General features: G+C 44.2%; 202 protein-coding genes, 1 tRNA gene, 2 pseudogenes and 1 riboswitch (1 of these 206 only partly in view). Of the genes and pseudogenes, 106 read left to right on the forward strand and 99 right to left on the reverse strand.

Features of this window, described 5'->3' with window-relative positions:
• On the reverse strand, positions 1-331 hold the 5' end (the start) of the coding sequence (dxs, locus tag IDJ76_RS12715; protein ID WP_191163713.1) for a 1-deoxy-D-xylulose-5-phosphate synthase. It extends 1,598 nt beyond the left edge of the window; only the first 331 of its 1,929 coding nucleotides appear in the window; its start codon is at positions 329-331; its stop codon lies beyond the left edge, outside the window.
• 206 nt (positions 332-537) lie between these two features.
• On the opposite strand from dxs, the gene IDJ76_RS12720 reads away from it, so the two are divergent.
• A complete protein-coding gene (locus IDJ76_RS12720; RefSeq protein WP_191163714.1) occupies positions 538-1,644 on the forward strand; it encodes a carboxypeptidase-like regulatory domain-containing protein in 1,107 nt (368 codons plus the stop codon).
• A gap of 57 nt (positions 1,645-1,701) precedes the next feature.
• Positions 1,702-2,460, forward strand: coding sequence for a segregation and condensation protein A (locus IDJ76_RS12725; protein WP_191163715.1), 759 nt, complete (start codon positions 1,702-1,704; stop codon positions 2,458-2,460).
• Positions 2,461-2,584: 124 nt separating this feature from the next.
• On the opposite strand, the gene IDJ76_RS12730 is transcribed toward IDJ76_RS12725, so the two are convergent.
• The gene (locus tag IDJ76_RS12730; protein ID WP_191163716.1) at positions 2,585-2,965 is read right to left on the reverse strand and encodes a hypothetical protein; all 381 of its coding nucleotides are present in this window, start codon (positions 2,963-2,965) and stop codon (positions 2,585-2,587) included.
• Between the two features lie 458 nt (positions 2,966-3,423).
• Between IDJ76_RS12730 and glyA the strand changes: the two genes are divergently transcribed.
• A complete protein-coding gene (gene glyA / locus IDJ76_RS12735; protein ID WP_191163717.1) occupies positions 3,424-4,710 on the forward strand; it encodes a serine hydroxymethyltransferase in 1,287 nt (428 codons plus the stop codon).
• Between the two features lie 2 nt (positions 4,711-4,712).
• The gene (locus tag IDJ76_RS12740; protein ID WP_191163718.1) at positions 4,713-7,838 is read left to right on the forward strand and encodes a PAS domain-containing protein; all 3,126 of its coding nucleotides are present in this window, start codon (positions 4,713-4,715) and stop codon (positions 7,836-7,838) included.
• Positions 7,839-7,976: 138 nt separating this feature from the next.
• On the opposite strand, the gene IDJ76_RS12745 is transcribed toward IDJ76_RS12740, so the two are convergent.
• Both IDJ76_RS12745 and rlmN read right to left on the reverse strand, forming a co-directional pair.
• Positions 7,977-8,675: a ComF family protein gene (locus IDJ76_RS12745; RefSeq protein ID WP_191163719.1), complete on the reverse strand. Its 699-nt coding sequence runs from the start codon at positions 8,673-8,675 to the stop codon at positions 7,977-7,979.
• Positions 8,676-8,693: 18 nt separating this feature from the next.
• Positions 8,694-9,767, reverse strand: a complete 1,074-nt coding sequence (gene rlmN / locus IDJ76_RS12750) for a 23S rRNA (adenine(2503)-C(2))-methyltransferase RlmN (protein ID WP_394367926.1) — start codon at positions 9,765-9,767, stop codon at positions 8,694-8,696.
• 148 nt (positions 9,768-9,915) lie between these two features.
• Between rlmN and IDJ76_RS12755 the strand changes: the two genes are divergently transcribed.
• The 13 genes from IDJ76_RS12755 (at position 9,916) to sov (ending at position 30,630) form a co-directional block, all read left to right on the forward strand.
• Positions 9,916-11,091, forward strand: coding sequence for an amidohydrolase family protein (locus IDJ76_RS12755; RefSeq protein WP_191163720.1), 1,176 nt, complete (start codon positions 9,916-9,918; stop codon positions 11,089-11,091).
• A 129-nt stretch (positions 11,092-11,220) separates the two neighbouring features.
• The gene (locus IDJ76_RS12760) at positions 11,221-11,502 is read left to right on the forward strand and encodes an acylphosphatase (protein ID WP_191163721.1); all 282 of its coding nucleotides are present in this window, start codon (positions 11,221-11,223) and stop codon (positions 11,500-11,502) included.
• Positions 11,503-11,523: 21 nt separating this feature from the next.
• Positions 11,524-13,008 (forward strand): oligosaccharide flippase family protein, encoded by a 1,485-nt coding sequence (locus IDJ76_RS12765; RefSeq protein WP_191163722.1) that lies wholly within the window; start codon positions 11,524-11,526, stop codon positions 13,006-13,008.
• Complete coding sequence (locus IDJ76_RS12770; RefSeq protein ID WP_191163723.1) at positions 13,005-14,753, forward strand: tetratricopeptide repeat protein; 1,749 nt, start codon at positions 13,005-13,007, stop codon at positions 14,751-14,753. Before IDJ76_RS12765 ends, IDJ76_RS12770 begins: the two co-directional genes overlap by 4 nt.
• On the forward strand, positions 14,731-15,525 hold the full coding sequence (locus IDJ76_RS12775) for a DUF4292 domain-containing protein (RefSeq protein ID WP_191163724.1): 795 nt from the start codon (positions 14,731-14,733) through the stop codon (positions 15,523-15,525). Before IDJ76_RS12770 ends, IDJ76_RS12775 begins: the two co-directional genes overlap by 23 nt.
• A 19-nt stretch (positions 15,526-15,544) precedes the next feature.
• Complete coding sequence (locus IDJ76_RS12780) at positions 15,545-16,840, forward strand: murein hydrolase activator EnvC family protein (RefSeq protein WP_191163725.1); 1,296 nt, start codon at positions 15,545-15,547, stop codon at positions 16,838-16,840.
• Positions 16,841-16,894: 54 nt separating this feature from the next.
• Positions 16,895-17,353, forward strand: coding sequence for a Sec-independent protein translocase subunit TatA/TatB (locus tag IDJ76_RS12785; protein WP_191163726.1), 459 nt, complete (start codon positions 16,895-16,897; stop codon positions 17,351-17,353).
• Positions 17,354-17,390: 37 nt separating this feature from the next.
• A complete protein-coding gene (tatA, locus tag IDJ76_RS12790) occupies positions 17,391-17,576 on the forward strand; it encodes a twin-arginine translocase TatA/TatE family subunit (RefSeq protein ID WP_191163727.1) in 186 nt (61 codons plus the stop codon).
• Between the two features lie 102 nt (positions 17,577-17,678).
• Positions 17,679-19,103 carry an Asp-tRNA(Asn)/Glu-tRNA(Gln) amidotransferase subunit GatA gene (gene gatA, locus IDJ76_RS12795; RefSeq protein ID WP_191163728.1) on the forward strand — a complete coding sequence of 475 codons (1,425 nt, stop codon included), beginning with the start codon at positions 17,679-17,681 and terminating at the stop codon, positions 19,101-19,103.
• Between the two features lie 59 nt (positions 19,104-19,162).
• The gene (locus tag IDJ76_RS12800; RefSeq protein WP_191163729.1) at positions 19,163-20,431 is read left to right on the forward strand and encodes a lytic transglycosylase domain-containing protein; all 1,269 of its coding nucleotides are present in this window, start codon (positions 19,163-19,165) and stop codon (positions 20,429-20,431) included.
• A 107-nt stretch (positions 20,432-20,538) separates the two neighbouring features.
• Positions 20,539-22,839, forward strand: coding sequence for an NADP-dependent malic enzyme (locus IDJ76_RS12805; protein ID WP_191163730.1), 2,301 nt, complete (start codon positions 20,539-20,541; stop codon positions 22,837-22,839).
• A gap of 8 nt (positions 22,840-22,847) precedes the next feature.
• A complete protein-coding gene (gene ruvA, locus IDJ76_RS12810) occupies positions 22,848-23,432 on the forward strand; it encodes a Holliday junction branch migration protein RuvA (protein WP_191163731.1) in 585 nt (194 codons plus the stop codon).
• A gap of 217 nt (positions 23,433-23,649) precedes the next feature.
• Positions 23,650-30,630, forward strand: coding sequence for a T9SS outer membrane translocon Sov/SprA (sov, locus tag IDJ76_RS12815; RefSeq protein WP_449560063.1), 6,981 nt, complete (start codon positions 23,650-23,652; stop codon positions 30,628-30,630).
• Positions 30,631-30,686: 56 nt separating this feature from the next.
• Here sov and IDJ76_RS12820 read toward each other — a convergent pair whose 3' ends face one another.
• Positions 30,687-32,525: a hypothetical protein gene (locus IDJ76_RS12820; protein ID WP_191163732.1), complete on the reverse strand. Its 1,839-nt coding sequence runs from the start codon at positions 32,523-32,525 to the stop codon at positions 30,687-30,689.
• A gap of 157 nt (positions 32,526-32,682) precedes the next feature.
• On the opposite strand from IDJ76_RS12820, the gene miaB reads away from it, so the two are divergent.
• The 11 genes and pseudogenes from miaB (at position 32,683) to IDJ76_RS12875 (ending at position 43,585) form a co-directional block, all read left to right on the forward strand.
• Positions 32,683-34,134 carry a tRNA (N6-isopentenyl adenosine(37)-C2)-methylthiotransferase MiaB gene (gene miaB / locus IDJ76_RS12825; protein WP_191163733.1) on the forward strand — a complete coding sequence of 484 codons (1,452 nt, stop codon included), beginning with the start codon at positions 32,683-32,685 and terminating at the stop codon, positions 34,132-34,134.
• Positions 34,135-34,225: 91 nt separating this feature from the next.
• The gene (locus IDJ76_RS21235) at positions 34,226-34,429 is read left to right on the forward strand and encodes a four helix bundle protein (protein ID WP_191163734.1); all 204 of its coding nucleotides are present in this window, start codon (positions 34,226-34,228) and stop codon (positions 34,427-34,429) included.
• Positions 34,405-34,548, forward strand: a pseudogene (locus IDJ76_RS21240) (four helix bundle protein); the annotation flags it as partial. The gene IDJ76_RS21235 and the pseudogene IDJ76_RS21240, both read left to right, overlap by 25 nt.
• 66 nt (positions 34,549-34,614) lie before the next feature.
• Complete coding sequence (locus IDJ76_RS12840; RefSeq protein ID WP_191163735.1) at positions 34,615-35,862, forward strand: sigma-54 interaction domain-containing protein; 1,248 nt, start codon at positions 34,615-34,617, stop codon at positions 35,860-35,862.
• A gap of 6 nt (positions 35,863-35,868) precedes the next feature.
• Positions 35,869-36,396 carry an LptE family protein gene (locus IDJ76_RS12845; RefSeq protein WP_191163736.1) on the forward strand — a complete coding sequence of 176 codons (528 nt, stop codon included), beginning with the start codon at positions 35,869-35,871 and terminating at the stop codon, positions 36,394-36,396.
• Positions 36,397-36,418: 22 nt separating this feature from the next.
• Positions 36,419-38,308, forward strand: a complete 1,890-nt coding sequence (locus IDJ76_RS12850; protein ID WP_191163737.1) for a hypothetical protein — start codon at positions 36,419-36,421, stop codon at positions 38,306-38,308.
• Positions 38,309-38,319: 11 nt separating this feature from the next.
• On the forward strand, positions 38,320-38,676 hold the full coding sequence (secG, locus tag IDJ76_RS12855; protein WP_191163738.1) for a preprotein translocase subunit SecG: 357 nt from the start codon (positions 38,320-38,322) through the stop codon (positions 38,674-38,676).
• 241 nt (positions 38,677-38,917) lie between these two features.
• The gene (groES, locus tag IDJ76_RS12860) at positions 38,918-39,211 is read left to right on the forward strand and encodes a co-chaperone GroES (protein WP_191163739.1); all 294 of its coding nucleotides are present in this window, start codon (positions 38,918-38,920) and stop codon (positions 39,209-39,211) included.
• A gap of 74 nt (positions 39,212-39,285) precedes the next feature.
• Positions 39,286-40,923 (forward strand): chaperonin GroEL, encoded by a 1,638-nt coding sequence (groL, locus tag IDJ76_RS12865; protein ID WP_191163740.1) that lies wholly within the window; start codon positions 39,286-39,288, stop codon positions 40,921-40,923.
• Between the two features lie 341 nt (positions 40,924-41,264).
• Entirely contained in the window at positions 41,265-42,062 is a 798-nt protein-coding gene (locus tag IDJ76_RS12870; RefSeq protein ID WP_224746315.1) for a mechanosensitive ion channel family protein, read from the forward strand.
• 95 nt (positions 42,063-42,157) lie between these two features.
• Positions 42,158-43,585, forward strand: coding sequence for an L-serine ammonia-lyase (locus tag IDJ76_RS12875; RefSeq protein ID WP_191163742.1), 1,428 nt, complete (start codon positions 42,158-42,160; stop codon positions 43,583-43,585).
• Between the two features lies 1 nt (position 43,586).
• Here the strand turns inward: IDJ76_RS12875 and IDJ76_RS12880 are convergent, their stop codons facing one another.
• The 9 genes from IDJ76_RS12880 to mutL form a co-directional block, all read right to left on the reverse strand.
• Positions 43,587-44,522: a hypothetical protein gene (locus tag IDJ76_RS12880; RefSeq protein WP_191163743.1), complete on the reverse strand. Its 936-nt coding sequence runs from the start codon at positions 44,520-44,522 to the stop codon at positions 43,587-43,589.
• 1 nt (position 44,523) lies between these two features.
• Positions 44,524-45,984, reverse strand: coding sequence for an MBOAT family O-acyltransferase (locus IDJ76_RS12885; protein WP_191163744.1), 1,461 nt, complete (start codon positions 45,982-45,984; stop codon positions 44,524-44,526).
• 215 nt (positions 45,985-46,199) lie between these two features.
• Complete coding sequence (locus IDJ76_RS12890) at positions 46,200-47,081, reverse strand: nuclear transport factor 2 family protein (RefSeq protein ID WP_191163745.1); 882 nt, start codon at positions 47,079-47,081, stop codon at positions 46,200-46,202.
• Positions 47,082-47,166: 85 nt separating this feature from the next.
• Entirely contained in the window at positions 47,167-48,657 is a 1,491-nt protein-coding gene (gene cysS, locus IDJ76_RS12895) for a cysteine--tRNA ligase (RefSeq protein ID WP_191163746.1), read from the reverse strand.
• Between the two features lie 65 nt (positions 48,658-48,722).
• Positions 48,723-49,565: an NAD-dependent epimerase/dehydratase family protein gene (locus IDJ76_RS12900; RefSeq protein WP_191163747.1), complete on the reverse strand. Its 843-nt coding sequence runs from the start codon at positions 49,563-49,565 to the stop codon at positions 48,723-48,725.
• Positions 49,566-49,574: 9 nt separating this feature from the next.
• Positions 49,575-50,684, reverse strand: a complete 1,110-nt coding sequence (locus tag IDJ76_RS12905; RefSeq protein ID WP_191163748.1) for an endonuclease/exonuclease/phosphatase family protein — start codon at positions 50,682-50,684, stop codon at positions 49,575-49,577.
• Positions 50,674-51,558, reverse strand: a complete 885-nt coding sequence (locus IDJ76_RS12910) for a rhomboid family intramembrane serine protease (protein ID WP_191163749.1) — start codon at positions 51,556-51,558, stop codon at positions 50,674-50,676. Before IDJ76_RS12910 ends, IDJ76_RS12905 begins: the two co-directional genes overlap by 11 nt.
• 37 nt (positions 51,559-51,595) lie before the next feature.
• Positions 51,596-52,309, reverse strand: coding sequence for a rhomboid family intramembrane serine protease (locus tag IDJ76_RS12915; protein WP_191163750.1), 714 nt, complete (start codon positions 52,307-52,309; stop codon positions 51,596-51,598).
• 35 nt (positions 52,310-52,344) lie between these two features.
• Positions 52,345-54,201 (reverse strand): DNA mismatch repair endonuclease MutL, encoded by a 1,857-nt coding sequence (gene mutL / locus IDJ76_RS12920; protein WP_191163751.1) that lies wholly within the window; start codon positions 54,199-54,201, stop codon positions 52,345-52,347.
• 140 nt (positions 54,202-54,341) lie between these two features.
• Here mutL and IDJ76_RS12925 point away from each other — a divergent pair, with 140 nt between their 5' ends.
• Together IDJ76_RS12925 and IDJ76_RS12930 are read left to right on the forward strand one after the other, a co-directional pair.
• Complete coding sequence (locus tag IDJ76_RS12925) at positions 54,342-55,976, forward strand: amidohydrolase (RefSeq protein ID WP_191163752.1); 1,635 nt, start codon at positions 54,342-54,344, stop codon at positions 55,974-55,976.
• Entirely contained in the window at positions 55,963-57,780 is a 1,818-nt protein-coding gene (locus tag IDJ76_RS12930; RefSeq protein WP_191163753.1) for a serine hydrolase domain-containing protein, read from the forward strand. Before IDJ76_RS12925 ends, IDJ76_RS12930 begins: the two co-directional genes overlap by 14 nt.
• 404 nt (positions 57,781-58,184) lie before the next feature.
• Here IDJ76_RS12930 and serS read toward each other — a convergent pair whose 3' ends face one another.
• The gene (serS, locus tag IDJ76_RS12935; protein ID WP_191163754.1) at positions 58,185-59,456 is read right to left on the reverse strand and encodes a serine--tRNA ligase; all 1,272 of its coding nucleotides are present in this window, start codon (positions 59,454-59,456) and stop codon (positions 58,185-58,187) included.
• Between the two features lie 124 nt (positions 59,457-59,580).
• Here serS and rsmI point away from each other — a divergent pair, with 124 nt between their 5' ends.
• Together rsmI and lnt are read left to right on the forward strand one after the other, a co-directional pair.
• Positions 59,581-60,318, forward strand: a complete 738-nt coding sequence (gene rsmI, locus IDJ76_RS12940; RefSeq protein ID WP_191163755.1) for a 16S rRNA (cytidine(1402)-2'-O)-methyltransferase — start codon at positions 59,581-59,583, stop codon at positions 60,316-60,318.
• 141 nt (positions 60,319-60,459) lie between these two features.
• Positions 60,460-62,067, forward strand: coding sequence for an apolipoprotein N-acyltransferase (gene lnt, locus IDJ76_RS12945; protein ID WP_191163756.1), 1,608 nt, complete (start codon positions 60,460-60,462; stop codon positions 62,065-62,067).
• On the opposite strand, the gene IDJ76_RS12950 is transcribed toward lnt, so the two are convergent.
• From IDJ76_RS12950 to IDJ76_RS12970, 5 genes are read right to left on the reverse strand one after another with little or no spacing between them, the layout of a single operon-like run.
• A complete protein-coding gene (locus IDJ76_RS12950) occupies positions 62,059-62,913 on the reverse strand; it encodes an N-acetylglucosamine kinase (protein WP_191163757.1) in 855 nt (284 codons plus the stop codon). The genes lnt and IDJ76_RS12950 overlap by 9 nt on opposite strands.
• Entirely contained in the window at positions 62,910-63,293 is a 384-nt protein-coding gene (locus IDJ76_RS12955; RefSeq protein WP_191163758.1) for a response regulator, read from the reverse strand. Before IDJ76_RS12955 ends, IDJ76_RS12950 begins: the two co-directional genes overlap by 4 nt.
• Before the next feature lie 31 nt (positions 63,294-63,324).
• The gene (locus IDJ76_RS12960) at positions 63,325-64,644 is read right to left on the reverse strand and encodes a TolC family protein (protein WP_191163759.1); all 1,320 of its coding nucleotides are present in this window, start codon (positions 64,642-64,644) and stop codon (positions 63,325-63,327) included.
• Between the two features lie 7 nt (positions 64,645-64,651).
• On the reverse strand, positions 64,652-67,786 hold the full coding sequence (locus IDJ76_RS12965) for an efflux RND transporter permease subunit (RefSeq protein WP_191163760.1): 3,135 nt from the start codon (positions 67,784-67,786) through the stop codon (positions 64,652-64,654).
• A gap of 5 nt (positions 67,787-67,791) precedes the next feature.
• A complete protein-coding gene (locus tag IDJ76_RS12970) occupies positions 67,792-68,865 on the reverse strand; it encodes an efflux RND transporter periplasmic adaptor subunit (RefSeq protein WP_191163761.1) in 1,074 nt (357 codons plus the stop codon).
• Between the two features lie 224 nt (positions 68,866-69,089).
• On the opposite strand from IDJ76_RS12970, the gene IDJ76_RS12975 reads away from it, so the two are divergent.
• From IDJ76_RS12975 to IDJ76_RS12985, 3 genes are all read left to right on the forward strand, one after another.
• The gene (locus tag IDJ76_RS12975) at positions 69,090-70,889 is read left to right on the forward strand and encodes a M61 family metallopeptidase (RefSeq protein WP_191163762.1); all 1,800 of its coding nucleotides are present in this window, start codon (positions 69,090-69,092) and stop codon (positions 70,887-70,889) included.
• Positions 70,890-71,238: 349 nt separating this feature from the next.
• Positions 71,239-71,394, forward strand: a complete 156-nt coding sequence (locus tag IDJ76_RS12980; RefSeq protein ID WP_191163763.1) for a lmo0937 family membrane protein — start codon at positions 71,239-71,241, stop codon at positions 71,392-71,394.
• A 79-nt stretch (positions 71,395-71,473) separates the two neighbouring features.
• The gene (locus tag IDJ76_RS12985; RefSeq protein WP_191163764.1) at positions 71,474-72,160 is read left to right on the forward strand and encodes a PAS domain-containing protein; all 687 of its coding nucleotides are present in this window, start codon (positions 71,474-71,476) and stop codon (positions 72,158-72,160) included.
• Positions 72,161-72,239: 79 nt separating this feature from the next.
• Here IDJ76_RS12985 and IDJ76_RS12990 read toward each other — a convergent pair whose 3' ends face one another.
• On the reverse strand, positions 72,240-74,273 hold the full coding sequence (locus tag IDJ76_RS12990; RefSeq protein WP_191163765.1) for a M56 family metallopeptidase: 2,034 nt from the start codon (positions 74,271-74,273) through the stop codon (positions 72,240-72,242).
• A gap of 2 nt (positions 74,274-74,275) precedes the next feature.
• Entirely contained in the window at positions 74,276-74,647 is a 372-nt protein-coding gene (locus IDJ76_RS12995) for a BlaI/MecI/CopY family transcriptional regulator (RefSeq protein ID WP_191163766.1), read from the reverse strand.
• A 130-nt stretch (positions 74,648-74,777) separates the two neighbouring features.
• Between IDJ76_RS12995 and IDJ76_RS13000 the strand changes: the two genes are divergently transcribed.
• Positions 74,778-76,181, forward strand: coding sequence for an MBL fold metallo-hydrolase RNA specificity domain-containing protein (locus IDJ76_RS13000; RefSeq protein WP_191163767.1), 1,404 nt, complete (start codon positions 74,778-74,780; stop codon positions 76,179-76,181).
• A gap of 149 nt (positions 76,182-76,330) precedes the next feature.
• Here the strand turns inward: IDJ76_RS13000 and IDJ76_RS13005 are convergent, their stop codons facing one another.
• Positions 76,331-77,293 (reverse strand): isopenicillin N synthase family dioxygenase, encoded by a 963-nt coding sequence (locus IDJ76_RS13005; RefSeq protein ID WP_191163768.1) that lies wholly within the window; start codon positions 77,291-77,293, stop codon positions 76,331-76,333.
• A gap of 178 nt (positions 77,294-77,471) precedes the next feature.
• Here IDJ76_RS13005 and IDJ76_RS13010 point away from each other — a divergent pair, with 178 nt between their 5' ends.
• On the forward strand, positions 77,472-79,415 hold the full coding sequence (locus tag IDJ76_RS13010; protein ID WP_191163769.1) for a DUF6600 domain-containing protein: 1,944 nt from the start codon (positions 77,472-77,474) through the stop codon (positions 79,413-79,415).
• Between the two features lie 76 nt (positions 79,416-79,491).
• Here IDJ76_RS13010 and IDJ76_RS13015 read toward each other — a convergent pair whose 3' ends face one another.
• The 4 genes from IDJ76_RS13015 to IDJ76_RS13030 form a co-directional block, all read right to left on the reverse strand.
• Entirely contained in the window at positions 79,492-80,334 is an 843-nt protein-coding gene (locus IDJ76_RS13015) for a ferritin-like domain-containing protein (RefSeq protein WP_191163770.1), read from the reverse strand.
• 11 nt (positions 80,335-80,345) lie between these two features.
• Entirely contained in the window at positions 80,346-81,032 is a 687-nt protein-coding gene (locus tag IDJ76_RS13020) for a ferritin-like domain-containing protein (RefSeq protein ID WP_191163771.1), read from the reverse strand.
• A gap of 191 nt (positions 81,033-81,223) precedes the next feature.
• The gene (locus tag IDJ76_RS13025; RefSeq protein ID WP_191163772.1) at positions 81,224-82,075 is read right to left on the reverse strand and encodes a ferritin-like domain-containing protein; all 852 of its coding nucleotides are present in this window, start codon (positions 82,073-82,075) and stop codon (positions 81,224-81,226) included.
• 25 nt (positions 82,076-82,100) lie between these two features.
• Positions 82,101-82,781 carry a ferritin-like domain-containing protein gene (locus IDJ76_RS13030; protein ID WP_191163773.1) on the reverse strand — a complete coding sequence of 227 codons (681 nt, stop codon included), beginning with the start codon at positions 82,779-82,781 and terminating at the stop codon, positions 82,101-82,103.
• A 440-nt stretch (positions 82,782-83,221) separates the two neighbouring features.
• On the opposite strand from IDJ76_RS13030, the gene IDJ76_RS13035 reads away from it, so the two are divergent.
• From IDJ76_RS13035 to IDJ76_RS13065, 7 genes are all read left to right on the forward strand, one after another.
• Positions 83,222-83,533 carry a hypothetical protein gene (locus tag IDJ76_RS13035; RefSeq protein ID WP_191163774.1) on the forward strand — a complete coding sequence of 104 codons (312 nt, stop codon included), beginning with the start codon at positions 83,222-83,224 and terminating at the stop codon, positions 83,531-83,533.
• A 98-nt stretch (positions 83,534-83,631) separates the two neighbouring features.
• Positions 83,632-83,706: transfer RNA gene (locus IDJ76_RS13040), tRNA-Val, on the forward strand.
• Between the two features lie 543 nt (positions 83,707-84,249).
• Entirely contained in the window at positions 84,250-87,078 is a 2,829-nt protein-coding gene (locus IDJ76_RS13045; protein ID WP_191163775.1) for a TonB-dependent receptor, read from the forward strand.
• Positions 87,079-87,089: 11 nt separating this feature from the next.
• Positions 87,090-88,511: a hypothetical protein gene (locus IDJ76_RS13050; RefSeq protein ID WP_191163776.1), complete on the forward strand. Its 1,422-nt coding sequence runs from the start codon at positions 87,090-87,092 to the stop codon at positions 88,509-88,511.
• A gap of 17 nt (positions 88,512-88,528) precedes the next feature.
• The gene (locus IDJ76_RS13055; RefSeq protein ID WP_191163777.1) at positions 88,529-89,086 is read left to right on the forward strand and encodes a histidine phosphatase family protein; all 558 of its coding nucleotides are present in this window, start codon (positions 88,529-88,531) and stop codon (positions 89,084-89,086) included.
• Positions 89,087-89,662: 576 nt separating this feature from the next.
• Positions 89,663-92,917: a SusC/RagA family TonB-linked outer membrane protein gene (locus IDJ76_RS13060; RefSeq protein WP_191163778.1), complete on the forward strand. Its 3,255-nt coding sequence runs from the start codon at positions 89,663-89,665 to the stop codon at positions 92,915-92,917.
• A 10-nt stretch (positions 92,918-92,927) separates the two neighbouring features.
• Positions 92,928-94,352, forward strand: a complete 1,425-nt coding sequence (locus IDJ76_RS13065) for a SusD/RagB family nutrient-binding outer membrane lipoprotein (protein WP_191163779.1) — start codon at positions 92,928-92,930, stop codon at positions 94,350-94,352.
• Positions 94,353-94,524: 172 nt separating this feature from the next.
• On the opposite strand, the gene IDJ76_RS13070 is transcribed toward IDJ76_RS13065, so the two are convergent.
• The gene (locus IDJ76_RS13070; protein WP_191163780.1) at positions 94,525-94,806 is read right to left on the reverse strand and encodes an ATP-dependent Clp protease adaptor ClpS; all 282 of its coding nucleotides are present in this window, start codon (positions 94,804-94,806) and stop codon (positions 94,525-94,527) included.
• 106 nt (positions 94,807-94,912) lie between these two features.
• Here IDJ76_RS13070 and IDJ76_RS13075 point away from each other — a divergent pair, with 106 nt between their 5' ends.
• Positions 94,913-95,791 carry a hypothetical protein gene (locus IDJ76_RS13075; protein ID WP_191163781.1) on the forward strand — a complete coding sequence of 293 codons (879 nt, stop codon included), beginning with the start codon at positions 94,913-94,915 and terminating at the stop codon, positions 95,789-95,791.
• A 76-nt stretch (positions 95,792-95,867) separates the two neighbouring features.
• Here IDJ76_RS13075 and IDJ76_RS13080 read toward each other — a convergent pair whose 3' ends face one another.
• Together IDJ76_RS13080 and dcd are read right to left on the reverse strand one after the other, a co-directional pair.
• Complete coding sequence (locus IDJ76_RS13080; protein ID WP_191163782.1) at positions 95,868-98,291, reverse strand: TonB-dependent receptor plug domain-containing protein; 2,424 nt, start codon at positions 98,289-98,291, stop codon at positions 95,868-95,870.
• Positions 98,292-98,359: 68 nt separating this feature from the next.
• Positions 98,360-98,896: a dCTP deaminase gene (dcd, locus tag IDJ76_RS13085; protein WP_191163783.1), complete on the reverse strand. Its 537-nt coding sequence runs from the start codon at positions 98,894-98,896 to the stop codon at positions 98,360-98,362.
• A gap of 451 nt (positions 98,897-99,347) precedes the next feature.
• On the opposite strand from dcd, the gene IDJ76_RS13090 reads away from it, so the two are divergent.
• Genes IDJ76_RS13090 through IDJ76_RS13100 form a run of 3 tightly spaced genes read left to right on the forward strand, consistent with a single transcriptional unit; the run spans position 99,348 to position 101,415 of the window.
• Positions 99,348-99,986, forward strand: a complete 639-nt coding sequence (locus IDJ76_RS13090) for a 4'-phosphopantetheinyl transferase family protein (protein ID WP_191163784.1) — start codon at positions 99,348-99,350, stop codon at positions 99,984-99,986.
• On the forward strand, positions 99,986-100,723 hold the full coding sequence (gene lipB / locus IDJ76_RS13095; RefSeq protein WP_191163785.1) for a lipoyl(octanoyl) transferase LipB: 738 nt from the start codon (positions 99,986-99,988) through the stop codon (positions 100,721-100,723). The genes IDJ76_RS13090 and lipB overlap by 1 nt, the downstream gene beginning before the upstream one ends.
• Positions 100,724-100,779: 56 nt before the next feature.
• The gene (locus IDJ76_RS13100) at positions 100,780-101,415 is read left to right on the forward strand and encodes an SGNH/GDSL hydrolase family protein (RefSeq protein ID WP_224746316.1); all 636 of its coding nucleotides are present in this window, start codon (positions 100,780-100,782) and stop codon (positions 101,413-101,415) included.
• Between the two features lie 67 nt (positions 101,416-101,482).
• On the opposite strand, the gene IDJ76_RS13105 is transcribed toward IDJ76_RS13100, so the two are convergent.
• Complete coding sequence (locus IDJ76_RS13105) at positions 101,483-102,445, reverse strand: AAA family ATPase (RefSeq protein WP_191163787.1); 963 nt, start codon at positions 102,443-102,445, stop codon at positions 101,483-101,485.
• A gap of 6 nt (positions 102,446-102,451) precedes the next feature.
• Positions 102,452-103,834 carry a peptidylprolyl isomerase gene (locus tag IDJ76_RS13110; RefSeq protein WP_191163788.1) on the reverse strand — a complete coding sequence of 461 codons (1,383 nt, stop codon included), beginning with the start codon at positions 103,832-103,834 and terminating at the stop codon, positions 102,452-102,454.
• Between the two features lie 151 nt (positions 103,835-103,985).
• Between IDJ76_RS13110 and IDJ76_RS13115 the strand changes: the two genes are divergently transcribed.
• Positions 103,986-104,582, forward strand: a complete 597-nt coding sequence (locus IDJ76_RS13115) for a hypothetical protein (RefSeq protein WP_191163789.1) — start codon at positions 103,986-103,988, stop codon at positions 104,580-104,582.
• A gap of 1 nt (position 104,583) precedes the next feature.
• Entirely contained in the window at positions 104,584-105,165 is a 582-nt protein-coding gene (locus IDJ76_RS13120; protein WP_191163790.1) for a non-canonical purine NTP diphosphatase, read from the forward strand.
• 287 nt (positions 105,166-105,452) lie between these two features.
• Here the strand turns inward: IDJ76_RS13120 and IDJ76_RS13125 are convergent, their stop codons facing one another.
• Complete coding sequence (locus tag IDJ76_RS13125) at positions 105,453-107,942, reverse strand: OstA-like protein (RefSeq protein WP_191163791.1); 2,490 nt, start codon at positions 107,940-107,942, stop codon at positions 105,453-105,455.
• Positions 107,943-107,993: 51 nt separating this feature from the next.
• On the opposite strand from IDJ76_RS13125, the gene tilS reads away from it, so the two are divergent.
• From tilS to IDJ76_RS13150, 5 genes are all read left to right on the forward strand, one after another.
• Positions 107,994-109,328, forward strand: coding sequence for a tRNA lysidine(34) synthetase TilS (gene tilS / locus IDJ76_RS13130; protein ID WP_191163792.1), 1,335 nt, complete (start codon positions 107,994-107,996; stop codon positions 109,326-109,328).
• The gene (locus tag IDJ76_RS13135) at positions 109,325-109,807 is read left to right on the forward strand and encodes a hypothetical protein (protein ID WP_191163793.1); all 483 of its coding nucleotides are present in this window, start codon (positions 109,325-109,327) and stop codon (positions 109,805-109,807) included. Before tilS ends, IDJ76_RS13135 begins: the two co-directional genes overlap by 4 nt.
• Positions 109,808-110,025: 218 nt before the next feature.
• Positions 110,026-110,538, forward strand: coding sequence for a hypothetical protein (locus IDJ76_RS13140; RefSeq protein ID WP_191163794.1), 513 nt, complete (start codon positions 110,026-110,028; stop codon positions 110,536-110,538).
• A gap of 95 nt (positions 110,539-110,633) precedes the next feature.
• Positions 110,634-111,566, forward strand: a complete 933-nt coding sequence (locus IDJ76_RS13145) for a hypothetical protein (protein WP_191163795.1) — start codon at positions 110,634-110,636, stop codon at positions 111,564-111,566.
• Between the two features lie 2 nt (positions 111,567-111,568).
• Positions 111,569-112,204 (forward strand): hypothetical protein, encoded by a 636-nt coding sequence (locus IDJ76_RS13150; RefSeq protein ID WP_191163796.1) that lies wholly within the window; start codon positions 111,569-111,571, stop codon positions 112,202-112,204.
• Positions 112,205-112,246: 42 nt separating this feature from the next.
• Here the strand turns inward: IDJ76_RS13150 and IDJ76_RS13155 are convergent, their stop codons facing one another.
• The 17 genes from IDJ76_RS13155 to upp form a co-directional block, all read right to left on the reverse strand.
• Positions 112,247-113,860 carry a gliding motility protein RemB gene (locus tag IDJ76_RS13155; RefSeq protein ID WP_191163797.1) on the reverse strand — a complete coding sequence of 538 codons (1,614 nt, stop codon included), beginning with the start codon at positions 113,858-113,860 and terminating at the stop codon, positions 112,247-112,249.
• Between the two features lie 27 nt (positions 113,861-113,887).
• A complete protein-coding gene (gene gmd, locus IDJ76_RS13160) occupies positions 113,888-115,024 on the reverse strand; it encodes a GDP-mannose 4,6-dehydratase (protein WP_191163798.1) in 1,137 nt (378 codons plus the stop codon).
• A gap of 323 nt (positions 115,025-115,347) precedes the next feature.
• Positions 115,348-115,911, reverse strand: coding sequence for a DUF3109 family protein (locus tag IDJ76_RS13165; RefSeq protein ID WP_191163799.1), 564 nt, complete (start codon positions 115,909-115,911; stop codon positions 115,348-115,350).
• Positions 115,912-115,918: 7 nt separating this feature from the next.
• On the reverse strand, positions 115,919-116,695 hold the full coding sequence (locus IDJ76_RS13170; protein WP_191163800.1) for a DUF3108 domain-containing protein: 777 nt from the start codon (positions 116,693-116,695) through the stop codon (positions 115,919-115,921).
• Positions 116,696-116,738: 43 nt separating this feature from the next.
• Complete coding sequence (locus tag IDJ76_RS13175; protein WP_191163801.1) at positions 116,739-117,254, reverse strand: DUF2480 family protein; 516 nt, start codon at positions 117,252-117,254, stop codon at positions 116,739-116,741.
• Positions 117,255-117,325: 71 nt separating this feature from the next.
• Complete coding sequence (locus IDJ76_RS13180; RefSeq protein ID WP_191163802.1) at positions 117,326-119,437, reverse strand: peptidylprolyl isomerase; 2,112 nt, start codon at positions 119,435-119,437, stop codon at positions 117,326-117,328.
• A 94-nt stretch (positions 119,438-119,531) separates the two neighbouring features.
• Positions 119,532-120,134, reverse strand: a complete 603-nt coding sequence (lptC, locus tag IDJ76_RS13185; protein ID WP_191163803.1) for an LPS export ABC transporter periplasmic protein LptC — start codon at positions 120,132-120,134, stop codon at positions 119,532-119,534.
• Positions 120,127-121,458, reverse strand: a complete 1,332-nt coding sequence (locus IDJ76_RS13190; RefSeq protein WP_191163804.1) for a hypothetical protein — start codon at positions 121,456-121,458, stop codon at positions 120,127-120,129. The genes lptC and IDJ76_RS13190 overlap by 8 nt, the downstream gene beginning before the upstream one ends.
• Complete coding sequence (locus IDJ76_RS13195) at positions 121,451-122,194, reverse strand: type III pantothenate kinase (protein ID WP_191163805.1); 744 nt, start codon at positions 122,192-122,194, stop codon at positions 121,451-121,453. Before IDJ76_RS13195 ends, IDJ76_RS13190 begins: the two co-directional genes overlap by 8 nt.
• Positions 122,194-122,886 (reverse strand): phosphoribosylformylglycinamidine synthase subunit PurQ, encoded by a 693-nt coding sequence (gene purQ, locus IDJ76_RS13200; RefSeq protein ID WP_191163806.1) that lies wholly within the window; start codon positions 122,884-122,886, stop codon positions 122,194-122,196. The genes IDJ76_RS13195 and purQ overlap by 1 nt, the downstream gene beginning before the upstream one ends.
• A 45-nt stretch (positions 122,887-122,931) precedes the next feature.
• Complete coding sequence (locus IDJ76_RS13205) at positions 122,932-123,915, reverse strand: DUF6427 family protein (RefSeq protein WP_191163807.1); 984 nt, start codon at positions 123,913-123,915, stop codon at positions 122,932-122,934.
• Between the two features lie 176 nt (positions 123,916-124,091).
• On the reverse strand, positions 124,092-125,075 hold the full coding sequence (locus IDJ76_RS13210; protein WP_191163808.1) for a glycosyltransferase family protein: 984 nt from the start codon (positions 125,073-125,075) through the stop codon (positions 124,092-124,094).
• Positions 125,076-125,311: 236 nt separating this feature from the next.
• The gene (locus tag IDJ76_RS13215; protein WP_191163809.1) at positions 125,312-126,166 is read right to left on the reverse strand and encodes a UDP-2,3-diacylglucosamine diphosphatase; all 855 of its coding nucleotides are present in this window, start codon (positions 126,164-126,166) and stop codon (positions 125,312-125,314) included.
• 260 nt (positions 126,167-126,426) lie between these two features.
• Complete coding sequence (locus IDJ76_RS13220; protein ID WP_191163810.1) at positions 126,427-126,951, reverse strand: DinB family protein; 525 nt, start codon at positions 126,949-126,951, stop codon at positions 126,427-126,429.
• 4 nt (positions 126,952-126,955) lie between these two features.
• Complete coding sequence (locus IDJ76_RS13225) at positions 126,956-127,135, reverse strand: type II toxin-antitoxin system HicB family antitoxin (RefSeq protein WP_191163811.1); 180 nt, start codon at positions 127,133-127,135, stop codon at positions 126,956-126,958.
• Positions 127,132-127,827 carry a YjjG family noncanonical pyrimidine nucleotidase gene (locus tag IDJ76_RS13230; RefSeq protein WP_191163812.1) on the reverse strand — a complete coding sequence of 232 codons (696 nt, stop codon included), beginning with the start codon at positions 127,825-127,827 and terminating at the stop codon, positions 127,132-127,134. The genes IDJ76_RS13225 and IDJ76_RS13230 overlap by 4 nt, the downstream gene beginning before the upstream one ends.
• A 115-nt stretch (positions 127,828-127,942) precedes the next feature.
• Positions 127,943-128,587, reverse strand: a complete 645-nt coding sequence (upp, locus tag IDJ76_RS13235; RefSeq protein WP_191163813.1) for a uracil phosphoribosyltransferase — start codon at positions 128,585-128,587, stop codon at positions 127,943-127,945.
• Positions 128,588-128,828: 241 nt separating this feature from the next.
• Here upp and uvrB point away from each other — a divergent pair, with 241 nt between their 5' ends.
• The 5 genes from uvrB (at position 128,829) to IDJ76_RS13260 (ending at position 134,710) form a co-directional block, all read left to right on the forward strand.
• Entirely contained in the window at positions 128,829-130,856 is a 2,028-nt protein-coding gene (gene uvrB, locus IDJ76_RS13240; protein WP_191163814.1) for an excinuclease ABC subunit UvrB, read from the forward strand.
• A gap of 55 nt (positions 130,857-130,911) precedes the next feature.
• Entirely contained in the window at positions 130,912-131,505 is a 594-nt protein-coding gene (locus IDJ76_RS13245; protein WP_191163815.1) for a Uma2 family endonuclease, read from the forward strand.
• Positions 131,506-131,584: 79 nt separating this feature from the next.
• The gene (locus IDJ76_RS13250; RefSeq protein WP_191163816.1) at positions 131,585-131,836 is read left to right on the forward strand and encodes a DUF4834 domain-containing protein; all 252 of its coding nucleotides are present in this window, start codon (positions 131,585-131,587) and stop codon (positions 131,834-131,836) included.
• A gap of 6 nt (positions 131,837-131,842) precedes the next feature.
• Positions 131,843-132,136 (forward strand): hypothetical protein, encoded by a 294-nt coding sequence (locus IDJ76_RS13255; RefSeq protein ID WP_191163817.1) that lies wholly within the window; start codon positions 131,843-131,845, stop codon positions 132,134-132,136.
• 87 nt (positions 132,137-132,223) lie between these two features.
• The gene (locus IDJ76_RS13260) at positions 132,224-134,710 is read left to right on the forward strand and encodes a YfhO family protein (protein ID WP_191163818.1); all 2,487 of its coding nucleotides are present in this window, start codon (positions 132,224-132,226) and stop codon (positions 134,708-134,710) included.
• A 405-nt stretch (positions 134,711-135,115) separates the two neighbouring features.
• Here IDJ76_RS13260 and IDJ76_RS13265 read toward each other — a convergent pair whose 3' ends face one another.
• Complete coding sequence (locus tag IDJ76_RS13265; RefSeq protein WP_191163819.1) at positions 135,116-135,865, reverse strand: glycosyltransferase family 2 protein; 750 nt, start codon at positions 135,863-135,865, stop codon at positions 135,116-135,118.
• On the reverse strand, positions 135,862-137,136 hold the full coding sequence (locus IDJ76_RS13270; protein WP_191163820.1) for a glycosyltransferase family 4 protein: 1,275 nt from the start codon (positions 137,134-137,136) through the stop codon (positions 135,862-135,864). Before IDJ76_RS13270 ends, IDJ76_RS13265 begins: the two co-directional genes overlap by 4 nt.
• 115 nt (positions 137,137-137,251) lie before the next feature.
• Here IDJ76_RS13270 and IDJ76_RS21000 point away from each other — a divergent pair, with 115 nt between their 5' ends.
• Genes IDJ76_RS21000 through IDJ76_RS21005 form a run of 3 tightly spaced genes read left to right on the forward strand, consistent with a single transcriptional unit; the run spans position 137,252 to position 138,684 of the window.
• Positions 137,252-137,785 (forward strand): serine acetyltransferase, encoded by a 534-nt coding sequence (locus IDJ76_RS21000; protein ID WP_191163821.1) that lies wholly within the window; start codon positions 137,252-137,254, stop codon positions 137,783-137,785.
• Positions 137,785-138,531: a class I SAM-dependent methyltransferase gene (locus IDJ76_RS13280; protein WP_191163822.1), complete on the forward strand. Its 747-nt coding sequence runs from the start codon at positions 137,785-137,787 to the stop codon at positions 138,529-138,531. The genes IDJ76_RS21000 and IDJ76_RS13280 overlap by 1 nt, the downstream gene beginning before the upstream one ends.
• An 18-nt stretch (positions 138,532-138,549) precedes the next feature.
• Positions 138,550-138,684, forward strand: coding sequence for a hypothetical protein (locus IDJ76_RS21005; RefSeq protein WP_262892223.1), 135 nt, complete (start codon positions 138,550-138,552; stop codon positions 138,682-138,684).
• On the opposite strand, the gene IDJ76_RS13285 is transcribed toward IDJ76_RS21005, so the two are convergent.
• Together IDJ76_RS13285 and IDJ76_RS13290 are read right to left on the reverse strand one after the other, a co-directional pair.
• Positions 138,672-139,736 carry a branched-chain amino acid aminotransferase gene (locus IDJ76_RS13285; protein ID WP_191163823.1) on the reverse strand — a complete coding sequence of 355 codons (1,065 nt, stop codon included), beginning with the start codon at positions 139,734-139,736 and terminating at the stop codon, positions 138,672-138,674. The genes IDJ76_RS21005 and IDJ76_RS13285 overlap by 13 nt on opposite strands.
• A gap of 104 nt (positions 139,737-139,840) precedes the next feature.
• Positions 139,841-140,794 carry a tryptophan 2,3-dioxygenase family protein gene (locus IDJ76_RS13290; protein WP_191163824.1) on the reverse strand — a complete coding sequence of 318 codons (954 nt, stop codon included), beginning with the start codon at positions 140,792-140,794 and terminating at the stop codon, positions 139,841-139,843.
• Between the two features lie 119 nt (positions 140,795-140,913).
• Positions 140,914-140,978: riboswitch (Fluoride riboswitch) on the forward strand.
• A gap of 28 nt (positions 140,979-141,006) precedes the next feature.
• Here IDJ76_RS13290 and IDJ76_RS13295 point away from each other — a divergent pair.
• The 3 genes from IDJ76_RS13295 (at position 141,007) to IDJ76_RS13305 (ending at position 143,251) form a co-directional block, all read left to right on the forward strand.
• Positions 141,007-142,347: a voltage-gated chloride channel family protein gene (locus IDJ76_RS13295; RefSeq protein WP_191163825.1), complete on the forward strand. Its 1,341-nt coding sequence runs from the start codon at positions 141,007-141,009 to the stop codon at positions 142,345-142,347.
• Between the two features lie 53 nt (positions 142,348-142,400).
• On the forward strand, positions 142,401-142,874 hold the full coding sequence (locus tag IDJ76_RS13300; protein ID WP_191163826.1) for a universal stress protein: 474 nt from the start codon (positions 142,401-142,403) through the stop codon (positions 142,872-142,874).
• Between the two features lie 167 nt (positions 142,875-143,041).
• On the forward strand, positions 143,042-143,251 hold the full coding sequence (locus IDJ76_RS13305; RefSeq protein ID WP_224746317.1) for a GIY-YIG nuclease family protein: 210 nt from the start codon (positions 143,042-143,044) through the stop codon (positions 143,249-143,251).
• A gap of 289 nt (positions 143,252-143,540) precedes the next feature.
• Here IDJ76_RS13305 and IDJ76_RS13310 read toward each other — a convergent pair whose 3' ends face one another.
• Positions 143,541-144,830 (reverse strand): HAD-IB family phosphatase, encoded by a 1,290-nt coding sequence (locus tag IDJ76_RS13310; protein WP_191163827.1) that lies wholly within the window; start codon positions 144,828-144,830, stop codon positions 143,541-143,543.
• A 242-nt stretch (positions 144,831-145,072) separates the two neighbouring features.
• Between IDJ76_RS13310 and IDJ76_RS13315 the strand changes: the two genes are divergently transcribed.
• Positions 145,073-145,456, forward strand: coding sequence for a helix-turn-helix domain-containing protein (locus tag IDJ76_RS13315; protein ID WP_224746318.1), 384 nt, complete (start codon positions 145,073-145,075; stop codon positions 145,454-145,456).
• A gap of 7 nt (positions 145,457-145,463) precedes the next feature.
• A complete protein-coding gene (locus IDJ76_RS13320) occupies positions 145,464-146,339 on the forward strand; it encodes an aldo/keto reductase (protein WP_191163828.1) in 876 nt (291 codons plus the stop codon).
• A gap of 34 nt (positions 146,340-146,373) precedes the next feature.
• On the opposite strand, the gene IDJ76_RS13325 is transcribed toward IDJ76_RS13320, so the two are convergent.
• The 5 genes from IDJ76_RS13325 to IDJ76_RS13345 form a co-directional block, all read right to left on the reverse strand.
• Positions 146,374-147,144, reverse strand: coding sequence for an SDR family NAD(P)-dependent oxidoreductase (locus IDJ76_RS13325; protein WP_191163829.1), 771 nt, complete (start codon positions 147,142-147,144; stop codon positions 146,374-146,376).
• Between the two features lie 11 nt (positions 147,145-147,155).
• Positions 147,156-148,871, reverse strand: coding sequence for an IlvD/Edd family dehydratase (locus IDJ76_RS13330; RefSeq protein ID WP_191163830.1), 1,716 nt, complete (start codon positions 148,869-148,871; stop codon positions 147,156-147,158).
• A 320-nt stretch (positions 148,872-149,191) separates the two neighbouring features.
• Positions 149,192-150,100: a helix-turn-helix domain-containing protein gene (locus IDJ76_RS13335; protein WP_191163831.1), complete on the reverse strand. Its 909-nt coding sequence runs from the start codon at positions 150,098-150,100 to the stop codon at positions 149,192-149,194.
• A gap of 6 nt (positions 150,101-150,106) precedes the next feature.
• On the reverse strand, positions 150,107-151,072 hold the full coding sequence (locus IDJ76_RS13340; RefSeq protein ID WP_191163832.1) for an NADP-dependent oxidoreductase: 966 nt from the start codon (positions 151,070-151,072) through the stop codon (positions 150,107-150,109).
• A gap of 350 nt (positions 151,073-151,422) precedes the next feature.
• On the reverse strand, positions 151,423-151,746 hold the full coding sequence (locus IDJ76_RS13345; RefSeq protein WP_191163833.1) for a hypothetical protein: 324 nt from the start codon (positions 151,744-151,746) through the stop codon (positions 151,423-151,425).
• 137 nt (positions 151,747-151,883) lie between these two features.
• On the opposite strand from IDJ76_RS13345, the gene IDJ76_RS13350 reads away from it, so the two are divergent.
• The 3 genes from IDJ76_RS13350 (at position 151,884) to IDJ76_RS13360 (ending at position 153,678) form a co-directional block, all read left to right on the forward strand.
• Entirely contained in the window at positions 151,884-152,408 is a 525-nt protein-coding gene (locus IDJ76_RS13350; protein ID WP_191163834.1) for a hypothetical protein, read from the forward strand.
• 325 nt (positions 152,409-152,733) lie between these two features.
• Positions 152,734-153,036, forward strand: a complete 303-nt coding sequence (locus IDJ76_RS13355) for a hypothetical protein (RefSeq protein ID WP_191163835.1) — start codon at positions 152,734-152,736, stop codon at positions 153,034-153,036.
• A gap of 126 nt (positions 153,037-153,162) precedes the next feature.
• Positions 153,163-153,678, forward strand: a complete 516-nt coding sequence (locus tag IDJ76_RS13360) for a DUF6705 family protein (protein WP_191163836.1) — start codon at positions 153,163-153,165, stop codon at positions 153,676-153,678.
• Between the two features lie 283 nt (positions 153,679-153,961).
• Here the strand turns inward: IDJ76_RS13360 and IDJ76_RS13365 are convergent, their stop codons facing one another.
• Positions 153,962-154,471 carry a peptide-methionine (S)-S-oxide reductase gene (locus tag IDJ76_RS13365; protein WP_191163837.1) on the reverse strand — a complete coding sequence of 170 codons (510 nt, stop codon included), beginning with the start codon at positions 154,469-154,471 and terminating at the stop codon, positions 153,962-153,964.
• A 461-nt stretch (positions 154,472-154,932) separates the two neighbouring features.
• Between IDJ76_RS13365 and IDJ76_RS13375 the strand changes: the two genes are divergently transcribed.
• The 5 genes from IDJ76_RS13375 (at position 154,933) to IDJ76_RS13395 (ending at position 160,989) form a co-directional block, all read left to right on the forward strand.
• Positions 154,933-158,313 (forward strand): methylmalonyl-CoA mutase family protein, encoded by a 3,381-nt coding sequence (locus tag IDJ76_RS13375; protein ID WP_191163839.1) that lies wholly within the window; start codon positions 154,933-154,935, stop codon positions 158,311-158,313.
• Positions 158,314-158,357: 44 nt separating this feature from the next.
• On the forward strand, positions 158,358-159,068 hold the full coding sequence (locus IDJ76_RS13380) for a M23 family metallopeptidase (protein WP_191163840.1): 711 nt from the start codon (positions 158,358-158,360) through the stop codon (positions 159,066-159,068).
• Positions 159,065-159,823, forward strand: coding sequence for a DUF4846 domain-containing protein (locus tag IDJ76_RS13385; RefSeq protein ID WP_191163841.1), 759 nt, complete (start codon positions 159,065-159,067; stop codon positions 159,821-159,823). The genes IDJ76_RS13380 and IDJ76_RS13385 overlap by 4 nt, the downstream gene beginning before the upstream one ends.
• A 292-nt stretch (positions 159,824-160,115) precedes the next feature.
• Positions 160,116-160,397, forward strand: coding sequence for a hypothetical protein (locus IDJ76_RS13390; RefSeq protein ID WP_191163842.1), 282 nt, complete (start codon positions 160,116-160,118; stop codon positions 160,395-160,397).
• A 79-nt stretch (positions 160,398-160,476) separates the two neighbouring features.
• Entirely contained in the window at positions 160,477-160,989 is a 513-nt protein-coding gene (locus tag IDJ76_RS13395) for a thioredoxin family protein (protein WP_191163843.1), read from the forward strand.
• A 123-nt stretch (positions 160,990-161,112) separates the two neighbouring features.
• On the opposite strand, the gene pyk is transcribed toward IDJ76_RS13395, so the two are convergent.
• Together pyk and IDJ76_RS13405 are read right to left on the reverse strand one after the other, a co-directional pair.
• A complete protein-coding gene (gene pyk, locus IDJ76_RS13400; RefSeq protein ID WP_191163844.1) occupies positions 161,113-162,549 on the reverse strand; it encodes a pyruvate kinase in 1,437 nt (478 codons plus the stop codon).
• A 68-nt stretch (positions 162,550-162,617) separates the two neighbouring features.
• Entirely contained in the window at positions 162,618-163,043 is a 426-nt protein-coding gene (locus IDJ76_RS13405; protein ID WP_224746319.1) for an IPExxxVDY family protein, read from the reverse strand.
• Positions 163,044-163,190: 147 nt separating this feature from the next.
• On the opposite strand from IDJ76_RS13405, the gene IDJ76_RS13410 reads away from it, so the two are divergent.
• From IDJ76_RS13410 to rnc, 3 genes are read left to right on the forward strand one after another with little or no spacing between them, the layout of a single operon-like run.
• Positions 163,191-163,427 (forward strand): acyl carrier protein, encoded by a 237-nt coding sequence (locus IDJ76_RS13410; protein WP_031266521.1) that lies wholly within the window; start codon positions 163,191-163,193, stop codon positions 163,425-163,427.
• Between the two features lie 18 nt (positions 163,428-163,445).
• Entirely contained in the window at positions 163,446-164,699 is a 1,254-nt protein-coding gene (fabF, locus tag IDJ76_RS13415) for a beta-ketoacyl-ACP synthase II (protein WP_191163846.1), read from the forward strand.
• Between the two features lie 8 nt (positions 164,700-164,707).
• Positions 164,708-165,433 carry a ribonuclease III gene (rnc, locus tag IDJ76_RS13420; RefSeq protein WP_191163847.1) on the forward strand — a complete coding sequence of 242 codons (726 nt, stop codon included), beginning with the start codon at positions 164,708-164,710 and terminating at the stop codon, positions 165,431-165,433.
• 33 nt (positions 165,434-165,466) lie between these two features.
• Here rnc and IDJ76_RS13425 read toward each other — a convergent pair whose 3' ends face one another.
• Positions 165,467-166,183 (reverse strand): hypothetical protein, encoded by a 717-nt coding sequence (locus IDJ76_RS13425; protein WP_191163848.1) that lies wholly within the window; start codon positions 166,181-166,183, stop codon positions 165,467-165,469.
• A 167-nt stretch (positions 166,184-166,350) separates the two neighbouring features.
• On the opposite strand from IDJ76_RS13425, the gene IDJ76_RS13430 reads away from it, so the two are divergent.
• The 5 genes from IDJ76_RS13430 (at position 166,351) to miaE (ending at position 169,855) form a co-directional block, all read left to right on the forward strand.
• Positions 166,351-167,226, forward strand: a complete 876-nt coding sequence (locus IDJ76_RS13430; RefSeq protein ID WP_224746320.1) for a YicC/YloC family endoribonuclease — start codon at positions 166,351-166,353, stop codon at positions 167,224-167,226.
• 97 nt (positions 167,227-167,323) lie between these two features.
• Positions 167,324-167,896 (forward strand): guanylate kinase, encoded by a 573-nt coding sequence (gmk, locus tag IDJ76_RS13435; protein ID WP_191163849.1) that lies wholly within the window; start codon positions 167,324-167,326, stop codon positions 167,894-167,896.
• Positions 167,897-168,002: 106 nt separating this feature from the next.
• Positions 168,003-168,575 carry a nicotinate (nicotinamide) nucleotide adenylyltransferase gene (gene nadD / locus IDJ76_RS13440; RefSeq protein ID WP_191163850.1) on the forward strand — a complete coding sequence of 191 codons (573 nt, stop codon included), beginning with the start codon at positions 168,003-168,005 and terminating at the stop codon, positions 168,573-168,575.
• Between the two features lie 20 nt (positions 168,576-168,595).
• Positions 168,596-169,189 (forward strand): hypothetical protein, encoded by a 594-nt coding sequence (locus tag IDJ76_RS13445; protein ID WP_191163851.1) that lies wholly within the window; start codon positions 168,596-168,598, stop codon positions 169,187-169,189.
• Between the two features lie 66 nt (positions 169,190-169,255).
• On the forward strand, positions 169,256-169,855 hold the full coding sequence (gene miaE, locus IDJ76_RS13450) for a tRNA-(ms[2]io[6]A)-hydroxylase (protein ID WP_317173967.1): 600 nt from the start codon (positions 169,256-169,258) through the stop codon (positions 169,853-169,855).
• A gap of 298 nt (positions 169,856-170,153) precedes the next feature.
• On the opposite strand, the gene IDJ76_RS13455 is transcribed toward miaE, so the two are convergent.
• The 10 genes from IDJ76_RS13455 to IDJ76_RS13500 form a co-directional block, all read right to left on the reverse strand.
• Entirely contained in the window at positions 170,154-171,752 is a 1,599-nt protein-coding gene (locus tag IDJ76_RS13455; protein ID WP_191163852.1) for an FAD-dependent monooxygenase, read from the reverse strand.
• Positions 171,753-171,755: 3 nt separating this feature from the next.
• The gene (locus IDJ76_RS13460; RefSeq protein ID WP_191163853.1) at positions 171,756-172,466 is read right to left on the reverse strand and encodes an SAM-dependent methyltransferase; all 711 of its coding nucleotides are present in this window, start codon (positions 172,464-172,466) and stop codon (positions 171,756-171,758) included.
• 54 nt (positions 172,467-172,520) lie between these two features.
• A complete protein-coding gene (locus IDJ76_RS13465) occupies positions 172,521-173,777 on the reverse strand; it encodes a pyridoxal phosphate-dependent aminotransferase (protein ID WP_191163854.1) in 1,257 nt (418 codons plus the stop codon).
• 155 nt (positions 173,778-173,932) lie between these two features.
• Positions 173,933-174,667, reverse strand: a complete 735-nt coding sequence (locus tag IDJ76_RS13470) for an acyl-CoA desaturase (RefSeq protein ID WP_191163855.1) — start codon at positions 174,665-174,667, stop codon at positions 173,933-173,935.
• A 155-nt stretch (positions 174,668-174,822) separates the two neighbouring features.
• Entirely contained in the window at positions 174,823-175,281 is a 459-nt protein-coding gene (locus IDJ76_RS13475; RefSeq protein WP_191163856.1) for a ferritin-like domain-containing protein, read from the reverse strand.
• A gap of 201 nt (positions 175,282-175,482) precedes the next feature.
• Complete coding sequence (locus IDJ76_RS13480) at positions 175,483-176,172, reverse strand: hypothetical protein (protein ID WP_191163857.1); 690 nt, start codon at positions 176,170-176,172, stop codon at positions 175,483-175,485.
• A gap of 251 nt (positions 176,173-176,423) precedes the next feature.
• A complete protein-coding gene (locus tag IDJ76_RS13485) occupies positions 176,424-177,005 on the reverse strand; it encodes a YciE/YciF ferroxidase family protein (protein WP_191163858.1) in 582 nt (193 codons plus the stop codon).
• A gap of 162 nt (positions 177,006-177,167) precedes the next feature.
• Entirely contained in the window at positions 177,168-177,932 is a 765-nt protein-coding gene (ku, locus tag IDJ76_RS13490; RefSeq protein WP_191163859.1) for a non-homologous end joining protein Ku, read from the reverse strand.
• A 64-nt stretch (positions 177,933-177,996) separates the two neighbouring features.
• Positions 177,997-179,319, reverse strand: coding sequence for an APC family permease (locus tag IDJ76_RS13495; RefSeq protein WP_191163860.1), 1,323 nt, complete (start codon positions 179,317-179,319; stop codon positions 177,997-177,999).
• 191 nt (positions 179,320-179,510) lie between these two features.
• Positions 179,511-179,792 carry a hypothetical protein gene (locus IDJ76_RS13500; protein ID WP_191163861.1) on the reverse strand — a complete coding sequence of 94 codons (282 nt, stop codon included), beginning with the start codon at positions 179,790-179,792 and terminating at the stop codon, positions 179,511-179,513.
• Positions 179,793-179,951: 159 nt separating this feature from the next.
• Between IDJ76_RS13500 and IDJ76_RS13505 the strand changes: the two genes are divergently transcribed.
• The 5 genes from IDJ76_RS13505 to IDJ76_RS13525 all read left to right on the forward strand — a co-directional run bounded on the left by IDJ76_RS13505 (position 179,952) and on the right by IDJ76_RS13525 (position 185,546).
• The gene (locus IDJ76_RS13505; protein WP_224746322.1) at positions 179,952-181,001 is read left to right on the forward strand and encodes a TIGR01212 family radical SAM protein; all 1,050 of its coding nucleotides are present in this window, start codon (positions 179,952-179,954) and stop codon (positions 180,999-181,001) included.
• Between the two features lie 136 nt (positions 181,002-181,137).
• Positions 181,138-182,337, forward strand: coding sequence for an acyltransferase family protein (locus IDJ76_RS13510; protein WP_191163862.1), 1,200 nt, complete (start codon positions 181,138-181,140; stop codon positions 182,335-182,337).
• 32 nt (positions 182,338-182,369) lie between these two features.
• Entirely contained in the window at positions 182,370-183,200 is an 831-nt protein-coding gene (locus tag IDJ76_RS13515; protein ID WP_191163863.1) for a hypothetical protein, read from the forward strand.
• 11 nt (positions 183,201-183,211) lie between these two features.
• The gene (locus IDJ76_RS13520; protein ID WP_191163864.1) at positions 183,212-184,558 is read left to right on the forward strand and encodes an acetylxylan esterase; all 1,347 of its coding nucleotides are present in this window, start codon (positions 183,212-183,214) and stop codon (positions 184,556-184,558) included.
• A 10-nt stretch (positions 184,559-184,568) separates the two neighbouring features.
• Positions 184,569-185,546, forward strand: coding sequence for a toxin-antitoxin system YwqK family antitoxin (locus tag IDJ76_RS13525; RefSeq protein ID WP_191163865.1), 978 nt, complete (start codon positions 184,569-184,571; stop codon positions 185,544-185,546).
• Between the two features lie 9 nt (positions 185,547-185,555).
• Here the strand turns inward: IDJ76_RS13525 and IDJ76_RS13530 are convergent, their stop codons facing one another.
• Together IDJ76_RS13530 and IDJ76_RS13535 are read right to left on the reverse strand one after the other, a co-directional pair.
• On the reverse strand, positions 185,556-186,032 hold the full coding sequence (locus tag IDJ76_RS13530; RefSeq protein ID WP_191163866.1) for an SRPBCC family protein: 477 nt from the start codon (positions 186,030-186,032) through the stop codon (positions 185,556-185,558).
• 107 nt (positions 186,033-186,139) lie between these two features.
• Positions 186,140-186,613: a ribonuclease H-like YkuK family protein gene (locus tag IDJ76_RS13535; RefSeq protein WP_191163867.1), complete on the reverse strand. Its 474-nt coding sequence runs from the start codon at positions 186,611-186,613 to the stop codon at positions 186,140-186,142.
• 408 nt (positions 186,614-187,021) lie between these two features.
• Here IDJ76_RS13535 and IDJ76_RS13540 point away from each other — a divergent pair, with 408 nt between their 5' ends.
• The 5 genes from IDJ76_RS13540 (at position 187,022) to IDJ76_RS13560 (ending at position 190,443) form a co-directional block, all read left to right on the forward strand.
• A complete protein-coding gene (locus IDJ76_RS13540; protein WP_191163868.1) occupies positions 187,022-187,714 on the forward strand; it encodes an SIMPL domain-containing protein in 693 nt (230 codons plus the stop codon).
• Positions 187,715-187,839: 125 nt separating this feature from the next.
• Positions 187,840-188,058: a hypothetical protein gene (locus IDJ76_RS13545; RefSeq protein WP_191163869.1), complete on the forward strand. Its 219-nt coding sequence runs from the start codon at positions 187,840-187,842 to the stop codon at positions 188,056-188,058.
• Between the two features lie 99 nt (positions 188,059-188,157).
• Complete coding sequence (locus IDJ76_RS13550) at positions 188,158-188,568, forward strand: hypothetical protein (RefSeq protein WP_191163870.1); 411 nt, start codon at positions 188,158-188,160, stop codon at positions 188,566-188,568.
• Between the two features lie 173 nt (positions 188,569-188,741).
• Positions 188,742-189,884, forward strand: a complete 1,143-nt coding sequence (gene bshA, locus IDJ76_RS13555; protein WP_191163871.1) for an N-acetyl-alpha-D-glucosaminyl L-malate synthase BshA — start codon at positions 188,742-188,744, stop codon at positions 189,882-189,884.
• A gap of 61 nt (positions 189,885-189,945) precedes the next feature.
• Entirely contained in the window at positions 189,946-190,443 is a 498-nt protein-coding gene (locus tag IDJ76_RS13560) for a hypothetical protein (protein ID WP_191163872.1), read from the forward strand.
• A gap of 112 nt (positions 190,444-190,555) precedes the next feature.
• On the opposite strand, the gene IDJ76_RS13565 is transcribed toward IDJ76_RS13560, so the two are convergent.
• On the reverse strand, positions 190,556-191,689 hold the full coding sequence (locus IDJ76_RS13565) for a lactonase family protein (RefSeq protein ID WP_191163873.1): 1,134 nt from the start codon (positions 191,687-191,689) through the stop codon (positions 190,556-190,558).
• A gap of 71 nt (positions 191,690-191,760) precedes the next feature.
• Entirely contained in the window at positions 191,761-192,162 is a 402-nt protein-coding gene (locus IDJ76_RS13570) for an OsmC family protein (protein ID WP_191163874.1), read from the reverse strand.
• A 135-nt stretch (positions 192,163-192,297) separates the two neighbouring features.
• On the opposite strand from IDJ76_RS13570, the gene lipA reads away from it, so the two are divergent.
• Genes lipA through IDJ76_RS13585 form a run of 3 tightly spaced genes read left to right on the forward strand, consistent with a single transcriptional unit; the run spans position 192,298 to position 194,607 of the window.
• Positions 192,298-193,179: a lipoyl synthase gene (lipA, locus tag IDJ76_RS13575; protein ID WP_191163875.1), complete on the forward strand. Its 882-nt coding sequence runs from the start codon at positions 192,298-192,300 to the stop codon at positions 193,177-193,179.
• 26 nt (positions 193,180-193,205) lie between these two features.
• On the forward strand, positions 193,206-193,757 hold the full coding sequence (locus IDJ76_RS13580; RefSeq protein WP_191163876.1) for an RNA polymerase sigma factor: 552 nt from the start codon (positions 193,206-193,208) through the stop codon (positions 193,755-193,757).
• A gap of 4 nt (positions 193,758-193,761) precedes the next feature.
• A complete protein-coding gene (locus IDJ76_RS13585; protein ID WP_191163877.1) occupies positions 193,762-194,607 on the forward strand; it encodes an anti-sigma factor in 846 nt (281 codons plus the stop codon).
• Positions 194,608-194,845: 238 nt separating this feature from the next.
• Here IDJ76_RS13585 and IDJ76_RS13590 read toward each other — a convergent pair whose 3' ends face one another.
• The 4 genes from IDJ76_RS13590 to uvrA are packed head-to-tail and all read right to left on the reverse strand — an operon-like array spanning position 194,846 to position 199,790.
• Positions 194,846-196,351, reverse strand: coding sequence for an NAD(P)H-hydrate dehydratase (locus IDJ76_RS13590; RefSeq protein ID WP_191163878.1), 1,506 nt, complete (start codon positions 196,349-196,351; stop codon positions 194,846-194,848).
• A gap of 40 nt (positions 196,352-196,391) precedes the next feature.
• Positions 196,392-196,646 (reverse strand): Txe/YoeB family addiction module toxin, encoded by a 255-nt coding sequence (locus IDJ76_RS13595; protein WP_191163879.1) that lies wholly within the window; start codon positions 196,644-196,646, stop codon positions 196,392-196,394.
• Positions 196,643-196,894 (reverse strand): type II toxin-antitoxin system Phd/YefM family antitoxin, encoded by a 252-nt coding sequence (locus IDJ76_RS13600; protein WP_191163880.1) that lies wholly within the window; start codon positions 196,892-196,894, stop codon positions 196,643-196,645. The genes IDJ76_RS13595 and IDJ76_RS13600 overlap by 4 nt, the downstream gene beginning before the upstream one ends.
• A 49-nt stretch (positions 196,895-196,943) precedes the next feature.
• Positions 196,944-199,790 carry an excinuclease ABC subunit UvrA gene (gene uvrA, locus IDJ76_RS13605; RefSeq protein ID WP_191163881.1) on the reverse strand — a complete coding sequence of 949 codons (2,847 nt, stop codon included), beginning with the start codon at positions 199,788-199,790 and terminating at the stop codon, positions 196,944-196,946.
• A gap of 239 nt (positions 199,791-200,029) precedes the next feature.
• On the opposite strand from uvrA, the gene IDJ76_RS13610 reads away from it, so the two are divergent.
• The gene (locus tag IDJ76_RS13610) at positions 200,030-201,325 is read left to right on the forward strand and encodes an esterase-like activity of phytase family protein (RefSeq protein ID WP_191163882.1); all 1,296 of its coding nucleotides are present in this window, start codon (positions 200,030-200,032) and stop codon (positions 201,323-201,325) included.
• 309 nt (positions 201,326-201,634) lie between these two features.
• Here IDJ76_RS13610 and ispF read toward each other — a convergent pair whose 3' ends face one another.
• On the reverse strand, positions 201,635-202,120 hold the full coding sequence (gene ispF, locus IDJ76_RS13615) for a 2-C-methyl-D-erythritol 2,4-cyclodiphosphate synthase (protein WP_191163883.1): 486 nt from the start codon (positions 202,118-202,120) through the stop codon (positions 201,635-201,637).
• The gene (gene porV, locus IDJ76_RS13620; RefSeq protein WP_191163884.1) at positions 202,120-203,358 is read right to left on the reverse strand and encodes a type IX secretion system outer membrane channel protein PorV; all 1,239 of its coding nucleotides are present in this window, start codon (positions 203,356-203,358) and stop codon (positions 202,120-202,122) included. The genes ispF and porV overlap by 1 nt, the downstream gene beginning before the upstream one ends.
• A gap of 228 nt (positions 203,359-203,586) precedes the next feature.
• On the opposite strand from porV, the gene IDJ76_RS13625 reads away from it, so the two are divergent.
• On the forward strand, positions 203,587-205,194 hold the full coding sequence (locus IDJ76_RS13625; protein ID WP_191163885.1) for an SUMF1/EgtB/PvdO family nonheme iron enzyme: 1,608 nt from the start codon (positions 203,587-203,589) through the stop codon (positions 205,192-205,194).
• Between the two features lie 251 nt (positions 205,195-205,445).
• Here IDJ76_RS13625 and IDJ76_RS13630 read toward each other — a convergent pair whose 3' ends face one another.
• Genes IDJ76_RS13630 through ileS form a run of 3 tightly spaced genes read right to left on the reverse strand, consistent with a single transcriptional unit; the run spans position 205,446 to position 209,819 of the window.
• Positions 205,446-206,051: a lipoprotein signal peptidase gene (locus IDJ76_RS13630; protein ID WP_191163886.1), complete on the reverse strand. Its 606-nt coding sequence runs from the start codon at positions 206,049-206,051 to the stop codon at positions 205,446-205,448.
• A complete protein-coding gene (locus IDJ76_RS13635; protein WP_191163887.1) occupies positions 206,052-206,435 on the reverse strand; it encodes a TraR/DksA family transcriptional regulator in 384 nt (127 codons plus the stop codon).
• Positions 206,436-209,819, reverse strand: coding sequence for an isoleucine--tRNA ligase (gene ileS, locus IDJ76_RS13640; protein ID WP_191163888.1), 3,384 nt, complete (start codon positions 209,817-209,819; stop codon positions 206,436-206,438).
• 519 nt (positions 209,820-210,338) lie between these two features.
• Here ileS and IDJ76_RS13645 point away from each other — a divergent pair.
• The 5 genes and pseudogenes from IDJ76_RS13645 (at position 210,339) to IDJ76_RS13660 (ending at position 213,601) form a co-directional block, all read left to right on the forward strand.
• Complete coding sequence (locus tag IDJ76_RS13645) at positions 210,339-211,982, forward strand: M28 family metallopeptidase (RefSeq protein ID WP_191163889.1); 1,644 nt, start codon at positions 210,339-210,341, stop codon at positions 211,980-211,982.
• 245 nt (positions 211,983-212,227) lie between these two features.
• Positions 212,228-212,356 carry a hypothetical protein gene (locus IDJ76_RS21010; protein ID WP_262892224.1) on the forward strand — a complete coding sequence of 43 codons (129 nt, stop codon included), beginning with the start codon at positions 212,228-212,230 and terminating at the stop codon, positions 212,354-212,356.
• A 42-nt stretch (positions 212,357-212,398) separates the two neighbouring features.
• Positions 212,399-212,599, forward strand: a complete 201-nt coding sequence (locus IDJ76_RS13650) for a hypothetical protein (RefSeq protein WP_191163890.1) — start codon at positions 212,399-212,401, stop codon at positions 212,597-212,599.
• A 17-nt stretch (positions 212,600-212,616) separates the two neighbouring features.
• Positions 212,617-212,889 (forward strand): annotated as a pseudogene (locus IDJ76_RS21245) (DUF3667 domain-containing protein); the annotation flags it as partial.
• A gap of 511 nt (positions 212,890-213,400) precedes the next feature.
• Positions 213,401-213,601 carry a hypothetical protein gene (locus IDJ76_RS13660; RefSeq protein WP_191163892.1) on the forward strand — a complete coding sequence of 67 codons (201 nt, stop codon included), beginning with the start codon at positions 213,401-213,403 and terminating at the stop codon, positions 213,599-213,601.
• On the opposite strand, the gene IDJ76_RS13665 is transcribed toward IDJ76_RS13660, so the two are convergent.
• Positions 213,602-214,378, reverse strand: a complete 777-nt coding sequence (locus IDJ76_RS13665; protein ID WP_191163893.1) for an SDR family oxidoreductase — start codon at positions 214,376-214,378, stop codon at positions 213,602-213,604.
• A 76-nt stretch (positions 214,379-214,454) separates the two neighbouring features.
• On the opposite strand from IDJ76_RS13665, the gene IDJ76_RS13670 reads away from it, so the two are divergent.
• Positions 214,455-214,820: a diacylglycerol kinase family protein gene (locus tag IDJ76_RS13670; RefSeq protein WP_191163894.1), complete on the forward strand. Its 366-nt coding sequence runs from the start codon at positions 214,455-214,457 to the stop codon at positions 214,818-214,820.
• The gene (gene recO, locus IDJ76_RS13675) at positions 214,810-215,535 is read left to right on the forward strand and encodes a DNA repair protein RecO (RefSeq protein ID WP_191163895.1); all 726 of its coding nucleotides are present in this window, start codon (positions 214,810-214,812) and stop codon (positions 215,533-215,535) included. The genes IDJ76_RS13670 and recO overlap by 11 nt, the downstream gene beginning before the upstream one ends.
• 7 nt (positions 215,536-215,542) lie before the next feature.
• Here recO and IDJ76_RS13680 read toward each other — a convergent pair whose 3' ends face one another.
• The 11 genes from IDJ76_RS13680 to IDJ76_RS13730 all read right to left on the reverse strand — a co-directional run bounded on the left by IDJ76_RS13680 (position 215,543) and on the right by IDJ76_RS13730 (position 230,455).
• Complete coding sequence (locus tag IDJ76_RS13680; RefSeq protein WP_191163896.1) at positions 215,543-216,226, reverse strand: hypothetical protein; 684 nt, start codon at positions 216,224-216,226, stop codon at positions 215,543-215,545.
• Entirely contained in the window at positions 216,226-220,425 is a 4,200-nt protein-coding gene (locus tag IDJ76_RS13685) for an MBG domain-containing protein (RefSeq protein ID WP_191163897.1), read from the reverse strand. The genes IDJ76_RS13680 and IDJ76_RS13685 overlap by 1 nt, the downstream gene beginning before the upstream one ends.
• Positions 220,426-220,570: 145 nt before the next feature.
• On the reverse strand, positions 220,571-221,671 hold the full coding sequence (locus tag IDJ76_RS13690; RefSeq protein WP_191163898.1) for an AI-2E family transporter: 1,101 nt from the start codon (positions 221,669-221,671) through the stop codon (positions 220,571-220,573).
• A 64-nt stretch (positions 221,672-221,735) separates the two neighbouring features.
• Positions 221,736-221,978: a hypothetical protein gene (locus tag IDJ76_RS13695; protein WP_191163899.1), complete on the reverse strand. Its 243-nt coding sequence runs from the start codon at positions 221,976-221,978 to the stop codon at positions 221,736-221,738.
• Positions 221,979-222,225: 247 nt separating this feature from the next.
• Positions 222,226-223,143, reverse strand: a complete 918-nt coding sequence (locus IDJ76_RS13700) for a glycosyltransferase (protein ID WP_191163900.1) — start codon at positions 223,141-223,143, stop codon at positions 222,226-222,228.
• Between the two features lie 57 nt (positions 223,144-223,200).
• A complete protein-coding gene (locus tag IDJ76_RS13705; protein ID WP_191163901.1) occupies positions 223,201-223,974 on the reverse strand; it encodes a class I SAM-dependent methyltransferase in 774 nt (257 codons plus the stop codon).
• 3 nt (positions 223,975-223,977) lie between these two features.
• Positions 223,978-224,631 carry an O-methyltransferase gene (locus IDJ76_RS13710; protein ID WP_191163902.1) on the reverse strand — a complete coding sequence of 218 codons (654 nt, stop codon included), beginning with the start codon at positions 224,629-224,631 and terminating at the stop codon, positions 223,978-223,980.
• Positions 224,628-225,947, reverse strand: a complete 1,320-nt coding sequence (locus IDJ76_RS13715) for a flippase (RefSeq protein WP_191163903.1) — start codon at positions 225,945-225,947, stop codon at positions 224,628-224,630. Before IDJ76_RS13715 ends, IDJ76_RS13710 begins: the two co-directional genes overlap by 4 nt.
• Before the next feature lie 488 nt (positions 225,948-226,435).
• A complete protein-coding gene (locus IDJ76_RS13720; RefSeq protein ID WP_191163904.1) occupies positions 226,436-226,837 on the reverse strand; it encodes a hypothetical protein in 402 nt (133 codons plus the stop codon).
• A 98-nt stretch (positions 226,838-226,935) separates the two neighbouring features.
• Positions 226,936-228,747: a translational GTPase TypA gene (gene typA, locus IDJ76_RS13725; protein WP_191163905.1), complete on the reverse strand. Its 1,812-nt coding sequence runs from the start codon at positions 228,745-228,747 to the stop codon at positions 226,936-226,938.
• A gap of 538 nt (positions 228,748-229,285) precedes the next feature.
• Positions 229,286-230,455 (reverse strand): hypothetical protein, encoded by a 1,170-nt coding sequence (locus IDJ76_RS13730; protein WP_191163906.1) that lies wholly within the window; start codon positions 230,453-230,455, stop codon positions 229,286-229,288.
• Between the last annotated feature and the right edge of the window lie 231 nt (positions 230,456-230,686).

Below are 230,686 nucleotides of genomic sequence, written 5' to 3' on the forward strand. Positions count from 1 at the left end.
TTTCAGCTCTTTTTGGGAAACCGCTAATGCCACCGTGCAAACGGTTGGTATGGAAATCCTCGCGGCGGCCGGTTAGTATTTTATGCCCGTAAGCCTGGTGCCCAACATCCCACACTAACTGGTCGTAAGGGGTGTTTAAAACATATTGTAAGGCAACGGTAAGCTCAACAACCCCCAGGCTTGCTGCAAAGTGGCCGCCGTTTACCGACACGATATCGATAATATACTGGCGCAACTCTTTACATACCTGTTCCAGATCATCTTCGTTAAGTTGCTTTAGATCAGAAGGATAATTGATATTTTTTAAAAGATCACCGGCGGGTACCTGCATTTATTTCGTTCGTGTATTTTAACTTACAAAACTAAGTTATTTTTATGGAATATATTAAAGGTAGCTATTGTTTTGTAATTAACAACGCCGTAATAATAAAAGTTAAAAATTCGCTAATAAATCCCGATTATGTATATTTAAAAGCCGGTTCATTTTACAGAAATAGTATAATTTATTTAATGCAGGATCACCGTAAATTTTACTACATGCCAAAACTATACATGCTTTTAGCCTTGTTGTTTTTAACCGCTTTAGCAAAAGGGCAATATGCCGTAATGGGAACGGTTAGGGATGAAAAAGGCGAAATACTCCCGGGGGCTACGGTTTTTATTACCGGTACCAAATTTATTACAGCTTGTGATAACAACGGTAATTTTAGCATAGGCGGCCTCTCGGCAGGTAGTTATGCCATTGCCGTTAAAATGATGGGGTTTAACCCGCTTGCAACGTCTGTTATCATTAGCAATAAGGCTTTAAACGTTGTTTTAAGGCTAACCCCTGATGCGCGTACCTTAAAACAGGTAATAATAGTTGGCGATAATAACTGGCAAGACCGCTACCAGATATTTAGACGGTATTTTTTAGGTACAACGCCCAACGCTGCCGAATGTAAGATCATCAACCCTAAAATACTTTATTTCCGGTTTGATAAGCAATCCAATATCTTATCGGCCACTGCAGATGATTTTTTAATAATAGAAAACAACGCCCTGGGTTACCGGATCAAATACCTGCTTAATAATTTTGAGTACAATGAGCAAACTCACCTATTAAAGTACGATGGCTACCCGTCTTTTCAGGATCTTGAACCCAAATCGGCCAAATTGTTGGCCTATTGGCAAAAAAACAGGAAAAAGGCATACAATGGATCTGTAACGCATTTCATAAAGGCTGTTTTTCAGAATAAGCCCTATGCCAGCGGCTATGAGTTATTTAAGATCATCAACAAACCGTTGCCAGGCGAAGAACCCGACCCCAAAAAACCTGTTTATTTTGACAGGCGCCCTGTTGTTTTAGATTCTTTATTAACAAATGATACGGAAGAAGGCTTCAAAGTTTTTGCTTTTAAAGATTGCCTGTTTGTGCTGAATACCAAAGAGCAGCCATCGGCAGAATTTGCCAATAGCAGTTACAAGGTTGAAAAACCGTTAAACGCCAACCTGCCTAACGGACAAATCTCCGTTTTACATTTGCTGGATAGCCGTGTACTGATAGATGCTAATGGTAATTTTAAGGAACCCGGTGCGCTACTTTTTGAGGGTTATATGGGCTGGGAACAAATTGCCGACCTGGTGCCCCTCGAGTTTAATTAACGCTTAAAATATGGGCCGCTTAGGCGATAAATAATATTAATAGCTGTAGTTTTGAGTATGACAGATGATGCTTTCGCGATACGGTTGCCGCAGTTTGAGGGGCCGTTTGATCTGTTGCTTTTTTTCATAGAACGCGACGAGCTGGATATTCATGATATCCCTATTGCCCGCATTACTAACGATTTCCTGACCTATATCCACCAGATGACGGTGCTGAATATGGAGCTGGCCAGCGAGTTTATTTTTGTAGCCGCCACCTTGATGCGTATCAAGGCCAAGATGCTGCTGCCGCGCCATCAAACCGGCGAGGAAGAGAACGAGATGGATACGAAGGAGGGCTTGATCCGTAAGTTGATAGAATACAAGAAATTTAAAGAACTGTGCGATGAACTGCGCCCCTTTGAAGAGGAGCGTTTTAAGCAGGAAAAACGTGGCAATATCAAGGCCGACCTGGAGCAGGTAGAGAAAGTTGCCGTACCGGGCGAAGAATTATCTGACATTAACCTGTTTAAATTGATGACGGTTTACAGCCGTTTGATGCGCCAGTTTTTAACCCGCACCGAAGAAGTTACACACACAGTTACCCAATACCCATATACGATTGAAAAACAAAAAGCCGCTATCAGCGATCTGCTGCGGATAAACAGCAAGCTTGATTTTAGCAGCATAAAAGGCAATTCAGAAAACCGCGTGCACTTTGTTTATAATTTTTTAGCCGTGCTGGAGATGCTGCAGCAAGAGCTGATAGACATTACCATTGGCCTGGGCTTTAATAATTTTTGGATAGCGCCGCGGGGGGAGAAAGCTGAAAGCTAATGGCTAAAGTTTTCCGTTCGCCGCTCCGTAAGCGTCTTCGGCTTGTGGCGCACACGAAGTTAAAAGTTTAGTAAAAATCAATTATTGGCTTGCGCCGGGGTAATACTCCCCAATGATAGTATAGTTATTTGACCTTTACGTAATTAATATCGCTATCGCTGTTAATCTCTATCTCAATAACTCCTTTAAAAGAAATATCCACATCCGAGCTTCTTATCGAAGAATCTATAGGCAGATTATGCATAAAAGTTTTGAAATCATGAAGTTGAATAGTCCCATAAGAATATTCCCAACGTCCTTTTTGTGTTTTAAGGCTATCTCGCACGACGACTTTATGAATATATTGGAAGTTATTATATAAAAACACACTGTCCACAACGTTTTTTTCATTGGAAATATAAACTCCAGGTAAACTACTTTGTAAAGGATGACACCCATAAAACGATAGAAATAGCAAAGCCAAAATAATTATAAATTTTACCGTTGTTTTCTTTCTACGTACCATATAAAGCGTTGATAAATTGTACTTGCGGCGTGAGTTGACCGGGACTTATGTGCACAAAATGTACACCGCTACCGCATGCGTCCTCGATTGTGGCAGTCACGTAAGGTAGCCATTTTAGCATCTTCTTTCATTTACAAATCTTAAATTTCGAAAATTTGGCCACAAGCCGTGGACGCTTGCGACAGCGGTAGAATAGACTTCACGCTAAGGCATTGAGGATTATATTTCACGCTAAGGCGCAAAGTTTGGATGGCCTTAGCGTCTTAGCGTCTTTGCGTGAGACATGATTTTATCAATGCGGCGGCAGCATAATTGATCTTTAGCAACCTAACAGTTGTCTCCCTCAATCCTTAACCGCAATTATCTGTATTTAGTCCGATATTGTTTTTGTCTCAAATCTCAATACACTTAACTCAAATCTAATATTATAGCTAACTTAGCGCGCATTACACACAACAATGAAAAGAGACAAATTAATATTCAAACTGTTAGATGAAGAACAGCTTCGCCAGGAAGAAGGCATTGAGCTGATAGCGTCTGAAAACTTTGTGAGCAAGCAGGTTATGGAAGCTGCGGGTTCTGTTGCAACTAACAAATATGCCGAAGGCTTACCGGGCAAACGCTACTATGGCGGTTGCGAGGTGGTTGATGAAATTGAGACCATTGCCATTGAACGTGCTAAACAGCTTTTTAATGCTGAGTGGGCTAACGTGCAGCCGCACTCTGGCGCACAGGCCAACGCAGCGGTAATGCTGGCCGTTTTACAGCCCGGCGATAAAATATTAGGGTTCGATCTTTCGCATGGCGGGCACTTAACCCACGGTGCATCGGTTAACTTTTCAGGTAAATTGTATGACCCGCACTTTTACGGTGTGGTAAAAGAAACCGGTTTGATCGATTACGAGCAACTGGAACGGGTTGCCCTGGAGCAAAAACCAAAACTGATCATCTGCGGTGCTTCGGCCTACTCGCGCGATTGGGATTATGAATTCATCCGTGCGGTGGCCGATAAGGTTGGCGCACTGGTGCTGGCAGATATTTCACACCCGGCGGGGATGATAGCGCGTGGCTTGTTAAAAGATCCGCTTCCGCATGTACATATTGTTACCACCACTACCCATAAAACATTACGCGGCCCACGCGGCGGGCTTATCTTGTTAGGTAAAGATTTCCCTAACCCTTTCGGTTTAAAAACGCCAAAGGGCGAAGTGCGCATGATGTCGTCATTATTAGATATGGCTGTATTCCCGGGTACGCAGGGCGGGCCGTTAGAGCATATTATTGCTGCTAAGGCAATTGCCTTCGGCGAGGCCCTGTCTGACGGGTACATGAAGTACATTTTACAGGTAAAATTGAACGCTGCCGCAATGGCCGACGCGTTTGTAAAATTGGGCTATAATATCATATCGGGCGGTACAGACAACCACCTGATGCTGATAGATCTGCGCAATAAAAATATTACCGGTAAAGCTGCCGAGAATGCCCTCGTTTCTGCCGATATTACGGCAAACAAAAACATGGTACCTTATGACGATAAATCGCCATTTGTTACATCGGGTATCCGTTTGGGTACCGCCGCAATTACCACCCGTGGTTTAAAGGAAAAGCACATGGAAACCATTGTTGAATTGATAGACATGGTGCTGATGGACCCAGAAAATGAAACTACTTTGAAAAAGGTACGTAAAAAGGTGCACAAAATGATGGAAGACCATCCACTGTACCGAGATAAGCATTTAGATTAAAAATGGCAGAACAGCATCCTCTTTCAGGTAATGAGCAGGACCGCCTGGCGGCACTCGACTCATACGGTATCATGGATACCTTACCGGAGAAGGAGTATGATGCTATTACGCGGCTGGCATCCTATATATGCCAGTCGCCTATTGCTTTTATTTCATTTATTGATGATAAAAGGCAGTGGGTAAAGGCCGGCTTAGGGTTGGGTATACAAGAAGTCGCTGTCGAAGACTCCTTTTGTAAGTACACTATCCTGCAAGACAATGTAGTGGAGATTGCGGATGCCTCCAGGCATGAAGTTTTTAAGGACAGTGAGATGGTTAAAGGCGATTTTGGCCTGCGGTTTTATGCCAGTGCACCCCTTATAGATCCCGATGGTCATCGCATAGGCACCCTGTGCGTTATCGACCAAAAGGTTAAAGAACTTACCGACGAACAGCGCGACGCCATGCGCATCCTGGCCAACGAGGTGATGTCGCACCTGATTTTGCGAAAGCAAAAAAAGGAGTTGGAGAAAAGCCTGGCCGTACACAAGGAATTTTATACGCTGTTCAACAACTCGCCCGAAATACATTTTATAGCCGGCCAGGATTCCAGGATAGAATTGATAAATGATGCCGTGACCGGAATACTGGGCTATACGCCCGGCCAGGCGATTGGTATTTCGCTTTGGGATTTTGTGGTGGGCAAAAACCGCGAATTATACATTCCGCTTATCGAAAAGGCCATTGCCGCGCAAACCCCCATCGAGTTAGAAACGCAAACCATTACCGGTGGTGGCGAAGTGAAGTGGCTCAGTTGGACAGCGGTTAACCGTGCAGGCAAATGGTATGCCAGCGGCAGGGATATTACTTTTCAAAAAAGACTGATCTTAGAAACCGAGCAACTATCGTTAGTTGCCAGCAAGATAAAAAACGGTGTAGTGATCAGCAATGCCGATGATAAGGTGGTTTGGACTAACAATGCCTTTGAAACCATCACCGGCTACAATTTAACTGATGCTGAGGGTAAGTTCCTGGGTGAGGTGATCAAAGGTAAGCCAAAAGATAAAGAGGCAGAAAAGGCACTGGTAGAGGCACGGGCGAAAAACCTGTCGTACGAGGTGGAGCTGTCTATGACCACCAAAACCGGTGCCCCTATTTGGATAGCGGTAAACAACTCAGTCATATTTGCCGCCGATGGCACCGTAGAAAAATACATCCGTATCATTATCGATATTACCGCCCGCAAACGTGCCGAGCATGATGTAGAGATCTTATCTTTCGCGGCGCGCAAATCGCCAAGCGGTATCATGATCCGCGATAGCGAGGGGAAGATCATCTGGATGAATGAGAGCATGGAAGGGATCATCGGCTATTCATTAGATGAGTTGAAAGGGCATACCGTTGGTACTATGCTGGTTGGCCCAGAAACCGACCTCAGTGTATTTGAAAGTGCGTTACAGGCCGTAAAGGAAAACAGGCCGTATGAGGTAGAGATCAAAATTTATAAGAAAGATGGCGCAACTACCTGGGTGTATATATCAAACAGCCCGCTGTTTAACGATGAAGGCAGTGTTGAGCGGCAGATAGCGGTGATGGTTGATATTACTGCCCGCAAAAAAACCGAAGAACAACTGACTATGCTTTCCCTGGTGGCCAGTAAAACCACCAGCGGCGTAGTGATAAACAATAGTGACGGCTGTGTAGAATGGGTAAACGATGCCTTTGAAAAAATCACGGGCTTTAGTTTGGATGATGTAAAAGACAAACACCTGGGCGACTCTTTAAAAGGTGAGCTAACGGATGTCGCCATCATAACCAAAGCACGTGAACTATCGGCACAGAAGCAATCATTTGAGGTTGATATGCTGATGTACCGTAAAGATGGCCAGCCGCTTTGGATCACGGTGATTAATTCGGTAATCATGGCAGATGACGGTAAGGTAGATAAATACATCGAAGTAATTATTGACATTACCGCTAAAAAGAAGGCCGAACTGCAATTGGTTGCCGCCCGCGAAGAAGCTATCCAGTTAAGCCGTGCCAAAGATATGTTTATCGGGGTAATGAGCCACGAGATCCGTACACCACTGAATGCGGTGATCGGCATGTCGCACCTGTTGCTGGAAGATAACCCTTTACCATCGCAAAAAGAGAACCTGGGGATCCTTAAATTTTCGGCAGAGAACCTGATGACTTTGATTAACGATGTGTTGGATTTTACCAAAATAGAAACCGGTAATATCGAACTGGAGAGTGCCAGGCTGGACCTGCGCGATATGGTGAACAGCATCAGCGGATCGATGCAATATAAAGCCGCGGAACATAAAATTTATCTGAAACAAAGTATTGATGATAGTATACCCGCCTTTGTTTTAGGCGACAGGGCCAGACTTACGCAGATTTTACTAAATTTGGTGAGTAATTCGGTTAAATTTACTGCAACGGGTGGCGTTACTATCCATTTAAAGGTAATAGAGAACAATAAAAAGAGCGTCAGGATACGATTTGCGGTGTCTGACACAGGAATTGGTATTGCAAAAAACAAATTAAGTACCATATTTGAATCTTTTAAGCAAGCCGAGGCCGATACAACCCGTAATTACGGCGGTACCGGGTTAGGCTTAGCAATAAGTAAACGCCTGATAGAACTGCATGATTCGCGCATCAACGTGGATAGTGTGCCGGGCGAAGGATCGACATTTTGGTTTACGATTACCTTAAAAAAGATAGATAACCAGACCATTAACAATAGCAACAAAGTGGAAACAGGATTAAATATTAATGTACTGGTGGTTGACGATAACCAGATTAACAGGTTACTGATCAACAAAGTGTTAAAAAAATGGGGCGCCACTGCCGATTTTGCCGAAAACGGCCAGGAAGCTATTGATAAATTGGAACAGCACAAAAACTTTGATGTAGTGCTGATGGATATTCACATGCCCATAATGGGTGGGCTCGAAGCAACCGGGGAGATCCGCACAAAAACAGATCCATATTTCCAAAAATTACCGATTATCGCTTTAACAGCATCTATGTTGGGCAGCCAGATGGGCGAGATAGAAAAAGCCGGTATGAATGATTATATCTTAAAACCATTTGACCCCAAAGTGCTATTTGATAAACTAAGCAGGTACCAGAAGCAGTAGTGAGTGGTCAGTGGTCAGTGGTCAGTGGTCAGTGGTCAGTGGTCAGTGGTCAGTGGTCAGTGGTCAGTGGTCACAAGCATTATGTTAACTTGAAAATGCTCTTTTTAGACTGATGGATCCCAGATTCAATTTTAAAAGTTACTCTGCGTAGGCAATCGTAGCGATACTTAATTTTAGCCCCGGTATTTTTAGTAATTCAATCCCGCAGGCCTCCAGGGTCGAGCCGGTGGTGACAATATCATCCACCAATAAAATGTGCTTACCCTTCAAATCTTCCGGGCGGGCAATTGAAAAAACCTCCTTCATATTCTCGAACCGCGCGAAGCGCGATTTATGTGTTTGTGTTTTAGTGGCAACGGTACGCACCAGGTTATCCAGATCAATCCGTGCATTTAATTTGTCGGCCAGGCCTTCGGCAAAGCTGGCGCTTTGGTTATAGCCGCGTTCCTTTAGCCTTTTTTTATGCAGCGGCACGGGTATGATCACATCTGCTGAATTGAAAATTTCGTTTTGCAAGAGTTGTTGCCCCGCAATGTTCCCAAGCAGGTTGCCTATCCGTTGCATCCCATTATACTTAAACTGGTGCATCATATTTTGGATATTACCGCCCTTATTAAAGTAGTAAAGAGAGTAAGCCGCTTCGACCTGTAGCTTGCCCCAAAACTGGCGGGCAACTATATTATCGGGCTGTAAATGAAAATTGGTTAGGGGCAAATTGTAAAGGCAGCCGGTACAAAGCAGGTGTTCGTTAGCTATCAGGTTTTCGCTGCAGGCTACACAAAGCTGCGGGAATATCAGTGAAACAAAATCGGCAAGGTAAGTGCGGAGCAATAGCATGCCCTAATTTAGCAGAAATTATACTTGTGCAGTTACTTCTTTCTTCTTTTCGTTAATAGCCAATTGCCCGCAGGCGGCATCAATATCTTTACCACGGCTACGGCGCAGGTTGGTGTTTACGCCCTGGCTGCGCAGGTAGTTGGCAAAGGCTTCCACTTTATCTTCGCCGGCGTTAACAAAGGCCGCCATCGAAATGGGGTTGTACTCAATAATATTTACCTTACAGGGTAGATGCTTGCAAAACTGGGCCAGTTCCTTAGCATCCTGAATATTATCATTCACACCGTCAAAAATAATGTACTCGTAGGTTACTGCATTTTTGGTTTTGGCGTAGTAGTATTTTAAGGCATCGGCCAGTGCAGCTAACGAGTTTTGCTCGTTAATAGGCATTATAGTATTTCGTTTTTCATCATTAGCGGCATGTAATGACAGGGCAAGGTTAAACCTCACCTCGTCGTCGCCCAATTTGCGGATCATTTTTGCAATACCCGCGGTAGATACCGTAATGCGTTTAGCAGCCATATTTAAGCCATCTTCAGCCGTAATGCGCTCGATAGATTTTAACACATTGGCATAGTTAAGCAGCGGCTCGCCCATACCCATGTACACAATGTTTGAAAGGGGGATGCCGTAGTTTTCGCGCGCTTGCTTATCAATTAAAACAACCTGGTCATAAATTTCATCGGGGTTGAGGTTGCGTTTACGCTCCATATAACCGGTGGCGCAAAATTTACAGGTAAGGCTGCAACCCACCTGCGATGATACGCAGGCCGTCATCCGTTCAGAAGTTGGAATTAAAACGCCTTCAATTAGGTGAGTATCATGTAATATAAAAGAATTTTTTATAGTTTTATCAGCACTAACCTGTGAAGTATTTATTTTGACGTTGTTAATGACAAAATTTTCGTTGAGTTTAGTACGAAGTTCTTTTGAAATATTGCTCATTTCATCAAAGGATAAACAAGATTTTTTCCAAAGCCACTCGTAAACCTGTTTTGCGCGAAAGCCCTTCTCGTCCATTACGATAAAGTGCTGTTGCATAGCATCAAGGCTAAGGCTTCTGATATCTATTTTACCTTTTTTGTCAATCACAATGCAAAAGTACTTAATTTTAAAAAATTCGTTGCCTATTAAAAGTCATTCATTTATAACATTAAAACAATAACTAAAAGTTAATTGTTGTGTTGTTTTAAGTAGGGGGGCCATAACAGGATTTTTAGAAGATACTAAGTTATATTTGATGAAAAGTTTTAAAGCCGATTACGTTTTCCCTGTTTATGCCGATCCGATTAAGAATGGAATAGTAACCGTTGATGATTCGGGAAAGATTATCGCGGTAGCAGCAACTCCCCACCCAGATCATGTTAACTTTCCCACAGAAACCCTGAGCGGCATCATTGCACCGGGTTTTATCAACACACATTGCCACACTGAGCTTTCACATCTTAAAGACAAAGTTAAACCCGGTGGCGGGTTAATTAGCTTTATACAAGATATACAAACTTTCAGGAACATTGACAAGGCCGAAATGCTGGACGCCGCCCAAAGGGCAGACCAGCAAATGTACGACAACGGTATTGTTGCCGTTGCAGATACAGCTAACAGTAACCTTACGGTGGCTATGAAAGAAAAGAGCAAGCTTTACTATCATACATTTGTAGAGATATTTGGCTTTTTACCGGACCGTGCCGACGAGCTTTTTGAAAAAGCCGGGCTGCTGGCCGATGAATTCAGGCCGCAATCGGTATCAGTGACCGCACACGCGCCTTATTCTGTATCAAAGGAATTGTTTAAGCTGATCAAGCACTTCAGCGATGGGGGTAATAAGAATCTTTTGAGCATCCATAACCAGGAGTGTGAGGACGAAAATAAATTTTACCGCTACAAACTGGGCGGCTTTATTGATATGTACAGGCATTTTGGCATCAATATAGACTATTTCAGGCCGCAGGCGCGTAATTCTTTACAGTCAGTCATCCCGCTGTTAAGCAACCGCCAAAAAATATTAATGGTACATAACACCTGCACCAATTTAAAAGACATTTATTTTATAAAACGTTTTGACCGTAAAATAAACTGGTGCTTTTGCCCCAACGCTAATGTGTACATAGAAAAACGCCTGCCCAAGGTGGAGCTTTTTGTTAACCAGGGCCTTAATATAACATTAGGTACAGATAGCCTGGCATCAAACAATGGCCTCAGCATTTTAAGCGAAATGCAAACTATACAGCAAAAATTCTCATCTATTAGTCTGCAAACCCTGTTGGAGTGGGGCACTAAAAACGGTGCTGAATTTCTGGATATTGCCGATACCAAAGGCACCATCGAAGTAGATAAAAGCCCCGGTTTAAACCTGATAACCGGGCTTGACGACCTGAAGCTTACTCCGGAGAGTAAAGTGAGGAAGCTGATCTAATCAGCTAATTTTCCGGTTCGGAAGTTTGAAAGCGTTTGCTTATTTAATTAAATAGCTGGTAATTTGACGCTGTTGATGGTTTACCGAAAAAGCAGATTCACCAAGTTTTAAAATTAAATAATTTTCAAATTGAAAAAACATTTAAAAATCACCGTAAAGGGTAAGGTACAGGGCGTGTTTTTTAGAGCCGGCGCCAAAGCCGTTGCCGATCAGTTAGGGGTGCGGGGCTTTGTACAAAACGTAAGTAACGGAGATGTTTACATAGAAGCCGAGGCCGACGATACCTTTATGGAAATGTTTTTAGAGTGGTGCCAGGAAGGAGCCGAGCACGCCGTAGTAACCGGTATAGAAACCCATGAGGGCGAATTAAAAAACTATTGTAATTTTGAGGTTATAAAAAAGACTTTATAAGTACACCTAACTTTCTTTTAATTGTCAACCGCTAAAAAATTCGCCGGGCAAACAGCTATATATGGTTTAACTACAATAGTTCAGCGATTACTAAGCTCGTTACTTACGCCCCTCTACACCAAGGCATATAATCCGGCAGTATATAGTGTTTTTAGCACTATGTTTAGCTACGCGGCAGTTTTGCAGGCGCTTTTGGCTTTCGGCATGGAAACAACCTTTTTCCGTTACCTTAATAAATATCCAGACGATAAAAAGAAGGTTTATAATAATAGTTTTTGGGCTGTTTTTATAGTAAGCGTTATCTTTCTGCTGTTTACTATCCCATTCACGCATGGCATTGCCGGGTTTATAAAAATTGGGAAGGGTACATCACAGGCGGAGTTTGAACAGTACATCCGTTATTTTATAGGTATACTGGTGTTGGATGCCTGGTGTGCCATTCCCTTTGCAAGGTTGCGTGCAGATGGCCGGCCGATAAAATACGGTACGATTAAACTCATCAACATAGTTGTGATGGTAACGCTAAACCTGGTGTTCATCTGGGGGCTGCCTTACACCATTAAACATCATATGTCCGGTTCAGAATGGCTTGGGCATTGGTTTGTTAAAGGGTGGGTAGGATATGTTTTTTTATCGAATTTGATTGCGAGCCTCATCACTTTAATTTTGTTATTGCCCGAACTTTTAAAGGTTGAACTAAGCTTTGATAAGGCTATGTTTAAAAATATGATGACATACAGCTGGCCGGTTATGGTTGCAGGGTTATCGTACATAATTAATGAGAACTTTGATAAAATATTGTTGGGCAAACTTTTACCGGATAATATAAGCGAGCATGAAGTAGGTATTTATTCGGCATGTGCCCGAATTTCTGTTTTTTTAAGTTTGTTTAATCAGGCATTCAGGATGGGGGCCGAGCCATTCTTTTTTAGTCACGCAAAAAATAAAAATGCAGGTACAACTTATGCCCGTATTATGGATTATTTTGTGATAACGATGTGCGTAATGTTTGTTGCTGTAGTAGCAAATATCCAGGTACTGAAATATTATGTAAACAACAAGGATTACTGGGTGGGTTTAGGCGTAGTGCCTCCGCTACTTTTAGGTTATGTATGTTTGGGAGTATACAGCAATTTATCAATTTGGTATAAATTGTCCGATCAAACAAAATATGGCTTATATATCTCCGGGATAGGAGCTGTTGTAACCATAATACTTAACGTTATCTTCATCCCTAAATACAGCTACATGGCTTCGGCTTGGATCTCGCTCATCGCTTATGCCAGTATGATGATCATGTCATACATTTGGGGGCAAAAAAATTATCCTATCCCTTATAACATTAAAAAGAACCTGGCTTATATCATTATATCGGTTGTGCTCGTTTACTTATCGTTCAGCGTGTTTAAGCGCAATATATTTATAGGCAATGGGTTGCTAATAATATTTGGACTTGGGGCGTTGTATAACGAACGAAAAGAACTAAAAGCTATATTTAGCAGATGAATATAAGACGCATAAACCGATCAAAAAGCACCCTGCTCACCATTTTAGGTTTAGGGCTGTCTGTGGCCGGTTTAGCGCAAAGCAAAGCCGGTAAAGATACCAATGCGGCCAAACCGCTTACCAATGCCGATAGCGGGCTGGTAAGGCAACTCTACTTTTCGGCCCTGCGCGAAAAAACTATCGAGAACTATAAACTGGCTTCAGAATATTTTAACCGTGTTTTGCAGATAGACCCCTCCAATGATGCCACCATGTTTGAACTGGCCAACCTGGAGCGGGGGCAAAACAACCCGAAATTATCCCGCACATTGCTGGAACGGGCAGTAACCATTAACCCCAACAACGAATGGTACTGGGCGGCACTGGCCGATAATTACGAGAAGACTAATGAGGTTGATAAATTAGAGAACGTTTTTAACCAGCTGATACGCCTTAACCCCGGTAAGCCCGATTATTACTACGATAAAGCCAATGCCTTTGCCATTCAGCAAAAGTATAACGAGGCCCTAAAATTATATGACCAGGCAGAGGAATTGGCCGGCCCGAATGATGACCTGCTTACCAATCGCCAAAAAATATACCTGAAACAGGGTGATATCAAGAACGCTGCAGCAAATTTGGAAAAAGCGATAGCCGCTAACCCCAATCAGTTAAGATATTACCTGATGCTGGCCGATATTTATAACTCTAACAATTTAAATGATAAAGCTACAGCTGTGTTGGAGCGCGCTAAAAAGTTAGACCCCAATAACGGTACCTTGCATTTGGCCCTGGCCGATATGTATCGAGAGAAAAAGAATTACGACGCCAGTTTTAAAGAGCTCGAAATTGCCTTTGCGTTCCCCGATGTAGATATCGACCAAAAAATACGGATCATAATGGGTTATGCCCCTCAATTTCCTGAGGCTAACGCCAAAGCAAGTGCCCTGGCATTAAGCAAAATTATAACGCAAGCCCACCCTGCAGATAACAAGGCCTTTGCCATTTATGGCGATATGCTTTTACAGAACGAAAAATATAAGGAGGCAAAGGAAGCCTACAAAAAATCGATCGGACTAAATAGCCAGGCCTATATTGTGCATGAGCAATTGGTAAGGATAGAACTGAGTGATAACGATTATAACGCCGCTGTAAAAGATGGCGAGAATGCGCTATCCTTTTTCCCTAACCAGGCTTGGATGAATTATTTAGTAGGTGTTGCCTGGCAGCAAAAAAAAGATAATAATAAGGCGATAAGCTATTTTAAGAATGCGGTGTCGTTAGAATTGGCCGACAAGGATCTGCTTTCGCAGGCATATTCTGCCCTGGGCGATTGCTATCATGGCATCAGCGACAATAAAAATTCTGATGCGGCGTATGATAAGGCAATCACTTATAATCCCGATAACGCTTTTACGCTCAACAATTACGCTTATTATTTGTCGTTAAGGAACGAGCAACTGGTAAAGGCGGCGCAAATGTCAAAGCATAGTAACGAATTGGTGCCGAATACCGCATCATTTGAGGATACCTACGCATGGATACTTTTCAAACAAAAGAATTACGCCGATGCTAAACTTTGGATAGAAAAAGCGCTCATACATGATAAAGGCGGCAGCGCGGGTAAAACCGAGCATTATGGCGATATCATGTATTTAATGGGCAATACCGATGCTGCCGTACAGCAATGGACAAAGGCAAAAGCACAAGGTGGTGCATCGCCGGTTTTAGAACGAAAAATAAATGAAAAGAAATATATGGAATAAAATAGGGTTTGTTTGCCTGTTGCTTATCGCAGCAAGTTGTTCAACCAAAAAACTGGTCGTGGTGAAACGGCCGGTTGCAGATTCAGCCTCGGTTGTAAAAACCGATGACAAAGCGGTTAAGATAGCCGCCATTCGTTCCAAACAAGTTACCTTCAATACCTTCTCTGGCAAGGCCAAAGCCAAATTAGTGGTGAACGGCGATGATAATGACGTAACGCTAAACATTCGCATAGCGCGCGATCAAAAGATCTGGATCTCTATCACCGCCATTGCCGGTATCGAGGTGGCCCGTGCGCAAATCACGCCTGATAGTTTGCTGGTAGTAAACCGCCTGCAAAGTGTTTATCTGAAAAAGCCTTTTAGTTATGTGTATGGCTACGCCAGTAAGCAGGTTAACTTCAAAACCATCCAATCGTTACTGGTTGGTAATGCCATAGGCGAGTTGTTGAATGAGGGTGCAGCCTTCAATCCAGAGGGTAACAACACCGCTGTTAGCGGCCAGTTGCAAGGCCTGATGTATAAATTATTATTAGGTGCCGATTTAAAGGTTACCCAAACTAACCTCTCAAACACCGCTGCAAGGCAGTCACTACAGGTAGCCAACAGTGTTTTCATACAAGCCACAAACAGGGTTATCCCATCGCAGGTTGATATTTTATCTACCGCAGGCAGCAATAAAATACAGGCCAATTTGCGTTACACCCGGGCCGATTTTGACCTCCCGTTAGAATATCCATTCAGTATCCCAAAAAGTTACGAGCCCGCTAATTAAAAAATTATATTTTTGATGGATGAAATTTTTTAGAACAGTCCTCTTTCTTTCCTTCGTTTTGGCAGCTACAGGCGCGTTTGCGCAAAGCAGCTCGGAGTTAAAACGCAGGCGCGATAAGCTTTCAGACGAGTTGGAGCAGCTTAATCGCGAATATCAGGAAACGGCCAGTAATAAAAAGGTTTCATTAAAACAGCTTAACATTTTAAAGGCGCAAATAAACCTGCGCGAAGAAAAGATAGTTAACATCAACTCCGAAGTAAGAAACTTAGATAATCAAATCTCACAGAGCAATAATACCGTACGTACATTACAAAGCCAGTTAGACCAGCTTAAAAAAGAATACGCCGGGATGGTGTTGTTTGCCTATCGTAATCAAAGTGCTTATAATAAACTGATGTTTATTTTTGCAGCTAAAGATTTTAACCAGGCTTACAGGCGGTTAAAATACCTGCAGCAATTTGGCACTTACAGGGAGCGGCAGGCGGGATACATCCAGGGTACGCAAAAGGACCTCAACATTAAGATAGTTGAGTTAGATAAAGATAAAAAGCAAAAGAATAACCTGCTAACTGAGCAGGAGAAGGAAAAAGAAACACTTGGTAAAGAAAAAAACAACCAGGTAAAAGTAATAGTTGACCTGTCTAAACACCAGGGCGAGTTAAAGCAACAGCAAAGGGATGTGCAAAAACGAATAGCACAAGCCCGCAGGCAGATAGATATTGCCATCCGTAAAGAAATTGAAGATGCACGGCGCGAGGCCGAGGCAAAGGCAGCGGCAGCGGCGAAAATTGCAGCCGCTAAAGCTAAGGCCGAGAACCGCGATGTTGCCCCCCCTGTTAAAAAGGCGATCAACAAGTCATCAACTAACAGCGAGGTGCTGAATGCAACACCCGAGGCTACCAAGTTGTCTAACGACTTTTTAGGTAACCGTGGTCGTTTACCGTGGCCCGTGGCTAATGGCCAGCTGGTGCATGGTTTTGGTACTTATACCGATAGCGAGGGAATTCGTAATGATAACCCGGGCTATGAGATAAGGACCGGTGCAGGGGCTGCCGTGAGGGCTGTGTTCGAGGGTGAGGTAACCAAGCTGGTTGATGTGAGTGGTACTTACCTGGTTATTATTAAACATGGAGAGTATTTTACAGCATACTCTAACTTGAAATCTGTCAATGTGGCTAAGGGGCAAAAGGTAAGTACTAAGCAAAGTATTGGCACCGTAGCCACAGACCCCGGCAGCGGCGAGGCCGAAGTGATTTTTTGCTTATATAAGGGTTCTGCGCCTGTCAATCCTAAGCTTTGGCTGGCAGACAATTAGTAGAACTTTATAGCGTTGTAATTGTATATATTTGTAACTTTAATAAACACCGGAATGTTAGGTACAGTTTTTTTATTTTTAAATATAGGTGGTGGCGAAATGATCCTGATCGTGTTTGCCGCGCTGATGTTGTTCGGTGGCGAAAAGCTGCCTGAGCTGGCACGTGGGTTGGGTAAAGGTATCCGTGATTTTAAGGATGCATCCGAGGATGTTAAGCGCGAGATAAACAACCAGATAAATAATTATGAGGATAAAAAGACCGAAATCAAGACATCAGAGGAAGAGCAAAAGGTAAATTCATACGAACCTGTTGCAGGTGCATTGCCGGCTTATGAAGGCCACGCCGCAACAGATGCTATTGAAGAGACTGAGATTCATAACCCGGAGGCACCTGAAACTTATGAGCATAAGGAAGTAGAACAGCCGGCTATTGAACATGAACACAGCGGCAGCATCGATCTGCAAAAGAAAGATGAGCCTGTTGCGAAAACTACAGAAGAGCATTATAAATAATCACAAAAATATTAACATAACATAAATTCAAATTATCATGGGTGGATTAGGCGCACCAGAAATTATTCTGATCATCGTTGCAATATTAATTATGTTCGGCGGTAAAAAAATTCCTGAACTAATGAAAGGTTTAGGCAAAGGTGTAAAGGAATTTAAAGACGCGCAGAACGGCGAAAGCACTACTGCAAACACAACAACTACAGAAGAGAAACCAAAGGTTTAGTCGCTATAATTATTGCAACCGGCTTTTGTTAGCCGTTTAAACTTATAACTTATCTGGTGAAATATTTATGTTTCATCGGATAAGTTTTTTTACTTTTAGCGCATGTCTATATACTACTCCTCTTATAATGAGATTAAGAGCGGACTGCAAAGCGGGGAAATAACAGCCGATGAGTTGGTGAAAGGGTACCTGCAGCAAATAAAAAAATACGCGCATTTAAATGTGTTTAACGAGGTTTTTGAGCAAGAGGCGCTGGCCATTGCAAAAGCCGTTGATGTTAAAATAAAGGAGGGCACCTCAGGCAAGCTGGCCGGGATGGTTATTGCTATTAAGGATAACATTTGTTATAAGGGGCATAAAGTTACCGCGTCATCAAAAATTCTTGAAAACTTCACTTCAATATATTCTGCAACCATAGTTGATCGTTTGCTGGCCGAGGATGCCATCATTATAGGCCGCTGCAATTGCGACGAATTTGCTATGGGCGCCGCTAACGAGAACTCCTACTTTGGCCCCGTAAAAAACTACGCCGACGAAAGCCGCGTAGCGGGAGGCTCATCGGGTGGTTCGGCGGCGGCAGTGCAGGCTAAAATGTGCCATGCCGCCATAGGTACAGATACAGGCGGATCGGTACGCCAACCCGCTGCATTTTGCGGGGTAGTGGGGTTAAAGCCTACCTACGGGCGTATTTCGCGGCACGGCATCATTTCCTATGCATCATCTTTTGATCAGGTAGGTACCTTAACAAACTCTGTTGCCGATGCTGCCCTGCTTTTGCAGGTGATGGCTGGTGCCGATGAGTTTGACAGTACGCTATCACAAACCCCCGTTCCGGATTATGCCGCGCAGATCACGTTGCCGGGTAAAAAGAAGATCGCTTATTTACAAGAAGCCCTCTCCAGCCCCGGCGTTGATGCCGAGGTAAAGAATACCCTCGTAACCGCGATAGAAAAATTGCGCGCGGACGGCCACGAGGTTAAAGCCATATCATTTGACTACCTGGAATACCTTGTGCCAACTTATTATATTCTGGCCATGGCCGAAGCTTCATCAAACCTTGCCCGGTACGATGGGGTGCATTTTGGCTACCGCAGCCCAAATGCTACCGATCTGGTATCTACCTATAAACTCTCCCGGTCAGAAGGTTTTGGTAAAGAGGTTAAACGGCGGATCATGCTGGGTACATTTGTGTTAAGTGCAGGCTACTACGATGCTTATTATGCCAAGGCGCAAAAAGTACGGCGGTTAATCAGGAATAAAACCAATGAACTGTTAGCTGAATTCGACCTCATCCTTACACCCACAGCTCCCGAGTCGGCCTTTGAACTTGGTAAAAAGGAAAAAGATCCGGTAGTAACCTACCTGTATGATATTTTTACGGTGCAAGCATCGCTGGCTGGTTTGCCTGCAATTTCGTTACCTACAGGCAATAATAGTGACGGGTTGCCGTTAGCGTTACAGTTTTTATCTAAAGCCTTTTCCGAACAAGAACTGTTAAATTTTTCTGATTATTTCCTGAAGCTGTAAAAACACGCTATATTAGTGTATACTTAGTTTCTCGAAAATTAATTTTTTGACTGTAAAGTATGAAGAGACTGTTTACTTTTTTTATTTGTATCGCGCTGGTACAAATAGTTAAAGCCAATGCCGCAACTCATTTCCAGAGTACAAAATTGCTGGTTGCCACGGCAGATACCATTGAACTTTTACCTGTTGCACAGGTGCCGGTGTCCATCTACAAAAATGTGATCTACAAACGCCGCTTAGACTCTATCCAGCGGGATGTAGCCTTGGATTATAACGAGTTTGTACAAGGCTACATTGACAACTACCTGGGCCGCCGCGACGAGATGGGCCGCATATTAGGCCTTAGCAAATACTACTTCCCAATTTATGAAAAGGCATTAAGCGATGTAGGTGTGCCGGACGAGATTAAGTACCTTTCCATAGTCGAATCAGCTCTTAACCCTAATGCCGTATCAAGGGTAGGTGCAGCCGGCCCATGGCAGTTCATGTCAGAAACTGCAAAGATCTACGGGCTAAAAATGAACGATTATGTAGACGAACGCCGCGATCCTGTGCAGGCCAGCTATGCCGCTGCCGCCTATCTAAAGGATGCCTACCAGCAATTTGGCGATTGGTTGCTGGCCATAGCATCATATAACTGCGGAAAAAGCAATGTGGAGAAAGCTTTGGAACTGACAGGTGCGCATGATTACTGGTCAATCCGTAAATATCTGCCAGCCGAAACCCGGGGCTATGTCCCTGCCTATATCGCTGTAAGTTATGTAATGAATTATTACAAACGCCACAACTTGCCTACTTATGCCAGCGATATCGCTTTAAGAACCGATACCGTGATGGTGAATAAATTTGTACCCTTATCAAAAATAGCACAGGTACTGGGTGTCACCACTAAAGAAATCGGTGTATTGAACCCAGCTTACCGCATGATGGTGGTAAACGGGTCAGACAAAGCTCCGCGTAAATTAATTATCCCGCTGCAAACTTACAAGGAAAGAACTGCCGCTTTAACCCAGGTGTTAAACAACCCGGATGGGCCGGTGCCCATCGTACATACCCCGCCGCCGGTTTACATGGTAGCAGCACAACCCAAACAGGTCCCCGGATTGGCAGTTGGTCCTGGTTATGTTACGGCAACAAATCCAGCTACGCCGGGCGCGCCCCGCAATTTACCAAGCTACCATACTACGCAAAAAGGCGATACCTTTACATCGATTGCAGCCCAATACGGTGTTAACGTTGATGAGCTGATGAAGCTGAATGTTGAATTTGGCGGCAGTAAAACGGTGCACCTGCAGCCCGGCCTAACGGTTAAGGTAACCAAGGGTTAACAAGATATTTTAGTAAGCCCGGTTTTGATGTTTTCAAAGCCGGGCTTTTTTATTGCCCGCTTTCAGGAAAAGTAATGTAATTTTGGGCGCTTGAATTTGAGAGAACCATGAACAAACCAAATCGTAAACAGGAGGCTTTAAATTACCACTCAAAAGGCCGCCCCGGTAAAATACAGGTAGTACCAACCAAACCTACCAATTCTCAACGCGACTTGACTCTGGCTTATTCGCCGGGTGTTGCAGAGCCCTGCCTGCGCATTGCCGAAAATGTAGAAGATGTATATAAATATACTGCCAAGGGGAACCTGGTAGCTGTTATCAGCAATGGCACGGCGGTTTTAGGCCTGGGTAATATTGGCCCCGAAGCCAGTAAACCGGTAATGGAAGGTAAAGGCCTGCTGTTTAAGATCTATGCGGATATTGATGTGTTCGACTTGGAAGTGAACGCTAAAACCGTTGATGAATTTGTAAACATTGTAAAAGCGCTTGAGCCAACTTTTGGCGGCGTAAACCTCGAAGATATATCGGCCCCCACCTGTTTTGAAATAGAACGCAGGCTAAAGGCCGAAATGAAGATCCCTGTAATGCACGATGATCAGCACGGTACGGCCATAATATCCGGAGCCGCGCTGATGAACGCCTGTGAGATTCAGGGAAAGAAATTAGATAAGATCAAACTGGTAGTGAACGGAGCCGGTGCGGCAGCGGTTTCCTGTACCAAAATGTACCTTTCATTAGGCGTTAAAAAAGAGAACCTGGTGATGTTTGACATCAACGGTGTACTAACGCCTGATCGTAACGACCTGGACGAAATGCGCTTGCAGTTTGCTACCAACCTTAAGGATGTAAATACATTGGCCGATGCCATGAAGGGTGCTGATGTATTTGTTGGCCTTTCAGCAGGTAACGTAGTTACCCCCGCTATGCTGGTGAGCATGGCCAAAAATCCAATTGTATTTGCAATGGCCAACCCCGAGCCCGAGATCAATTTCGACCTGGCTGTTGCCGCACGTAAGGATATCATTATGGCTACCGGCCGGTCTGATTTTCCTAACCAGGTGAATAACGTATTGGGTTTCCCGTACATCTTCCGCGGTGCGTTGGATGTAAGGGCTACCGCTATAAATGAGGAAATGAAGATTGCCGCGGTACATGCCATAGCCGAAATGGCTAAGAAGCCTGTACCCGAAGCTGTTAATTTAGCTTATAACATCACCAACCTTAAATTTGGCAGGGATTATATCATCCCTAAACCAATGGATCAGCGGTTAATTACAGAAGTTTCATCGGCAGTGGCAAGGGCGGCAATGGAATCGGGCGTGGCCCGCAAGGCTATTACCGATTGGGCGGCTTATCATGAAGAATTGCTATCGCGCTTGGGTAATAATAATAAATTGCTGCGCGATATTACGAATAAGGCAAAGCAAGAGCCAAAACGTGTTGTATTTGCCGAGGCTGATACTTACAAAATATTACGTGCTGCGCAGATAGTAAAAGACGAGGGTATCGCTATCCCTATTTTGTTGGGTAATATCGCCAAGATCAAACAGATCATTAAAGAAAATGAACTTGACCTGGATGATGTGGAGATGATCGATACCCGTGAGGATTGCGAACGCTCGCAGGAGTTTACCGAGTTTTTATTCAAAAAGCGCCAGCGCCGTGGTATCACTATGGTGGAGGCTAAAAAACTGATCATTGATCGTAACTACTATGGTGCGTGCATGGTGCAGTTTGGCCAGGCCGACGCGTTGATTTCCGGGTTGACAAAAAACTACGTATCAACCGTTAAGCCTGCATTACAAATTATCGGTACAGAAGAAGGCGTTAACCGCGTAGCGGGGATGTACCTGATGATCACGGAAAAAGGGCCGGTATTTTTTGCCGATACTACAGTTAACGTAAACCCTACCACGCAGGAACTGGTAGATATTACCGTACTGGTTGAGCGGGCGGTAACCCGCTTTAACATTAAGCCAAGGGTAGCGCTTTTGTCTTACTCCAACTTTGGATCTAACGAGGGCGAGATCCCTGAGAAAACCCGCGAGGCGGTACGCATCCTGCACGAAAAATATCCGAATATGGTTGTAGACGGCGAGATGCAGGCCAACTTTGCCTTGAACTCAAATCTTTTGAAAGAGAATTTTGAATTCTCAACATTAAACGGCAGTCCGGCAAATACTCTGATATTCCCTACATTAGAGGCCGGTAACATTGCCTATAAGCTACTGCAGGAAATTGGCGGTGCTGAAGCAGTTGGCCCTATTTTGCTCGGTTTGAAAAAGCCTGTACACGTGTTGCAGTTAGGCAGCTCGGTAAGGGAAATTGTTAATATGGTTACTATAGCCGTGGTTGACGCGCAGGCAAAAGCCCGTGCCGAGGCAGAAAAGAAAACTAAAAAGAAATAACCTACTATATGTACGATTATATTGATGGAAAATTAGCATTTAAAAGCCCTGCCCATGTTGTTTTAGATGCGGGTGGGGTTGGTTATTATATCAATATATCGTTAAATACCTACTCACAAATACCTGATGGCGAGCGGTGCAAGCTGTTTGTTTGGCTGCATGTAAAAGAAGACGCGCACACCCTTTATGGTTTTGCAAGCGAAGGCGAGCGCAGGCTTTTTCAGCACCTGATCTCCATATCGGGCATTGGGCCAAATACAGGCCGGATGATGCTGTCATCCATAACCCCTGCCGAGATCCAAGCCGCCATTGTACAGGGCAATGTAGCTTTGATACAACGCATTAAGGGCATCGGTCCAAAATCTGCACAGCGCATTATTTTAGAACTTCAGGATAAGCTACGTAAGGAAGGACCGGACACCCTAACCGTGATGCCTGCCTCTGCAACTGTTAAAGATGAGTCGCTTTCTGCACTGGTTATGCTGGGCTTTGCACGCAACACAGCCGAAAAAGTTCTCGACCAGGAAATTGCAAAATATAACGGTGTTTTAACCGTTGAACAGTTAATTAAGTTTGCGTTAAAAAGCTTATAATTACCTAACATTTTTTTGCCCCTTGATTAGACTCTTTACTTATAGATTTCTTATAGGTACGCTCATAATTTCTGCATTTTTTTGCGGGCTTGGCGGGGTATATGCGCAGCAAACGCCGGTAAATGGCAATCAGCAACCACAATCAACACCGGTTAACGTTCAGCAAACGCCTGTTAATGGCATCCCCGGCAGCAGGGTTTTGCCCGGACCCAAACAGGTGGCCGCTACCCCAGCCAATAACACAGCCACAACCGCACGTGATACTTCAAAACCGCTAAAGTCTGCCCCTAAATTAACCAAAACCAAAAACCAGCAAATACGCGAGGGCAACTTTTTGTATGATCCGCCGGGCCTCATCCGCACTGTTGAGTACGACCCGCTTACCAACATGTACATTTTGTATGAGCGGGTGGGCAGCCTGCCTTACCGCGCCCCGCAATACTTAACCTACATGCAGTACCTGGCGTTGCAGCAAAAAGGGGTTAGGCGCGAGTACTTTAAACAACTGGCAGATAACTACGCGTATGACTCCCAGCAAGAGGGATTTATCCCGCAAATAAAGGTGCGGAGCAAAACCTTTGAACAGATCTTCGGCAGCTCGGTAATCGATATCAGGCCGCAGGGGTCGGCAGAGGTGATAATGGCCGGGCAGATCAACAGTAATCAAAACCCGCTGTTCAATACCCGCCAGCGCAAGCAGTTTAATTTTAATTTTGATCAGCGCATCCAGCTGAACGTTACGGGTAACATTGGCGATAAGTTAAAGATCACTACCAATTACAATACCGAAGCCCAGTTCCAGTTTGAGAACCAGATCAAATTGGACTATACCGGCCACCCTGACGAGATTATTCAAAAAATTGAGGCCGGTACGGTTAGTTTGCCGTTGAGTACCACACTCATCAGCGGCAGCCAGGCACTATTTGGCGTTAAAACCAAGTTGAAATTCGGCAAGCTGGATATCACCAGTATTTTTTCGCAACAGCGGTCGCAATCAAAAAATATTACCATTACCAACGGTTCGCAGCAGGGATACATCAATCTTACCCCGGCAGATTACGAGGCCAACAAGCACTTTTTCCTGTCGCAGTATTTTAGGAATAACTATAATAGGGCGCTGGCCAATATCCCCATTATCAGCTCTAACATCAACATCACTAAAATAGAGGTGTGGACAACCAACCGTACCAACGTAACTACGGATTCGCGTGATATCGTCGGCTTCCTTGACCTGGGCGAAAACAGGCCCTACAATAGCACACTGATACAAGGCGGTGCGGGCTTTAGCGGTTTACCCGCGGGGTTTAAAGGGCCTGGTTTTGTACAGCAATCTAACTCCTTGTTAAACAATTTGCCTGCCAATGCAAGGGTTACCAACTCTAATGATGTGGCCAACTATTTCCGCAGCACGGGCAGTACAGACAACTATGCCAAGCTTACCTATGCACGTAAACTGGTGCAGGGTAAAGAATATAACCTTTCACCGCAGTTAGGGTATATCTCCCTAAATTATCCGCTGAATAACGACGAAGTTTTGGCGGTAGCCTACCAATACTCTTACAACGGGCAAACCTATCAGGTTGGGGAGTTTAGCAGCGATGTAGCGGTAGATGTGGCTACACCAAAATCGCTGTTTGTAAAGTTGCTGAAAAATGAATTGCTGAAAACCAACCTGCCCACCTGGGACCTGATGATGAAGAACATTTATACTACAGGCGCGTTCCAGATCAGCCCAACCAATTTTAAACTGAACATTAGCCGTTTGGATGATAAATCGGGGATTGAAAAAACCATCATGGACGAGGGGCAAAACACTAAAAGCAAACGCTGGCTGCAACTAACCGGGCTGGATAACCTCGACCAGCAAAATGCGAAGAACCCCGATGGCTATTTTGACTTTTTAGAAGGGATAACCATCGACTCACAGAACGGGCGCATTATGTTCCCGGTGATAGAACCCTTTGGCAGCGATCTGGCCCGGCAATTCACCGCAAGTGAGGCCGACCTGGCCGCCAGGTATGTTTACCAACCCCTTTATGATTCAACCAAAACCATCGCGCAGCAATTTTTCCCGAAACTTAACCGGTATCTGCTTAAGGGGACCTACACATCGCAGGGCGGGTCGGAATATCAGTTAAATGCAGTTAACATCCCTCAGGGGTCGGTAGTGGTAACCGCCGGTACGCTAAGGCTGCAGGAGGGAACGGATTACACTATTGATTACAGTGCAGGCCGTATACGGGTATTAAACCAGGCGCTCTTATCTTCGGGCCAGCCAATTAATATAAAATTAGAGAATAACGAGCTTTTCGGTGTTCAGCAGAAGTCGTTATACGGGTCGAGGTTCGATTATAGGGTAAACCCCAAACTGGCCTTAGGCGCTACCATTATGCACCTGACCGAGCAGCCTATTACTCAAAATGAAATAGTAGGCGAGGAATCTATATCTAATACCATTTGGGGTGCCGATGTAAACTACAGTTCGGAATCCAGGTTTTTAACCAAACTGGTAGATAAGATCCCGTTCATCCATACCAAAGTACCATCGACAGTGAATTTTAGCGGTGAGTTTGCCAAGCTGGTGCCCGGCAGTCCCGGGGCCTTAAACTTTGCGGGTTCAAAAAATGGCACATCCTACCTGGACGATTTTGAAAATAGCCGCTCTATCATCGATATTAAAAGTGCTATTAACTGGCAAATAGCGGGTACGCCTCAAATGTTCGCGGAGTCGCAGGTGTTTAACGACCTTAGTTATGGTTATAACCGCGCACGTTTGGCCTTCTATAATATCGACCCGATATTTTACACCAGTTCGGGCACTATTCCTCTCAACCGTAGCGAATTATCCAACCATTATGTAAGGCAGGTTATTGAGCAGGAGGTGTTTCCGTTTAAACAATCTGTAACCGGCCAGCCGCTTAGTTTGCCTACTTTAAACCTTGCCTTTTACCCAACTGTACGTGGCCCATACAACTATGCTACTACAGGCATCAACAGCGATGGTACCTTGCAAAACCCGCGCAACCGCTGGGGGGGCATTTTCCGTAAGCTGGAAACCAATGATTTTGAATCGTTAAACGTGGGTTACATCGAATTTTGGATGATGGATCCATTCATTTACAAACCGGCCTCGGCAGGTGGCGACCTTTACTTTAACCTGGGTAGTGTTTCTGAAGATATTTTGAAGGACGGGCGCAAAAGTTTAGAGAACAGCCTGCCGGTTGATGGCACTACCGATAAAACAGACGAAACCGTTTGGGGCAGGGTATCAAAACTGCAACCGGTTATAAACGCTTTTGATAATAACCCCGATTCGCGCAAGTTGCAGGATATAGGTTTGGATGGTTTGAACGATGCGGATGAGAATACCAAGTTTTCAAGTTTTGTTGCGCAGGCCAAAGCAGTATTGAGCCCCACTGCTGCAACTACGCTGGCAACAGATCCCTCGTCAGATAATTACCAATATTATCAGGGTCCCGCTTTAGATGCTGCCCGTGCGGGGATCCTTGACCGTTACAGCCGCTACAACGGTACGGAAGGTAACTCTAAAACTGCCGAGCAATCGCAGGCGGATTTAGGGTTACAAACTTCGGCATCTACTTCACTGCCAGATGGGGAGGATATAAACCGTGATAACAACATGAGCCAAACGGACGAATACTTTCAATACAAAGTATCCGTGCGCCCGCAGGACCTGATGGTTGGGCAAAATTTTATAAACGATAAGGTAACCTCGCAGGTTAAGCTGGCCGACGGTACCACGCAGGCAGTTACCTGGTATCAGTTCAGGATCCCGATAAACGATTACCAGGGTAAAGTGGGCAACATTCAGGATTTTAAGGCCATCCGTTTTATGCGGATGTTCATGACCAATTTTGCCGATACGTCTATACTGCGTTTTGCTACCCTGCAGCTGGTGCGCGGCGAGTGGCGCACCTTTAATGCCGAAAATAACCCGATAAACATCATAGCCGATCCTAATATTGTCACCCCTACCATTGACAACTCGACCCTTGATGTACAGGCCGTAAATATTGAAGAGAATGGTAACCGTACACCTATCCCTTATGTGGTGCCGCCGGGTATTAACCGTCAGCGTAACTATAACAACCTGCAAACCGATACCAAGCTGAACGAGCAGTCATTAGCCTTGAATGTTGCGCAGCTTCGCGATGGGTATTCGAGGGCAGCATTCCGTACGTTCTATAACGATTTGCGGTCATACAAGCGCATCCAAATGTTTATTCACGCAGAGGGCGACCAGCTAAAGGACAACGACCTGAACGCATTTGTACGCCTGGGTGTCGACTATCAGGATAATTACTACGAGTACGAAGTGCCTCTGGCTATTACACAACCCGGCACCCGCGACCCGGGTGCCATATGGCCGGCAGCTAACGAACTGGATTTGCAATTGTCTATTTTGATAGATGCCAAGCTTGCCCGTAACAATGCCAAATTGAACGGACAACCATGGCCGTTTACGGTGCCCTTTACCTATACCGATGGGCGCAATAAGGTAACCATTAAAGGCCAGCCCGATTTGAGCCGCTTGCGTGCCATTATGCTTGGGGTACGTAACCCTTATAAACCCATAACTCCCGGCGACGATGGTTTGGATAAAACAGGTGCTGTTTGGTTTGACGAGTTGCGACTGACAGATTTTGATCAGCGTGGGGGGTGGGCAGCAACCGGCAGGTTTGATGCCGCACTGGCCGATTTTGGTAACCTGACCGTAGCCGGCAGCAAAAGCACTATCGGTTTTGGTTCAATAGACTCGCGCGTCAGCGACCGCAGCCGCAGCGATAACCAGGTAATAGATGTGAGCGGCAGCCTGGAGCTGGGCAAATTCTTCCCTGAGAAAAGCGGGATCAAGATCCCTGCTTATGTAAATTACTCCACCCAAAAAAGCACACCGCAATATGATCCCGGCTCGCCGGATGTGGAGCTGAAAAAATCATTGGCCGCTGCACCGAGCAGTAAAGCCCGTGATTCGATCAAGAATGTAACGGTTGATTATACCGTGCGCAAGAGCATTAACTTCACTAACGTACATAAAGAGCGCACCAACTCTGCAGCCAATAATCATGTTTGGGATATAGAGAACTTTAGCGCCACTTATGCCTACACCGAGTACCAGCACCACGACTTTATTGTGGAGAACGATTTCTCGAAAACCTACCGCGCTGCGCTGAATTATAATTATACCAATCAGCCTAAATACTATTCGCCCTTTGCAAAGCGCATAAAGAGCAACTTATTGGCCCTTGCCAGAGATATTAACTTTAGCATCCTGCCATCGCGGTTGAATTTCAGCATCAACTTTGATCGTTTTTATTCAGAGAATACTTTAAGGAACAACGACCCTAACAACTTTATCCCGATCCCCACCAGCTTTAACAAGAATTTTAATATTACCCGTGTTTACGGCATTGGCTGGAATTTGTCAAAATCACTTCAAATGGATATCGATGCCACCAACCTGTCGGTAGTTGATGAACCCGCCGGCCGCCTGAATGGCTTAAAGCGCGATACGCTGTGGGAAAACCTGAAACGTTTAGGACGCACCACCAACTATAACCACACCATTAATTTTAACTATACAACCCCGATAAATAAAATCCCGGGGCTGGACTGGACGGCGTTACTGGCCCGCTACAGTACTCATTTTAACTGGCAAAGCCAGCCCGAGTTTTCTATTAACGACCCTACTTACAATATTGGTAACAGCATCCAAAACTCGCGCAGCATCCAGCTAAACCCAACTTTAAACTTTAACGGTTTGTACAATAAATTTAGGAGCTTGCGCAAAAACAACAACAGCGACCAGGGCGGTGTAGGCAAATTTCTACTGAATATTATAACGGGTATAAAAAACATTAACGGTACTTACACCCGTACCGAAGGTACCTTCCTGCCGGGCTATTTGCCGCAATCGAACCTGTTTGGGCAGGATCTTACCTATGATGCACCGGGTATTGGCTTTTTGATTGGCAGCCAGGCAGATTTGCGAAACAAGGCCGTTGCCAACGGCTGGATCACTACCGACACCCTGCAAAACCAGCTTTACGTAAAGACATTTACCGAAGACATTCGCCTGCGCAGCATTATCGAACCTGTAAAGGATCTGCGGATAGAACTGATCGGTTTCCGCGTGCAGGACAGGAATTATCAAACTAATTTCAAGTATCTGGCTACTACCAATAGCATTGAAAACCTAAGCCCGGTTACATCGGGTACTTACAGTGTGTCTATCTTGTCCATCGCCACGGCGTTCTCAAAAAGCTCTGGTATTAGTAATACGTCGGGCGTTTTTCAACAATTCTTAGCAAACAGGCAGGTTATCTCGCAAAAGTTGGGGCAGGCCAACGGTAACTCGACAGGCACTACCGGTGGTTATGCTGACGGCTACGGACCTAACGCGCAAAACGTTTTGGTGCCGGCCTTCCTGGCGGCGTACACAGGTAAAAGCGCAAGTGCATCAACCCTTAATCAATTCCCTAATATCCCTATCCCTAACTGGCAGATCACTTATAACGGCTTAAGTAAGCTGCCATTCTTTGCAGAATTATTTGATTCTTTTGATATTAAACATGGCTACCGCTCGTCATATAACGTGAATAGTTATACTACCCTTTTGCAATACCAGGAAACCGGTGGTAAGGTAAGTTCAAGGGATGTGAATAATGATTTTCTGCCTTTTTACCAGTTTTCGCAGGTGAGCATCTTTGAGCAGTTTGTCCCTTTGTTTGGTGCCGATGTGCGTTTCAAGAACAGCATGACCGCCAACTTCGAGTACCGCAAAACACGTTCACTTAGCCTGAGTTTACTTAACAGCCAGCTGGCCCAGCAGGATGAGAATATTTTGGTGTTTGGATTTGGCTATCGCCCAAAAAACTTCCGGATGCCGTTCGGGCTTTTTGGTACCGGTGCCCGCACCAATAATGATGTTAACTTTAAGCTGGATGTAGCTGTACGCGATAATAAGACATTGATCTACCGTGCCGATATTGCTGCTGCCGAGATCTCATCAGGCGCACAAAATATTACCTTGAGGCCATCGATAGATTACGTTATCAACCAGCGGTTTAACCTTAATTTGTTTTACGATAGCAACATTACCCGGCCATATACCTCCCAAACATTCAATACGGCATTTACTAATTTCGGTATCAACTTAAAATTACTGTTGCAGTAGGTGCACTTAAGCGTTACCTGTTAAATATCCTTAAATAAGCGCGTTTCCGAATCATATTATTGGCCTGGTTCGGCAAGCTCTCTTCGTTGCCTGGCCATTTTTTTGTTTTTGCGGTTCAAGCGGCGTTGGGTACGTTTGCGTACGCGTTCTTTTTTATCAATGGCTTTTTGAATTTTCTTCTTTTCGTGGTTGTCCATCTTTGCCCTAACATCTTTCTCTTTGGCCGCACCTAAACCCACGCAAGGTTTAAGTCCGCTGAGCAAGGCCTGCCAAACCGTTTTAAAGAATGGCGAAGTAAGCGGGCGAACATACGATACGTATGCTGTACGCGGCAAGGTGCCGGGTTTATTAGGGTTATCATGTTCTATCACAAGGGAGTTGGCGAACAGCGACGCCAGTGTTTTTTTTGAATACCCTTTGTTCGCAGTGTCGGGCCGGAGCAGGTTTACCTTTAGGTTCTCATACAACAAACTTACGTTGCCCGTGGTTGTTTTATTGGTGGCATGCAGGTCAAAATCAATACTATTAACCTTGCCAGATGTTATTTTAACCATGGCCAGCGGCATTGCTGCCTTGTTTACACGTGGCAGATCGAACATCCCCATGTGGCCTTTATAGCTGTAACTATTATCAGCATTGGTTAGGTCAAAAGTAAACTGCAGCCTCAGGCGGCCGCGCTCCATAAACAAGGTGTTGAGGCGTGCAGTGGCGAGCGGGTGTTTTTTGACGGAATCGGTATTGTTGGTCAAATTGATAAACTGGCCGCTTGTATTATTAAAGGTAATGGTGCCAACCTTTTTAGATCTTTTATTGTACTCGTTGTAAAGCACATTTATATCATTTATGGCAAGGGTATCAATATTAAAGGCAGTTTTGATTTTTTTTATAGCAACGTGCGGAAAAGTAACTACCCTATCTGTCGTTTGTGTGACGCCATTTGGGTTGCTGTATATAGCCAGCGTTCCTGTGCTTAACATTACATTGGCCGCGTTAAAACTGCGGTATTTGTGATAGTTTAAAAAATCGAAGTGGTTTACCTGTAACGAATCTAACCGTATGGTGAAGCGGTCGGCTTTGGTGTCATCAAAAAACTGAATGGGGGTAAGGGGTTGTAATACAAGTCCTTCTATATTCAATCGGGAAGTTTTGGTAGATAACTTAGCCGATTTTACCGAATAAGTATATAAACCATTTGCCGATTTACCGGTATAGTTATAAAGCTCTGTTGTGATATCTGCACAATATAATAACCTGGAACGATCTGTTTGCGTTGCCGAGTCTATCAGCAGGTCGGTAGCCTTCAAATTCATTTCTTTCAATTCAGATACCGCTGGTTTTTTGCCAGAATAGTTGATGTACTTAAACTTTACATCATTTAAATATATCTCGCCTACGTGTATCAACTTTAAACTTTTATTGATCTTTTGCCAAACCGTTCTGCTATCTGCGCCTACGGTATCTTTGGTATGGTTTACCCGGAAACTCACCTGCAGTTCGGGCGCGCTTAAAGTTATGCGGCCTATATTAAGTTTATTTTTAAAGTAAAGGCTAAACGGATGGATGCGCGACAGCACCAGTTTTTTTACGTTTAATTCATATAAATTATTGGGGGCCAAGCCTTGTTTCCTTTTGCGGTTATAAACCGCCGTATCGGGCCGCAGCTTAATGTTATAGATCACAATTTCGCCCTTGATAATGTGCAGGTCGGCGTGGGCAAAATCTACTTTATATAGGCTGTCGGTATTGGTAAGTACACCGCTTTTTACCTTCTCGGCCAATATGGGCGACCAGTACCGGTTGATAAGCAACGCCGGCAGCAGCACCAGGATAACCAATGCCAGTAAAATACCGAATGTTATTTTTTGCCACTTATGTTTCAGAAACTTTAACGCCATTAATAACCCTGTTTTAGATAAAGGCTCGCTGTCCACGGCCTATTGTGCATGTGTAAGTTTATTACAACAGCAAAGTGATGATTTTGTTAAACGCTGACAAACTGTCATCCAATATATAAAATTATTGTATTTTTGCGGTTCAATTTTTTAAATAACGATGGATTTGCTTATTCAGGATAAAGTGCAGGACGAGAGCAGGCAGGGCGAGGCTTTAATATTAGAGCCGGTTGTTGGTAAAAACAACGGCCGTAAGCTATATATTGAAAGTTATGGCTGCGCTATGAACTTTAGCGATAGCGAAATTGTAGCCTCTATTTTATCAGAAAAAGGGTTTGAAACCACATCAGATTTTAATAACGCCGATGTGATATTTATCAATACCTGTTCTATCCGTGAGAACGCCGAAGTACGGGTACGTAACCGTTTAAAGGAATTTGCGGGTGCAAAATCACGCAACCCAGGGATGGTAGTTGGCGTTTTGGGCTGCATGGCCGAGCGTTTAAAAGCTAAATTTTTAGAAGAAGAAAAACTGGTAGATGTTGTTGTAGGCCCCGATGCTTACCGCGACCTGCCAAACTTAATAGAGCAGGTTGACGGTGGCCAGCGTGCGGTAAACGTGCTGTTGAGCCGCGAAGAAACCTATGCAGACATTAGCCCCGTTCGTTTAAACAGCAACGGTATTAATGCCTTTGTATCTATTATGCGGGGCTGCGATAACATGTGTTCGTTTTGCGTGGTGCCATTTACCCGCGGCCGCGAACGTAGCCGCGATGCCCACTCGGTAGTTGCAGAATGTAAGGACCTTTTTGACAAAGGATACCGCGAGGTTACTTTGCTGGGCCAGAATGTAGATTCATATAAATGGAGCGCGCCCATAGCGGAAGGTGGCGAGCAATTGGCAGTTGGCAGTGAAGTGCAGATCGTGAATTTTGCTAATCTTTTAGAAATGGTAGCCTTGGTTAGTCCGGAGCTGCGTGTTCGCTTTTCAACATCACACCCTAAAGATATTACCGATGAGGTTTTAGAGACCATTGCCAAATACGAGAATATTTGTAATTACATACACTTGCCGGTGCAAAGTGGTAACAGCCGGGTGTTGGATATCATGAACCGTACTTATGACCGTGAGTGGTATATGAACAGAATAGATGCCATCCGCAGGCTAATCCCGGATTGCGCTATATCTACAGATGTGATCACCGGTTTTTGCACCGAGACAGACGAGGAGCATAACGATACCGTAACCATGATGGATTATGTGAAATACGATTTTGCCTACATGTTTAAATACAGCGAAAGGCCGGGCACTTTAGCCGCAAAGCGTTATGCGGATGATACTCCGGAGAGTGTTAAACAAAGCAGGTTAGCTCAAATCGTAGCCAAACAGCAGGAGTATTCATTTTACAGGATGCAGGCGCGTATTGGTAAGGTGGAGAAGGTATTGATTGAAGGCTTCTCCAAAAAATCAAACAACGACTATTGCGGCCGCAGCGATCAGAATGCGATGGTGATATTCCCGGTGAGTGAAAACTACAAGCCAGGCCAGTACGTTAACGTGTTGGTAGAGCGTACCACATCCGCTACGCTGATAGGAAGAATTGTAGAATAGAAGCAAGAAGCCAAGAATCAGGAAGCAAGAGAGAAAATAAGGAAAAATGGTCAAGCACAATTTTAAAAGTTTAAAAATTTAGCAGCGGTCTATGGACCTGACCGATTTGATCTATGATTATTGTAAAGCTCTACCTGTAGAAGAACGCTTTAATTTGATTGATCAGCTCAACAGGTGCTCTTGTTCTATTCCGTCAAATATCGCTGAAGGCTCTGGGAAAAGAACAAAAATTCATTTTGCTGAATATTTGACTAATCCCTTACGTCGCCATTCGAAGTTGAGACGCAGTTATTAATATGCGAACGCCGGAAATACGGCTCTAAAGAAAAATTAAAGGAATGTTTAGAATTAGTTGTTGAAATTCAAAAAATGATATTTGCTTTTAGGGAGCATATCATGAATGGAAGCGACTAAATCAAATCAAGGTCTTGAATCGGGTCTTATCTTGATTCTTGCTGTCTTGATTCTTGCATCTAACTTATGGAAATTCAAGAAATTAAACAACGCTTTGGAATTATCGGCAACTCGCCGTTATTGAACCGGGCTATAAATATTGCCAACCAAGTAGCGCCCACAGATATTTCGGTATTAATTACCGGCGAAAGTGGTAGCGGTAAGGAAGTGTTTTCACACATCATTCACCAAATGAGCCCGCGTAAGCACGGGCCCTTTATTGCCGTTAACTGTGGCGCTATTCCAGAGGGGACTATCGATTCGGAGTTGTTCGGGCACGAAAAAGGTGCTTATACCGGTGCCATTGGCGAGCGTAAAGGCTATTTTGAAACCGTTAACGGCGGTACCATCTTTTTGGATGAGATTGCCGAAATGCCGCTTGGTACCCAGGCCCGTTTGCTGCGTGTCTTAGAGTCGGGCCAGTACATCAGGGTAGGGTCATCAAAGGTGGAGAAAACCAATGTGCGTGTTATTGCAGCAACCAATGTTGATGTGTATGACGCAGTTAAGGCTGGCCGTTTTCGCGAGGACCTGTATTACCGTTTAAATACCGTGCCGCTCAAAATTCCGCCATTGCGCGATAGAAAAGAGGATATCTTTTTGATCTTTAGGAAGTTCACTTCCGATTTCACGGATAAATATCGCAGCCCGCCTATCCAGTTAGATGACGAGGCGCAACAGGTACTCATCAACTATTCGTGGCCCGGTAATGTACGCCAGCTAAAAAACATGGCAGAGCAACTGGCCGTTTTAGAACGCGACCGCGTTATAACCGCGCAAACGCTTTTAACGTATATCCCCCACGAGGCAAACGGCCGCAACCTGCCCATGCGTTTAGATAATCAGCCAAAAGAAGATTTTTCTGAAAGGGATATCCTTTACAAAGTGCTGTTTGATATGAAACGCGATATGGTAGAATTGAAAAAACTGGTGGCCGATATTATTGAACATGGCGGGGTAGGTAAAAACTATCCTAATCAGTCGCAGCTAACACAGTTGTACAGGGATATTGAGCTGCCTGTAACTAACAACCACCACGAACCACAATTTACCCTGCAGCAGCCCGTTAACAATACGGCTGCCAACAGCAACCCTGATTATAACATAACGCACGAGGCCGAGGAGGTGGAAGAATCACTATCACTTGTTGATAAGGAATCTGACCTGATACGCAAAGCCCTTAAAAAACACAAAGGTAAGCGTAAGCTTGCGGCTAACGAGTTGGGAATATCAGAAAGAACTTTATATCGTAAAATAAAAGAATTAGATTTATAACGAAACATGGGCAAAAGGCTTTTTTTAAATATAGCGTTGATGAGTGTGGTGGTAATGCTTTTTACATCCTGCACGTATAAACTCACCCAAAGCGGGGCATCTATACCTATCGGCCTTAAAACAATAGATATTCAGTATTTTGAAAATAACGCCCCGTTAGTGGTAAGTACATTAAGCCAGCAATTTACCGAAGCGTTGAAAGACCGTATCCGTACGCAAACCAGTTTGAGCATTGTACGGGGCGATGCTGCGGATGCTACCATGTCTGGCGTTATTACGGGTTACAGTTACGGGCCGGTATCTATCCAGGCAACCAACCCCAATGTTGCTCCAATTGCAGGAGCAAGTCGTTTAACAATTACCGTTAAAGTAAAATACGTTTACAATAAGGATAAAAAGTTTAATTTTGAGGATTCGTTCAGCAAATCTTTAAATTACACGGGCGATTTATCTACCCAGGAGCAATCGCTTATACAGCAGATAAATAAGCAGCTGACCGACGATATTTTTAACAAAGCCTTTGCAAATTGGTAACAATTTATAGTTTTATAACCAGGTGGATCAATACTTAGATAACAGGCATAAACAAATTTTATACGACCTGCTGGCAAACCCTGCAGATACAGGCCAGTTATACATAACTTCCCTGCAACGTATGGCCAACGACTATCCCCAAAGCGGACTGTTACAGGTATTGGCTGTGCGTGCCGGCGAAAAGGACGATATAAAAAAAGCGGCGGTTTACTTTAAGCCCAACACACTTTATAAGTTAGTACATAGCCCGGACACCCTGCCGGCCGTCAGTGCCGACCGCATTGCCTGGGATGAAACCGCAAGCCCCGAAAATTATTTCAGTATAGCAGCTACCGACGAAGATAGGTACACCCCTCCTGCAGATGCCGTGCGGTTTAATTCGCCCGAACTGGCGCAGCATCAAAATGACGTTGCACCATCAAACGGGCCGGAAGCTACTATCAACCATGCCTCTGAAACATTTATAACGCACGAAACTGTCGAAGTGCCTGTTGAAGAAGAAGTTACCCATAAGCCTATTACCGATACCGAACAACCGGAAACTATTGAACCCGCTGTCGATGAGAACGAGCTACCTGTAGAAATAGATAAGGCTAAGGAAGAGCGTGTTACCGATAGCCATTTTGAAACTGCACCTGAAACAGCCTTGACACCGCCAGATCCGGTTGCGGGCACAGAAATAAACGACGAAGTACACGAAGAGATACAGGATACAGATCACATTATCCCTGAGCTTTATAACTCCTATACCGAGCAATTGGCACATCCGCATTTGGACGATGCACCCGCCGATGAGCAGATGCCCGAACCTGATAGCGTTATCTCCGGGCTATATGATTCTTACGAAGAGCAATTGGCCGGACAGGAAGAGAAGCACCCGGAACCGGAGGCAGAAGCGCCCGCAACCTTTACTAATTTGAGTGAAGATAACGGCTATCGTGCCGAGAAAGAATCTTTTAGGCAGGATATTGAAGATGAGGTTTATGACGAAATAGTGGGAATAGACCAGATAGGGTTTGAACCAACCGTTAATGTATTGCATGAATCTGAAACCCAGGTAGCGGATATTGCCGACGAGCAGCACTCTTGGCAAAACACTTTTGCCGATGGCGAGGACTACCCCGAAGATGAAGAAGAGCAGGATGAAAGACCTTTGCAACGCTCTGCAGGTATTACCGATGCAGATATCGCCATAGACGAAGAGCGGCTGATAATGGGCAACATTGTAAGTGCCGATTATTTGACTTTTGATAAAAAACTGGATGAGCTGCGCAGCGGTAAGGTTGAACCACAACCCGCAATAGCCGATGTCTCTCCTACAGATGCTGAACCAATACCTAAAGAGCAGGATGTGGTATCACGTTATAATGATGATAGCATGCCTTACAGCTTCATGTGGTGGTTAGACAAAACCCGTAAAGAACATGCCGAAACCTTTCAGCCTTACACGGCCAACCCGGTACAACCTGCTGCAAATTCGTCTTCAGACGAGCAAAGAGCAGAGCAACCGCATGTAAAGCCGGTTACGCGTAAGGCTCCCGACGAGTTACAGCAGCAGTATTACGAAAATATTTTCAGCCTGACATCGGTAAGCGGAATTGAGCGCGATGATACAGACAAAGGGCTGGAGTTTGATCAAAACAAAAAGGAAGACATTATTATAGAACGTTTTATTAATACCGAACCGCAAATAAGGCCACCCGCAGCAAACCGGTTAGATAATGAGAATAAGGCTAAAAAAAGTTCAGAAGACCAAGACGCTTTGGTTACCGAAACACTGGCCCGAATTTATAACGACCAGATGTTATATCATAAAGCCATAGCTACTTATAAAAAATTGATATTGAAATTCCCGGAAAAAAAGCTTTACTTTGCAGCCCAGATTGAACAGTTAGAAAAGAAAACCAATTGATATAACAAGAAATGTATTTAGTATTATTAATTATCATCATCATTGCATGCATCCTTTTAGGATTAATTGTATTAATTCAAAACCCTAAAGGCGGTGGTTTATCATCGAATTTTTCGGGTTCATCACAATTAATGGGCGTGCAAAAAACAGGCGATTTTTTAGAAAAAGGAACCTGGTTCCTTGCCATTACTATAATGGTATTATCATTAGCGATGAACGCTACCGTTAAGGGCGGTGCTCAAAAAGGTGATGATTCACAATCTATTGAGCAGATCAAAAAAAACTCTAAACCTTCTGCAGCCCCGGCTACCGTACCGATGACTGTACCAGGTACAGCTACACCGGCACCTGCTCAGAAAAAACCGTAATTAAATATTAAGATATTTTTAGGAAGGCTTTGGACATTGTCCAAAGCCTTTTTTGCTGATATAGCTTACTGACACGATGACACACAGCTATTAATTTAACATTTATCGGTTGTTAAGCCATGACTAAAAGGTGACAATTAAACATGTATTATGCCAATACGGAATATATTGGCTGCTTGGCATAATTGATGTTTAAAGGTTAAACGAAAACTTAAAATTATAAATTCAAAATAGTAATACTATGTCATTAAACATTAAACCCCTTGGGGACAGAGTGGTTGTTGAAGCCGCTGCTGCCGAAACAAAAACTGCTTCGGGTATCTACATTCCTGAAACGGCGCAAGAAAAACCACAAAAAGGAACAATAATGGCGGTAGGCCCGGGTAAGTATGCTGATGTATCAGGCGCACTTATACCAATGACCATCCAGGTTGGCGATTCAATTCTTTACGGAAAGTATGCAGGTACCGAGATCAACATCGACGGTAAAGAATACCTGATCATGCGCGAGTCTGATATTTACGCGGTTCTTTAATCCAATTACTAAACATAAAACATATAAATTTTGAGGGGTGAACATTCACTAACTCAATAATTGAAAATTAAATCATGGCAAAACAAGTTAAATATAATGTTGAGGCACGTGACGCTTTAAAGCGCGGTGTTGATATTTTAGCTAATGCAGTTAAAGTAACATTAGGCCCCAAGGGCCGTCACGTAATTATCGATAAAAAATTCGGCTCACCTGCGGTAACCAAAGATGGTGTTACTGTAGCAAAAGAAATTGAACTGAAAGACCCTATCGAAAATATGGGCGCGCAAATGGTTAAAGAAGTTGCATCAAAAACTGCTGATATTGCAGGTGATGGTACTACTACTGCTACCGTTTTAGCACAAGCTATTGTTACAGCAGGTATTAAGAACGTTGCAGCCGGCGCTAACCCTATGGACCTGAAACGTGGTATTGATAAAGCGGTTGCAGAAGTTGTTAAAAACTTAAAAGCACAGTCACAAACCGTTGGCGAAGACAATAACAAGATCAAACAAGTAGCATCTATTTCTGCTAATAACGACGAGGTTATCGGATCGTTAATTGCAGAGGCTATGCAAAAGGTTGGTACAAGCGGTGTGATCACTGTTGAAGAAGCAAAGGGTACAGAAACTGAAGTTAAAACGGTGGAAGGTATGCAGTTTGACCGTGGTTACCTTTCTCCGTACTTTGTAACCAATTCAGACAAAATGGAAGTGGAATTAGAAAGCCCTTACATTTTGATCTACGATAAAAAGATCTCTTCAATGAAAGAGTTGTTGCCGATATTGGAAAAACAAGTACAAACAGGCAAACCACTTTTAATTATTGCCGAAGATTTAGACGGTGAAGCATTGGCTACATTAGTAGTTAACAAGATCCGTGGTTCACTAAAAGTTGCTGCTGTTAAGGCACCTGGCTTTGGCGACCGTCGTAAAGCAATGTTAGAGGATATCGCTGTGTTAACAGGCGGTACCGTAATATCTGAAGAGCGTGGTTACAAATTAGAAAGTGCAGACCTGTCTATGTTAGGCCAGGCAGAAAAGATCACTATCGATAAAGACAACACTACACTGGTTAACGGTGCGGGTGATGCTGATTTGATTAAGGGCCGTGTTGGTGAGATCCGCGCGCAGATCGAAACGACCACTTCTGATTACGATAAAGAAAAATTACAGGAACGTTTAGCCAAATTATCTGGCGGTGTTGCGGTATTGTATATCGGTGCAGCTTCTGAAGTTGAAATGAAAGAAAAGAAAGACCGTGTTGACGATGCTTTACATGCAACACGTGCGGCTGTAGAAGAAGGTATTGTTGCAGGTGGTGGCGTTGCCTTCATTCGCGCAGTAGCTGCTCTGGCCGATCTTAAAGGTGCCAACGAAGATGAGAACACTGGTATCCAGATCATCCGTCGTGCTATCGAAGAGCCTTTACGTCAAATTTGCGACAACGCAGGTATCGAGGGTTCTATCGTAGTGCAGAAAGTTAAAGAAGGCACCGGCGACTTCGGTTACAATGCACGTACCGACAAATACGAGAATTTAATTGGTGCAGGTGTTATCGACCCTACTAAGGTAGGCCGTGTAGCATTAGAAAACGCAGCTTCTATCGCAGCGATGTTGTTAACCACCGAGTGTGTATTAGCAGATGAGCCTGATGACGATAAAGGCGGTATGCCTCCAATGGGCGGCGGCGGCGGCATGGGCGGCATGATGTAATCACCCACCCACGTAGCGGTTAAACCCGGTATAACAAACCCTCTGTATACAAAAGTGTACAGAGGGTTTTGTGTTTAAAACAGCCTTTGATATATAAAAACAACGATAATTAGCCAATTAACAATAGTTTAACCGTTTTGAACATCCGCGTTAACTATTTATGCGTAATTGCTGATAACAAACGCGAATGAGTCGGTTTAGGCACAGCGTTTGAATAAACTGAAGCATGAAGCACATTATCAATAAAAAAACACAGATACACAGCCGCCTGGTTGAGTGGGTCCTTTTTAAAGGCCCCGAATTATTTGTGACGTTATACAGTTAAGTAAAAAATCCTAATTTTGGCTTCAGTTATGGAGCCGCACGAATTCTACGATAAATTTCATAAATGGGCTGTTGCAAAAGGCCCGAACCTGCTATTTGGATTATTTGTCCTTTTTGTCGGCATTTGGTTCATAAGGTTTTTGCGTACCCGCATACGCATGCGTATGGCTAACCGCAATGTGCACTCCTCATTACAGCCCTTCTTTTTAAGTCTTTCTATCACCAGTCTTTATGTACTGCTCATTATTTCGGTAATGAATATTGTGGGTTTAGAGTTAACCGTATTCACCACTATAATAGGTGCGTTTAGTGTGGCGGCTGGTTTGGCATTATCCGGCACGTTCCAAAACTTTGCAGGCGGGGTGCTGATCCTTTTATTGAAGCCTTTCGAAATTGATGATAACATTGTAGCGCAGGGGCAAACTGGCAGGGTAACCTCTATCCAGATCTTTTATACGGTGCTCATCACTGTCGATAATAAAACTGTGATTATCCCCAACGGTAAGTTGTTTAACGAGGTTATTGTAAATGAAAACCGCGAAGGCAAGCGCAGGCTTGATTTTGAAATTAAGCTGGGGTACGCTGCCGGGGTTGATCAGGTAAAGGAAATAATAAATAATGCGATTACGCAAACGCCTGGTATTTTACCTGAACCGGCAACCCGGGTTGGCGTAGTAGCCTTAGAAATTGACGGCGTACGCTTTACAGTAAACGTTTGGGTTAGCCCCAATAATTTTTTGGTTGCTAAAATAGCCTTGCAGGAAAAGATTATAAAAGACCTGGCTGCTGCAGGCGTAAAACTGCCGGGAGTTTAATTAAGCGTCCGAGGTTATTTGTTAAACCGGATCTCGCTCCGCACTTCCGTCCCGATTACAAACACAATACAAAATACTATCCGTAATTTTAACCCATGCAACGAGAGCAAATTTCGGTATTTGATATGTTTAAGATAGGCATTGGGCCGTCAAGTTCGCATACACTTGGCCCCTGGCGCGCCGCACAACAATTTGTGGAGCTATTACAACAGAAACAAGTACTGGATTTGGTAGTCGGGATAAAAGTCCTGCTGTATGGTTCGCTGGCCAAAACCGGTAGGGGGCACGGTACCGACATCGCCATATTGCTTGGCCTGAGCGGCGATGACCCGGTAACTTTTGAGGTTGACCGCATAGACACTAAAATAACGCAAATCACTCAAGATCATAAGCTGCTGTTAGGCGGTATAAAACCCATCAGCTTTTTCTTTGATGATGATATGCTGTTCCTGTTTACAGAGAGCCTTCCTTTCCACCCCAATGCGGTAACATTCCAGGCTTTTTTAAGTAATGAAACTGCGGTATCGGGCACCTTTTACTCAATAGGCGGAGGCTTTGTCGTTAAAGAGGGCGAACAAACCCAGCACAAATTAGAGGTTGACCTTCCCTTCCCGGTTGAAACCGCTGGCGATCTGCTGCACTGGTGCCGCAAAACCGGCCTCAAGATCTCTGAAGTGGTGACAGAAAATGAATTGGCCTGGCGCAGCGAACAGCAAACCCGCGATGGGGTAATGAATATCTTTAAGGTAATGCAAGAGTGCATGTACCGCGGTTGCCACACCGCCGGCAGCCTGCCGGGAGGATTAAATGTAGCCCGCAGGGCTTGCGCGCTAAATAAGCGGTTATTAAAGGGCCATACTTATACCAATTATATAGAGTGGGTTTTGGCCATGCGCCAAACGGGTAACAGCTTTCAAAATATATTAGATTGGGTAAGTTGCTTTGCCTTGGCCGTTAACGAAGAGAATGCATCGTTTGGGCGTGTGGTTACCGCACCTACCAATGGTGCCGCGGGTGTGATCCCGGCGGTGCTGCAATATTTTATCAGCTTTTGTGACGGGTTAGACGATCAAAAGATTATCCAGTTTTTGTTCACAGCATCTGAAGTGGGCAGCATATTTAAAAAAGGAGCTACCATCTCTGCCGCGATGGGTGGCTGCCAGGCCGAAATAGGTGTATCATCAGCAATGGCTGCGGCAGCCCTCACAGAAGTTTTAGGCGGAAGCCAGCGCCAAGTATTGATGGCGGCAGAAATAGCCATGGAGCATCACTTAGGCATGACCTGCGACCCGATTGGTGGCCTGGTACAGGTGCCCTGCATTGAACGGAACACCATGGGCGCCATCAAGGCTATCACAGCAAGTCAGCTGGCCTTACAAAGCAACCCCGATAAGGCTAAAGTAAGTTTAGATGCCGTGGTAAAAACCATGTGGCAAACCGCGCAGGATATGAATTCCAAATACAAGGAGACTTCAGACGGCGGCCTGGCGATCAACATCCCTATAAGCCTTCCGGAGTGTTAGGCTATTTTAACTTTTCTTTCTTAAGCAGTGCAATAACCTTATCCGTACGCAGCTCGCGCCCAGAGGGTAAAAGGTGATATTCCGTATCATAAAATACGCTATCCGGAAAAATGGCATCCGATGGTTTAATTAGGATCTTTATCTTCAGTTCGCGGTCAAACTCATCAGCGTAGGCGTTAATAGGTTTCAGCGATTTCTTATAGAGTGATTGCGGGAAGCCGGGGTACAGGAAAAATACCTTTATGTGGTTCTTATCGGCATAATCCTTAAAACTATTTAGGTTTTTTATGCCGGCATATGGCCGGTAGTTAAGTTTCACTTTAGTAAAAAAGTCTTTTGAAGGGTTTGTAAAGTTGCGTACCACATCTCCGTATTGGTTAAAAGAACTGCGCGAGTACACTACATTGGTAGGGAAACCCTTTTGCGGCCTGTGCAACAAATGTGCAAGGGTAACCGCGAAGTTTTTCTGAAGGTCTTCAATAAAAAAATCGGTAATAAATTGCTCCAGGCCGGTCTTAAAATAGGTACCTGCCTGTGGGAAGATCCTTTGCGCTTCCTTTTTTAACGTATGGGCACCGTCAACGCTCAATTCATATTCAGGAGACACGATCACGATATCTGACGGGCGTGCTACGGCCTTTGCTTCATTAAGCATAAAATCTAAACCCAAGCTACCCAGTAATCCAAGGTTTACTACCGGGATGCCTAAACTATCGGCAATGCGTTTGCTGTTAATACCAAATGCCACGTTTGAACCGCCGCAGAAAAGTATGCGTGGCAATTTGATTTTAGCTGCATAAGCGTGTTTATCAACTATTGCACCTATGTAACCATCATTGCCCTTCGCACCGGTGGGGTAGTAGTTACGGTTACAGATGTAAACTACAGCGACTACCAGTACAGTAAATACACTTAAAGTGGCGATAAACTTTTTCATATTAAAACTGGAAATAAACAAATTGCTGCTGTATCCCGCAGAAATAAAATATGGCAATTACTAAAGTCAGGTAAAACGTCCATCGTAATGGTTTTGGCCATTTAAGCCCCGTTTTGGCAATGGCAAATAATTGTTCGCGGCCTGCCCATTCCATTAATATAAATATTACGGTAAGCGCTATGATTGTTACCGGGTTGCTTGATCCGCCGCTCAACGAAGCACCAGTAGGAATAGTGAGTATCGACCTTGAGAAGATCCCCCGGATGTAATTTAAAGCTGCGCCTATACTCTCGGAGCGAAAAAAGATCCAAGCAAAAGCAGTTAAACCAAATGTAAAGATGATCTGAAAGAATTCTTTAATTGAAATGAATCGTCCGTCTTTTGCCACAACATCTATATGCGTACGGTTACGTTTGGACAATAATAACGGGATAAAATAAATTGCGTTTAAGGCCCCCCAGGCAAGGAAAGTCCAATTAGCCCCATGCCACAAGCCGCTCACTAAAAATATGATGAATGTATTGCGAATACGGCTCCAGGTATTGCCACGGCTACCGCCTAAGGGAATGTACAAATAATCTTTAAACCACGATGATAGAGAGATATGCCACCGGCGCCAAAATTCAGCAATATCGCGCGAAAAGTAGGGGTAAGCAAAGTTACGCAATAACTCTATCCCGAATAACCGGGCTACCCCCAAGGCAATGTCAGAATAGCCGGAGAAATCACAGTAGATTTGAAAGGTAAAGAACAACGCGCCTAATACCAGAGTGCTGCCGGGGTAATGCGCAGGGTTATTAAATATCATATTGGCAAACTCGGCACAATTATCGGCTATCACTATCTTTTTAAACAGGCCCCAAAGTATTTGCTTCAACCCGTCAACCGCTTTGTCGTAGTCAAAGATCCTTTTTTGCTGAATTTGCGGCAATAAGTGAGTGGCGCGTTCAATTGGCCCCGCCACCAGTAACGGGAAAAAGCTCACGAAGACAGAGTATTCCACAAAGCTTTTGCAAGGGGTTATCCGTTTGCGGTAAATGTCGAAAACGTAACTTAAGCCGTGAAAAGTATAAAAGGATATGCCCACCGGCAAGACGATATTGAGCGTAGTAAAGCTCGCCCTAAATCCAAAGTGTGACAACAAATCGGTAAATGACCCGGCAAAAAAATTGTAATATTTAAACACACCTAAAAAGCCCAGGTTTACACCAACACTTAACCATAGCCAAAATTTCTTACCTGCTTGCCGCTTTGCGGAGTGTATTTTATGACCGGTATAAAAATCTAAAAAGATTGAAAAGATGAGCAGGAAAAGAAAGCGATAATCCCAGCAAGCATAAAAAAAGTAGCTGGCTACCAGCAACAGTATATTTTGGAAGGTTAAATTCCTATTGGTTACGAACCAATAAAGCAAAAAAACTACCGGTATAAACAACGCAAAGTTTAAGGAATTGAATAGCATAAAGCTGGTTGCCCGGGTTACTAAAAGTTACTCCGGCTAATATCTATAAACCCTGCCAATTGCCGAAATGATTTTATGCAAGGGCAAAAACAATCTATTGAGAGGATAGCTCTAATGAAGAATTGTTTGTTTTAACGAATTAAGTTGATGGCATTAACCATGTAACAGAGAAGGCCGCAATTTGCGGCCTTCTCTGTTATCGAATTATTTGTTATTTAGTTCTCTACTGTAGAGAACATCTCTAACAGGATATTCCATTTATGGCTGGCATCAATTTCCCAGATGCGCACGTAGTTATAGTTATTAACAATGTTACCCTTTTTGATACGGGCCTTGCCATAGCTGTAAGCCAGATCATTACTGGTAGAACGGCCGGCATCCAAAGTTTGTGACGAAATACTGATCCCTTCGTTAGCTATAAATTTCAAAATCTTGTCCGGAGATGTTATCGGTTCAAATCCAGGGAAAAAATAGCGAGCCTCGGGGCTTAAAAACTCTTTGTAAGCTGCTAATGATGAAAGCTCTAAAGAATGATTCATGATATTATCATTATCAAGGATCAGCTTTTTGCCGTTAAACAACTCTTTACTTGCCGCCTTTTGCTTGCTTAAATCAGCTTCCTTAAAATCAACCGCCATTTCCTTTTCAGGTTCCGGGTGCTGGATACCCAGGTTGATAAGCAATTTAAATTTGTTTTCAGAAGCGTCCATCCGCCAAACAGAAAGGTAATCGCCGTACACCTTATCGTCTTCGGTTTTACCATTTTGATAAACGTACGGGCCGGCTGTAAAACCAAGATCGCCATTGGCAGATATACGGGCAATTTTAGGCTGTGATGTTAGCTTACCGGGTTGTTTATCTATCGAGCCGTAAAATTCAGCTATTTTAATAGCCTGTGGTTTAAACACAACCCCTTCAATATCGGCAACCGATAAAAATCCGTTCTTTATGCCTTTGCGTTCTACTACTTTATTAAAATCCTCTTCGGCAGTAACTACTTTGCCAACGGTAACCGCAACAGGTGCCACAGTTTGTGAAAATACTGTATTGGTGATACCGGCAGATAGGATAGCTGCGGCTACTATTAATTTTTTCATATCGATGTAATAGATGTAGCGGGCATTTGTATATTTTTTTTGGTAAAACGGGCATGCCCCAAGCCCCCTTTTATTGTTGTTTGTATTATATTTTGACCCAGTCGGTTGTTCCCTGTTTATTATCATTTAACTGGAAACCCGCCTGTTTAAGCCCTTCGCGGATCTTGTCTGACGTGGCGTAATCCTTATTGATCTTTGCCTCGTTGCGTAATTTAACAATCAGCTCCATTAATTGGCCGGTGTCGCCGCTCTCGGCATCATCCAATTTAAGGCCCAAAACATCAAAGAAGAAATCGTTGTAGGTTTTCTTCATCCTTGCAAACGTGTCGGCCGATATCTCGCCCGAATTACGCGTTCCCGCCGCGAATGAATTTACCCACTTAGATAAATTGCTCAAAGCCTCTAACGTTTTTGGCGAATTAAAATTGTCGTTCATGCCGCGATAGCAATCTTCACAAAATTCATTAATGGCCGTTTCGGTCTCCGCATCAACAGCTACAAGCGCATTTTGTTCTAATACCGCCAATTTCCTGGCAGATTCTGATAGCTTTTTGTAGAATATTTCGGCAGCCTCGATAGCCTCATTACTAAAATCTACAGTACTGCGGTAGCTGGCCTGCATAAAAAAGAAACGTACCACCATTGGGCTGTAACCTTTTTTTAATAACGGGTGCGTGCCTAAAAATAATTCGTGCGGTAAAAAGCTGTTGCCTAATGATTTTGACATTTTTTGGCCGTTGGTGGTCAGCATATTGGTATGCAACCAGTACGATGCCGGGTTTTTACCGCAGCAGGCCACGTTTTGAGCAATCTCATTAGTATGGTGCGTTGGCATCAGGTCGATACCGCCGCCATGAATATCAAACTGCTGGCCCAGGTATTTATTACTCATGGCCGAGCACTCTAAATGCCAGCCCGGGAAACCTACTCCCCACGGCGACGGCCATTTCATTAAATGCTCAGGCTTGGCCTTTATCCAAAGGGCAAAATCAAGTTTGCCATGTTTCTCGTTTTGGCCGCCCAGGGTGCGGGTATTGTTCAGCATATCCTCCAGCTTGCGGCCGTTGAGTATACCGTAGTCCTGAGTTTGGTTATATTTTTCAACATCAAAGTAAACAGATCCGTTCTCTTCATAGGCATAGCCTTGCGCCAGTATGTCTTTTACCAGTTCTATCTGCTCAATAATATGCCCGGTAGCTGTTGGCTCGATACTTGGCGGCAGCGCGTTAAAGATCTGCATCACGTTATGAAAATCAACCGTGTACTTCTGTACAATTTCCATAGGCTCCAACTGGGCTATTTTGGCCTTTTTAGATACCTTGTCCTCGCCCTCATCTGCATCGCCCTCCAGGTGGCCGGCATCGGTAATATTACGCACATAGCGTACCTTATAGCCCAAATGTAAAAGGTAACGGAATATCAGGTCGAAAGAAATAAAGGTGCGGCAATTACCTAAGTGAACGTCGCTATATACGGTAGGGCCGCAAACATACATTCCCACATGCGGGGCATTCAGCGGCTTAAACTCCTCTTTTTTACGTGTTAAAGTGTTGTAAACAAATAATTTTTGTTCCATGAGCGCAAACTTACAATTTTTTTGATTTGAACCTGACAGGATTATTAATGGCTACGTTTGGGTGACTATTGATGCAACAAATAGCCGAAGGTGTATTCCGGCTGATAGCCCAAACATCGTTTCGCCTTATCGCAAACGTAAACCCTGTCAATACTGCCCGGGAATTCCCAACCTTTTGCCCGGTATATCTCCTCTGCTTCGGGGTAATGGTTAAGGATAACTTCCTTTGGCGAGTGCTTAATAGATACAAGTTCATGCTGCCCAAACGGCGACCCGCTGGATATGTTGAATACTTCGAAATCCGCGAATGTTACCCCTAATGCTAATCGTAATGCTTCGGCCCCGTCGCGCTCATCCAGCCCGCGGTAAAGGCGGTGGTTAATCCGCAGGTTATCAGCTTCGGGCAAAAAACGGCCCACCCGGTAGACAGATGTTTGCAGCCCTTCCTTGTAAAAGAAATCCTTGCATAACTGCTCGGCGGTTTGCTTGCTGATGTCATAAATATCGCGCGGCTGTTCAATTAAGGTTTCATCCACCCAAACGGCTTTGTCGGCATCAACCATGGCGCTGCCATAAATGGATGTAGTGCTGGTGTACAAAAACCGGTTGATCTTATTCTTGACACAGGCATTAAGCAGGTTAAGCGTACCGCCGATGTTGGTTTCGATAAAGGTTTCACGCGGGTAATTCAATTCATAATGCTTGCCGTGAATAGCCGCGGTATGGATAATGGCATCAAAACCTTCGGTTGATTCCTCGATAGCAGCCCTATCCTTTATATCCAGTATTTGGTCGGTTGTTGCCGCCGGGATAAGATCCACACCAAAAACCGTATGCCCATGCTGCCTCAAAAGTTTTACAGTGGCTTTGCCCAACTGCCCGGATGATCCTGTTACCCAAACTTTCATTCTATAAAACTAATTTAAAACCAGTTCGGTTTTTAGGGGATAGTGATCGGATAGTTTCTTTTCGATGATCCGGTAATCATTCACCTTTATCTGCGGACTAACCATTACAAAATCTATCTGATAGTTGGGGAAATCGCCGTTATAGGTACGGCCTAATCCCGCCCCCTTTTCACGAAACGCATTCTTCATGCCCTTTGCCATTTGCGTTACCGCGAAGGATGCCGGAGTATCATTAAAATCGCCCGATATAGTGTAGGGGTATGGGCAGGTTTTAGCGTGATTTTTTACGATGAATACTTGCTCGGCCCTTTTGATAAAGGCGTTTTTTAATTTACTGCCCAGGCGTTTGGTTGCGTTCATGTCTGTAGGGCCTTTTTTTGATACATCGCCCAGGTATTTGTAATCTTCGGGCTCAAAATGGATAGATTGCAGGTGCACGCTGTACATTCTGAACTTTGACCCATTCTTTTCTACATCAACATAAATGCACTGGTTCCCGCTGCCGCTGTTGAATTTAACCCAGCCGTGACCGATAATTTTGTATTTAGAGAAAATAGCCATACCTGAAGATTCATCAGGCACTGCATCAAAGGGCTCATAATAATACTCATTACTGTTCATAATCCTTTTTACAGAATCTATCATGTTATACTGCCCACGCCTGCGCGTATAAAACTCCTGCATCCCAATAATGTCGGGGTTTTGATCTTTGATCAGCTCCAAAAAATCGTGCTTAGTAGCCAGCGTATTGTTTAACCCATACACTTTAAAACTATGTACGTTATAAGTCATTAAGGTAAGCGTATTTTTATTAGCGGTATTGTCGCTGTCGGCAGGTAGCCGCATGCCGATATTGCTGGCTAATACGTTGTAGCCAACGGCTATAGTAATGATAGATAACAGCGCATACAAGCTCTTTCGCAACAGCCAGTAAACGGCCATGATGCCGCTAAATAACAGGAGCGGCGGGTAAGCCAGCCCGAAAAAAGCGATGAGCCAAAACTTACGTGGGTCTACATACCCTGCAATGTAACTGAGCAGCAGCGCCACACAAAGCATGACGTTGAAGTAAAGCAATAATTTCTCAAAAAAGTTTAATCCTTTTTTTTTAGCCCTCATTATTGTTGCTTGCTCTAAACAGTGTTTCCTTTTCCTGTTTACTCAGGCTATCATAACCCGAGCCTGAAATTTTATCTAAGATCCGGTCAATCTCGTCCTGTTGAGGTAACCCGCTTGACCTTTTAGGTGCCGCAGGATTGGCAACTACCTTAAGTTTAGGTTTTGACCGGATAAACAATTTACTAATAGCCAATATAAAATCGTTGCCGCGCTGCATTTGTTTAATGTAGATAAAACCCATCAGCGCGCCGCCCAAATGAGCAATTTCGCCACCGGCATTGGCACCTGCAATACCAAAAAAATCTATCACGATGTAAAATAGAGCTATCCATTTTAACTTAACCGGGCCGATCAGGATTAGAGAGATAGTGTAATCGGGTAGTAAGGTTGCCGTGGCAATAATCACTGCCATAACACTTGCCGATGCACCAACAATAGTACTGGTTGCCGCAGCGTTTACATTGGTAAAGGCAGGCAAAAGATTGTAGCACGCAACAAATAATAAACCGCCTGCAAGGCCGCCAAAAAGGTATAAACCAATGGTGCGTTTATTACCAAGATATTCTTCAAAGATCTTCCCCATCCAATAAAGCCAAAGCATATTAAACAGGATATGGAAAATACCGGCATGCATAAACATGTAGGTAATAGGTGTCCAGAAACGAGTGAGTAGCTTTGGCAAGCTTGCCGGCAACAGAAGGTACTCATTTGTTAAATTTAATATTGCACTGTTACCAAAGCCGCTAAAAAGCTGCTCGACAATTGCGGTAACGTTTATCAATAAAAAAATAGCCACATTGATGCCTATCAGCAAGGTGATTTTACTGCCCGACTGCTGGATCTTATATTGTATGTTTTGCCAAAGGGTACTCATTTCACACCGAAGATATTAGATCAATAACTGATATTCATTAATATAAATTGTCGGGCTTTTGCACCTTCCACAGCTTTATTAACAAGAAGCCGAAGAGCGCCCCGCCCAAATGCGCAAAGTGCGCAACAGAATCGCCCGAAAAGCGGCCAATGCCTGAGAATAATTCTATCGCAATGTAACCGATCACTACGTATTTTGCCTTAATAGGTACTGGGATGAACATAATCATCATCTCCAGGTTGGGGAACAGCATGGCAAAGCCCACCAATATCCCGAATATGGCACCCGAGGCACCCAGCATCGGGAAGTTATAAAAGCCATATAATGCCTGCGCATTTTCCTGCCCGCCGTAATTAAAGTACGATGATTCAATTTCGGGATGAGGTACCGAAAATGAACCGGCAATAGCATGGATCTGGATAGCCTGCACTACCATGTACAATACAAACGCACCTATGCCTGTAATAAAGTAGTAGTTAAAAAAGCGTTTAGACCCCAGGGTGTACTCCAGCATGGGCCCGAATGAAAACAGTGCAAACATGTTAAAGAAAATGTGTGCAAACCCGCCGTGCATAAACATGTAGGTAATAATTTGCCACGGCCTGAATAATGGCGACAGCGGGTAATATGCTGCCAGGATCTTGGTAAGATCGATATATTGCCCTAACGCGTATGTAGCGATAAAAAAGATGATATTAATAATGAGCAGGTTTTTTGTTACCGGCGGTACATTGGCAAATGGTGATTGCATTTTTTAATTCTGTATAATATGTTTAAGCTATAAAGCTATTTTTCAAATCGTTCGGCTAATTCGGCCAGGGTAAAGGTACTAATTACAGGCTTGCCATTTAGTGCAAGGTTTGGCATCTGGCAGGCAAAAAGTTGGTCGACCAGTTGGTTCATTTCTTCCATCGATAATTTTACCCCTGTTTTAATAGCCGCATTGCGCGCCAGTGAGCGGGCAAGGTTATCGCGTTTATCTAACTTTAAAATAGCCAGGTTGTTTTTAAATCCTTCTAACAATTGCTCCAATAATTCGTGCTCGTTGGCATTGTTAATGTCTGCCGGTATACCCTCAACTACCACCGTGTTTTTACCAAACTCGCGGATGTCAAAACCCAGGCCGCGAATGTCGGGCAGCAACTCCCTCAATAACTCAAAATCGGCGCTGTTTAGTGTTACCGATTGCGGAAATAAGCTTTGTTGACTGGTACCGGAGTGATTTTGCAATTGTTGCAAAAATCGCTCGTACAAAATACGCTCATGCGCCGCCTGCTGACTGATCAGCATGAAGCCCGATTTGATCTGCGACATGATGAAGCGGTTATGTACCTGGAAAAACTGCTTCTCGCTGCTTTTGGTGATCTCCTGCTCCTCCACCGCGGGCATGCTTTGCTGCGGGTGCATTTCATGCTGCAATGTATCTTCGCGCTTGCTTATCTCATACAAGGTATCCCAGTTACGCGGGATAGCCTCGCGATAATTATTATTATCCCTTAAATAGGGGATCTCCCTGTCGGCCTTTTTCTCTGCAGCAAAGGGGTTAAAATCAGGGTTAAAGGCTATAGATGGTTGAATGATTTCATCAAACGGTTTGGGTGTAATGAGGTGTCCGATGCTGTTCTCCTGGTCAAAATCAAGCGTGGGCGTAATATTATACTTACCCAATGAGCGTTTTACCGCCGAGCGGATAATGGCGTAGATCGATTTCTCGTCCTGGTATTTGATCTCTGTTTTGGTAGGGTGTACATTGATATCTATCTTGGCCGGGTCGATATCGATAAATAAAACATACAGCGGGTACGTTTCATCAGGCAATAACTCCTGGAAAGCCGTTAGCACCGCATGGTTCAGGTAAGCATCTTTTATAAAACGATTATTCACAAAAAAGAACTGCTCGCCGCGGGTTTTACGGGCAAACTCCGGCTTGCCTACAAAGCCGCGCAGGTTAATAATGGTAGTTTCCTCCTCAACGGGAACCAACCGCTGGTTATAGTTATTGCCAAACAGGTGCACGATGCGCTGTTTCATGGCCGATGAAGGCAAATGATAAACCTCCTGGCCATCGTGATGCATTGTTAAAAAAACCTGAGGGTTGGCCAGTGCCACCCGCTGAAACTCGTCGATAATGTGGCGCATCTCTACCGGGTTACTTTTTAAAAAGTTACGGCGGGCGGGTGTGTTACAAAAAAGGTTTTTGATGGATATGGAGGTACCCGTATTAGCCGAGCACGCTTCCTGTTTGACCACTTCGCTGCCCTCTATACAAATGCAGGTGCCCAGTTCATCTTCGTGGCGGCGGGTTTTCAATTCCACCTGGGCAATTGCAGCAATAGAAGCCATCGCCTCGCCCCTGAAACCCATCGTACGGATCGCAAAAAGATCATCTGCCTTGCGGATTTTTGAAGTAGCATGGCGCTCAAAACACATGCGCGCGTCGGTAACGCTCATTCCGCAACCGTTGTCAATTACCTGGATCAATGATTTCCCTGCATCTTTTAAAATCAGCTGGATCTTATCGGCACCGGCATCTATCGCGTTCTCTATCAATTCCTTTACTGCGGATGCAGGCCGCTGTACCACCTCGCCTGCGGCTATCTGGTTGGCTACTGCATCGGGTAAAAGATGAATTATATCTGGCATTAAAATTATTTCCCTTCTTCGCCTCACGGGCGGTTTTCTTTTCGATGCTAAATTAATTATTTGATTGCATAACTTTACCTTTAGATAGTTGTATATACTATTTACCCCGCATTATTTACACATCGCTGTTAAAAATAGATATGAAGAAACTTTGGCCCCTGCTGTTTTTACTGATAGCCGCCGCTTGCAAACAAAAAGAATACAATGCCGATCTGTTAGTTAAAAACGCCGTTGTGTACACTGTTGATAGTAATTTTACCACTGCGAATGCCTTTGTGGTAAGCAGCGGAAAAATTGTAGCAGTAGGCAAAGCCGATACGTTAGAACAAAAATATTTAGCACGCGAAGTTGTGGACGCAGGGGGTAAGGCCGTTTACCCCGGCTTTATAGATGCACATGCCCATTTTTATGAATACGGTTTAGGTTTGCAGGAAGTGAAGCTAACCGGCGCTAAAAGTTGGCAGGCCATTTTAGATACCGTGAGCAGCTACTCGCGCAAGCATACCGAAGGCTGGATCATCGGCAATGGCTGGGACCAAAACCAATGGGCCAATAAAAATTTCCCAAATAAAGCTAAACTCGATTCGCTGTTCCCGGTGCGCCCGGTAATTTTAAGCCGGATAGACGGGCATGCAGCCATCGCTAACCAGGCAGCTTTGAATATTGCCGGTGTTAAACCCGGCCAAACCATTATTGGCGGCACTATAGAAACCGTTAAAGGTAAATTAACGGGTATTTTGGTTGATAACGCGGTTGGTATTGTTACCCGCAAGATCCCATCACCTACCGAGCAGGTTACCCAGAATGCTTTATTGGATGCGCAACGCAACTGTTTTGCGGTAGGTTTAACTACCGTAGATGATTGCGGATTGCCCTACACAATGGTGAGCACCATAGCAGCCCTGCAACACAAAGGCGATCTGAAAATGCGTATGTATGTGATGCTTGCCGACCAGGAAGAAAATTACGACTATCTGTTTAAACGTGGTGCCTACAAAACGCCGGGCTTGAATGTAAGGGCATTTAAGGTTTATGCCGACGGTGCCTTAGGCTCGCGCGGCGCTTGTTTATTAAAGCCCTATGCAGACTCGGCTAAATGGAACGGCTTTTTATTAAGCAGCAAGGCCCATTTTGAAGAGGTAGCCAAAAAGATAGCCGCCAAAGGTTTCCAGATGTGTACCCATGCCATCGGCGACTCGGCTAACCGCGTGATCCTGAAAATTTATGCAGAGAACCTGAAAGGTAAGAATGATAAACGCTGGCGGATAGAACATGCGCAGGTAACAGCTCCCGAGGACCTGAAATATTTTGGCAATAACAATATCATCCCGTCTGTACAGCCTACACATGCTACATCAGATATGGCATGGGCGGTAAAACGATTGGGAGCAGCCCGTTTAAAAACTGGTTATGCCTACAAACAACTGATGCAGCAAAACGGCTGGTTACCGCTTGGGACAGATTTCCCGGTAGAAAATATAAACCCGATGTACACGTTTTATGCAGCTACTGAGCGTAAAGACCTGAAAGGCTCACCCGCCGGAGGTTTCCAGATGGAAAATGCATTAACTCGTGTAGAAGCGTTAAAAGGGATGACCACTTGGGCCGCAAAAGCCAACTTCGAAGAAAAGGAAAAAGGCAGTATAGAAGTGGGCAAATATGCCGATTTCATCATATTGGACAAAGATATCATGAAGGTAAACGGTAGCGAGCTGCCTAATGTTAAAGTAATAAAAACGTATATAAATGGTGTTAAGGTTTATGAAAAGAAATAGCAGGAATTTATACCTTCTCCTGTTATCGGGTATTGTTCTTTTTAATTCGGCATGTGCGCAGCAACCTCCCTTTACCGGGAAGGCCTATGTGCAGGAAGAGCGTTCGGTAGAGCAAGCGACCGTCTTATTAAACAATGAGAATAAGGTTGTGCCGCTGCAAAGTTTAGAAACCACTAAAGTAGCCAGTATCCGCTTCAGCAACCTTTACGCTACAGCTTTTGACAGCCTGCTTAACAAATACACCAGAGTACCATCTTTTAATGGCAATGATTACATGGGCGTAAAAAGCCTGGATATGCTGGCAATGGATACCAAGTTTTACAAAACCCTTGTGGTACAGGTAAACGATGTAGACCTAACCAACCCGCAGATCGTCAGCTTTATCAGCACCAATCAAAAGATGAAGAATATGGTGATTGCTTATTGGGGTAACGGTTCATCTTTAGCTAAATTAAACGATATCACCGCACCAATTATCTGGTCGGCACGGGTAACGCCTGTATCGGCGTTGTATGTTGCCCAGGTAGTATTCGGTGGGCAGCCTATCACCCAGCTATTAACCAAAACATTTACACCAAAATACAAAGCGGGCAGTGGTTTTATTACTGCTAAGATCCGCCTGGCTTATACCGTGCCGGAAGATGCAGGCATCAACGCTGATAATTTAAAAGCTATAGATGATATTGCCCGCGAAGCGATAAGTGAAAGGGCTACCCCTGGCTGCGTGGTGTTGGTTGCTAAAGATGGCAAGGTGATCTTCAATAAGGCCTACGGTTTTCATACTTATGATAACCTGCAGCCCGATAAGATCACAGATATTTTTGATGTGGCTTCCATGACCAAGGTTTCGGCTACAACTATGGAGGTAATGCAGCTATTCGATCAGGGTAAACTGAATCTGGATTCTACTGCGGGCACTTACCTGTCATCTACCCGCAAAACAAACAAAGCCGACCTGACTGTTCGCGAGATACTGGAACACCAGGCAGGCCTGATCCCCGATATCCAGACATTCGGCAAGATCAAACCGGCAGATCATATGGCCGATTCATCAGCCGCATATCCTACCAAAGTGAATAACCGTTATTTTTTAAGAAAGGGTTATTTTGAAGATGTGATGTGGCCCGATGTGTTAAGATCACCGGTTAAAACACGCGGGCAATATGTTTACAGCGATGTTGGCCTCATCATGACACAGCAGATTGTAGAAACGCTAACCGCAACACCGCTTAACGTAGCTGTACAAAAAGATTTTTATACCCCGCTGGGGATGCAAACTGCAGGCTTTTTGCCGCTATACCGCTTCCCGTTGGACCGGATCATCCCCACAGAGAATGACCAGACCGATCGCCACGACTTGTTAGACGGTTATGTGCACGACCCAACCGCAGCCCTGATGGGTGGCGTTGCAGGCCACGCAGGCCTATTTGCTACCGCTAACGATATTGCCATCTTATACCAAATGATGTTGAGCCGTGGTTTATACGGCGGTGTACAATACATTAAACCGGAAACGGTTGATCTGTTTACGGCCAAGCAATCGGCTGTTAGTCGCCGGGGGATAGGTTTTGACCGTTGGGACCCAATTGCCGACAGGCATTACCCGTCAAAACTGGCATCAGATCAAACTTACGGTCATACCGGTTATACGGGTACCTGTATCTGGGTAGACCCTAAGTACAATTTGGTATATGTATTTCTGTCTAACCGGGTAAACCCAACCGTAGGCAGCAAATTAGGCAGCCTCAACATCCGCCCGAGAATTCAGGATGCTATTTACGAAGCGATACAAAAGGGAATGTAATGATTAAATCCTTAGCTAATGTTAGCTTTGTACGCCTTTAACAAGGCGGTATATCCAAAGTAAACCGAACTAATGTAAAACAAAGAAAATACTAAGGAAAGCCATGCTTGTATCATTATAAAAGATGTTACGAGGGCTATTCCGCAAATTGCATTTAATATTAATGGATACAGCCATAATAATCGCTTATGCAGATATTTGTGAAAATTAAATTGGATAAAATAGATTATCGGACACACCAGTACCGCCAATATCATTAGTGCAAAACTAATATCCGCCCATCGCCATCGAATATTTTCATACTCGGTAATAAAATGAACAAGCGCAATAAAAGCAATTGATGGAATGAGGCTCAATCCAAATAATATCTCAGCCGTTTTAGAGAGTGGCAACTTTCTCATTAATTAATCTATCCACTCAAACTTAGTATAAGGCACTAAGCACTCCGGCATTTTAATCCCTTTATCGGTTTGATTATTTTCCAACAAAGTTGCTACTATACGAGGCAAAGCCAAAGCGCTGCCATTAAGCGTATGCGCTAATTGTGTTTTGCCCTCTGTATTGCGGAAACGCAGTTTTAAACGGTTGCTCTGGAAGGTTTCGAAGTTTGATACAGATGATACCTCTAACCAACGCCCTTGTGCGGCACTCCAGGTTTCCATATCATACGTAAGGGCACTGCCAAAACCCATATCGCCGCCGCAAAGGCGTAATACGCGGTAGGGTAGGCCAAGTTTCTGTAGCAGGCTTTGCACATGTGCGCTCATACCTTCCAATACTTCATAAGATGTATCCGGATGTACCACTTGTACTATCTCTACCTTGTCAAACTGGTGCAGTCGGTTCAGTCCGCGTACGTGTGCCCCATATGAACCTGCCTCGCGGCGAAAGCATGGCGTATGCCCACAATTTTTAACCGGCAGTTCATCCGCCTTTAAGATCACATCGCGATACATATTGGTAATAGGTACCTCTGCAGTAGGTATCAGGTAAAGATTATCTACGCCAACATAATACATTTGTCCTTCTTTATCCGGCAGCTGACTGGTGCCAAAACCCGAAGCTTCGTTCACCATCAATGGCACGCTCACTTCACTGTACCCTGCCTTTTCGGCCTCGTCAATGAAGAAATTTATGAGAGCGCGTTGCAATTTGGCACCCTTGTTTTTGTAAACAGGGAAACCGGCACCGGTTATTTTAACACCTAATTCAAAATCTATCAGATTATATTTAGCGGCCAGTTCCCAGTGCGGCAAAGCATTGGCAGGCAACTCGGGGATAGTACCGTTTTCCAGTACTACCTCATTTTCTTCGGGCGTTTTACCTTTAGGGACAGATGAATGCGGCAAGTTGGGCAATAAAACTAGTTTATCCTGCAATTCGGCTTCTAAAGCGGCTAATTGGTCGCCCAGTTGTTTGCTCTCTTCTTTCCATTTGCCGGTGTTGGCTTTTATGGTTTCTGCCTCATCCTTTTTACCGCTGCGCATCAGCTCGCCAATTTGTTTGGCAGCCGCGTTAGCCAGCGACGATACAGTATCCAGCTGATTTTGCGTTTGACGGCGTTTCTCGTCTAACCCAATCACTTCATCTACTAATTCGGCCTGTTTAAAATTTTTTACAGCCAAACGTTCTAAAACCTGTTCCCTGTTATCGCGGATATAACTAACTTGCAGCATTATTATAATTTTAGGCAAAGATATAAATAAGTCGATAGACCATAGTCCATAGTCCACAGATATTTGGCACTGCTCAAACGTCACATCACTATCGCCTATCGTCCGTAAACTGTGGACCAAACCCATGAACCCAACCCCAACCGGTAAACTATATTTAGTACCCACCCCAATTGGCAACCTGGAGGATATGACCTTCAGGGCTATCCGCGTCCTGAAGGAAGCCGACCTGATATTGGCCGAAGATACCCGCACATCTGCACCGATGCTGAAGCATTTCGATATCCAGAATAAGGTATTTGCACACCATCAGCATAACGAGCATCAAAGCAGTAACGAGATCATCAAGTTTTTGCTAATGGGGCAAAATATAGCGTTGATATCTGATGCGGGGACGCCTGCCATATCCGACCCTGGTTTTTTCCTGGTCCGCGAGGCGTTGAAATTTAACATTGCGGTAGAATGCCTGCCGGGTGCAACGGCTTTTGTACCTGCATTGGTCAACTCCGGTTTCCCTACGGATAAGTTTTGTTTTGAAGGATTTTTACCACTGAAGAAGGGCCGCCAAACCCGGTATAAATTCCTCGCTACGGAAGAACGCACGATTATACTTTACGAGTCGCCACACCGTTTATTGAAAACGCTGGACGAAATGGCCACATATTTTGGTGCCGACAGGCAGCTTTCGGTGTCGCGTGAGTTGACCAAAATGTTTGAAGAAACCATTCGCGGTACTGTAACAGAAGTTAAGGCTTATTTTGAAACGCATCCCCTAAAAGGCGAATTTGTAATGTGCGTTGCAGGTGCTGCCCCGGTTGAGAGTGATAAAAAGAAAAAGAAATATGATAATGAGGAGGAGGACTAAGACGTTGGCACAAATTATTCCATCGAGAGCGTCATTGCGAGGTACGAAGCAATCTCCGAACTTAGCATATCCGCTTTTCCTCTGAGATTGCCACATCGCTACGCTCCTCGCAATGACATAGTTGTAAATACGTGTAACCAAATGAAAAAAAACATAACCTTATCTATATTATCGGGCCTATTGCTTTGGATAGCCTGGCCGCCTACGCCTTATACTACGTTCTTGCTTTTTTTAGGCTTTGTGCCGATGCTGCTGGCTATAGAAAACATTATCCAGTCAACCGCTACCGGAAAGGGCAAAAAAATCTTTAACACTGCCTTTTTAGGCTTTTTTGTTTGGAACACCTTATGTGTTTACTGGGTGTATAATTCCTTAAAGATCATTGGCCCGTTGGTAGCTATCCCGATCACGCTGATCCCTTATGCGCTGGGGCCGTTGTTAATGGCCATTGCCTGCTGGTTATACTACCGCATGCGGCTGATCACCAGTCGTGCATTGAGCCTGGTTGCATTGGTTTGTTTTTGGGTAGGCTACGAGTACCTGCACCAAAGCTGGGATCTTAACTTCCCCTGGATGACGATCGGCAACGGCTTTGCCATTTCGCACCAATGGATCCAGTGGTATGAATATACCGGCGTATATGGTGGTACTATCTGGATCTGGGTTGTTAATATCCTGGTGTTTTTACTATACGTAGGCTTGCGCGAAGCACAGGTAAAAACACTAAGGGTAAAACTTGTTTCAGCTTTTGCGTTGGTGCTGATCTTGCCGCTTGGCTTTTCGCTTTATCGGTATTATAGCTATAAGGAAGCTGTCAACCCATCAAACATCGTGGTAGTACAACCTAATATCGAGCCTTATGCTAAGGAGGGGATCCCGGTTTATACTCAAATTAAAGCGCTTACCGATTTATCCGATTCCATCGGCCAGCCAAATACCGAATTTTTTTTATGGCCCGAAACGGCGATTTCTCAATATATCGATGAGGATCATATTTTAGGAAGCAATCATTATGCGCAGGTAAAACAGTTTATCAATAAGTACAAAAATGGCAACGTAATTACTGGTGGCGAAACGTACCGCATGTATGATAAGCGTACCAACGAAACCGCTTCGCCCATGCCTAACGGTGGTTTTTGGGATCATTACAGTTCGGCCATCAATATCGAGAATTCGTCTAAAGTTCAGTTTTATCATAAATCGCGTTTAGTGCCGGGGGCAGAGGCATTACCTTTTGGCAACGTGTTCTCTTTTTTAAAACCGGTTTTCGAGCATCTGGGCGGCGCAACCGGGGCCTATACCATTCAGGAGCAGCCCGGCGTATTTTATTCGCAAAGCGGAATAGGCGCGGCACCCGTTATCTGTTACGAATCCATCTATGGTGCATGGGTAGCTAAAGCCGTTACGGAAGGTGCGCAATTTATTGCCATTATTACTAACGATGGCTGGTGGGAAAATACATCCGGTAAAGACCAGCATTTAGATTACGCCAAGCTTCGCGCTATTGAAACCCGCCGCTGGGTGTGCCAGTCGGCCAATACGGGTATCTCTGCCTTCATTAACCAGCGGGGTGATGTGGTGCAGCAAAGTAAATGGTGGGTGCGGGCAGCGCTAAAGCAAGATATTAACTTAAATACAGAAATTACTTTTTATGCCGCACATGGCGATTACCTGCCAAAAGCGGGTAGTGTGTTGGCAGTGTTAGGGATAGTGTTTGTAGCTATAAGACGAAAAAGAATCTTAGCTTAAATTCCTTTTGATCATAAAATCCAACAGATCATTGATAGGTTGGCGGATGATCTTGCCCACATGCACGCCGTTCTGTTCGCAAATGGCGTGCAGTTCGTCTGCAAAAATATAGGCGATAGAACCTACAAAGTGGCACTTGAATTTAGTGTATTGCGGGTACGATTTAATGTTGGTATCAATAAATTCCTGGAAAACGGTTTGCAGAAGGGATTGCGCATATTCCGTTTGCCTTATCTCACTTAAAAATTTAGAGAACGATGCCAGGTACGAATTAGCCCGGGGCATCTGGTAAACGTTTTTGATCACCGCTTCCTTTGTCAGCTTGTAAGCGTTATTGAACTTCATGCTGATGTCTAATGGCATCCGGCCATACAAAAAATCGGTTACCAGGGTTTTACCGATGATCGTACCTGCACCCTCATCGCCCAGCACATAACCTAAGCCGTGCTGCCCGTCGTGAATTTCTTCGCCATCGAAAAAAGAAATATTAGATCCGGTACCCAGAATGCAGCAAAAGCCTTTCTCATACCCGCAAGTGGCGTATGCCGAAGCTAAAAGGTCACTATCAACACTAATGTACGATTTAGAAAAAAAGGTGCTCAACGCGTTAGAAACGATCTCATGCCTGTCGGGGCTGGAGCAGCCCGCGCCAAAGAAATAGATCTCGTCAATCTGATCGGCGTAAGCAATCAGATCAGGGAGCTGGTCCTGTAATACTTTAACAATCTCTTTTTCGGTAAGGAAGTATGGGTTAAGCCCTACAGACCTAAAAGCTTTAGGTTCTTCTCCGGCTACTTTGAGCAGCCAATCTGTTTTAGATGATCCGCTATCTGCTACTAATATCATTTACAAAGGTCCTCAAGCGTTTGATGCGTGAGGGGTTTATGCACAAACTGTGCAACGTATTTATTATCAAGTGAATTACTCATGTCTGTAGGATCAAGCGATGAGGAGAGCATAAAGATCTTTACCTTCTCCTTCTCTTCCATCTCGATGGTCTCAAATTCTACCAGGAATTCAAAGCCCGTCATTTCGGGCATACGAATGTCCAGGAAGATCACATCGGGCTTTACACTGCCATTGCGCAGGGCTGTTATTGCATCCGTAGGCGATTGGTGTACTACAATATCTTCGGCAAAGTTGCCGCTCTCTAAAATCTTACGCGTGACAAAATTATCAATGTAATTGTCGTCTATCAGCAAACAGGTTTTATAGCGCACCGGCATCTTGGGAAAATAAAAACAATAATAAATATTCTTATTGAATATTTATACTGTTAGTTATTTGTTTTAATGTAACCTCGGCCATTTTAGATTGATATTGTGCAGAAAAGAAAACCGATTGTGCATTTAAGTAATCCCGCTGCGCGGTACGGATCTCTAATGGGGTAATATTGCCAATCTTATATTTCTCTAATGAAATCTCCAGCGTTTTACGTGTTAATTCCACATTCGACTGGCTAAACTTGATCAGTTCCAGGCCGGAGAGGTACGCCACATAAAAATTATTAATATCAGCCTCTACATTTAAACGGGTTTGCTTCGCAGAAATATCCGCGTTATCGATCTGTAACTTGGCATTGCGTTCGCGGCGCCATTGGTTAAGGCCGTCAAAAATGTTAATACTTGCAGTTAGGCCATAATTAAGGCCCCTTGCATTTTGTTGCAGGGTAAAACCCGCCGGGGTGCGGCTGTTAGTAAAGGTATAACCCGACGTTAGCCCTATTTGCGGGTACCGGGTTGATTTTACCTGCTTCAGGTTGATCTCGGCCAGCCTGCGGTTTATTTGTGACGACAGTATATCGGGGTTTTGGTTTTGCGCTTTGCTAAGGATATCCCCTAACAGTAATTTTTCGTCAACAACAATCGTATCACTCACGGTAAAATCAGTTTGCAGATCGCGTACCAGCAGTTGGTTCAGTTGGATCTTAGTGGTCTTATATGTTTGCATCTGCGTGATCAACGATGCCGTATCGGTATTTAAAGTAACCTGTGCACTATAAACATCAAGCTTAGATACCCGCCCTACATTAAACTTATCATTTGAATAGCGTAGCTGCGTGCGCGAAATTTCTATTGCACCACGCAAAGCCTTGATCTGCTCGTTCTGGCTGATCAGGTTGTAATACGTGTTGATAACATTGGCCACGGTAGTTTGAATAGTATCTTGTAGCCTTATGGCACCTAATTTGTCCAGTTGCTTTAACTGGTCGTAAGTGGCAAACATGTTAAAGCCGTCAAAAATAGTCCAGTTTAAATTGACCCCATAATTATTATTGGAGTTATGGGCATTGTTGATATTGTTAACTGTACCATCGTTACGGGTTTGCTTAGTAGTTTGTATGCCACTGGTTGTTGTAGCATTGCCGGTTACTAACGGTAAAAAACCTGCGTTACCAAGGGTAACGTTATTGGCGGCAATGGTTTTGTTATTTTGAGAGAGCTTGATGTTATAGTTATTCTTCAAGGCGATCTCGACAGCATCCTGTAGCGTAAGCAGCGGCACCTGCTGTGCCTTCACAACCGCACTGAAAGTAGCGGTGCAAAAGATCAGGCAAATTATTTTCTTAAACTTCATGTGCTCCTTATGATTTTGCTATAATTATCTGTGGTTTCTTTTCGTCTGCCTGCGCTTCCTCTTCAGCGGGTTCGTGATCGGGGTCGCGGCGTGTTTTTGAGGCAAATACCATATACATAGTAGGGATAACGTAAAGGGTTAATACCAATGAAAATAACATACCGCCAATAATAACTATCCCTAATGATACCCGGCTTTTAGCACCTGCACCCAGGGCCAATGCAATAGGCACTGAACCTAACACTACAGCTAAACTGGTCATCAAGATAGGGCGTAATCGCGCGGTAGCAGCCTCAACAACGGCCTCGTACTTACTGATGCCATGCTCCATGCGCTGGTTGGCAAACTCTACTATCAGGATACCGTTTTTGGTTACCAACCCTACCAGGGTAATGATACCGATCTCGCTGAAAATATTCAAAGTTTGGTCAAATAACCAGAGTGATATAAATGCACCCGATATAGCCAGTGGCACAGTCATCATTACAATAAAAGGGTCCATAAAGCTTTCAAATTGGGCCGCAAGCACCAGGTAGATCAGTAATAGCGCAAAGCCAAAAGCAAATACGATGTTTGATGAACCCTCGGCGTAATCACGCGATGGGCCGCTGAGTGCTGTACTAAAGGTATCATCAAGCAATTTTGCTTTGATGCGTTCCATTTCTTTGATACCATCTCCTACGGTTTCGCCGGGCGCAAGGCCTGCCTGTACCGTGGCCGATTTATACCGGTTAAAGTGATAAATAGACGGCGGGCTGGCACTTTCGGCAACGGATACCACGTTATCTAATTGCACCAGGGTGCCCTTTGTACTGCGCACATAAACAGATTTAAGGTCAAGCGGCTGGTCGCGGTTAGCGCGGTCAACCTGGGCTATAACCTGGTATTGTTTACCGTTTATCAAAAAGTAATCTAAACGGCCGGCACTGTAATACAATTGCAGCGTTTGGGCAATATCATCAACCGATACACCCAGATCGCGCGCACGGTCACGGTCGGTAGTAACCCTAAGCTCGGGCTTGGTAAATTTCAGGTTAACATCTGTTCCCTGGAAAACAGGGCTTTTGGATACCTCGGCAAAAAACTCCGGCAACACTTTACGGATTTTTTCAAAATCCTGGTTTTGGATAACAAATTGCACAGGTAAAGAGGTACGGGCACCGCTACCACCACCGCTTATAGTTTGCTCCTGCACCACAATGGCGCGGGCATCGGGCATTTTGGTTAATTTTTTATTGAGCCAGTCAGCCAGTTGCTGCTGGGTACGGCCGCGTTCATCAGGAGCAACCAAACCCACACGGCCAAAGCCCGAGTTAGCCGACCCGCCACCGCCAAATGATGGCGATACGATCTCGAGGTTCACGTTAGCTTCTGGGATAGAATCGGCAACCAGGTTGGCCACCTTATCCATATACTTGGTCATATACTCATAAGTAGCGCCTTCAGAACCGGTTACAGAATAGCGCAGTAAGCTGCGGTCATCCAACGGGGCTAATTCTGACGGGGTGACCTTTACCAAGATACCGGTAACCAATAACGAGACACCCAGGATAACGAATGATACCCACTTCTTTTTCATGAAATCAACCAGCGTCTCGGTATAGCCGGTGGTCATGGCTACAAAGAAAGGCTCTGTTTTTTCGTAGAACTTTGATTTCTTCTGATTTTTACGGATGAGCTTTACGTTCAGCATCGGCGTTAATGAAAGTGATACGAAAGCAGAGATTAACACAGCCCCCGCAACGACGACCGCAAACTCGCGGAACAACCTGCCGGTAAAGCCCTGTAAAAAGATGATGGGCAAGAACACCGCCGCCAGCGTAACCGATGTAGACACCACTGCGAAGAAGATCTCGGCACTACCTTCAAATGCTGCCTTGCGGATAGCCATACCGGCCTCTACCTTTTTGTAAATATTCTCGGTTACCACAATCCCGTCATCCACCACCAAGCCCGTTGCGAGCACGATTCCCAGCAACGTTAAGATATTGATAGAGAAGCCGAACACATACATGATAAAGAATGCCCCAATCAACGATACGGGGATATCGATCAGCGGGCGGAACGCGATCAACCAATCCCTAAAGAAAAGGTAAATGATAATTACAACGAGAATGAACGAGATGAGCAAAGTTTCCTTTACCTCGGTAATGGAATTGTTGATAAACTTGGTATTATCCAACGCTACCTTAACCGTAATATCCGGTGGCAAATCTTTTTTGATCTGCTCTAAACGGGCGTAAAAGTCTTTGGCAATTTGCACATAATTGGCACCCGGCTGTGGTACAATTGCTAAACCAACCATCGGGATGCCCGATTCCTTAAGCGAAGTTTCTTCGTTAGCCGATCCTAAAACAGCGTAACCAATATCATTGAGCCTGATCACCCGATTGCTATCTGCACGGATAATGAGGTTATTAAAGTCTTTTTCGGTCGTTAGCTTACCCAGCGCACGGATGGTGATCTCGGTATTGTTCCCTTCAATTTTACCTGCAGGCAGCTCCACATTTTCGCGGGCTAAGGCTGCACCAATATCAGTAGCCGTTAAACCTAACGACGATAGTTTATTAGGGTCTATCCATAAACGCATAGCGTACTGGCGCTGGCCCTGTACGTTAATAGTACTCACACCCGGTATGGTTTGTAAGCCTTCCAGCAGTACGTTTTCGGCATAATCATCTACCTGGGTAATGTTGCGTGTGTTACTGCTTACCAACACGGTTATGATCTGGTCGGCACTGGCATCGGCCTTGGTTACTACCGGCGGCGCGTTAATATCTTGCGGTAATTGGCGCTGGGCTTGTGATACCTTGTCGCGCACGTCATTAGCCGCGGTTTCCAAATCGGCATCCAGGTCAAATTCTACGGTGATATTACTGGAACCTACCGAACTGGTTGAAGAGATATTCCGGATGCCCGGCACACCGTTAATGGCTTTCTCTAAAGGCTCGGTAATTTGCGATTCAATTACATCTGAGTTGGCGCCCGAGTAGCTGGTTGATACCGAAATAATAGGAGGGTCGACCGAAGGGAAATCCCTTACGCCCAAAAACTTATATCCTATAACACCAAATACAACAATAACAACAGATAATACCGTTGCCAGTACAGGTCTTTTTATACTTACCGACGATAAACTCATACTGGTTATTTGATAACTTTAAGGATCTTCAACGGCGATTTAGGGCGAATTTGGATCAAGCCTGATACTACAATACTATCGCCCGCTTTAAGCCCGTCAATAATTTGGATTTTGGTATCGGTACGCAGATCGGTTTTTACATTTTTAGCAACAGCCACGCCGTTTTTATACACATACACCTTGCTGCTCTTCAGATCGGGTATTACACATTCAGTGGGTACCATAATCGTTTTAGGGATCTGATCGAGCGTGAGGTTGATCTTGGCGAATGCACCTGCAGTTAGTAAACCTTTAGGATTGGGCGCCTTGGCACGTACGGTTATCGTACGCGAGTTGGCATCTAGCGCGGGCTCGATAGCGTAAACGGTCGCGTTGAAATTATCGCGCGAGCTCTCCACTGTAAAGGTAATTTTACTGCCCTTATTGATGATGGGCAGGTACCGTTCAGGTACAGAAAAGGTAACCTTGGCCGGATCGATATTTACCAGCGTGGCGATAGATGTCGACGGCGATAAATAACCACCAGGGCTAACATTACGCAAACCAATGGTACCTGAAAACGGCGCGCGGATCTCGGTACGCGAGATTTGCGCACGGATAACATCTGCCTGCGCTTTCATAGCGTTGAGCGACGATTGCGAAGTTTCGTATTCCTCTTTACTTACCGCTTCCTTTGCATATAATATTTTATTGCGGTTATTAATATCCTTCGCCAGTACCATCTGGGCACTTACCTGTTGCAGGGACGATTGCAGGTCCTGGTTATAAACCTTAACCAGCAACTGGCCTTTAGCTACGCGGGTACCTTCTGTAAAAAATATGCCGGTAATGTTACCTGCCGTCTGGCTGATCAGGTTAACCCGCTCATTAGCGTCAATAGTACCCGTAATGTCTATCTGATTGCGCACAGCAGTATCTTTAACCACCATAATATTTACAGCCACGGGGCCATTTTTCTTTTTACCCTTACCCGCCGTGGCCGCGCCGGTTTCTTTTGCTTTTTTGCTAAAAAACTTATTGTAAAGCAAAAACGCTATAAGCAGGGCCAGTAAAGTATATATAATGTACTTGGTTTTCATAAAATGCCGGTTCGGGGTTATTTTGTTGCTAATTTAAAAATTTGCCGGAGCTTTAAAACTTACGGGCCCGGTAAATTATGTGTTTGCTATTGTTTTAACAACAATTGTTAATGTTCGCAAAACTAACCGCTTAGGTATTAAATTGATTACGTGTATCAACCATTTTACAACACTTGTGTTTTTTAGCAAGACTTTAAAAAAAATAAAAATTTATAACTTGCCCCATGAAAAAATTTCAACTCATCGCACTGGTTAATTTAATATTCCTATTTATGAACGCTACCCCCGGCAATGCGGCCGTGCCTGCAAAAATATCGTACACGGTTACCTTCCCCGAAGCACAAGCACACTACGCCGAAATAGAAATGACGGTTAGCGGCTTGGCACAGCCATCTTTAGAACTAAAAATGCCCGTTTGGACGCCCGGCTCATACCTGGTGCGCGAGTTTGCTAAAAATATAGAATCGTTAACCGCTACCGCCAATGGCAAAGCGATAATGGCACCAAAAGTTAACAAAAATACCTGGCACATTAACACCGCAGGTTTAACATCAGTTACCGTAAAATACAAAATATACGCTTTTGAACTATCGGTACGTACCAGTTTTATAGATGCATCGCACGCGTTTCTTTCTACCTCGGGCGTGTTTTTATGGCCGAAAGGCATGCTGGCCAGTCCATCAACCATCAAAATTGTTCCTTACAAAGACTGGAGCAAAGTATCAACCAGCTTAGAAAAAGTTGGCGGCGATGCATTTACGTTAACCGCACCTAATTACGATATCCTGTACGATTCGCCTATTGAAGTGGGCACGCAGGATATCTTTGACTTTGATGTTAAAGGTGTACATTACGATGTGGCCATGTACGGCGGCGGTAATTACGATAAGGAACGCCTTAAGGTTGATATGGCTAAGATCATAGAGGCAGAGAGTGCTGTTTTTGGCGAAAACCCGAACAAACACTATACCTTTATCGTCCACAATAAATTACGTAACGGCGGCGGTTTAGAGCATTTAAGCTCGACGGTATTAGGTGCCTCCCGCAACCAATATAGCAGCGAAGCGGGTTATAAAGGCTTTTTAGGCCTGGTAGCGCATGAGCATTTCCACCTGTGGAATGTAAAGCGGTTACGCCCGATTGTATTAGGCCCGTTTGATTACGAAACTGAAAACTATACCACCAACCTTTGGATTGCCGAAGGTTTCACGGCTTATTATCAAAACCTGATCCTTCGCCATGCAGGTATAGCTGGCGCTGATGCCTTTTTGGGTGACATGGTTGGCGATATCAATACGGTTGAAAACACACCCGGTACTAAAGTACAGCCATTGGCAGAGTCGAGCTTTGATGCCTGGATCAAATCTTACCGCCCTAATGAGAATACGATCAACACCGGGATCTCTTATTATGATAAGGGTGCGGTTGTAGGTATGCTTTTAGATCTGGAGATCATCAACAGTACCAACGGAAAATCATCGTTAGATGACGTGATGAAATACATGTACGATACTTATTACAAAGCCAAAAAGCGTGGTTACACCGATGCAGAATTCAAAGCCGGTTTTGAAAAATTCGCAGGTAAGAACCTTGATGATTTTTACGCTAAGTACATCAACGGTTTAGCACCAATAGATTATAACAAATACCTGGGTTATGCAGGCTACAAACTAACCGATGACCTGGCTAACAGCATGGACCCAACTATCGGCGCAAGCATCAGCAACGCCGGCCCTAAAAAAATAGTAACAGCCGTAATTCGCGGCAGCGCGGCCTGGATCCAGGGGATTAATGTTGGCGATGAAGTGGTATCTATAGATGGCACACCGGTAACTGATGCGACGACGATTATGAACGGTAAAAAAATAGGCGACCAAATTAATGTGACGGTAAGCCGTGACGGGCAAGCCATGATCATCCCGGTAACTTTATTACGCAACCCCCGCCAGAAAAACCGGATAGAGGAATTGCCAAACGCCACGCCTAAGCAATTAGCAGTACGGGCAAAATGGTTAAAACTGTAAGCTTACCTAATACGTGGTAAAGTACTATGAAGCCTCCCGGATTCCGGGCGGCTTTTTTGCATTTTTAAAATGCCATCCAATAGCGTTAATAGCCTATAGAACCAGGCCGATTATTATTGAAAAGATTAAAAATCGTCAAAAGCCGTTAATTGGGTAGATTCTTATTTTTTTATATCGCTGATAATGAGGTGTTAACATTTGTTCAGGGTGTTCATGGTGTTCACGTGAACATCGTGAACAGCCCTCGCTATAAAAATCTAAGCCTTGCCTGGCAATTAAATTTCTTAAAACATTTTTGGTGGTTTATTTATTTATATAACATCTATCTATAAACATTAAATCATTTACCATGAATTCATTACTTTATATAATTGCTGTTATCCTGATCATTGGTTGGGCTATCGGCGTATTTTTTACTGCCGTTGGCGGCCTTATTCACGTATTGTTAGTAATTGCGGTTATCGCGATTATATTAGGCATTCTCCGTAAGCCAACTGCTGTATAATACGACATAAATAAATTTAGTGGCCCCGGTAGTCTGGGGCCTTTTTTGTAAAATCCGTTTACCTAAGTATTATTCCGATATGCAAATCCCATTAAGCCCGCAACTCCTTGGCGATTTAATAGAAAAAGGCTACACGCATATGCTGGCCAGCACGGCTACCGATGCAGCCGCTAACGTCTCTATCGTTTTAACCCCCGTACGCGAAAAACCGAAGTTAGCCAATTTGCCCGATGGTTACGATACTTTTTACCGCATAACCCAGGAACCTATGCAACTGGCCTGTAGTGCAAACGAAACCACTACAGTGGTTGATTATGAAACTTTTGATAAAACCATTACCGGCGAAGATATTTTTGAGGACAGCTATTTTAGAATGAGCGAGGATTTTTTTAGGCAGGTGCTGGATAGCCTGGAAGATTATGCGGTGATCACCACCGATAAAAATGGCGACATTAACAGCTGGAACAGTGGTGCCGAGCGTGTTTTAGGTTATAAGGAAAAGGAAGTGATAGGCCGCAGTGCAAAAATATTTTTTACACCCGAAGATATCGCAGCCGGCGTGCCTGAAAAAGAACTCACAACCGCCTTAGGAACCGGCCGCGCTATTGACGAGCGTTACCACATGTGTAAAGATGGCAGCCGCTTTTGGGGCAGCGGCTTAGTTTTTCCGTTATATGATGACCAAAAAAACCATCACGGGTTTACTAAGATTATGCGTAACCTGCGCGAGCGGCAGGATGCAGAACTGAAGGCCGAAGAACAATAATCGTACTACTAACAACAAAAAATCCCGGCCGGAGGTAGCAATCATCTACCACGACCGGGATTTTTATATTTATCAGATCCTATTTCTTAATCAACTTTGCAGCTTTAGTTTGCACCAAAACAACCCCGTTGATCCCTTTAAATCCATATAAAGCCGTGGCACTTTTATCTTTTAAAACGGAGATGCTCTGAATATCATCCGGTTTAACCAAAGTTAAATCGGTAATCTCTTTGCCATCCAAAATGTAAAGCGGCGGGTTAATTGACAGGTCGTTGCCCCTAATCCTAACCGTTTGTTTAGTGCTATCGGTTGGCTTGTACGTAATGCTCTCCACATCATCATTCCTGTTAATCTTTATAGCCCCAATTTTACTCTCTGTTTGCGCTAAAGCGAAGTTTATCGGCACCGTATATTGAACCCTTACGTTATGCCCGTTTTGCACGCCTGCCACCCATTTTGGCGAAGCGCTAATTATTCTCAAGGCTTCTTCATCGGCACCGCCACCTATACCTCTAACCACGCGGGCATTAGTAATGGCGCCGTCTTCTTCTACAATAAAGGTTACAATTACCCGTCCCTGGATTTTATTTTCGCGTGCTTTGGCAGGGTAGCGTACGCTCTTAGCTAAATATTGTCCAAAAGCCTTGTCGCCACCCGGGAAAACGGGAGAGTGCTCCACAGCTGTAAACACCTCGGTTTTATTTTCAGCTATCATTGCCGATGTAGGTGGTAGCAATTTGTCCCCTTTTTTAGGCGTGTAGGTTATCACTGTAGTTTTTTCTAAAGCAAATTGAACAGGCACCGCATATTCAACTCTTACAGCTTTGCCCTTTTGCGTTCCCGGCTTCCATTTGGGCGACAGGTTTAATACCCTGATTGTTTCTTCATCGCAACCGTATCCAATGCCGCGAACTATCCGGATATTAGTCAGTTTGCCATCAGGTTCAACAATAAATTTGGCTATTACTCGGCCCTGGATATTTTTTTCGCGGGCATCTTTAGGGTATCTTATATTTCTGCCCAGGTATTGCCCAAACGCATTATCGCCGCCAATAAAACCTGGCAAATGATCTACCGCTGTGTACACCTTACCTTTATCCAGTGTGGTATCGGCCATATCCGTTTTTACTAATTCGGGGGCTTTGAATTCCGATTTACCAAAAGCATTTTTAGGGATCGTAGCCTCTAAACTTATCGTGGGAGATGCGGCTACAGGCTCTTCGATAATTATTGTAGCGGGCTTGGCGAATACCGCGTCGGTTTTTTTGTTGATGGTATTGATTGCCTTACTATCGCTTATAGTGGCCGACGATAACACCAGCATCAGTATAAACAATGGCGCCGAAAGGCCGTACTTAGCCAGCTTTATGCGCTGTGATTTGTTTTTCTGTAACATCATAATACGTTGCTTTAATAAACTGTGGTTAAAAAACGGGTTAACTAAATTATGCACAGGCGAACTGAACGTTTGGCTCAATAAAAGCAGGGCATAATCGGCCTTGTTGGTGCCGGTTTGCAAAGCTTGCCTGTCGGCAATAAATTCATGGATATTTTTAATGGCAAACCGGTACAGATACACCACCGGGTTAAACCAGTTGATGATCATTACCGCCTCTATCAATAACACATCCGCCGAGTGCCATTGCCGGGCGTGAACCTCCTCATGTTTATAGATGATGGGGTTAGATGCGATGTCATCCTGGATCTTTACTGTTTTAAAGAAGGAGTAAGCGCCCTTTGATGGTCTGCTGATCATCTTTTTCACCTCGAAAAGTTGCCATATTAACCTGAAAGCTAACAGCGCAGCGCCTGCCGCGTATAGCAGCGTAATAATTTCACCAACAGTTACAGGGTTGTTTTTTAAGGGTGCAAAGGTTACTATCATATCGGGCGCTGTGGTACTGTATATCGTTGATTGTACCTGCCGCGTAATAAAAAGGTCTTTTACCCATTGCGCCTGTATCAGGGGGATAAAAAACGATAATAGCGCACTACCGATAAGGTAAATGCGGTTAAGCTGAAAAAAAGTTTCCCGGCGGAGCAAAAGTGCATAGAACCCGAAAAACAATACCAGGTATAGGTTTACAAGTAATAAATAATGCCACCAGGTCATAACTATTTATCTTTAAGTTTTTCAATCAGTTTCATAATCTCATCGGCTTCTTTAAGGTTGATTTTCTCTTTCTTCACAAAAAAGGAAAGCATCCTGTTAACCGAATTATCAAAATAGCCGTTAAGCAACTTATCGGCAGCAAATGTTTTATACTGCTCTTTGCTGACAACCGGGTGGTACTCGTGGCTTTTACCATAGGCATTATGGCCAACAAAACCTTTGGTCTCTAATATCCGGATGATGGTTGACACCGTGTTATAAGCCGGTTTAGGCTCTGGTAACACGTCAAGTACGTCTTTTACAAAGCCCTTTTGCAGTTGCCAAAGCACCTGCATTATCTGCTCTTCGGCACGGGTTAATTCTTTAATCTCCATGGGGTATGAATAATATTAATATGTTTAACTAAGTTATATGTTATAAACCACATTAACAACTAAATGCTTAGTTAATTTAAATTTAAACTTTTATTTGTCTATTTGGTTCTCCAAAACAACCAATTTATAAATGGAAATAACCTTTCACGGAGCTGCCCGTAATGTTACAGGCAGCAAACACCTGCTCCGCCTGAACGATGGCACAAGCGTATTATTAGATTGCGGTATGTTTCAGGGATTGGGCGAACAAACCGAAGATATGAACGAGCATTTTGGCTTTAACCCCAAAAAGCTCGACTACCTGATACTATCACATGCGCATATAGATCATTGCGGGCTGATACCCCGCCTGGTGAAAGAAGGTTTTGAGGGGCAGATCTTTTGCACCCCCGCCACAATGGACCTTGCCCACATACTGCTGATGGACTCGGCAAAGATACAGATGCAGGATGTAGAGTACGATAACAAGCACCGCGGGCGTAAAAATCAGCCGCTATTGGAAGCCTTGTATACCGAAGAAGATGCTATTGCCGCGTTGCGCCTGTTCAAGATTGTAGATTATCACCAGGAGTACCAGATTACTCCCGCGCTTAAATTTAAGTTTACCGATGCGGGCCACGTTTTAGGCAGCGCAGCGATACATATCCGCGTAGACGAGAATGGGAAAAGTACTTACATTACCTTTAGCGGCGATGTTGGCCGGTATAGCGACTTATTGCTCAAAAGCCCGCAAACTTTCCCGCAGGCTGATTATATTTTACTGGAATCGACCTATGGCGATTCCTTGCACAAAGATATTGGCCCTATTGAGGACGCTTTGCTGGAGATAATTAAGAATACCTGTGAAGTAAAAAAGGGAAAGGTGATTATCCCCGCCTTTAGTGTAGGGCGTACTCAAGAGTTACTTTACGCACTAAATTCCCTGGAATTAAAAGGCGAACTGCCCGATATACAATATTATGTAGATAGCCCGCTATCTGAAAAAGCTACTCAAATTTTAAAAGACCACCCTGAGGTTTATAATAACGAGGTGAAAAAAGTAATGAAAATAGATGCCGATCCGTTTGGTTTTAAGGGGCTGAAATTTATCCAGTCGACCGAAGAGTCTATCGCCCTGAATGATGATGTAAGGCCTTGTGTTATCATCTCGTCATCGGGTATGGCCGAGGCCGGGCGTGTGAAACACCACATCAAAAATAATATTGGCAATCAAAAAAATACGATATTAATGGTAGGTTATGCCGAACCAAATTCATTGGGCGGCCGCCTTGCCCGCGGCGAAAAAGAAGTACATATTTTTGGCGAACAGTACCAGGTAAATGCCGACGTACAATCAATCAAAAGCATGAGTGCCCACGGCGATTATGAAGACCTGCTGCATTTTATATCATGCCAGGACCCAAAACTGGTAAAGAAGCTATTTTTAGTACATGGCGAGTACGAGGTACAACAGCACTTTGCCGAAAAAATTAAAGAAAAGGGCTTTGCCGATGTAGAGATTCCCTATCAGCACGAAAAGGTGGTGTTGGAGTAAAGTAGTACAATAAACTTGAACGTCATTGCGAACGATAGTGAAGCAATCCCCGATTTGCAATTATATCATCTTGCTTGTCGGGGATTTCTTCGTACCTCGCAAAGACGCGGAGGGTAAACAACAAAGCCGGCTCATCGCCGGCTTTGTTGTTATTTTTTTAATCCTATTTCTCTTAAACGTTCATCCAGGTATTCGCCTGCGGTGATGTCGGTATACAATTTTGGGTGCGCTGCATCGATAGTTGATGGCAGGCTGCTTAGATCCATACTTGATTTTGGGTGCAGAAAGAAGGGCACCGAAAAACGGGAATTCTTCATTTGCTCGCGCGGTGGGTTAACAACGCGGTGCGTGGTCGATTTTAGTTTATTATTAGTTAGGCGTTGCAGCATGTCGCCAACATTGACTACTAGGTCTTCGCCAAAGGCAGTAACCGGAAACCATTTGTTCTCGCGGGTTAGTAATTCCAAACCATCGGCACTGGCACCAATCAATAAAGTAATCAGGTTAATATCCTCATGCGCACCGGCACGTACGGCATCATCAGGCAAAGCATCCGGGTCTGTGATCGGGAAGTAATGTAGCGTGCGCAGTATCGAATTACCATTCTCTACTTTGTCGTCAAAATAATGCTCGTCCAGGCCCAAATAAACCGCAATGGCGCGTAGTAAATGTTTACCGGCAGCTTCCAGTTTAGCGTACACTTCTAACGTAGTGGTATTAAATTCAGGTAGTTCTTCAACTACAATATTATCAGGGTACTCGTCTTTCTCAGGTACATCTCCGGTAACGGTTTGCCCTATCTGCCAAAACTCTTTCAGATCCGGCACTTTAAAGCCTTTTGCGGTTTCTTTATTCTTGCCTGTATAACCACGCTGGCCTGCCAGATCAGGAATCTCATATTTATCTTTAACCTCTGCAGGTAAAGCGAATAATTGCTTTACCTGTGCGTATAAATTATCAATCAATTCCTTACTTAAGCCATGATTGGTTATAGTTACAAAGCCGGTTTCATTAAAGGCCTTACCAATGCTGTCAGAAAACGCCTTACGCTCATCGGCCGAGCCGTTGATATACGTATTAAGGTCCAGACGCGGGATATTTACGGTGCTCATAGTTTTGGTTTAAAATACAGTCAAAATTATTCAAAAAAACAGGGACTAAGCAACGGGCTGCATTAAAATTAAATGCTATTACGTTACGGCCCTACAATATAAGGCTTTAAACAATTATTTGTTTAAACGTTTTGCGCTGCAAACTGTCTATACATTACAAACCTAATATAAACCACCCATGAAATTAGTAAACAGACTCTGGGGCTTTGCGCTAGTAGCCATCATTATGATGTCGTGCGCCCCATCAAAAATAATTGCCCAGGACGAGGGCCAGTACATTTCCGACCAGGAGTTTTACGATCAGCTATCGCCCTATGGCACCTGGGTAAACGACCCCAACTATGGCGACGTTTGGGTGCCTGACGTTGACGGTGATTTTAGGCCTTATGTGACAAACGGGCATTGGGTGTTAACCGAATATGGTAATACCTGGGTGTCAGATTATGACTGGGGATGGGCAGCGTTTCATTACGGCCGCTGGCACTATGACGATTACTATGGATGGGAGTGGGTACCCGGTAACGAATGGGCACCTGCCTGGGTAAGCTGGCGAAACGGCGGCGGTTACTATGGCTGGGCACCGCTTGAACCGCAGATATCTGTAGATGCATCATTTGGCTATAACTATACCTCACCCGATATTTACTGGTCGTTTGCGCCGTACGCTTACATTAACCAGCCTAATATTTATAACTATTGCGTACCGGTAGCCCGCGTAAGGGGTTTATATGGCCGTACTACGGTTATCCGTAATACGTTTGTCCGCAATAACCGAACTTACATTGCAGGGCCAGGCCGCGCAGATATTGAACGAAACAGCCGCAGGCAGGTAAGAGTGTACAATATCAATAATGTTTATCGCCCCGGCGCAAATACCATTAACAATACGACTGTAAATATATACCGCCCAGGCGTTAGACGAAATGAAAACTCGCGCCCGGCAAGGGTAATAGACGGTGCGGCTTACAGGCAGCAAAACCCTAACCAGCGTATTGGCGGGGGCGACAACCGTAGAGGCCCTGCCTACAACAGGGATAACGCATCGAAGTTAGCTAACGAAGCACGGTCAAATAACCCTAACAGTAACTATGTGCGTATTAATAACCGTGTGGGTATTGCTAACCCTGCGCAAAATAACCGCCCTAACAGGCCCGATTTTAACAATCAAAACAGGCCGGGCGGCGGCGGTCAAAACAACAACAACCCGGCTAACCCCAACACGCTGAACCAGCAGCAGCGCGAACAGCAACGGCAGGCACGCCAGCAACAGCAGGGGCAAATGACTGATGAGCAGCGCCAGCAGCAACAACAAGTGCGTGACCAGGCGCGGCAGACCCGCCAGCAGCAGCCAGGCCAAATGACCGACCAGCAGCGTCAACAAATGGATCAGCAACGCCAACAACAGCAGCAACAGCGCGAACAGCAACGACAAGCGCGAGAAGTGCAGCAACAGCAGCAGGGACAATTAACGGAGCAACAGCGACAACAGCAACAACAACAGCGAGACCAGCAACGCCAGGCTCGTGAGCAGCAAAGGCAGCAGCAGGTACAGCAACAGGGAGCGCAGCAAAACCAGCAGCAAATGGACCAACAGCGCCAGCAGCAACAGCAACAGCGTGACCAGCAACGCCAGGCTCGTGAGCAACAAAGGCAGCAGCAAGCACAGCAACAGGGAGCGCAGCAAAACCAGCAGCAAATGGACCAACAACGCCAGCAGCAACAGCAACAGCGTGACCAGCAACGCCAGGCACGTGAACAGCAAAGGCAGCAGCAAGCCCAGCAACAGGGTACGCAGCAAAACCAGCAACAAATGGATCAACAGCGCCAGCAGCAACAGCAACAGCGTGACCAGCAACGCCAGGCTCGCGAACAGCAAAGGCAGCAGCAAGTGCAGCAACAAAACGACCAACAGCGGCAACAACAAGCCCAACAGCAGCAGCAGCAGCAGCAGCAGGCCCAACAACGCCAACAACAGGAGCAGCAGCGGCAGCAACAACAGCAGGCTCAACAACAGCAAAGGCAACAGGTTGAGCAGCAACGCCAGCAGCAGGAACAGCAAAGGCAACAACAGCAACAGCCTCAACCGGTTAATCAGCAACCCGCCCGCCCGGTAAGGCCTTAATGTCTAAAAAGTATAAGCACAAAAAAGCGGCCTCAACTTTTAAGTTGAGGCCGCTTTTTATATAATACTTGTCAGCTTATCTTTTTACCAGGAACGTACCTGACAATAAGGCTAATACCTGATCTTTAGTTAACGGCTCATCAAATGATGCAGTAACTACACCAATGCTGCCTAAGCTTTTCAAATCAACGCCACCTTGTACAGTGTTTTCTTCGCCGGCATAGTTGCCGTCAACACCTGCAACGCCGGTATCATTACCTAATGATGCAGTACTAACTATCCATGGTTTGGTGGTAGTTGCGCCGCGATTAAAACGCAATTGGCGGATAGCTGATGCGTGGCGTGCCTCAACAGCGTGGATAGATAAAGCTGCTGTTAATACAGTTTTGTTACCTGCTAAAAAGCCTGCCTGGCCTTTGTAGGCACGTACACCTGTATCTTCAAATGCCTGTGCTACTGTTAAAAATAAATCGTAGTTGGTAAATGCACCTGCATATGGGCCAGTTCCAGAACCATTACCACCAGAAAGATCAATAGCAGGTTTGCTGATAGCAGTACCACCTGACGAATTGATCACGGTTCTTAAGAAATTAACGTGGTTATTCTCATCACGGGCGATGTTAGCCATATAGGCTGAGTTTGCAGCCGGGATAACACCTCTTGACGTGCCAACATTGTAATACTCGGCTTCCAGGTATTCTAATGTTAATGCATAATTTAATACATCGAACACACTTGGTGTTGCAGTTTGGCCGTATGCCTTTTTAAACAAAGTACCTAATGCAAATGGCATAGCAGCAACCGCTACCTTTGAGCCAAAGCTGGTTATATTTTTTATAGCCGCCCTGCGAGGGTTTAAACGCTCGTGTATCTCTGGGTCAACTTTTTCTATTTCGTCTATTATTTCAAATAAATTCATGGCGATGTTAATTAAGCGTAGTATTGGAAATTAGGTGCAGTAACTTTGGTTTTCAGGTAACCATTTGCGGCCGTAAGTACTTCGGCAATGGTATTGCTGTAATTTAAACCATTTGCATCAACCTGGTCACTGGCAACAAAGCTGCCCGGGGTGATCAGGTTAGAGATCAAAGCCGCATGGCGTGCCTCGACAGATACTATCTTACCTGCAATAAGAAGGTAATTTGTATCCTGGATAAGATAACCTGCGCCGTCATAAGCACGCACACCGGTATCTTCAAACAATTTAGCTGCACCCAAAACGCTTGCACGGTCGCTGAAGTTAATTTTGCTGAAATCCGGCGTTAAAGCCTGGATAGCGCTGCTGCCTAAAGCGGTTTTGAAAAAATCACGGTGTAAAACTTCATGATCTTTAATATCTGTAAGATATGCAGTTTCGGTAGTAGTGATGCCACTGTAAGGTGTTGCAATTACCTGGAGGTAAAAAGCCGCTTCTAACTGTTCTAATGCATAGGCAAAGTTTAAAACGCCCATATCACCTGAACCAATATCGTTACTGTTGCTTCGCTCCGAATAGTCTTTTTTACATGATGCTGCACCTAATACGGCAACTGCCGCCGCCCCGGTACCGGCATAGCGCAGGAAAGACCTCCTGGCCATGTTAGCTCCGCCTGTTGTTAAGTCGAGTTCTGTTTTCATAATTAATTTTTAGCTGTAGAATGCTTAGATATATGTTTATTATAATGCTTAACAACAAAAAATTAACTCCTGTTTTAATTTCTTAACAAACTTGTTATAGCGATTTGAAGTATATAGAAACACAAATCTTAAAACAAAAAGCGGCTTCCGGATATATCCGGAAGCCGCTCATATGTAATATGTTACTTAACTTAACTAACAATGAATGAACCAACTAAAAGGGCCAATACCTGGTCTTTAGTTAAAGGCTCATCAAATGATGCTGTAGCTACCGATGCAGATGCACCAAGTGCAGTCATCAGGTTTACACCACCTTGGGTTACATTTTCTTCACCTGCGTAGTTACCATTAGCAACAGCAACACCGGTATCGTTACCTAAAGTAGTTGTGCTTCTGATCCATGGGCGGGTGTTAAGATCGTAACCCAAATCGTAGCGTAATTTACGTACTGCCGATGCGTGGCGTGCCTCTACCGCGTGGATAGATAATGCGGCTGTTAATACCACCTGGTTGCCTAATAATGCAGGTGCCTGGCCTTTGTAGGCACGTACACCTGTATCTTCAAACACCTGTGCTACTGCAAGGAATATTTTGTAATCAGAAAATACGGTTGGGAACGGGCCGTTACCTTTGTTGTTACCACCTGTAAAATCAACCGTTGGCGCGGTTACCGGGGTGCCGCCTAAAGATTTGATCACACCCTGAAGGAATGTTACGTGTACACTCTCATCCTGGGTTATTTTACCAACATAAGCCTGGCCTGCCGCCGGTACTAAACCTGCAGTTTTCATACCCTTATCATAAAAACCTGCTTCAAGATACTCTAATGTTAAAGCAAAGTTTAAAACATCAATAACACCGGCTGTTGATGTTTGTCCGTATGCTTTTTTAAACATGGTGCCTAAAGCAAATGGCATTGCTGCGAAGGCTACTTTTGAGCCAAAGCTGGTTATATTTTTGATCGCTGCACGACGGGGGTTCAACCTGTCATATATCTCGGGATCAACTTTTTCTATTTCGTCTACTATTTCAAATAAATTCATGGCGATTCGTGATTGTGATTAATGATTAAAATTTAGATGCTGATACTTTAGTTTTCAGGAACCCGTTTGCACCGGCAAGTACATCCTTAATAGAAGCTGCTTTGTTTAAGCCATTTGCATCTACCTGGTCACTTGCAGCAAAACTGCCCGCAACAAGAAGGTTAGATATCAATGCCGCATGCCTTGCTTCAACAGATACAATTTTGCCTGCGATAGTTAAATAGCCGGCATCTTTAATCAAATAACCAGCGCCGTCATAAGCAGTAACACCTGTATCTTCTAATAATTTTGCTGCGGATAATACACTCGTACGATCGCTGAAGTTGATTGAACTAAAATCGGTAGTTAAACCAATAATAGCGCTTGTTCCCAGGGCCGCTTTAAAGAAATCGCGGTGTAAAACTTCGTGATCACGAATATCTGTAAGGTAAGATGTTTCGATAGATGAAATACCGCTGTAAGGTGTAGCGATTACTTGCAGGTAAAAAGCTGCCTCTAATTGCTCTAACGCATACGCGTAATTTAAAATGCCAATATCGCCCGAACCGATATCTATAGTTCCGTCTACAGTTACGCCGCGATCTTTCTTACAAGATGCTGCTACTCCCATTACGGCAACTGTTGCAGCGCTGGCACCGGCATAGCGCAAAAAAGACCTCCGGGCCATATTTGCTTCGCCTAATGATTGATTAATTTCTGGTTTCATAAGTTAAATAGATTTGTGCTTTTGTTGGGTTTAATCGTTTTGATTTTAAATCACTTACGCACAGCTATTATCGGCGGTTTTTGTTACCGGGCTTATTTAATAGAGCAAAATGAAGTATATAGCAAAGCGGAATGTAAATGCACAAAAAAGGCCGAAAGACTCTCGCAGTATTTCGGCCCTACATCTACCTATGAAAAACACCCTTTGGGAAGGGTATTAAACCTAATTCAATTGCCGTGCCCAATTTGAAAACGTGCTCTATTAACTATAAAAGTACTTTTTAACTATTATTCCATTTTAACCTGTAGAAATACATTCACGGAATTTGGAGAATATTTCCCCACTGGGGTTTTAATTAAATTTTATGAAACACAATTAAGGATTATGAAGTTATGCTACAAGACCCAACCTTATACTCATCATAATTAGAGCGATTAACCATGGACCATAATGTATATTTATTGGCTACAGACCCCCACGACGCGTGCCGCGACGTTATACACTCCAGAGACACCGGCTTAAAGATTAGGGTTTATTGCATCAGCGAAGAGCAATTTCGAGCAGATAGCAGCGAAATTCAACTATATGGTTATGCAGGTGAAAAGCTTTATGCATTTGAAACCATTAATATTACTGCCGATGACGCGCTCGATGTAGTGGGTGCGATACAGTGGTATGCCGAATACATTGACTACCCTGATATGGAAATTTTACCTGAAGACCCTCGTCCGGGTCACGAAATAGCTATGTAGCCAAACGCAATTGGTTGTATATCTACACCTTATTAATTATTTGAAATTATTTTTTGAAGTTTTAACGGCTATTTCTATATTTGCAATCCTAAAACGAAGGGAGTTTAGCTCAGCTGGTTCAGAGCATCTGCCTTACAAGCAGAGGGTCACTGGTTCGAACCCAGTAACTCCCACTTAATAAAAGCCTCTTAGAGATAATCTAAGGGGTTTTTTGTTTTTATACCACTCAATTTAATGTATATTTTCTTAATGTTTCCGGTACCAAAGTAAGTAACGACATGCGATTGATAAATTTATGGTACACTAAAAGCTGATTGAAAGGCTACTATACCGAAAAGACAATTCAGTGAGGATGTTGTATAGATTGCCGTTCCGGATAGAAGATTTCATGTGACCAACAAAAAATTAATAAAGCGACTTGGCAGGCAGGCCGATAATCTATTGTTCGTTAAAAACCATAAACCTGTGCCTATTGAATAGTTACCAGATGCGATGGCTGCGAATGGCATTGCGCTAATATTGCTTATAGATCAACAAGCAACGACTTGGAATATACGCTCGCGATTGGTACCCGTATTTCAAACAATAAACCGTGAAAAAAGCAGATGATGTTACGTTAATGTTATCAATGCATTACGGAATTCTGATTTGTGATTTAATTCAGAAAATACACAGAATTGACGGGGTTACTTGCGGAAAATTAACCCCCGCTCCGTATGAAGTTTATACACTTTTACAAAAAAATCCTTTTTCTTTTATTCACCATCTTATCATTTTCCTCCGCATTGATAGCACAAACTATTGAGGGAAGAGTAACTGATGCACACACCGGCGAGACCTTGCCGGGTGCCACAGTTCACTTAACGCAAAATGGTACCAGCAAATACACATCGGTGGGTTTGAATGGCACTTACCGATTTAAAAAAATTGCAACAGGCCCTTATCAGATCAGGGTTAACTATGTTGGTTACGCAGCCTCTAAAGTATTTGAAGGCAACTTATCAGCCGCAACCGAGCTCAGAATTGTAAACATTGCTTTAACTGATGCGAGCACACAAATGAGCGAAGTAAAAGTTACTGCCCAGGCAAACAAAGAAACTGATAGAAATGCACGTGGCCTTGAAAAAAGTGCCCCGATGGTAATGAATATCCTATCGTCAAACACCATTCAGCTACTGCCTGATGTTACTGTAGGCAATGCACTACAGCGGGTAAGCGGTGTAACCATACAGCGTTCGGCTAACGGCGAGGGCCGCTATGCCATTATTCGCGGCATGGACCAGCGGTATAACTCAACGTTGGTGAACGGTATTAAAATCCCAAGTCCTGATCCAAGCTATCGTTTTGTACCGATGGATATTTTCCCTTCGGAAATGCTGGAACGACTTGAAGTGATCAAAGCCCTTACTCCGGGTATGGAGGGTGATGCGATTGGTGGCGCCATGAATTTGGTTATGAAAAGCGCGCCTTATCATTTTACTTTAAGCGCTAATGCCTCTGCAGGTTTTTCGTCATTGTTTTCTAACGGAAGGCTGTTCAGTGCTTTTAACTCATCGCCTAACATGAAATCGCCGGCAATGATAAACGGCAATAATTATGCGGCAATGCCTGCTGATTTCAGCAACCGTGCTTATACCAGTCAGCATAGCCTTAACAATCCGTTAAGTTCAACAGCCGGTTTGACTATAGGCGATAGGTTCCTGAATAATAAATTAGGTGTTATCATCTCTGGTAGCTACCAGAATATCTACCGCGGCTCAAACTCTAAACAGTTAACACCAAATGCGCAGCCGTCGGCCATACCATTGCCAAACTCTCCGCAGTTTTCTGATGCTTATGACCGAGCCTACTCTACCCAAACACAGCGTTTAGGTTTGCATAATAAAATCGATTATGTCATCAACGACAGAAACAAGATCTCGTTATATAACCTTTACATTCATCAAAACGAATACGAATCAAGGATCACTTCAGACACTTTAGGCCTTGGTTTAAACTCCACTAACTTAAGCAAACAGATCACACTTGCTAACAGGAATACCTTAACAAAACAGAATATTTACAACGGGACGCTGCATGGTGAGCATATCATCAGCGATAAATTCCGACTAAACTGGGACGGTATCTATTCAATAGCTTCGAGGCACATGCCTGACCGTACAGAATTTGCATACGATGCCAATAAATCATTAAATGCGTTAGGCCAGGTGACTACTGAAATTGATAACAACACCAAGCTTACCCATCACTGGGAAAATAACCGTGACCGCGACCTGTCTGGATATGCCAACTTCTTTTACACACCAAAAATTGCGGGTACAGATGTTGAATTTGCGTTAGGTGGTTTGTATCGCCATAAGTTAAGAGATGCCGATTACATTACTTACTCTTTAACAGGTGGTAAATCAACCTTATTCAGTAATAATTTCGCCGCTATTCCTTTCGCTTTTAATTCGGCGGCAGATGGTATCGGTAGCAATAATCCCGATCTGCAAAACAACTACAATGTACGTGAAGATGATAATGCCGAGTACCTGCAGGTAAAATTCAATCCCTTCCCCAAATTACAGGTGTTGGGTGGTGTAAGGATCGAAAATACTTATATGACCTATGAAACCCAATCGCCGGCTACGGTTACCCAACGCAGCGGTACCATTATCTACAGCGATTTCTTGCCAAGTATACATTTGAAATACGCGTTAACAGATAAGCAGAACATTAGGGCATCGTACTTCGCATCTATTAGCCGCCCCGGTTTTGGTGAGCTGGTGCCTTACAAAGTATCGGGCGAGTATTATGATCAGGTTGGTAATCCGCTGTTGAAACATATCACAGCCGATAACTATGATTTACGCTACGAACTTTTTCCCGGCGGGTCTGACCAAATATTGATCGGCACGTTCTACAAAAAGATCTACAACCCTATCGAGTATTTCGTAGTGCGCGACGGCGGCCCAAGTTCACAGGTGATTAAGCCGCAAAATGATGCAGGCAATGCTACTAATTACGGTGCAGAGGTATTAGCAACCAAGTTCTTCGGGCTTATAGGTTTTTCGGTAAACTATACGTACACCCACTCACGGATCACAACAAACAAATTATTGTATGTTAATGACCCTGCTGCGGGTTCTATACAAACTTTAGTTGATGAAACCCGCCCTTTACAAGGCCAGGCAAACCATGTAGGTAATGCATCCATATTATTTAAGAGCGTTAAGCTTGGTTTAGATATGCAGGCAGCATTTGTTTACACAGGTGAGCGCCTAACCCAGGTATCACCTTATGCTAACCTTGATTTTTACCAGCATGCATATAACCAATTGGATTTTTCGTTCGAGAAAACCATTGGTAAAAAGCTTTCTTTTTATGGAAAGATCAACAACATTACAAACGCCGCCAGCAAAATATATTTAAAGTTCCCACATGGCAGCCTCGATGCTAAACAACAGGAATTTTTAGGTAAACAGGATATAGCTGCACAAACCTTAGTACAAAGCGATTACTATAAAACATCATTTCTTGGTGGTTTAAGATATAAATTATAAAAAACAAAACGATGAAAAGATTCATTTCCCCCATATTTTGCATCATTATACTGGCTGTATTAAGCAGCTGCCAGAAATGGAAAGGCGAGCACACAGATATTTATAGCTATACACCACCCGCAGCAAACCCGGTAAGCGATGCCGCCCCGCTCTCTTGCAGTGGTGGTAGTACAGTAGTGCCGGTAAAGGGAACTATGCTCTCTGGTAAGACTTACACCGTAGCCGATGGATGCGATCTTGTAATTAACCCTACTGATACATTATTAATGCAGCCGGGTGTAACCTTAAACATGGGTTTGGGCAGCAGTATAATTGCATTAGGCACTTTGGTAAGTAATGGATCAAAAGATCAGCCTAACTATATTACCGTTGCTGGTGTTACCAAGAATGACATTCCTGGTGGCTTATTACCTGTTAACGACCCTGCTTACGCGGGTAAGTGGAAAGGTATTATTGGCGGCCCTACTTGCAATTTGATGGTGTTGAGGTGGACGCACGTTGAATATGCCGGCTTAACAGAGGGTAAGGCAACGTCAACCATTGCGGGCGCTGGTACAGGTAACCAGTTTAGTATATTGTTTGCTAATTATAAAGGCAGCTTCATTATGGAAGACTCGTGGTTGTATGGTGGGGTAGATGACCCTATTCGTATCTCGGCCGGTAAACTGGCTATCTTCCGTAGTACATTCGAAAAAAATGGTGTAAGCGGCGGCGATTGCATTAATATGAAAGGCGGTACGGTAGGCACATTGGCTTACAACTTATTTATAGGTACCGCAACAAACGGCCAGAAGGCGTCAAACAAAGGCCAGGCAACTGGTGCACCGCAAACCAATATTGTGATGTACAACAATACATTTATCAGCGGTGGCTACCGGCAGGTACAGAGCGGCCGTGGGGGCTCTGTTAACTTTGAAGAAGGTGCAGCAGGTATGTACTATAATAACGTAGCCGTAAACTGCAAATACGGTTACCGTGTTGTTGGCAGCCCTATTGCTGATATTGCTCACTTAACTTACGGTAACAACTATCAATACGCCGATTCTGTAAGCGTGGCAAACCAATTTTATCCAACTGGTTATATCACCCAACCGCAACCAACAGATTTCCCTTCAATCACATCTACCGCCAAATACCTCCCCGCAAGTTACAGTTTGGGTTCTATTTATGATGGTATAGATGTGGTTCAAAAAAGCGCGCCGATGTTTCTTAACTTCCCGCTACCGGTAACACGCCCATTTGCGCAATACAGCGCCATAGGCAGCTTTAACTTCAGGCTAAAGCCAAATTCGCCGCTAATTGGAAAAGGCAACACAGCCATAAAACCGTTAATTACTGTACCTATGGATAAAATTTACGGGCTGGCAGATGCCACCCCTCCGGGTGCAGACCTTGGCGCTTATCAACTGAACGGAACCGGTAACTTACACTAACAACTAATCATTAGCAGATGAGGAATTTATTCAAAATGTTATTTGTTGTGTTCGCGATACCTATCGTTAATGCAAATATAGCTTGGGCGCAGTCGGCAAATTTGAAAGTTGTTTTCATACGTCATGCGGAAAAACCTGTAAAAGGAGATAACCTCACCTGCCAGGGCTATAACAGATCGGTAAAATTACCGGCAGTAATTATCGGGAAGTTTGGTGTACCTGCTTATACCTACGTACCCACTTTAGGGATTGGGGAGGTTACTAAGCATGCGCGTATGTTTGAAACCATTGTACCGCTTGCGGCAAAATATAATCTTACTATCAATAGCGCCCGTACAGAGAAAGACACCGCGGGTGTAGCTGCGGATATCAAAACAAAATCGGGTATAGTGCTGGTGGCCTGGAACCATAAAACAATAGCGGCCATCATCAGAAATTTAGGTGTGAAAGATGAAAGTCTGGTATGGCCGGACGATGATTATGACACCATCTGGATAGTGAGTTTTAAAAATGGTGTTGCCTTATTAACGCGTGATAAAGAAAACATTAATCCGGGCACAGATTGTAATTTTTAATCCGACTAGCTGTCTTTAAGAAGCCCCATTCAGGTAAGAATGGGGCTTTTTCATATTGGCCTATACAAACTTGGGCAGTCATCAACTTTTTCACTACATCTTTTTTATACAGCGAGTCAAACCGCAATGCGACTTTTCCCATAACTTTAGATTTGGCTTAATATCGCATAGTTTCTCCAGCCTTTCAGTTTGTGTCATAGCTTTCCTTGCCCTTGAATATCCTTATACCCGTAGAATGCATTGTCTCGCTTAAAGAACCCTCCCTTCGCCAAAAAAAGTCTACTAAATTAATAGCTATTAAAATTGTTACAATTGGCGCCCTGCCGGTAACTGGCTACTTTCTTAAATTTTACAAATAGCTGATTTATATAAAATTAGCATCAATCGATAATTGATTTTAAAATAATACACTTTCTCTTTAGGTATAAGCATATCGACCAAAACTACAATTTGTTGATGTTCAATTAACCATATAGGCATTGCAGTTAATAAATACTTGATAATTTATTCTAATTTTAACTTTTATATAATACTCATTTATGCAGAATCTTTAATTAATAATCAAAACAGCCTCTTATGAAAAAACATCTCCTAACTATGCTGTGCTTAACGTGGTTTAGTATATCACTTTTGCAGGCGCAAAACATCACAGTAACCGGCAGGGTTACCGGCAAAGACGACGGCCTGTCCGTTATCGGCGCAAGTGTCGGGATCAAAGGAACTACCACCGGCACACAAACTAATACCGAAGGTAAATACTCCCTTTCTGTTCCCACCGGCACGGTATTAACGTTTAGTTATATAGGTTATGCTCCGCAAGATGTCACCGTAAATGGCCCGGTAGTAAACGTAGTACTGGCAACATCGGCTAAACAACTTGGCGAAGTAATAGTAACCGGTGCGCTTGGACTTACCCGTACGCGAAACCAGCAAGCTTATGCTGCGCAACAGGTTTCGGGCGAAGAGGTAAGCAAAACCCGTTCATCAAACTTTGTTGAAGGCCTATCCGGAAAAGTATCGGGTTTAGAGATCAGGCAGAACAATAGCCTAGGTGCGTCAACAAACGTAGTGATCCGCGGTTCTAAATCAATTTTCAATTCCAATCAGGCACTTTTCGTGGTTGATGGTGTGCCATTTAACAATGGAGCGCCATCCGGCTCTACGATTAACTCGGCCGATCAGCGCACAGGGCGTGGCGGGTACGATTATGGTAGCCCGGTTCAGGATATCAACCCGGATAATATTGAATCTGTTACAGTATTAAAGGGAGCAGCGGCGAGTGCGTTGTACGGCTCGCAAGGCGCAAACGGGGTAATATTGATCACCACCAAAAAAGCCAGAAAAGGCTTAGGTATTGTGGTGAATGCCGGCGTAAGCGTAGGTGCTATAGATAAATCAACCTTTACCAAATATCAAAAGGAATATGGCGGCGGCTATGGCCCGGGCTATGAAGACCCTACCGGTTATTTTTGGTACAGGGATGTTAATGGCGACGGCCAGCCAGACCTGGTTACACCGTTAACGGAAGATGCATCGTACGGTGCAAAATTCGACCCGAATTTAAAAGTATACCAATGGAACGCCTTTTATAAAGGCTTGCCAACCTACGGCCAGGCTACGCCATGGATGGCGGCAGCAAACGACCCGTCTACCTTTTTTGTGAAGCCTGTTTCAAACAGCCAAAGCATCTTTATTACCAACGGTGGCGATAACGGCTCATTTAAATTAGGTTATACCCGCAACAGCGATAACGGTATTTTGCCAAATAGCAACATATTGAAAAATGCGGTTAACTTTTCTGGTTCTTTTAATATCACCAATAAATTAACTGCTGCTGCATCTATTGATTATACCCGGACCGACGGTTTGGGCAGATACGGCACAGGCTACCAGTCAGAGAACGTGGTAGGTAACTTTAGGCAATGGTGGCAGGTAAATACAGATATTAAGCAATTAAAAGATGCTTACTATAATAGCCTTGCCCAGGGCGAAAACGGTAACGCTACTTGGAACCTGAGTAACTTTAACAACCCAACGGCTATTTACTGGGATAACCCTTACTTTGGCCGCTATCAAAATTATGAAACAGATACTCGTAACCGTTATTTCGGTAACGTGTCATTAAATTATAAGGCAACAAGCTGGTTAAATATCTTAGGCCGTGTAACGGTTGATAACTGGAACCAATTACAGGACGAGCGCCGCGCTGTTGGTGCAACGGGTGTATCCAGCTACTCGAGGCGCAATACAGGTTGGAACGAAACCGACTTTGACCTGATTGGCAGTGTAAATAAAAATTTTGGTAAAGATTTTAACTTTAAGGCTGTTGCGGGTACCAATATCCGTAAACAACGCTACCAGGATATTTTTGCCGCAACAAACGGCGGCTTGGTTGTACCTAATGTTTACGCCTTATCGAACTCCTTAAATACGCCCAATGCCCCGGTAGAGGCGGATCAACGCAGGGAAGTTAACGGGATCTATGCAGGGACTACCTTAACCTGGAAAAATACCTACACCATTGATGGTACCTTACGCCGTGACGTAGCCTCGACACTACCCAAGGGCAATAACGCATATTATTACCCTGCCGTATCGGCTGGCTTTGTGTTCTCTGAATTATTGAAGGATTACAGTTGGTTATCATACGGAAAGTTACGTGCCAACTACGCAGAGGTGGGCAACGATGCGCCTATTTACAGCACTATAGATACTTACACATTAGGCACGCCAATTAACGGCGCACCTCAAGCGATTGTTAATTCTACCAAAAATAACCCGCTATTGAAGCCTGAGCGTACAACAAGCTCGGAGTATGGCGTTGAAATGCAGTTTTTTAATAGCAGAGTAGGTTTTGATGCGACTTATTATATAAACAAAACGGTCGATCAGATCATACCTGTTACCACATCGTCGGCAACGGGTTATAGTGCAGCTTACCTAAACTCGGGTACGGTACAAAATAAAGGGGTTGAATTAACCCTTAACGGATGGCCGGTACGTAACAAAGACTTTTCATGGAAAGTTGATGTTAACTTCACCAAAAACAACAGTAAGGTACTTGAGTTATTTAAAGATGCAACGGGCCAGCAGGCACAAAACTTGCAAATAGGTTCTTTCCAGGGTGGTGTAACCATCAATGCTTCTTTAGGGCAGCCGCTGGGCACTATCCGCGGTACCGACTTTGTTTATCTTAATGGACAAAAAGTAGTAGGCGATGATGGTTACTATCTGCAAACCGGTACCGCTAATAACGTGATTGGCAATAGTAACCCAAAATGGATTGGTGGTATCAACAACAGCTTTAGGTATAAGAATTTTACATTAAGTTTCCTGGTTGATATCCGCAAGGGTGGCAGCGTATTCTCGCTCGATACTTATTACGGGTTTGACACCGGCTTATATCCGGAAACTGCGGGCTTGAACGACTTGGGTAACCCTTCACGCTTACCTATTGCACAGGGTGGCGGTGTTGTTGTTAAAGGGGTAACTGCCGATGGGCAACCTAATAAAACCCGCGTAGAAAACACCGGCTCGGGCTTATATGGTTATGAAACAAACCCTAACGCAGCATTTGTTTATGATGCAGGTTATGTGAAATTAAGGCAGGCACTTATCTCTTACAGCTTTCCGCAGCGTATCGTATCTAAACTGGGTGCAGTGAAAGGGATCGACCTTTCGCTGATAGGCCGCAACTTATGGATCATCCATAAGAACTTGCCTTATGCCGATCCGGAAGAAAGCTTGAGCTCGGGCAATTTGCAGGGATATCAATCTGGTGCATACCCTGCTGTAAGGACAGTTTCACTTAACGCTAAATTCACTTTTTAACAAAACCCCGATGAAAAAAATCATAATCTCAGTTATCCCCTTATTGTTTTTTGGGGCCTGCAAAAAAGATATAACCAGCCTTAATGTTAACCCAAAGCAGCCGGCATCGGTGCCTGCTACCGCATTGTTTACACAGGCACAAAATACATTGGCCAGTACCCTTGCCTCGTCAAACGTTTATCTAAACACTTTCAGGCTGATAGAGCAGCAATGGCAGGAAACCACCTACATAACCGAAAGCAATTATAACATTAAGGATAACAAGATCCCCGATGGTATTTGGGATGCCTACTATCGTGATGTGCTGGAGCCGTTCGAACAGGCAAAAGCAGGGTTTGCAGCATCAAAGACGCTATCTGCCGATGAAATAAAATCAGACGTAGCCATTACAGATATGATGCAGGTTTATAGCTACTATTACCTGGTAACTACTTTTGGTAACATCCCTTACACGGATGCGTTAAAGGTTGATAATAAATTCCCTAAGTACGATGATGCGCTAACCGTTTACAATGCGCTGCTTACGCGCCTTGATGCGGACATAGCCAACCTTACTACCGCACAGACTTTGAATAACGCCGATCAGATATACGGTGGTGATATTGCCAGCTGGAAATTATTTGGTAATAGCTTTAAATTAAAAATGGGCATGACCCTGGCAGATGCGGATAATACCAAAGCAAAGGCTGTGGTAGAGGCTGCAGTAGCTTCAGGTGTTTTTACCAGTAACGCAAATAATGCCAACTTTAAGTTTGCGCTAAACCCGCCAAACACCAACCCGGTTTGGGTGGACCTGGTACAAAGCGGCAGGCTTGATTTTATAGCGTCGAAAACTATTGTTGATAATTTAACAACTACGACTGACCCAAGACTGGCCCTTTATTTCACTACCGATGTAAGCGGCTCTTACTCTGGCGGGCGCCCTGGTACCAAAAATAGTTACGATGCGTTTTCAAAGCCAAGCACTACCTTAACGGCGCCAAATTTCCCGGGCTTATTGCTTGATTACGCCGAAACAGAGTTTAACCTGGCCGAAGCTGTTGAGCGAGGCTATAACGTTGGCGGTACTGCTGCAAGCCATTATAGCAATGGCGTAACTGCCTCTGTACTTTATTGGGGCGGCACTGCGGCTACCGCAAGTACGTATCTGGCTAAAACTTCTGTAGCTTATGCAACAGCAACAGGCACCTATAAACAAAAGATTGGCTACCAAAAATGGTTGGCACTTTACAACCGCGGTTGGGACGCCTGGATAGAAAACCGCAGGTTAGACTACCCGCAGTTACCTGCGCCAGCTAACCCTGTAAGCACATTCCCCGTGCGCTTTACTTACCCGGTTAGCGAGCAAAACGTTAATACCGTAAATTACACGGATGCATCCGGCAAAATTGGAAGCGACGCGGTAACTACCAAACTGTTTTTTGATAAAAACTAATGCTAAGCGTTATTTAATTAAAGGGGCTGCCGTTGGTAGCCCCTTTTTTAATAAACTATTTTGGTGGGCATTTAATTAAACTCTGCCAATGCGATTTATATCAACAAAAAATCCCTGCCGGTTAGGCAAGGATCATATTTATTTTAAGCGCAGCTCAACGGTAGTACATTATTTATTCGACCGTAACGGTTAAACCTTCCTGCTGTAATATCTTACGGTAAACTTCCATTTCGGTAAATGAACCTTCCAATACGGCGCATTTGCCTTCGTTATGCACCTTCCAGGCAATTTTTTCTCCCTGGCTTTCGGTATAATCCAGATATTTCATCATACAATGGATAACATGCTCAAAACTATTATGATCATCATTCCATAATATAAGGCGGTGCATTTCTTTAAGCCCGGCTAGTATCTCTTCAAGCGTGAGCGTTTCTTCCTGTACTTCAGTTGGCATATGTAATGACAAATTTACTTAAAATCAGTAATAAAAGTGTTAAAATGATGTTTAAACGATTTAAATAAAAATCGTTCAAGCTAAATTTATCACTTAAAAGCCCCAAATGAAACAGAACCTCCCCCTACTTTTTTGCGCCCTCACTATGGCCATTACCGGCACCGCCAACGCACAATCAAATAAACCCGGCAATATGCTTGCGCCACCCGCCAGAGTTTTGGTAGACGGCAGCCTGAAAGAATGGGGCGACAGCCTGCGTTATATAAACGACGAGAAAAAGATCCCGTATACATTAGCTAACGACCAGGAGAATCTTTACGTAGCCATTCGCATTAGCGACCGTACCGAGCAGGCCCGCATCCTGAATGCCGGTATTACCATAAGCATCGACCCAAAGGGAAAAAAGAAGGAGGCCTTTACCATGACCTTCCCGCTGAGTGACCCCGGCACAAAAACGCAGTTAGGCTACCGTAAAGATGACAATGGCGATTTAAGCCAGCAGGACCGCGACGAACTGATGCGTGAACGCATCACCACCCTGCGCAATATTAAAGTAACAGGCTTTAAGGATGTGGCATATGAGATGATCACCACATCAAACACTTACGGTTTTAAAGCCGCCGTTGACTACGATAAAGATGGCAAACTGGTGTGCGAGGCAGCCATACCGTTAAAATTCTTTCATGCAGATAGCCCATCAAAAAACGAATGGGCTTTTAACTTCAAGATCAACGGCGTGCAAAAACCTGCGGCAGGCGGCCCGGGCGGTGAAAATCCCGGTGGCGGCATGGGGGGTGGCCGTGGCGGAAGAGGCGGCGGTGGCGGAATGGGTGGGGGAGGAATGGGCGGCGGTCGTGGTGGTATGGGCGGCGGCGGAAGAGGCGGCCGTGGTGGTGCACGCGGAAATAGCGAGTCGAACAGCTTTGACCGCAGCGAACTGTTTAAGTCGGTTGACTTTTGGGAGAAGTTTTACCTGGCGAAATGATAAGTAAAAGTCAAAATTTAAAAGTAAAAACCGGAGAAGGTGATTTTTAATTTTGACTTTTACATTTTGAATTAACCTACTCCACCTTATACCGATATACCTGCCTGCCAATATTGCCCTCATTATCTACACCTTCAATAATTACCCGGTAGCTTCCTTTGCTGCCAGCGTTAAAGTAATCGAAAGAGGCTTTGCCGTCACTGCCGGTGTTTACACTGGGGTTCCAATAAATGGTGCTGCGCAGATCGGCCAATTGTTTGTTCTCTTTAGGTGTATTGTAATCAGGCGAATAGAATGTACGCTCTTTTAAATAACCTTTAGGGTAAGTAACCTTGATGCCACGACCGGTAATTGGCCCGTCGTAGGTTTCAGTATCGCCGCCGCGTTTGGTAGTAATAAGCATGACACCGCTACCACCCCTGCCGCCGTAAATACTGGTAGAAGCGCCGTTACGCAATACCTCTATAGCTTGTATATCATTGTAGTTAATGCTGTTAATAAAGTCAGCATCTACATAAATGCCATCTAATATTACCTGCATGGGCCTGTTAAAAGAACGGGTTGAATAGGGGATGCCGTTACGGAAAGTAACCCCAACCAATCGCCCCTGTAAACAATCGGATATGCGAATACAGCCCAACTGGAGGTCTTTCCCTAATATCACCTGGTCGGCGTTACCGGGGCCATTCAAATTAGCGGAGTATTTAAGCGCCTGCTTTTTGGCCCGAATAATCACCTCCCGTAGGGGTATCACATGGTTACCTACGCCAAAGCGCATTTGTGCCTGGTAAAGCGCCTTACTGGCACCTGCATAAACCGACAGATCAGCCGTACGGGTAATCACCGTATAAGTGCTTCCAATTGGCGGGGCGATAGAGTCCATCTTGATCACTACATCCTTTTTGTTTTTATCGGTACGGGCCTGCAAAATAAACCGTACGCTATCGGGAAAAGTTAAATTAGTGAATGCGAACCTACCGCGGGCGTCAGTCACTGCATCCATGGTGTACTCAATATTATCAAAATCTATCAGTTTTATTTTGGCATTAGCAACGGGTTTGCCGCCGGGTGTATTTACGGTACCGTAAACCTGTAAGGCCTTTTCCGGGTCAAAAGTATTAGCGGGCAAACTACCGTTCATAATCTCTTTCCAATCGAAACGGCGGTAACCTTGCGTAAGCATTAGTAAATCAAGGTCGGCACGTGTTTTATTATTGAAGTTATTAAAGTAATAGGCGAGTTGTTCTACGTACCCCTTCAAATCTGAAGTAAGCAGCAGCGATGCCATGATATTATTTTCGTCATCATCGTTAAAAGGAACTTTGCTTTCATCGATAACCGCTACCGAAAAACTCCCCGCGGCAGGTTTGCCATTATCGGCAGCAACAGTAAATTGTACCTTTTGGCGCGGGGCAGAAGTTTGCAAATTGCCCGCTAAACTCAGCCTTAACTTGTCGGGCTGCTGAATAAATACCAACCGCTCGTTCATCGGCTCACCCCCGGCAGAAAATAAAGTAAATTGGACAATCCCAGCAGGTAACGTACTCTTCGATATTGATGTAAGGCCAGGTTTAGCTTTGCTACTGTAATACACCTTGCCGTTGCTTTGCCCTATGAGTAACACATTATCGCTTTGATTACGTGCGGAAATTTTTATTTGCAGATTTTGCGTGTTGCTGTTGTCTACAGATAATACATAACCTTGATCAGATACAGCGGGCAATTTTACTACTTGTGTAACGCCGCTGGTGTAAATAATATTAGCGGTATAGGTGTTGCCGGCAACAGGCGTCAGCTCAAACATCCCCATCCCTAAATGGCTGCTTGTAAATTGTGCTACTTGTTTGCCGTTGTTGTCGGTGATAGTGCCTTTTGCTTCTTCAGATAAGCCATCGGCACCAATGGCTTTAAAGGCAACCTTAGTGGGGATGCCCGCAACTAAATTGCCACTCTCCGGGAAGAATTGCGTACCAAACTTCCCCGCCTGGAAATTGGCAACGGTAATACTTTTTACCGGTGTTTTATCTGCAGAATTATTACTGCTTAAGGTATTGTTGATGATGCTTAACGGCCGGTCGAAAAAGTAATCGCTGCCCGCATTACGCGTGTAATTAGTGTAAGCGCGAATATGGTAACTGCCGCCGCGTAGTGTGTCGGGCAGGGCAAAATCGCCTGCGGCGGTACCGTCTTTTAGCGCAAGTTTTACAGATTGTTTAACAACCCCGTTAGCATCCAGCAGATCAACATTTACAATGCCGCTTATCGTGGTTAGTTGATGTTTTAAGCCTGCGGTTACATAGGCTTTAAACCAAATATCGTCGCCGGCGGCATAATAAGGCTTATCCAGGTGGAGATAAACTTTCTCGATTGGGCGCTCACTGCCCCACCGGTTTATTTGCTGTACTATTTGATCAATAGGGTCGTCATAAACGGCAAAGCCCAACAGGCCGCTTAAACCTATCGCAGCTATAAATCCAAAAAAGAAACGTTTGTGTGCCATATTACTACAAGGTATGCATTATAACAACGCTAATTGCCTGCATTCCTTATAGATACAACGGTTTAGAGTTAGAATTTGTTCTTCCACATCATACTCTCAACCGGGCGTGTGGTTTTATTATTGTATTTGGCGTTATCCTTGGTGTTGTAAAGCGTTTCTATCTCGCCTTCCACAGCAAAATAGATCAACTGACCAATCGGCATCCCTGCATAGATCTTTACTGGCTGCGCGCAGGAGATCTCCAGTGTCCAGGTATTGCAAAAACCTACGTCGCCCTTGCCTGCGGTAGCATGAATGTCGATACCTAAGCGGCCTGTGCTTGATTTGCCCTCCAGAAAGGGAACATGCTGATGGGTTTCGGTGTACTCCACCGTAACACCCAGGTAAAGCGTATTGGGCTGCAGCACAAATCCCTCTTTAGGGATCTCAAAACCGATGATCTCATTGTGCAGTTTGGCATCCAGCACGCGGTCTTTATAAGTGGCCAGGTGTTTGCCTAAATGTACGTCGTAAGAGTTTGTTCCCAGGCATTCGCGTTTAAAGGGTTCAATAATAATGGAACCTTTTTCTATCTCTTCAAGAATGCGTTTGTCTGATAATATCATAGCCTGTTTTTACGGGAGGGCTAAATTATTACTAATTAGGCTAACCGCCAATAGCGGGTTGTAAACAAGCGTTAATAAAAGCAGTGCATAAAAAAACCGCCGGCGCATAAGCACCGGCGGCACAAATTAAACCACCAAAGGCAGTTTACATCCACTCACATTCTCACCGCTTTGGATGTTCTCTTTATAGGGTTATTAACCCCTAATGTTTTTTGCTACGGGCACTTTCTCAACTAAGCGCTGTTTCATACAACCTTCTGTTAAAGCAACGGCTATTAAAATAGCAGCAGCTATGTAAATTTTTTTCATTGTGATGGTAATGCAGGGTCTGGTATTATTTTATTACCCTATTGACGTAAGTTTATAGCCAAGTGTTACAACGCGAAACAACTTTCTTAATTATTATATTTACCTGATATATCTTTACTATCCTTTTTGCAATTTTACCTTTATGGCTATAGCTTACCGACAACAGGTGGATGATGATACAGAGTTTGCGCTTTGGCGAATTGAAGAGACTGCCGAAGAGCTTTACAAACAACTGCAATTAGACGACGCGGAAAAAGCCTTTACCAAACAATTAAGTAAAAGCAAACGCTACCTGCATTGGCTGGGCACCAGGGTATTACTGCGTAAAATGCTGCGTACCGATGAATATATTGATTGTAAGATCGATGCCCATGGCAAACCGTACCTGGTAAGCCTGCCGTACCATATTTCGTTAAGCCACTCTTTTGACTATGCCGCCGTAATGATCAGTAAGAGCGGGCAGGTTGGAATTGATATTGAGCAGATAAAAGAAAAAGTGGAGCGAATTGCCCATAAATTTATGCGGCCCGAAGAACAGGCTTTTATAGATCAGCAGCATAAGATAGACCACCTGTATGTTTGCTGGTGCGCTAAAGAATCGGTTTATAAATGCTACGGACAAAAAGAGGTATCATTTGCCGACAACATTTTTTTGCAGCCTTTCGATTATGCTAACGAGGGCGCGTTACAGGCCACCTTGGATAAGGATACGATAAACTTTAACTTTACCGTAAATTACCTGAAGTATGAAGATTACATGATAGGGTATGTGAAGGCTTAATGATGAAGAACAAAAAAGTTATTTTACAGGATTGGGGCTTAACCGATTATAAAGAGGCCTGGGACAGACAGGAAAGTATCTTTGCGGAAACTGTAAAACTGAAAACCGAGATCCGTAACCGTCAGGTGGCCGTGCTGGCCGGGGCTGACGAACCCGCAGACGAGGTCGTTACACCGAATTACCTGATATTTTGCGAACACCCTCATGTGTATACCTTAGGTAAAAGCGGTAAAGCCGAGCATTTACTTTTGGACGAGAGCGGATTGAAGGAAAAGCAAGCTGCTTATTACGCTATTAACCGGGGCGGCGATATCACTTACCATGGTCCCGGCCAGATAGTTAGCTACCCTATACTTGATCTGGATAACTTTTTTACCGATATCCATCTGTATCTGCGCACACTGGAGGAAGCCGTTATTTTAACCCTTGCCAATTATGGTTTAAAGGCGGGCCGTTACCCCGGCTATACCGGTGTTTGGTTTGATGCCGATAACGAAAAAGCCCGCAAGATTTGCGCAATGGGCGTGCGGTGCAGCCGTTGGGTTACCATGCATGGCCTGGCATTTAATGTAAACCCCAGTCTCGATTATTTTAAGAACATTGTTCCCTGCGGTATTGATGATAAAGCGGTAACGTCTATGCAGCAGGAATTGGGCCGCGAGGTGGATATCGACGAAGTAAAAAACATCCTTACGCACCACATTTCCGTACTTTTTGGTATGGAGATCGTGAAATGAAACTACTGATAGCACTAGCCCTAGTAACCGGTCTTTTTTTGTCCGGATGCAAAACCATGATGGAAGCAAACAAACAAACTAAACCTGCACTAACTTATCTTGCATTGGGCGACAGCTATACAATTGGTGAATCCGTCCCTGCCGAGGGCTCCTTTCCTTATCAATTATCCGCACAATTGACAAAAGCAGGTCATGGAGTAGCACAACCCGAAATTATTGCCACTACAGGATGGACTACGGCTGAATTGATAGATGCGATCAGCCACAGTGATACCAAAGGCAAACAGTACGGCATTGTTACCTTGCTTATCGGTGTAAATAATCAATACCGAGGCCAAAGCCCCGATGTTTACCGTGCTGAGTTTGTTCAATTGTTAAATACAGCTATTGAATATGCGGGGGGCGATAAAAATCATGTGTTTGTAGTTTCTATTCCCGACTGGGGTGTTACTCCCTACGCCGGCGGCCGCGACCGCGCACAGATCGGTAAAGAGATAGACCAGTTTAATAACATCAATAAGCAGGAAGCCGAAAAGGCAGGCGTGGCCTACGCAGATATCACACCAATATCCAAACAAGCTGTTAGTGATGCCGCTTTAACTGCCGGTGATGGTCTACATCCATCTGCTAAAATGTATGGGTTATGGGTAAAAGAAATTTTGAAGGTGGTGGAACCGGGGTTTAGTAAATAAGTTACCTGTTGAATTTTTCTACTCAAGAGATAACGCCCTGCTTTTTAATTAGCAAGATTTTCTCCTGTTAAAACAACTGTTCTATAATATCATTTGCAGATAAACCCTCCGCTTCAGCGTGGTAGCTACGCACAATACGGTGGCTTAGTATCGGTTTTGCAACCGCTTGCACATCTTCAATATCCGGCGAGTATTTGCCGTGGAGTACAGCATGGCATTTAGCCCCCAGGACAAGGAATTGTGAGGCGCGCGGGCCTGCGCCCCAGTTTAACAGGCGCTTAACCTGTGGGATTGCAAATTCGCTGTCGGGACGTGTTTTTGATACCAGCTTAACCGCATATTCCAGCACATTATCAGCTATTGGGATATTCCTCACCAATTGCTGAAAGTAAATGATTTGGTCGGCGTTGAGTTGCTTGTTTACAGTTTGCGTATTGGTGCTGGTTGTATTTTTCACCACCTGCAATTCCTCTTTAAATGACGGATAGTTTAAGGCTACATTAAACATAAACCTGTCCAGCTGTGCTTCGGGCAGGGGGTAGGTGCCTTCCTGCTCAATAGGGTTTTGGGTAGCCAGTACAAAAAACGGCTTGCCCAATTTGTGTGTAACCCCTGCTGCTGTTACCGATTTTTCCTGCATAGCCTCTAAAAGTGCGGCCTGCGTTTTTGGCGGGGTACGGTTTATCTCATCAGCCAGGATAATATTAGAGAATACCGGGCCGGGAATGAATTTAAAGTTGCGGTCCTCGCCCAATATTTCCGATCCGATAATATCAGAGGGCATCAGGTCGGGCGTAAATTGGATGCGCTTAAAATCAAGGTCTAATACTTGTGCAACCGTTTGTACCAGCAAAGTTTTTGCGAGGCCAGGTACGCCAACCAGCAAACAATGGCCATTACTGAAAATAGAGATCAGTACAAACTTCACCACCTCATCCTGGCCAATGATAACCTTGCCAATTTCTGCACGGATCTGCTGGTAGGCCTGTTTTAGCGCATCAGCAGCCTCTACATCTGAGCGGTGTTGCATAATCAATTATTTTGAAGCGACCGGCGCGGTACTCGAAGCCGTGATCCAGCTTTTTAACGGTGGGCACTGCTGGTATTCAGGGTCAATTTTAATAAATGTTTCTTTACGGCGCTTTTCAAACCACTGGCTCACGGTGCGGTTAAGTTTATCGGCCATGGCATCGTCTTTCAACTTGGCAAAATCCTGTTCTAAACTGGCCTTGTGGGCGTCAGTTACCGATTTTAAGTACAAAATTTTAAAGCTTTTTTTACCGTTTTGTGCATCGCTGAACAATTGTGGTTTGGAGATCTCGCCAACTTTCATCGTATCAACGGTTAGTGCAACCTGCGGGTCAAGCTTATCAGTTGGGATAAAGGTACTGCGTGTTTGCACGTTCTCTGCATTCAGCATCATACCACCGTTGTATTTGGTTTCGTTATTGTCTGAAAATACAGAGGCAGCATTCGAGAAATCAAACTTCTTCATGGCGTTCATTACCTTATACACACTGTCGGCAGTTGCTTTAGCCCTGTCTAAACTTTGCTGGGTAATGGCAGGGGTAACCAGTACGTGGCGCGCGTGTACCTGCTCGCCGCGGCGTTCAATCACCTGTAAAAAGTGGAAACCATTTTCGGTCTCAAACACCGGCGAAATTTCGCCTGCCTTTAATTTAAAGGCGTTGGCGGTGAACTCCTTTACCATGGTACCACGGTCAAAAAAGCCCAGGTCACCACCCTCAACTGCCGACCCTGGATCCTGCGAGTAAGAGCGGGCAATATTGGCAAAGTCTTCACCTTTTTTTACACGGGCCCTTAATTCTTCGGCCTTCTCTTTATAATACTGTTTTTCTTCCTTATTCAGCTTTGGCGAAAAAACGATCTCGCCTACTTCCACTTCTTTGTTATAAGATGGCAGGCTATCTTTCTTGGCGATATAAAAGTTCCTTACGTCCTGCGGGGTAGTGTTCACCTTTTCGGTGATCTTTTGCCTCATGCGCTGGGCAATCAAGCCTTCTTTAATATCCGGGCGAAGCTCATCTTTATATTGGATAACCGAACGGCCCAAAAACGACTCCAGTTTATCCTGGCCTCCTGCGCGTTGCATGAAAGAACGCATACGGCGCTCAATATCGGCATCAACATCTTCATCCTTAACGGTTACGCTATCGATGATGGCCTGTTGCGCCAATAATTTTTGGGTAAGTTTATTTTGCAGGATAATACATTTGAAACCGTCGTTTGGTTGCTGGCCGCTTACCAGGTATTGTGCATATTCCAGCTCGATGTCTGATTGCAGGATAACGCTTGCGCCTACAACAGCTGCAATTTTATCAATAGTACGTTTCTGCTGCGCATGCGCTACAGACAAGAACAGTAAAATATTTAGAAGGGATAGTCCTAATTTTCTCATGAATTTATTCAAATAATAACACGGGTGCTTAGTCCGTTAAAGTGCAAATTTCGGTAAAATTTATTAATAATGGAGTATAATTAACCCGTTGTGCGAATATGCTGATAATGCTTCAACTGGTTTACTTACTTTTGGTTAAAATATGTTAAATATGAAAGTTGAGAATCCGCAGGCCTTCCGTTTTATCATGCCGGACGAAATCTATTTACTGGATCAGGACAAAGGGGATAAAACCACAACATTGGCAGAAAATCCTGTTTTAACTCAACCTGCGCCTGAACCTGTACTTGCCCCGGAAACTGAAATAGAACAGGTTATCCCGCCACCGCCCGCCGCTGCCCAGCCGGTTGTTGTACAAACGCCGGGTTCAGCGTTTAATTATCTGGGTAATAACAATAAACGTTTTTTGATCCTCACCAGTTACCATAACGAACAATTTATAGCGCCAGCTCACCAGGCAGCTTTAGAAAATATTTTAAAACGGAAGGAGCTGGATCTTAACGATGTGGTGATATTAAATACTCACACTTATCCAGAAGCTACAATCAAGCAATTATACGGCCATTTTAAACCCGATAAGATACTGATACTGGGTGCAAATGCTATCCCCGAAGGTTTAACCAAACCAACGCTTAACCAGCCCGTGCGAACCAGCACCATTGCCATACTTTATAGTTATAGTTTTGATGAAATGATGGATAGTAACGAGAACAAGAAAGTCTTTTGGGAACAAATGAAAACATTATAATATGCAGCAATTAGTATTTGCCACCAACAATAAGCACAAACTGGAAGAGGTAGCCGCCAAGCTTAACGGTCAGATAAAATTACTCAGCCTTGATGATATTGGCTGCCATGACGATATTGAAGAGACCGGCCTAAGCTTTGCCGAAAATGCCTCTATTAAAAGCAGGCACATTTTTTATAAATACCACGTAAATTGTTTTGGCGACGATAGCGGGTTAGAGGTAGCGGCTTTAAATAACGAGCCGGGCATTTATTCGGCCCGCTATGCGGGTACGCATGGCAATCATCAAGCCAATATGGATAAGGTTTTGGAAGGATTAAAAGACAGCGATAATAGGAGCGCCCGTTTCAAAACGGTGATATCCTTAATGTGGGAGGGGCGCGAACACTTTTTTGAAGGTGTGGTTGATGGCACCATCCGAAGGGAACGCAGCGGTACAGATGGCTTTGGGTATGACCCTATATTTGAACCCGAAGGATATAACATCACCTTTGCGGAGATGAGCATGGACGAGAAAAATGCCATCAGCCATCGTGGCCGCGCCATGGAAAAGTTATTGGCGTTTTTAAACGAATTGGCGTAAGACCTAACGGGTAAGGGTAGCACCTACGGCGCAAAAAAACCTGGTTTTTATCAGTTGCTACAAAGCGGTAGCCTCTGCGAGGCAGATCGTCAATATTATTATTTACACTCCTTTATCCAATTAGCAGCTGCCACAATTTAGAAATGTGGGTCACTGATTTTAGGCCGTTTTTAACGATTATCCGTCAAAAAATATAGTTGTTGAATGCAACGCTGCTCCGTTAGGAGCTATCGCTTTGTAGAAATGAAGTGAAGTTGCTTTTTGCCGCGTTAGCGGCTACCCTTTTCCTAATTCACCGCCGGTTTTTTGCTATCAGCTGTAGGCGTTTTCTCCGGCGCAGCAACCGGCTGCTTTTTTCTTTCTACCGAATCTTTTTTAACCCGGGTAGGGCTGTTAACGGTTGAATCCTTTTTGATAGGGTTTACCGGTGCTCTTTTTATATTTATGGAATCGCCCGCTGCGCGTTTGGGTACACCACCCATCTGCTTGTTAAGCGTGGTATCGCCTACCATTTTTGGCACGGGTTTGCCGCCTATTGGTGGCTTTTTACTTAATCCTGGTTTAACTGAGCCTGTTTTGGCAGGCGGCGGGTTATGCTTGCGGTTGTACGATGGCAGGATGGATTCTTTAGATACCGGCCTATCTTTGGGCTTCCATTTAAAACTTTTCAGGATACGTTCATCCTCCTTGAAATTGCTCAACCCGGCAAACCGGTGGTCGGGCTGAATTAGGAAGGTGATGTTTGATGCAGAATTATTTTTGAAGCGGATGCGCATGCGGCTGCTTAACGAGCGCTGCATTTCTTTCACCTTTAAACTGTCGCGGGTAAAGTAAATACTCTCGGCGTTGCCGGTCACGTACATGCGGTCAAGCTTATCATTACGGAAATAGCCTTTCATTCGTTTACCGGCCACCTGGTTGAAGTGGATAGAATCCTGCTTCTCGATATTGACGATCAGCGCCTGCGGGAAAAGGTCCAGGTTATCCAGTTTCTTGTTATGCATTTGCATATAAATAGTATCGCCGGATAGTTGTGATCCCCGTGCCCAGATAATCGGTTCCAGATAACAGCGGATGGTTGAATCACTGTAGCTGTAAAACATCGAATCGGCCTTTGCCTGCAAATCAGATTTAAACAGCTTGGCATGGTGGTGGGCTATCACGATCCGTATCCTTGCAGTATCGCTTAGCACCTTTAACTTGTATGGCCTTATTTCAGGTTCATCGTCGGCAGGGTCGGGCTCGGGGCGGCGTTTTGGTTTTGGTTTACCGGCGACAGCAGCTTTAGGTTTGCCAAAAATATTTTTGTGATACATGGCGGTATCAATCTTAAAGCGGGTAAAGCTGGCAGTAAGCAGTTTGGAGTTAACAACGGCCACCGGCTTTTTTACCTTAACGGTAGTATCGCGAATGTGGGACAGTCGCAGTTTTTCCAGCATGATCTTATAATCTTTATAAGTCATGATTTTGGTCTCCAGCGAATCTGCCGATATATACACCGAATCGCGCTTGACACGTTCTTTTGGTTTACCGGCCGAATCTTTGGCTGCCGTTAGTGTTTTTAACTGCGGCATCGCTAATGATTTGATGGGGATGCTGCCCGGTGGCACCTGCCGCTTTATTTTTATGACGGTATCTTTCGTGGGTAATTTCAACCGAGGGTTAATTGCCCTGGCCTGCTCCATTAACGATAACGGCACTTTCACGGTTGTATCCTTATTAAGTCCTTTCAGCACAGGCATACTTAACCCCGGTAAAGCAACGCTTCCTACTGTTGGTAAGTTAACAGACACCGGTTTACCGTTTACAAGGTTAGTGCCGGTCGGTTTTTTTTTGCTGTTGGCAACCGAATCTGCCTTGAAGGCACTATCGGCTTTGGCGGTGGTATCACGCTCCTCCGTAATAACAACTACAGTCGGGTCAATAGTCGCTATGGTGCTTTCGTCAGCTTTGAAATAGGTAATTAAATCGCCGGTCATCATTATCTTTTGCTCGGTATCGGTAAATACTACATGTTTTACCGCCTTGCCAAAGCCCTTAACCTTGTCATAAAATAAGCTATCGCCCTTTAAACGTTTGGTGCCCGATTTGTATAAATTCTTTTTCCCGAAAAAGGCCTGCTCGGTTATGGTATTGTATAATCCGTTCTCGGTATACAGGGTATCTTTTTTATCCTTGGTGTCATAAATGTTCGATGGGCCTAAAAAGTAAGCAATCCGCACGCCGGTGTTGTAGCGCAGGGTATCTGTCTTGATCAGCGCATCTGGTGTAACCAGTACCACATTATAGCGAAAATAGGCATCGCGCGACCGAGCAAAATAATACCCGTTCTTGCTGGTCAGTACGTTTTCTTTATTGATCAGCTTGCCACCATCAAGATAAGTGCCTATGCGGGTAGCCGTATTGTAGGTTAAATAATTGGTGGTTAAAATAGCGTCTTTATCAATCATGCGCACATTGTTGGTAAGCAGGGCTACTTTGGTATTGCCGTTATAGTTCAGCTTGTCCGAGTAAATATTCAACGTATCGCCCTGGGTAATGTGCACGTTGCCAAAAGCATCAAAAGCGTTGCGTTGCGGATAAAAGTAAGCACTATCTGATGTCATGATCGAGTAATCCTGCTTAAATGATCCCTGGTAAACTTTGATCACATCCTCACCGTCGCGCTTTACATTCTCAGAACGGTTGGATCTTTGCAATATCACTACCGACTTTTTTTGCGCAAATGCCCCAAAAGTTGATAGTGCCAGTAAGATGCTGAAGACATATTTTATCACGAGGGCAAAATTAGTTTTTTGCGGGGGTTATTAAATTAATAATTTTGGCTTATGCTTCCTGTAAAACAGTTTGTTGAATTTATCGAAATAAATAAATTATTTGACGCCGATACAAAAATATTGGCTGCTGTTAGCGGGGGCATGGATTCTGTTTTAATGGCGCATTTATTAAACGCAGCCGGTTATAATTTTGCTATTGCACATTGTAATTTTATGCTGCGCGGCGATGAAGCCCTGGCCGACCAGCAATTTACCCGTTGCCTTGCACAACAACTGGGTGTAACCTTACATACCACCAATTTCGATACTAAAACTCACGCTTCCCAAAACCGGGTTTCTATACAAATGGCTGCGCGTCATTTGCGCTACCAGTGGTTTAACCAGCTCTGTGAAACAGGCGGTTACCGGGTAATTTCGCTTGCACATCATCAAAACGATGCTATCGAAACAATATTGTTGAACCTTACCCGCGGTACGGGCATTGCCGGTTTGCATGGTATTTTACCTCTTAGTGGTAACCTGGTCAGGCCCTTGCTCTTTTTAAACCGGGACGAGATCGAGGCGGTAGTTGAGCAGGAAGATTTGGCTTTTGTGGAAGATAGTTCCAACGCATCAATCAAATACGCGCGTAACAAGATCCGCCACGAGGTGGTGCCGGTGTTGAAGGAGTTAAACCCCTCTATCGAAAAAACTTTTGAGCGAAATTTAAAGGTTTTTAGAGATTTGGAGGTGCTTTTAAACCAACAAACAGATCTGATTAAAGAGAAAATTATGTTTGTTCATAACAATGAGGTACACATCTCCATTGCCGATATTAAAGCCTTAAACCCGCAGCGGCTATTGCTTTTTAAACTGTTGCAGCCTTACGGTTTTATTGATACGATGGTTGACGATCTGATCTCGTCACTTGACAAACACGCCGGCCGGGTGTTTGAAAATGGAGAGTATACATTGGTGCTGGACAGGGAGAGGGTTATCATAAGTAAAAGAAAAAATGCGCTGGCCGAAGAAGTGGCTATTAATCCAACCGATAAAAACATCGTCTATAACAACTATAAGCTGGCATTGCTGCATGAGGATAGCGCACTGATCGTAAAAAGTAACCCGATGACGGTTTCTGTAGATGCAGAATTGTTGGTTTATCCGCTTACCATCCGCCCCTGGCAGCGGGGCGACCAGTTTTACCCGCTGGGGATGAAAACGAGGCAAAAGCTGAGTGACTTTTTCATTCATCAGAAAGTGCCGCTGAACCGTAAAAACGAAGTCCCGGTGTTGGTGAACGGCAATGGCGATATTATTTGGGTGGGCGGTTACCGCTTAAGCGAAAGGTATAAAGTGAGTGCGAACACTAAAAAAGTTATTATATTCGAACTGATAAAATTATGAGCGAGAAAACCGTTTTTGTAGAAAAGCAATACCTGGGCCGGGAGTTTATCCCCATTACTATCCGTTTGGTTTTGGCTATGTTTTGTTTTGCCGCCTACTTTTTTACTGACGAGCGTGAGCGCAATGGCGACCTTTTCCCGATCATCGGGTTTGCTATTATCATTATATCCATTATCATGGGGTTCCTGCTCCATTTTAAAACCATAGTTGAAAATAAGAGCGTTATTTTAGACGGCTTGTGGACCACCCGCCGCGTAAAGATAGACCTGAACAGCATTGTAAAAGCCGAGAAGGGTACCTATAGCCGTTATTTGTTTAACAACCCGGTTTATAACCTGCACACCAAAGGCACCATCCGTTTCTTTACAGCAGGTAACGATGCCATCCACCTTACCGACCGAGACGGTCTGCTGTACATCATCGGCTCGCGCCAGGCCAATGAATTTTTAAGGGCGGTTAGGGAAGAGATGAAGAGGTAGGGGATTTGCCTTTTTAATCCTCATCGTTTTATGTTTGATATTTGTTGTAAAATTCATTTTAATAACTTTTATAACATACAATTTGTCTATAGGTTACAAAATCATGACAAACTGCGTAAAAATACGCCGTTGGCGAATTGCGTACTTATACGTATTGCTTTATACAACATTAGGGCATAAGTTTGCGTATAAGTAAACCAAACCTCACAATCTTATCCATGAAGAAATTATTTCCAATACAGAACTGGGCTGTTTTTATGGCTTTTTGCGCTCTCATTATCGTTGTTTCCTGTAAAAAAACGGTCATTAATGATGAAAAACCTGCAGCAGGCACTGATGTATTGGCGGCGATCAGAAAGCTGAAAAATAGCGAAAGGCTAAATAGCCAAGAAATTTTACAATCGCTTAATAAAACTTTAACAGCCGATCAAATGGCTGAATTACAACTTTCCAAATCGCAGCAGAGCATCATAAGAGGGCAACATGTGGTACGCATACCAATTGCCGAGCATTCGGCCATGTATTTTACCAAAAAGAACGATTCGGTGAGCAGCTATGCTTATAAATGGCGGGATAATCATTCTGGTTCTAAATATTTTAGCGGAGATGTTTTTGCACTGTCATACCAAGCAGGCGATTCAAAAATTCTGCACTATGACAAAGGTAAACTTAATGTAGAAGATGTTTTTATTCTTCAAGTACCTATGCCAGTTTATCCAAGCAAAGGGTAAACAATATCCCCGATTTTTTTGCCCGGCTATGGTGCTGGTTAGTTGATAAGGATTGGAATATAGATAACGAAAAAACTTTCGCAGCTGATGAAACAGTGTTTAGTTGTTTACGAAAACAAGGTGCCAGTGCCGGCGGCGGAACTACTGCTGGCAATGATTATTGGGGGATAGCGAGTGGCGACATAACCTATAATACGCCGATAGATTTGGGTGGTGGGCTTTTAGTTAGAGGAGTAAATTATGGTAACGGTTCAGTTTGGGTACACGTAAGTCAACCAAATCCCATAACGGGTGGCTGCGGTCCGGATGGTACCCAAATCTCCGACCCGGGGACAGGTTGTTCCGTCGCGAATAATAATTGGGAGAATATTGAAATAATAAACGAATATCCTTACGAGGATGATCTTAATTATGTCTTTGAAGTGGGTATCGCATCGGCAAATGAAATCGAGGGATCAAACAATCCAATTTTACCGTCAGACGGAACGAGTTATCAAGAATATCAAACAGGTGCTCCCTGGCCAACTGTTAGTGATGTTATGGGTTGGAACAACTTTATTAAATACGATGGTTCAAAATGTTTTGATTTGGCCAAAAGACAATTAGGAAAACTTAATTACACCACTACAGGTTGGTCGTCAACAAGTCCAATGATATTCAAAATTTATAATGAGACAAATATTCCGACGGTAGATTTGGTTGAAACAAGGAAAGCAATAACTTATCTTAATCAAGCTTTACAAAATGGTATTCCTGTACTTGTCGGAGTTGATTATGCTGTGGGAAGCCCAAATTACGACAATACAACAGATCATTTTGTTGTGATTGTTGGTGCAGGAACAAACGCAAGTGGCAAATTTTACAGGTTTTATGATAACGCAACTAATCTGCCGGGAAGAGGTACGAGCACTGGAAATAAGTTATATTTTAATGAGTCTACTGGGCTTATTTCTGGTCATTCTCAAGTTGGTAACTTTAGTGGCTTAACACTTAAAATCACACATGTTCGTAAAAGCGTTAAACTATAAAAATGAGTAAATATAACTTAGTCATCATAATCCTGGCTTTTCTTCATTCAGTAAGCTATGGGTCGGTATTAAAGAACGAGAAATCGTTTGAACATTCAAGAAAATTGCCGTCGATAGTTATCAAGCCAAATCCTCCGGAAAGGCCGGCGGCGACTTGCATCAAATTTCTCCGATGGTATGTCTCCGAGAATGCTTGGTTAGAAAAAAATCATTTTTTTAAAATGGGTTTGCCAGGCGATACAACGACACCTTACGTAGTCAATTACGAAAATCTTAAATTGTATAAAATTAAATTAAAAAGAAACGGTCGCGTATCAGACAAACTTTTAGATAATATTCAGATGCGGTATGATTCTGCAGCTAATTATTTAAAAGTAAACCCTCAAATTGATGGGCCAGTATTTGGATTCGACACAGACCCGCTAATACAACTTCAGGAAGAAGATATGTTAACCAACTACATTAAGAAAATTAGAGTAGGTAGCGTAAGAAAAGAATATGGGAATTGCTATGTTAGAATCACAGTAAGCAAAGATTTGAGCTATATTTTTGTTTTAAGTAAATATAAAAACGTATGGTTGATAGATTCCATCAGTCCACGTTTTGAACACCCATTTAAAGCGAAATTGCAAAATTAAGTAAGCAGGCAAAGCCTGTTGTCTCTTTCCCCCAAAACCCCTTTAATGCTTATTATAACTCGCCAGATCATTATAAATGGCGCGGAACGAACTGCGCACACCAAAGGTTATCGCGGCCGACTTATCTGTAAAAGCACTGTTCTTTTCGTTACGGTACACGCCGCCAAGCTCTAACCTAAGGTTATATTTGGGGTTGAGCAGGTAAGATACCTTGCCCTGCACGTACACCATATTGGTAGTTAAGCCCTGGCCAATGTAATTGCCAAATTCAGAAGCCGGGTCTTCATAGATCAGGAAGATATCTTTACCGTAGTTTAAATTATTTTGATCGAGCCCGTAGTGGCCGTAATCCAACTCGCCCGAAAAATCAAACCGTTTATAGGAATAGCTTAATAAGCCCAAAAACTCCCTGAAGTTGGCCCCCCATGGGTGTGCCAAGGGTTCGCTGGCGCCGGAGAAACTGATAATAGACGACCGCTCTGAATAAGTGAACGGTTTAACGTTGTTGGTTTCTGCCAGGTAGTTAAGGCCTTTAACCCCAAACAGGTCAGCACCCCTTATGCCCAGTTGAAAACCGTATTTGTTACGTGAGCTGCCGCTGTTAGAGAAAAAGCTTTTGGCCTCAAACTCATCTAACGAGAACTGGCCGTAGGCGGTAAGCCCGTCGGTGATCTTGTACTTTGTTGTAAAACCTATCAGGGCGTTATCAGGCGAACCATTTGAAGCCTCGATAGGGCGCAGGAAGATCACCGGGTTAATATAACTCAGGTCGAACCCGCGGGCGTGGCCGTTATCGTCCGTATTGGGCCAAATCACTGAGTCGAAGAAACCGAGCGATACCCGGTTACTTACGTTCCAGTCCAGGTAGTGAAAAACACCCCACTTTCTGCGGTTATTAAACTGATCGCTGGTAGATGTTGGGTCAGAAAAGTTACCCCACATGGCCATATATCTTACGTTGCCTAAAGTGGCGGTAAGCTTCAAAAAAGGATAGGGGCTGGAGTAATCTGACAAAAGTAGCGAGCGGTAGCCGTCGCCGATAAAGTTACGGTCGCGGCCGGCGGTAATATTGATGTATTTATTGGGCGTGTAAGATGCTACAGCTGTAATGTACGACCAGTTGTAACCGGTAGGGTCGCTCAGCCAAACGCGGGCGGGTGCCTGCCCCGGCACTACCGCGGTTTGGTTAATATAAGTGGCTATGTATTCGAGCGGCTTTCCACCGTTTAAAAAACCAGCCGCATAGTAGGAGAATTTTTTACCTACGGTACCACCAAATTGTAAGCCTAATGAGGTTAAGTAAGTTGGCTTTTTTTGGCTGAAATCCCGGCCGTAGTTAAAATCGGGCAGCAGGTCGGTATAAAACGTGGAGTTTTTACCGTCGGCCTCTATCTGGTGGCCGTTAAATAATTTGCTGAAACTGCTTCCTTTACCCGTCCCGCTGCCATAATTCATTAATGAATCGTAATGGAACCGCAGTAAGGAATCATCGGCAAAAAAAGGTTTTAACGTACTATGCACCCTTGTTTTGGTTGAGTAAACATCGCTGTTTAGCTTTTGATAAAAATCGTAGCTGTAAGGCTGGTATACCGATTGAGACCGGGCTACGCCTGCCGCAAATAGTAAGATTGTAAAGCTAATTAAGAGTTTCTTCATATAAATATCGGGGCCAAATTGCGGCCACTATTCAAAATAATTCAATGTTTTAAACCCGCCCTGTTTAAGGTGCTCATCCTTTTTTGCCAGGTTAAGGTCGGCTAATACCATCTCGGTAACCAGTGCCTGTAAATCGTATTGTGGCACCCAACCCAATTTGGCTTTAGCTTTTGAAGGATCGCCGATGAGCAATTCAACCTCGGTGGGGCGGTAATATTTAGGATCAACCTTTACAACGGTTTGGCCAAACCTTAAGGCATCGGCATTAAGGCCAAGCTCCATAATGCGTTGCTCATCTATATCGATGATCACACCTTTTTCATTCTCGTTCTTGCCACTAAATTCTACCTCGATGCCTAATTCGCCAAAGGCGAGTTTAACAAATTCGCGCACGGTGGTGGTTACGCCCGTAGCGATAACAAAATCTTCGGGCACATCCTGCTGCAGCATCATCCACATAGCGGCCACATAATCTTTAGCATGGCCCCAGTCGCGCTGTGCGGACAGGTTACCCAAATAAAGCACGTTTTGTAAGCCCAGGGCTATCTTTGAAACCGCGCGTGTAATTTTACGCGTAACAAATGTTTCGCCGCGTACGGGGCTCTCATGATTAAACAAAATGCCGTTGCAGGCGTACATACCATAAGCTTCGCGATAATTAACAATTATCCAGTAGCCATACATTTTTGCCACGGCATACGGCGAACGGGGGTAGAAAGGTGTTTTCTCGCTTTGCGGCACTTCCTGTACTAAACCATAAAGCTCTGATGTGGAAGCTTGGTAAATACGGGTTTTGTTGGCAAGCCCTAAAATGCGGATGGCTTCCAGTATCCGCAGCACACCTATACCATCGGCATTGGCCGTGTATTCGGGCGTATCGAAGCTTACCTTTACGTGGCTTTGGGCACCCAGGTTATAAATTTCGTCGGGCTGGGTTTCCTGGATAATCCGGAGCAGGTTGGTAGAGTCGGACAGGTCGCCGTAATGCAAGTGCAGTTTAACGCCTGCCTCATGCGGGTCATGATAAAGGTGATCTATCCTATCAGTATTAAATGATGATGAACGACGTTTTACCCCGTGTACCTCGTAGCCCTTCTTGAGCAAAAACTCTGCTAAGTAAGCACCATCCTGGCCGGTTATACCTGTAATGAGAGCCTTTTTCATCAATTTATAATTACGATGCTAATTGTTTGCTGCAATATTATCCAAATTAAGGCAAATTATCATATAAAAAGGCATCGGGGGTGTTGCCAGGGGACTTACTCTAAAATTTGCAACTGTCTTTTTTTTGGCTAAAGCCTCTTAAAGGTTTTGTTATCGACCGTTGGCTAAAGCCAAACGGCAATGAACAGAATTATTAAACAAAAAATTGCAGTTCTAATTCATTGCCGTCCCACTTTAGTGGACGGTAATTGATCAGGAAACTACGGCTTAAGCCAAAACCATCTGCAAGTTTTAAAAGCTATTTTCCATTCGCCCGCCCCGGTTTAGATCCCCGCAATGGTATCTTCCAGTTCGCGGTACCATTCTTCGCCATATTTACGGATAAGCGGGCCTTTCAGGAACTGATAAACGCTCACTTTTAGCTCATCGCCGAAGCTGCAGGCCGGGCTGCAAATGCTCCAGCGGTCATAATTTAAAACGTCAAACTCGGGGTAAGCAGTGATACGGATAGGATACAGATGGCAGGAGATAGGCTTTTGCCAGGTAATGGCACCCTGCTCATAAGCTTTTTCGATAGCACACTTAGTAATCCCATTCTCCCAGATCACATAGGCGCACTCTTTATTGGTATCTACGCAAGGGGTGGTATAATCGCCTTCAAAGTCGGTAACATACGTACCAACTGTTTCGACAGTAGTAATGCCTTTGGCGGTCATATATGGCTTAACCTTCGGGTAGATCTCGTCTAACAGGTCCAGCTCGTCGTAATTTAAGGGCGCGCCCGAATCGCCTTCCAAGCAACAGGCCCCTTTACATTTATTCAGGTTACAAACAAAGTTTTCCTTAATCACATCCTCGTGCAGCAACACGCTTCCAACTTCAATCATTATTTTTTTATTTTTTTATAGGATTTAAAGGATATTTTAATCCTTTAGCATCCGAAAGGTCCATCACCAGGCTACCCACTACCAACTCCACATGCGCCTTAATAGGGATACGGTTGGCATCATCGGTAACCCAAAGATACAGCATACTATTTTTACGGAAGATACGGCCGGGGATGATAGTAGGGTTAAATTTTAAACAGTTAAAGGTGCCCAACGCGCATTTAACCTTTTCGCGGCCGGCAAAGGTAATGGTCATGGAGTGGATGCCATCTTCCAGAAAATACCTTAACTCCAGCTTTTCGCCAATTTTAAGGTGCGATACATCCAGGTTGCGGGCGTAATAATAGGCTGATAAGAAATCGAATACATTACCGGTAAACGGAAAGCTGCCCTTATCGGCGGATATTTTATGCTCTTTATGGTCGAAGGTTACCTTATCGGTATGCTTATAGCTGGATTCATGCCTGTCTTCCTGGTAATAATAAGGCAAAAGTGTTTTGGGGTCAATAAACGTTTCGTAGCGGTTGCGCACCTTATAAAAAACATCAAATGTGCCCGCTGTTTTGGCATCGGCCACAATATGCAGGGCAGGGTGCCCATCAAATTTTTGAGTGCTATTCTCAGTTCTGATCACCGCTTCAGCGGCGGTAAAAAAGCCGTATTTTAATTTATAAGTGATCTGCTCGCCTGCCTGAAAGGCAACCTGGTCTGTTTTGGCGGCATCCTGGCTAAAAGTCCGGCTTACGCTCAGCAACAATAAAAGGGCTAATAAGTATTTATTCATTTAATTGATTTACAACGCATAGACCACGCAAAACCCCAACGGTTTAATCTTTGCGTTTATAAATAGGCACGGTTGAGCAGGGCTCGCCAAACATGAGGCTCTTTGCTACTGGTGTTAAACGCTGTGTTAGCTCTACATAGGCCGATACCGGTACAGGGATATCGCCGCAGCCTTTTATCACCAGCCGCTGGTCGCGGTATTGTTCAACATCCAGGCGGGCCATCTCTTTTACATATAATACGGTTTCCAATACGTCCGCATCGCCAAAAACTACTTCACGCGCGTAGGGTGCCAGTCGGTTGGCCAGCAGCATGTACGCCCAGGCGGGTACAATGGCATCGGCACTGCAGTACAGGCCCACGTTTTTACCCTGGTATTGTGCCCAGTTGTGCCCTTTCACAAACTCGCGGAAATCCTTTTCGCGCAACATCAGGCCATGAAAAAGGTTATCCTTAATATCATAAAGCACGCGCTCGCCGGGCGCGTAAAACTGTGCCGGGTCTAAAGTGACCAGCCCGCTTTGCGCAACCTTGTTGATTATATTTTCCTGTATTTCCATTTGCTCTTAAATAAAAAAATCCGGCAACAGCTTAACGCTCTTGCCGGATGTAAAATTACTTTAAATTTCGCTTATAAGAACTTAGCTCTGTTATCTTTTACATTCGCCTTATCTTTCAGGGCATCCAGTATCTGCCCTTCAGAACGTTGTAGCAACGCCTGGCTCAATTGTTGTTTCTCCCTAACCGAGTTGGTTAACTGTGCAGGGTTAACGAAACTATCAACCGTGTAAACGTATACACCTTGCACGCCTTCAACAGGTTTTGATAATTTGTTTGGCTGCGAGCCAAATATCGAACCTACCAACGCATACTCCGCAGCTGCACCGGGGATAACAGGGTTAGCAAAAACGATGTTTTGTACAGGTACCACTTTGCTGCCGGCTTTTTGCGCAACTTGGTCAATAGAAGTTGAACCGCTTAAGGCACTGTTAAATTTAGCGGTAAGCTCTTTAGCCTTAACCATGTTTTTAACAGCAGGCTCAATTTGTTTTTTAACCGCATCTAAAGGCAACAACCCCTTAGGCTTAATAGCTGTTAAACGGGCAACAACATATTTATCGCCAACGGTAAATACCTGGTCAGATACATCACCCTTTTCTGCTTTAAATGCCCATTTAACAACGTCACGCGCTGCATCTAAACCCGGGATGGCAGCAGCGGTACCGCTTACATCTTCGGCATTACGCTCGGCAAGGTTTTGTTTTTTGGCCTGTGCATCAAAATTATCTTTATTTAAAGATACTAAGAAAGCCTGCGCCTTGCTGTACACCGCAGATTGCGTTTTGCTGCTTGCCTGTAAAGGTTTGTCAACAACTGCAACCTTAACCACTTTTGATGAACCTTTTTGGTTAACAATGTTTAGTAAATGAACGCCGAATTGTGATGTTACGATTTTAATATCGCCAGGTTTGCCGGCAAATGCGGCATCATCAAATACCGGTACCATAGCGCCACGGCCAAAAGTGCCTAAGTCGCCATTTTTCTCAGCAGATGCTTTATCGATAGAGTACATTTTAGCTAACTCGCCAAATGATTTACCGCCTTCGATCAGTTTTTTCAATGAATCGGCCTTCGCGATAGCTTTATCAACGCCGCCTTCAGCAGCCGGGTTTAATAAGATGTGGCGCGCGTTAACAGAATCGGGCCCAACACGTGAGTCGATTAGTTTAGCAATTTTGTAACTGCCGTTAGCAATGTACGGGCCGTAGATGAAACCTTTTTCGGCACTAAACATAACCGAATCTAAACGCGGCTCAAGCGCACCCTTTTTCTGGAATACGATAGGTGTTTTTGTTTCAGAATTGATCTGTACAAATAACGAATCGTGGGTGCTGGTTTTAAAATCACCCGCCAGCTTATCAACCTGTGCCTTAATGGCTACAGAGTCGTCTTTAGAAGGGGCCGCGTTAAAGGCAACATAATTAATGCTGCGCAGTTCCTGCTGGTTTTTAAACTGATATTTATGATCGTTATAGTAGCTGTTATAATCATCGTCGGTCAGTTTGATTTTGCTATCCGGAATTGAAGCATAATCAAGCGTAGCATATTTGAAGTTTACCAGTTTGTTTTTTGACAGGTAATCGTCTTTAGCATCCAGCGAGTTCACATAAAGGCCGTTAGTTACCAACGACATGTATTTTTGAACCCGGTGGCTTTCTACCAACTGATGCACAAAATCGGCCCAGGCGCGTAATTGCGCGGTATCAGCCTTAGGGCTTTGTATGTAGCTTAAAAACTGGTTATATTTTGCCTTATCTAACTGCCCGGTTTGCGGATCGGCAAACTGACGTGCAATTTGAGGATCGGGGTTGTTACCAGATATCATCGACTGCATTTCTGCATCGCCAACTGTAAGGCCCAACTTATCAATCTCTTTATTTAAAAGCAATTGGCTTAAGTAAGTGTTCCAGGTGGTTTCCTGTAAGTAGCTGTTAATTTGTGGCGTAAGCTCCTGGCCGCCCGATTGCTGCCTGAACTGTTGTGTAGAGGCGTCGAGCTTTTTGCTGAATTCAGCATAGCCTATAGACTGGCCGTTAACTTCACCAATTTCTGAGGCATTGTCTTTAAAAAAAGAACTGCCCGACTTTAATACTTCACCTGCAATAAAAGCTAAAAGCGCTAATCCAATAACACCTGCGAGAATCTTTCCCATTCGCTCCCGCAAAAAACCCATTATACCCATAAACTATCTAAATTTTATATTTCTCAAAAAGAGGCGCAAGATACAATTTTTACTAAAATTCTATAACACAAATTTTTGCGTAAAATTCAGGGCCTTATTGCGCTATGCTATTATCCACATGGATAACGGCAGTGGCGTTCTGGAAGATGGGGTGGAGTAACTTATCATCGCTTACAAAGCTGGTACCGGTCATTTGATCGCCGCCAACTTTGGTCATCAAAACGTTTTTGGTAGAGTAGATCTGTTTTTTGCCCTGATCGTAAATCAATTCTTCCGATTTGTAAACGGTGCCCTCGGGGTTTGTGGCCACTACGTTTTTACGGAAGATGATCAATTTTTCGGTTTCGCGCTGGATGCCCGTATCTGCTACGATATTACCAATCTGTTTAATGTCCACATCGTAAAAAACCACCTTAACGCCGTGTGGCATCAGGGTGATGGGCTGTTTCTTTTTGTCTTTATAAGATATGGAGAGCGGCGCGGTAAGTTTTAGCTTTACAATCGCCGAGTCGCTAAACAACATCTCGACACCTACGGTTTGACTAATATCTTTGGTAGAATCGGCAGCGGCTATAGCCCTTACTTTGTTTAAGTCGTTTTCGCAGGCGCCAAATAAAAACAGGCACATTACAATTGCCGGCAAATAAAGCTTCAGATATTTTACCTGCCCCTGCTGCATAAACGGCTTGTTAATCAAATTTATATTTCTGGAACCACCTGTCGTTAAGGGTGAATGACAGGTGTATGTTAACGTAGTTTTCTTTAATTAAACCGTTAGTCAGCGTTCCGCGCTTGCCTACTTCGGCACCGAGGTTAATTTTATAAAAGCTCGTATTGTTATTACCCGGTCTTAACGGTAAGCCCAGGCCGAAGGTAGCCGCGTACCTTTTAATGCTGGTGTTATTGGCCAAAATATAAGTTTGATCATATATGGCGCCCAGGCGATAATCTACCGATGCAAAATAACTGGTTAATGAGCCGATGTTTGGCGTAAACTGCCCACCTACATTAAATGTTTTGCTATCCTGCAGGCCTTTGTTAATTCCTGCAACGGTCAATTTTGACCACTGGCCCATCGAGTAGTCGGCGCCAACCAGGTATTTACCGTCATATTGATAAGAGATACCAAAACGGTTTATCAATGGTAACTGCACTTTGCCCTTAGGGTCTTGCCTGTTCACCAGGGTATCTGTTGCTAAACCCGGTGTGCCGCCCGCTTCAGAGAAGTAGCTGCTTACCACATAGCTATTTTGTGTGGTTAATTTTGAGTTAGCCACACCAGAGTAACCCAGCACCAGGTGCTTTCTTTCGCTAAAGTCGATAGTATATTGCGCGCCGTAGTCAACATTAAAACCATGTATGCTGTTGCTCTCTTCAGTTCTTGAGTTGAGGTTAGCGAAAAGTGTAGGGATTTCTGTTGATTGCGTTTCTTGCAGGTTACCAAACAGGTAAGAAGCATTTGCACCTAACGTTAAATGCTTGCCTATACCAAAACCATACCCTAAAAATATTTTGGTAAGACCGCCGTTGCCCTGGTACAGATAATTTACAGCGTTGGTATCTGCCGGTAAACCGGTGCCAAAGTTTGGCAACACCTGCCTGTAGTTATAACCTAATTCACTGTAAGGGGTTAAACCAAACGCCAGTGCCGATCTTTTTGAAACCGGTACGGCAAATACGATATGATTTACTTTAAAAGTTGAGTTGGTTTGGCTGCCAAAGCCCGTTTTGTTTAAAGTATTGATACTGCTGCTTAAGCCTATATCAATTACAGTTAACCTTAAGTTTGAATACGAAGCCGGGTTTAGCAAGTTAACCGTGTTAAAAAGGTTAACGTTATTGGTAGCTACGCCGATACCACCCATTGCAGCATTTTGTGAAATTGCACCTGAGTTTAGTTCGCCCAGGCCATAACGGGAATAGGGTGAGCTGGTAGTTGCAGTAGTGGCATTTTGCGCATTTACACCAAATGCAGTAGCAGTAAGTAATATCAGAACGATGAACCTTATATATTTAATCATTATGCTTTTGTATAGCTGCGTTTAATCCTTTAAGAACCAGGTATGGCTCAATTTTAATATAGGGGGCAAAGATGCTATTTTTTAACAGCGTATCAAAAAAAATACTGTCGCCCCCGCTTAGTATAATATTGTACGCTTTTTGTGTTTTTATATAGTTATTTATAAAGCCTTCCAGCTCATATTTTATGCCGTTTTGCACGCCCGATTTAATAGCCGATTCGGTATCGTCGCCATATGCTGCATCAAAATCGCTATCGGCATTGATGAGTGGCAGCGCGGCTGTAAATTCATTTACCGCTTTATAACGCATTTTTAAACCCGGTGATATACTGCCGCCAAAATAATTTGCGCCGGCATCTATATAATCATAAGTGATGCAGGTGCCGCCGCTTATTACAACATTAGCAACAGCAGGGTACAGGTAATTTGCGCCTATTACTGCTGCAAGCCTGTCGGCTCCCAGGGTGCCGGGTGTTTTATAATGATTATTAATGCCGGCCTTTATCCCGCTATTAAAGTAAACTACCGGGTGCTTATCAACCAATGACAAATGCCAGGCTTCTTTAACTTGCTTTACAGACGATATGATTGTTTTACCGATAATGTTACTGCCGATAAAATTTTCTATCTGTCGTATATCCGGCTGTTGGTATTGCTCAACTTTTAGCAGATCATCCTTTTCAAAAATAGCGATCTTGGTAAAGCTGTTGCCAATATCAATAACCAGGTTTGTCATCAGGCGTTAGCCAGTGCTAATATCGATTCAAATATGGCCAGGCCATCCTGGTTAGCTAACAATGCATCGGCAGCGCGCTCGGGGTGTGGCATAAAGCCAAACACATTACGGGCCTGGTTAGTTACACCGGCTATATTCTCGATAGAACCGTTAGGGTTGGCGTCGTCAACAACGTTACCAGCTGCATCGCAATAGCGGAACAGTACCTGGTCGTTATCATTAATGGCCTTCAAAACATCGGCATCGGCAAAATAATTGCCCTCGCCGTGTGCTACCGGGATCTTTAAGGCGCGTTGCGGGTCTATTTGGCGGGTTACCAAACTGTTTGTTGTTTGCGCCTTCATGTGGATGTTGCGGCAAATAAATCTGCGGGTGTTATTGTGCAATAATGCGCCTGGTAACAGGCCTGCTTCGGTCAGTATCTGGAAACCGTTGCAAATACCCAGAACGTTACCGCCTTTGGCAGCAAACTGAATAACCTCTTGCATGATAGGTGAAAAACGGGCGATTGCGCCCGAGCGCAAATAATCGCCAAAAGAGAAGCCGCCCGGTAAAACGATGAACTCGGCATCTTGCAGATCATGGTCTTTATGCCATAACCGCACCACCTGCTGGCCCATTACATTTTGCAGAACGTGGATGATATCTTCATCACAATTGGAGCCCGGAAATATTACTACGCCAAATTTCATGCTACAAAACTAATATAACCGCTGAAATTTGAACGAATGTAAAAGTTAAAAAGTGTTAAACTGAAAATATATGATGCTGATCAACAGCAATAAATATAAACTTTCGTAAAACCATTTGATATGGGCATTGATAAAGTAATAGCTAAAAAATACCGCTGCAGGTACCGCGCACAGTAAAAAATGGTTGAGATTGAATTCGCTTTTTACGTAAAAGGAGAAACCCGCTATCAGGAAGATTATAAACAACAACTGGAAAGATTTACGCACCTGCACGTAGCTTTTAAAATAGTTTTGCTGCAGTTTAAAGAAGTAAAGCACCAGAATAAGCAGTACAGGTACCAAAACCAGATAGTTAATATACTTGATATGGATGGCCGGGAACTTAGTACCAAGGGGTGCCCAAATGTCATAAAAGCTGCCCAGCCGGTTGTTCAGATAATAAAATACGGCAAAGAAAAAAAATACGGTAAAGTAGCCTAACACGCCCGAGATCCATTCCCGCCAGTTGAAGGGCTTGAAGATAATGAGGGCTATCCAGATAGAAAGAAACAGGTATATGTAGGGTAAATATATCAACGAGCCCAGTGCTACAATAATGCCCAGGTCATAAGCGGTGGATTTTGCGTCGTCGCTTTTGTAAAGGCTTAGTAATTTAAACAGCATCCATATCACCAGGAAATTGCAGATGAGCGGCGCACTTAAAACCATAAAGGGTGTAAACAACGCAGTAACGGTCACATACATCAGCGCGGGCAAAAAGGAGGGCTTACCCAATAGGTTAAAATGGTTAACCATATAGTTTACTAACACGGCCTGGACCAAAATAAGCAGGGCGGCTAAAAAAATGTTGGTGAACGGCGCGAATGCGTACTCGTATGATACGGGGATGAGCAGGCGGGCAAAGGGTTCGACAAAAATAAATTCAACCTTACCGGGAAGTTGCGCCAGGTAGCCAATACGGGTAATGAACAATAATACGGCCAGCCATAAAATATTGATTGGGTTGTATATCTTAAAAAGATTGATCATTTACCGGTGGGCTTTGCGGCAAAATTAACAGAAAAAGCGGAGTGTTTGATAGCTTAGTTTAAATCTATCGTCTAAAGAGTAGGGAGGGTAAGCCGCTGGTATTAATGTAAAACACTTCCCGGCCATTTCACTTCCCGGCGCGCCCCTTCCCCGGGGAGGGAATTGAGGTATGAAAACTACCTCGCGTACTGTTTTACCATTCGCTCCACTATCCCTGCAGTTTCATCAGGGAAGTTTACACTGATGCGGGTATCGTCGGCCAGCCATTTGTTAATGCGGTTCACAAAATCGCTATTAATGGTTTCAATAACGGCAACCCCTAACCGGGATGCGGCAAGGGCATTGCATTGCTGCTCGTACTGGCCGCGCATCGGGATCATCAAAACCTTCTTCCCTAAAAATAAAGCTTCGGCAGGGCCTTCAAAGCCACCGCCGGTAAGTAAGCCCTCGCAATTGGCCAGGCTGGTATTAAAAGCCTCATTATTTACCGGGAACACCTGCACGTTGCCTTCGGTGTAAGCCTTTTTTGTGCGCTTGCTGAATATGTGCCATTGCGCATCGGTCTTGCTCAGGTTTTTTACCAATGTAGCGTCGCTGTAAGCGGGCAGATAAACCGTATAGTGGCCTTGGTTAGCGGTTTGCATACTGCGGATATCGCTGCGGATAACCGGGGTGTTGATAAAATCGGCATAACGCTCAAAATGGAAACCGATATGGTGCGTAGTAGGCGAATAGTATTTAAAAAGCCATTCGGCATAGTTCCATTTTTTAGGGCGGGGTGTATTTTGCGATACGAAGGAGCATTGGTGACTTAATGAAACCGACTCGATGCCCTGCAGTTTACAGGCCCATGCGCTTACGGGCTCAAAATCATTAATGATCAGATCGTATTGCTTAAGGGGGATATTGTGCATATCCTTCCAAAGCTGGCGCAGGTTCATGAGCTTAAAGGTGGCCCAGTTATCTACCCCGCCTTTTTTGCCAAACACAAAGCTAAACCCGTGGTACTGGTATTTAAGCGGCTGGCTTAAACTCACCTCGGCCTCGGTGCCGCTAATGAGCAGGTCCACCTCGCCGTATTGCTGCAACAAGGGCACAATTTCACGCGCACGGCTAATATGGCCGTTACCTGTACCCTGTATACCAAACAATATTTTCATGCAGATAGAATTGTGGGCAATTTAGTAAACAAATATGTTTTGTAGGTGAATAAATGGTAAAGTAATTATATTGGCAAGGTTACAAGATAGTGCGGTGATAACACCGACCATAGGCTGAAAGTAATTATGGAAGGATTGATTAGAGCATTACAATGCCTCTTATAAGGGTAAACAATTGGTACGCTAACGGTATGTCCTACGAACAAAATGTAATTAACACGTCTTTGAGCGAAGCCCTATCCCGGTTCCTGCCTAAACCGTTCCAGCAGGCTTTTAACATCCAGTTTGGCATCCAGGTCTTCGGCGTCGGTAACGTCGTCTTCGTCGTTATCGGTTTTAAAGTCGTCAGCATAGTAGGTGAAAACCTTCCAGTCGCCCTGGTTATATTCAAGGGCAGTTAGACTTTCCACCCAGTCGCCACTGTTGAGGTACAGCACCGAGCCGGTGTTCTCGGTCGATTGGATCTGCCTGATCTCGGCATGGTGAATATGCCCGCAAATTACGTAGCTATATTGTTTCTCTACGGCCAGGTCGGCAGCGGTTTGCTCAAAAGCGTTAATAAATTTTACGGCGTCTTTAAACTTGGCCTTTATTTTTTGCGAGAAGCTCATTTTAGGCCTGCCCATAGCAGTAAGCAACCAGTTGGTCATGCTGTTGATCAGGATGAGCGTATCGTACCCCACAGCCCCCATTTTAGCCAGCCATTTGGAGTGCTGCATGGTCACATCGAAAACATCACCATGAAAGATCCAGGCTTTTTTGCCATCGATGTTCAGTACTATCTTATCTAAAAGCTGGAAGGTGCCCAGGTTAAAATCGGTGAATTTACGCAGCATTTCATCATGATTGCCGGTGAGGTAATATACAGGCACACCCTCGGTAACAAATTTGAGGATGCGGCGCACTACCTTCATGTGGCTCTCGGGCCAGTAAGATTTACTAAACTGCCAGATATCGATGATATCCCCGTTGAGGATAAGCATTTTTGGCTTAACGGATTTGAGGTATTTTAAAAGTTCTTTGGCGTGACAGCCATACGTGCCCAGGTGCACATCTGATATAATAACGATATCTACTTCGCGCTTTGCCATCAAAGTTTTGGGGTTACTATTCCTGCCGGTAATTTAAACCGGAAAAATATTGCAGGGATGCTTTGGCGACGGCTATTCTTCGTCGTCCTCTTCATTAACCTTTAGTTCGTAAGGGCTTAGGTAAAAGATGCCTAACAGCACCAGCAGTCCTACAACAAACAAATAAGCAAATTCAAAATTCATCACGTATTGTTTTTACAAATATCCTATTATCAAATAATTATACTGTTAAGACTATGTTAAATGTAAAAGGTTACCTACTATACGAATTTTTTTTTAATCCGGTTTAGCTGATCCAGATGATGTTGTAAATGGATGCGAATAAACTTAAACCATTGGTTGGCGTTCAGCATACCCATCCGCGGGTGCTGCCAGCGTGCATTTTTAGGTGCATCGGCCACTAAACCGGCAATAGCTTCTATGCGTTTACGGGTTTTAATAATCAGGTTTTTGGCTTCTTCCTTATCTATCTTTTTAGGGGCCATTTTAGCGGCAACGGATTCGGGCACTTCGGTTTTAAACGGCGGGAAGCTTTGCATCAACAATAAATACCAGCCTGCCAGCGTAACGCCTTTTTTTGTTGGCGGGCAATTGTTGTGGGTGCAGCGTTCCAGGGCGATAGTCGACCCCAGGCTTGCTTTCATAATATGGTCGTAAACCTCGGCATAACTCCAGCCGCCCATGGATGGGGTTTGGGTAAATTGCTCATCGGTAATGGTGTCCAGCCACTCGCGGTAAATATCCAAGGCTTCTTCAATGCTGCGACGCTCGCGGGCTACGTTCATAAAATTAATCTTTTAAACTTTCTAAATACAGTGCGATAGCCTCATTTGCCATATCAACTGCTTCCTCAAGTGTTTCACCCTGAGTAAAACACCCCGGCAACTCAGGGACAGATACGCTAAAGCCGCCCTCGTCTTCTGGTGTTATTACAATTTGATAATTACCCGGTTTTATCAAGAGGCTCATAGCATTAAAGTTAACTCTTTTAAATGGTTTATCTGCGCGGGCACGTCGGCCGGTTTCTCTAAACCCGCCGGGTTAAAATAAATGGCATCCATACCGAAGGACAGGGCGCCGCGCACATCGGCCTCCAGGCTGTCGCCTATCATCAGGCTTTGTTGTTTGGTGGCCCCGGCCAAATCTATAGCGTGCTGAAAAATACGCGGATCGGGTTTATTAACGCCTACCACTTCGGATATGATCACGTTTTGAAAATACGGGGCGAGGTTTGTGCCTGCTACCTTCATCTCGGTAGATTCTTTAAAGCCGTTGGAGATCAAATGAAGGGTGTATTTCCCTTGCAGGTAGGTTAATGTTTCATGCGCATGCGGGAACAAGTTCTTTTTGGTAGGGCCGAGGGCTACGTAAGCATCCTCAAAATCGGCAGGTACCAGGTCGGGGTGTACGCCTAATTGGGTGAAGGTAGTTTTAAAACGCTCCTCGCGCAGTTCGTCCTTCGTGATCTGCCCCAGGTGGTATTTGGCCCAAAGCTCGTGATTGTTTTTGGTGTAGGTTTCGATGAAGATGTCTGCAGACGGTAAGCCCAAATCACTTAATTTGTGGATCCCGTAAAGCTCGTGCAGGGTCTCCTCCGCATTTTTATCAAAATCCCAAATGGTGTGGTCAAGGTCAAAGAAGATATGTTTGTATTGTTTCATTTCGGATCTCGGATGTTCGATTTCGGATTATCGAAAACCACATGGTGTCTCGGCAAATCTAAAATAAACGCGGCTTAACTCCGAAATTAAAAATCCGAAATCCGAAATCCCACCCCTACGCCTTCTCCCCAAACGCCAGATCACCTGCATCACCCAGGCCGGGTACTATATAACTTTTGCTGGTCATTTCTTCGTCTACTGCGCACACCCAAACTTTGGCCTTAGGCAGGTTGGCCCGTACGTGAGCAATCCCTTCCATGCTGGCAATTACGGATACGATATGCAAGTCGGCAATTTTATATTGCGCCATCAACTCTTTACAAACCAGCACCAGGCTTTGGCCGGTGGCCAGCATGGTATCTATCATGATCAATGTTTTACCATCTAAATTAGGGGTGCTGATATGATCTACCTGGATGGTGAAGTTGCCGCTTTTCTTAACCTTGCGGCAGGCGGTCACAAAGGCACTGTCGGATTGATCGAAAAAGTTCATAAAGCCCTGGTGCAGCGGCAACCCGGCGCGCAGGATGGTGGCCAGCACGGGCTGTACATCGGGCAGGTTAATATTGGCAATGCCTAAGGGTGTTGTTACTTCGCTGGCGGTATAGCTAAAACTTTTGCTTACTTCGTAGGCCAATATTTCGCCCAGTCGCTCCTCGTTTTTGCGGAAACGAAACTTATCCTGCTGCGAATTGGCATCGCGCATTTCGGCCAGGAACTGGTTGGCAATACTGTTGGTTTGGTTAAGTACAAAAAGCATGGTTGTGGTTTGTGGTGAGTTGTTATCAGCGGACTAAATATAAGGTTAAAATCTGCAGGCGTAAAATAAATTGTCTTGTCAATCGCCTGCTGACATAGGGCTGTCATCACATCGCATTTACTTTGTATGAACATTGGCAGCAGATATGGGTTATACAAAGGCTTCGCGGTACACTAAAATGTTTAGCAAATCCTGACAGCCTAATCACAAATCTCTTCATACAAATCACTATTTTTGAATAATGGATTTTAAAATAACTTCTCAATACGTTCCTACCGGCGATCAGCCCGAAGCCATCCGCCAGTTGGTTGAGGGTGTCAATAATGGCGATCCTTTCCAAACCCTTTTGGGGGTTACCGGGTCGGGTAAAACGTTTAGCATTGCCAACGTAATTGAGCAAACCCAAAAGCCTACGCTGATACTAAGCCATAACAAAACACTCGCGGCGCAGCTATACGGCGAATTCAAGCAGTTCTTCCCGGATAACGCCGTGAACTACTTTGTATCTTATTACGATTATTACCAGCCCGAGGCGTTCATCCCCTCGTCAAATACCTATATAGAAAAGGACCTGCAAATAAACGAGGAGATAGAAAAACTGCGTTTACGTACCACGTCGGCACTTATGAGCGGCCGCAGGGATGTCATCGTGGTATCGTCCATTTCCTGTATTTACGGTATGGGTAACCCCGAAGATTTTGCCAATTCGGTATTCAAATTCGCGGTAGGTACCCGCATTAGCCGGAATGCCTTTTTACATAGATTGGTAGAAATACTGTATGCCCGTACTACTGCCGATTTCAAACGTGGTACCTTTAGGGTTAAAGGCGATACGGTAGATATTTTCCCGGCGTATATGGATTACGCTTACCGCATTTCCTTCTTCGGCGACGACATTGAGGAATTAAGCACTTTTGATATTACAACCGGCAAAACCATCGAGAAGATGACGCATATGGTGGTTTACCCCGCCAACCTGTATGTCGCCCCGCGCGAGCGTTTCCAGCAATCTGTCTGGGCCATACAAGAAGAACTGGAAAGCCGCAAAAAGCAATTTATAGATGACGGCCGCTTTATTGAAGCTAAACGATTGGAAGAACGGGTAAACTACGATCTGGAGATGATCCGCGAATTGGGTTATTGCAGCGGGATTGAAAATTACTCCCGCTTTTTTGATGGCCGCCAGCCCGGTATGCGCCCTTTCTGCCTGCTGGATTATTTCCCGAACGATTACCTGATGGTGATCGACGAGAGCCACGTTACCGTTCCGCAGATCCGAGCCATGTACGGCGGCGACCGGTCGAGGAAGATCTCGTTAGTTGACTATGGTTTCCGTTTGCCTGCGGCGATGGATAACCGCCCGCTCAACTTCCAGGAGTTTGAGCGTTTGGCCCCGCAAACTATTTATGTAAGCGCAACCCCCGCGGATTTTGAATTGGAAAAATCGGGCGGTGTGGTGGTAGAGCAGGTAATCAGGCCTACGGGTTTGCTTGACCCGCTGATTGACGTGCGCCCGGTGATTAACCAGGTGGATGATTTGCTGGACGAGGTGGATAAAACCATTAAGATGGGCGACCGGATCCTGGTAACCACCCTCACCAAACGCATGGCCGAAGAATTAGCCAAGTACATGGACAGGCTGGGCATTAAGTGCCGCTACATCCATTCGGAGGTGAAGACTTTAGAGCGTGTGGAGATCCTGCGGGGTTTACGTTTAGGCGAATTTGACGTACTGATAGGCATTAACTTGTTGCGTGAGGGGTTGGATCTGCCGGAGGTATCTTTGGTAGCTATCCTGGATGCGGATAAAGAGGGTTTTCTGCGGTCGGAGCGTTCATTGATCCAAACCATTGGCCGTGCCGCCCGTAATGATAGGGGCAGGGTAATTATGTATGCCGATAAAATAACCGATTCGATGCAAATAACGATGGACGAAACCATGCGCCGCCGCGAATTGCAGATGAAATACAATACCGAACATGGTATTACCCCAAGAACGGTGGGTAAAACCAAAGAAGAGATCATGGAGCAAACCTCAGTGGTCGACTTTAAAGGTGGGGTGCAGAAGGCCTATGTCGAGGCGGATACGATATCAATGGCCGCCGACCCGATAGTGCAGTATATGACCAAGCCCGATTTGAAAAAATCTATTGATAATACCCGTAAAGACATGGTTGCCGCTGCCAAGAACATGGATTTCTTGCTGGCTGCTAAACTGCGTGACGAAATGTTTGCGCTGGAAAAAATGATGGAGGAGAAATTCTCATAAATAGATGTGCAGATTTCAAATATGCGGATGTGCAGATAATTTTTAAATTTGAGTGATGGAAGTGATGCAACTTGCAGATCTTGATCTAAATAAAACTTATAGTTATGCCGATTACCTGAAATGGACATTTGAGGAGCGGCTGGAGTTGATAAAGGGTAAGATCTTTGAAATTATACCCGCTCCGGCATCTAAGCATCAAATGATCTCAATGGTTTTATCCGGAGAACTTTATATTTTTTTTAAAGGGAAGAATTGCAAAGCTTATGCGGCACCTTTTGATGTTAGGCTGCCACGCAAGCGTGATGACGGGGATAAAGAAATATTTACCGTTGTGCAGCCGGATGTTTGCGTGATATGTGACCTTTCTAAATTAGATAAACGGGGTTGTATTGGCGCACCCGATATAGTGGTTGAAATACTTTCTCCCGGTAATAATCAAACGGAGTTGCGCAATAAGTATGAAGTTTATGAAGAGTCGGGCGTGTTGGAGTATTGGATCATATCCCCGCAGGATAAAACTTTTTTAAAGTATACTTTAGTGAACGGCATTTACCAGGCATCAAGGCCGCTGGTAGTGGGTGATACAATTACCACCGTTATATTGCCCGGATTTGAGTTGAAGTTAGAAACGGTTTTTGCCGGGGTTTGATCTGTTTGAAAATCACCGCTATATAAATCGAAACCTTTTTTACGTTATAATCTTATATTTGTAAGCTAATTCTAAACAGATGATACTCATACGTTTTCTAATTATATCTATTTGTATTTTATATATCCTGCGCAGCCTGGTACGTATTTTCCTGCCTATGCTGTTTAATAATGTGATTAACAAAGCACAGGAGCAAGCGCGCCAGCAGCAAAATTATCAGCAGCAACCCCGCCCGGATGGCCGTGTTAAGGTTGACCATATCCCTCAGGGTAAAAAAGGCGCAGTGCCCGATACGGAAGGTGAATTTGTTGATTACGAAGAAATAAAATAAACGGCAATGCTACCCGAAGGGCTCTATAAACGCAGGAAACATCATACTACCCCGCCAACGGTGTTGCTGATTTTCACCAACATGATAGTTGCGGCTGTGCTGATCCAGCTGTTTACCGGCTGCACCGGCATTAATAACTTTTTTTGGGCAGCTATAGTGTTATTGGGTGTTTATAACGTGTACGAGATCCGCCGCAACCCCGACGAGTACAGCAAGCTCAACATCGGCCTTTACGTAGTGAGCATTATTTTTATGATAGGCCTGTTCTTTTACTTTAGCAACCAGCCCCATAATTGCTGATCAATATCTTATAAAACTTATCGTTCCTATTATCATTCAATTTTCTATTTTTGGTGATTACAAATTATTATCCCTTAAAAGATTTAAATGAATAACTGGTTTAAACGTAATGGCACGCACATAGCTGTTGTTGCACTTTTTTTAGCTATCTGCTTTTTATACCTTACGCCCGCCTTTCAGGGTAAAACGTTGGGCCAAAGTGACGTTATCGGCGCACAGTCTACCCAAAAAGAGGTTATGGATTACCGCGCTAAAGACACCACTATCCTATGGACTAACCAAATCTTCAGCGGGATGCCTACCTTCCAGATTTGGGCACCGTACCCAAGCAACATCGCATCGCATGTGGTGTCGGCAATAAAAGCAACCTTCCCTAACCCGGTAGATACGGTGCTGATCTTGCTGTTAGGTACTTATTTCTTATTCATCGTTTTAAAACTCAATCCCTGGCTTGCAGCAGCGGGCGCGATAGCTTTCACTTTCTCTACTTACAATATTATCCTGCTGGTAGCGGGGCACTCCAACCAGGCCTTTGCTATTGCATTTTTCGCGCCGTTACTGGCCAGTATCATCATGACGCTTCGCGGGCAGTACTACCTGGGTGGTGCTTTAACCGCATTCTTTTTGGCAATGGAGATCCGCGCTAACCACGTGCAGATGACCTATTACCTGATGTTTGCTATCGTTATTTTGATAGCAATTGAATTATACCACGCAGTTAAGGCAAAGGCTACCGCTGGCTTTGTAAGGTCTATTGGCTTTTTAGCGGTTGCAACATTGCTGGCCCTGTCAGTAAATGCTTCGTTACTGTGGAGTACTTACGATTACGGTACCGAAACTATCCGCGGTAAATCAAACCTCATTAAAAATACCAAAGAGCCAAACAATGGTTTAGATAGGGACTATGCTTACCAATACAGCCAGGGCGTTGCAGAAAGTTTTACCTTTTTAGTGCCTAATGCAGCAGGTGGTGGCTCCGGTTTAGATAATATTGACGAAAACTCTGAATTTGTAAAGGTATTTGCCTCAAAGGGCATCCCGCAAGAGCAGATCGGTAACGCCATCAGCCAAATCTCGCGCTTCCCGGGCTATTCTATGTATTGGGGCCCTAAACGCCCGTCTACCTTCGGCCCGTATTATTTTGGTGCCGCCATTTGTTTCCTTTTTATATTAGGATTATTGGTGGTACGCAGCCGCTTAAAATGGTGGTTGTTGGGCACTGTTATCTTAACTATGCTGCTATCCTTCGGGGGTAATTTCCCGTTCTTGTCAGATCTTTTCTTTAACTACTTTCCGTTATACAACAAGTTCCGCGCGGTCGAGTCGGTATTGGCAGTGACGGGGCTTTGCTTCCCATTGCTGGCGTTATTGGCTATCAAAGAATTTATCGATAACCCGGATAAGGCCGACCTTTTCAAAAAACTGAAAATTGCAGGTTATATCACAGGCGTATTATTGATCGTGCTGATCGCGATGCCAGAATTACTATTAAGCTTTAAACCTTTCGACCAGGTGGAGGCCATCAAAACTTTAGCACAAGCTTTAAATAATGATACCGCTACTGCAAGTGCCGCGGCGAATGCCTTAGTGCGCGACCGTACCGCCCTGGAGCGTAACGATGCCATCCGCTCGCTTATATTTGTGGTGATAGCCTTTGGCTTGCTTTGGGCATTTGTTAAACAAAAGATCAATGTAACCATTATGTCGGTTAGCTTTTTAGCCTTGATGTTGGTGGATATGTGGCAGGTAGATAAACGCTATTTAAAGGAAACCAATTTTCAGGATAAGGTAGAAACCGCACAGGCTATCCAACCACGCGAGGTCGACAACTTTATTATGAAGGATAAAGATCCCGATTTCCGGGTATTTGATGCCAGCGATGTAAATGGTATCAAGCAGGATACTTATAACCCGTTCTTCCATAAATCTATCGGCGGCTATTCTGCAGCGCGTTTAAAACGTTATGAAGAATTATTAGACAACCAGTTCAGCAAGAGCATCAACGAGGATGTTTTAGATATGCTGAACGCCAAATATATTATCACTACCGACCCAAAAACCGGCCAGGCAAGTATGCGCGCCAACAGCACAGCCTGTGGCCATGCGTGGTTTGTAAAAAGCGTTAAGTATGTAGAGAATGCCGATGAAGAGATGCAGGCGATCAGCAGCTTTTCGCCAAAGGATGAAGCGATGATAGATAAGAGCTACAAGCCGGTGGTGGAAGCCAAAGCAGTAGGCGTAGACCCTAATGGTACCATTAAACTGTTAAGCTACAATCCTGATCATTTAGTTTATCAAAGTAGTTCGTCTGCTAACCAGGTGGCGGTATTCTCTGAAATTTACTACAAAAAAGGGTGGAAGATGACCATCGACGGAGTTGAGCAGCCTTATTACCGTGCAGATTACCTGTTGCGTGCAGCGACTATCCCATTGGGTAATCACACTATTAAGTTTGACTTCCACCCGGCATCGTACTACACCGGCGAGGGTATTTCAATGGCTGGCTCGATATTGCTGGTACTGGCTTTAGGCGGTGCGGCATTTATGGAAACCAAAAAGAAAAAGGTGGAGTAAGCTTTTTAAATACTTTAATATTGAATAGCGATGGGTTCATTCCATCGCTATTTTTGTATAGGGGAAGTTTTATAATCATGTCTTTGCGAGCGATAGCGCGGCAATCTTAGCCGACAAGCGGATATGCTAAGATTGCCACATCGCTGCGCTCTTCGCAATGACACCATTTTAATCATCAGCGTGTCCTTGCGAGCGATAGCGCGGCAATCTCAGCTGACACGCGGATATGCTAAGATTGCCACATCGCTGCGCTCTTCGCAATAACACCATTTTAATCACCAGCATGTCCTTGCGAGCGGTAGCGCGGCAATCTCATAGGACAAGCGGATATGCTAAGATTGCCACATCGCTGCGCTCTTCGCAATGACACGCCTTAGGAATATTGCTTATATCCAATGCACCACACTAATCATTCGTCCTTTTGTTCTTTAACCAATACCAGCCTAAATTAAAGGCGATAACAACTTGGTTAAGTACGGTAGGTACCAATCCGTAATGCCGTTTCATAATATCAAACCGCTCCAGCAGGCTTTGTTTGTGTTTAGATTTAGACATGCCGCCCACCAGGTATCTGGCTACATAACCCTCCACTTTTACAATCTTTTTTGCTTTTTTAGCTGCGCGGATGATCCAGTCGATATCGGCACTGAGCTGGTATTTTGGGTCGTATGAGTTGGCCAGTGAGCGTTTGATATAAATAGCCTGGTGGCTTATACTCATGCCATATTTAAAACTGCGCCAGGTAAAATTGTCCGGTGCCTTGTGCCGCCGCTGACCAAGGCTTTGCAGCCGATCATCGATCATTTCTGTTTCGCCGTAGTATATATCCGCATCATCTGCAGTAGCGAAAACCTTTACCACGGTATCCTCCGCATAAAACTCATCACCCGAGTTCATGAAGATCACATAATCGCCGGTAGCCAGCGCGAGGCCTTTGTTCATGGCATCGTAAATACCCTTATCTTTTTCGCTTACTAATTTGGCAATGCGGCTTTCGTAGCGTTTGATAATCTCTAATGTACCATCGGTAGATGCGCCATCTATAACGATGTACTCTATCTGCCCATAAGTTTGGTTGAATACCGAGCGCATGGTACGCTCAACATCCCGTGAATTGTTATAAACTATGGTGATTACAGATAGGGTAGGCTTCATACTCCGCCCTCCTTTAATATCGAATTGTAAAGGCTAATATATTGCCTAGCCACTTTGGTGTTATTAAACTCCCGCAAAACTTTATCGCGGCCCGCAATAGCAAACTCATCAGTTGCGAGGTTTAATAATTCGTTTAATCCGGCAGCCAGGTCAGCAGGCGATTTAAACTCTGCCAGATAACCATTTTGCTGATGGTCTATCAGATCTGGGATTCCGCCCGTATTAAACGCAACACAGGGCGTACCGCAGGCCATGGCTTCCATAATGGTGTTGGGCAGGTTGTCTTCTATTGACGGACTCACATAAACATCTGCCAGGCTATAGATCTCGGCCAGATCGGCAGGTTGGCTAATAATATTTAATTGCTGCACCGGAAAAGGCAGGGTGGTTATATCAAAGTGCTTGTTCTTCCCAAAGATCACGATCTCTACAGCTACATCCTGCGGATAATTGTTTTTCAGGTGATGTAACGCCTCTACCAAATAAGTAATGCCTTTGCGCCTATCGTTAATATTGGCCGCCCCAAACAGGATGATCTTCGCTGACGGGTTTACACCCCATTTAGTACGCGCTGCGGCCTTAACTTTAGGCGAGAATAGTTCGGTATCTATCGGGTTGGGGATAGCCCGGATGCTGGCATGTTTCAGTAAAGAACTTGTTTGGGCCACTTGGCCCAGCCAATTGCTGCAGGTTACAAAGCTGATGTTTTTAGCGGCGGTGTACATATCCATTTTGCGTAACCACCCCCTATGCGATGTATCGTCAGCATCCGGCTTGCGCAGAAAATAACAATCGCCGCACTGGTGCAAAAAATGATCACAGTCCCCTGCGTAATGGCAGCCACCGGTAAAGGCCCACATATCATGCAGCGTCCAAACAATAGGTTTGTTCAGGGCAAATAATTTCTTCAAATCTCCGATAGACAGGAAACCCGAGTTGGTCCAGTGCAGGTGTAAAATATCCGCTTCCTGTATCACCTGGTCCTGGCTGATATCTGTGCCGGCATTAGCGGTAGAGAAGGCAAACCGTACCGATTTATCCCGTTCCTGAAAGGCTATAAAAGGCAGCCGCTCATAAAAAAAGTTAAATTTTGAGCGGGCTTTGTCGAGAGCCGTTTTTTCGATTGTGTAAACAAGCCGCTCGTTGCGCTTTTTATGTTGCACTACCATGGTAACATCTACCTGCTGCAATTGTAATGCTTTTAGCAGGCGCATGCAGGCCTCGGGCGCGCCGCCGCCGGCATCAGATGTGTTTATGAGGGCAACCTTCATTCCGGATCAGATCATTTATCGTAGCAAGTATAATGATACTAAAATTAAAAATTTTACTTTTGGATACTTCATCAGCAGCAATCAGGAAGTTAAACGCTAAAGCCGTATCAATCAAATGAATTTTTTTGCCTACATCTTCCAGGATTGGAAAGCCAACAGCGGTAATGTAAAGGCGCGGCTGATACTGGTTATGTTTAGGCTGGTTAATGCCATTAACAAATACATGCTGCTCAAGGTGCTGTTTTTTTGGTACCTCATTATCTACCGGTTTTTTGTAGAATGGGTATTGGGCGTAGAATTGCCCCGTAAATTAACCGTGGGCAAAAACCTGGTATTTTACCATGGACAGGGGTTGGTAGTGAACTTTAAAACCGTTATCGGCGATAATTGCACCCTGCGAAACGGCGTAACCATTGGTCATAAAAAGTTAGCTGATGGCAGTTTGAGCGCATGCCCGGTGATTGGTAACCAGGTAGACATTGGTGCCAATGTGTGCATTATAGGCGATATAACTATTGGCGATAACGTAACCATTGGCGCGGGTGCCGTAGTCGTAAAAAGCATCCCGGCAAACAGTGTGGCCGTTGGTAACCCTGCAAGGGTTTTAGAAAATAAAGTAGAAGCGGTAACCCGTATTGAAAATATTTAATGGAGAATAATTTAACCGACCGGGCCTTTTGGAAAGCCTTTTGGGAATCGAGAAAAGGGCTGATATTTAAAATAAAACCTACTTATGTATTCGGCGATATATTGGCCGGCATTATTAAGGAAAAGGGAATAAAAACCGCTGTTGAGCTGGGAGGGTTCCCGGGATATTATGCTATTTACCTCAAGAAATATCAGCACCTGAAAACTACCCTGCTCGATTATTTTATCCACCCCGGTTTGGTGAATGAGCTGCTGGCGGCTAACGACCTGCAGCCCGGCGATATCGGTATCATCGAGGCCGATCTGTTCACTTACGTCCCCGCCGAAAAATTCGACCTGGTGCTATCGTTCGGGTTGATCGAACATTTTAACGATACCAAATTCATCATTAACGAACACCTTAAGTTTTTAAAACCCGGCGGTACGCTTTTTATTACCCTGCCTAACTTTAAAAGCGTGAACGGCTGGGTGCAAAAGAATTTTGATAAAGAGAATTACGATAAGCATAACATCGGCAGCATGGATCTTGCCCTACTCAATAACGCCTGTAACGACCTCGGGTTAAAAGATGTTGAAGCCTACTATCACTTTAAATTCTCCGTTTGGCTGGAGAATAAATCGGCACAATCCGGTTTCGCTAAAGCACTGGTAAAAGCTATTTGGGTAGCTGGTAAGGTATTTACCAAATTGGTACCTGTCGAGAGCAAGGCCTTATCGCCCTACATTGTTGTAAAGGCAACATTGTAGGGCACCTTTCCGTTTGTATTGTCATTTCGAACGAGCGACAGCGAGGAGAAATCTTCTGAAAGCTACAGGCAAACCTACATGGATGCTATGCAGATTGCAGAAGATTTCTCTCTATCGTTCGAAATATCAAATTCAAAAATTTACACCATGTAATTCCAACCGTGGGTGTCTTCGCTGCGGCCGTATTTAATATCATCTAAGGTGGTTAATACCTTTTTAGAGAACTCGCGGGTGGCAGGGTCGCTCAAAAAGTATTCTTCACTATCGTAGCTGATAGATGCTACCGAAGCGATGGTTGCTGCAGTACCGGCACCAAAGGCATCAGTTAACTTACCATTTTTAGCACCCTCTACCAGTTCGGCAACAGAAACCTTGCGCTCTTCTACCGGGATGCCCCAATCTTTCGCTAAGGCAATAACCGTATCGCGGGTTACACCGTCAAGGATGGTGTCTTTAGCTTCTGCAGTGACCAATACACCATCAAGCAGGAACATCGCATTAGCAGCGCCCATTTCTTCAATGTATTTATGTTCTTTAGCATCCGTCCATATCAGTTGGTCAAAACCTTCTTCGGCAGCTTTACGGGCAGGCAGCATAGATGCGCCGTAGTTACCGGCAGCCTTTGCATATCCCATACCGCCTTCGGCAGCGCGGGTGTAGTGGGTTTCAACTTTAACACGCAGTGGTTTTGAAAAGTACGGGCCAACGGGGCCTATCAGCACCATATATTTATAAGTAGCCGATGGCGTTACCCCCAAATATGGGTCGGTAGCGAACATGAACGGGCGGATATACAAAGCATGGTTGGCCTTGCCGGGGATCCATTCGCGGTCAATATCAACTAAAGCGGCAATAGTTTGCACAAAAAGCTCTTCGGGCAGTTGTGGCATGCACAGCCTGTCGGCCGATTTATTAAAACGGATGGCATTCTTATCCGGGCGGAAGATAGAAACCTTACCGTCGGCATGTTTGTAGGCTTTAATGCCCTCAAAAAATGATTGCCCGTAATGCAGTGCAGAAATGGCGGGGCTTAAAGAGATTGGACCATAAGGCAAGATCTCAAAATTCTTCCATTCGCCGTCGGCGTAATCCGCCATAAACATATGGTCGGCAAAAACTTTACCGAAGGGCAGGTTGCTAAAATCCGTTTCGGCCAGGCGCGAAGCAGCTATTTTGGTTATTTTAATGTCCAGTGTATCGGTCATGGCAGTGTGATTATAATTCCGAAAAAGGCAAGGTAGGAATTTTTGGATTACTTCACAATACTATGCATGCATAATGAATTGATCTGTGAAAACTACATAGCAAACTAAAGCCCGCTAACCGCCTTATCCACCCAGGCCTTACCCCAGTTTGCCAACTCATCGGCACTCCATAAAGTAGGGTAAAAAATACGGCGCTGAAAGCGCGGAGGCAGGTACTTTTGCCAGTTAGTGCCGCCGGTAGCCTTAATTTCTTCGGGCTCGCGCTGCAGGTAGCGCACGGCCGATTTATAATGCGACAGTGGCCAGTTCACGTTAACATTCACATCCAGCTGGCGCAGTTGCTCTTCCAGTTCTGGAATGCTTTCCCCATTATTTTTGAATAGCTGTAATAAACTGTTAAAGTTGGTATCGCTCACGGATCTGCCCAGTTCGATAAACGTTTTAGCATACTTTTTCTCGAACTGTTTTAGCGTCAATGTTTTTTTACCGGTTGATAATTCCGTCGCGCCAAACTTCCAGTAAATGTGCTCGAATTGTTCTTCAATAGGGGCGTTGGCCATTAGCCCGCGCTCATCTGCTGCTACCAGGTTGATAAAATCAGTAGCGTAGATCTCGATCATTCGGTACTGGCCGCTTTGGAACCCACTGGCCGGCAATAGCGACATCCTGAATTGCAGGAACTGCTCCTTTTCCATCCCATCTACCATGATCTCGAACGATTGGGTAAGGGCCTCAAAATAACGGTTGATGCGTTTTAAGCGTGCAGTAAAAAAAGTAGTAGTCAGGTTTTCGTGCCCGGCTATTTGTTTGCACTCATGTAACGATAACTTAAAATATAGCTCCGTTATCTGGTGGTACATGATAAAGATCTCCTCATCCGGGAAGGGCGTTTTGGGGCTCTGTAGACTTAGCAGCGTATCCAGGTGAATATAATCCCAGTATGTTAAAAAATCGGCATGCAGCAGGCCATCCAGGTAGGAGGTCATATCCTGGCCCATAGCATTGTATTTTTCCTGCAACAGGTTAAGCCTTTTTTCTATCTCGGGAGTGATGCTCATGGGGTAAAGATAGGTACGGATGTCGGATTTCGGACGGTCAATTTCGGATTTGGTAAGAGCACCGGTCAAATAATTCCGAAATGTCAAATCCGAAATCCGAAATAAACAATACATTTGCATATACACAAGGCAATGGTGTTCTGCCTATTTGAACCGCTGCAAAGCTGATGACGCCTACCCAAATAAGTTGTTTATTTATTTGCATGTAGGTTATGTTAAAAAAAATCCTTTCCAATCCATTCGCGCTTTTAAAATATATTATCCGCTGGGTGGTCATCATCATTCCAGTTGGGTTTGCCATTGGCAGCATGGTGGCCTTTTTTCTATGGTTGCTCAACTGGGCTATCCATTTCAGGTTTGCGCATACCTGGCTACTGTATCTATTGCCGGTTGCCGGTGTGGTTATCCACCTGCTTTATAAATGGTACGGGCAATCTGCCGAGCGGGGCAATAACCTCATTATCGACGAGATCCATCAGCCCGGGCTGGGGGTACCCAAAAGGATGGCACCGCTTATCCTCGTCACTACGGTGATTACGCATTTGTTTGGCGGCTCGGCGGGGCGAGAGGGCACGGCGGTGCAAATTGGCGGTAGTTTGGCCAACCTGTTTGGCGGCTGGTTTAAATTGAACCAGGCCGATACCAAAACTATACTTACCGCAGGTGTGGCGGCGGGCTTTGGTGCGGTGTTCGGTACGCCCTTAACAGGTGCAATTTTTGCTCTGGAGGTGATCGCTATCGGCAAATTGCAATACAATGCTATATTGCCAGCGCTACTGGCCGGTTTTGTGGGCGATGTTACGGTTTCGCTTTGGCACATTAAACATACCCCTTATCATATCGATTTGGTAGATACCACCCAGGTGATTTACGGGCACCAGTTGCCGATTAGTTTGCTATTGCTGCTTAAGATCTTGTTCGCATCAGCTTTGTTCGGGCTGGCCAGTATGGCATTTGAAAAGGCTATCCACCTGGTCAAAAGCTTTTCGTTGCGGTGGATCAAGGTTACCTGGCTCATTCCGGTTTTTGGCGGCATCGCCATCATTGGATTAACTTACCTTTTGGGTAAACCCGACTATCTGAGCCTGGGTGTAGATGCCGAATATCCCGGCGCGGTAACGATAGTCTCTTCCTTTCAACACGGCGGTGCCGATGAGCTGAGCTGGTTGTGGAAGATCATTTATACAGGCATCACCTTGGGCACCGGCTTTAAAGGCGGCGAGGTTACCCCGCTGTTTTATGTAGGTGCTACACTGGGCAATACCCTGGCCGATCTGCTGAATGCCCCCGTTAGCTTATTTGCCGCTTTAGGCTTTATTGCCGTTTTTGCAGGGGCAACCAATACGCCAATAGCCTGCACCATTATGGGGATCGAACTGTTTGGCGGCCAGTATGCTTTGTTCTTCGCGATAGCATGTTTTATAGCTTACCTGTTCAGCGGCGAGGGTGGCATTTACAGCGCGCAGCAAGCGGCGACCAAAAAAATGAATGAAAATAAACTCCATAGGCATTACCTACGCCGCATGTTTGCCAAGTATAAGCTGAAACGATAAAAACATATCCGTATAAATTTGTTATAACAGGTATAAACCAAACCGTTACAATCATGAAAATTAGCAAGATACTGATAGGGATAGACGACAGCAAGTTTGCCGAATACGCGGCATCCTATGGCTTCGATATAGCTAAAACCTTTAATGCGCACGTCGGGCTGGTGCATATTGTTGAACCAAGCGTAGCCCCGGCAACCACTACCGATACCATTATGGGCATGCCCATGCAGGATCTGGGTGTAAACCAGCTCGAAATAATGGATATACAGAACCATGCCGGTGAAAACATAATTGAGCGCACGATAAAAAACTATGCAGGCGATTTAGAAGTAACGCATTTTAACGAGTTTGGATCGACCGCGGATGGGATCTTGAGCTGTGCAAAAGAATTTAACGCCGACCTGATTGTGATAGGTACCCACAGCCGCAGCGGGATAGACCGCCTGCTAATGGGCAGTGTTGCAGAAAGCGTTATCCGTCACAGCGAAGTGCCGGTATTGGTGGTACCGATGCTGGAAAAGGAGTAGGGCAAATTGATTGTCATTGCGAACCATGGCTGGGTGGAGGCCTGCGCGGTGAAGCAATCTCTTTGAGAAGATCCCTTTTGCCGGGTGAATTATCCTAATGGTAAATACAGTTAGACAGAATGTTTATAGTTGATGGAAGCAAAATCATCCCGATATTATCCAATTAAATGGAGTTGCACCAATACTACGTTTACATCATCAGCAATAAGATAAACACTACATTGTACATTGGTGTAACGAATGATATTGTAACACGTATCTGGGAGCATAAAAATAAGATTTACAGAGGCTTTTCTTCAAAGTACGAATGTAATAAATTGGTATATTACGAGGAGTTTCAGTGGATCGAGGATGCGATTGCAGAGAAAAGCAGTTGAAAGGTGGTTCAAGGCAAAAGAAGATCAACTTGATCTTAAAGGATAATCATACATGGCAAGACCTAAGCGAAAGCTGGTACGGTTAACATAAAAGACGGTTCTGTTTTCTGTTGTCATCACGAACAGGATTGTTAGTGCACCCACGCGATGAAGAAATCCTTTAAGCTAATTTATAAACAATTATATAACTGTCCTAAAGAGATTGCTTTGCCCGCACTGTTAGCCCGCGACCCAGGCTCGCAATGACAAATTGGTTTGTTTTCGCTGTAAGATAACCTCGTAATACTGCCTAATACAACAACCTAAACTTTATCGTTTGTTCAATTGCTTTTAACTCGTTCAGTACCTCGGTATCGTAACCAGTGTTCACATCGGTGATCACGTAACCTATTTGCGGGTTGGTCACCAAAAACTCGCCCACGATGTTGATATTATGGCGGGCAAAAACCTCGTTGATCTTGGCCAGTATGCCCGGTACGTTCTTATGGATATGGATGAGCCGGTGCGCGTTATTATTGCGCGGCGGCTGCAGATCGGGGAAGTTGCAGCTCATATGGGTGCGGCCCTCGTTCATAAAGGCCATTACCCTGCGGGGAATAAAATCATTATTGCGTGGGTTTTGTTTGGGATCGTCAAATATGATAATACCCTTTTCGCAGGCGGCCTCGGCAAGTTTGCGGCCTGTTTTACCAAAGCAGCCTATCACCTTTAAACGACCGGCGTTAAGCAATTGCCCGGGCGTGGGCTGGTGCGCTTCGTCGCAAAACAATACGCCTGCCTCTTGAATGTATTTTTCTTCAATGGCATCCTGATGGCGGATGTTGTAACCCTCGCGTTTCATTTGCGCCAGAGCCTCATCGTCGATATTACCTACTGCCAAACATTTAATGCGGTTTTTTGGGTAGGAGATTGCCCGGGGCAGTTTGTTGATGTACAAAAACTCGTCGAAACTGGGGGTAATATGATCGGCACGCTCGGTGACAGATTTCCGTTCGATATTCTCCGTAAAGGCAAAAAAGCGTTTGATCATACCCGATTCCTTCAGCTGGAAATCAGAATAACCATCGCCAATGCCAAAGATCTCGCCGGGCAGGTTCAGTTCCTTTAATAATTTGACTTTGCCGCCCTCCTGCGATAGCGGGTTCTCTTTATCGTAACCGGTGATGTTGCCATCTTCGTCAAAAATGAAGGTGTTGGCGTAAATATTTTCTTTTTTGATATGGTACTCGGTTACCACTGGGGTAATAAATTCTTTGAATCCGCCCGATACGATCAGCACCTCGTCCTGGTGGTTTTTAAAGAACATGGTATTACGTGAAAATGACGTAGACACCTTTTTCTTTAAATGGGTGATGAGTTGTTTCAGATGGTCGCGGTTGGCGCACAGCAATTTTACACGTGCCTGCAGGCTTTCGGTAAAGGAGAGCCGCCCTTCCATCGAAGCGTTGGTCAAATCTTCAATCTGTTTGTAGATGGCCTCCCTGTCGGGGTGGTTCTTTAACGAGATCCGGGCCAGTTCATCTAAAGCCTCAACCTGTGTAAACGTGCTATCGAAATCTATTATAAAATACTGATCCATGTAAAGGGGCGTAACTGATGCTGTGCAAATGTGCAAAAATTGGTTGAGGTGTCAAGGTAAAGATTATTAACAAGCGGTTATGTTTATGCACAGGGGGGAGCCGGTATTAGGGATTTGCAGCGAAAGCGCCTGGTGTAGGCAATGAAATCGCTATGTGCTTATTATTGTATATAACAACTTGATTCTTCACCATTTTCTGTTGATGTTCTTAAGTACTTTTGTAATAAAGCAAGTAGAAAATAATGGTTAAGCTACCTGATGTTTATATTTCCCGTAAAGCGGAGATCGTCGCCCGTTTCAAGCAGGTTTTGGAAAGCCACATGGACGACTTCATGGCCGGGCGCATCAACAAAATGTATGAGCTAAAGGATATAGCAGATATCATTTGCCTTCATCCCGTTCATCTGAGTAAGGTGATTAAATTGGAAACAGGCTATCATGCCTGTTACTTTTATGAGCAGAGAATCTTACTGGAAGCAAAAAAATTGCTTGCCGACAGCACTTTACCCATCGGAACGATTGCCCGCATGCTGGATTATGATGTTTCAAACTTCACCAAATTCTTTAAAAGGTTCATGGGGATGACACCATCTTTATACAGGAAGGCATTAGAGATCACCACTTAATTTAAATATGAAAAATAAAGAAATCATTATCGGGGCTAATACTGCCAACCCTTTAACCGCTCGTAAACCAGGGTACGGAACAATGCGCTTGACAGGTGAGGGTTTCTTTGGAGAACCAAAGGATCGCGATGGTGCCATTGCACTTTTAAGAAAAGCAGTAGAAATGGGTGTTAACTTTTTTGACACTGCCGATTTTTATGGGCCCGGAGTAACCAATAGGTTATTAGCTGAAGCGTTATATCCTTATCCTGCCGATATTATTATTGCTACCAAGGTTGGAGCAAAACGGGGGACTGACAAAAGCTGGCTGCCCTACGGAAAACCTGATGAACTGAGATTGAGTGTAGAAAACAACCTCTTGGAACTAAAAATGGAGCAACTTGCTTTGGTGCATTATGGTAAAGCAGGCGGCAGTTTACACGAATATGAAGAAGGTTTAGAAACTTTGCTTGCACTGCAAAAAGAGGGAAAAATATTGCATATCGGGCTTAGTAACGCAACTGTTGAGCAATTTAATACCGCGATTAAAGCGGGTAAAGTTGCCAGCGTGGAGAATATGTATAGCTATACGCAGCGGATCACGGATCCGGATAGTCCTTACGGATTTCAGGGAGGTGAGTTACTGCCTTTGTGCGAGGAAAATCAGATCCCTTTTATTCCTTTCTTCTCATTACAAACATCATTACCGAATGAACAAAACAAGATGAAAGACTTAGCAGAAACCAGAGGCGTAACTATTGCACAACTCAACATTGCCTGGCTGCTTCATCGGTCTGCATGGATACTGCCAATTCCCGGCACCACATCCATGCAGCATCTGGAAGAAAATATAAATGCAGCTGACATTTCACTTTCAGAAGATGAGTTAACCTTTTTAGGTTAGTTCAGCCGCGGTGCGGTGGAAACACCGCACCGCCTCATTTTACCCCGGTAGGCAATATGCTTACAGATGTCCACCCGCCATCTACAATGATGGTTTGCCCGGTAATATGCCTTGCCTGGTCAGATACCAGGAACAGTGCCGTGTGGGCAATATCGGTTACATAGGCGGGCCGGCCCATCGGGGTAATTGCCGACCATTCTTTTTCATAATCGGCTTCTTTTGTTGTCCGTTCTGTTAAGGTTGCGCCGGGTGCTACGGTGTTCACGGTTATTTTATACGGCGATAATTCTATCACCAGGTTTTTCGCCAGCATCTCTAACGCCGCCTTAGTCATGGCATAGGCAGCTAAGTCTTTCACTGCCTGGTGCCCAACTACAGACGAGGTAAATAAAATAGCGCCGCCTTCATTTTGTTGTTTCATTTGCAGGGCAGCAGCCTGTGCCAAAAAGAAAGAACCACCCAGGTTGAGGCCCATTACCTTATCAAACGATTCTTTGGTGAATGTTAAAAAATCGCCGAAGAGCGTAATGCCCGCATTTGCGATCACAATATCTAAACTGTGGTACAGTTTCACGGTATTGGCTACCATATTGTTGATGAAATCCACATCGCTCGAATCGCCGGGCATGGACAGGCACTTGCCGTCGTATTGCTGATTAATGATTGCCGCGGCATTATCTGCCAGTTTTTGGTCAACATCGTTCAGCACTACTATTGTACCTTTTTCTGCCAGCATCCGGCAGATCTCGAACCCGATGCCTTGCCCCGCCCCGGTTACTATCGCTACTTTACCTTTAAAAATCATTTTATTATTGCTTAATGAGAATCCCTTAAAACCTGACTGCCCGAACCGCCCACCAAAAAATCCATGTCGGCACCCAGATGCGCCTGCTGTACATGGTCGGTATATAATTTTACGTAGCCACGGTCTGCAATTGCCTCCGGTGCTAAAAATTGCCGTTTTCTTTCCGCAAATTCATCTTCACTTAAATCAACATTCAAGGTACGGTTGGGCACATCCAGCGTTATCAAGTCGCCGGTTTTGATCATTGCGAAGTTACCGCCCATTGCCGCCTCGGGCGATACATGCAGCACCACCGTGCCGAACCCCGTACCGCTCATGCGCCCATCGGATATGCGCACCATATCTGTTACGCCCTTGGCTAAAAGCTTTTTGGGTATACCCATGTTGCCAACCTCGGGCATGCCGGGGTAGCCTTTGGGGCCTACATTCTTTAATACCAATATACTCTGCTCGTCTACTTCTAATTCGTCGGTATCAATGCGGGACTTAAAATCTTCAATGTTTTCAAAAACCACGGCTTTGCCGGTATGCTGCATTAGGTGCGCACTGGCGGCCGACGGTTTGATCACCGCACCGTTTTCGCACAAATTACCCGATAGGATGGCCAGCCCTGTCGCGGTGTTGAAAGGCGTATCTATCGTACCAATCACGTTGCTATTACAGCAAACGGCATTATCATAATTAGCGGCTATGGTTTTACCGTTGGCTGTTATACAATCGCGGTGGAGGATGCTATCCAAAGCCTTCAATACTACGGGCAGCCCGCCTGCATAGAAAAGATCTTCCATAAAATATTTACCCGACGGCTGCAAATTGGCAATCAGCGGGATATTTTTAGAAATAGGATCGAAATCTTTTAAAGCCAGTGGGACACCGATGCGGCCCGCAATGGCCAGTAAATGGATCACAAAATTGGTTGAACCGCCAATGGCAGCGTTTACTTTGATGGCATTTTCAAAAGACTGCCGGGTTAATAAATCTGATAGTTTCAAATCTTCTTTCACCATCTCTACAATGCGCAAGCCGGAGAGTTGCGCCAATACCTTGCGCCTGGAATCGGCAGCCGGGATGGCCGCATTACCAGGCAACGAAAGCCCTAACGACTCCACCATACAAGCCATAGAAGATGCCGTGCCCATTACGGCGCAATGCCCCTGGCTGCGGCACATGGCACTTTCTATCGTCATCAATTCATCCTCGGGCAGGATACCTGCCCGCACATCGTCATGGTAACGCCAAACATCGCTGGTACCTATCTGTGCGCCGCGATGGTTGCCGGTAAGCATGGGTCCGCCCGATACCACAATAGTGGGGATATTTACACTGCAGGCCCCCATCACCAGGGCGGGGGTGGTTTTATCGCAGCCGCAAAGCAATACCACACCATCCAGCGGGTTGGCGCGGATCGACTCCTCCACATCCATACTGGCCAGGTTGCGATATAGCATGGCAGTAGGTTTCATGAGTGTTTCGCCTAACGACATCACCGGGAACTCGACCGGGAAACCCCCGGCCTCCAGTATGCCGCGCTTCACCGACTCGGCCAGATCACGGAAATGGGCGTTGCAGGGTGTTAATTCGCTCCAGGTGTTGCAGATGCCGATGATGGGCTTTCCCTGAAATTCATAATCGGGGATGCCCTGGTTCTTCATCCAGGCGCGGTAAATAAACCCATCCTTACCCTTGCGCCCAAACCACTGCTGGCTCCGTAACTCCTGTGCTGCCATTTTTTGTTGATTATATTCAGTAACGCTGCAACCTGTTATTTGCTACGGCAATATCATGAAAATTTTGATAGGGTGGGTGGTATTAGGCTGACTATGGTTTGATGGTGCGGTGAAAACACCGACCACAGGCTGAAGAAATTTTCAATAAGGTGGGTGGTAGGCTGACCATGGTTTGATGGTGCGGTGATAACACCGACCATAGGCTGAATCTTCTGTAACCAACATAAAAGGCCGTAGATGATTTCTCCTCGCACCACGCACATCCCTTACCTGCTCGTTCGAAATGACAAGGTTGGGTAAGCATACGTAGCATCATTTTATTAGTTGAAAGATTGCCTGAATTCAAGTGGAGAAAGGTTGGTTTTTGTTTTAAACAGTTTGCTGAAAGATTGCAGGTGCTCAAATCCCAGTTGATAAGCAATTTCACTGATGGACAAAGTGGTTGTCGTCAACCTTTCTTTAGCTTTTTCGACTAACTTTTCGTGAATGTGCTGCTGCGTATTTTGCCCGGTAAGCACTTTAAGCAGGCTGCTTAAATATTTAGGAGATATATTTAGTTCCCCTGCAAGATTAGCGACTGTAGGCAACCCTTTTGAGGCCAGGTCGTCATTATTAAAATAAGCTGTTAATAAAATTTCCAGACGTTCTAATAACTGATGATTAACTTTTTGCCGGGTAATAAACTGGCGATGATAAAAGCGATCTGCATAGTTGAGCATCGCTTCGATATGTGAAATAATAATGCTTTTGCTAAACTGATCGATGTTGGATTGGTATTCAAGATCAATAGTTTTAATAATTGTTAAGATGATCGCTTCTTCTTTTTCAGACAGAAATAAACCCTCGTATAAAGAATAGTCCCAAAAATCGTATTGATTTATCGTTTTTGCTAAAGCTGTGTTCCAGATAAAGTCAGGATGAATGTACATCACCCATCCTGATTTTTCTATTTTCTCATCTTTGTTGTCAACAACCATGCTAAATACCTGCCCGGGCGACATAAAAGACATAACACCTCCATTAAAGTCAAACGGGTGCTGGCCATATTTTACTTTAACGTTATGCATCCTCTTTACTGAAATGGAATAAAAGTCAAAAACCATATTTACAGGCTCTTCTCCATAAGAATGCGTAACCGTTGCTACGTCCACAACACTGATCAGTGGATGCAGCGGCGCGGGTAAACCTATGTACCTGTGAAATTCGCTTATGGTTTTAAAATGCTCCATATCGGTTTAAATTTCTTTTTTTATTTCTAATACCAGCCGGCCCCTTACATGCCAGGTTTCACTTTCCAGGTGTGCTTCGGCTACATGTTCCAACGGGAATACTTTGCCAATCAAAACCTGGACTTTGTTTTCATCTATCAACTTTGCAATCTGTGCCAACCAATCCTGACGGGGTTGGTTAGGTGCAAGTTCTGCTTTTATATTTTTAGTAGCGGCTAATTCGGTAATACGATCATCGAAGGGGAAATCGGTATTTACACTTACGAATATACCACCTTCCTTCAACACACTTATAGCTTTTATCCGCTCATTGTTGTTACGTGTTGGCGAAGCCTCCAGAACAACATCTATATCGTTTAGCAAGTCTTCAAACTTTTGTGTTTTATAATCTATTACCTCATCGGCACCGAGTTGTTTTAGATAGTCCAGATTACTTGCAGAAGCCACGCCAATTACATACGCCCCCTTAGCTTTTGCAAATTGGACCGCAAAACTACCAACACCTCCGGATGCCCCAAGTACAACTATACGTTGACCCGGAAGTAACTTTCCATGTCCAAAAATACCTGTCCATGCTGTTAGGGCAGCCAATGGCACGCCAGCAGCTTCATTAAAGTTAAGGCTCCTGGGTTTAGGTGCAAACTGACTTGCTTTGGCAACGCAATATTCTGCATAGCTTCCATCGCCGGGGAAATTAGGAACACCGTAAACGGCATCTCCTTTCTTTAGCGAGCTTACTTCCCTGCCTGTTTCTTCAACTATACCCGCCGCATCCCATCCAAGCGTCATCGGCAGTGTCAAAAATGATCTTAATGATTCGTTGGTGCCGCTGCGAATAACCCAGTCGACAGGATTAACGCCGCTTGCGTATATTTTTACTAAAATTTCATCAACTGCCGGAACGGGGCGCTCTACGTCTTGCAGTTTCATGACCTCCGGTCCGCCAAATTCGTTTATTCTTATTGCTTTCATAATGTTGTTTTTACAGCAACAAAAATGCGGACGAATATTGGAGCTGATTTAGCCAAACTTCGCTTAGTTTAAGCCTAAATGCTGATTTTGAAAATAAATGTGCCCGGGATTAGCAAGTTTGAAAAGATCCATATCTGGCCTGAATATAAACCGATAGGAAAGGCTTTTTGTACTTGTTACCGTTTGATTCCCCCGCTACCGCAAGCGTCCTCGCTTGTGGCGAATATGCATATCCTTTAATCGATTATAATTTTAACCAATCCTTTGATATTGCAATAATCCCCCGCTACCGCAAGCGTCCTCCCCCGCTACCGCAAGCGTCCTCGCTTGTGGCTAATATGCATTTCCTCTTAATCAATTATAACTTTAACCAATCCTTTGATATTGAAATAATCTTTTGCGCTACTATGTAGATATTCATAATCATTTTCTACGAAGCCCGCCTCAACCGGGTTATGATGGATATAATCTATTTTTTGCTGGATCACTTGCGGACTCCACAACTCAATTTGCTGGTTATGTTGTTGCCAAAATTGATTTGTTGTGTTGTTTGAATTAGCAGCCCCTGCCTTTTTAGAAGAATTGAGCAGCCACTCCCGTCGGCTTTCCTGTTTATTACCCGCGATTAAAGCGATTAGTTTTCTCGAGATTACCGACTTAAACCCTCCGATCATTTCTTCCGGTTTTGTATCGGATGTCCTAAAGATCAGGTGTACATGACAAGGCTTCAACGACTTTACACCGGTTCAACTCGACCATGAAAACGGCACAACAATTTTAACTCAATGTCCGTAACACTAAATTTAACATTATGAATAAGATATTAATAGTTTTCATTACAACGCTCATCAGTTGTTCGGCAACTGCGCAAAACTTATCAACAATTAAAAGAGTAGACGCAGTTGTGCCATACGGCTCAAAAAAAATGTCAAAAACTGATGTAAGTTCTTTTGTAAAAGCAAACTTCAAGTATTCAGAAATTGATATTGATAAAGCTGTGGTATATCAAAACAATCATCTGCTCATCTCTTATTGGGATATTTTTGCAAATCCGGATTTTAGACAAAAACTTGAAAAAGTGCAAAAAGGTATTGTTTATTCGATTAAAGAAGATGGTCATACTTTGGACTATTCTAAGATTATAACTGTTAATGGTATAAGGTACTTTGTAATCCAGTACGAAAAAAATAATGAATCGGTTATCAGATTTTACTCTGAAATCCAGCCAGACGGTGTTAACGCCAACGGAATTATCCAGTTTAAAAAACCATATGAAGAAGAAGCTCAAAAGGCACTACAGGAGTTATTGCCTACAATTAAATTTAAAATCAATTAGAAGCCGAGTCACAAGTAAAATCCACATAGTTTAATTGATAAAAAAGGTATCTATATTAATGAAAATAAAATGTGCGTAGAGTATTATGCAGCATTAATCTTATATACTAAAAGGTACTATTCGCAATCAGTTTGAAAGATTACGCACCTTTTAAAAAATAAAACAACTCTGATTATAAACTTCTGTTAATCTATTCTCCTTAACCGGGATGTAATTAACGCAAGTTGCTTGGAATAGTCTTTATCATTTGCCTGTAGAATCCAAACGTCATATTGTTTTGCTTTAGCCAGTTTCCTGTACTCTGGAGCGTTCTTAGCTATGTAATATGATTTTAAATACTTCACCCCCGCTACCACAAACGAGGACACTTGCGGTAACGGGGGATATTCAAAAGATCTATGAAATTTTCAACACAGGGAAAATGAATGATGTCAAAACTTTTACTGGGAATGTAGTCACTGCATATGGAACGCAATATATTTTAAAGGGTACTAATCCAACCCAATTTTCCACTTTTGGAAATCAAAATTTATCTGATGCTACAAAATTTAGTGGCTTTTTAGATCGTTATGATACTAACAGAATCGATTTTTCGACAACAAATATTATACAACTTCTTTTGAATTAGCATTGTTAACGATATTAAAGAACTCAGGCTTAACAATTCTTAAAGGGAATGCGGATTACAGCAATTGGCAACCCTTAAAATTACAGAACAATCAAGTTTTAATATCAAACTGTAAATAACTAAACGATGAAAAACATACTATTAATATTATTATTCGGTTTTATATGCAATACGTTAAAGGCTAATAATTTAATTACAGATACAATATATTACCATGACGAAAATTTACGAAAGTTTGAAGGAACCTGGCAATATTCAGATAACAATGTAACTTTTAAGGTAACCCTTAAAGTCAGAAAGGTTTATTCAGAATTGATAAATGCTCAAAGAGATGATATTTCCGGGTATCATCTCTATATTAAGAATAACCATTCTATTCAGGATGCATTTGATAAACAGAAAACCTTAACAAATGGCTCTTACACCAACGACATAAATAAAAACATTTTACAATTTACCTTTAAAGATTTAGGAAGGCAAAGAGGTTCATACGCGGTGGTAGAGTTGTTACCAGATGGCACATTAAAATGGCATTTGAAAAACAGAGGAGGTTTGGGGCTTATTATTGATGGTAAAGAACGCTCTCCCTATGATCGTAAATTTTATGTTCCAACTGATTTAATATTGTCTAAAGTGCATTAGATGATTAAAACAATGAATTCATTGTTTTTTGTTACGTATCAATCAGTTATTCGGCAACTGCGCAAAACTTATCACCAATTAAAAGAGTAGACGCAGTTGTGCCGTACAGCTCAAAAAAACTGTCAAAAACGGAAGTCCACACTCTGGCGCGAGTATGCAGCTATGGGAAAAGCATTGGCGTACTCGTGACCCACTTGGTTGGTCACGAGTAAAGCGTCCCACCAGCTTGCGCTCCATACTCGCGCCAAAACTTGAAAAAACCGGACACAGCCTCAACATCCCCTTATTTCTTTTTTACTAAAAGCTGTGCCCGATCAGTAATCACATCCCCAAACCTATCAAGCAATAAGCGGAGCTTGGGTTTCACCACGTTTTGGCAAAACAATTTTTCGGGTTCGTTATAAAAGTAATTCTGATACTGCTCCCGGTTTAATTTAAAAGTCCTGAACGGAACGATCCGGGTGATGATCGGCGCTTCAAAGTCGGCCTGTAATTGGTGGATGGCCTGCCTCACTACCGGGATTTGGTCGTCATTAAAAGTATATATCGCCGAGCGGTATTTAGACCGCATACTGTGCCCGGCTGTGCAGCTATGTGAATGCAGGTGAACGGCTGTTAATACTGCTAACGGAATCTGCGCAGCATCAAAGCTAACGATGACCGCTTCAAAGAACGCTTCGGCAGCACCTTCAGAGGCTATCCAGCCCTGCTGCACCCCGGTAACGCCCATTAACGATTGGAAAATGGCTTCTGTACACCAATGGCAACTGCCCCCGAAACCAATTTTTTCCATATCTGTACAACAAGTGTTTGCCTGAAGTGTTTAATCCGCATGAGTGCCATTACCGGTGCGCGATCGCAAACCGGCCACCCGCTAAACCGCTCAGAAAATCTGTAATTCGTTTTAATAATCCGATATAGCCGGTAACGTATAGTTTAATCGTTTGCATATATGGTGGCACGAGCGTGTCAGTAAAGGCGTATTGTGATTTTGATAAGTAACTGATTAGTAAGTGTTCATAAATGTTCACGATGTTCATGTGCAGAACGTGAACAGATATTCGCGCTAAAAAAGGATTGAACCCTTCCGGTGGTGAATTTCTCTGCGCCGGGGCCGGAAAAGAGTGGAGATAATTAGAGATTTTTAGAGGTTTTTCAAAGTTTTCTGCATTTATTGAGATTAAATTGGCAGTATAAACTATGCATGCATAGTTTAATACTTTTATTAATTTTGCCATACACCAATTACCGCCGATGGAAAGTATCGCACCGTATCAGTCTGCCCATAAGATCCGTTTTGTAACTGCCGCTTCGTTATTTGACGGGCACGATGCGACCATCAACATCATGCGACGCATCCTGCAAAGTACCGGTGCCGAGGTGATCCATTTGGGGCATAACCGGTCTGTAGATGAAGTGGTTAACTGCGCCATACAAGAGGATGTGCAGGGTATTGCCCTCACCAGTTACCAGGGCGGCCACGTAGAATACTTTAAATACATGCGCGATCTGCTGAACGAGCGGGGTGCCGCGCATATCAAGATCTTTGGCGGTGGTGGCGGGGTGTTCCTGCCGCAGGAAATAGCTGAATTACAGGCGTATGGCATCAGTAAGATCTACTCGCCCGATGATGGCCGAACCATGGGCCTGCAAGGGATGATCAACGATATGATGCAGCAATGCGACCACTTTACGCCGGCGAGCCTCTCCCCAACCCTTTCCGTAGGAGAGGGGGTAAAAAGCATGATGGATAAGGGAGATATTGCAAGACTTATAACTGCTGCCGAATTGGGTAATCCGTTACCAATCCCTACTCAACACCCACAACTAATTGCTCCCGTATTAGGCATCACCGGTACGGGCGGTTCGGGCAAGTCGAGTTTGGTAGATGAGATCGTTCGCCGTTTCTTGATGGAAACTAATAAAACGCTGGCGATCATATCGGTAGATCCATCCAAACGTAAAACAGGTGGCGCTCTTTTAGGCGACCGGATCCGGATGAATGCCATTAATAACCCGCGGATCTATATGCGTTCGCTGGCAACCAGGCAGGCTAACCTGGCGCTGAGTAAGCATGTGCAGGAGAGTATCGATATTTGCAAATTGGCAGGTTACGATTTTATTATTGTGGAAACCAGCGGCATAGGGCAATCGGATACGATGATAACCGACTACTGCGACCTGTCGTTGTATGTAATGACACCCGAGTTTGGCGCCGCCACGCAGCTGGAAAAGATTGATATGCTCGATTTTGCCGACCTGGTGGCCCTGAATAAGTTCGATAAGCGCGGCGCACTGGACGCCATCCGCGATGTGCGTAAGCAATATAAGCGTAACCACCAATTATTTAGTGCTTTAGATGACGACCTGCCCGTTTACGGCACCATGGCATCTCAGTTTAATGATCCGGGCATGAATACCCTGTTCACAGCGTTAATAAAAACCGTAAAGGCAAAAACAGGGGTGGATCTGTTTGATAATCAAGGAGAAAAAGTAACGGCAAAAGAGGGTGAATCTGAAAAGATCTATATCATCCCGCCAGACAGGATCCGCTACCTGGCAGAAATTGCCGAAAGCAGCACTGCCTACAACGATTGGGTGGACCAGCAATGTAAAATAGCGCAGCAACTATTCAACATAAAGGGGACGATTGAAGTATTGAACAGCCTTCCGGAGGCAGAAAATAAGGTAACCGGGTTAGAAGAGATTTACCAACACCTGGAAGATCATTTACATGCCGATTGTAAACGCCTTTTAAAAGAGTGGCCCGAAACGGTTGCCAAATACAAAGCCGAGAACTTTATTTATAAGGTGCGGGATAAAGAGATCAGGCAGCCCCTTTACTATACCTCTTTATCTCAGTTAAAAGTACCTAAGATCTCGTTGCCAAAATATGAGGCCTGGGGCGATGTACTGCGCTGGTTGTTAACCGAGAACGTACCGGGCGAGTTCCCGTATGCGGCAGGGGTATTCCCGTTGAAACGCGAGGGGGAAGACCCTACCCGTATGTTTGCCGGCGAGGGCGGGCCCGAGCGCACTAATAAGCGTTTCCACTATGTATCGTTAGGCCAGCCGGCGCACCGGCTATCTACCGCCTTTGATTCGGTTACCCTGTATGGCGAAGACCCGCACGAGCGGCCGGATATTTATGGCAAAATAGGCAACTCGGGTGTAAGCATTGCCACGCTTGACGATGCCAAAAAGCTATACTCCGGGTTTGACCTTTGCCACGCCAGCACATCCGTATCTATGACAATAAACGGCCCTGCTCCCATGCTTTTGGGCTTTTTTATGAATGCAGCCATAGATCAGCAATGCGAAAAATACATCACCGAACATCAACTGGAGCATTTGGTAGAGGCAGCTTATAAAAAAGGGTATGATGATAAAAACCTGATGCGGCCGCAATACCAAGGCGGCAGTTTGCCGAATGGGAATAGTGGGTTGGGGCTTATGCTTCTGGGCCTCACCGGCGACCAGGTGTTGCCCGCAGATGTTTATGAAAAGATCCGCGCGTATGCCATTGCAACCGTTCGGGGTACCGTTCAGGCAGATATTTTAAAGGAAGACCAGGCGCAAAACACCTGTATCTTCAGTACAGAATTCGCCCTGCGGATGATGGGCGATATCCAGCAATATTTTATAAACCAAAAGGTTAGGAATTTTTATTCGGTATCGATATCGGGCTACCATATTGCCGAGGCAGGTGCCAACCCTATTACCCAGTTGGCCTTTACTCTAAGTAATGGCTTTACCTATGTAGAATATTATCTGAGCAGGGGAATGCATATCGATGATTTCGCGCCTAACTTGTCGTTCTTCTTCAGCAACGGTATCGACCCGGAATACGCCGTTATAGGGCGCGTAGCGCGGCGCATTTGGGCAAAGGCTATTAAGAACAAGTATAAAGGAAACGATCGCTCACAGAAGCTTAAATACCATATCCAGACAAGCGGGCGCTCGCTTCACGCGCAGGAGATTGATTTTAACGATATCCGCACCACCTTACAAGCGCTTTATGCTATTTACGATAATTGCAATTCGCTGCACACCAATGCTTACGATGAAGCCATAACCACCCCGACCGAAGAATCAGTACGCAGGGCGATGGCTATCCAACTGATCATTAACAGGGAGTTAGGTTTAGCCAAGAACGAAAATCCTATCCAGGGGGCTTTCATCATTGAAGAATTGACAGACCTGGTAGAGCAAGCAGTACTTGCCGAATTCAAAGCGATTAATGACAGGGGCGGGGTATTGGGTGCTATGGAAACTATGTACCAGCGCAGCAAGATCCAGGAGGAATCGCTTTACTACGAAACCCTTAAGCATACCGGCGAGTACCCCATTATAGGTGTAAATACTTTCCTGAATAAAAATGGTTCGCCAACCATCGTACCGTCTGAAGTGATCCGCGCGACAGAAGAGGAGAAGCAGTTCCAGATCGCTGCATTACACTTATTTCAGCAACGTAATGCCGATAAGGCACCCGGTTTGTTAAAAGAGTTGCAGCAACGTGCCATAGCGGGCGACAATATCTTCGAGAGCCTGATGGAGGCCTGTAAGTATTGCAGCTTGGGGCAGATAAGCAACGCACTTTATGCCGTAGGCGGGCAGTACAGAAGGAATATGTAAAAGGGGGCGAAGGCTTTTGATTTTTATTAAATTTAGCGGTATCTATGAAAACGTTATTGCTATTAGTTTCGGTGGCATTTATAGCAGTTACTGCCCGGGCGCAGGATGCCAGATTGGTATGCCTGAAAATAAACGACCTTAATACAAAAATCTTAAATAGCATCATAAGCCGCCCCGAAGCGGCAAGGCAATTTAAAGCGCTGATAATTCAATTAAGTGAATATTTGCCGATAAACGATGATATAATCTGGACGTTCCCTTTACAGGGATATACAGCCAGTGCAATTGGCGGCACAAACGGTAACGGCTACTCTGATAAGGGCTACAACTTTCTTGATGGTAATAAACATGCTGCACACCCGGCTCATGATATTTTTATAAAAGATAAAAACCAGGACGGGTTAGACGACCGGACTATGAAGGCAGTAAACGTATTGGCCGTTGCCGATGGGATAGTGATTGCCTGCAATGATAAATGGCTACCGGAAAGCAGCTTGCGCGGGGGCAAATTTATCTGGATCTATCATCGGTCGCAACACAGCATTAGTTACTATGCGCATAATAGTTCCATATTGGTCACGCCCGGCGATATTGTTAAGGCAGGCCAAAAAATTGCCGAAGTGGGCCGTACCGGTTTAAATGCCTATAAAAAACGTTCGCCTACACATTTACATTTTTCGGCCTTTGCGTTGGCAGGGGGGCTGCCTGTTCCGTATAACCCGTATCAGCAATTACTTAAATCGGTAAAGAAATGAAAAGTATCATCATTGGGGTAATGTTGTTATTCACTGCCTTGGCACCTCCGGTTGCCGACCTTACAACTCGTTTTAAGGCCCCTGCTGGTTTTACACGTGTAATTTCGCCAGCCGGTAGTTTCGCCGCCTATTTACAGGCCTTGCCGCTTAAACCGGCGGGTACACCAACAAAAACGTACCTGGGCAACATAGCCCGTACTAACCCATATACAGCGGCGGTGGTTGATATGAGCATAGGTACGCGTGACCTGCAGCAATGTGCCGATGCATTAATGCGCCTGCGGGCCGAATACTTTTATCAGCAGAAGAATTACCAGGCTATCTCCTTTAATTTTACCAGTGGTTTCCGGTGCGATTATGAGCATTACGCCAAAGGTTACCGCTACAGTAACAATAAGTGGGTAAAAAAAGCCCCGGCAGATTACAGCTACCCAAACTTTATGCGCTACCTGATATTGGTTTTCAGCTACGCCGGTACGCTGTCTTTGCAAAAAGAACTCAAACCTGTGGCAAATGCTAACGATATTAAAATTGGTGATGTGTTTATCAGGGGCGGTTCGCCGGGGCATTGTTTTATTGTGATAGATATGGTTGAAAACAATTCACACAAAAAGCAATTTTTACTGGCTCAAAGTTTTATCCCCGCGCAAAATATCCAGGTTTTAAAAGGCGACGGCCCCTGGATGACTTTAGGTGAAACGCCTTATATACCCTACGGCGATATAGTGGCTGCCCGCTACCTCATGCGGTTTTAATAATAGAGCATACTTATTTCAAAAATGGTTATATCGCGATAATTGCTATTTTATAATTGAAATTTTTTAAATTATAATAAAATAATTCTCAGTAGGTCTCATATGTTTAAGCAATTTTGTACAATAATCTATACATATCAATAGTTCATTCCGAACAATAAAACCACCTTTGAAAAGTTATAAATAACTACCGTTATTACCTGTAAAAGTGGAATGATTTTCTTTTTTTATGACCAAATCAGCCAAAAAGGCACAGCTATTGTTTTAACTAATCGTACTATTAATTTTAACTATGAGAGAAATATTAGCAACCGCGCTTCACATATTCGTCATCCTGATGATGGTCATTTTTATTGTAGGTATCATATTGGCAGCTACAGGTTCTTTTGACCATTGGACAGAACGCTACAGATTGAAACGCCGCCGCCGCCGGTTACTTAGAGGCCGGTTAAAGGAAAATAAACAAGGTGAGATAAAACGCTACGATGATACTCCTTATGCGTCTTCAAACCCCGATAAGGAAACGATAACATACAAAAGTAGCTACGGATACAGGCGCAACAATGCCGCTTAATTAACAACGTTTTAACCAGCCCCGCACAAGCGGGGCTTTTTTGTTGCCAAATATTCTATATTTATAAATAAAACTACCCATGAAAAAAATACTCCTTATAGCTGGCATAGCCGCACTTTCATTTAGTGCCAAAGCGCAGGAAGCTATCAAACCCGAAGTACCACATTTGTATAACCCGGCGGCCGACGCTAAAGCAGATATTGCCGCTGCTGTGAAAACGGCAGCCACGCAGCATAAAAATGTATTGTTGCAAATTGGGGGTAACTGGTGTATCTGGTGCCTTCGCTTTAATGATCTGGTTATTAAAGACGCCGAGCTTGATAAGTATATGAACGATAATTTTGTGGTATTGCATGTGAACTGGAGCCCCGAAAATAAGAATGAAAAGGTATTAGCCGACTTGGGTTATCCGCAACGTTTCGGGTTCCCAGTATTTGTGGTGTTAGATGATAAGGGCAAACGCCTGCACACTCAAAATTCCGGTTACCTGGAAGAGGGTAAGGGTCACAGCAAGGCAAAGGTAATGGAGTTTTTCCAGGGATGGGCACCTTCGGCTCTTGATCCTAAAAGTTATGCAGAAAAAGCTAAATAATTTACAGCAGGAAATTTTGCTTTTAGCAGAGGGTAATCTGTTATTTATTTCCTGATATTAAAAAAGGGTTATTGCCATTGGCAATAACCCTTTTTTGTAGAGTATGGAGTTACCTCAAATATATTAGTCGATAGTGCTCACCTTTATCATATTGGTTTTGCCTTTCTTAACAATAGGTACGGCGGCAGTATTGATCACCACATCGCCGGCTAAAAGTAAACCTTCGGCTTTCAGGATGTTATTTACATCCTCGATAGTTTGGTCGGTACTTTCGGTTTTGTCATAATAAAATGCTCGCACACCCCAAACTAAACTAAGTGCGTTTAACAAGTGCCTGTTAGATGTAAAGATATAAGTACCAGCTTTAGGGCGGTAACTCGATATTTCAAAAGCGGTATAACCACTAACAGTCATACTAACAATACCTTTCGCGTTGGTATGCTCGGCCAGGTAAACTGCCGAACCACAAAGCGCATCGCTCAGGTAGCCTGCCGATGTGGTATCGCTGTTTTCGGCCTTAGAAGCGTTAAACGGATAACCCAGATCTTCTACATTACGAACAATCTTAGCCATTGTTTCAATAACAATTACCGGGAACTCACCAACAGAAGTTTCGCCGCTCAGCATCACTGCATCGGCACCATCTAATACCGAGTTGGCAACGTCATTCACCTCGGCACGTGTTGGGCGCGGCGTAGTGATCATTGATTCCAGCATTTGGGTAGCAACGATAACCGGTTTTGATGCATCTCGGCATTTACGGGCTATCATTTTTTGTAGCAAAGGAACTTCTTCTAACGGGCACTCAACACCCAAGTCGCCACGTGCAATCATCACGCCATCGGTAGCGGCAATAATATCGTCAATGTTATCGATCGCTTCAGGTTTTTCAACCTTAGCAATAACTCGTGCAGATTTACCACTTTCGCGGATGATGCGTTTAAGGTCGATAATATCGGCACCGGTACGTACAAATGAAAGACCTATCCAATCAACATCCCACTCCAGCGCATATTGCAAGTTCTCCAGATCGTCTGGTGTTAAACTTGGGATAGATACTTTAGTATTGGGCAGGTTAACACCTTTACGTGACGTTAAAATACCACCGTGTACCACTTCGCAAATAACAGTATCCTTACGGTTGGTTTCAATTACCTTTAATTGCAGTTTACCATCATCAAGCAAGATAATTTCATTTGCCTGTACATCCTGCGGGAAGGTTTCGTAAGTGATATAGATCTGGTTATCATCACCAATACATTCTTGCGTGGTGATGTTAATGCGGGTACCGTTAATTAAGTGGATACCACCATCTTTTACCAAACCGATACGGATTTTAGGCCCCTGCAAATCGGCAAGGATCCCTACATTGGTTTTATATTCTTCGTTGATCTCGCGGATCAGGTCGATAAATTTCTTGTGATCGGCAGGTTTTCCGTGCGAAAAGTTCAATCGGCACACGTTTAAACCGGCTCTGATCATGGCTAATAAGGTTTCTTTTTTAGCACAGGCCGGGCCCATTGTAGCAACAATCTTGGTACGATTATAATAAAAATTCATATTTTCAGGTTAAATCTGGCTGTATTCAGTATAATATAATGTGTATTAATTACACATCTAAATTTCCGCTAAAATAATAGATTTTCGCGTGATTTTATTTTTTTTGGATCAATCTTTACGGCGGCAACAATTTCCGTGATCTTATTTAGATTATAAATCATGGCTTCCAGGTCGTCGTCGTCTATATAATTCTTAATTAAAATAAAATAATCGGCCTCGCGCATTTCGGGTACAAGATACCCCTCTGATCCCTTATTCCCAATAAAATAAAAATCTGTTTCGGTACTTTCCCAATTATGGTGATATAACGAAAATAGTATGGAGCCATTTAGCGGCCCGATATCCAGTTTCAGATCATCAATTTTAGTGAAATTAAAGTTTAAATATTTGTTAATGAGGTAACAAATACGGTAATCTTTTAACGAAGAAGTGACGGCAATAAGTATAAAATCAAAATCGATCTCAAACTTTAAATTTTTCCTGTTCAAAATCATTACTTTTACAGCGTCAAAATTACAAATCGAAACCTTTGCAATTAAATATTGTTGACAGAAATAATGCAATTGTTTTTAGATTTGATATTTAACAGAATTTATTTTTCTTTGCACTGAAATTTTATTAATCATTAAACTATAAAGACTATGTCTGATATCGCTTCAAGAGTAAAAGCTATTATCGTGGAAAAACTGGGTGTTGACGAAAGTGAAGTTACACCAGAAGCAAGCTTCACCAACGATCTTGGTGCTGACTCGTTAGACACCGTGGAATTGATCATGGAGTTTGAAAAAGAATTTAACGTTGCAATCCCTGATGACCAAGCTGAAACTATCGGCACTGTAGGTCAGGCTGTTGCTTACCTTGAGAAAAACGTTAAATAAACTCCTTACGTCTTTTAAATGGAGTTCAAAAGAGTTGTAGTGACCGGGCTTGGAGCGCTTACTCCAATTGGTAATACCGTTTCTGATTATTGGAACAGTTTGATCAATGGGGTAAGCGGCGCTGCCTTTATCAAAAGTTTTGATGTAACACACTTCAAAACCAAATTTGCCTGCGAAGTAAAGGGGTTTGACGCGGAAGGTTTTTTGGGCCGTAAGGAAGCCAGAAAGCTTGATCCGTTTGTTCAATACGCTTTATTTTCGACAGAGGAAGCTGTTAAAGATGCCGGGTTAGACTTCGATAAGCTGGATACTAACCGTATCGGCGTTATCTGGGGATCAGGCATCGGGGGGTTAAAAACGTTTTTGGATGAGGTAGTCAATTTTGCAAAAGGCGATGGCGTGCCAAAGTTCAATCCTTTTTTTATCCCTAAAATGATAGCTGATATTGCACCGGGCCATATCTCTATTAAATATGGTTTGCGCGGGCCAAACTTTACCACGGTTTCCGCATGTGCATCTTCAAACAACTCTCTTATCGATGCATTTAATTACCTGCGTTTAGGCAAGGCCAACATGTTTATCACAGGTGGTTCTGAAGCTATTATTAACGAAGCAGGTATTGGTGGTTTCAATGCAATGCACGCACTCTCTACCCGTAATGATGACCCTGCAACGGCATCGCGTCCGTTTGATCTGGACCGTGATGGTTTTGTAGCAGGCGAAGGTGCAGGGACAATTATTTTAGAAGAGTTAGAGCACGCCCTAAAACGCGGAGCGAAGATTTATGCTGAAATGGTTGGCGGCGGCATGAGTGCTGATGCGTATCACATGACAGCCCCACATCCGGATGGGTTAGGTGCATCATTGGTAATGAAGGCGGCATTAGAAGATGCTAACTTAACCCCGGCCGATATCGATTACGTGAACGTACACGGTACATCAACCCCAATTGGTGACCCGCAAGAAGTGAAGGCGATACAAAATGCTTTCGGCGACAGGATCTATGACATTAACATCAGCTCGACAAAATCGATGACAGGCCACTTATTGGGTGCTGCCGGTGCTGTTGAGGCTATCGCGTCTATCCTGGCTATAAAGAATGATCTTATCCCGCCCACTATTAACCATTTTACAGACGACCCTGCCTTTGACCCTAAAATAAACTTTACGTTTAATAAGGCGCAGCACCGTGTTGTAAATATAGCCCAGAGCAATGGGTTTGGTTTTGGCGGCCATAATGCATCTGTGATATTTAAAAAGTACCAGCAATAATTCGTTGGATGCCAATTAGTCGCTTTTACAAGCTTTACATTTCCCCAAACAGAAAATATGTTAAGGTTTTAAAGAATTTGCTCGGTTTTGTACCGGGCAATTTATCTTTATACAAGTTAGCATTCCGGCACAAATCTGCCGCTCAAAACATAAAAAAAGGTGTTAAAAACAGTAATGAACGCCTGGAGTTTTTGGGCGACGCGGTGTTGGGCAGTGTAGTGGCCGAGGTGCTTTTTAAACTATACCCTTACGAGGATGAGGGCTTTTTAACCGAATTACGTTCAAAAATAGTAAGCCGTGTTAATCTGAATGCTTTGGGTAAAAAGCTCGGTTTTGATAAGTTGATAGAGTTTGATAGTAAGATGCTGAACTCCAGCAGGCAGGGATCGTTATTGGGCGATGCCTTTGAGGCGCTTATTGGCGCGGTTTACCTTGATAAGGGCTACGATTTTACGCGTAATTTTCTGGTTAACCACATCATCAAATCGCACATTGATATCCACACCCTTGAGCAAACCGAAACCAATTTCAAAAGTAAATTGATCGAGTGGTGCCAGCGCCACGGCAAGGATATTACCTTTGACCTGGCAACCAATCAGGAAGGCGAAAGCAATAAACTTTTTACCGTACAAGCCAGTGTTGATGGCGAGATAATGGGCTTAGGTAAAGAATTCAGTAAGAAAAATGCTGAAAAACTTGCTGCCGAAAAAGCTTGCGCAGCGTTAGGGATCTGATTTTTTATCCTGATAACTAATTCCCGATCATCTCTAATATAACTTCTCCAACTTTATTTTATCCCCGCCTTTTTTGTAACCTTCGTAGGCCTTTTTTACGTTGTTAATCAGGTCATAATCACTCCAGCCTTTAACATCAGTATACAGCGGGCGATAGTATTCCATAAATTTAGTGGCAACGCTATCTGTAGCCCCTGTAACACGCATTACAAAAGCTTTGTTGTATTTGCTATCAACCGATGTTTCTTCGCTTTCGCGCTTGGCAAAAGCTGCGAACCTACGCGCCTGACCCGGCGTTTTACCGAAAAGCTCGTAAAGGCCGGTAATAGGGTTGCTCAGGAATGATAATACCGGCGGCTTACCATTGTAGAATGTGCCTTTACTGCGATAGTTGCCCATAATATCATTCAGCTCCTGCTTTTTGGTTTGCCCGCGAACAATAACCTGGTCGAGCTGAACCTCGGGCTGCAGATAAACCACCATATCAAAACCTTCGTAGGCTTGTTTTTGAGGTGTAAAACCAGTTTTGTTAAACAATAAGGTATCGCCTTTTATAGCGGCTGTTTTAAAGTTACCGCGATCATCGCTCATCATAATCAAATGGCTCCGCATATTAGTGATTAGCACGTTAGCCAACCTGTCTGACGAGATCTTTTTATATACCGATCCTTTTACTTCGCTTGCCTGCTGGGCATAAGCAAACGTTAAAAAACCAAGGATAAATACAGTTACAACAACAATACGCTTCAAACCGGGTGGATTTTATTTCACAAAAGTATATAATGAATACGGTTAAAAGTGTGAAAAAGTGTTAAAGTCGGGATAAGACAGAAAGTTCGCTATCTGATAAGTAAGAAGATCTATCTTACACCGGGTCAGACTTTTCGGACTTTCGGACTAAAAACCTATCTTTGCACATGATAAAATCCATGACAGGGTATGGGATTGCCAGCTTTGACTCGGGCAGGATAAAATATACCGTCGAGATCAAATCTCTTAACAGCAAATTTCTTGAACTATCCCTGCGCTTGCCAAAAATGTTCTCTGAGAAAGAGTTCCAGCTCCGTAACGATTGCAGCAAACAGATAGACCGGGGTAAGGTGAATTTATCTATCAACGTAGAGCAAGCAAACTCTAATGTTAAAGCTGCAGGTATCGACCGCGAATTGCTTAAGCATTACTACAATCAGCTAAAATCTGTAAGCGAAGAATTAAACGAACCAACAGGTAACCTGCTGCAATTAGCCCTGGGCTTACCCGAGGTGGTTAAATATGAGGAAGAATCAGTATCTGATGATGAATGGAAACTGGTTGAGAAAACTTTTCAGCAAGCTATGGCCGCCTTCCAGCAGTTCAGAAGCGATGAGGGGAACGTGTTAGAGCAGGATATTAAAATGCGTATCGGCATCATCCTGAAAAACCTGGAGCTGGTAATGATAGAGGAACCTAAAAGGGTGCCTGCTATCCGCGAGCGACTTAACCAGTTTTTAAGTGAAGCCGCCGGTGCCGAAAACATAGATAAAAACCGCTTTGAACAGGAACTGATCTACTATATAGATAAGCTTGACATTACCGAGGAGAAGATCAGACTGAAAAGCCATTGCGACTATTTCATCGAAACATTGAAAAATGCTGATGCCAATGGTAAAAAGTTGGGCTTTATATCGCAGGAAATAGGACGGGAGATCAATACCCTCGGTAGCAAGGCCAATGATGCCAACATGCAGAAACTGGTAGTAGGAATGAAAGAAGAGCTGGAAAAAATTAAAGAACAACTATTGAACGTATTATAGTTTATTGGTTCAATGGTTCATTAGCTCATTGGTTTGCCTGGTGGCGGCCATTTACTGATCAACTATTTTACCAATGAACAATTGAACAAATGAACTAATGAGCCAAAACGGTAAACTCATCATATTTTCGGCCCCGTCGGGCGCAGGTAAAACTACTATTGTGCACCACCTGCTGGGAAAGATCCCCGATCTGGAGTTTTCCATATCTGCAACCACCCGCCCGGCCCGCGGCGATGAGGAGCATCAAAAGGATTATTACTTCATCAGCAAAGAGGAATTTTTGCACCGGATTGCCAAGAAACAGTTTGTGGAGTTTGAAGAGGTTTACTCGGGCACGTTCTACGGTACGCTCCGTACCGAAATTGAGCGCATTTGGGCTAAAGGTAAAACGGTAATATTTGACATAGATGTAGAGGGCGGTATGCACCTAAAGCGCAAGTACGATGGGCAGGCTCTTGCTATTTTTGTTCAGCCACCATCTTTAGAGGTTTTAAAGCAGCGTTTAAGCGGCCGTGGTACCGATAGTGAAGAAAAACTGCAGGAGCGCTTTGCCAAAGCAGAAAAAGAATTAAACTACGCGCCACAATTTGATATTATCCTTAAAAATTACGATCTTCAAACGGCATGCGCGGAAGCCGAGAAATTGGTGGGCGATTTCATAGGTTCATAGTTGATATTATGTTCCTTACAGCTTCCTTAAAGCATAGTATATTTAGCAACGCACGGTTAGCTACTTACTAAAATTGCCGGATACAAATTGTTAACTGCAAACTGCTATGAAGATAGGCCTGCTATTCGGTTCGTTTAATCCTATACATATAGGGCATTTAATCATTGCTAACTATATGGCCAACCATACCGCCTTAGATAAGGTCTGGCTGGTGGTATCGCCACAAAACCCCTTAAAAAAATACGGCGATCTTATTAATACTTATGACCGTATAGAGATGGCCAAACTGGCTACCGATAACGCCACCAACATTTCTGTAAGTGATGTGGAATTGAAGTTGCCGCAACCATCTTATACGATAGATACTCTTGCCTTCCTGAAGGAAAAACATCCGGAGCACGAGTTTGTGCTGATCATGGGATCGGACAACCTTGTTACCCTGCACAAATGGAAGAACTACCGGCTCATTTTACGCGATTACCAGATTTTTGTTTATCCCCGCCCGGGTTATGAGAATGCCGAACTGGCCTCGCACCCTTCGGTGACGATCACCATGACACCGCAAATGGAGCTCTCGGCTACGTTTATCAGAAAATCAATTGCCGAGAAAAAGAACATCCAATATTTTGTGCCCGATGCCGTTTTAAAGTTTATAGAGGCCAAAAGCCTTTACAAGTAAACTTTAAAGTCATCGCCGCTATGAAGAAGATCTTTTTAATAGCTATTGCCTTATTCGCGTTCCAAGCAGCCTGGGCGCAACAACCAAATTTTATTGATGCCGCAACGGCTGATTCGTTACTGAAACAAAGTGAAGCCACTTTCCCTAAGTTTTGCCGTGAGTTAACGTATATCCGTACGCACGATGAGCTGATCAAGCAGGTAAACTTTTCCCGCTCCAAAATACTGAACGGGTCGCCGGCATCAGCATCGCCCAGAGGGGTGATCAATATTGATATTTCTTATTTAGAGCACCCTAAGCCCGACTTTGATGATAACCGCCTGATTGTGGTTTTATACCATGAAATAGGGCACCTGCATTATTTTACGATAACGCCGCCTGCCGACAGGGCACCTATGAACAGTGAGAAAGCGGCCTTTGAATATTCGCTGCTCAAAACAAAGGAAATGGCAGAAAAAGGCGACTGTCTACCCCTTAAAACCGGGTTGAAATTTATGAAGTTACGCAGCAAAAGCAATAACCTGCAAGACCCGCATGTGCGCGCGTTAAAACTAATGGTAACCGAACCGCTGTATTTTGATTATTTGAAATATGCTAAAGAGCATTGCGGGTAGGGGTGATACGCTCTTTCGTAGCTCTTGATTATAAACACTTGCCGCTATCTTATTATATTTGTACCCGTGAGCGAGAAAACCATCCTTAAACTACAATTACCTACCGACCCGCTTTGGGTAAAAAACGTGGTAGAAAGTAATATTGAAGAATTACTGACTGACCATGCCTATTGCGAGCAGAAGGCAGCCACTAATGCCATTACCCTTATTATCCAAAACCCGAACCTGAGCGATATTGTGCAGGAAATGGTTGCCCTGGCACAAGAAGAATTGGAACACTTTAAAATGGTACACGCCATTATGCTTAAGCGCGGTTTTACGTTAGGGAAGGAGCGCCGGGATAACTACGTGAACGAATTGCGCCGGTTTATGATAGTAGGCGGCGGCCGCGAGGCGCAGTTGATAGACCGATTATTATTATCGGCCATGATAGAGGCCCGTAGCTGCGAACGCTTTAAGGTACTATCGGAGAATATTAACGATGCTGAATTAGCGGAGTTTTATCACGAATTGATGATAAGCGAAGCCACCCATTATGCGATGTTTATCCGCCTGGCTAAAAAGCATGCGGTAGAGGTAGATGTGGATGCCCGCTGGAAGGAATTCCTGGAGTTTGAAGCGCAGGTGATCCAAAATTACGGCAAAGGCGAAACCATCCACGGTTAAAACTTCCCTTTTAAATTCATTCGTCGATACAAAATCAACGTTTACCGACACATTTGCCGGCGGGCATTCCCATGGTTTACCTTTATGCCAGAGTAATAACAACAATACCTGGCATTAGGCCCGGGCGCGCAACGCCCCGGGGTGGCCCGCCGCTTACGAGAAGAGAATTGGGTGGTTTTCTTCTTAACGGAAACGAAGCGGGCGGGCCACCGCCAATGCAGGATTGAGCTGCATCACAAATAGCCCTCGTAATAAATAGTTGAAATGAAATGCCCTGGCCGAACAGCTAAGGCATTTTTTATAATGTAAAACCTACCACGTTAACAAAGTAATTGTCCATCAGTTCGATATCTATCAAGTCATTAGCGTAACCAATGTGCATATCGGGCCTTACAATAAGTGCCCTGCGGGTGCCGGGTGTCACTTCAAAAGCGTCAAAAACGTTTTGATTTTTAACAGATGGCGGCAAATGGAAAAAATTGAGCGTGCCGTTGTGCTTTTGGGTGATCCATTTAGCGATGGTAAAAAGAAAAGATTCGCTCACCTCGCCCAGGGTAATCAGGGTGAAACCCGGCTTGCCGCACCACGCCTGGATATCGGTTGTTATTTGTTGTTTTTCGTCATAGATCTCTAAATAGGGTAGCCTGTCGCCCGCTTTGATCCGGGTTGATTTTCCCAACTGCAAATTGATCCGGCTATCGCGATACCCAATACCAATTTGCGATACCTGCTTAAAGAAATATTGCCGCAGCCTTTCGTTCCCCCAAACTAATTCTAACCCGCGGGGTACCACGTATTTTTTAAGTAACCTGCTCAACCAGCTGCGTGAGGTAATGGCGTCAAATATCCTGTCTGTACTGCTCAACAGGTCTTTAGCTACGGGCATCCGCTCGTCAGCATAGCTGTTTAAAATAGCAGGCTTAATTTGCCCGGCAAGTACGGCGGCCATTTTCCAGGCCAGGTTATAGGCATCCTGCAGGCCGGTATTCATCCCTTGCCCGCCAACCGGCGAGTGGATGTGCGCTGCATCGCCAATTAAAAAACAGCGGCCTTCGCTAAATTTTTCGGCCATACGGTGATGCAGTTTGTAAATAGTGAACCAGTTTAACTGCGCCACATGGATGACGGATGCGGTTGTCTCGTTAAGATCAGGCAACACATCATTTATATTTAAATCTTTTTTATTGGCTAATCCATCCGGCAGGCTCGCCACGATTCGGAAAGATCGCTCTTCAGGCATTGGAAAAACCGCAGCAAAACCTTTTTTAGCGAGGTAAAAGTTAACCATGTCGCCGTTTAGCGGATTGTCCAACTGAACATCTGCCAAGTAAAATTGATGCTGGTAGGTATCGCCTGTAAATGAGATGCCCAGTTGCTTGCGTACCATACTGTGTGCACCATCGGCACCAACCACATAGTCACACGTTAGGGTGTGGGTGTTTTCGCCAATTTGTAGGGTGGCGGAAATATTTTCAGAATTTTGGCTGAGTGTTAAAAGTGATGTTTCCCAGTAAACCGGGCAGCAGGCCTGCGTTAAATAATCCAGCAAAACGCGTTCATTCTTGCTTTGCTGAAACAGGTGTATAAAAGGGAACTTCGTTTGACTGTTCCCAATATCTTTTAACGATATGGAGGCGAGCTCCCGGCCATCTTGATGGTAATTTAAACCACCGGCTTGTTTGCCGCCGTTAAGCACTTTATCTACGATGCCCAGCTGCCTGTAAATTTCTAATGACCGCGCTTGAACAGCTAAAGCCTTCGATTGATTTGTAGGTCCGCTTTTGGCGTCGATGATCACCGGCTGCACACCATTACGTAATAACTGGGCGGCCATCATCAACCCGGACGGGCCGGCCCCAACTATCAAAACACTGGTATGTTGCGGCAGGCTTATCATCTATCAGGCATGAAATAACAGGAAAATTGCAGGGCGTTTACGCAGGTCTGGTACTTGTTTTTGCCATTCGGCAATGCTAAGGGTTTTAATAAATTCGGTAGGCGCGGTAATGTCACAAGCGATACAAAGGCGGGTAGTAGCTTTACAAGTATTCAAAACAGCCTGCAACATGCTATCATTACGGAACGGCGTTTCGATAAAGAGCTGGGTTTGCTTACCCTTTTCGGCAGCGCTTTCCATGTCCTTCAGTTTTTTGGAGCGCTCCTCTTTATTAATAGGTATATAGCCATGAAAGGTAAAGCTTTGCCCGTTAAAGCCCGAGGCCATTAATGCCAGCAGGATAGAACTCGGCCCAACCAGCGGCACTACCTTAATGCCTTTACGGTGCGCCTCGGCCACGATATCCGCACCAGGATCAGCAATCCCGGGGCAACCGGCTTCACTCATCAGGCCCACATCGTTACCCGCTGCAAGGCCTTTAAAAAACTCTTTTAGCCCGGCATCGCGGTTATGTTTGCCATAATCATGAATAACCAGCTCGCTCTGCGGTGTTTTAAGGCCGGCTTCCTTTAAAAAACGACGAGCGGTTTTCTCATTCTCAACGATATATTCTTTGATATGATTAACGGTATCAACCAAATAAGGCGTAAATGATTTTGCCGCAGCTTCATCGGCAAGGGGTACAGGGATCAAAAAGAGGGTTCCGTTAGGCATAGTTTTTTATATAATGCAAAAAGGGACGCGATGCTTCGCGTCTCTACCATATTGTTATTTCAATTTATTTAACGCTTCGCGAATGCGCGGAATCATCTGTTCGATATCTTCCAACGTGCTTGCGCCGACAGATGCCCTGAACCAATTCACATCATCGCCGGTGCCAAAGGCAGAAAAAGGCACAAAAGCGACCTTAGCCTCTTTGATCAGGTAAAAGTTTACATCGGCACTGTTTTTTAATATCTGCCCTTCCGGTGTGGCTTTGCCGGTATAATCTATTTTGATGGTTAGGTAAATCGCGCCCATCGGTTCAATTGAATCAACGCTGAACCCATCAGCTTTTAACGCCTGGAAACCCTCGTGCAGCGTGCTCAGGCTGGCGCGGATGTCGGCTTTCAGTTTTTCCAGATAAGTATCAACAAAGGTTTCGTTCTTCAGGTAATCAGCCATTGCAACCTGCTCTGCTTTGGGTGACCAGGCACCCATGTGGCCAACAATGGCTTTCATGTTGTTAATGATCCCGGCAGGGCCAAAGCCCCAGCCAACGCGTACACCGGTAGCCGCAAAACATTTAGATCCGCCGTCAACAAATACGGTATAGTCCTTTAATTCGGGGCGCAGGGTAACCGGGTCATAATGTTTGTGATCGCCAAAGGTTAGTTGCGAGTAGATCTGATCGTACAACAAGTATAGCGGTTTCTGATCTGCCGGGCGGCTTTTGTTTTCGGCAATCACCAGGTCGCAAATTTCTTCCAGGTCCTGCTTATTAAACATGGTACCGGTAGGGTTAAGCGGCGAGCATAAGGCCAGTAGGGTAGCACCCTTTAAATGCGGTGCTATCTCTGCCGCAGTGGGCATAAAATTATTTTCTGGCCGGGTTTGTACCAAAATAGGTTCAGCACCGGTAAGGTCACAATAGTGATTATTATTCCATGACGGTGTAGGGAAAACCACCCAGTCGCCCGGATCAACCAGGGCCAGATATGCCGAATAGATGAGCGGGCGCGAACCGCCGGAAATCAGGATTTGATTTGACGGATACTGCAGGCCCATACGGCTGCTCAAAAAGCCAGACACGCTTTCACGCAGGCTCAGCATCCCATCTGCAGGGGGGTAATTGGTTTGGTTATGGTTATAGGCGTCAATAATCCCATCCTTCAATTCAGCAGGGATAGGGTAAATATTTGAATCGAAATCGCCAATGGTGAGGTTGGCAATATTCTGGCCTTGTTTTTTTAATTCGTTTATCTCGCCGGCTATCTTAATAATTTCAGAGCCGCTTAAATTTTGAGCTAATACCGATACTTTCATGTATAGAATAATTGAGGCGTAAAGATAGGGTTATTGAGGGGAAAGGGAAAAGGTTGATGACAAAAGGTACGATATTGCCCGGGGATAAAATCTGTCAAAAAAGAAACGGCGAAAAGTTTATCACCTTTTGCCGTCCTCCTTATATTTTTATCTGTTTATAGATACGCCTTGCGCAGCCTGATGATGCGCGCCCAGTGCATTAATTTCATCACCGGGTAAACAGGGTCGATCTCAAACCATTTTGCACCAAAATTGGCATTGTTAGGGCGTTTGTGGTGATTGTTTTGGAATAATTCGCCCAACATCAAAAAGTCAAACGGGGTGGTGTTTTTTGATTTATCGTTGTTGTCAAAATTAGCGTAACCGTACTTATGGCCGCACCAGTTTACAATGGCGCCATGTAAAGGACCCATCATAAAGTGGATAGGAATCAATAAATACATCCACCACTGGGTAGCAAATGCTACATAAAAAGCGATATACAAACCACCAAATATTAAGCGCGACAATATAGATGAGCCTACGTAATCTAAAAACTTCCATTCCGGATAGTTTCCCTTGAAACGTTCTTCAGGTTCTTTTAACCGTTTGATATGATCGCGGTAGCTTAACACGGTGTGCCACATCATCTGGAACACATCTGTAAAAAAGTGTGGAGAATGCGGGTCTTTCTCGGTATCACTGTAAGCATGGTGCTCGCGATGCATAATAGCATAGGCACGCGGGTTTAAAAAGGATGACCCCTGGAAAACATACGTCATGACATAGAAGGTACGCTCAAAGAATTTGTTGGTTGTAAACATCTTGTGAGATGCGTAACGATGCAAGAAAAATGTTTGGAAGAATAGCGACAAAAACCAATGCGCCAAAAAGAAAATTAGTATAATCACAAAATTGAGTTTTATTTTTTATTGTTATTTATAACGATTACAAATATACGATTTTTAATTAATCAAGGATTTTAAATTAAGATTAACAAATAAACCAAAAACGAGAAAAGCCGCTCTGAGTTAAGCAGAGCGGCTTTTATTGTTAAATATTACGATTACAACTGGCTATCTCTTAAAGCTTTGATGGCATCGTGGCCCTCATTAATGCCTTGTTGTTGTTGTGCAATAAGTTCGCGGTGCTGGGCAGATAAACCGTTATCCTCAGATAAGGCTTCACGATACGCTTTTTTAATAGCATCCTCGCCGCGTTCGCATTCTTCTAAAATAGCTTTACGATCATGTCCGCTAAATGTAGCTTTTACATCTAACCATGCGCGGTGGATAGTACCTGATGCAGTATTACCGGTTTCAACTTCGCCGCCAGCTTCACCAACTGCCTGGCTTAATTCTTGTGAATTTTTACGGCTATCGCTCGCATATTTTGCAAATACAGCTTTTAAATCTACGTCAACGTTATCTAAGTCTTTAGATGCGCGGTCAAACCCATCTATACGGTCGTTATTAATTTCAATCAGATCATTTAAAACTTCAATTGCTTTTTCTGTAGTTTCCATAGTGGTAGTATTATGTTTTGTTTGGTAAGGGTTATGCAAGTACCCTGCCACAAATTAATTTCAAATTAATTAAATTAATAATTATAGATATTTTCCTGCAAGTCAATTAAATAAGGATAAAAAAGTCGAATCAACACAAAACGCCTGGCTAATTTGAGCCGGGCGTTTTAATAATTGGTTGGTAAAAAAATACGCCCTGTACTATTTTATTGAAAAATCATATAATTTACCGGTAACCTTAATGCCAAATACCGTTGCACTTTCTTCAATTATCCCAACTCCTTTGGCAATGTAATAGTCATAGTTGCCAACATCAGTAAATCCGCCGCTGCCATTTGCAGCCTGTACCAGTATACTGGTATGGATAACATTATTAAACTTTTTATTAAAAACGGTACGTGTAATACCTTTTTCAACCATTTTACCGGTAACCTTGCTTCCTATATCTTTTTTTGAAACAAAATATTCCGCGGCATTCCATGTGGTGCCAACCGCAACATCGGCTTTTAGGTAAATAACCTCCGTGGTATCATTGTCAGCGTCGATGTCGCGTTCAGAATAGGTTTCGCCGGTATTATAAAAATAAACGCTGCCGGCCTTTGGCTCCGAACTTGCTTTACTCACACCCACAAAATAAGACCGCGCGCTAAAAACCGCGGTGGTATTAAGCATTGTAGCAATAGTAGTATCAACGGTTGCGCCGCTGAAGGCGTATTTCCAATAGGAGCCTTGTTTTACAGGTTGATAATTATATGCGGAGTTAACAGCAACGGTAGTTACGGTTGCGGTAATGGCGGTCCCGGCAAATTCTGTGTAATTAACTGCATCTTTTTTGCAGGCGGTAAAAAACAGCGCAACCATAACGAAAGGGAAAAGTAATTTTTGTTTCATGTGGCTTAGGTTAGTCCGGTAAATTTAACATTATAGATTGGTTTTGAGTGACTAACGAATTAAATCGCCCGTTATAAATTTACACGTTTCCCTGCTAATAAATTGATGGACAACTCTCTTACTTCAATTTTTTTAAAAGAGGCTAAGTATGCGTTTTTACGTTGCAGCCCATTAAACATAATAATAACAAAAAAGACCGCCCCTCACAAAGGGCGGCCTTACATTATCACAACTTTGAAAAAACCTATCGGTTATTCTTTTTCGCTTTTACCGCCTTCGTTAATGCCGGCTTCGGCAATTTGGGTAAGCAGGCTATCGCAATTCTTTTCTTCTTCAAGCGTGGCTTGCAAAAGTTCAGCGGCCTTAGTGTAGCCTAATGTCATGGCCAAGGTGCGCAGGGTGCCATAAGACGCAATTTCATAATGCTCCACTTTTTGCGCGGCAGATATAATACCTGCATCACGGGTGAAGGTGCCTTTTTCGGTTTCAGACATAATCTCTTCTGCTTCTTTTAGTAAACCCGCCATCGCTTCACATTTTACGGCAACCGCTTTTTCGCCTATCGATGCGAAGGCATCTTCCAGGCGGGTTATCTGGCCTTCTGTTTCGGTAATGTGAGTTTGGATAGCATTTTTCAACTCGTCAGACGTAGCATTCTTAGCCATTTTTGGTAAGGCCTTTAACAGGTGTTTTTCTGCCCAATAAATGTCTTTCAATTCGTCAAGAAATAATTCATTCAACGCAGATTCTTCTACTGGGGTAGTTGTCTCGGTTGCTTTTGCATTAGTTTTAGGCGCAGCTTTCTTTGGTGCCGCTTTAGTAGTTGTTGCCATTTGTTTTGTTTTAAGTAGATGTGTTAAATAATAACACTATTTACAACCATAAGTTTTCGGTTTTTCTTATTTATTTAATATTTTAATTATAAAGACTGTTGGGGATTAATTAATTATAAAAAAGGCCGGTAAATACCGACCAAATAAAAGAGTTAAGGGCTCTCAGGCGCCTTTCTTCAGGCTTTTCATCAATTGGTCGTACAGATCTGTACTGGCTGTTTTTTGCGGTTTAAGCTTTTTGATGGTAGCGCGCTTACCCTTTGATTTTGCCTTGATGATCTTCAGCAACTCATCTGTATATTCATTTTTAAATTTTGATACGTCAAATTTTTCTGCATACTGATTGATCAGCGTTAGGCCCACCTCCAGTTCCTTTTTGCTTACGTTAACATCATCGCTTATATTCAGATCGTCTGTTTCGCGTATTTGCTGGCCAAACCGTATCCGGGTTATCACCAGTACGTTATTAACAGGGTGTACAATACAAAGGCTCTCGCTACTGCGCAATACAAATCGCGCCAGCCCGGCCTTTCCCGACTTTTTGAGTGCCTGCAGCAGCAGTGCATAGGCCTTATTGTTTTTAGTATCCGGCTCAGTATAGTAAGATGTTTCGTAAAACATGGGGTTAACATCGGCAATATCAACAAAGCTTTCTATCTCTACCACTTTGCTTTTCTCGGGCGCGGCTGCTTCAAAGTCGGCGTCATCCATAATTACATAATCGTCGTTAAGCTTGTAACCCTTTACAATCTTATCATACGGTACTTCTTTGTGGGTATTCTCGTTAACGCGCTGAAAACGGATGCGGGCATGGTCGCGCCCGTCAAGCATATCAAAATCAAGCGACGTGGTTTGTACTGCCGAATACAGTTTTACAGGTATACTTACCAGCCCGAAACCGAGCGAGCCTTTCCAGATAGATCTCATAATAGTGCAACTTTTAGTACCTGCTATAACTATTGAAAGGGGGAACAGTTTTACTGTCAATAAATTAACTGTTGCGGATGGGCGGCCTTTTCCAGGCAAGTAATTGCCACATCACCTCGGCGGTTGCCAGGGTGCACACCGCGAATATAGCTGCCTGGATAGATTTTGGCGTAGACGTAAATGCCGCAGATAAAGCAATAAAATAAACCCCAAATGGCAACAGCATTGTTGCGCACAGCCATGGCGTGCTTAAAGGGATGCGAAAAGGCCGCTTTACCCCTGGCGATGAGATGCGCAGTTTAATAAGCGAAATATACTCGAGCGAGAGGCCCGCGCCATAAACGGTAACATCAATAATAAGTAGTGCATCGAAAGGCCAAAGCACCATAAAACTAACAATGGCCGAACAAATAAAGATAGATACATAAGGCGTTTTGTAGCGCTTGTGCAGTTTGTTGACGCGTTTGGGCAAAAGCCCGTCGGCGGCCATGGCTTGGGGGACGCGTGATACGGAAAGCAGTACCGCCGAATAAATGCCTAATGAACTTGCCATACCGCCAGCAGCCAGCATAGCGCCTAACCATCTCCCGCTTGTGATTACGCCAAGCGCAGGGAAACCATTTGCATTAAAAAGCCCGTGGTTAATACCAGATTGGATGGCCACCGTAATGGCTAAAAAATATACCACTATGGTTATTGTAAATGCGATAAGCGTGGCTTTAAGGTACGACCTTACCGGTTTTTCCACCTCGGGCGCGTAAGTGGTAACATTGTCCCAACCCAGGCAGTTCCACATTACGGTATAAAGTGCCATCCCCAGTGATGAAAAATGTATACCGTGTAAACTTTGATGCGGAACGGTTATGCCACCATGTTTGTATATGCTCATCACAAAAAGGATAATAAGCGGCGATAACACCGCAGCGCCTAAAAACAGACTCACCTTACCTACCTTAACAATGCCCAATATATTTAGGCCTGCAGCCAACCACACAATGGTGATGCATATAGGGATGCGATAGGCCTCAATATCCGGAAAGAAAAATTCGGCGTAACCAACAAATAATACGGGATAAATGGCCAGGTCGATAAAAGTATAGAGCCAGGTCCACCAGCCTTCGTAAAACCCCCAGCGCGTGCCTAACGCATGTCTTACCCACTCATAATAACCACCGGTTACGGGCATCATGCTATTTAACTCCAATACGGTAAATATGGCGGGCACATCCCAAAGCAATGGTGTTATCAATAATACAAGGATGGCTGCATGCTCTCCTGCATAAGTAAGCAACGGCTCTAAACCATAGGGGCCGCCAGATACGGTAAAAAAAACTAACGCAACAAGTTGGTAAGGTTTGATTTTTCTATTAAGGGATGGAAGCGGCATCAGCTATAAAAATATTATAATTTTTTAAGGCTGGGTTATACTTGTCAAAAAAAGCAGGTACGCTTGTAATTCTTTTAAGACAGGGATTTGATAATTAGTTTTAACGGCGTGCTATTTTAACGGCGTGCTATTAAATAAAAAAACCCTGCAATGAAATTTGCAGGGTTTGTATACAGTTAAATTTTGATTAATTAACAGGCTAATTCAATTTCGTAGTGCGGGTTAAGCAACCGCTCTATATTTACCACCGGTATAACAACCTCTGGTTTTATTTTAATGGTAAATTCGTGTACGTTTTTGCCCGATACATCGATAGTACGGTGTGTTGCGTACAACCTGTTGTTGTTAAGTATATTTTTAACAGTCAGGGCCTGCTCCTCTCCAGAGTAGATCTTGTCTCCTAACTTAATGTTCCTTTTGATGCCACCTATAGCATCAAAATCTTTCAAATTGGTAGTAGAAAATAGCGCCATCTCTTTATCTTTCTTTAGTAAATGTGTAATTCTCGCAACGCGAGCATTGTAATAACAATAATTTGTTTACAAAGTTTGGTTTTTTTTTTAAATCTCGCAATACGTATTTCTACGCATTTTAACCCATAGTTATAGGGTGATTACACCCCCTCGTACAAATTGGCCGCAAAAAAGCTGCCCAAAAGGGCTGTTATTTCAAAAAACCTTACCTTTGTGAACATTACGCAAATGCAATGCCAAACGATACAAGTGGTGGAAGATATAATTTTAGATAAAAAGCAATTACAAAGTTATAAGGGTTATAATAATTATGGCGCCTGGCTTAAAGACAAGTACAAGGGCCATCGGGTATTTAAGGTAATTGTAGATGGAGGCTTTACCTGCCCCAACCGTGACGGCAGTAAAGGATATGGCGGTTGTACCTATTGTAACGTAGATTCGTTTACACCATCGGTTAGCCGCAATGCGCCGACACTGCGCGAGCAGGTAGAGCAGGGGATGGAGCGCGCTATTAAAGGTAACAAAGCCGATAAGTTTATTATATACTTTCAGCCTAATACCAATACTTATGCCCCGGCGCATTATTTAAAGATGCTGTATGACGAAGCCCTGAGTATTAATACAGAAAATATTGTGGGCCTGAGCGTAGGCACCCGGCCCGATTGTATCGACGCGGAAAAGATTGCCCTTTTAGAAAGCTACACCGATCGTTTTGACGTTGACCTTGAAATGGGGATGGAAAGTATCTACAACGATACGCTGAACCAGATAAACCGGGGCTGCACGCACGAGGAACTGATAAGTGCCCTTGCCCTTACTGAAAATACCAAACTGGATGTTTGTGTACATACCATTTTTGGTTTCCCGTGGGAGACAAAAGAGATGATGCTGAAATATGCCGACGAGATAAACCGCCACGCACAGATCAAATTTGTGAAATTCCATCACCTGCATATTGTGGAGGGGAGTGTAATGGGTGTTAAATATAAGCGCGAGCCCTTTAAACTGTTCAGCCTGCCCGATTATGCCGACTTTTTATGTGAGTTGCTACCACTGGTGCGCGAGGATATTGTGATACAGCGCCTGTTTGGCCTAAGCGACCGCGAGCTGCTTATTGCCCCAAACTGGGGGTTGAAAAAATCAGAGATCCAATATTATATCGATCAGCAGATACTGACCAGGGGCGTTGTGCAGGGAAGCGCACTATAATTAGTGAATTAGTGATTGGAGTGGGTGTTTTTCTGAAAATTCTTTAATCCTGTAAATGCTGATTTGGACAATGGTTTGGTTTTTGCATCCTTTTGTGTAATAAATTAACTTAGACTGTTTATTTACTATTACCGTTTTGGCTCAAAAACCTTTATTGAACTATATACCGGCCCTAACCGGTGTGCGCGCACTTGCGGCATACCTTGTTTTTATATCACATTACGCCTATGGGTTTGATGATAACTTTCCCCATGCTGTGCAACGTTTTCTTAACGAGTTCCATATCGGGGTTACTATTTTCTTTGTACTATCGGGCTTTTTAATTGCCTTCCGTTATTTTGATACCTTTAAGTTAACCGGCAATTGGTTTCGCCAGTATTTGAAAAACCGTGTTGCGCGCATTTACCCCATGTATTTTTTGCTTACTGCAGGTGCATTTATCAGCTATTACTTTACCGGCGATCAAAAGATTACCAACGGCTTTGGCAGCCCTGTAGGGTTATTTTTAATGCATATAACCTTTGTGCGCGGGTTTTTTGACCAGTTAAAGTTTACCGGTATAGCCCAGGGCTGGAGTCTAACGGTGGAGGAATTGTTTTACTTTTCGGCACCGTTCATGTTTTACTTTGCGCAACGCTATAAAAAATTTTACGTACAACCCTTTATTATAACCGGCGCAGGCCTATTGCTGGTGTTGATGTTTAGAAATGTGAACTGGTACGGGTTTTTTGGCAATTTTACGTTTATGATGCTATACACGTTTTTGGGCCGCTGTTTTGAATTTTTTGCGGGCATCCAACTGGCACTTATTGTAAAAAATAAAACGCTGAACGGGGCGGCAAAAACCAGGTATACCTACCTGGGTTTCGGGCTGATATTTGTATGCGTGTGGATAATGAGTTTACTGCCTATCCCAAAAGGGGAGGTAGCCGGGTTACATAATCCATGGGGCATTATAACCAACAATTATGTGCTGGCTGCTTCTATAGCGTTGTTTTTTTATGGATTGCTTACAGAAACTACGGTGCTTAAAAAACTACTGTCCAACAAATTTGTTGAGCTGCTGGGTAAAAGCTCCTATATCTTTTATCTTATTCATTTAGGCTATATGTATGATTTTTTGCACTTCAGTTTCAATAAGCTTAATGATGATGTATTTAACCTTTATGACAAATGGGGGGTTGATTGGAGCTCGCCTTTTCAGTACGACGGCTTAAACGTTTTGTACGCGTTCATTATCCTTAATGCTGTATCTGTCATACTGTTCAAGTTAATCGAAGAACCCCTTAATCATTATATTCGTAAGTCAAACTTTTTGATCAGTTCACATAAATAGGGTAGAGATATGCAGCCGCTTAAAATATAAATATGAAAAAAACGCTACGTTATAATTTCTTACTGGTCATGATGGTGCTGCCGTTGTGCACTTTTGCGGGCTGGCCCATCGGTAAGTACCGCAACCTGGTTGTGCCGTCATTTAACTATTACACTGCTAAAAACACATTTGATACGCAAGGCAAAAAGGTAAATGGTGTAGCCGGATCGGGCTTTGACTCTTATGGGTTCAACATTTTTTTTGCACGGGGCTTAAGCCGGCGATTAGATCTGATAGTTAGCGTACCGTTTGTTTATCAAACCAATAGAAGCGGGGGAGTCACTAATAACTCAAGCGGGGCTACAGACCTTACAGCAGGTTTATCCTACCTCATTCTTAATAACCACTATGAGCGTTTTTTATCAGCACAGCTCTCTGCTATCGCACCGTTATATAGTAATAAAAACACCTCATCTGCTTTAGGCTATGGCTCATACGGGTCAGAGGCCAAGATCTCATTTAGCGGTAACATTGCCAAGCATTTTATAAAGGGGGCTTATTTTAATACCGAGATCTACTACAGGCGTTATTTTAACCAGGATGGCCCCAATCAATATGGTGCCTATGTATTTTTTGGTTACCTGCTCTCTAAATCAAACCAGGTAACGCTTGATGCGGTTGCCATTAAATCGGTATCTGATAACAAAAGCTTTAACCAAAACATTACGTCTATTAAAGATTTTTCTTTGATAAAGCCATCGTTAAGCTTTGGCCACCGGTTTAATCGCCGGTTATCCATGTTTGTGGGGGGCTACTATACAGTAGCAGGCCGTAATACAGCAATAGGTTACGGAACTAACGTATCCGCAATTTTCCACTTATAGTAATTATCTCAATGAAAAGAATTTTGTTATATATAGTACTTGCATTATCGTTTTCTGCTGGCGTTACAACAGGTGCACTGGCCCAGGATGATGAAAAGGAAGGCTCAACATTGCCGGTAGGTGAGGTGGTAATCAAAACAATACCCGGAAAAAAGAACGCCATTTTTAGTGATAATGGTGATGTTGATTACAAGCTGAAAGTAAACAATCTGTACCAGATACCACAGGATGGTGATTTTTCATATCGCGTTCGTAACGATCTGGGTGTGCAGGTATATGAAAAACGAGAGAAGTTTAGCATCGGTAAAAATAGTGTAAAAACAATATCGGTTAAGGTGCCAAAACAAAAAGCAGGTTTTTATAATATCGATTTTAGGTTTAATTTGACTGAATATGATGATACCGTAAGGCGTACTTTTGGGGTCGACCCGGAGAAGTTGAAATCGCCGCTATCAAAACCGGCAGATTTTGATGCCTTTTGGGCCAAAGCCCGAAAAGAATTGAGCACTATAAAGCCCGATTATAAGGTTACCCTTCAAAAGGAGCTATCAGACAATAACCGTAAAGTTTACCTGGTAGAAATGCGGTCATACCGCAATTTAATAATACGCGGTTGGCTGGTGGTACCGAAGGAAAGTTACAAGCAGCCTGTTCATTACCGTTTGCCGGGATATGTTGTAGGGTTAAATCCAAATTTTGATACCAACCACTTTATTACCTTTAACCTTAACGTGCGCGGTAACGGTAATAGCCAGGATGTGATCAATTTGGGTACAGATGATTACGCTACTGCCGGTATAGAACATAAGGATTCAACCATTTATAAAGGCGTATACCTGGATTGCCTGCGCGGCGCTGATTTTTTGTTTAGCCACCCGGAGTTAGGGTTAGATACATCAAAAATATTTGTTGAAGGCAGTAGCCAGGGCGGCACCCTTGCCGTTATTACCGCAGCTATGGACAAGCGTTTTAAAGGTTTGGCAATACAGGTGCCGTTATATGCTAACTTCCGGCTGGATAAGGAAATTGGTTTAAAGTACGATACCCCTGAATTCCCTATTAAATTTTTTAACCGCTATTTAGACAAGCATCCAAATATGACCTGGGAAAAGATCTTTTCTGTTATGGATTATTACGACCCGCAAAATTTTGCCCAGATGGTAAAATGCCCGGTTATAATGGGGATAGGCCTGCTGGATAAATATTGCCCGCCGCGATGCAGTTTTTCAATGTTTAACCAGTTTGGGTCAAAAAGTAAGGAATGGTTTACTTCGCCTGAATTAACACACGAGGTGGCATTCGATTACTACATGCTGCAGAACGTTTGGCTGGGCGAACAATTTAGGCTTGTTAATTAAAAATATTGAGATGAAATTTTATTCGATAGTAATTGTTGGTTTTTTAAGCTTATCATTCATTCCCTTTGATAAGCCTGCCCGCAAGGTTTTTAGATATTGCAAAACTGTTGAAAACGCTTATGTTAACGACGCAGGCGTTTTTAACGGAAAGTTTGAGCGTATTTATGACGGGCATGTGGTAGAAGCAGGCAATTATGATGATGGGCTAAAAACAGGTTTATGGGCCAGCATGGATGTAGAAGGCCACGTTGTTAAGAAAGTGGGTTACAAAAGCGGCCTGCTCGATGGGGCTGTTTCACTGACATTCCCGGATGGTAAGCCAAGGGTTACAGGTGCCTACCGCACCGGGCTTAAAATTGGCGCGTGGGCCTTTTATGATAGCGACAACCGGATAGTAAAAAAAGGTAGCTATGTTGATAATGTACCTAAAGGTATCTGGGAATATTATGACAAGGGTAAATTGATAGAAAAATATGATTTTGACGCTAAAAAAGAGTTAGTAAACAACCGCGAGGCACTGCGTTTTAGCGACGATGAGATCAAATTTAAAAGCGCCTACATGGATAAGGGTTACTATTACCGCGAGGTGATTGATGTGCCTATAGATGGTGTGCGGCCGCTGGGGGGGTATCGCAAGAGCAAGGAATATTTTGGCCAGAACATTGAAATTCCGCAGGATGTTTGGTTTACTACCATAACACAAACCTACTTTACTACTTATAAGATCCTGGCTAACGGTGCATTTGGCGATATCACTGTTTCACGTATAAAAAAACCGTATCTGCCTTATAAAACCGGTATGGATTATCAGTTTAACACATTTTCAAACAATGGGGAGCGCATCAATATTGACGAACGCACCCTATTTCATTTAGCTGATAACATAAAAGAGAACTTCGATATTTTGTACGGCCCCTGGATAGTTGCATCCGGCAATAATATAGTGGGGTCGGTGCAAATGAATTTTGTAGTGAACCTGCAATTTTAATTGCAGGTTTTATTTTGCCTCGTAGTTGCCAAATAACTTGTCAACTGCTTTAACGCGGTAATCAAAGATCTTTTTTACCTGTTTGCCAACAAGTACAGCATTGCCTATTTGTCCTATTACTCCATATCCGATAGCATAATGCAGTAGGTCGGTCATTTCAACCCCGCCGGGAATTTCTTTAAAGTGATGCTGATGGTGCCACAATGCATACGGCCCAAAACGCTGCTCGTCCACAAAATATTTGTGATCCTCCACGTGGGTTATCTCGGTCATCCAACTCATTTTGATGCCAAACAGCGGCGTAATTTTGTAGGTGATGATCATCCCCGGATACATGACGGTGTTATCCGTATAATCTGATGTTACCACAAATTTCATTTCGGGTGGGGTGATCTTTGCCAGGTTGAGCGGCGAAGAAAAGAAATCCCAGGCCTCATCTAAACTAATCGGTATATTTTGCTTTAACTTTAATGCGTATGTTTTCACACTATAGTAACGGATTAAACATGTTGCGGTTTCATAGTGGGCATATTAAATTAATAACCAGTATATTGAAACAATAACTCACCATTCGCCACTCACAACCCACCAAACTATTGCACCATTTTATTAGCACAACACGAGCTGGCAAAAGCTTCGGGCTTAGCTTTGAATACAAAGCCCATACTCATAATGTAACCCATAGCTTCGTGCAGGGCCTGGTTGCTTTTAAACATGGGGTTGGTGTTAATGTCGGCGTGAACTTCAAGGCCCACATCGTAAAGGTCAAGCAGGTCGCAAAGTTTGTAAGCGATATCGATTGATTTTTGCACTTCGGTAAGCATGCGTTCCTTGATGCTCATTTTTTGCGAAGTACGCTCCTGGTGAATAAACATGAACGCGCCCCGCTGCTCGCGGATAAAAACAATTACGGTAGCAAAATCAGTAACGGAACCTTTCACCTGCGAATCTGTACCGATACAAACTTTTAATTTATTGCCCAGGTTGGTTTCCCGTTCAATGGCAGCCTCTACTTCTTCTAAGATGGGTGTTTGGATCACCTCACCGCTAAATTTTCTCCAGGTCATAAAAATTGTTTTTGGGTTAATTTTATCTGACCTGTTTTATAGGTCTATAAAAATAAGCGATTAACTATTTTATAAACGTTAAAACCACGTCATTTATTTGTTAACATTTTATTGAATATTAACAAGTTACGGGATAATGCCGGGTTTTCAGAACTTAATGATGTAGTTTTAAGCTGCGCAACTTAACCTTACTTTGTCGTTGCCGTGCCACCAGCGGCGAAATGATAAATCGATCATTGATTTATTTATTAAAAAATATTATCCGGCTAATAGTTAGCCCTTTGCCCTTATTATCAACTTATTAAAAACCGCAGCGCGTATCTGTCGTTACACCATTATATTTTGCTGCTGTTTCACATTAAACTATCGGCACGTAACCTTATCTATACTTACATATATTTTAATACTATGAAAAAATTATTCTTAATAGCCGCTTTAGCCGTATCTACCATTGGTGCATTAGCCCAGAATGTTGATCTGCGCCGTAAAATTGAAGTAACCGGCATTGCCGAGCAAGAGGTTACACCCGATATTATCAACGTATCAATTTCCCTAAAGGAATACCTGAATGGCAAGAACAAGGTAACCATCAGTACTTTAGAGAGCCAGTTAGAAAAGGCGATAGCCGAAGCCGGTATTGCTAAAGAAGACTTTACGGTGAACAGTGTCTCGTCATGGAATTACGCTACCGAAAAGAAAAAGAACCCCGACTTTTTGGCCAGCAAACAATATGGCATCAAGTTTCGCGATCTGAACAAGTTTGACCAGATCCTGAGCAAGATCGATGCTAAGGGCATCCAGTCGACTAACATAGACAGCTATGATTACTCAAAAATCAATTCATTAAAGAACGACCTGAAGCTGAAAGCATTGTTAGCGGCCCGGGATAAGGCAGCGTTTTTAGTGGCCGGGTTAGGTGATAAACTGGGTGGTGCTATCAATATTACCGAGAATGATAACAGCAGTTTCCCATCGCCGCGTAACGTAATGTTTATGTCTAAGGCGATGAATGCTGATGCTGCGCCTGCACCTGAATCAGACATCGACTTTAAAAAGATAAAATTGAGCTTCCAGATCCAGGCAGTTTTTGAAATTAAATAGTTTAACACCCAGGCACATAGTAATGAGGCAGCCGGCTACGAAAGTAGGCCGGCTGTTTGCTTTTAGCTAAAACATTTAGTTTTCTATTACGTTAATATTTTAAACTATAAATAAACAAGGCCATTATGAAAATTTTCAAATACCTCATTGCATTGTTAGTAATTACCAATTTGATTGGTGCTTGCAAAGGGCGCGAGAACGCTACTTTAGGCGGCACCAGTGATACATCTGCAAAAGCCGGAACAGGAAAACCTGCTGAAACGATGAGCAGCGACTCCGCTAAAAAAGATACCACTTACAAAGGTAATGCCGACCCAACCGGGCGCGACGTCAAAAATAATTGAACTTGTTCATCTTCAATTAAATAAATGTGCGATAAACAGTTGATGGTGTTGCTAAAATAAAATATACTTTTTACTTTTAGGCCCCTAAACAATTTGAGCATGATACGCACGCGTTCTAAAAAAGTGCTTTTAGTAGCACCCCATGTTTTCCCCGATCAGTTACTGGTTGGTTACGGCAATGTGAAACACGTATCGGCAATCGCAACAATATTCCCTAACATTCATTCGCTTAAGCCCGACGTGATCTTTTTTGATCATACCCACATGGGCGCCGATCTGGAAAAAACATTACGCCGCCTGCAAACTAACTCTGCTTATAAAAGCATCAAAATTTGCCTGTACAAAAAAGAAGAGGCAATTACAGCCGACAGTATTTTTAAAATTTTAGGGGTGCATCATATCATATACAGTCATGATTTGCAAAAGGCATCAAAAGCCAGTGCCGCATTAAATGCTATCAATAACATGATCGACGCTTCGCTGATCAGGCTCGTGGCTGGCGCTAATTAGGCCGGTCATTTCTCCTTCCTGTTTCTTTTGATAATCCTTGTTTGGTTAAAATTTTACCTAACAATCATTTTACATACAGCAAACACATTTGCCATAAATTGCAGTTAAACTTGTAGGCCGTTTACAGTGTTAAATGTTTAACACCCTACAGCCTTAAAGCGTATCACACTCAAATGAAAATAGGAATAGTTTGTTATCCCACCTTCGGCGGAAGCGGGGTTGTTGCCACAGAATTAGGTAAAGCCCTTGCAGACCGGGGGCACCAGGTTCATTTTGTTACCTATAACCAACCTGCCCGGTTAGATTTCTTTTCAGAGAACCTTTTTTACCACGAGGTGGCCGTTTCTAACTACCCCCTGTTTGATTATCCACCTTATGAACTTGCCCTGGCAAGCCGCTTGGTTGATGTGGTGCGATTTGAGAAACTGGATGTGCTTCACGTACATTACGCCATTCCGCACGCTTCAGCGGCGTTTATGGCTAAGCAGATACTATTGACCTACGGTATCAGCATCCCTGTTATAACCACCCTGCACGGTACTGATATTACACTGGTAGGACAAGATCGCACTTACAAGCCGGTGGTGACGTTCTCCATCAATAAATCTGACGGGGTAACAGCCGTATCTGAGCATCTGAAACGAGATACTTACAAATATTTTAAGATAGAGAAAGATATTAAGGTGATCCCCAACTTTATCGACCTCACTCGCTTTAGCCTGAAGGCCAAAGACCACTTTAAAAAAGCCATTGCCCCAAATGGCGAAAAGGTGCTGGTGCATACCTCTAACTTCCGTAAGGTAAAGAATACCGAGAATGTTGTGCGGATCTTTGCAAAAGTACTGGAGCAGATCCCTTCTAAATTGTTAATGGTGGGTGATGGTGGTGAACGCTCTGGCTGTGAAAAATTAAGCCGTGATTTGGGCATTGCCGAGCATGTACGCTTTTTAGGTAAACAGGATGCTATAGAGGAGATTTTATCAGTATCAGACCTATTCTTGATGCCGTCGCAATCAGAAAGCTTTGGGTTGGCAGCTTTAGAGGCCATGGCCTGCAAAGTGCCTGTTATCAGCTCTAACGCGGGTGGTTTGCCCGAATTGAATGTGGAGGGCGTTACGGGTTTCTTGAAAGATGTTGATGATGTAGATGGTATGGCCGAAAGAGCCGTCTATATTTTAGAAGATGAAGACAGGCTGGAACAATTCAAGGAAGCTGCCCTTACCCGCGCCAAGCAATTCGAATTGGCTAATATATTGCCCGAGTATGAAAACTACTACAAGGAAATAATTGAAAAGAGTAAACAGGAGCAACTATAAATATTATTATAACATTTTGGCTTGATTTGTGTTATTACGTCACAATAATATACAAACAACCATGAAAAAAATATTCCAAACAACCTTCGCTATTTTAGCACTTGCTATTGCTTTTACGTCTTGTTCAACTACTAAAAATGCTTCATCAGCAGGTACGTCGGGCATGAGCGTAACCCGTGGAAAATTTGTAGGCACCTGGAATTTGACTAATGTAAGTTATGACGGTTTGGTACCTAATGCTGTACAAAATGTATTTGACCAGGCACCCGCCAGCGCTTTTATAGGCAGTGTATGGAAATTGACCAATAGCGGTAATGGTATTTATACCCTGGCTAACGGGCAATCACAAACCATATTTTGGTCGGTTTATAATCAGGCAGGCGCAGGCACCCAGTTTCAATTTAAAAAGATCTACGATGGTGATAAAGCTAAAAACGTACAGGAAGGTTACCGTTTGGTGATCGGAGCGGTTAACGATGCCACCATGACGTTGCAATCGCCTGTTGCAGTAGGTAACGGTACTGGTTATGTGATCTATACATTTACTAAAGCCCAGTAAACGTTAAGCAAAAAGTTAAAAGTAAAAACCCCTTTCGGTTATCGAATAGGGGTTTTTACTTTTTATATAAAGCGGGTTACTTAAACCGTCAACTTTTCATTTTAAGCAAACGTTATTTAGCCGGTGCAAATTTCAGGCATACAGGATTGCCTATTTCAAAACGGTAATGGGTATCGATTAGTTTACCCGTTTCTTTATTGATGCGATAGGTTACCACATTATCGCTTCGTTGGTTAGCTACAAGTAAATAACTACCGGTTGGGTCTATTGCGAAGTTGCGTGGGCCTAAGCCCTGCGAAGGCTGGCGTTCTACAAACGTGAGCATGCCGGTTTCCGGCGCAACTGCAAATACCGAAATATCATTGGCATCGCCGCGGTTAGATGCATACAGGAAACGTCCGTCTGGCGATACATGCATATCAGCGGCACCGGTTGTACCGGTAAACCCATCGGGCAATAAACTAACACTTTGCTTCTGCTTTAACTTACCATCATTATAATCAAATGCGATAACGCTGCTACCCATTTCGGTAATCAGGTACAGTGTTTTTTTATCTAAAGAAAAATCAATATGGCGTGGGCCTGCGCCCGGTGCCACATTCACAAACGCAGGGTTGGCTGGTGTTAACGGGTTTGGTTTGCCTGGTTTGTATCTGGTTACATTCAGTTTGTCTGTTCCCAGATCGGTGTAGAAAACGTATTTTTCATCGGGTGATAGCACTGCGGTATGTACATGGGCCTTCTCTTGCCGCTCTTTGTTTGGACCGTGGCCATTATCATGTATAGTCTGTAAGGCAGGGGCAATTGAGCCATCTTTATTAATAGGCAATACGCAAATACTGCCGCCGCTATAGTTTGCTACAAAAAGGCTTTTTTGTGCTTTGTCTATCGATAAGTAACAAGGGTCGGCACCTAAAGTAGATACTTTATTAATAAAAGTCAAAGCGCCCGATTTGGCGTCAAAGCTAAACGCACTTATTTCGCCTGCGGTACCCTCATTAACGGCATAAACAAATTTGTTATTACTACTTATGCACAGGTACGATGGATTGCTAACATCATCTATCTTATTTAAATAAGCGGTTTTGCCTGTTTCGGCATAAAAACGATACACGGAAATGCCCTTGCTGCTGCCACTGGTATAAGTGCCCACAACAAGATCGAATGTTTTTGGTGTCATATCTTTTTTCTGTGCAAATAACAGCCCCGGAATTAGCAACGATGCAGCGAACAGTAAGTTTTTCATTATTTAAATTTTGGTTTACAGCGCAAGTTAATAAAATGATCAACAGGTTAAGGCAATCTTAATAAGATTGCCTACCAGCCGAAATCAACTGTCTTTTTCAGGTTTTCGTTTAAGCTTACGTGTACCGGGCAGGTAAGGGCGGCACGCTCCAATATCTTTTGCTCTTTTTCGGAATATTTTTGCGGGAAGCGGAAGTTGATCACAATTTCGCCCACCCTGCGCGGGTCGGCTGCCATTATTTTAGTTACCGAACACTCGGTATTATCAATATTGATGCCGTGGCTGTTTGCCGCTATGCCCATTATCGTTAGCATACAGCTTGCCAGCGATGCGCTCATCAGGTCGGTAGGTGAAAAAGCTTCGCCCTTGCCGTGGTTATCAACAGGGGCATCCGTGATTATCTTTGTGCCCGATTGCAGGTGCGTAGCTTCGGTACGTAAGCCGCCGAGGTATTTAGTTTCAATAGTTGCCATTTTTAATATGTTTTTGTTAAACAAATCTATGTGTTAAATTTATTTAACGCGGCCTTTAACATCAACAAACTGTAATATTGTAGTAATAAGATAGCCGGTTTAGTGGGTTAGGCGGAATTTAACTAATTTTGTAACATGATCGAATTGCCTGTAGTGCCAGTAAGTAACCAGCCACAACGCAAGCCGGATTGGCTTAGGGTTAGGCTACCTGTAGGGAAGGAATACGCCCACGTTCGCGGCTTGGTTGATGAGCATAAACTGCACACCATTTGCGAAAGCGGCAATTGCCCAAATATGGGCGAGTGCTGGGGTGCCGGTACTGCTACCTTTATGATATTGGGTAACATATGCACCCGGTCATGTTCTTTCTGCGCTGTTGCAACCGGCCGCCCGCTGGCTGTCGATAAAGATGAGCCGAACCGGGTAGCCAACTCGGTGAAATTAATGCAGGTGAAACATTGCGTAATCACATCGGTAGATCGTGACGACCTTAAAGATGGCGGTTCTATCATCTGGGCCGAAACTATTAACGCTATCCGCAGGGAGAGCCCCGAAACTACTTTAGAAACCTTACTGCCCGACTTTCGCGGCATCTGGCCAAACCTGGAGCGTGTATTGGAAACCCGCCCCGAAGTAGTATCGCATAACCTGGAAACCGTGCGTCGCTTAACAAAAGAAGTGCGCATACAAGCGAAATATGACAGAAGTTTAGAGGCTTTAAGAATCACTTCAAATGCGGGTGTACGCACCAAATCGGGCATAATGCTTGGCTTGGGCGAACGCGAAGAAGACGTATTAGAAGCAATGGACGACCTATTAGACGCAGGCGTACATATATTAACGCTTGGCCAGTACTTGCAGCCAACACGTAACCACCACCCGGTGGTAGACTGGATCCACCCGGATCAGTTTGCCAGCTATAAGGAATGGGGACTACAAAAAGGTTTCAGGTACGTAGAAAGCGGGCCATTGGTACGCTCTTCTTATCATGCCGAAAAGCATTTGTTTGAAATGTAATTAATCCTTTCTATCTTTCAGGCCAATTGTCACCAAAAAGAAAAATATCACTATCGGAAGAAGAGCTTGTGCTTGCGTTACGCAACCGCGAAAAGATCGCTGTTGAAGCGTTATACGACATGTACTCGGCCTCTTTATTTGGTGTGATCTCCCGAATTATAACCGACACGGCCATTGCCGAAGATGTTTTACAAGAAACTTTTGTAAAAATATGGCATTCCTTTTCGGGGTATAGTGCAGAAAAAGGCCGTCTGTTTACCTGGATGGTCAATATCGCGCGCAACCTCTCGATCGATAAAATACGTTCCAAAGATTTTAAGAACCAAAACAAAAACCAGGAGCTTGAAAATAACGTAACTTTCATAGACGAACAAAGGAACACAGTTTACAAACCTGAGTTGCTGGGCATTAGAGAATTAGTATCTACCCTAAAACCCGAGCAAAAGTCCATCCTTGATCTGGTGTATTTTAAAGGTTACACTCATGTGGAAGCCGCCGAAGAACTTGGCGTACCACTTGGAACCATTAAAACACGTTTAAGGATGGCTATACAGCAACTTAGAAAGCATTTTAATTAAAAAAGTGGAAAACGTACAGGCATATATCGAATCGGGAATTCTGGAACTTTATGTTCTTGGAGACATATCTCCGGAAGAAAGGTTGCAGGTGGAAGAAATGGCTGCTAATCACAGCGAAGTGAAGGCAGAGATTGGTGAGATAGAACTATCTATGGAGGCGTTTGCCGAAACACATGCTGTTGAAACATCAGAACTTGTAAAAACTAAAATTTTAAACAGCCTGTTAGTTAATTTAGGCGACGATAAAACATTTACTAAACCACGTAAACATAATAGTGAAGAGGTTTTTGAAGATGAGGTTGATAACGTAATTGCGTTACCAGCAAGACGAAGCAATTTTTACAAATATGCATTTGCAGCCTGCCTTACACTGTTATTGATAAGTGTATACGGTATAGTCAATTTATATAGCAAATTACAGGAGTCATCTACCCAGCTTACGGCTATGCAACTGGACAAGCAAAAGATTGCTAACCAGGTAAATGTAATGGACGATGAGCTTGATATTTACCGCGATACATCTTACAAAGTATTAAAGCTTAAGGGTGTTGCTAAGTCGCCGCAATCTGCAATGACATTGGCATGGAGCCCGGTTACCAAGAAAGTGGTATTAGATATGCACAGCGTTAAACTGCCGGCACATGATAAACAACACCAATACCAATTATGGGCTTTGGTAGGTGGCAAACCGGTTGATATGGGTGTATTTGATTTGAACACCGATACAGCAAGCGTTAAACAAATGAAATCTATTGCTATGGCCGATGCCTTTGCCGTGACCCTGGAGCCAGCAGGCGGTAGCGCAGGGCCAACATTAGACCAAATGGTTGTAATGGGCGGCACTAAATAACAAGACACATTATCTATCTGAAAATAGAAAAGTCCGGTTTGCATTAGCGAACCGGACTTTTTGTTATCAAAGTAATTTTACCTGTGAGTTAAAACCAAAATAAAAAAATGTTGTTACTGTAACTATAATGTATTTGATACGTCATATACATACTTAGTTTGAAGTATTTAGTTCTTTATAAGATCAGTTAATAGTTAATTAAAAGAGACGGATGTTTGATACTTACATCCGTCTTTTTTTATGCCGTTAATTTTGCCATGGTAAGCGGCAATTGGTTAATGATCTTTGTAGGGAGCACTACATTCAGGCGATTAGGTAGCGCAAGTTCATCACCCGCCTTGCCGTGAATGTATATACCTAATAAACAGGCCTCCTGCGGCGAATACTTTTGAGCCAGTAGGGAAGTGATAATACCAGTTAACACATCACCCATCCCGCCTGTGGCCATAGCTGCGTTGCTGGTCGAATTAAAATAGAGTTGCCCGCTTGGTGTGGCAGTAATGGTATAATCGTTTTTGAGGATAATGTTGATGTGATATTGGGCCGCCTTTGCTTTCGCCGTTTGCAATCGCTGCCACCAGTTGTCATGCTCGCCAAATAAGCGGTCAAACTCTTTCATATGCGGTGTTAAAATACTCTCTGCAGGGATCTTATCTAAAAGCTTCGGATTTTCTGCCAATACATTCAAAGCATCCGCATCAATCACTACGGGCCTCTTGTAATTTTTAAAGAGTGCTTTAACCAGTTTCAAGGTTGATGGTTCGTTACCCAAGCCAGGGCCAATGCCAATGGCACTAAATTTAGCCCATTCGATATCCGGCAGTTTATCATCGGTTCGGGTGATAGCCATTACCTCGGGCATCGAACTATTAAGCGCCACTAATCCGCTTTGCGGGATACAAGCGGTAGTTAAACCTGCCCCAGCATGCGCACAAGCCGACGCGGAAAGTAGTGCAGCACCCATTGTCTCATCTTTACCCGCAATGATCAACGCATGCCCGTAGGTGCCCTTATTGCTGAATTTGTGGCGTGGCCTGATTAGTTTACGCACGTCTGCTTCCTCTACAAAAAAGTATGTCGTGTTGAGCGACTGAATAAAGGTTTCATTTAAGCCGATATTTACAGCCTCCCAGCACCTAATGTAAGGGCCTGATTCAGGTAACAGAAAATTCAGTTTGGGTTGTTGAAAGGTGATCACCAGGTCGGCCTTTAACGCAACAGCATCTTTTGTGATCTCGCCATCAGCATAAAAACCAGTCGGCACATCAACCGCGACTACGGTTTTTTGTAAGCCGTTCAAGTATTCAACTAAGTTTTTATAATCTCCGGCTAAGGGTTTATTTAAGCCGCTGCCCAGCAAGGCATCTATAATGATCTCCGCCTTTTCTGCGGGCGGTTTGCTTTTTGTTTTGATCTCGCTGATAGTGATCTTTGTCTGCCTTAACCTTTTTAGATTCTCCTTAAAACCATCGCTTTCCTTTTCACTAAACCGGGTAATCTTCACATCGATGTTGCAATATCCATGATCGCACAAAATACGGGCGACAGCCAAACCGTCGCCACCATTATTGCCAGTGCCGCAATAAATTGTAATGGTTTGTTTTTTATCTTGGAAATGATTGACGAACCAACCCACAAAAGCTTTACTTGCCCGCTCCATCAAATCGACAGAACTGATAGGCTCATGGGCAATCGTATAAGCATCCGCTTCGCGGATTTGGGAGGCAACAAGTAAAGGGAGCATACACCCTAAAGATAGGATATTAAGGATTTGTTTTTGGGAATTAATAATGGTAACGGCATTGCAAAATTACAATTGCGCCGTTATCTATCTTGTAAACTATCCGGTGCTCCAAATTTATCCGGCGTGACCACCAACCAGAAAGGTTATGCTTTAGAGGTTCTGGTTTACCATTACCTTCAAACGGCTCCCTCTCAATCTCTTTTACTAAAGCATTGATCTTTTTTAATGTGGACTTATCTGTAGACTGCCAGTACAAATAATCATCCCAGGCCTGCTCAAGAAAAACTATTCTCATTCGTCTATCAGGCTTCTTTCTTTACCTAACCCTTTTTCATAATCCTCTATTCCCTGTAATAAACGCGCAGCATTTTTAGGGCTTTTCAGTAAATAAAAAGTTTCTTCCATGCTTTCATAATCAGCTTTGGAAAGTACTACAACATCGTCTCCGGTTGCGCTTGTTACAAAAAGCGGCGTATGGCTATTGCGCACCTTATCCAGATATGATTTTAGTTGCTGGCGAAAATCTGTGTAAGTAGTTATCATAGTTATGAAGATACGGATTTTAATAACATGTACAGCTTTCTGTACGTAATTATTTTATCCCCATTTCCTTTTTCAAGAACTGGCCGGTGAAGCTTTCTTTTACTTTGCACAAGCCTTCTGGTGTGCCGCTGTAAAGGATTTTGCCACCGCCCGATCCGCCCTCCGGACCAAGGTCTATCACATGGTCAACTACTTTTATTACATCCAGGTTATGCTCGATAACCAGTACGGAATTGCCTTTATCAACCAATTGATTTATTACACCGAGCAACACGTTGATATCTTCGAAATGCAGGCCGGTAGTAGGCTCGTCTAATATATAAAAGGTATTTCCTGTGTCTTTCTTAGACAGCTCGGTGGCCAGTTTTACCCGCTGTGCCTCGCCACCGGATAGGGTGGTAGATGATTGCCCCAGCGTGATGTATCCTAACCCAACGTCAAACAACGTTTTAACCTTGCGGTAAATAGCCGGGATATGCTCAAAAAACGGCGTGGCATCCTCAATACTCATATCCAGCACATCGCTGATGGATTTACCGCGGTAGCGTACTTCCAATGTTTCGCGGTTATAGCGTCTGCCTCCACATTCTTCGCAGGGCACCTGCACATCCGGCAAAAAATTCATTTCTATTACTTTTTGGCCCGCTCCCTGGCAGGTTTCGCAGCGGCCCCCCTTTACGTTGAACGAGAAACGACCGGGTTTATAGCCACGGATGCGCGACTCCGGCAATGCTACAAACAAGTTGCGGATATCCGAGAAAACACCTGTATAAGTAGCCGGGTTGCTTCGCGGTGTACGGCCAATAGGTGTCTGGTCTATTTCAATTACCTTATCGATATGCTCCAGCCCTTCAATTTTATCATAAGGAAGCGGGTGCTTTTTGGCGCGGAAGAAATGGTGGTTAAGGATAGGGTATAGGGTCTCGGTAATTAAACTCGATTTACCACTGCCCGATACACCGGTAACCCCAATCAGTTTACCTAACGGGAAATCAACCGAAACCTTTTTTAAATTATGGCCTGTAGCCTTTTTTAAAGTTAATGTCTTACCGTTACCCTCGCGGCGTTTGGCCGGGATAGCTATCTCGCGCTCGCCGTTAATATATGATGTGGTGAGTGTATGGTGCAGCATCAGTTCGGCCGGTGTGCCTTGTGCAACTATCTGCCCGCCGTGTACACCTGCTGCCGGGCCCATGTCAATTACATGGTCGGCTTCTAATATCATGTCCTTATCGTGCTCGACTACTAAAACAGTGTTGCCCAGATCACGCAGGTTTTTGAGTGCGTTTATTAAACGTTCGTTATCACGCTGGTGCAGACCAATACTTGGCTCATCTAAAATGTACATCACATTCATTAGTTGCGAACCTATCTGCGTGGCCAAACGGATGCGCTGCGCCTCGCCGCCCGAGAGGGTTTTTGCTGTACGGTCCAAGGTTAAATAACTCAACCCTACATCCAGCAGGAAACCTATCCGCGCGCGGATCTCTTTCAAGATCTCTTTAGCTATCACGTTCTGGCGTTCGTTCAAACGGCTTTCCAGATCGGTGAACCAGGTACTTAACGTAGTGATATCCATCGTTGCCAGTTCGAAGATGTTTTTGGCATCTACCTTAAAGTGCAGCGACTCCTTCTTTAAACGGGCACCATCACAAACCGGGCAGGTACGCAATACGCGATAGTTTTCCATATCGTCCATACCTTCGTCGTTACGGCGTTCCTGCTGCTCTTCCAGCATTCGGATGATCCCGTCGAACGAGATCTGGTAACTTTGTACGTTCCACTTGTTATACTCCACCGCCACGCTGATCATATCCGGCGCGCCGTTCAGGATGAGATCCAGTTGATCACGCGTTAACTTTTCTACCGGTGTGCTCAGGCTAAAATCGTATTTCTTAGCCAGCGCTTTCAACACCTGGAAGATCCAGGTCTCACGGTACTCGCCGATGGGGGCCAGGCCACCGTTCATGATGCTGAGTTTAGGGTTCGGGATCACGGAAGCTTCGTCCACCTCGAAGATATAACCCAGGCCATTACACTTTTCACAGGCACCGTAAGGCGAGTTGAACGAAAAGGTATTGGGCTGTGGCTCATCATAAGAGATGCCCGATACCGGGTCCATCAAAAACTTACTGAAATAAGCTACGTTATTGTCTTTATCCGCAATGCGGATGATGCCTTTCGAGATCTTGAGGGCCGATTGCAGCGAGGTGTAAAGCCTTTTGCTATCAGCTTCGCTCACCACCAGGCGGTCAACCACGATATCAATATCATGGATCTTGTAGCGGTCTACCTGCATTTTAGGTTCCACATCGGCAACAGCGCCGTCAATGTAAACCTTCAGGTAGCCCTGCTTGCGGATCTGCTCAAACAATTCGCGGTAGTGGCCTTTACGGGCTTTTACCACGGGTGCTAATATATTTACGGGTTGCCCGTCAAACTTTTCAAAAATTGTTTTCAGGATCTGGTCCTCGCTCATGCGCTCCATCTTCTCGCCGGTAGTGTAGCTGTAGGCATCACCTGCGCGGGCAAAAAGTAAGCGCATAAAATCATAGATCTCGGTAATAGTGCCTACCGTACTCCGCGGGTTTTTGCTGGTGGTTTTTTGCTCGATGGCAATAACAGGGCTCAATCCCGATACCTTGTCAACATCCGGGCGCTCCATGCCGCCCATAAACTGGCGCGAGTAGGCCGAAAATGTTTCCATATAACGGCGCTGCCCCTCGGCATAAATGGTATCAAATGCCAGTGACGATTTGCCGCTGCCGCTTAACCCGGTTATCACAACCAGCTTATTGCGGGGGAACGATACATCGATATTTTTTAAATTATGTACCCGGGCACCATACACTTCTACTTCACTTTGCTCGCCCAGGTCTAACGGTTTTTCAATCATATATGCTGTAAAAAACAAGTTAAGTGCGGCTTGGTTTTATCCGGCTGCACTATTACTAAAAAAGTTCGCAAATATACGCAAAAACGCCCGGCAATCATAGCGTTAGCCCCGGCGTGGATATGCTCGTTCGTGTAAAATTTAAGCGAAAATAGCCGGTCACTCAAATTGTTTTAAAGTTAACATTCCGTTTATATGGCAATGCGTCCTTTGCCTATTAACATAACATCAAATTTATTTAAATGAAAAGACCTTTACTTGGTATTTTGGCGCTTGCTGCCATCAGCTTTACGGCTTGTAAAAAAAATACAACCGATACGGTAACCCCGGTTGTTTACCCGGATATGGCAGAGGCCAGCGACCCCGCCCTGCTATTTACCACCAGCTTAGGTGTAAAGGTTTTTAACGGCGGCTTTGGTTCGTCGGTAGCGGCAGACCCTAACGATCCGAATGTTTTTTACCTGATGACCGACCGCGGGCCGAACGTGGCCGGTACGATACCTAACTCCATAATTTTAGGAAAGGCTGATTTTACCCCGTCGATAGGTAAGTTCCGTTTAAAGGATGGCAAACTGTTTTTAGAACAAACTATTGAGTTTAAGAACGCCGCCGGGGTTAAGCTTAACGGCCTACCTAACCCTGCGGGGCAAGGTGCAACAGGCGAGGTGCCTTATGACCTTAATAATAAGGTGCTGGATACCAGTGCCGACGGGATAGATTCGGAAGGTTTGGTTTTAGCGTCTGATGGCACATTTTGGGTGAGCGACGAGTACGGGCCGCACATTGTTCACTTTGATGCTACAGGTAAAACTATTGAGCGTATTAACCCATTTGGTAGCGGTACAGGCGGCCGTAAATTGCCGCTGGTATTTGCCAAACGCAGGCCTAACCGCGGGATGGAGGGTTTGGCCATCACACCCGATGGTAAAACATTGGTAGGTTTAATGCAATCACCTATGTACAACCCATCATCGGCTGCTATCTCGGGCTCGGTGGTGCTACGCATCCTTACCTTTGATATCGCTACAGGTACAACCAAACAGTATGCTTACCTGATGGACCTTGCAACGCTTACCGGCTGCAGCGAGATCACCGCGCTTAGTGCAACCACCTTCCTGACCATTGAGCGCGACGGTTTATACGGCGGTGCGCCAACTAACCCATCTGCTTTCAAAAAAGTGTTTAAGATCGATATCAGCAACGCGACCGATATTTCTGACGCGGCCAACAGTGCCAACGGAAAATTATTTGGCGGGAAAACAGTTGAGGAATTGAAAGATGCTGCAGGTTTAACAACAGCCGGTATCATCCCGGTAACCAAAACATTAGTACTGGATCTGTTAAAAGACCTGCCGACCATCTACCCGCATGATAAGGCCGAAGGTATTGCGCTGATCAAAGGTAACATCCTGGTGATCTCTAATGATGATGATTTTGGCGTGGTAGATAACGGTGCCAGCGGTTTTGCCCAAAAGATATTACCATTAAGCAATACCATCGATCATAACCGGTTATATTTCAAAAAGCTGAATTTATAATCTGCTGATTAACCATTAATATTTACAAGCCGGCCCCAAGGGGCCGGCTTTTTTATTTTATAAGATTACAACTCATTAAAAAACCATGTCATTGCGAGGAGCGATAGCGACGTGGCAATCTCATAGGATGATTAGGCACCATGCTCAACAGCGGGTGTTGCGGGTAAAAGAAGAAATCTCACCGCGCAGTGTCGCCCAAAAATCGAGCTAATCCCCTCTTGAGAGGGGCAGGGTATGTTATTTATTGAGCTTTGCAAATTGCCACAAGCGGGGACGCTTGTGGTAGCGGAGGAGTCACCCAAAATTTAATTACCCCACCCGCTCTATCAAACAAACCGCGTAAGCGACAACGCCTTCTTCGCGGCCTATAAAGCCCAGCTTTTCGTTGGTGGTGGCTTTGATAGATATGTCATCTATATCGATGCCTGCGGCTTCGGCAATGTTGGCTTGCATGGTGGGTATATGCGGGTTTATCTTGGGTGCTTCCAGGCACACCATCGCATCTATATTGCCTATCTGCCAGTTCTTTTCGGCTAATAGCTTGATAACATGCTGTAATAAAACAAGGCTGCTGATGCCTTTCCAGCGGTCGTCTGTATTAGAAAAGTGAAAACCTATATCGCGCAGGTTGGCTGCACCTAAAAGGGCATCGCAAATAGCGTGGAGCAGTACATCGGCATCAGAATGCCCGTAGGCACCGCTGGTGTGTTCTAAGTTTACACCGCCTAATATAAAAGGATGATCGTGCTTGAGTTGGTGCACATCAAAACCAAAACCTACTTTTATTTTAGCCATTATCGTTGCGAAGGAGGAGTAGAAGCTGGTGGTGGAATAGTTGCAGGGCCGCTTGGTGCCACAGCAGCCGGTGCCGCTTTTGCGCCACTGCCACGGCCAAAACTGGCCGACAAGGTGAAACGGATAGTATTTGCTAATGGGCTGTTTTGTTGACTTGCCGCCAGGTAAGAAAAATCGAAATTAAATTCCTGGTACTTTAAGCCAACACCAAAGGTGGCATAGTGCCTATTGCCCTTGTTAGGGTTTTCGTAAAAATAACCGGCACGAATGGCAAAACGGTTAGCATAAAGATATTCTACCCCCGGCGAAAACGAATATTCTTTCAACTCTTCGCTAAAGCCGCCCGGTGCATCACCAAATGATTGAAACAGGCCCGCCGGTACAGAAACATTATCATCATGGCCCGATACGATGTTGCCGTTATTATCCCGTATTGGCGGGGTAGGCACCAGCAATTTATTGATATCGAAAGCAACGGTAAACTTGTTGGTGCTATCCAACGCCCAGGTATTGGCTACACCGATCTTTAAGTTGGTTGGCAAAAAGTATTTGGTACCCCCATCGCTGTAACTAATCTTTGAACCGATGTTAGAGATGTTTGTACCGAATGCAAAGGTTTTATTATCGCCATAAGGTTTATTATAAAACAAGGATACGCCTGCCGATATGGCGTTGCCCGCCTTGTTTTGCTGCCCCCCGCCCGAAACGAACGCCCCGTTAGAGAAGTTGGAGTAGATATAGCGCATGGTTAAACCCAGTGATAGGTTAGGCCCGAACTTGCGTGCAAATGAGGCATCTAATGAAAACTCACTTGGTTTATAAGTACCCTGGTCAACCTGGTTCTGGTCGATCAGTTGTATCGACCCTAAGTTAAAATACCTTAACGACGCACCGAAAGTATTCCGATTGTCTAGTTTATGGGAATAGCTTAAATAAGCCAGACTAACATCGGGCACCAGGTGCCGTAGCCAGGGGCTGTATGACAGGGAGATATCGTTATTGGTTTCCAAAAAGGCCAGCTTTGCGGGGTTCCAATAATTGGCGTTAACATCCGGAGATGTAGCTACACCTGCATCGCCCATGGCACCCGCACGTGAATCGGGTGTGATATTTAAAAATGGTACGGCCGTTGATATTGCATTTGCACCACTGCCGTTTGTATTGGTTTGCGCCAATGCAAATACAGGTAAGCTAAACAGAATACAAAACGTAAGATTTTTTGTAGTAAAAAACTTCATTGGGTGCAATTTAGTCTTATTATTTAAAATAATAAAAATATGCTTACGTTAAAAAAACATAATTGGTTCCGGCATAAAACCGATAATAGATCAAATTAGTGTAACTCATTAAATAAATAATACGTTTAACATAACTTATGCCGATTATCTGTTATTTTAGGTTCGCGAATAGGTTATCATTTATTAACTGATTTTATTTAGATTTACCTCCAATATATTTTGCAAAATATGAAAGTACTTTTTACTAATACTGCTTTAGTGTTGCTGGGTTTAGGCGCTTTGTTAAGCAGCTGCAGTAAACCACCAACGTCGCAAAAAACGGGGTTGAAATATAACGACGCCAAAAACGGTGGTTACGTGCGTTATCGGCAAACACACCCAAGCCCGGGGCCGGGCCTTATCCCTATCGAGGGCGGTACCTTTGTTTTGGGTGGCAGTGCCGACCAGGACGTAAGTTTTGAATACAACAACGTGCGCCGCAGGGTAACTGTACCTTCATTTTATATGGACGAAACCGAGGTATCTAACCAGGACTGGCTGGATTACCTGCACTGGATAGCCATTACCTTTCCGGATGATAGGGAGTACTACTACAATGCTATCCCTGATACTTTAGTATGGCGTAAACCATTATCATACAACGAACCTTACGTAGACAACTACCTGCGCCACCCTGCATTTCAGGATTACCCGGTTGTAGGTGTTACCTGGGACCAGATACAGGACTACTGTACCTGGCGTACCGACCGTACCAACGAGAATATTTTACGTGAAGGCGGCCAGTTAGTAACCTGGAAAGATGCATCAAAAAAAGGCGCGCCTGCTGTTCAAAACACGCAGCCGTTTAACACAGATATTTACCTGAACGGGCAATTGACCGGCCCGGGTATCGACGGCAAGAAAAGGCCGAAAGACCTGAGCCCTGCAAGGGCAGGTGCTACTGCTGCTGCCACAAAAGGTGGTGCGCGCAGACCAGTACGTTTAGAAGACGGGATCCTGAAATCGGGCTACCGCTTACCATCAGAGGCCGAGTGGGAATACGCTGCTTTGGCATTGGCCGGCAACACCCAATTTGAAAACATTAACGACGGTAAAATTTACCCTTGGAACGGCCTGGGCGTACGCTCGCCAGCTAAAAACACACGCGGTTTAATTTTGGCCAACTTTAAACGTGGCCAGGGCGATAACGCAGGTGTTGGCGGTGGCTTGAATGATAAGGCTGATATTACTGCACCCGTGCGTTCATTCCCGCCGAATGATTTTGGTTTGTACAACATGGCAGGAAATGTGAACGAATGGGTTGCCGATACTTATCGCCAAACTTCATTTGAAGATGTTGATGATTTTAACCCCTTCCGTGGCAACGAATTTTCTAATAAACGTTTAGCCGACCCGGTAAAGGGTTTGTATGCTAAAGACAAGTACGGGCGCCCTATTAAAGATGCATCCAAGACAAATAAAAAGTTAAAGTATGCAGATATGATTGCGCAGCAACAAGGCCTCAACAACGCACCGGCAAACGGCGCAACACCGCCAAGTACTGTTGCGGGCAAAGCCTACACTGCAGATAATAGGGGTTATGGCGATACCGTGAACACTGTATTATATGGCACAACCACGTTAGTTAGCGATCACTCTAAGGTTTACAAAGGCGGCTCGTGGAACGATATGGCTTACTGGTTAAACCCGGCGACCCGCCGTTTTATGAACCAGGATGATGCTAGTGCCGAAGTTGGTTTCCGTTGTGCAATGACTATGGTTGGCGCACCAGAGATAAACTCGGGCGGTAAACAGTACTTCCCGGTTAAAAAGGCAAAGAATTATAAGGGGAGATAATCTCAAATCCGGAATCGTATTTAACGAGATCTGAAACATACAACACATCCCGGTTACGAAAGTGACCGGGATTTTTATTTAGGGAATCATCGGAGGGGTGCTATTTAGCACTTAGGAAAACGCAGGTCTTTGTACACCTCTATTATATTCATTGTTATCTAAGAAGCTGTACTGATAAAACACAAAAGCCGCCTGCTGTTTAGCGGCGGCTTTTGTGTTTTGAAATCCTTTACTTAGAGCAGGCGGAAGTTTTATTCCTCTACCATTTCGCTGTTAGGGCTGGATTCTTCTATCGTTTCTTGCTTAAAGTAACGCTTTTGGTTCAGCAGGATCATGATCACACCTACCGATATAGCCGAATCGGCCAGGTTAAATACCGGGCGGAAGAAGATGTATTCTTCACCACCCCACACCGGCAACCATTTAGGGAATACGCCCGATAACAGCGGGAAGTAAAACATATCTACCACACGGCCATGAAATAAGGCAGCATAGTGATAAATAATACCGTAAAAAGCAGAGTCGATAATATTACCCACTGCACCTGCAAGGATCAGCGCCACCATCATAATTAAACCCCGGTGATACCTGTGTTTGATCAAATGTACCAATCCGTAGCCAATACCACATACAGCAACGATACGGAAGAGTGTCAACACCAACTTTCCAAAATCGCCGCCTAATTCCATACCGAAGGCCATACCGTTGTTCTCGGTATAATGTAACATGCCCCGGTTGCCCAGCAGGTGAATTTCTTCGCCCAGTTGCATGTGTGTTTTCACCCAGATCTTAATTACCTGGTCAAGCAGAATAATAATTGCAGCAGTTAAAAAAGGTTTAGTATAAGCTGCCTTCATTTATTGCTTCAGTTTAGCTTCCATGGTTAAGGTGGTGTGCGGTACGGCACGTAAACGTTCCTTAGGGATCAGTTTGCCGGTTTCGCGGCAAATACCGTAAGTTTTGTTTTCGATGCGTACCAGGGCAGCTTCTAATTGCTCTATAAACTTCTTTTGGCGGGCGGCCAGTTGGTTTATCTGTTCTTTCTCTAACGTTGCAGATCCATCCTCCAGTGTTTTGTAAGTACCGGCTGTATCGTCAGTTCCGTTCGCGTTAGGCGAGCTTAGTGAAGTAGCTAAAGCGTTCAGCTCTTCTTTTGAGCTGCGCAATTTTTCTAATAACAAATCTTTAAATTCAACTAATTCCGAGTCTGAATATCTCGTTTTTTGTGTTTCTGTGCTCATTTAACTTTTACTAATAGCTATTAAAATTTCATATCCGTCTATCTCTACTTTATCCCCCTCAATTAACTGACTGTCAAGCTCAAAGCTATCAGCTAAAATTTCGGCGCAAATGTATGATAAATTATTCTTTACTGCTTCGGCAATATATTCGCTGTTGCTGATGCGGACGGTTATCCGGTCGGTAACTTCAAATTCTTTGGCCTTACGCAAGTTTTGTATCCGGTTGATCAATTCCCGGGATATTCCCTCCTGTATTAATTCATTGGTTAGCGTAACATCTAAAGCAACGGTTAGTTTGCCTAAATTTGCAACTTGCCAGCCGGGTACGTCTTCGGCAATGATTTCTACATCGGTGGTGAGTAGTGAGTGGTGAGTAGTGAGTAGTTGTAAACTACCCTCATTCTCTAACCTTGCTATATCGTCCTGGGTAAGTTTACCAATTTCTTCTGCAACCACTTTCATATCCTTGCCTACCTTAGCACCCAGGGCCTTAAAGTTTGGTTTGATCTTCTTTTTAATAAAGCCGGCAGTATCGGTAATGTATTCGATGCTTTTAATGTTAGTTTCAGACAAGATCAGTTCTTTCACCTTCTCTATCTGTACCTTAAAGTTCTGGTCCAGTATCGGCAATAAAATTTTGCTTAAAGGGCGGCGAACAGGGATCTCTATCTTTTTACGTAACGATAATACCAATGACGAAATATCCTGCGCCATTTGCATGCGCTCTTCTAAGGCAGTATCAACTAAATCGTTATGATACTCCGGGTAGTAGGCCAGGTGTACAGATTCAAATTCCTCTTTATTGGTAACGCTGTTCAGATCGGTATATAAACGCTCGGCAAAGAACGGCGCTATAGGCGACATTAATTTGCTGATGGTGACCAAACAGGTATAAAGCGTTTGATAAGCCGATAACTTATCGTCCGAGTTATCTGAACGCCAGAAACGGCGGCGGCTTAATCTGATGTACCAGTTGCTGAAATGCGCGTCCACAAATTCCTGGATAGCACGGGCAGCTTTGGTTGGCTCAAAATCGGCGTAATAACCGTCAACCTCTTTGCTCAGGGTATTTAATAAGGAGATGATCCAGCGGTCAAGCTCGGGGCGTTTATCCAGGGCTATCTCGGCTTCTTCGTATTTAAACTGGTCGATATTGGCGTATAGCACAAAGAACGAGTAGGTGTTATACAGCGTACCGAAGAATTTACGGCGTACTTCGTCCAATCCCTCGATATTAAATTTAAGGTTATCCCACGGCGCCGCGTTACTGATCATGTACCAGCGGGCTGCATCGGCACCAAACTTATTGATGGTTTCGAACGGATCGATACCGTTGCCTAAACGTTTAGACATCTTGTTACCGTTCTTGTCCAGCACCAGGCCGTTAGATACCACATTGCGGAACGCTACACCTTCATTGCCTACAAGCTGGTTAACAGCCTTCACCTCGTCGCTGGCTTCACTCAGCATTACCGCTATAGCATGCAGGGTAAAGAACCAGCCGCGGGTTTGGTCAACACCTTCGGCAATGAAATCGGCAGGGTAGGCGTTTTGGAATTCTTCTTTGTTCTCAAAAGGGAAGTGCCATTGCGCATAAGGCATAGCACCGCTGTCAAACCAAACGTCAATCAGGTCGGGCTCGCGGAACATTTTTTTGCCTGCGGCAGATGTTAAAATCACATCATCCACATACGGGCGGTGCATATCTTCCAGCTTAAAGCCGGCGGGCATAAATCCTGCTGCGATTGATTTTTCAATCTCGGCATTCAATTCAGCTATCGAACCGATGCATTTTTCTTCTGTACCATCTTCCTCCCGCCAGATAGGCAGCGGGGTGCCCCAGTAGCGCGAACGCGACAGGTTCCAGTCTACCAGGTTTTCCAACCAGTTACCAAAGCGGCCGGTACCGGTGCTTTCCGGCTTCCAGTTGATGGTTTTGTTTAGTGCAACTAATTTATCCTTTACGGCTGTAGTACGGATGAACCAGCTATCCAGCGGATAGTACAGGATAGGCTCATCACTACGCCACGAGTGCGGGTAGCTGTGTTCGTATTTTTTAACGTCGAACGCTTTATTCTCGGTTTTTAATTTGATGGAGATCAGTACGTCGGTTGGTTTAAAACCTTCTTCGGCGCGCTCTTCATTGCTGTAATATTCCTCTTTAACGTAACGGCCTGCAAAGTCGGTCACTTCGTCAACAAAGCGGCCTTGTTTATTCACCAACGGAACTTCCTTGCCTGCTTCGTCATGCACCATTACTGATGGTACGTTGTTTTCCTTACATGCCCTAAAGTCATCCGCACCAAAAACAGATGCGGTGTGTACAATGCCGGTACCATCTTCGGTAGTTACAAAGTCGGCAGGGATTACCCGGAAGGCATTGGCTTCGAGGTCGGCATTGGTTACGTAGGGCATTAGCTGCTCGTAGTGTATACCAACAAACTGCGCACCGGTATAAACGCCTTTATTGACCCAGGGGATAATTTTATCGCCGCCTTTGTAATCTTCAAAAGAAGCGTTCTCGCCTTCGGCCTTAAAAAATTTGCCCAACAGGTCTTGCGCTAATACGACCGTTACCGGCTCGTAAGTGTAGGGATTAAAAGTGCTGATCTTTACATAGCTGATCTTCTCGCCAACGGCTAATGCACAGTTAGCGGGTAAGGTCCACGGGGTGGTTGTCCAGGCTAATATGTATAGCGGCGAATCGATATTTTCAAAAAGGAATTCTGAATCCTTGTCGCGTTTAACTTTAAATTGAGCGGTGATGGTGGTATCCTTCACCATTTTGTAAGTACCCGGCTGGTTCAGCTCATGCGAACTTAAGCCGGTACCCGATTTGGGCGAATAGGGCTGTACGGTATAACCCTTGTACAACCAGCCTTTTTTATACAATTCGCTTAGTATCCACCAAAGGCTTTCAATGTATTCATTCTCGTAGGTAACATAAGGGTTTTCCAGATCTACCCAGTAACCCATCTTTTCGGTCAGGTCGTTCCAAACATCGGTATAGCGCATTACCTCCTTACGGCAGGCGTCGTTGTATTCTTTTACCGAGATCTTTTTACCAATATCGTCTTTAGTGATGCCTAATGATTTTTCTACAGCCAGTTCGATAGGCAGGCCATGGGTATCCCAACCGCCTTTACGTTTAACCTGAAAACCTTTTAATGTTTTGTAACGGCAAAAAATATCCTTGATGCTACGGCCCATAACGTGATGGATACCGGGCATACCATTAGCGCTTGGCGGGCCTTCGTAAAACGTGTAGGGTTTACTTGCGGGCCTGCTGGTTATGCTTTTTTCAAATATGCCGTTCTGCTTCCAGAAAGCCAGCACATCTTTGCCTGTTTCAGATAGATTTAACTGTTTATATTCCTTGTACATCAATATGTTCGCCTGAATTTTAAAGGTTGCAAAAATACGGAATTTAATATTAAAAAGGGAGTGAATGGCTTATTTATGAGGTTAAGCTTTTGTTGTATTTATGTGCAGGGAATTGTTGGTGTTGAGAATGAATTGCAGGCGCCGAAGCTGACTCACCCCCTTCCCCTTCTCTGCTGCGCAAAGAGGGGGTGTTTTCTTTAGTTTCATTGCCGTTGACTTTAGTCAACGGATACGCTAAAAGCTAATGGGGCTTTAGCCAAACTGACAGTGCGGCTAAAGCCTGACTTATTAGGCGGTTTATCCGTCCCATGAATGGGACGGCAATGAAATTAAAAATGGCGGATATTCTATTCGATCCCCCCCCTGCTCCTCAAAGAGGGGGTCTTTTTCCTTTCTTATCTTAAATTTCCTTTCCTACCCTCTTTGCGCAGCAGAAGGATCGACCAGTCCCGACTATCGTTGGGATTGGGGTGAGTTGTCTTTGATTTTTATACATTTGGTAAACTAACTTTTGCTTTCATGAAATATATCAGCCTCATCGCCTTAACCGGCTTTGCCTTATTGGCAAGCTGCTCGTCAAACCCTAAAAAAGAAACTGCCGCAGCTACTACCGATACCGTTTTAGCCGCCGATATTAAACAGCACATCGCCGTTTTGGCTAACGACTCATTACTGGGCCGTAAACCTTTTACTGTTGGCGAAGAAAAAACTATAGCCTACATAGCAGCCCAGTTCAAAAAAATGGGATTGGAGCCGGGTAACAAAGGCAGTTACTTTCAGGATGTGCCGATGGTAGAGATCAAATCGAACCCGGCAGATATGACGATAGCAGGCAAAGCAACCATGGACTTAAAACCAGGAATGGACTTTGTGGCATCTACCCGCCGCGAGGTACCTGCTATTAATCTTAAAAACTCTCCGCTGGTATTTGCGGGTTACGGGATTGTGGCCCCCGAATATAAATGGAACGATTACGCCGGATTAGATGTTAAAGGCAAAACTGTTGTGGTGCTGGTGAACGACCCGGGCTTTCAGTCGCCGGAGAAGTTTTTCAAAGGCGATACCATGACCTACTATGGCCGCTGGACTTACAAGTATGAAGAGGCCGCCCGCCAGGGTGCCGCGGGTGTATTGATCGTACACCAGACAGAACCCGCCAGCTACGGATGGCAGGTAATTCAAAATAGCTTCTCGGGCTCTAAACTATATTTACAACAGGCCGATAAACACATGAACCGCTGCCAGGTAGAAGGCTGGATAAGCGAGGAGGTGGCTAAAAAATTATTAGGCGATGCAGGTGTAACCGGTGATATCCGCGCCTATGCCCGTAAAAAAGATTTTAAGGCGGTGCCGCTGAACAGCACGGTATCGTTAGCATTAACTACCAAGCTGAAGTACGCCATGTCGCACAACGTAATAGCGACCTTGAAAGGCAGCACCACGCCCGACGAGTATGTGTTATACAGCGCGCATTGGGACCATTTCGGGATCAATAAACCGGTTGCGGGAGATAGCATTTACAACGGCGCGGTGGATAATGCCAGCGGTGTTGCATCCGTATTGAGTATTGCTAAACTGTTTACGCAGCAAAAGGAAAAACCGAAACGCTCAATCGTTTTCCTGAGTGTTACCGCCGAAGAGCAGGGCCTGTTAGGATCTGAGTATTACGGCACGCACCCGGTTTACCCGTTAAACAAAACCGTTGCTGACTTAAACCTCGATGCCTTATCAGACTTTGGCGAAACCAGCGATTTCTCGATCACCGGCAAGGGCCAGAACGACCTGGATGATTACGTGGAAGCTTTAACCAAACCATTAGGCTGGACGGTTGTGGGCGATACCAAACCAAGCTCGGGCAGTTACTACCGGTCAGATCATTTTAACTTTGCCAAAGTGGGCGTACCCGCTTTAGACCTGCACAACGGCGCTAACGCTGTAGGCCATGATACCGCCTGGGGCCAGGCCAAACTGAAGGAATATAACGAGAAGCATTACCACCAGCCATCAGACAGTTACAGCGATACCATGAACACCAAAGGCATGGCGCAAACTACCGAGCTGATGTATAAATTGGGTGTAAAACTAAGTAACGAAACCACCTTCCCGGGCTGGAAAGCAGGATCAGAATTTAAAGCGATCAGGGATAAAGCGATGGGGAAATAAGGGTTGATTATGCGGGTCCTCGCATCGGAAAGTGTCCACGCTTTACGAAATTCCACCAATGAGCTTCCACGCTTGCGAAAGACGCAAGCGCGGACGCTTTACCCGGCGGGTTGCACTTCTGATATGCTCAAAGGCACGTAAAATTAAATAGTGCAAATTAGAGATTTTTAGAGGTGATAAATTAATATTTAGGGCCATAAGAGCTCAGTAATTGAAAGTCTGTCCGATATAATAAAGAGAGTCAAATGGCATACCATGTTAAAATACTTGGGAATGGTGTTCCGCTAACCGTTCCGCTGCCTGTTCCGTTTTTTGAAAAGGTGTTCCGCAGTGTTCCGTTTTTAGCGGAACGGAACACTGCAAACGGAATGTAAAATACCTGCTTAATTCTTCGCTAATTCTCTTATTTTGCAGCCATGAGAAAACAAGTAAAGCGGACTATTTACATGATCGTTATTTCCGTAATATTATTTTCGGCATCTATGGCTGTACCGGTGCTTTATCATACCAAGGCACGCGAGTATTTGCAGGGCGCCGCTTTCGGCTTAATGGTCGCCGGCATTATTAGCATCGGTATAATTTTATATGATAATTATTTTAAGGAGAATAAAGCGTAATTTCCCGTTAAAATTTTATGCATCACCAAACCTCGCCTATACGCACCAATTGCGCTAATTGTGGTACTACGCTTGCAGGTAAACACTGCCACGAGTGCGGGCAAAAAGCGGGTGTACACCGCTTAACGCTTCACGAGCTGTTTCATGAGGTTTGGCACGTATTTACACATACAGATAAAGGCATCCTGCGGCTCATCAAAGATATGTTTACCCACCCGGTAAGCGTTTACGAAGGCTACTTTGGCGGGCAGCGCAAAAAATATTTTAGTCCGGTGCTTTTCTTTTTGGTAACAGCGGGGATCCTTGCCTACCTGTACCCCCATGTTTTCGACTATGAAGACAGGGTGACCAATATGCATAACGAATTTGGGCGAGCCATGTATCACATGGTTAAATACCGCGCTTTAATATTGCTTCCGGTTGAGGCCTTGCTGCTATGGCTTGTTTTTCATAAAAGGTTTAACCTGGCAGAGGTAATGGTTTTTATGCTTTTTTGCCTTGGCTTTACCTATACCATCTGCATTGTGGCAATGCCTGTTTATTTTTTGTTAATCACGCACAAAGCATTCATAGATAATACCCTCATCATCGTTACCTATCTCATCATATTGCTCCATGGCAGCCTGGTGCTTGCACGGAAGCAACCTGCGTACCTACTGGCGATGGTATTATTGGTGAATGCTTTTTACCTGATGGATGGCTTTCTGCAGCTTTACCTCCTATTTGATGATAAAATGCTGGATAATCAAAATATACACGGCCTGGACGACGCTATTAAATTAATGTACACTTTCTATTAATATGACAGACAGAACGCGTTTTATAATTGCCGTAACAGGATTGATCCTTTCGGTAATTGTATTTCTTTTATTTACGTTTATCCCTCAACTGGCAGCTTCTGCCAAAGCCGATTTTTGGCAGGGTTTTTCTGGTGGCATAGCGTTAGGCTCATTCTTAGCGGTGCTGCACTACGGCAACGGATTAAGAAAAAGGCGCGCCTGATCACATAATGGCCCGGTTAGCGCCGCCATCAACCTGTATGGTGGTACCGCTGATGTAGCTTGCCTGTTCTGATGCCAGGAAGGTTACCAAAGCCGCCAGTTCTTCCGGTTTACCTATGCGCCCCAAGGGGATGCTTTTTGCCTTTTCTTTGATGGCCTCATCGGGGTCCATGCCTTTGGGCAAAGTGTGTTTGATGCGGTCGGTTAATATCAGGCCCGGTGCAACATTGTTTACTGTAATGTTGTAAGGCCCATATTCGTCGGCCATTAATTTTGCCATCCCCACTACGCCCATCCGCATAGCGGTAGATAGTACCGAATTGCCCAACACCGCCTTTACAGATCCGCTGATGATATTGATAATGCGCCCGCCGCCAACTTGTTGCATATACGGCAGTACTTGCTTACTCGTACGGGCAAAACTTAATAAGTTAAGGTCAAACGCTTTTTGCCATTGCTCATCATCAAAGTTCTCGAATTTATCAAAGGGCGGCCCGCCCGCATTGTTCAGCAAGATATCGATCCGGCCGAATGTATTGCCTGCCTTTTTTATAAAATCGCTTAGCTGTAAAGCGTCTGATACATCAACGGGGATGGCAACCACTTCATTACCCGTAGCTTTTTTGATCTCGTCAGCGGTTTTATTTAGTTGCTCCGCATCGCGAGAGCCAATGATAACTTGAGCACCCTCCTGCGATAAGCTTAGCGCGATGGCCTTTCCCAAACCCTTGCTGGCCGCCAGTATTAGGGCAACCTTTCCTGTCAATTTCAGATCCATAGTTTTATAACGGTGTTTTTGTGGGTTTGTTCAACCCAAAAATGAATACAAATGTGCAGATTTGTATATCAATAACATGAACAAACTCATCCGCAGCTTTGGTTTTGCCTTTAAGGGATTAGGCTATGCCTTTAAAACCCAGCAAAACTTCAGGATCCATTGCTTCGCAGCCATTTTGGCCTGTGCGTTCGGCTATTTCCTGCATATCACTACCGATGAATGGCAATGGGTAATGCTTTGTATCATGCTGATGATGGTTGCCGAGTTATTGAATACCGCTATCGAAGCGCTTGTCGACCTGGTATCGCCGGATTATAATGAATTGGCAGGGCGCGTAAAAGATGTGGGCGCGGCGGCGGCATTGGTGGTGGCTATTTTTTCGCTGGCTACCGGCATCATCATTTTTGTGCCAAAATTACTACTGCTTGTAAATGCTGCATAAAACCAGGGGCATTGTTTTTAAAACAACCGACTACAGCGAAAGCAGCGTAGTAGTACAGATCTTTACCGAAAAGTTCGGCCTGCAATCATACATCATTAACGGGGCGCGCAAGCCAAAAGCTAAAATTGGCCGTAATATGCTGCAAACGTTAAGTTTGGTAGATATGGTGGTGTACCACAAAGCGGCGGGTAATATCCAGCGGATCTCAGAATTAAAGAACTTGCCGCAACTGCAATCCATCCCTTACGATATCATAAAAAGCTGCCTGGCTATGTTCATGAATGAGGTTTTGTATAAGGCGATTAAACAGCAGGTTGCCGACGAGCAAAGCTTCGATTTTATATTTAACTCCATTGAACTGCTTGACCATGCCGATAAGGGGCTGGCAAACTTCCACCTGGTTTTTTTAATTCAGCTTACGCGATATCTTGGGTTTTACCCGCATGGCACCCAGTTGGAAAACGCCAACTACTTTGATATGAAGAACGGCGTGTTTAGCCCCTACAAACCTGATAGCGCATCCTACCTGTCGCCGCCGCATACCAGCAATTTTTATAACCTGCTCAAAAGTGGTTTCGGCCACATCGAAGAGATCAAACTCCGTAACGACGAACGCCGCTACCTGATCAGTAAACTACTGGAATACTACGCCTTGCATATAGAGGGTTTCGGCAATATCAAATCGCACGAGGTATTGGAAGAAGTGCTGGGGTAATGCAACACTACTTCACAAAGAAATTCCCCGTACCCGAGTCCGAGATGTTGTTATTAGCATCTACCGTTACAATCCGCCAGTAGTAGGTGGTGTTGGCACTTACCGTAACATCGTTCACAAAGCTATCTGTAACGCGCTGACGGAAAACATCCGGGTTAGAATTCGGGCCAAAATAAACTATGTAGCCGGTGATATTATTATCAACCGCACTACCTTTCCAGGTCAGGTTTATCTTGGTTGTACCGGAAGGAAGCACTTGCCCGAATGTCGGTGTTAACAGTTCGGCAGGGAATGGGGCATAGGTGGTAATCCCAGCTCCGGCATTGTAAAACTTCCAGACTTCGCTATCTGTCTTAGTGTCTGATTTGGACGACTTAGCCGTAACTGACCACGAGTAGGGCGTGTTGCGCAGCAAGGTAACCGTTGCGTTTGGTGTTGGCGTATTTTGCACAATATCCTTTTGGGTCAGCAGGTTTTTGATGGTAAGGTCGTAGCTTTCCGTATTTTCGGCTGGGTTCCATGAAAATGCTACCGAACTTTCGGTCGCAGATAATATCACACCAGTGTTGCAGGTAAGGTCTTTAAGCGGCGCTACCAAAGTAGCCTTGCCGGGTGCAGGGGCCGAATTATTGCCGCCTTTGCCACAGGCCGCAAAAATAAAAACCAGGGCTATTATATATATCCGTTTCATTATTTCTTAATTATTTTATAACCACTCTGTTTGTTATCCAGCCCCAGGTTAAGGTAATAGAAACCGTTGGCGATAGCCGACAAGTCGATTTCCAGAATGCCCGATTTGTTGGTATACTGTTTATTATACGCCGGTTTGCCATCTGTTAAGCCGACAATATTCACGTTAATATTTTTGATGTTCAGATCGCCGATGTTGACGTACAAAACATTGCTGAACGGGTTGGGGAACGGGGTTATCTTATCGCTCAGGTTAATCTCCCGCTCTACTATGCCCTGGCATAAATTATCGGTAGTAATGGTCATTTTATTGGTGCCGGATAATAGCGGCAAGGTAACATCATGCTGGCTGGTGGTGTATTTGGCACCGTTGAGCATGATGGTAAATGTGCTGCCGCCATCAAGCTGCAGGTTAATGTTGTTAAGCGTACGGTTCACTACCGAGTAAACCGACAAATCTTTTGGCTCTGTAATGTTAACCTGGTAGCATTGTAAAAACGTTTCGCCCTCTATGGTAAAACAAACCGAATAGTTACCCGGAGAAAGGCTGTTAATTGCCAAACTATCCGTAAAAGGCAGCGAGGTATTAAAGCCATTACCCGTAACCACTGCCGTATATTTAAGCTTTTGCCCTGCTGTAATATGGATAGAACCATTGTTGCTACCTTTGCAGCTTACGCTTACCAAACGCAGTTTAAAGTTATCTGCCGATAGCTTTAATTGCGCGAGTACATTGGTGTATAGTGAGTAAGTAGTGTATTTATTTGCGGTAATGTTTACGTTGTAAGAACCGGTTTGGGTAGCAGTGAAGGTAGAATCCGTAGCACCCGGTATTGGCGTACCATAGAGTGTCCATTGGTATTTATAACCAGATGACGGGCTTGCCTTCAATACAACTGAGCCTCCCTTTACGATAGTAGTTGAGCCTACCGAGGTGATTACCGGTACAGGGAATACGGTTAATTTACCTGCTACGTAGTTGAAGGAATAATTTGCTGCATCGCCGCCGCTTACAGTTATAGGGTAAACACCAACAGCCGTGCCGGTAACTACCGTTGTTTGCGCCACCGGCTTTTTAGTAAGTATGGTGGTGTCCTGCCCGTTCACAAAGCCGTCGTATGTAAGTGTTAAGGAAGGATTATCCTTCGCTTCGGTTTTAATAATATCATTGGCGGTAACGGTTAGTATGGCTTTGTTTACCACAAGTGGTTGCTGTACCGGGGTAGCCGCAGTATAATTGGCGTCGCCGGCCTGGCTGGCTGTTATGGTTGTTGTGCCTGCGCCAATCAAATGTACTTTATTGTTAACAATGGTCGCTACCGCAGCGTTGCTGCTGGTGTAGGTAATGGCTGCCAGCGTATCTGTACCGGTGGCACCGGGGTTAAAATCAGCAATGCCATAAGTTACCGGTGCCGGTGTTTTAAACGTGATGGTGCGTGTACCGATGGCCACACTTAAATTTACGGTGGTTTTAAAGATACCGCTATTATTATAGGCCGTTACCACATAGTCGGTTGTCGTAAATTTAATTGTTGGGGTACCGCTTATTACGCCTTTACCATCAATACTTAAGCCAACAGGTAGTTGAGGGCTGATGCTAAAACCGGCAACCGTAACCTTGCGGATCACACTGTTAAAGGCGTCGGCAATTAACAGGCTGCCCTGACCGTCGAACTTTAAGCCCATATTGCCTTTGTAACCGGCAAGGGTATCTAAGCCGTCGGTATATGATTTTGACGAGTTGCCGGAGAATGGCACCGTGCCGGTAGGCTTACCATTAGAATTGAATTGTAAAATAGTGTAAGCTTTGGCTGTGGAAAGGTAGATCCTGTTTAAATTATCAACAGCGATACCTATAGGTTCGTTGTAAATAGTATCTGTAATGGTTTTAACAATACCCGATGGTGTGATACCGCGAATACATTTGTTACCCTGATCGGCCACGTAAATGTAACCGGCACTGTTTACAGCCACACTGTAGGGTGCCCTGAATGCTGCTGCCGTGCCTGTGCCATCCCGCAAACCAGGTGAACCGGAGCCAGCAAGGGTGGTGACCAAACCGGCAGGTGTTATCTTGCGGATAAGGTTATTATAGGTATCGGCAACAATTAAATTGCCGTCTTTATCTATGGCTACACTATTGGGTAAGGTAAAACTTGCTGCAGTGCCCTGGCCATTTGCGCGGCCTGCATTAAGCTGCCCGGCCAAAGTGGTCACCAGGCCTGTAGGCGTTATCTTACGGATCATGTTGTTTCCAAAATCGGCTACGTAAACGTTGCCTGCCTTATCAACCGCTATGCCTGCCGGGTAATTGAACGATGCCGCAGCACCCTGCCCGTTGGCAGACCCCTTTGTGGGTTGCCCGGCTAAAGTGGTAACCACGCCTGTGGCAGAGATCTTCCTGATCACGTTGGCATTTGCATCGGCCACATACACATTACCGGTGGCATCGTTAGTAACGCTTAGCGGACTGGAGAATGTGGCGCCTTTAGCTACCACCGTATCTTTACTGCCATACAGGCCGCTGCCCGCATAGGTGCTTGTGGTAGCGTAGATCTGGTTAGGTATGTCGCCGCCGTTTGACGCCGGGGTGATGGGTTTAATGGCAACATTTACCGTGAACGGTGCAATGGCACCGTAGCTGATGGCCGGGCCGTTAAGCGTGGGCTTATTAACCGTTAGCGATTGTGTTACCGGGGTAGCATCGTTATAGTTGGTGTTACCCGGCTGGCTGGCCGTTATGGTTGTAGCCCCGGGCCCGGTTACATGTATCAGGTTATCTACAATGGTTGCAACAGCTAAATTGCTGCTGGTGTACACAATAGTGTTAAGCGTATCGGTACTGGTAGCACCCGGCGAAAAATAATCGGCATCGCCATAGGTAACGGCGTTGAGTTTATTGAACGTTATAACTTTAGATCCTTTATCCACCGTAAGGTTGATGTTGGTGGTTATAGAGCCATTATTGTTGTAGGCTGTAACCGTATAATTAGTTGCCGGTGATACGATAGTAGGGGTACCTGTGATGCCGCCTGCTCCATCGAGGCTTAAGCCTGCCGGTAACCTTGGGGTAATGGCATAACCGTAAATCGCTACCTTACGGATCAGGCCGTTGAGCGGATCTGTTACCAGTAAGTTATTTTTACCGTCAAACTGTAAGCCCATACTGCCTTTATATTGGCTTAGGGTATCGGTGCTGTTTAAAAATGACTTGTAATAACCGCCGGAGAATGGCATTCGGCTTAATCGACCGCCGTTTGCGTCAAACTGTAAAATGCTGAAATCATTTTCGGTAGCCAGGTACAATCTGTTTTGATCATCTACTGTGATACTCACCGGGTTTTTATAGATCGTATCGGTAATGGTGGTTACAAAACCCGACGTACTTATTTTACGGATGCAGTTATTTGATTTATCGGCAACGTAAATATTGCCGTCACTATCGGCAGCCACGCTATAGGGCACCTGGAAAGTCGCTGTCGAAAACGAACCGTCCTTTCTGCCCTGGGCGCCGGTACCGGCTACAGTGCTTACATCTCCCGATGGGGTTATCCTGCGGATCAGGTTGTTATAAGAATCGGCGACGATCAAGTTCCCACTTTTATCGATGTTGATACCGTATGGCAAACTAAAACGGGCTGACAGACCCGGCCCGTTATCTTTACCGCTGTTGATATTACCTGCAAAGGTGGTTACCGCACCTGCGGGTGTAATTTTACGGATCATATTATTGCCAAAATCGGCTACAAATACGTTACCTGCCTTATCACACACGATACCCGTAGGGTAATTGAACCTGGCTGCGGTATCCTGGCCATTTTTAGCCCCGGCCTTGGTATTCCCTGCAAACGTGCTTACTAAACCTGCTGCCGAAATTTTTCTGATCAGGTTTAAGTTGGCGTCGGCCACGTACAAGTTACCATTGCCATCGTACGCCACGTTGATAGGGCTGGCGAAGTTGGCAAATGCGGCTACCGTATCTTTATATCCATACTGGCCGCTACCGGCAATAGTGCTTGCTTTAGAATATACGTCGGCAGGTATGGCGCCACCGGTCGAGGTTGGTTTGATGGTGCTGGTGGCAACGCCTACTGTTAATTTTTGAGGGGAGGTGTATCCAATTTTTGGAGCTTGCGCATAGCTGTTCCCGGCAAACAGCATTGAGATCAATAAAAAACACGCAAAGTAAAGTTTAACCATGTAATTGATTTAGTGTGTCAATAATAGCGTTTGAAAATAATAATATTTATTGGAAATATTATTATTTTCAGAGGTAATGTGCTAATAATTAGCCACAAACCAACGATATTTTCTTTACACTAAAACTTATAACTAATACTACAGTTTAATTACTTTTTGAAAATAAATTGGTGATGAAGTTGCGTTCCTTCTTATCTTTCTTTTTCTCTTTAGGCGGGCCTATCAAAAAGCCAATATCATTTAACGGCGGGGCATTGTCGCAAATTATTTTGAAAATGCCTAACAGCGGTACGGCCAGTATCATGCCGGGGATGCCCCAAACAGCCTCGCCTACTACGATGATCAGGATGGTGAACAATGGGTTTATATTGAGCCTGTCGCCCACCACTAAAGGCTCCAGCAGGTAGGTTTGTATCAGTTGTACACAGCCGTAGGTTATAATTACGCCAATGACTACTTTGGTATCGCCGCTTTGCGCAAGCGCCATTAAAACAGTAATGGATGTACCGGTGATGTTACCTGCAAACGGAACCAGTTCTAATATACCGCACAACACGGCAAAGAAAAGGGCGTTCTTAACGCCTACAATACTAAAGCCAATGCCGTACATTACCCATAGCATCACGATCATGAGGCCTAAACCACCCAAATATTGCTGGGTAACTTTACCCGCATTTTGTAATACCTCGCGCGTAGTGTCCCGATCTTCTGGTTTGAACAGGCGCAGGAGGAATTGCTTAAAATGCCCGCGGAAAAAAATGAACAGAAAGGTATAAACCAGAACCAAAATAGCATCGACCATAATGCCTGCCAATGAACCAACCAGGCCGGTTACGATGCCAGCTACCTGGCCCATACCGCTGCTTTGCTGCTCTTTGATTATTTTTTGCTGCTCTTGCGCAGAGATGCCGAAATGCTGCTTTACGTAAGTTTTAAGCCCCCCTAAAATACTATTGAACCTTTCTTCGATCTTCGACAGATCTTCTACCAGATCACTTACCTGGTATTGTAATAAAGTGATTATCCCGCCCACCAATAGCAGGAGTGCCACTACACTTAATGCTGACGATACCCCGTTACCTAAACCCCGCCCCTGCAGCCAACGGCAAAAAGGTAATAGTAACATAGCCAATATAAGGCCAAACGTTAAGGGGATTAATACGGCCCTGCCAAAAAATAGCACGACAAAAACTAATACAAAAAGGGCAAGGATGCGAAGCGTTTGATTGAGGTAGCTTATACTCATGAAGAAAGGTTTAGACAGGGTACATAACGATTAAGCCATGTACCCTGTAATTCAAGGTTGATGATTATCCTAAGATGCGCTTCCTGATATAATCGATGGCAGAGTCTGCCAGGTCATCACCGGAAGTTTGTGCCCAGCTACCGTCAGGCTGAACGGTTAGTACTGCGTTGGTCTTGTCTTCGATACATACAGTTACCTTATCTTGTTCTTTCACTACGGTGCAGGGCACTTCACGGCCCGAGTAGTGCAGCTGAAATTCGTATTTTCCATCTTTTTCAGCTGGTGTGGTGTCGTTTTGGTCTTTCATGGTTTAGTTTTTTAGGTTAACACCAAAAAACAAAGCAATGTTTCATGAACAAAAAAAGAGAAAGCTTTTGGCTCTCTCTTTTTTACATTTTTTTACTGACCTTATTAAATCATAAAGAACGCGGTGAGTGTTAGGACTGATTTTAACAATTAACCAAATATAATATCTGATTGTTAAACTCTTAATAAACAGGCGCCTATACTTATTAACATAGGCATTAATCTGATGGATAAATGTTAACAAGTGCTTATTTACTGCTCAAATACTTTATCCGTAACTGTTTTACCAGGCGGATGCCACGTTGTAATAATGTGCCCTTTCGGTTTTTAAGGAAATGTTTAATGGCCAGGTAGGCCTGTACATTTTCCTGCACCTGTGCCGGGAATTTTGTTACGGGCTTATCGGCTACCTGAACCCGGTACATGTGCTCGATGTTGGAATGAACGCCAGAGCCATCATGCCCGATGTTGTGGATAAGCGAATGCGACGGGTTAAGCGTTTGCCCGCCCTTTAAAAAAATGGATGCATACCACCTAATGGCCCACGAATTATTTTTGCCTGCTTTAAAGCCCTGCATCTGTTTCCAGAAATTCATGGTATGGTCTATAGAAAACTGTTTGATCTTCTGCTCATCAAACTGTGCCATCAGTTTATCAATATCCGGCTCGAAGTTTTTCCATGAACTTGCCCAGGTGGCCCATCCCCAGCTAAAGGCCGCACGAAAAAAGAAGGTTTCGGGCAGTGTTTTATCGGCCAGATCAAACATATAGGCGCCAATGTGCATTACCTGCTCTTCATCGGCGTATCGTGTTAGCGCATCGTTAAAGAAGCGGAGCGTGTAAGGGGAGGAGATCAGATCGTCCTCAAATACAATTACCTTTCCGTAAGTGTTGGTGAGTTGGCTAACCCCGGCAATGATAGAATTGGCCAGCCCCAAATTCTGATCCCTGGCAATAATCTTTACAGATCTGAAGCCCGTTACATCGCTGATGATCTGCCGTACCTCATCAACCGCCGCCCTGTCGTTGTCCGTCCGCACCCCATCGGAAAAAATAAACAAGTCGGACAAATCAGCCAGTTCATTTTTTTGCAAATAGCTTATCGTTTGGCGGGTATGATCGGGCCGGTTATAAACGAAAAGGGCTATGGGAGCGAGAGGGGTCAATTAACGATTGGGTGAATGAGTGAATATTTTAACACAGCGAACATGTGTTGGTTAACCTTAAAATATATCTGCCTGTTTATCGGTTTTGCTGCAAAGTACCGTGTAGGCGTTGGCCAGTTTCTCGTGCCATTTTTTACCGCCTGCTTTGGCTACGGTGGTTTTGGCAAAATACTCCAGCGCTATCTTCATGCCGGTAACAAAGCCTTTTGGCTTTTTTTGATTGATGTAGGTATTAAACAGCGTAACCTCGGGTTCTATCATCGAGGTAAGATCTTTTACTACCTCAAATCCCTCGGTTTGTAACAAGTATCTTAACGATGTTGGCGTGTAAACGTTAATGTGCCCATAGGCCAAAAAGTGCCTGATGCGCTTATCCACCCCCGGTTTATAGTCGATGGGTACTTCTATCACAAAACTGCGGCTTACGCGCTTTATCTCGCGCAGCAGCAGGCGTTCATGCTCTACATGCTCCAATACATGCGACAGGATAATGAGGTCGAAACTATCATCGGCAAAGGGAAGCTTGTAACCGTCAAACTCCTGCACCAGGGTAAGCCCCTTTATCTCGCGCGATTTGATGTGCTTTACCCCGCTATCACTGATCTCTACCGCCTGATATTCGGGCGCAAAGTTCCAGTCGGAAAGGTACTTCAAAATACTACCATCGCCTGCGCCAACTTCTAAAACCTTTTTAAAGCTTTGGCCTTTACACACATCAACAATATGCTGTGCTTTGTATTTGGCACCCAGCATGCGCCAGGCTTCGTCATGCTTCTGGTAAAATTCATCGTACGCGGTTTTTACATTGCCGCTTAGTTTTTGTTGTGCCATAACTTAAATACCCAGGCAGTTTGCAGGTTTATAGAATACCGATGTTGATTTACGATAAAACAGCCCCGGCGATATACCGCTGAACGGTAAATGCTTAAATCCCTTTGCTACCAGGAAATCAACCCCTTCTTTATAATCGGCTCGTTCAGAATCGTCCAGTACTACTACGCCTGTTTCGCTCAATGCGTCGACTGCTTGCTTGCAGCAGTTCACACGGTCGCGGCCATCTACAATAATGATGTCGAACTTCTCCTGTAGTTTACCGGGCATCTGGCAGTAATCGCCGCCGCGTACCAGTTCGGTATAGATCAGTTCGGAGTTCTCGGGCTTTTTACCGGATTGCTCTATTTTATCAAACCACTCTTTATCATGCTCCACAGATACTACCACCCCTGCGTATTTGGCGTAGAAATAAGTAGAATTGCCCGAGCCGAATTCAAAAACGGTATGCGCCTTATTAAGACGGTCTTTTATAAAATCGATAAAAGAATAGGTAACCCAGGGGATAGGGTTGCCATCACGATCTACCGGTGATTTGCTGTCAAAGGCCTTAAACCAGCCGATATCATCCAGATAGCCCTTACTGTTAAAAGACAACAGCGAGCGCAAGTGCGCCGGATTAGTTAATACCTGCAAAAGTGACGAAAATGTACTCAACGCTTTATGATTTTTTTAAACAGTGAAATTAAGAATAATGATTTTAACATCATCACGCCTTGGTTGCTAACTTTAGGAATAAATAAAACAAAAAATGCCGAGCTGGCATAGGCCACCAGGGTAGCAATCGCCGCGCCCATCATGCCCATTTTAGGGATTAGGATGAGGTTTAGGCCGATATTTACGATTGCCCCAAAGCCCGTACGCAAAAAGGTAAGTTTGGTGTAGCCTTCGGCGATTAAGTACTGGCTGTTGGCCGCCCCTAAAAATACAAACACGCCCGACCAGATATGTACCGATAGCGTTGGCGCGGCGTAGTAAAACTCAGGAGTGTATAAAATTTTATAGATAAGCGGTGCCGCAAATGCTACTACGATGGCGGCCGGCAGGCTCAGGTACACCATCAGATCATACAAATTCTGGATGCGCTTTTTATAGCGTTCGGTATCGTCCCTGCGGGCATTCAGTATAGCCGGGAAAAGTGTAGTGACAATAACGGTTGGGATAAAGTTCCAGGCCTCGCTTAAGGTAGCTACTGTGGCATAAGCTCCCGCCTCTTTTGTACCCGATATATTCTGGATCATCAGCTGGTCTATCTTCATATACAACGAAACCATTATACCCGAGATAATGAGCGGCCACGAATAGGTAAGCAGCTTTTTAGCCAGTTGTCCATTATAAGCCCAGTTGAATATGTTGCGCCCCTTACGCTGATAGGTTAAGTAATAACCCAGGGCCAGTAATATAAAATCTAAAGCGTAGGCGTAAACAAAGGCGATCAAAGGCATTTGGAGATAAATGAGCACCAATTTAATTGCCGCCGATAACAGGTTGCCCGTTACCTGTACCTGCATAATGTATTTGGATTGCACCTCCGACTGGAAGTACGAGTCGATCACATTGAATGCCTGTACAATGCCTATTACCGAAAATATGAGTACGTAGATGTATGGTGTACCCTTAGCCGGATAAAACTGGTAAGCCAACCATACCAGCGGGATACAGGCAATGCCGCCTGCCACCTTCATCCAAAAAGATGTGCCTAAAATGCTATCGCGGTTTTTGGGGAACTGGTGCAGCTCTTTCACGATGAACTGATCTAACCCGAGGGTGGCGAAGGCCGAAAAAAGATAAATATAGGTGATCCCCCCGGTGATGATACCCAGCTTATCCTTACTTAAGTACCGCGCAACGGCAATGCTAACCAGCATTTTAATGAGCAGGCTACCTACTTTGCCCACAAAAGACATCCCCGTATTTTTAAAATACTTTTCTAAGGCCTGCTGGTCAAATCCTGGGATGGTGGGAATACGCATGATTATTTGCAAAGATAGTAGAAATAAAATGTGAGAGAAGAGGAGCGGGGAGCGGGGTTGGAGGTGTGGCAACGGGCAATTGTCTGAACCTTGATTTATAGGATTAACTGATTTCCTTGATTCCTTTTACAATTTCAAATCGTGGTAATCCTAAAATCAAGAAAATCATGGTTCAGAAAAAAGTGTTCTTGTCCGTCCGCAACCTGAGCGGACAAAGCGGACAAGATCTTGTCATCCCGAGGGAAGCGCAGCGACGAGGGATTTTCCGGGGTTGTTAGTGCTTCGTTAGGGATGGGTTTGTAGTGCTTTGTTAGGGGTGGTTTTGGTTTATGAACGTCAGTGGATGTCACTTTCTTTTTCCGCAAAAGAAAGTAACCAAAGAAAACTCTGCGGCCGTGCCTTGTCCTGTTAAAGTTAGTGCTGCTGCACGGTCACTGCTACCCGTACAAACCAATGCCGCATTTGAGGATTCGGTAACGTTCGGTTTGTCAGGCTTTGTCATTTCTCTTTGTCAGACAGAACAGCTTTGGGTGATAGCGGGTAGAACGTGTTGGCCTTGCGCTGAAGGAAAGGGGAATTAGCGGATTTTGCTGAAGCGGTGGAAAAAGCGTTAGGGCAAAAGTAGCCGCCCCGTGGTTCTGCCCGGTTTGCAGGGCAAAGGCCTTGTGCGGCAAAAAAGCCTTTCTGCTGACTTGATCTTTTGCTTCTTTTGTATCAAGACAAAAGAAGTAGCCATCCGCGGCAATGAGCGGGCTGACATTGATAAAAGTACCAACCTTTCCTATTAAGAACACTTCGCTTGGGATTACTTCGTTCCTCGCAATGACGCGCTGAGATGCGTTGTTTTGTCCGTCCGTAACCTGAGCGGAATAATAGAACAAAGCGGACAACCAACCAACAAAAAAAGGCTGCCAAATAAATGACAGCCTTTTTAATATGATTCAAAATAGGTCTTGATTCCTGATTCTTTTATCTTGATTCCAACAGCTTACTGGCTTTGGAATTTTTTAGCGTTGATACGGCGTTCGTTCTCGTTCAGATAGATCTTACGCATACGGATGCTTTGCGGTGTAACCTCAATATACTCATCGGCCTGGATGTACTCCATTGATTCCTCTAACGAGAATTTGATGGCCGGTGCAATACGCACGTTGGTATCGCTACCAGATGCACGCATGTTGGTTAACTGCTTGCCCTTGGTTAAGTTAATAACCAAATCGTTATCGCGGATGTGCTCGCCTAATACCTGGCCTTCGTAAACATCAACTCCCGGATCGATGTGGAAACGACCACGATCCTGCAATTTATCAATAGCGAAAGCAGTAGTTTTACCGGTATCCATAGATACCAATACACCATTTAAACGACCAGGGATCTGGCCTTTCCATGGCTCGTATGCTTTAAAGCGGTGGGCCATGATAGCCTCGCCACCTGTTGCAGTCAATACGTTGTTACGTAAACCGATGATACCACGTGCAGGGATATCAAACTCCAGGTGCTGTAAATCGCCTTTAGGCTCCATTACCAACAGGTCGCCTTTGCGCTGTGTAACCAGCTCAATAACCTTACCTGCTACTTCGCCCGGTACATCAACGATCAGGGTTTCAACCGGCTCGCATTTAACACCGTCAATTTCTTTAACGATAACCTGTGGCTGGCCTACCTGTAACTCGTAACCCTCGCGGCGCATGGTCTCGATCAGTACCGATAAATGGAGGATACCACGGCCGTACACCAGGTATGAATCAGGCGATTCGGTTTCAACAACCTTTAATGCCAGGTTTTTCTCCATCTCTTTGTACAAACGGTCACGTAAGTGGCGTGATGTTACAAACTTACCCTCTTTACCAAAGAAAGGTGAAGTGTTGATGGTGAACAACATGTTCATGGTAGGCTCGTCGATATGGATAACTTCCAGTTGTTCCGGCTTATCAAAATCGGCAATGGTATCGCCAATATCAAAACCGTCGATACCTACAACAGCACAAATATCACCTGCGCTAACCGAGGTAGCTTTAACCTTTCCTAAACCTTCAAAGGTGTATAATTCTTTAATACGTGATTTTTGGATAGTGCCATCGCGTTTTACCAACGATACCGGCATGTTTTCTTTGATAGTACCTCGTGCCACACGGCCAATTGCAATACGGCCCACGAAAGATGAGTAATCTAACGAGGTGATCTGCATTTGCAATGTACCTTCACTAATTGGCGGCGGTTGTATGTTTGCTAAAATAGCATCCATCAACGGGAAGATATCTTCTGTTGGTTGTTTGTAATCTGTGCTCATCCAACCTTGTTTAGAAGAACCGTAGATAACCGGGAAATCCAGTTGGTCTTCGGTAGCCTCCAGGTTGAAGAATAATTCGAAGATCTGCTCGTAAACCTCTTCGGGGCGGCAGTTCTCTTTATCCACCTTGTTTACCACCACAATAGGTTTTAAGCCTAAAGCCAAAGCCTTTTGGGTAACAAAGCGGGTTTGAGGCATAGCACCTTCAAACGCATCACATAATAATAAAACGCCATCGGCCATTTTCAATACACGCTCAACCTCACCACCAAAATCGGCGTGACCAGGGGTATCGATGATGTTGATCTTAACATCCTTATACATTACCGAAACGTTTTTTGATACGATGGTAATACCACGCTCACGCTCCAGGTCATTGTTATCCAATATTAATTCACCAGTTTCCTGCCCATCACGGAAGATAGCGCAGCTGTGTAAAATTTTGTCAACCAATGTGGTTTTACCGTGGTCAACGTGTGCGATGATCGCTATATTTCTTATTTTTTGCATAAAATGCGGCCTCTAAATTTGGCGCAAAGATAGCGTTTATAAATGGGATTTAAAAACGCGGCTTGCATTTAACAATTGTTTAACATGGAGCGGGCGGCGAATATGCAGATATGCGAATGTGCAGATATGCAGATGATTAGGAATGATACACACAAACAGGCAAGTTACCACCCTGTCATTCCGAGGGAAGCGCAGCGACGAGGAATCTTCTGCGAGGAGTGAGTAGGCTATCGGTTTGTCCATCCGTTAATGGTGCGGACAAGGCGGACAAGATGTTTCGTACCACCCATTCATTCCGAGGGAAGCGCAGCGACGAGGAATCTTCTGCGGGGGGTATGTAGGCTACCGTGTTTGTCCGTCCGTTAATGGAGCGGACAGGGCGGACAAGAACAGCGCGTTAAAACACGCGCGGCACGCATGCGCCAGCGGGGAAAAATGTTTTATTTGACGACTGGATATAGATTTAAGAGTTTTAAATTCGTAAAATCATGAGTGCAAATATCAAATTCCCCTAAATTTGAAACCATTTTTCTCTCTTTCATAAATTCGTATAAACATGTATGGTCTTTTTTCCTAATAAATCACCAACAAAATAATAAGGATATAAAAGTACACCTGGTATTGTTAAGGGATTATTAGCCCTATTTACGTCTTCTTCTAATATTTTAATGTTTTTTTCAAATTTTTTGAAGTCTTGTAGGTAGACATCATCAATGACATATTCCTTTGTTTCCTTCAAAACCAGCCCTGTTTTGTGATTTGAAATAACCTGAGATTTAATTAAGCAAGTGTCGCATGCGGGATAATCAAAATATGTATTTATCAAAAAATAAAAATCACGCAGTGGCTTTAAGACATGTTTTGTTCTGTTAAACTTAGCAACTTTTATAATCGAATCGATTTTGCGGACGTTAATCTTCGCCATATGCCGATAAAGATTGACACCTTCCTGACCAAAGTGAGTTAATGTATCATTATTTAAGATTGAAATACTATCAATTCGTTTCTTTCCCAGTTCAACTATTGTCGTTCGTGTGTATATAATACCTGGATAAGATTTTAAATCAGGCAGGATGCCGTTAATTTCATTTACTATTGGATCAAAGCCAATTCCGTCATGTCTTTCTTCCCCAATATTGATAAAGCTTAATGCAAACATTAGTACGTTAAGCAAAATCAAACTTAGACAAAACGCTGCAAGTATTCTAAGTGGCTTTGCGTGGATAATAAACCAAAAGAAGCAAAATGTAAATACAATAGATACAGAATTAAAAATATTTGCGATGTAGAGAAATGTGTAGTCTTCATTTTTTATAAAAATCCATGTGAACAGAAATGCTGGAGTTAGCCATAATAAAAATGATATATAACTAAATGAAATAGAGCGAATAGCGACTAAATGATCAAAGCGAAGTATGGTTGCCGCTAAGTAAATTATTGTGGATATGGGCACTGTAATAAAGAATAATGAAATCACAATTCTTGCAGTTTCCATTGTTTCTGACCCAGTGAATACCACAATAATTACTATAAATAGCAAAATATATAAAATACATTGTTTTACCCTATCAGATACATTTTGAGAATAAAAGTCCGTAAAAAAACGCAAAGGCTTGATATAGAAAGTCATCAAAGATTGAAGCCAAAATCCAATTTTAGATATAGGTGTTTCGTTTATAAAGTTTTGAATCGGCTTTGGAAGTTCCATATTTCGCGTGAATTTAATGAAATTGTTCAACTTAGATTGTATAATACCACATGACAAGATTATTGGTATTCAACTTTTACAATAACATTTAATTTACAAGAACACTACCCCCCCCCTTGTCCGTCCACCCCCTCCCCGAACATCCCGAACAAGGCGGACAAACCTACACAAACACCACATCACTAATATCTGCACCGGTTTTGCGGTCATGTGTCAAGCTTGTAAAACACT

It is taken from the genome of Mucilaginibacter glaciei, from assembly GCF_014773245.1.
Taxonomy (GTDB): Bacteria; Bacteroidota; Bacteroidia; order Sphingobacteriales; family Sphingobacteriaceae; genus Mucilaginibacter; species Mucilaginibacter glaciei.

Coding starts and splice junctions, on each gene's coding strand:
- IDJ76_RS12720 (WP_191163714.1), top strand. CDS start 538: ATGCCAAAACTATACATGCTTTTAGCCTTGTTGTTTTTAACCGCTTTA.
- IDJ76_RS12725 (WP_191163715.1), top strand. CDS start 1,702: ATGACAGATGATGCTTTCGCGATACGGTTGCCGCAGTTTGAGGGGCCG.
- IDJ76_RS12730 (WP_191163716.1), bottom strand. CDS start 2,965: ATGGTACGTAGAAAGAAAACAACGGTAAAATTTATAATTATTTTGGCT.
- glyA (WP_191163717.1), top strand. CDS start 3,424: ATGAAAAGAGACAAATTAATATTCAAACTGTTAGATGAAGAACAGCTT.
- IDJ76_RS12740 (WP_191163718.1), top strand. CDS start 4,713: ATGGCAGAACAGCATCCTCTTTCAGGTAATGAGCAGGACCGCCTGGCG.
- IDJ76_RS12745 (WP_191163719.1), bottom strand. CDS start 8,675: ATGCTATTGCTCCGCACTTACCTTGCCGATTTTGTTTCACTGATATTC.
- IDJ76_RS12755 (WP_191163720.1), top strand. CDS start 9,916: ATGAAAAGTTTTAAAGCCGATTACGTTTTCCCTGTTTATGCCGATCCG.
- IDJ76_RS12770 (WP_191163723.1), top strand. CDS start 13,005: ATGAATATAAGACGCATAAACCGATCAAAAAGCACCCTGCTCACCATT.
- IDJ76_RS12775 (WP_191163724.1), top strand. CDS start 14,731: ATGAAAAGAAATATATGGAATAAAATAGGGTTTGTTTGCCTGTTGCTT.
- IDJ76_RS12780 (WP_191163725.1), top strand. CDS start 15,545: ATGAAATTTTTTAGAACAGTCCTCTTTCTTTCCTTCGTTTTGGCAGCT.
- IDJ76_RS12785 (WP_191163726.1), top strand. CDS start 16,895: ATGTTAGGTACAGTTTTTTTATTTTTAAATATAGGTGGTGGCGAAATG.
- tatA (WP_191163727.1), top strand. CDS start 17,391: ATGGGTGGATTAGGCGCACCAGAAATTATTCTGATCATCGTTGCAATA.
- gatA (WP_191163728.1), top strand. CDS start 17,679: ATGTCTATATACTACTCCTCTTATAATGAGATTAAGAGCGGACTGCAA.
- IDJ76_RS12800 (WP_191163729.1), top strand. CDS start 19,163: ATGAAGAGACTGTTTACTTTTTTTATTTGTATCGCGCTGGTACAAATA.
- IDJ76_RS12805 (WP_191163730.1), top strand. CDS start 20,539: ATGAACAAACCAAATCGTAAACAGGAGGCTTTAAATTACCACTCAAAA.
- ruvA (WP_191163731.1), top strand. CDS start 22,848: ATGTACGATTATATTGATGGAAAATTAGCATTTAAAAGCCCTGCCCAT.
- IDJ76_RS12820 (WP_191163732.1), bottom strand. CDS start 32,525: ATGGCGTTAAAGTTTCTGAAACATAAGTGGCAAAAAATAACATTCGGT.
- miaB (WP_191163733.1), top strand. CDS start 32,683: ATGGATTTGCTTATTCAGGATAAAGTGCAGGACGAGAGCAGGCAGGGC.
- IDJ76_RS21235 (WP_191163734.1), top strand. CDS start 34,226: ATGGACCTGACCGATTTGATCTATGATTATTGTAAAGCTCTACCTGTA.
- IDJ76_RS12840 (WP_191163735.1), top strand. CDS start 34,615: ATGGAAATTCAAGAAATTAAACAACGCTTTGGAATTATCGGCAACTCG.
- IDJ76_RS12845 (WP_191163736.1), top strand. CDS start 35,869: ATGGGCAAAAGGCTTTTTTTAAATATAGCGTTGATGAGTGTGGTGGTA.
- secG (WP_191163738.1), top strand. CDS start 38,320: ATGTATTTAGTATTATTAATTATCATCATCATTGCATGCATCCTTTTA.
- groES (WP_191163739.1), top strand. CDS start 38,918: ATGTCATTAAACATTAAACCCCTTGGGGACAGAGTGGTTGTTGAAGCC.
- groL (WP_191163740.1), top strand. CDS start 39,286: ATGGCAAAACAAGTTAAATATAATGTTGAGGCACGTGACGCTTTAAAG.
- IDJ76_RS12875 (WP_191163742.1), top strand. CDS start 42,158: ATGCAACGAGAGCAAATTTCGGTATTTGATATGTTTAAGATAGGCATT.
- IDJ76_RS12880 (WP_191163743.1), bottom strand. CDS start 44,522: ATGAAAAAGTTTATCGCCACTTTAAGTGTATTTACTGTACTGGTAGTC.
- IDJ76_RS12885 (WP_191163744.1), bottom strand. CDS start 45,984: ATGCTATTCAATTCCTTAAACTTTGCGTTGTTTATACCGGTAGTTTTT.
- IDJ76_RS12890 (WP_191163745.1), bottom strand. CDS start 47,081: ATGAAAAAATTAATAGTAGCCGCAGCTATCCTATCTGCCGGTATCACC.
- cysS (WP_191163746.1), bottom strand. CDS start 48,657: ATGGAACAAAAATTATTTGTTTACAACACTTTAACACGTAAAAAAGAG.
- IDJ76_RS12900 (WP_191163747.1), bottom strand. CDS start 49,565: ATGAAAGTTTGGGTAACAGGATCATCCGGGCAGTTGGGCAAAGCCACT.
- IDJ76_RS12905 (WP_191163748.1), bottom strand. CDS start 50,684: ATGAGGGCTAAAAAAAAAGGATTAAACTTTTTTGAGAAATTATTGCTT.
- IDJ76_RS12910 (WP_191163749.1), bottom strand. CDS start 51,558: ATGAGTACCCTTTGGCAAAACATACAATATAAGATCCAGCAGTCGGGC.
- IDJ76_RS12915 (WP_191163750.1), bottom strand. CDS start 52,309: ATGCAATCACCATTTGCCAATGTACCGCCGGTAACAAAAAACCTGCTC.
- mutL (WP_191163751.1), bottom strand. CDS start 54,201: ATGCCAGATATAATTCATCTTTTACCCGATGCAGTAGCCAACCAGATA.
- IDJ76_RS12925 (WP_191163752.1), top strand. CDS start 54,342: ATGAAGAAACTTTGGCCCCTGCTGTTTTTACTGATAGCCGCCGCTTGC.
- IDJ76_RS12930 (WP_191163753.1), top strand. CDS start 55,963: ATGAAAAGAAATAGCAGGAATTTATACCTTCTCCTGTTATCGGGTATT.
- serS (WP_191163754.1), bottom strand. CDS start 59,456: ATGCTGCAAGTTAGTTATATCCGCGATAACAGGGAACAGGTTTTAGAA.
- rsmI (WP_191163755.1), top strand. CDS start 59,581: ATGAACCCAACCCCAACCGGTAAACTATATTTAGTACCCACCCCAATT.
- lnt (WP_191163756.1), top strand. CDS start 60,460: ATGAAAAAAAACATAACCTTATCTATATTATCGGGCCTATTGCTTTGG.
- IDJ76_RS12950 (WP_191163757.1), bottom strand. CDS start 62,913: ATGATATTAGTAGCAGATAGCGGATCATCTAAAACAGATTGGCTGCTC.
- IDJ76_RS12955 (WP_191163758.1), bottom strand. CDS start 63,293: ATGCCGGTGCGCTATAAAACCTGTTTGCTGATAGACGACAATTACATT.
- IDJ76_RS12960 (WP_191163759.1), bottom strand. CDS start 64,644: ATGAAGTTTAAGAAAATAATTTGCCTGATCTTTTGCACCGCTACTTTC.
- IDJ76_RS12965 (WP_191163760.1), bottom strand. CDS start 67,786: ATGAGTTTATCGTCGGTAAGTATAAAAAGACCTGTACTGGCAACGGTA.
- IDJ76_RS12970 (WP_191163761.1), bottom strand. CDS start 68,865: ATGAAAACCAAGTACATTATATATACTTTACTGGCCCTGCTTATAGCG.
- IDJ76_RS12975 (WP_191163762.1), top strand. CDS start 69,090: ATGAAAAAATTTCAACTCATCGCACTGGTTAATTTAATATTCCTATTT.
- IDJ76_RS12980 (WP_191163763.1), top strand. CDS start 71,239: ATGAATTCATTACTTTATATAATTGCTGTTATCCTGATCATTGGTTGG.
- IDJ76_RS12985 (WP_191163764.1), top strand. CDS start 71,474: ATGCAAATCCCATTAAGCCCGCAACTCCTTGGCGATTTAATAGAAAAA.
- IDJ76_RS12990 (WP_191163765.1), bottom strand. CDS start 74,273: ATGACCTGGTGGCATTATTTATTACTTGTAAACCTATACCTGGTATTG.
- IDJ76_RS12995 (WP_191163766.1), bottom strand. CDS start 74,647: ATGGAGATTAAAGAATTAACCCGTGCCGAAGAGCAGATAATGCAGGTG.
- IDJ76_RS13000 (WP_191163767.1), top strand. CDS start 74,778: ATGGAAATAACCTTTCACGGAGCTGCCCGTAATGTTACAGGCAGCAAA.
- IDJ76_RS13005 (WP_191163768.1), bottom strand. CDS start 77,293: ATGAGCACCGTAAATATCCCGCGTCTGGACCTTAATACGTATATCAAC.
- IDJ76_RS13010 (WP_191163769.1), top strand. CDS start 77,472: ATGAAATTAGTAAACAGACTCTGGGGCTTTGCGCTAGTAGCCATCATT.
- IDJ76_RS13015 (WP_191163770.1), bottom strand. CDS start 80,334: ATGAATTTATTTGAAATAATAGACGAAATAGAAAAAGTTGACCCAGAG.
- IDJ76_RS13020 (WP_191163771.1), bottom strand. CDS start 81,032: ATGAAAACAGAACTCGACTTAACAACAGGCGGAGCTAACATGGCCAGG.
- IDJ76_RS13025 (WP_191163772.1), bottom strand. CDS start 82,075: ATGAATTTATTTGAAATAGTAGACGAAATAGAAAAAGTTGATCCCGAG.
- IDJ76_RS13030 (WP_191163773.1), bottom strand. CDS start 82,781: ATGAAACCAGAAATTAATCAATCATTAGGCGAAGCAAATATGGCCCGG.
- IDJ76_RS13035 (WP_191163774.1), top strand. CDS start 83,222: ATGGACCATAATGTATATTTATTGGCTACAGACCCCCACGACGCGTGC.
- IDJ76_RS13045 (WP_191163775.1), top strand. CDS start 84,250: ATGAAGTTTATACACTTTTACAAAAAAATCCTTTTTCTTTTATTCACC.
- IDJ76_RS13050 (WP_191163776.1), top strand. CDS start 87,090: ATGAAAAGATTCATTTCCCCCATATTTTGCATCATTATACTGGCTGTA.
- IDJ76_RS13055 (WP_191163777.1), top strand. CDS start 88,529: ATGAGGAATTTATTCAAAATGTTATTTGTTGTGTTCGCGATACCTATC.
- IDJ76_RS13060 (WP_191163778.1), top strand. CDS start 89,663: ATGAAAAAACATCTCCTAACTATGCTGTGCTTAACGTGGTTTAGTATA.
- IDJ76_RS13065 (WP_191163779.1), top strand. CDS start 92,928: ATGAAAAAAATCATAATCTCAGTTATCCCCTTATTGTTTTTTGGGGCC.
- IDJ76_RS13070 (WP_191163780.1), bottom strand. CDS start 94,806: ATGCCAACTGAAGTACAGGAAGAAACGCTCACGCTTGAAGAGATACTA.
- IDJ76_RS13075 (WP_191163781.1), top strand. CDS start 94,913: ATGAAACAGAACCTCCCCCTACTTTTTTGCGCCCTCACTATGGCCATT.
- IDJ76_RS13080 (WP_191163782.1), bottom strand. CDS start 98,291: ATGGCACACAAACGTTTCTTTTTTGGATTTATAGCTGCGATAGGTTTA.
- dcd (WP_191163783.1), bottom strand. CDS start 98,896: ATGATATTATCAGACAAACGCATTCTTGAAGAGATAGAAAAAGGTTCC.
- IDJ76_RS13090 (WP_191163784.1), top strand. CDS start 99,348: ATGGCTATAGCTTACCGACAACAGGTGGATGATGATACAGAGTTTGCG.
- lipB (WP_191163785.1), top strand. CDS start 99,986: ATGATGAAGAACAAAAAAGTTATTTTACAGGATTGGGGCTTAACCGAT.
- IDJ76_RS13100 (WP_224746316.1), top strand. CDS start 100,780: ATGATGGAAGCAAACAAACAAACTAAACCTGCACTAACTTATCTTGCA.
- IDJ76_RS13105 (WP_191163787.1), bottom strand. CDS start 102,445: ATGCAACACCGCTCAGATGTAGAGGCTGCTGATGCGCTAAAACAGGCC.
- IDJ76_RS13110 (WP_191163788.1), bottom strand. CDS start 103,834: ATGAGAAAATTAGGACTATCCCTTCTAAATATTTTACTGTTCTTGTCT.
- IDJ76_RS13115 (WP_191163789.1), top strand. CDS start 103,986: ATGAAAGTTGAGAATCCGCAGGCCTTCCGTTTTATCATGCCGGACGAA.
- IDJ76_RS13120 (WP_191163790.1), top strand. CDS start 104,584: ATGCAGCAATTAGTATTTGCCACCAACAATAAGCACAAACTGGAAGAG.
- tilS (WP_191163792.1), top strand. CDS start 107,994: ATGCTTCCTGTAAAACAGTTTGTTGAATTTATCGAAATAAATAAATTA.
- IDJ76_RS13135 (WP_191163793.1), top strand. CDS start 109,325: ATGAGCGAGAAAACCGTTTTTGTAGAAAAGCAATACCTGGGCCGGGAG.
- IDJ76_RS13140 (WP_191163794.1), top strand. CDS start 110,026: ATGAAGAAATTATTTCCAATACAGAACTGGGCTGTTTTTATGGCTTTT.
- IDJ76_RS13150 (WP_191163796.1), top strand. CDS start 111,569: ATGAGTAAATATAACTTAGTCATCATAATCCTGGCTTTTCTTCATTCA.
- IDJ76_RS13155 (WP_191163797.1), bottom strand. CDS start 113,860: ATGAAGAAACTCTTAATTAGCTTTACAATCTTACTATTTGCGGCAGGC.
- gmd (WP_191163798.1), bottom strand. CDS start 115,024: ATGAAAAAGGCTCTCATTACAGGTATAACCGGCCAGGATGGTGCTTAC.
- IDJ76_RS13165 (WP_191163799.1), bottom strand. CDS start 115,911: ATGATTGAAGTTGGAAGCGTGTTGCTGCACGAGGATGTGATTAAGGAA.
- IDJ76_RS13170 (WP_191163800.1), bottom strand. CDS start 116,695: ATGAATAAATACTTATTAGCCCTTTTATTGTTGCTGAGCGTAAGCCGG.
- IDJ76_RS13175 (WP_191163801.1), bottom strand. CDS start 117,254: ATGGAAATACAGGAAAATATAATCAACAAGGTTGCGCAAAGCGGGCTG.
- IDJ76_RS13180 (WP_191163802.1), bottom strand. CDS start 119,437: ATGGGTATAATGGGTTTTTTGCGGGAGCGAATGGGAAAGATTCTCGCA.
- IDJ76_RS13190 (WP_191163804.1), bottom strand. CDS start 121,458: ATGATTAAATATATAAGGTTCATCGTTCTGATATTACTTACTGCTACT.
- IDJ76_RS13195 (WP_191163805.1), bottom strand. CDS start 122,194: ATGACAAACCTGGTTATTGATATTGGCAACAGCTTTACCAAGATCGCT.
- purQ (WP_191163806.1), bottom strand. CDS start 122,886: ATGAAATTTGGCGTAGTAATATTTCCGGGCTCCAATTGTGATGAAGAT.
- IDJ76_RS13205 (WP_191163807.1), bottom strand. CDS start 123,915: ATGATCAATCTTTTTAAGATATACAACCCAATCAATATTTTATGGCTG.
- IDJ76_RS13210 (WP_191163808.1), bottom strand. CDS start 125,075: ATGAAAATATTGTTTGGTATACAGGGTACAGGTAACGGCCATATTAGC.
- IDJ76_RS13215 (WP_191163809.1), bottom strand. CDS start 126,166: ATGGCAAAGCGCGAAGTAGATATCGTTATTATATCAGATGTGCACCTG.
- IDJ76_RS13220 (WP_191163810.1), bottom strand. CDS start 126,951: ATGAACGTAGCCCGCGAGCGTCGCAGCATTGAAGAAGCCTTGGATATT.
- IDJ76_RS13225 (WP_191163811.1), bottom strand. CDS start 127,135: ATGAGCCTCTTGATAAAACCGGGTAATTATCAAATTGTAATAACACCA.
- IDJ76_RS13230 (WP_191163812.1), bottom strand. CDS start 127,827: ATGAAACAATACAAACATATCTTCTTTGACCTTGACCACACCATTTGG.
- upp (WP_191163813.1), bottom strand. CDS start 128,587: ATGCTTTTTGTACTTAACCAAACCAACAGTATTGCCAACCAGTTCCTG.
- uvrB (WP_191163814.1), top strand. CDS start 128,829: ATGGATTTTAAAATAACTTCTCAATACGTTCCTACCGGCGATCAGCCC.
- IDJ76_RS13245 (WP_191163815.1), top strand. CDS start 130,912: ATGGAAGTGATGCAACTTGCAGATCTTGATCTAAATAAAACTTATAGT.
- IDJ76_RS13250 (WP_191163816.1), top strand. CDS start 131,585: ATGATACTCATACGTTTTCTAATTATATCTATTTGTATTTTATATATC.
- IDJ76_RS13255 (WP_191163817.1), top strand. CDS start 131,843: ATGCTACCCGAAGGGCTCTATAAACGCAGGAAACATCATACTACCCCG.
- IDJ76_RS13260 (WP_191163818.1), top strand. CDS start 132,224: ATGAATAACTGGTTTAAACGTAATGGCACGCACATAGCTGTTGTTGCA.
- IDJ76_RS13265 (WP_191163819.1), bottom strand. CDS start 135,865: ATGAAGCCTACCCTATCTGTAATCACCATAGTTTATAACAATTCACGG.
- IDJ76_RS13270 (WP_191163820.1), bottom strand. CDS start 137,136: ATGAAGGTTGCCCTCATAAACACATCTGATGCCGGCGGCGGCGCGCCC.
- IDJ76_RS21000 (WP_191163821.1), top strand. CDS start 137,252: ATGAATTTTTTTGCCTACATCTTCCAGGATTGGAAAGCCAACAGCGGT.
- IDJ76_RS13280 (WP_191163822.1), top strand. CDS start 137,785: ATGGAGAATAATTTAACCGACCGGGCCTTTTGGAAAGCCTTTTGGGAA.
- IDJ76_RS13285 (WP_191163823.1), bottom strand. CDS start 139,736: ATGACCGATACACTGGACATTAAAATAACCAAAATAGCTGCTTCGCGC.
- IDJ76_RS13290 (WP_191163824.1), bottom strand. CDS start 140,794: ATGAGCATCACTCCCGAGATAGAAAAAAGGCTTAACCTGTTGCAGGAA.
- IDJ76_RS13295 (WP_191163825.1), top strand. CDS start 141,007: ATGTTAAAAAAAATCCTTTCCAATCCATTCGCGCTTTTAAAATATATT.
- IDJ76_RS13300 (WP_191163826.1), top strand. CDS start 142,401: ATGAAAATTAGCAAGATACTGATAGGGATAGACGACAGCAAGTTTGCC.
- IDJ76_RS13305 (WP_224746317.1), top strand. CDS start 143,042: ATGGAGTTGCACCAATACTACGTTTACATCATCAGCAATAAGATAAAC.
- IDJ76_RS13310 (WP_191163827.1), bottom strand. CDS start 144,830: ATGGATCAGTATTTTATAATAGATTTCGATAGCACGTTTACACAGGTT.
- IDJ76_RS13315 (WP_224746318.1), top strand. CDS start 145,073: ATGGTTAAGCTACCTGATGTTTATATTTCCCGTAAAGCGGAGATCGTC.
- IDJ76_RS13320 (WP_191163828.1), top strand. CDS start 145,464: ATGAAAAATAAAGAAATCATTATCGGGGCTAATACTGCCAACCCTTTA.
- IDJ76_RS13325 (WP_191163829.1), bottom strand. CDS start 147,144: ATGATTTTTAAAGGTAAAGTAGCGATAGTAACCGGGGCGGGGCAAGGC.
- IDJ76_RS13330 (WP_191163830.1), bottom strand. CDS start 148,871: ATGGCAGCACAGGAGTTACGGAGCCAGCAGTGGTTTGGGCGCAAGGGT.
- IDJ76_RS13335 (WP_191163831.1), bottom strand. CDS start 150,100: ATGGAGCATTTTAAAACCATAAGCGAATTTCACAGGTACATAGGTTTA.
- IDJ76_RS13340 (WP_191163832.1), bottom strand. CDS start 151,072: ATGAAAGCAATAAGAATAAACGAATTTGGCGGACCGGAGGTCATGAAA.
- IDJ76_RS13345 (WP_191163833.1), bottom strand. CDS start 151,746: ATGATCGGAGGGTTTAAGTCGGTAATCTCGAGAAAACTAATCGCTTTA.
- IDJ76_RS13350 (WP_191163834.1), top strand. CDS start 151,884: ATGAATAAGATATTAATAGTTTTCATTACAACGCTCATCAGTTGTTCG.
- IDJ76_RS13355 (WP_191163835.1), top strand. CDS start 152,734: ATGATTTTAAATACTTCACCCCCGCTACCACAAACGAGGACACTTGCG.
- IDJ76_RS13360 (WP_191163836.1), top strand. CDS start 153,163: ATGAAAAACATACTATTAATATTATTATTCGGTTTTATATGCAATACG.
- IDJ76_RS13365 (WP_191163837.1), bottom strand. CDS start 154,471: ATGGAAAAAATTGGTTTCGGGGGCAGTTGCCATTGGTGTACAGAAGCC.
- IDJ76_RS13375 (WP_191163839.1), top strand. CDS start 154,933: ATGGAAAGTATCGCACCGTATCAGTCTGCCCATAAGATCCGTTTTGTA.
- IDJ76_RS13380 (WP_191163840.1), top strand. CDS start 158,358: ATGAAAACGTTATTGCTATTAGTTTCGGTGGCATTTATAGCAGTTACT.
- IDJ76_RS13385 (WP_191163841.1), top strand. CDS start 159,065: ATGAAAAGTATCATCATTGGGGTAATGTTGTTATTCACTGCCTTGGCA.
- IDJ76_RS13390 (WP_191163842.1), top strand. CDS start 160,116: ATGAGAGAAATATTAGCAACCGCGCTTCACATATTCGTCATCCTGATG.
- IDJ76_RS13395 (WP_191163843.1), top strand. CDS start 160,477: ATGAAAAAAATACTCCTTATAGCTGGCATAGCCGCACTTTCATTTAGT.
- pyk (WP_191163844.1), bottom strand. CDS start 162,549: ATGAATTTTTATTATAATCGTACCAAGATTGTTGCTACAATGGGCCCG.
- IDJ76_RS13405 (WP_224746319.1), bottom strand. CDS start 163,043: ATGATTTTGAACAGGAAAAATTTAAAGTTTGAGATCGATTTTGATTTT.
- IDJ76_RS13410 (WP_031266521.1), top strand. CDS start 163,191: ATGTCTGATATCGCTTCAAGAGTAAAAGCTATTATCGTGGAAAAACTG.
- fabF (WP_191163846.1), top strand. CDS start 163,446: ATGGAGTTCAAAAGAGTTGTAGTGACCGGGCTTGGAGCGCTTACTCCA.
- rnc (WP_191163847.1), top strand. CDS start 164,708: ATGCCAATTAGTCGCTTTTACAAGCTTTACATTTCCCCAAACAGAAAA.
- IDJ76_RS13430 (WP_224746320.1), top strand. CDS start 166,351: ATGATAAAATCCATGACAGGGTATGGGATTGCCAGCTTTGACTCGGGC.
- gmk (WP_191163849.1), top strand. CDS start 167,324: ATGAGCCAAAACGGTAAACTCATCATATTTTCGGCCCCGTCGGGCGCA.
- nadD (WP_191163850.1), top strand. CDS start 168,003: ATGAAGATAGGCCTGCTATTCGGTTCGTTTAATCCTATACATATAGGG.
- IDJ76_RS13445 (WP_191163851.1), top strand. CDS start 168,596: ATGAAGAAGATCTTTTTAATAGCTATTGCCTTATTCGCGTTCCAAGCA.
- IDJ76_RS13455 (WP_191163852.1), bottom strand. CDS start 171,752: ATGATAAGCCTGCCGCAACATACCAGTGTTTTGATAGTTGGGGCCGGC.
- IDJ76_RS13460 (WP_191163853.1), bottom strand. CDS start 172,466: ATGCCTAACGGAACCCTCTTTTTGATCCCTGTACCCCTTGCCGATGAA.
- IDJ76_RS13465 (WP_191163854.1), bottom strand. CDS start 173,777: ATGAAAGTATCGGTATTAGCTCAAAATTTAAGCGGCTCTGAAATTATT.
- IDJ76_RS13475 (WP_191163856.1), bottom strand. CDS start 175,281: ATGGAAACTACAGAAAAAGCAATTGAAGTTTTAAATGATCTGATTGAA.
- IDJ76_RS13480 (WP_191163857.1), bottom strand. CDS start 176,172: ATGAAACAAAAATTACTTTTCCCTTTCGTTATGGTTGCGCTGTTTTTT.
- IDJ76_RS13485 (WP_191163858.1), bottom strand. CDS start 177,005: ATGGCAACAACTACTAAAGCGGCACCAAAGAAAGCTGCGCCTAAAACT.
- ku (WP_191163859.1), bottom strand. CDS start 177,932: ATGAGATCTATCTGGAAAGGCTCGCTCGGTTTCGGGCTGGTAAGTATA.
- IDJ76_RS13495 (WP_191163860.1), bottom strand. CDS start 179,319: ATGCCGCTTCCATCCCTTAATAGAAAAATCAAACCTTACCAACTTGTT.
- IDJ76_RS13500 (WP_191163861.1), bottom strand. CDS start 179,792: ATGGCGCTATTTTCTACTACCAATTTGAAAGATTTTGATGCTATAGGT.
- IDJ76_RS13515 (WP_191163863.1), top strand. CDS start 182,370: ATGAAAAAAACGCTACGTTATAATTTCTTACTGGTCATGATGGTGCTG.
- IDJ76_RS13520 (WP_191163864.1), top strand. CDS start 183,212: ATGAAAAGAATTTTGTTATATATAGTACTTGCATTATCGTTTTCTGCT.
- IDJ76_RS13525 (WP_191163865.1), top strand. CDS start 184,569: ATGAAATTTTATTCGATAGTAATTGTTGGTTTTTTAAGCTTATCATTC.
- IDJ76_RS13535 (WP_191163867.1), bottom strand. CDS start 186,613: ATGACCTGGAGAAAATTTAGCGGTGAGGTGATCCAAACACCCATCTTA.
- IDJ76_RS13540 (WP_191163868.1), top strand. CDS start 187,022: ATGAAAAAATTATTCTTAATAGCCGCTTTAGCCGTATCTACCATTGGT.
- IDJ76_RS13545 (WP_191163869.1), top strand. CDS start 187,840: ATGAAAATTTTCAAATACCTCATTGCATTGTTAGTAATTACCAATTTG.
- IDJ76_RS13550 (WP_191163870.1), top strand. CDS start 188,158: ATGATACGCACGCGTTCTAAAAAAGTGCTTTTAGTAGCACCCCATGTT.
- bshA (WP_191163871.1), top strand. CDS start 188,742: ATGAAAATAGGAATAGTTTGTTATCCCACCTTCGGCGGAAGCGGGGTT.
- IDJ76_RS13560 (WP_191163872.1), top strand. CDS start 189,946: ATGAAAAAAATATTCCAAACAACCTTCGCTATTTTAGCACTTGCTATT.
- IDJ76_RS13565 (WP_191163873.1), bottom strand. CDS start 191,689: ATGAAAAACTTACTGTTCGCTGCATCGTTGCTAATTCCGGGGCTGTTA.
- IDJ76_RS13570 (WP_191163874.1), bottom strand. CDS start 192,162: ATGGCAACTATTGAAACTAAATACCTCGGCGGCTTACGTACCGAAGCT.
- lipA (WP_191163875.1), top strand. CDS start 192,298: ATGATCGAATTGCCTGTAGTGCCAGTAAGTAACCAGCCACAACGCAAG.
- IDJ76_RS13590 (WP_191163878.1), bottom strand. CDS start 196,351: ATGCTCCCTTTACTTGTTGCCTCCCAAATCCGCGAAGCGGATGCTTAT.
- IDJ76_RS13595 (WP_191163879.1), bottom strand. CDS start 196,646: ATGAGAATAGTTTTTCTTGAGCAGGCCTGGGATGATTATTTGTACTGG.
- IDJ76_RS13600 (WP_191163880.1), bottom strand. CDS start 196,894: ATGATAACTACTTACACAGATTTTCGCCAGCAACTAAAATCATATCTG.
- uvrA (WP_191163881.1), bottom strand. CDS start 199,790: ATGATTGAAAAACCGTTAGACCTGGGCGAGCAAAGTGAAGTAGAAGTG.
- IDJ76_RS13610 (WP_191163882.1), top strand. CDS start 200,030: ATGAAAAGACCTTTACTTGGTATTTTGGCGCTTGCTGCCATCAGCTTT.
- ispF (WP_191163883.1), bottom strand. CDS start 202,120: ATGGCTAAAATAAAAGTAGGTTTTGGTTTTGATGTGCACCAACTCAAG.
- porV (WP_191163884.1), bottom strand. CDS start 203,358: ATGAAGTTTTTTACTACAAAAAATCTTACGTTTTGTATTCTGTTTAGC.
- IDJ76_RS13625 (WP_191163885.1), top strand. CDS start 203,587: ATGAAAGTACTTTTTACTAATACTGCTTTAGTGTTGCTGGGTTTAGGC.
- IDJ76_RS13630 (WP_191163886.1), bottom strand. CDS start 206,051: ATGAAGGCAGCTTATACTAAACCTTTTTTAACTGCTGCAATTATTATT.
- IDJ76_RS13635 (WP_191163887.1), bottom strand. CDS start 206,435: ATGAGCACAGAAACACAAAAAACGAGATATTCAGACTCGGAATTAGTT.
- ileS (WP_191163888.1), bottom strand. CDS start 209,819: ATGTACAAGGAATATAAACAGTTAAATCTATCTGAAACAGGCAAAGAT.
- IDJ76_RS13645 (WP_191163889.1), top strand. CDS start 210,339: ATGAAATATATCAGCCTCATCGCCTTAACCGGCTTTGCCTTATTGGCA.
- IDJ76_RS21010 (WP_262892224.1), top strand. CDS start 212,228: ATGGCATACCATGTTAAAATACTTGGGAATGGTGTTCCGCTAACCGTT.
- IDJ76_RS13650 (WP_191163890.1), top strand. CDS start 212,399: ATGAGAAAACAAGTAAAGCGGACTATTTACATGATCGTTATTTCCGTA.
- IDJ76_RS13660 (WP_191163892.1), top strand. CDS start 213,401: ATGACAGACAGAACGCGTTTTATAATTGCCGTAACAGGATTGATCCTT.
- IDJ76_RS13665 (WP_191163893.1), bottom strand. CDS start 214,378: ATGGATCTGAAATTGACAGGAAAGGTTGCCCTAATACTGGCGGCCAGC.
- IDJ76_RS13670 (WP_191163894.1), top strand. CDS start 214,455: ATGAACAAACTCATCCGCAGCTTTGGTTTTGCCTTTAAGGGATTAGGC.
- recO (WP_191163895.1), top strand. CDS start 214,810: ATGCTGCATAAAACCAGGGGCATTGTTTTTAAAACAACCGACTACAGC.
- IDJ76_RS13680 (WP_191163896.1), bottom strand. CDS start 216,226: ATGAAACGGATATATATAATAGCCCTGGTTTTTATTTTTGCGGCCTGT.
- IDJ76_RS13685 (WP_191163897.1), bottom strand. CDS start 220,425: ATGGTTAAACTTTACTTTGCGTGTTTTTTATTGATCTCAATGCTGTTT.
- IDJ76_RS13690 (WP_191163898.1), bottom strand. CDS start 221,671: ATGAGTATAAGCTACCTCAATCAAACGCTTCGCATCCTTGCCCTTTTT.
- IDJ76_RS13695 (WP_191163899.1), bottom strand. CDS start 221,978: ATGAAAGACCAAAACGACACCACACCAGCTGAAAAAGATGGAAAATAC.
- IDJ76_RS13705 (WP_191163901.1), bottom strand. CDS start 223,974: ATGGCACAACAAAAACTAAGCGGCAATGTAAAAACCGCGTACGATGAA.
- IDJ76_RS13715 (WP_191163903.1), bottom strand. CDS start 225,947: ATGCGTATTCCCACCATCCCAGGATTTGACCAGCAGGCCTTAGAAAAG.
- typA (WP_191163905.1), bottom strand. CDS start 228,747: ATGCAAAAAATAAGAAATATAGCGATCATCGCACACGTTGACCACGGT.
- IDJ76_RS13730 (WP_191163906.1), bottom strand. CDS start 230,455: ATGGAACTTCCAAAGCCGATTCAAAACTTTATAAACGAAACACCTATA.